The 229,218-nt window shown below is 59.5% G+C and carries 215 protein-coding genes and 3 pseudogenes (2 of these 218 running past the window's edge); 89 read left to right on the forward strand and 129 right to left on the reverse strand.

All coding sequences use genetic code 11. The features are described from left to right. Positions 1-230: the final stretch of a 3-deoxy-7-phosphoheptulonate synthase class II gene (locus tag KZX66_RS03205; RefSeq protein ID WP_248076350.1), read on the forward strand. The gene continues 1,117 nt to the left of window position 1, outside the view; the window shows 230 of its 1,347 coding nt (coding positions 1,118-1,347); its start codon lies off the left edge, out of view; it ends in the stop codon at positions 228-230. On the opposite strand, the gene KZX66_RS03210 is transcribed toward KZX66_RS03205, so the two are convergent. Beyond that, entirely contained in the window at positions 220-1,467 is a 1,248-nt protein-coding gene (locus tag KZX66_RS03210) for a winged helix-turn-helix domain-containing protein (protein ID WP_248076353.1), read from the reverse strand. The two genes, KZX66_RS03205 and KZX66_RS03210, sit on opposite strands and share 11 nt — an antisense overlap. A 45-nt stretch (positions 1,468-1,512) precedes the next feature. Then, complete coding sequence (locus KZX66_RS03215) at positions 1,513-1,719, reverse strand: DUF1127 domain-containing protein (RefSeq protein ID WP_248076355.1); 207 nt, start codon at positions 1,717-1,719, stop codon at positions 1,513-1,515. A 70-nt stretch (positions 1,720-1,789) separates the two neighbouring features. On the opposite strand from KZX66_RS03215, the gene KZX66_RS03220 reads away from it, so the two are divergent. Beyond that, on the forward strand, positions 1,790-2,671 hold the full coding sequence (locus tag KZX66_RS03220) for a LysR family transcriptional regulator (protein ID WP_248076358.1): 882 nt from the start codon (positions 1,790-1,792) through the stop codon (positions 2,669-2,671). Here the strand turns inward: KZX66_RS03220 and KZX66_RS03225 are convergent. Further along, positions 2,661-3,410: a sulfite exporter TauE/SafE family protein gene (locus KZX66_RS03225; protein WP_248076360.1), complete on the reverse strand. Its 750-nt coding sequence runs from the start codon at positions 3,408-3,410 to the stop codon at positions 2,661-2,663. The two genes, KZX66_RS03220 and KZX66_RS03225, sit on opposite strands and share 11 nt — an antisense overlap. Before the next feature lie 110 nt (positions 3,411-3,520). Here KZX66_RS03225 and KZX66_RS03230 point away from each other — a divergent pair, with 110 nt between their 5' ends. From KZX66_RS03230 to KZX66_RS03240, 3 genes are all read left to right on the forward strand, one after another. Continuing rightward, on the forward strand, positions 3,521-4,471 hold the full coding sequence (locus KZX66_RS03230; RefSeq protein WP_248076362.1) for a LysR family transcriptional regulator: 951 nt from the start codon (positions 3,521-3,523) through the stop codon (positions 4,469-4,471). 80 nt (positions 4,472-4,551) lie between these two features. Continuing rightward, positions 4,552-5,004 carry a MarR family transcriptional regulator gene (locus KZX66_RS03235; protein ID WP_248076364.1) on the forward strand — a complete coding sequence of 151 codons (453 nt, stop codon included), beginning with the start codon at positions 4,552-4,554 and terminating at the stop codon, positions 5,002-5,004. A gap of 141 nt (positions 5,005-5,145) precedes the next feature. Beyond that, a complete protein-coding gene (locus KZX66_RS03240; RefSeq protein WP_010176159.1) occupies positions 5,146-5,565 on the forward strand; it encodes an organic hydroperoxide resistance protein in 420 nt (139 codons plus the stop codon). 46 nt (positions 5,566-5,611) lie between these two features. Here KZX66_RS03240 and KZX66_RS03245 read toward each other — a convergent pair whose 3' ends face one another. The 4 genes from KZX66_RS03245 to earP all read right to left on the reverse strand — a co-directional run bounded on the left by KZX66_RS03245 (position 5,612) and on the right by earP (position 11,677). Next, positions 5,612-6,724 carry a tryptophan 7-halogenase gene (locus KZX66_RS03245; protein WP_248076365.1) on the reverse strand — a complete coding sequence of 371 codons (1,113 nt, stop codon included), beginning with the start codon at positions 6,722-6,724 and terminating at the stop codon, positions 5,612-5,614. Further along, positions 6,724-9,687 (reverse strand): LodA/GoxA family CTQ-dependent oxidase, encoded by a 2,964-nt coding sequence (locus KZX66_RS03250; RefSeq protein WP_248076367.1) that lies wholly within the window; start codon positions 9,685-9,687, stop codon positions 6,724-6,726. Before KZX66_RS03250 ends, KZX66_RS03245 begins: the two co-directional genes overlap by 1 nt. Positions 9,688-9,921: 234 nt before the next feature. Further along, entirely contained in the window at positions 9,922-10,494 is a 573-nt protein-coding gene (locus KZX66_RS03255; RefSeq protein ID WP_003233368.1) for an elongation factor P, read from the reverse strand. Between the two features lie 49 nt (positions 10,495-10,543). Then, entirely contained in the window at positions 10,544-11,677 is a 1,134-nt protein-coding gene (gene earP / locus KZX66_RS03260) for an elongation factor P maturation arginine rhamnosyltransferase EarP (RefSeq protein WP_248076369.1), read from the reverse strand. 132 nt (positions 11,678-11,809) lie between these two features. On the opposite strand from earP, the gene KZX66_RS03265 reads away from it, so the two are divergent. Both KZX66_RS03265 and KZX66_RS03270 read left to right on the forward strand, forming a co-directional pair. Continuing rightward, the gene (locus KZX66_RS03265; protein ID WP_248076372.1) at positions 11,810-12,178 is read left to right on the forward strand and encodes a hypothetical protein; all 369 of its coding nucleotides are present in this window, start codon (positions 11,810-11,812) and stop codon (positions 12,176-12,178) included. Positions 12,179-12,193: 15 nt separating this feature from the next. After that, positions 12,194-12,676: a GreA/GreB family elongation factor gene (locus KZX66_RS03270; RefSeq protein ID WP_248076375.1), complete on the forward strand. Its 483-nt coding sequence runs from the start codon at positions 12,194-12,196 to the stop codon at positions 12,674-12,676. 5 nt (positions 12,677-12,681) lie between these two features. Here the strand turns inward: KZX66_RS03270 and cysB are convergent, their stop codons facing one another. The 5 genes from cysB to KZX66_RS03295 form a co-directional block, all read right to left on the reverse strand. Continuing rightward, entirely contained in the window at positions 12,682-13,656 is a 975-nt protein-coding gene (gene cysB / locus KZX66_RS03275) for an HTH-type transcriptional regulator CysB (protein ID WP_017849520.1), read from the reverse strand. Between the two features lie 104 nt (positions 13,657-13,760). Further along, positions 13,761-14,261: a universal stress protein gene (locus KZX66_RS03280; RefSeq protein WP_248076378.1), complete on the reverse strand. Its 501-nt coding sequence runs from the start codon at positions 14,259-14,261 to the stop codon at positions 13,761-13,763. Positions 14,262-14,314: 53 nt separating this feature from the next. Further along, positions 14,315-15,232 (reverse strand): 5'-nucleotidase, encoded by a 918-nt coding sequence (locus KZX66_RS03285; RefSeq protein WP_248076381.1) that lies wholly within the window; start codon positions 15,230-15,232, stop codon positions 14,315-14,317. 15 nt (positions 15,233-15,247) lie between these two features. Next, positions 15,248-16,201, reverse strand: coding sequence for a putative 2-dehydropantoate 2-reductase (locus KZX66_RS03290; protein WP_248076383.1), 954 nt, complete (start codon positions 16,199-16,201; stop codon positions 15,248-15,250). Then, on the reverse strand, positions 16,198-16,584 hold the full coding sequence (locus KZX66_RS03295) for a thioredoxin (protein WP_248076386.1): 387 nt from the start codon (positions 16,582-16,584) through the stop codon (positions 16,198-16,200). The genes KZX66_RS03290 and KZX66_RS03295 overlap by 4 nt, the downstream gene beginning before the upstream one ends. On the opposite strand from KZX66_RS03295, the gene KZX66_RS03300 reads away from it, so the two are divergent. Then, entirely contained in the window at positions 16,583-17,017 is a 435-nt protein-coding gene (locus KZX66_RS03300) for a PilZ domain-containing protein (RefSeq protein ID WP_248076389.1), read from the forward strand. The genes KZX66_RS03295 and KZX66_RS03300 overlap by 2 nt on opposite strands. Before the next feature lie 131 nt (positions 17,018-17,148). Then, positions 17,149-18,225 (forward strand): 3-deoxy-7-phosphoheptulonate synthase, encoded by a 1,077-nt coding sequence (locus KZX66_RS03305; protein ID WP_248076391.1) that lies wholly within the window; start codon positions 17,149-17,151, stop codon positions 18,223-18,225. Positions 18,226-18,301: 76 nt separating this feature from the next. Here KZX66_RS03305 and KZX66_RS03310 read toward each other — a convergent pair whose 3' ends face one another. Beyond that, positions 18,302-18,583 (reverse strand): GNAT family N-acetyltransferase, encoded by a 282-nt coding sequence (locus tag KZX66_RS03310; protein WP_248076393.1) that lies wholly within the window; start codon positions 18,581-18,583, stop codon positions 18,302-18,304. Positions 18,584-19,195: 612 nt separating this feature from the next. Between KZX66_RS03310 and oprI the strand changes: the two genes are divergently transcribed. Then, positions 19,196-19,447 (forward strand): outer membrane lipoprotei OprI, encoded by a 252-nt coding sequence (gene oprI, locus KZX66_RS03315; RefSeq protein WP_003172710.1) that lies wholly within the window; start codon positions 19,196-19,198, stop codon positions 19,445-19,447. 134 nt (positions 19,448-19,581) lie between these two features. Here the strand turns inward: oprI and KZX66_RS03320 are convergent, their stop codons facing one another. The 3 genes from KZX66_RS03320 to KZX66_RS03330 all read right to left on the reverse strand — a co-directional run bounded on the left by KZX66_RS03320 (position 19,582) and on the right by KZX66_RS03330 (position 21,593). Beyond that, on the reverse strand, positions 19,582-20,550 hold the full coding sequence (locus KZX66_RS03320; RefSeq protein ID WP_248076394.1) for a L,D-transpeptidase family protein: 969 nt from the start codon (positions 20,548-20,550) through the stop codon (positions 19,582-19,584). A gap of 85 nt (positions 20,551-20,635) precedes the next feature. Beyond that, on the reverse strand, positions 20,636-20,929 hold the full coding sequence (locus KZX66_RS03325) for a hypothetical protein (protein WP_025859175.1): 294 nt from the start codon (positions 20,927-20,929) through the stop codon (positions 20,636-20,638). 58 nt (positions 20,930-20,987) lie between these two features. Then, on the reverse strand, positions 20,988-21,593 hold the full coding sequence (locus tag KZX66_RS03330; RefSeq protein ID WP_248076396.1) for an arylesterase: 606 nt from the start codon (positions 21,591-21,593) through the stop codon (positions 20,988-20,990). A 10-nt stretch (positions 21,594-21,603) separates the two neighbouring features. Here KZX66_RS03330 and KZX66_RS03335 point away from each other — a divergent pair, with 10 nt between their 5' ends. Together KZX66_RS03335 and KZX66_RS03340 are read left to right on the forward strand one after the other, a co-directional pair. Then, positions 21,604-22,287 (forward strand): ABC transporter ATP-binding protein, encoded by a 684-nt coding sequence (locus KZX66_RS03335; protein ID WP_248076397.1) that lies wholly within the window; start codon positions 21,604-21,606, stop codon positions 22,285-22,287. After that, positions 22,287-24,797 carry an ABC transporter permease gene (locus KZX66_RS03340; RefSeq protein WP_248076399.1) on the forward strand — a complete coding sequence of 837 codons (2,511 nt, stop codon included), beginning with the start codon at positions 22,287-22,289 and terminating at the stop codon, positions 24,795-24,797. The genes KZX66_RS03335 and KZX66_RS03340 overlap by 1 nt, the downstream gene beginning before the upstream one ends. A gap of 49 nt (positions 24,798-24,846) precedes the next feature. Here KZX66_RS03340 and greB read toward each other — a convergent pair whose 3' ends face one another. Further along, entirely contained in the window at positions 24,847-25,320 is a 474-nt protein-coding gene (greB, locus tag KZX66_RS03345) for a transcription elongation factor GreB (RefSeq protein ID WP_248076400.1), read from the reverse strand. A 113-nt stretch (positions 25,321-25,433) separates the two neighbouring features. Beyond that, positions 25,434-26,423 (reverse strand): hypothetical protein, encoded by a 990-nt coding sequence (locus KZX66_RS03350; protein WP_248076402.1) that lies wholly within the window; start codon positions 26,421-26,423, stop codon positions 25,434-25,436. 176 nt (positions 26,424-26,599) lie between these two features. Here KZX66_RS03350 and KZX66_RS03355 point away from each other — a divergent pair, with 176 nt between their 5' ends. From KZX66_RS03355 to KZX66_RS03365, 3 genes are read left to right on the forward strand one after another with little or no spacing between them, the layout of a single operon-like run. Beyond that, on the forward strand, positions 26,600-27,526 hold the full coding sequence (locus KZX66_RS03355; protein WP_248076406.1) for an ABC transporter ATP-binding protein: 927 nt from the start codon (positions 26,600-26,602) through the stop codon (positions 27,524-27,526). Then, positions 27,523-28,248 carry an ABC transporter permease gene (locus KZX66_RS03360; RefSeq protein ID WP_248076408.1) on the forward strand — a complete coding sequence of 242 codons (726 nt, stop codon included), beginning with the start codon at positions 27,523-27,525 and terminating at the stop codon, positions 28,246-28,248. Before KZX66_RS03355 ends, KZX66_RS03360 begins: the two co-directional genes overlap by 4 nt. A 15-nt stretch (positions 28,249-28,263) precedes the next feature. Further along, complete coding sequence (locus KZX66_RS03365) at positions 28,264-30,006, forward strand: Gldg family protein (protein ID WP_248076410.1); 1,743 nt, start codon at positions 28,264-28,266, stop codon at positions 30,004-30,006. Positions 30,007-30,013: 7 nt separating this feature from the next. On the opposite strand, the gene KZX66_RS03370 is transcribed toward KZX66_RS03365, so the two are convergent. The 3 genes from KZX66_RS03370 to KZX66_RS03380 form a co-directional block, all read right to left on the reverse strand. Then, a complete protein-coding gene (locus tag KZX66_RS03370; RefSeq protein ID WP_248076412.1) occupies positions 30,014-30,322 on the reverse strand; it encodes a class I SAM-dependent methyltransferase in 309 nt (102 codons plus the stop codon). Between the two features lie 259 nt (positions 30,323-30,581). Then, positions 30,582-31,016, reverse strand: coding sequence for a DoxX family protein (locus KZX66_RS03375; RefSeq protein WP_248076413.1), 435 nt, complete (start codon positions 31,014-31,016; stop codon positions 30,582-30,584). A gap of 104 nt (positions 31,017-31,120) precedes the next feature. After that, entirely contained in the window at positions 31,121-32,542 is a 1,422-nt protein-coding gene (locus tag KZX66_RS03380; protein WP_248076416.1) for a transglycosylase SLT domain-containing protein, read from the reverse strand. Between the two features lie 236 nt (positions 32,543-32,778). On the opposite strand from KZX66_RS03380, the gene KZX66_RS03385 reads away from it, so the two are divergent. Both KZX66_RS03385 and KZX66_RS03390 read left to right on the forward strand, forming a co-directional pair. Then, the gene (locus tag KZX66_RS03385) at positions 32,779-33,585 is read left to right on the forward strand and encodes a TatD family hydrolase (RefSeq protein WP_248076418.1); all 807 of its coding nucleotides are present in this window, start codon (positions 32,779-32,781) and stop codon (positions 33,583-33,585) included. A gap of 95 nt (positions 33,586-33,680) precedes the next feature. Next, a complete protein-coding gene (locus tag KZX66_RS03390) occupies positions 33,681-35,162 on the forward strand; it encodes a methyl-accepting chemotaxis protein (protein WP_248076420.1) in 1,482 nt (493 codons plus the stop codon). Positions 35,163-35,230: 68 nt separating this feature from the next. Here the strand turns inward: KZX66_RS03390 and KZX66_RS03395 are convergent. Beyond that, positions 35,231-36,084 (reverse strand): IS5 family transposase gene (locus KZX66_RS03395; RefSeq protein ID WP_248076422.1). Its coding sequence is split into 2 segments (ribosomal slippage): positions 35,231-35,740 and positions 35,743-36,084, totalling 852 coding nucleotides; the frame shifts between segments, so codons are not numbered across the junction. A gap of 290 nt (positions 36,085-36,374) precedes the next feature. Here KZX66_RS03395 and KZX66_RS03400 point away from each other — a divergent pair. The 4 genes from KZX66_RS03400 (at position 36,375) to KZX66_RS03415 (ending at position 38,009) form a co-directional block, all read left to right on the forward strand. Beyond that, the gene (locus KZX66_RS03400) at positions 36,375-36,704 is read left to right on the forward strand and encodes a hypothetical protein (protein ID WP_248076424.1); all 330 of its coding nucleotides are present in this window, start codon (positions 36,375-36,377) and stop codon (positions 36,702-36,704) included. Between the two features lie 101 nt (positions 36,705-36,805). Continuing rightward, positions 36,806-36,967, forward strand: a complete 162-nt coding sequence (locus tag KZX66_RS03405) for a hypothetical protein (RefSeq protein ID WP_248076426.1) — start codon at positions 36,806-36,808, stop codon at positions 36,965-36,967. Between the two features lie 2 nt (positions 36,968-36,969). Further along, a complete protein-coding gene (locus tag KZX66_RS03410) occupies positions 36,970-37,380 on the forward strand; it encodes an Imm50 family immunity protein (RefSeq protein WP_248076428.1) in 411 nt (136 codons plus the stop codon). 266 nt (positions 37,381-37,646) lie between these two features. Continuing rightward, positions 37,647-38,009 carry an Mpo1-like protein gene (locus KZX66_RS03415; protein WP_248076430.1) on the forward strand — a complete coding sequence of 121 codons (363 nt, stop codon included), beginning with the start codon at positions 37,647-37,649 and terminating at the stop codon, positions 38,007-38,009. 3 nt (positions 38,010-38,012) lie between these two features. On the opposite strand, the gene KZX66_RS03420 is transcribed toward KZX66_RS03415, so the two are convergent. The 3 genes from KZX66_RS03420 to KZX66_RS03430 form a co-directional block, all read right to left on the reverse strand. Next, positions 38,013-38,810 carry a thioesterase family protein gene (locus KZX66_RS03420; RefSeq protein WP_248076432.1) on the reverse strand — a complete coding sequence of 266 codons (798 nt, stop codon included), beginning with the start codon at positions 38,808-38,810 and terminating at the stop codon, positions 38,013-38,015. A gap of 89 nt (positions 38,811-38,899) precedes the next feature. Next, entirely contained in the window at positions 38,900-39,661 is a 762-nt protein-coding gene (locus KZX66_RS03425) for a CHAD domain-containing protein (RefSeq protein WP_248076434.1), read from the reverse strand. Between the two features lie 44 nt (positions 39,662-39,705). Next, positions 39,706-39,984 (reverse strand): hypothetical protein, encoded by a 279-nt coding sequence (locus KZX66_RS03430; RefSeq protein ID WP_032888964.1) that lies wholly within the window; start codon positions 39,982-39,984, stop codon positions 39,706-39,708. A 215-nt stretch (positions 39,985-40,199) separates the two neighbouring features. On the opposite strand from KZX66_RS03430, the gene KZX66_RS03435 reads away from it, so the two are divergent. Then, positions 40,200-41,237, forward strand: a complete 1,038-nt coding sequence (locus KZX66_RS03435; protein WP_248076437.1) for a patatin-like phospholipase family protein — start codon at positions 40,200-40,202, stop codon at positions 41,235-41,237. 255 nt (positions 41,238-41,492) lie between these two features. On the opposite strand, the gene KZX66_RS03440 is transcribed toward KZX66_RS03435, so the two are convergent. The 6 genes from KZX66_RS03440 to kdpF form a co-directional block, all read right to left on the reverse strand. Further along, positions 41,493-42,182, reverse strand: coding sequence for a response regulator (locus KZX66_RS03440; protein WP_248076440.1), 690 nt, complete (start codon positions 42,180-42,182; stop codon positions 41,493-41,495). A gap of 37 nt (positions 42,183-42,219) precedes the next feature. Further along, positions 42,220-44,871, reverse strand: coding sequence for a sensor histidine kinase KdpD (locus KZX66_RS03445; protein WP_248076443.1), 2,652 nt, complete (start codon positions 44,869-44,871; stop codon positions 42,220-42,222). Between the two features lie 62 nt (positions 44,872-44,933). Next, positions 44,934-45,479: a potassium-transporting ATPase subunit KdpC gene (gene kdpC, locus KZX66_RS03450; RefSeq protein ID WP_248076447.1), complete on the reverse strand. Its 546-nt coding sequence runs from the start codon at positions 45,477-45,479 to the stop codon at positions 44,934-44,936. Between the two features lie 75 nt (positions 45,480-45,554). Then, positions 45,555-47,612: a potassium-transporting ATPase subunit KdpB gene (gene kdpB, locus KZX66_RS03455; protein ID WP_248076450.1), complete on the reverse strand. Its 2,058-nt coding sequence runs from the start codon at positions 47,610-47,612 to the stop codon at positions 45,555-45,557. Positions 47,613-47,626: 14 nt separating this feature from the next. Then, positions 47,627-49,321 carry a potassium-transporting ATPase subunit KdpA gene (kdpA, locus tag KZX66_RS03460; protein WP_248076452.1) on the reverse strand — a complete coding sequence of 565 codons (1,695 nt, stop codon included), beginning with the start codon at positions 49,319-49,321 and terminating at the stop codon, positions 47,627-47,629. A gap of 9 nt (positions 49,322-49,330) precedes the next feature. Beyond that, positions 49,331-49,420 carry a K(+)-transporting ATPase subunit F gene (gene kdpF, locus KZX66_RS03465; RefSeq protein ID WP_003218754.1) on the reverse strand — a complete coding sequence of 30 codons (90 nt, stop codon included), beginning with the start codon at positions 49,418-49,420 and terminating at the stop codon, positions 49,331-49,333. A 334-nt stretch (positions 49,421-49,754) separates the two neighbouring features. On the opposite strand from kdpF, the gene eat reads away from it, so the two are divergent. Together eat and KZX66_RS03475 are read left to right on the forward strand one after the other, a co-directional pair. Next, the gene (gene eat, locus KZX66_RS03470) at positions 49,755-51,119 is read left to right on the forward strand and encodes an ethanolamine permease (RefSeq protein ID WP_248076454.1); all 1,365 of its coding nucleotides are present in this window, start codon (positions 49,755-49,757) and stop codon (positions 51,117-51,119) included. Between the two features lie 110 nt (positions 51,120-51,229). Beyond that, on the forward strand, positions 51,230-51,397 hold the full coding sequence (locus KZX66_RS03475) for a DUF2897 family protein (protein WP_003172675.1): 168 nt from the start codon (positions 51,230-51,232) through the stop codon (positions 51,395-51,397). An 8-nt stretch (positions 51,398-51,405) separates the two neighbouring features. On the opposite strand, the gene KZX66_RS03480 is transcribed toward KZX66_RS03475, so the two are convergent. Together KZX66_RS03480 and KZX66_RS03485 are read right to left on the reverse strand one after the other, a co-directional pair. Then, on the reverse strand, positions 51,406-52,254 hold the full coding sequence (locus tag KZX66_RS03480; protein ID WP_248076457.1) for a DUF1989 domain-containing protein: 849 nt from the start codon (positions 52,252-52,254) through the stop codon (positions 51,406-51,408). Positions 52,255-52,269: 15 nt separating this feature from the next. Continuing rightward, positions 52,270-52,914, reverse strand: a complete 645-nt coding sequence (locus KZX66_RS03485; RefSeq protein WP_248076458.1) for a GntR family transcriptional regulator — start codon at positions 52,912-52,914, stop codon at positions 52,270-52,272. 122 nt (positions 52,915-53,036) lie between these two features. On the opposite strand from KZX66_RS03485, the gene KZX66_RS03490 reads away from it, so the two are divergent. Beyond that, a complete protein-coding gene (locus tag KZX66_RS03490; RefSeq protein WP_248076460.1) occupies positions 53,037-53,615 on the forward strand; it encodes a TetR/AcrR family transcriptional regulator in 579 nt (192 codons plus the stop codon). 17 nt (positions 53,616-53,632) lie between these two features. Here KZX66_RS03490 and KZX66_RS03495 read toward each other — a convergent pair whose 3' ends face one another. Beyond that, positions 53,633-53,965 (reverse strand): ComEA family DNA-binding protein, encoded by a 333-nt coding sequence (locus KZX66_RS03495; protein ID WP_248076461.1) that lies wholly within the window; start codon positions 53,963-53,965, stop codon positions 53,633-53,635. A gap of 306 nt (positions 53,966-54,271) precedes the next feature. On the opposite strand from KZX66_RS03495, the gene KZX66_RS03500 reads away from it, so the two are divergent. Then, complete coding sequence (locus tag KZX66_RS03500) at positions 54,272-55,225, forward strand: NAD-dependent epimerase/dehydratase family protein (protein ID WP_248076462.1); 954 nt, start codon at positions 54,272-54,274, stop codon at positions 55,223-55,225. A 354-nt stretch (positions 55,226-55,579) separates the two neighbouring features. Further along, the gene (locus KZX66_RS03505; RefSeq protein ID WP_248076463.1) at positions 55,580-56,422 is read left to right on the forward strand and encodes a methyltransferase domain-containing protein; all 843 of its coding nucleotides are present in this window, start codon (positions 55,580-55,582) and stop codon (positions 56,420-56,422) included. Between the two features lie 148 nt (positions 56,423-56,570). Here KZX66_RS03505 and KZX66_RS03510 read toward each other — a convergent pair whose 3' ends face one another. From KZX66_RS03510 to mtnA, 20 genes are all read right to left on the reverse strand, one after another. Beyond that, positions 56,571-58,565 carry a nucleoside-diphosphate sugar epimerase/dehydratase gene (locus KZX66_RS03510; protein ID WP_248076464.1) on the reverse strand — a complete coding sequence of 665 codons (1,995 nt, stop codon included), beginning with the start codon at positions 58,563-58,565 and terminating at the stop codon, positions 56,571-56,573. A 96-nt stretch (positions 58,566-58,661) separates the two neighbouring features. Beyond that, positions 58,662-59,675 (reverse strand): glycosyltransferase family 4 protein, encoded by a 1,014-nt coding sequence (locus KZX66_RS03515; RefSeq protein ID WP_248076465.1) that lies wholly within the window; start codon positions 59,673-59,675, stop codon positions 58,662-58,664. A gap of 90 nt (positions 59,676-59,765) precedes the next feature. After that, positions 59,766-60,923: a glycosyltransferase family 4 protein gene (locus tag KZX66_RS03520; protein WP_248076467.1), complete on the reverse strand. Its 1,158-nt coding sequence runs from the start codon at positions 60,921-60,923 to the stop codon at positions 59,766-59,768. Positions 60,924-60,994: 71 nt separating this feature from the next. Next, entirely contained in the window at positions 60,995-61,927 is a 933-nt protein-coding gene (locus KZX66_RS03525) for an NAD(P)-dependent oxidoreductase (RefSeq protein WP_248076469.1), read from the reverse strand. 87 nt (positions 61,928-62,014) lie between these two features. Further along, complete coding sequence (locus KZX66_RS03530; RefSeq protein WP_248076472.1) at positions 62,015-63,022, reverse strand: EpsG family protein; 1,008 nt, start codon at positions 63,020-63,022, stop codon at positions 62,015-62,017. Between the two features lie 29 nt (positions 63,023-63,051). Beyond that, positions 63,052-63,894 carry a glycosyltransferase family 2 protein gene (locus KZX66_RS03535; protein WP_248076474.1) on the reverse strand — a complete coding sequence of 281 codons (843 nt, stop codon included), beginning with the start codon at positions 63,892-63,894 and terminating at the stop codon, positions 63,052-63,054. A gap of 104 nt (positions 63,895-63,998) precedes the next feature. Continuing rightward, on the reverse strand, positions 63,999-65,006 hold the full coding sequence (locus KZX66_RS03540; protein ID WP_248076917.1) for a polysaccharide biosynthesis protein: 1,008 nt from the start codon (positions 65,004-65,006) through the stop codon (positions 63,999-64,001). Between the two features lie 23 nt (positions 65,007-65,029). After that, a complete protein-coding gene (locus tag KZX66_RS03545; protein ID WP_248076476.1) occupies positions 65,030-65,887 on the reverse strand; it encodes an SDR family oxidoreductase in 858 nt (285 codons plus the stop codon). Between the two features lie 39 nt (positions 65,888-65,926). Next, positions 65,927-67,333, reverse strand: coding sequence for a hypothetical protein (locus KZX66_RS03550; protein ID WP_248076478.1), 1,407 nt, complete (start codon positions 67,331-67,333; stop codon positions 65,927-65,929). A 122-nt stretch (positions 67,334-67,455) separates the two neighbouring features. Then, complete coding sequence (locus tag KZX66_RS03555; protein WP_248076480.1) at positions 67,456-68,658, reverse strand: glycosyltransferase; 1,203 nt, start codon at positions 68,656-68,658, stop codon at positions 67,456-67,458. A 749-nt stretch (positions 68,659-69,407) separates the two neighbouring features. Beyond that, entirely contained in the window at positions 69,408-69,704 is a 297-nt protein-coding gene (gene ihfB, locus KZX66_RS03560) for an integration host factor subunit beta (protein WP_065886416.1), read from the reverse strand. Positions 69,705-69,836: 132 nt separating this feature from the next. Further along, the gene (locus tag KZX66_RS03565; RefSeq protein WP_248076482.1) at positions 69,837-70,121 is read right to left on the reverse strand and encodes a hypothetical protein; all 285 of its coding nucleotides are present in this window, start codon (positions 70,119-70,121) and stop codon (positions 69,837-69,839) included. A gap of 158 nt (positions 70,122-70,279) precedes the next feature. Next, positions 70,280-71,965: a 30S ribosomal protein S1 gene (gene rpsA, locus KZX66_RS03570; RefSeq protein WP_016975322.1), complete on the reverse strand. Its 1,686-nt coding sequence runs from the start codon at positions 71,963-71,965 to the stop codon at positions 70,280-70,282. Between the two features lie 120 nt (positions 71,966-72,085). Next, positions 72,086-72,775, reverse strand: a complete 690-nt coding sequence (gene cmk / locus KZX66_RS03575; protein WP_248076484.1) for a (d)CMP kinase — start codon at positions 72,773-72,775, stop codon at positions 72,086-72,088. Next, on the reverse strand, positions 72,772-74,982 hold the full coding sequence (locus tag KZX66_RS03580) for a bifunctional prephenate dehydrogenase/3-phosphoshikimate 1-carboxyvinyltransferase (protein ID WP_248076920.1): 2,211 nt from the start codon (positions 74,980-74,982) through the stop codon (positions 72,772-72,774). The genes cmk and KZX66_RS03580 overlap by 4 nt, the downstream gene beginning before the upstream one ends. A gap of 28 nt (positions 74,983-75,010) precedes the next feature. Continuing rightward, a complete protein-coding gene (gene hisC, locus KZX66_RS03585; protein ID WP_248076486.1) occupies positions 75,011-76,123 on the reverse strand; it encodes a histidinol-phosphate transaminase in 1,113 nt (370 codons plus the stop codon). A 9-nt stretch (positions 76,124-76,132) separates the two neighbouring features. Further along, positions 76,133-77,227, reverse strand: a complete 1,095-nt coding sequence (gene pheA, locus KZX66_RS03590) for a prephenate dehydratase (protein WP_003172650.1) — start codon at positions 77,225-77,227, stop codon at positions 76,133-76,135. Next, positions 77,227-78,312 carry a 3-phosphoserine/phosphohydroxythreonine transaminase gene (gene serC / locus KZX66_RS03595; RefSeq protein ID WP_248076488.1) on the reverse strand — a complete coding sequence of 362 codons (1,086 nt, stop codon included), beginning with the start codon at positions 78,310-78,312 and terminating at the stop codon, positions 77,227-77,229. The genes pheA and serC overlap by 1 nt, the downstream gene beginning before the upstream one ends. A gap of 111 nt (positions 78,313-78,423) precedes the next feature. Then, entirely contained in the window at positions 78,424-81,078 is a 2,655-nt protein-coding gene (gene gyrA / locus KZX66_RS03600; protein WP_248076491.1) for a DNA gyrase subunit A, read from the reverse strand. Positions 81,079-81,413: 335 nt separating this feature from the next. Next, positions 81,414-82,484 (reverse strand): S-methyl-5-thioribose-1-phosphate isomerase, encoded by a 1,071-nt coding sequence (gene mtnA, locus KZX66_RS03605; RefSeq protein ID WP_248076493.1) that lies wholly within the window; start codon positions 82,482-82,484, stop codon positions 81,414-81,416. A gap of 108 nt (positions 82,485-82,592) precedes the next feature. On the opposite strand from mtnA, the gene KZX66_RS03610 reads away from it, so the two are divergent. The 4 genes from KZX66_RS03610 (at position 82,593) to KZX66_RS03625 (ending at position 86,145) form a co-directional block, all read left to right on the forward strand. Next, positions 82,593-83,924: a TRZ/ATZ family hydrolase gene (locus KZX66_RS03610; RefSeq protein WP_248076496.1), complete on the forward strand. Its 1,332-nt coding sequence runs from the start codon at positions 82,593-82,595 to the stop codon at positions 83,922-83,924. 63 nt (positions 83,925-83,987) lie between these two features. Next, entirely contained in the window at positions 83,988-84,686 is a 699-nt protein-coding gene (gene ubiG / locus KZX66_RS03615; RefSeq protein WP_084378125.1) for a bifunctional 2-polyprenyl-6-hydroxyphenol methylase/3-demethylubiquinol 3-O-methyltransferase UbiG, read from the forward strand. A gap of 4 nt (positions 84,687-84,690) precedes the next feature. Next, entirely contained in the window at positions 84,691-85,362 is a 672-nt protein-coding gene (gene mupP, locus KZX66_RS03620; RefSeq protein WP_248076497.1) for an N-acetylmuramic acid 6-phosphate phosphatase MupP, read from the forward strand. Positions 85,363-85,404: 42 nt separating this feature from the next. Next, positions 85,405-86,145: a YciK family oxidoreductase gene (locus KZX66_RS03625; RefSeq protein WP_248076500.1), complete on the forward strand. Its 741-nt coding sequence runs from the start codon at positions 85,405-85,407 to the stop codon at positions 86,143-86,145. A 70-nt stretch (positions 86,146-86,215) separates the two neighbouring features. On the opposite strand, the gene KZX66_RS03630 is transcribed toward KZX66_RS03625, so the two are convergent. The 6 genes from KZX66_RS03630 to KZX66_RS03655 are packed head-to-tail and all read right to left on the reverse strand — an operon-like array spanning position 86,216 to position 92,379. Continuing rightward, positions 86,216-87,730, reverse strand: coding sequence for an ABC transporter substrate-binding protein (locus tag KZX66_RS03630; RefSeq protein ID WP_248076503.1), 1,515 nt, complete (start codon positions 87,728-87,730; stop codon positions 86,216-86,218). Positions 87,731-87,765: 35 nt separating this feature from the next. Beyond that, positions 87,766-88,737 carry an oligopeptide/dipeptide ABC transporter ATP-binding protein gene (locus tag KZX66_RS03635; protein WP_248076506.1) on the reverse strand — a complete coding sequence of 324 codons (972 nt, stop codon included), beginning with the start codon at positions 88,735-88,737 and terminating at the stop codon, positions 87,766-87,768. Further along, the gene (locus KZX66_RS03640; RefSeq protein ID WP_248076509.1) at positions 88,734-89,690 is read right to left on the reverse strand and encodes an ABC transporter ATP-binding protein; all 957 of its coding nucleotides are present in this window, start codon (positions 89,688-89,690) and stop codon (positions 88,734-88,736) included. The genes KZX66_RS03635 and KZX66_RS03640 overlap by 4 nt, the downstream gene beginning before the upstream one ends. Next, positions 89,687-90,544: an ABC transporter permease gene (locus KZX66_RS03645; RefSeq protein WP_248076511.1), complete on the reverse strand. Its 858-nt coding sequence runs from the start codon at positions 90,542-90,544 to the stop codon at positions 89,687-89,689. Before KZX66_RS03645 ends, KZX66_RS03640 begins: the two co-directional genes overlap by 4 nt. Beyond that, positions 90,541-91,488 carry an ABC transporter permease gene (locus KZX66_RS03650; RefSeq protein WP_248076514.1) on the reverse strand — a complete coding sequence of 316 codons (948 nt, stop codon included), beginning with the start codon at positions 91,486-91,488 and terminating at the stop codon, positions 90,541-90,543. Before KZX66_RS03650 ends, KZX66_RS03645 begins: the two co-directional genes overlap by 4 nt. 3 nt (positions 91,489-91,491) lie before the next feature. After that, the gene (locus tag KZX66_RS03655; RefSeq protein ID WP_248076516.1) at positions 91,492-92,379 is read right to left on the reverse strand and encodes a proline iminopeptidase-family hydrolase; all 888 of its coding nucleotides are present in this window, start codon (positions 92,377-92,379) and stop codon (positions 91,492-91,494) included. A 182-nt stretch (positions 92,380-92,561) separates the two neighbouring features. On the opposite strand from KZX66_RS03655, the gene KZX66_RS03660 reads away from it, so the two are divergent. Then, positions 92,562-93,326, forward strand: a complete 765-nt coding sequence (locus tag KZX66_RS03660) for a LuxR family transcriptional regulator (RefSeq protein WP_248076518.1) — start codon at positions 92,562-92,564, stop codon at positions 93,324-93,326. A gap of 93 nt (positions 93,327-93,419) precedes the next feature. Next, complete coding sequence (locus KZX66_RS03665) at positions 93,420-94,352, forward strand: proline iminopeptidase-family hydrolase (protein ID WP_248076520.1); 933 nt, start codon at positions 93,420-93,422, stop codon at positions 94,350-94,352. Between the two features lie 39 nt (positions 94,353-94,391). Here KZX66_RS03665 and KZX66_RS03670 read toward each other — a convergent pair whose 3' ends face one another. Further along, complete coding sequence (locus KZX66_RS03670; RefSeq protein WP_248076523.1) at positions 94,392-95,894, reverse strand: nucleobase:cation symporter-2 family protein; 1,503 nt, start codon at positions 95,892-95,894, stop codon at positions 94,392-94,394. A 158-nt stretch (positions 95,895-96,052) separates the two neighbouring features. Between KZX66_RS03670 and KZX66_RS03675 the strand changes: the two genes are divergently transcribed. Continuing rightward, entirely contained in the window at positions 96,053-96,886 is an 834-nt protein-coding gene (locus tag KZX66_RS03675) for a nucleoside-binding protein (protein WP_248076526.1), read from the forward strand. A gap of 34 nt (positions 96,887-96,920) precedes the next feature. Here KZX66_RS03675 and punC read toward each other — a convergent pair whose 3' ends face one another. Further along, the gene (gene punC / locus KZX66_RS03680; RefSeq protein ID WP_248076529.1) at positions 96,921-98,099 is read right to left on the reverse strand and encodes a purine nucleoside transporter PunC; all 1,179 of its coding nucleotides are present in this window, start codon (positions 98,097-98,099) and stop codon (positions 96,921-96,923) included. A gap of 122 nt (positions 98,100-98,221) precedes the next feature. Between punC and punR the strand changes: the two genes are divergently transcribed. Next, entirely contained in the window at positions 98,222-99,145 is a 924-nt protein-coding gene (punR, locus tag KZX66_RS03685) for a DNA-binding transcriptional activator PunR (protein ID WP_248076532.1), read from the forward strand. Here punR and KZX66_RS03690 read toward each other — a convergent pair. Then, the gene (locus KZX66_RS03690) at positions 99,117-100,295 is read right to left on the reverse strand and encodes an acetylornithine transaminase (RefSeq protein WP_248076535.1); all 1,179 of its coding nucleotides are present in this window, start codon (positions 100,293-100,295) and stop codon (positions 99,117-99,119) included. The two genes, punR and KZX66_RS03690, sit on opposite strands and share 29 nt — an antisense overlap. Before the next feature lie 104 nt (positions 100,296-100,399). On the opposite strand from KZX66_RS03690, the gene KZX66_RS03695 reads away from it, so the two are divergent. Next, complete coding sequence (locus tag KZX66_RS03695; protein ID WP_248076538.1) at positions 100,400-101,305, forward strand: LysR family transcriptional regulator; 906 nt, start codon at positions 100,400-100,402, stop codon at positions 101,303-101,305. Here KZX66_RS03695 and KZX66_RS03700 read toward each other — a convergent pair. Continuing rightward, entirely contained in the window at positions 101,302-101,925 is a 624-nt protein-coding gene (locus KZX66_RS03700) for an HAD family phosphatase (RefSeq protein WP_248076541.1), read from the reverse strand. The two genes, KZX66_RS03695 and KZX66_RS03700, sit on opposite strands and share 4 nt — an antisense overlap. A 154-nt stretch (positions 101,926-102,079) precedes the next feature. Continuing rightward, positions 102,080-103,273: an enoyl-ACP reductase FabV gene (fabV, locus tag KZX66_RS03705; protein ID WP_248076544.1), complete on the reverse strand. Its 1,194-nt coding sequence runs from the start codon at positions 103,271-103,273 to the stop codon at positions 102,080-102,082. Between the two features lie 309 nt (positions 103,274-103,582). Here fabV and KZX66_RS03710 point away from each other — a divergent pair, with 309 nt between their 5' ends. From KZX66_RS03710 to KZX66_RS03720, 3 genes are all read left to right on the forward strand, one after another. Next, the gene (locus KZX66_RS03710) at positions 103,583-104,407 is read left to right on the forward strand and encodes an aspartyl/asparaginyl beta-hydroxylase domain-containing protein (protein ID WP_248076547.1); all 825 of its coding nucleotides are present in this window, start codon (positions 103,583-103,585) and stop codon (positions 104,405-104,407) included. Positions 104,408-104,554: 147 nt separating this feature from the next. Then, a complete protein-coding gene (gene ppnN / locus KZX66_RS03715) occupies positions 104,555-105,928 on the forward strand; it encodes a nucleotide 5'-monophosphate nucleosidase PpnN (RefSeq protein WP_248076549.1) in 1,374 nt (457 codons plus the stop codon). Between the two features lie 271 nt (positions 105,929-106,199). Then, positions 106,200-106,571 (forward strand): hypothetical protein, encoded by a 372-nt coding sequence (locus KZX66_RS03720; RefSeq protein WP_248076551.1) that lies wholly within the window; start codon positions 106,200-106,202, stop codon positions 106,569-106,571. 7 nt (positions 106,572-106,578) lie between these two features. Here KZX66_RS03720 and KZX66_RS03725 read toward each other — a convergent pair whose 3' ends face one another. Both KZX66_RS03725 and KZX66_RS03730 read right to left on the reverse strand, forming a co-directional pair. Then, positions 106,579-106,908 (reverse strand): hypothetical protein, encoded by a 330-nt coding sequence (locus KZX66_RS03725; RefSeq protein WP_248076553.1) that lies wholly within the window; start codon positions 106,906-106,908, stop codon positions 106,579-106,581. Positions 106,909-107,038: 130 nt separating this feature from the next. Continuing rightward, positions 107,039-107,938 (reverse strand): DMT family transporter, encoded by a 900-nt coding sequence (locus tag KZX66_RS03730; RefSeq protein ID WP_248076555.1) that lies wholly within the window; start codon positions 107,936-107,938, stop codon positions 107,039-107,041. Between the two features lie 98 nt (positions 107,939-108,036). On the opposite strand from KZX66_RS03730, the gene KZX66_RS03735 reads away from it, so the two are divergent. Further along, complete coding sequence (locus KZX66_RS03735; protein WP_248076557.1) at positions 108,037-108,885, forward strand: LysR family transcriptional regulator; 849 nt, start codon at positions 108,037-108,039, stop codon at positions 108,883-108,885. 141 nt (positions 108,886-109,026) lie between these two features. On the opposite strand, the gene mqo is transcribed toward KZX66_RS03735, so the two are convergent. Further along, positions 109,027-110,673, reverse strand: a complete 1,647-nt coding sequence (mqo, locus tag KZX66_RS03740) for a malate dehydrogenase (quinone) (protein ID WP_248076559.1) — start codon at positions 110,671-110,673, stop codon at positions 109,027-109,029. Positions 110,674-111,178: 505 nt separating this feature from the next. Here mqo and KZX66_RS03745 point away from each other — a divergent pair. Then, the gene (locus KZX66_RS03745) at positions 111,179-112,366 is read left to right on the forward strand and encodes an MFS transporter (RefSeq protein WP_248076561.1); all 1,188 of its coding nucleotides are present in this window, start codon (positions 111,179-111,181) and stop codon (positions 112,364-112,366) included. Positions 112,367-112,463: 97 nt separating this feature from the next. Here KZX66_RS03745 and KZX66_RS03750 read toward each other — a convergent pair whose 3' ends face one another. Beyond that, positions 112,464-112,682 (reverse strand): hypothetical protein, encoded by a 219-nt coding sequence (locus KZX66_RS03750; RefSeq protein ID WP_248076563.1) that lies wholly within the window; start codon positions 112,680-112,682, stop codon positions 112,464-112,466. A gap of 147 nt (positions 112,683-112,829) precedes the next feature. After that, a complete protein-coding gene (locus KZX66_RS03755; RefSeq protein ID WP_248076566.1) occupies positions 112,830-113,195 on the reverse strand; it encodes a DUF6124 family protein in 366 nt (121 codons plus the stop codon). Between the two features lie 437 nt (positions 113,196-113,632). Here KZX66_RS03755 and KZX66_RS03760 point away from each other — a divergent pair, with 437 nt between their 5' ends. The 4 genes and pseudogenes from KZX66_RS03760 (at position 113,633) to KZX66_RS03775 (ending at position 116,705) form a co-directional block, all read left to right on the forward strand. After that, positions 113,633-114,046: a hypothetical protein gene (locus KZX66_RS03760; protein ID WP_248076568.1), complete on the forward strand. Its 414-nt coding sequence runs from the start codon at positions 113,633-113,635 to the stop codon at positions 114,044-114,046. A 574-nt stretch (positions 114,047-114,620) separates the two neighbouring features. Further along, positions 114,621-114,728, forward strand: a pseudogene (locus KZX66_RS03765) (N-acetylmuramidase domain-containing protein); the annotation flags it as partial. A gap of 8 nt (positions 114,729-114,736) precedes the next feature. Continuing rightward, positions 114,737-115,308, forward strand: a pseudogene (locus KZX66_RS03770) (phage late control D family protein); the annotation flags it as partial. A gap of 92 nt (positions 115,309-115,400) precedes the next feature. Continuing rightward, positions 115,401-116,705 (forward strand): hypothetical protein, encoded by a 1,305-nt coding sequence (locus KZX66_RS03775; RefSeq protein WP_248076570.1) that lies wholly within the window; start codon positions 115,401-115,403, stop codon positions 116,703-116,705. A 57-nt stretch (positions 116,706-116,762) separates the two neighbouring features. On the opposite strand, the gene KZX66_RS03780 is transcribed toward KZX66_RS03775, so the two are convergent. After that, the gene (locus tag KZX66_RS03780; protein ID WP_248076572.1) at positions 116,763-117,617 is read right to left on the reverse strand and encodes a hypothetical protein; all 855 of its coding nucleotides are present in this window, start codon (positions 117,615-117,617) and stop codon (positions 116,763-116,765) included. A 299-nt stretch (positions 117,618-117,916) separates the two neighbouring features. Between KZX66_RS03780 and tnpB the strand changes: the two genes are divergently transcribed. From tnpB to tal, 4 genes are all read left to right on the forward strand, one after another. Beyond that, the gene (gene tnpB, locus KZX66_RS03785) at positions 117,917-118,276 is read left to right on the forward strand and encodes an IS66 family insertion sequence element accessory protein TnpB (protein WP_248076574.1); all 360 of its coding nucleotides are present in this window, start codon (positions 117,917-117,919) and stop codon (positions 118,274-118,276) included. 16 nt (positions 118,277-118,292) lie between these two features. Next, the gene (locus tag KZX66_RS03790; protein WP_248076576.1) at positions 118,293-119,804 is read left to right on the forward strand and encodes an IS66 family transposase; all 1,512 of its coding nucleotides are present in this window, start codon (positions 118,293-118,295) and stop codon (positions 119,802-119,804) included. 222 nt (positions 119,805-120,026) lie between these two features. Then, entirely contained in the window at positions 120,027-121,013 is a 987-nt protein-coding gene (gene dusA / locus KZX66_RS03795; RefSeq protein WP_248076578.1) for a tRNA dihydrouridine(20/20a) synthase DusA, read from the forward strand. Positions 121,014-121,264: 251 nt separating this feature from the next. After that, on the forward strand, positions 121,265-122,191 hold the full coding sequence (gene tal, locus KZX66_RS03800; protein ID WP_248076579.1) for a transaldolase: 927 nt from the start codon (positions 121,265-121,267) through the stop codon (positions 122,189-122,191). A 71-nt stretch (positions 122,192-122,262) separates the two neighbouring features. Here tal and rssC read toward each other — a convergent pair whose 3' ends face one another. Together rssC and rssB are read right to left on the reverse strand one after the other, a co-directional pair. Then, complete coding sequence (gene rssC, locus KZX66_RS03805; protein ID WP_010566476.1) at positions 122,263-122,745, reverse strand: anti-sigma factor antagonist RssC; 483 nt, start codon at positions 122,743-122,745, stop codon at positions 122,263-122,265. Further along, positions 122,745-123,926 carry a two-component system response regulator RssB gene (gene rssB / locus KZX66_RS03810; protein WP_248076580.1) on the reverse strand — a complete coding sequence of 394 codons (1,182 nt, stop codon included), beginning with the start codon at positions 123,924-123,926 and terminating at the stop codon, positions 122,745-122,747. Before rssB ends, rssC begins: the two co-directional genes overlap by 1 nt. A gap of 277 nt (positions 123,927-124,203) precedes the next feature. On the opposite strand from rssB, the gene KZX66_RS03815 reads away from it, so the two are divergent. Beyond that, positions 124,204-124,500, forward strand: coding sequence for a PilZ domain-containing protein (locus tag KZX66_RS03815; RefSeq protein WP_248076581.1), 297 nt, complete (start codon positions 124,204-124,206; stop codon positions 124,498-124,500). Positions 124,501-124,563: 63 nt separating this feature from the next. On the opposite strand, the gene KZX66_RS03820 is transcribed toward KZX66_RS03815, so the two are convergent. After that, positions 124,564-125,253, reverse strand: coding sequence for a VacJ family lipoprotein (locus KZX66_RS03820; RefSeq protein WP_248076582.1), 690 nt, complete (start codon positions 125,251-125,253; stop codon positions 124,564-124,566). Positions 125,254-125,448: 195 nt separating this feature from the next. Here KZX66_RS03820 and KZX66_RS03825 point away from each other — a divergent pair, with 195 nt between their 5' ends. Both KZX66_RS03825 and KZX66_RS03830 read left to right on the forward strand, forming a co-directional pair. Next, positions 125,449-126,057, forward strand: coding sequence for an HAD family phosphatase (locus KZX66_RS03825; RefSeq protein WP_248076583.1), 609 nt, complete (start codon positions 125,449-125,451; stop codon positions 126,055-126,057). 110 nt (positions 126,058-126,167) lie between these two features. Further along, complete coding sequence (locus tag KZX66_RS03830) at positions 126,168-126,434, forward strand: DUF4404 family protein (protein WP_248076585.1); 267 nt, start codon at positions 126,168-126,170, stop codon at positions 126,432-126,434. Positions 126,435-126,467: 33 nt separating this feature from the next. On the opposite strand, the gene queF is transcribed toward KZX66_RS03830, so the two are convergent. Continuing rightward, positions 126,468-127,298: an NADPH-dependent 7-cyano-7-deazaguanine reductase QueF gene (gene queF / locus KZX66_RS03835; RefSeq protein ID WP_248076587.1), complete on the reverse strand. Its 831-nt coding sequence runs from the start codon at positions 127,296-127,298 to the stop codon at positions 126,468-126,470. A 66-nt stretch (positions 127,299-127,364) separates the two neighbouring features. Beyond that, positions 127,365-127,886 carry a cupredoxin family protein gene (locus KZX66_RS03840; protein WP_248076589.1) on the reverse strand — a complete coding sequence of 174 codons (522 nt, stop codon included), beginning with the start codon at positions 127,884-127,886 and terminating at the stop codon, positions 127,365-127,367. Between the two features lie 155 nt (positions 127,887-128,041). On the opposite strand from KZX66_RS03840, the gene KZX66_RS03845 reads away from it, so the two are divergent. Then, on the forward strand, positions 128,042-128,722 hold the full coding sequence (locus KZX66_RS03845; RefSeq protein WP_248076591.1) for a heavy metal response regulator transcription factor: 681 nt from the start codon (positions 128,042-128,044) through the stop codon (positions 128,720-128,722). Continuing rightward, positions 128,719-130,074 (forward strand): heavy metal sensor histidine kinase, encoded by a 1,356-nt coding sequence (locus KZX66_RS03850; protein WP_248076923.1) that lies wholly within the window; start codon positions 128,719-128,721, stop codon positions 130,072-130,074. The genes KZX66_RS03845 and KZX66_RS03850 overlap by 4 nt, the downstream gene beginning before the upstream one ends. Before the next feature lie 55 nt (positions 130,075-130,129). On the opposite strand, the gene KZX66_RS03855 is transcribed toward KZX66_RS03850, so the two are convergent. Genes KZX66_RS03855 through KZX66_RS03865 form a run of 3 tightly spaced genes read right to left on the reverse strand, consistent with a single transcriptional unit; the run spans position 130,130 to position 133,376 of the window. Further along, positions 130,130-131,374 carry a lipoprotein-releasing ABC transporter permease subunit gene (locus KZX66_RS03855; RefSeq protein WP_248076593.1) on the reverse strand — a complete coding sequence of 415 codons (1,245 nt, stop codon included), beginning with the start codon at positions 131,372-131,374 and terminating at the stop codon, positions 130,130-130,132. 60 nt (positions 131,375-131,434) lie between these two features. Further along, a complete protein-coding gene (gene lolD, locus KZX66_RS03860) occupies positions 131,435-132,118 on the reverse strand; it encodes a lipoprotein-releasing ABC transporter ATP-binding protein LolD (protein ID WP_017477213.1) in 684 nt (227 codons plus the stop codon). A gap of 7 nt (positions 132,119-132,125) precedes the next feature. Beyond that, complete coding sequence (locus KZX66_RS03865; protein WP_248076595.1) at positions 132,126-133,376, reverse strand: lipoprotein-releasing ABC transporter permease subunit; 1,251 nt, start codon at positions 133,374-133,376, stop codon at positions 132,126-132,128. Positions 133,377-133,470: 94 nt separating this feature from the next. On the opposite strand from KZX66_RS03865, the gene KZX66_RS03870 reads away from it, so the two are divergent. Continuing rightward, positions 133,471-134,055 (forward strand): PilZ domain-containing protein, encoded by a 585-nt coding sequence (locus KZX66_RS03870; protein WP_248076597.1) that lies wholly within the window; start codon positions 133,471-133,473, stop codon positions 134,053-134,055. Positions 134,056-134,099: 44 nt separating this feature from the next. Continuing rightward, the gene (locus KZX66_RS03875; RefSeq protein WP_248076599.1) at positions 134,100-134,822 is read left to right on the forward strand and encodes a glycerophosphodiester phosphodiesterase family protein; all 723 of its coding nucleotides are present in this window, start codon (positions 134,100-134,102) and stop codon (positions 134,820-134,822) included. Positions 134,823-134,864: 42 nt separating this feature from the next. Here the strand turns inward: KZX66_RS03875 and sthA are convergent, their stop codons facing one another. Continuing rightward, positions 134,865-136,259, reverse strand: coding sequence for a Si-specific NAD(P)(+) transhydrogenase (sthA, locus tag KZX66_RS03880; protein ID WP_003172584.1), 1,395 nt, complete (start codon positions 136,257-136,259; stop codon positions 134,865-134,867). Between the two features lie 214 nt (positions 136,260-136,473). Here sthA and KZX66_RS03885 point away from each other — a divergent pair, with 214 nt between their 5' ends. Beyond that, entirely contained in the window at positions 136,474-137,007 is a 534-nt protein-coding gene (locus tag KZX66_RS03885; RefSeq protein ID WP_248076601.1) for a chalcone isomerase family protein, read from the forward strand. Positions 137,008-137,130: 123 nt separating this feature from the next. On the opposite strand, the gene KZX66_RS03890 is transcribed toward KZX66_RS03885, so the two are convergent. Further along, positions 137,131-138,594 carry a glyceraldehyde-3-phosphate dehydrogenase gene (locus KZX66_RS03890; protein WP_248076603.1) on the reverse strand — a complete coding sequence of 488 codons (1,464 nt, stop codon included), beginning with the start codon at positions 138,592-138,594 and terminating at the stop codon, positions 137,131-137,133. Between the two features lie 340 nt (positions 138,595-138,934). Here KZX66_RS03890 and mfd point away from each other — a divergent pair, with 340 nt between their 5' ends. From mfd to KZX66_RS03905, 3 genes are read left to right on the forward strand one after another with little or no spacing between them, the layout of a single operon-like run. Then, the gene (mfd, locus tag KZX66_RS03895) at positions 138,935-142,384 is read left to right on the forward strand and encodes a transcription-repair coupling factor (RefSeq protein WP_248076605.1); all 3,450 of its coding nucleotides are present in this window, start codon (positions 138,935-138,937) and stop codon (positions 142,382-142,384) included. An 11-nt stretch (positions 142,385-142,395) separates the two neighbouring features. Next, positions 142,396-142,962 carry a CsiV family protein gene (locus KZX66_RS03900; RefSeq protein WP_248076607.1) on the forward strand — a complete coding sequence of 189 codons (567 nt, stop codon included), beginning with the start codon at positions 142,396-142,398 and terminating at the stop codon, positions 142,960-142,962. 9 nt (positions 142,963-142,971) lie between these two features. Continuing rightward, positions 142,972-145,662 carry a DEAD/DEAH box helicase gene (locus KZX66_RS03905; RefSeq protein WP_248076609.1) on the forward strand — a complete coding sequence of 897 codons (2,691 nt, stop codon included), beginning with the start codon at positions 142,972-142,974 and terminating at the stop codon, positions 145,660-145,662. 95 nt (positions 145,663-145,757) lie between these two features. Here KZX66_RS03905 and nagZ read toward each other — a convergent pair whose 3' ends face one another. Continuing rightward, positions 145,758-146,768, reverse strand: a complete 1,011-nt coding sequence (gene nagZ / locus KZX66_RS03910) for a beta-N-acetylhexosaminidase (RefSeq protein ID WP_248076611.1) — start codon at positions 146,766-146,768, stop codon at positions 145,758-145,760. A gap of 143 nt (positions 146,769-146,911) precedes the next feature. Then, a complete protein-coding gene (locus tag KZX66_RS03915) occupies positions 146,912-147,619 on the reverse strand; it encodes a TetR/AcrR family transcriptional regulator (RefSeq protein WP_248076613.1) in 708 nt (235 codons plus the stop codon). Positions 147,620-147,882: 263 nt separating this feature from the next. Between KZX66_RS03915 and lexA the strand changes: the two genes are divergently transcribed. Together lexA and sulA are read left to right on the forward strand one after the other, a co-directional pair. Then, positions 147,883-148,491 (forward strand): transcriptional repressor LexA, encoded by a 609-nt coding sequence (gene lexA, locus KZX66_RS03920; protein WP_003172575.1) that lies wholly within the window; start codon positions 147,883-147,885, stop codon positions 148,489-148,491. Positions 148,492-148,501: 10 nt separating this feature from the next. After that, positions 148,502-148,975, forward strand: coding sequence for an SOS-induced cell division inhibitor SulA (gene sulA, locus KZX66_RS03925; protein WP_248076616.1), 474 nt, complete (start codon positions 148,502-148,504; stop codon positions 148,973-148,975). A gap of 103 nt (positions 148,976-149,078) precedes the next feature. Here sulA and KZX66_RS03930 read toward each other — a convergent pair whose 3' ends face one another. The 7 genes from KZX66_RS03930 to KZX66_RS03960 form a co-directional block, all read right to left on the reverse strand. Continuing rightward, positions 149,079-149,312 carry a hypothetical protein gene (locus tag KZX66_RS03930; RefSeq protein WP_010212068.1) on the reverse strand — a complete coding sequence of 78 codons (234 nt, stop codon included), beginning with the start codon at positions 149,310-149,312 and terminating at the stop codon, positions 149,079-149,081. Positions 149,313-149,430: 118 nt separating this feature from the next. Beyond that, positions 149,431-149,952 (reverse strand): DUF6586 family protein, encoded by a 522-nt coding sequence (locus KZX66_RS03935; protein WP_248076619.1) that lies wholly within the window; start codon positions 149,950-149,952, stop codon positions 149,431-149,433. Between the two features lie 127 nt (positions 149,953-150,079). Beyond that, positions 150,080-152,701: a type I DNA topoisomerase gene (gene topA / locus KZX66_RS03940; RefSeq protein WP_248076621.1), complete on the reverse strand. Its 2,622-nt coding sequence runs from the start codon at positions 152,699-152,701 to the stop codon at positions 150,080-150,082. Positions 152,702-152,815: 114 nt separating this feature from the next. Further along, entirely contained in the window at positions 152,816-153,052 is a 237-nt protein-coding gene (locus KZX66_RS03945; protein ID WP_248076623.1) for a DUF1653 domain-containing protein, read from the reverse strand. Between the two features lie 95 nt (positions 153,053-153,147). Further along, positions 153,148-154,323 carry an acetyl-CoA C-acyltransferase FadA gene (fadA, locus tag KZX66_RS03950; RefSeq protein WP_248076625.1) on the reverse strand — a complete coding sequence of 392 codons (1,176 nt, stop codon included), beginning with the start codon at positions 154,321-154,323 and terminating at the stop codon, positions 153,148-153,150. Positions 154,324-154,352: 29 nt separating this feature from the next. Continuing rightward, entirely contained in the window at positions 154,353-156,500 is a 2,148-nt protein-coding gene (gene fadB / locus KZX66_RS03955) for a fatty acid oxidation complex subunit alpha FadB (RefSeq protein ID WP_248076627.1), read from the reverse strand. 496 nt (positions 156,501-156,996) lie between these two features. Beyond that, positions 156,997-157,434 (reverse strand): hypothetical protein, encoded by a 438-nt coding sequence (locus KZX66_RS03960; protein ID WP_248076629.1) that lies wholly within the window; start codon positions 157,432-157,434, stop codon positions 156,997-156,999. Positions 157,435-157,540: 106 nt separating this feature from the next. On the opposite strand from KZX66_RS03960, the gene KZX66_RS03965 reads away from it, so the two are divergent. Beyond that, the gene (locus tag KZX66_RS03965; RefSeq protein WP_248076631.1) at positions 157,541-157,981 is read left to right on the forward strand and encodes a universal stress protein; all 441 of its coding nucleotides are present in this window, start codon (positions 157,541-157,543) and stop codon (positions 157,979-157,981) included. Between the two features lie 123 nt (positions 157,982-158,104). On the opposite strand, the gene KZX66_RS03970 is transcribed toward KZX66_RS03965, so the two are convergent. Continuing rightward, complete coding sequence (locus tag KZX66_RS03970; protein WP_248076634.1) at positions 158,105-160,024, reverse strand: ATP-binding cassette domain-containing protein; 1,920 nt, start codon at positions 160,022-160,024, stop codon at positions 158,105-158,107. A gap of 213 nt (positions 160,025-160,237) precedes the next feature. Here KZX66_RS03970 and KZX66_RS03975 point away from each other — a divergent pair, with 213 nt between their 5' ends. Then, positions 160,238-162,166, forward strand: coding sequence for a transglycosylase SLT domain-containing protein (locus tag KZX66_RS03975; protein WP_248076636.1), 1,929 nt, complete (start codon positions 160,238-160,240; stop codon positions 162,164-162,166). A 95-nt stretch (positions 162,167-162,261) separates the two neighbouring features. Here KZX66_RS03975 and KZX66_RS03980 read toward each other — a convergent pair whose 3' ends face one another. Then, positions 162,262-164,040 (reverse strand): ABC transporter transmembrane domain-containing protein, encoded by a 1,779-nt coding sequence (locus tag KZX66_RS03980; protein WP_248076639.1) that lies wholly within the window; start codon positions 164,038-164,040, stop codon positions 162,262-162,264. 236 nt (positions 164,041-164,276) lie between these two features. Between KZX66_RS03980 and KZX66_RS03985 the strand changes: the two genes are divergently transcribed. Beyond that, positions 164,277-164,450: a PA1571 family protein gene (locus KZX66_RS03985; RefSeq protein ID WP_248076642.1), complete on the forward strand. Its 174-nt coding sequence runs from the start codon at positions 164,277-164,279 to the stop codon at positions 164,448-164,450. Between the two features lie 52 nt (positions 164,451-164,502). On the opposite strand, the gene pdxB is transcribed toward KZX66_RS03985, so the two are convergent. Further along, a complete protein-coding gene (pdxB, locus tag KZX66_RS03990) occupies positions 164,503-165,645 on the reverse strand; it encodes a 4-phosphoerythronate dehydrogenase PdxB (RefSeq protein ID WP_248076645.1) in 1,143 nt (380 codons plus the stop codon). 140 nt (positions 165,646-165,785) lie between these two features. Here pdxB and KZX66_RS03995 point away from each other — a divergent pair, with 140 nt between their 5' ends. Next, complete coding sequence (locus tag KZX66_RS03995) at positions 165,786-167,180, forward strand: MATE family efflux transporter (RefSeq protein WP_248076647.1); 1,395 nt, start codon at positions 165,786-165,788, stop codon at positions 167,178-167,180. Here the strand turns inward: KZX66_RS03995 and tusA are convergent. After that, on the reverse strand, positions 167,177-167,422 hold the full coding sequence (gene tusA, locus KZX66_RS04000; protein ID WP_248076649.1) for a sulfurtransferase TusA: 246 nt from the start codon (positions 167,420-167,422) through the stop codon (positions 167,177-167,179). The two genes, KZX66_RS03995 and tusA, sit on opposite strands and share 4 nt — an antisense overlap. A gap of 116 nt (positions 167,423-167,538) precedes the next feature. Then, on the reverse strand, positions 167,539-168,615 hold the full coding sequence (rlmM, locus tag KZX66_RS04005) for a 23S rRNA (cytidine(2498)-2'-O)-methyltransferase RlmM (RefSeq protein WP_248076651.1): 1,077 nt from the start codon (positions 168,613-168,615) through the stop codon (positions 167,539-167,541). A 196-nt stretch (positions 168,616-168,811) separates the two neighbouring features. Here rlmM and acnA point away from each other — a divergent pair, with 196 nt between their 5' ends. Further along, positions 168,812-171,553 carry an aconitate hydratase AcnA gene (gene acnA / locus KZX66_RS04010; RefSeq protein ID WP_248076653.1) on the forward strand — a complete coding sequence of 914 codons (2,742 nt, stop codon included), beginning with the start codon at positions 168,812-168,814 and terminating at the stop codon, positions 171,551-171,553. A 69-nt stretch (positions 171,554-171,622) separates the two neighbouring features. Here the strand turns inward: acnA and KZX66_RS04015 are convergent, their stop codons facing one another. Together KZX66_RS04015 and cysK are read right to left on the reverse strand one after the other, a co-directional pair. Continuing rightward, positions 171,623-172,561 (reverse strand): aspartyl/asparaginyl beta-hydroxylase domain-containing protein, encoded by a 939-nt coding sequence (locus tag KZX66_RS04015; RefSeq protein WP_248076655.1) that lies wholly within the window; start codon positions 172,559-172,561, stop codon positions 171,623-171,625. A gap of 145 nt (positions 172,562-172,706) precedes the next feature. After that, positions 172,707-173,681 carry a cysteine synthase A gene (gene cysK, locus KZX66_RS04020; protein ID WP_248076657.1) on the reverse strand — a complete coding sequence of 325 codons (975 nt, stop codon included), beginning with the start codon at positions 173,679-173,681 and terminating at the stop codon, positions 172,707-172,709. Between the two features lie 142 nt (positions 173,682-173,823). Here cysK and KZX66_RS04025 point away from each other — a divergent pair, with 142 nt between their 5' ends. The 3 genes from KZX66_RS04025 to KZX66_RS04035 all read left to right on the forward strand — a co-directional run bounded on the left by KZX66_RS04025 (position 173,824) and on the right by KZX66_RS04035 (position 177,023). Further along, positions 173,824-174,900, forward strand: a complete 1,077-nt coding sequence (locus tag KZX66_RS04025; protein WP_248076659.1) for a DUF748 domain-containing protein — start codon at positions 173,824-173,826, stop codon at positions 174,898-174,900. A 99-nt stretch (positions 174,901-174,999) separates the two neighbouring features. Continuing rightward, positions 175,000-175,845: a MoxR family ATPase gene (locus tag KZX66_RS04030; RefSeq protein WP_003210690.1), complete on the forward strand. Its 846-nt coding sequence runs from the start codon at positions 175,000-175,002 to the stop codon at positions 175,843-175,845. Further along, positions 175,845-177,023 (forward strand): VWA domain-containing protein, encoded by a 1,179-nt coding sequence (locus KZX66_RS04035; RefSeq protein WP_248076663.1) that lies wholly within the window; start codon positions 175,845-175,847, stop codon positions 177,021-177,023. The genes KZX66_RS04030 and KZX66_RS04035 overlap by 1 nt, the downstream gene beginning before the upstream one ends. Positions 177,024-177,097: 74 nt before the next feature. Here KZX66_RS04035 and KZX66_RS04040 read toward each other — a convergent pair whose 3' ends face one another. From KZX66_RS04040 to KZX66_RS04050, 3 genes are read right to left on the reverse strand one after another with little or no spacing between them, the layout of a single operon-like run. Next, the gene (locus KZX66_RS04040) at positions 177,098-178,012 is read right to left on the reverse strand and encodes a biotin-dependent carboxyltransferase family protein (RefSeq protein ID WP_248076666.1); all 915 of its coding nucleotides are present in this window, start codon (positions 178,010-178,012) and stop codon (positions 177,098-177,100) included. Next, positions 178,009-178,713 (reverse strand): 5-oxoprolinase subunit PxpB, encoded by a 705-nt coding sequence (gene pxpB / locus KZX66_RS04045; RefSeq protein ID WP_248076669.1) that lies wholly within the window; start codon positions 178,711-178,713, stop codon positions 178,009-178,011. The genes KZX66_RS04040 and pxpB overlap by 4 nt, the downstream gene beginning before the upstream one ends. Further along, the gene (locus KZX66_RS04050; RefSeq protein ID WP_248076672.1) at positions 178,710-179,450 is read right to left on the reverse strand and encodes a 5-oxoprolinase subunit PxpA; all 741 of its coding nucleotides are present in this window, start codon (positions 179,448-179,450) and stop codon (positions 178,710-178,712) included. Before KZX66_RS04050 ends, pxpB begins: the two co-directional genes overlap by 4 nt. A 172-nt stretch (positions 179,451-179,622) precedes the next feature. On the opposite strand from KZX66_RS04050, the gene KZX66_RS04055 reads away from it, so the two are divergent. Continuing rightward, on the forward strand, positions 179,623-180,552 hold the full coding sequence (locus KZX66_RS04055) for a LysR family transcriptional regulator (protein ID WP_248076675.1): 930 nt from the start codon (positions 179,623-179,625) through the stop codon (positions 180,550-180,552). A 40-nt stretch (positions 180,553-180,592) separates the two neighbouring features. Here the strand turns inward: KZX66_RS04055 and KZX66_RS04060 are convergent, their stop codons facing one another. The 3 genes from KZX66_RS04060 to KZX66_RS04070 are packed head-to-tail and all read right to left on the reverse strand — an operon-like array spanning position 180,593 to position 182,481. Next, positions 180,593-181,135, reverse strand: a complete 543-nt coding sequence (locus KZX66_RS04060) for a DUF2937 family protein (protein ID WP_248076678.1) — start codon at positions 181,133-181,135, stop codon at positions 180,593-180,595. 11 nt (positions 181,136-181,146) lie between these two features. After that, a complete protein-coding gene (locus KZX66_RS04065) occupies positions 181,147-181,923 on the reverse strand; it encodes a class II glutamine amidotransferase (RefSeq protein ID WP_248076680.1) in 777 nt (258 codons plus the stop codon). 21 nt (positions 181,924-181,944) lie between these two features. Continuing rightward, on the reverse strand, positions 181,945-182,481 hold the full coding sequence (locus KZX66_RS04070) for an MFS transporter (protein WP_248076682.1): 537 nt from the start codon (positions 182,479-182,481) through the stop codon (positions 181,945-181,947). A gap of 24 nt (positions 182,482-182,505) precedes the next feature. On the opposite strand from KZX66_RS04070, the gene KZX66_RS04075 reads away from it, so the two are divergent. Together KZX66_RS04075 and KZX66_RS04080 are read left to right on the forward strand one after the other, a co-directional pair. Then, on the forward strand, positions 182,506-184,548 hold the full coding sequence (locus tag KZX66_RS04075) for a S9 family peptidase (protein WP_248076683.1): 2,043 nt from the start codon (positions 182,506-182,508) through the stop codon (positions 184,546-184,548). A gap of 67 nt (positions 184,549-184,615) precedes the next feature. Further along, positions 184,616-185,089 (forward strand): cyclic nucleotide-binding domain-containing protein, encoded by a 474-nt coding sequence (locus tag KZX66_RS04080; RefSeq protein WP_248076686.1) that lies wholly within the window; start codon positions 184,616-184,618, stop codon positions 185,087-185,089. Here the strand turns inward: KZX66_RS04080 and KZX66_RS04085 are convergent. Then, complete coding sequence (locus tag KZX66_RS04085; protein ID WP_248076688.1) at positions 185,086-185,364, reverse strand: hypothetical protein; 279 nt, start codon at positions 185,362-185,364, stop codon at positions 185,086-185,088. The two genes, KZX66_RS04080 and KZX66_RS04085, sit on opposite strands and share 4 nt — an antisense overlap. Before the next feature lie 78 nt (positions 185,365-185,442). Between KZX66_RS04085 and KZX66_RS04090 the strand changes: the two genes are divergently transcribed. Further along, entirely contained in the window at positions 185,443-186,129 is a 687-nt protein-coding gene (locus tag KZX66_RS04090; protein WP_223013741.1) for a hypothetical protein, read from the forward strand. 32 nt (positions 186,130-186,161) lie between these two features. On the opposite strand, the gene KZX66_RS04095 is transcribed toward KZX66_RS04090, so the two are convergent. Beyond that, on the reverse strand, positions 186,162-187,082 hold the full coding sequence (locus KZX66_RS04095; protein ID WP_248076690.1) for a ParB/Srx family N-terminal domain-containing protein: 921 nt from the start codon (positions 187,080-187,082) through the stop codon (positions 186,162-186,164). 101 nt (positions 187,083-187,183) lie between these two features. Between KZX66_RS04095 and KZX66_RS04100 the strand changes: the two genes are divergently transcribed. From KZX66_RS04100 to KZX66_RS04110, 3 genes are all read left to right on the forward strand, one after another. After that, positions 187,184-187,558 carry a YajD family HNH nuclease gene (locus KZX66_RS04100; RefSeq protein ID WP_003172528.1) on the forward strand — a complete coding sequence of 125 codons (375 nt, stop codon included), beginning with the start codon at positions 187,184-187,186 and terminating at the stop codon, positions 187,556-187,558. 97 nt (positions 187,559-187,655) lie between these two features. Further along, complete coding sequence (locus KZX66_RS04105; protein WP_053136646.1) at positions 187,656-188,123, forward strand: RNA methyltransferase; 468 nt, start codon at positions 187,656-187,658, stop codon at positions 188,121-188,123. 68 nt (positions 188,124-188,191) lie between these two features. Next, positions 188,192-188,542 carry a DUF2892 domain-containing protein gene (locus KZX66_RS04110; RefSeq protein WP_248076692.1) on the forward strand — a complete coding sequence of 117 codons (351 nt, stop codon included), beginning with the start codon at positions 188,192-188,194 and terminating at the stop codon, positions 188,540-188,542. A gap of 25 nt (positions 188,543-188,567) precedes the next feature. On the opposite strand, the gene KZX66_RS04115 is transcribed toward KZX66_RS04110, so the two are convergent. Both KZX66_RS04115 and KZX66_RS04120 read right to left on the reverse strand, forming a co-directional pair. Continuing rightward, positions 188,568-189,788 carry a hypothetical protein gene (locus tag KZX66_RS04115; protein WP_248076695.1) on the reverse strand — a complete coding sequence of 407 codons (1,221 nt, stop codon included), beginning with the start codon at positions 189,786-189,788 and terminating at the stop codon, positions 188,568-188,570. Between the two features lie 13 nt (positions 189,789-189,801). Further along, positions 189,802-190,251, reverse strand: coding sequence for a YcgN family cysteine cluster protein (locus KZX66_RS04120; RefSeq protein ID WP_124399843.1), 450 nt, complete (start codon positions 190,249-190,251; stop codon positions 189,802-189,804). 147 nt (positions 190,252-190,398) lie between these two features. On the opposite strand from KZX66_RS04120, the gene KZX66_RS04125 reads away from it, so the two are divergent. Then, positions 190,399-190,989 (forward strand): nitroreductase family protein, encoded by a 591-nt coding sequence (locus KZX66_RS04125; protein WP_248076927.1) that lies wholly within the window; start codon positions 190,399-190,401, stop codon positions 190,987-190,989. 45 nt (positions 190,990-191,034) lie between these two features. Here KZX66_RS04125 and KZX66_RS26350 read toward each other — a convergent pair whose 3' ends face one another. The 6 genes from KZX66_RS26350 to KZX66_RS04155 all read right to left on the reverse strand — a co-directional run bounded on the left by KZX66_RS26350 (position 191,035) and on the right by KZX66_RS04155 (position 199,063). After that, complete coding sequence (locus KZX66_RS26350) at positions 191,035-194,145, reverse strand: hypothetical protein (RefSeq protein WP_282445812.1); 3,111 nt, start codon at positions 194,143-194,145, stop codon at positions 191,035-191,037. 271 nt (positions 194,146-194,416) lie between these two features. Beyond that, positions 194,417-195,349 carry a D-2-hydroxyacid dehydrogenase gene (locus KZX66_RS04135; RefSeq protein WP_248076698.1) on the reverse strand — a complete coding sequence of 311 codons (933 nt, stop codon included), beginning with the start codon at positions 195,347-195,349 and terminating at the stop codon, positions 194,417-194,419. A gap of 107 nt (positions 195,350-195,456) precedes the next feature. Continuing rightward, positions 195,457-195,750, reverse strand: coding sequence for a YcgL domain-containing protein (locus KZX66_RS04140; protein WP_248076700.1), 294 nt, complete (start codon positions 195,748-195,750; stop codon positions 195,457-195,459). Then, positions 195,747-196,880 (reverse strand): ribonuclease D, encoded by a 1,134-nt coding sequence (gene rnd / locus KZX66_RS04145; protein ID WP_248076701.1) that lies wholly within the window; start codon positions 196,878-196,880, stop codon positions 195,747-195,749. Before rnd ends, KZX66_RS04140 begins: the two co-directional genes overlap by 4 nt. Before the next feature lie 122 nt (positions 196,881-197,002). Next, positions 197,003-197,602 carry a class I SAM-dependent methyltransferase gene (locus KZX66_RS04150; protein WP_248076703.1) on the reverse strand — a complete coding sequence of 200 codons (600 nt, stop codon included), beginning with the start codon at positions 197,600-197,602 and terminating at the stop codon, positions 197,003-197,005. 90 nt (positions 197,603-197,692) lie between these two features. Further along, positions 197,693-199,063: a glutamine synthetase family protein gene (locus KZX66_RS04155; RefSeq protein WP_248076705.1), complete on the reverse strand. Its 1,371-nt coding sequence runs from the start codon at positions 199,061-199,063 to the stop codon at positions 197,693-197,695. 365 nt (positions 199,064-199,428) lie between these two features. Between KZX66_RS04155 and KZX66_RS04160 the strand changes: the two genes are divergently transcribed. Both KZX66_RS04160 and KZX66_RS04165 read left to right on the forward strand, forming a co-directional pair. Continuing rightward, on the forward strand, positions 199,429-200,202 hold the full coding sequence (locus KZX66_RS04160; protein WP_248076707.1) for a transporter substrate-binding domain-containing protein: 774 nt from the start codon (positions 199,429-199,431) through the stop codon (positions 200,200-200,202). Positions 200,203-200,252: 50 nt separating this feature from the next. After that, positions 200,253-201,092, forward strand: a complete 840-nt coding sequence (locus KZX66_RS04165; RefSeq protein ID WP_248076709.1) for a cache domain-containing protein — start codon at positions 200,253-200,255, stop codon at positions 201,090-201,092. Positions 201,093-201,182: 90 nt separating this feature from the next. On the opposite strand, the gene KZX66_RS04170 is transcribed toward KZX66_RS04165, so the two are convergent. Together KZX66_RS04170 and pobA are read right to left on the reverse strand one after the other, a co-directional pair. Continuing rightward, positions 201,183-202,700, reverse strand: coding sequence for an MDR family MFS transporter (locus KZX66_RS04170; protein ID WP_248076711.1), 1,518 nt, complete (start codon positions 202,698-202,700; stop codon positions 201,183-201,185). 66 nt (positions 202,701-202,766) lie between these two features. Beyond that, a complete protein-coding gene (gene pobA, locus KZX66_RS04175) occupies positions 202,767-203,951 on the reverse strand; it encodes a 4-hydroxybenzoate 3-monooxygenase (RefSeq protein WP_248076930.1) in 1,185 nt (394 codons plus the stop codon). 189 nt (positions 203,952-204,140) lie between these two features. Here pobA and KZX66_RS04180 point away from each other — a divergent pair, with 189 nt between their 5' ends. Beyond that, positions 204,141-205,007 (forward strand): helix-turn-helix domain-containing protein, encoded by an 867-nt coding sequence (locus KZX66_RS04180; protein WP_248076714.1) that lies wholly within the window; start codon positions 204,141-204,143, stop codon positions 205,005-205,007. A 34-nt stretch (positions 205,008-205,041) separates the two neighbouring features. On the opposite strand, the gene KZX66_RS04185 is transcribed toward KZX66_RS04180, so the two are convergent. Together KZX66_RS04185 and KZX66_RS04190 are read right to left on the reverse strand one after the other, a co-directional pair. Further along, on the reverse strand, positions 205,042-205,218 hold the full coding sequence (locus tag KZX66_RS04185) for a hypothetical protein (protein WP_248076717.1): 177 nt from the start codon (positions 205,216-205,218) through the stop codon (positions 205,042-205,044). Between the two features lie 100 nt (positions 205,219-205,318). Continuing rightward, on the reverse strand, positions 205,319-206,224 hold the full coding sequence (locus KZX66_RS04190) for a LysR family transcriptional regulator (RefSeq protein WP_248076719.1): 906 nt from the start codon (positions 206,222-206,224) through the stop codon (positions 205,319-205,321). Positions 206,225-206,331: 107 nt separating this feature from the next. Between KZX66_RS04190 and KZX66_RS04195 the strand changes: the two genes are divergently transcribed. Together KZX66_RS04195 and KZX66_RS04200 are read left to right on the forward strand one after the other, a co-directional pair. Beyond that, positions 206,332-207,198, forward strand: coding sequence for an MBL fold metallo-hydrolase (locus KZX66_RS04195; protein WP_248076721.1), 867 nt, complete (start codon positions 206,332-206,334; stop codon positions 207,196-207,198). Between the two features lie 34 nt (positions 207,199-207,232). Beyond that, positions 207,233-207,847: an NAD(P)-dependent oxidoreductase gene (locus KZX66_RS04200; RefSeq protein WP_248076723.1), complete on the forward strand. Its 615-nt coding sequence runs from the start codon at positions 207,233-207,235 to the stop codon at positions 207,845-207,847. 258 nt (positions 207,848-208,105) lie between these two features. Here the strand turns inward: KZX66_RS04200 and KZX66_RS04205 are convergent, their stop codons facing one another. After that, positions 208,106-208,978, reverse strand: coding sequence for a LysR substrate-binding domain-containing protein (locus KZX66_RS04205; RefSeq protein ID WP_248076724.1), 873 nt, complete (start codon positions 208,976-208,978; stop codon positions 208,106-208,108). Between the two features lie 111 nt (positions 208,979-209,089). Between KZX66_RS04205 and KZX66_RS04210 the strand changes: the two genes are divergently transcribed. The 4 genes from KZX66_RS04210 (at position 209,090) to KZX66_RS04225 (ending at position 214,546) form a co-directional block, all read left to right on the forward strand. Beyond that, complete coding sequence (locus KZX66_RS04210; protein WP_248076933.1) at positions 209,090-210,715, forward strand: 5-guanidino-2-oxopentanoate decarboxylase; 1,626 nt, start codon at positions 209,090-209,092, stop codon at positions 210,713-210,715. After that, positions 210,712-212,154 (forward strand): aldehyde dehydrogenase family protein, encoded by a 1,443-nt coding sequence (locus KZX66_RS04215; protein WP_248076725.1) that lies wholly within the window; start codon positions 210,712-210,714, stop codon positions 212,152-212,154. Before KZX66_RS04210 ends, KZX66_RS04215 begins: the two co-directional genes overlap by 4 nt. 131 nt (positions 212,155-212,285) lie before the next feature. After that, positions 212,286-213,473, forward strand: coding sequence for a cyanate transporter (locus tag KZX66_RS04220; RefSeq protein ID WP_248076726.1), 1,188 nt, complete (start codon positions 212,286-212,288; stop codon positions 213,471-213,473). Positions 213,474-213,610: 137 nt separating this feature from the next. Then, entirely contained in the window at positions 213,611-214,546 is a 936-nt protein-coding gene (locus KZX66_RS04225; RefSeq protein ID WP_248076727.1) for a LysR family transcriptional regulator, read from the forward strand. Between the two features lie 3 nt (positions 214,547-214,549). Here KZX66_RS04225 and KZX66_RS04230 read toward each other — a convergent pair whose 3' ends face one another. From KZX66_RS04230 to KZX66_RS04240, 3 genes are all read right to left on the reverse strand, one after another. Next, entirely contained in the window at positions 214,550-214,912 is a 363-nt protein-coding gene (locus KZX66_RS04230) for a 5-carboxymethyl-2-hydroxymuconate Delta-isomerase (protein WP_248076729.1), read from the reverse strand. A 45-nt stretch (positions 214,913-214,957) separates the two neighbouring features. Continuing rightward, positions 214,958-215,881: a LysR substrate-binding domain-containing protein gene (locus tag KZX66_RS04235; protein ID WP_248076731.1), complete on the reverse strand. Its 924-nt coding sequence runs from the start codon at positions 215,879-215,881 to the stop codon at positions 214,958-214,960. Between the two features lie 106 nt (positions 215,882-215,987). Beyond that, a complete protein-coding gene (locus tag KZX66_RS04240; RefSeq protein WP_248076941.1) occupies positions 215,988-216,248 on the reverse strand; it encodes a hypothetical protein in 261 nt (86 codons plus the stop codon). Positions 216,249-216,331: 83 nt separating this feature from the next. Here KZX66_RS04240 and KZX66_RS04245 point away from each other — a divergent pair, with 83 nt between their 5' ends. Both KZX66_RS04245 and KZX66_RS04250 read left to right on the forward strand, forming a co-directional pair. Next, the gene (locus KZX66_RS04245) at positions 216,332-217,636 is read left to right on the forward strand and encodes an MFS transporter (RefSeq protein ID WP_248076733.1); all 1,305 of its coding nucleotides are present in this window, start codon (positions 216,332-216,334) and stop codon (positions 217,634-217,636) included. Further along, complete coding sequence (locus KZX66_RS04250) at positions 217,636-218,394, forward strand: substrate-binding domain-containing protein (protein ID WP_248076735.1); 759 nt, start codon at positions 217,636-217,638, stop codon at positions 218,392-218,394. Before KZX66_RS04245 ends, KZX66_RS04250 begins: the two co-directional genes overlap by 1 nt. Positions 218,395-218,478: 84 nt before the next feature. On the opposite strand, the gene KZX66_RS04255 is transcribed toward KZX66_RS04250, so the two are convergent. The 8 genes and pseudogenes from KZX66_RS04255 to KZX66_RS04290 all read right to left on the reverse strand — a co-directional run. Next, positions 218,479-220,104, reverse strand: a complete 1,626-nt coding sequence (locus KZX66_RS04255) for a methyl-accepting chemotaxis protein (RefSeq protein ID WP_248076736.1) — start codon at positions 220,102-220,104, stop codon at positions 218,479-218,481. A gap of 440 nt (positions 220,105-220,544) precedes the next feature. Continuing rightward, positions 220,545-221,666, reverse strand: coding sequence for a type VI secretion system ImpA family N-terminal domain-containing protein (locus KZX66_RS04260; protein ID WP_248076738.1), 1,122 nt, complete (start codon positions 221,664-221,666; stop codon positions 220,545-220,547). A gap of 23 nt (positions 221,667-221,689) precedes the next feature. Continuing rightward, the gene (tssE, locus tag KZX66_RS04265) at positions 221,690-222,130 is read right to left on the reverse strand and encodes a type VI secretion system baseplate subunit TssE (RefSeq protein WP_248076740.1); all 441 of its coding nucleotides are present in this window, start codon (positions 222,128-222,130) and stop codon (positions 221,690-221,692) included. A gap of 3 nt (positions 222,131-222,133) precedes the next feature. After that, positions 222,134-222,658, reverse strand: coding sequence for a type VI secretion system lipoprotein TssJ (tssJ, locus tag KZX66_RS04270; RefSeq protein ID WP_248076742.1), 525 nt, complete (start codon positions 222,656-222,658; stop codon positions 222,134-222,136). Next, a complete protein-coding gene (gene tssG, locus KZX66_RS04275) occupies positions 222,639-223,736 on the reverse strand; it encodes a type VI secretion system baseplate subunit TssG (protein ID WP_248076744.1) in 1,098 nt (365 codons plus the stop codon). Before tssG ends, tssJ begins: the two co-directional genes overlap by 20 nt. Continuing rightward, positions 223,700-225,469: a type VI secretion system baseplate subunit TssF gene (gene tssF, locus KZX66_RS04280; RefSeq protein WP_248076746.1), complete on the reverse strand. Its 1,770-nt coding sequence runs from the start codon at positions 225,467-225,469 to the stop codon at positions 223,700-223,702. Before tssF ends, tssG begins: the two co-directional genes overlap by 37 nt. A gap of 24 nt (positions 225,470-225,493) precedes the next feature. Further along, entirely contained in the window at positions 225,494-227,071 is a 1,578-nt protein-coding gene (gene tssA, locus KZX66_RS04285; protein WP_248076748.1) for a type VI secretion system protein TssA, read from the reverse strand. Next, positions 227,068-229,218: pseudogene (locus tag KZX66_RS04290) on the reverse strand (ImcF-related family protein) (it continues 948 nt past the right edge of the window). Before KZX66_RS04290 ends, tssA begins: the two are co-directional and overlap by 4 nt.

A 229,218-nucleotide genomic window follows, 5' to 3' on the forward strand; every position in this document is an offset into this window, starting at 1 on the left:
AAGTGAAAGAGTTCTTCCAGGTGCACCAGGCCGAAGGCACCTATGCCGGCGGGATTCATATCGAGATGACCGGGCAGAACGTCACCGAATGCATCGGCGGCGCTCGGCCGATCACCGAAGATGGCTTGTCGGACCGCTACCACACCCACTGCGACCCTCGGATGAACGCGGATCAGTCGCTGGAACTGGCGTTCCTGATTGCCGAGACGTTGAAGCAGGTCAAACGCTGAGAACCCCTGAGGCTTGATGAGTGCGTGTTGTGGCGATGCGCAACCGTGCGGCACTTGGCCGCTGGCAATTGAGCTGGACCTGCTCGAGGCCCAGCCAATCGGCCATTTGCCGCAGGTTGAGCGACAGCGCCAACATGCCCTCGTCATCCAACCCCGGCTCCTCTTCGTGCACCGCGTGCACCGCCAGGCGCCCTTTGGCACGCTCGGCACGCACGTCGACCCGTGCGGCGATGCGCTCGTTATGCAAAAACGGCAGCACGTAGTAGCCGTAAACCCGCTTCTGTTGCGGGGTGTAGATCTCCAGCCGATAGCGGAAATCGAACAGACGCTCGGTGCGACTGCGCTCCCAAATCAGTGAATCGAACGGCGACAGCAACGCACTGGTCGCTACCTTGCGCGGCACTTTAGGCGCGGGCAGGCAATACGCCGGCTGCTTCCAACCCTGCACCCGGCATGTCATTAATTGGCCGTTTTCGACCAACTCGGCCAAGCGACTGCGACTGTCGGCGGGGTCAAGGCGGAAGTAATCACGCAGGTCTTTTTCGCTGCCCACGCCCAGGGCGGTGGCGCTGTGCAGCAGCAGGCCGCGCTGGGCCTCAGCCTCCGTCAGAGGGGCGTGTTGAAGGATGTCGCCAGGAATAACCCGCTCGGGCAAATCGTAGAGACGTTCAAACCCGCGCCGCCCCGCGACGGTAACCAGGCCGGCGGCAAACAGCCATTCCAGCGCGTGTTTCTCATCACTCCAATCCCACCACGGGCCCGCGCGTTCTTCGCGGGTCGACAAACTGCCCGCGCCCAGTGCGCCCTGCTGTTCAACGGTCTTCAGTACCCGCTGGATAATCCCCTGCTGCTCGCGACCGAACCGCGCCATCTGCGTATAGATCCCCTGCCCCTGCCGGGCCCGCGCCATGCGCCAACGCATCAGCGGGTACAACGCCATGGGCAGCAACGACGCCTCATGCCCCCAATATTCGAACAACGACCTTCGCCGGCCCTGGCTCCAGGCCGCCTGCTCAAGGAGCAACGGGGAGTAATTGCCCAACCGGGAAAACACCGGCAGGTAATGGGAACGCACCACGGCATTGACCGAATCGATCTGTAGCACGCCCAGGCGCTCGATCATGCGGTTCAGCTGCGCGGCCTTGATCAGCGCAGGCGCCTGGCGCCCGGAAAAACCCTGGGCCGCCAGCGCCATGCGTCGCGCTTGCTTAAGGGAAAAACACAGGTCGACGGGCATGGGCATCTCCTTGATTGCTCGCGGCCTACCCTACTGCATCCTCGGTCATTTGCGCAGCGGATCTTCCCAGAAATGCCGATGAGTCTCGTGCGCCACATCGGCACGGTTGAGACCGATGTCCTTGAGCGCATCGTCGCTCATGCTCGCCAGCAGCTGGCGTTCGCGGTGCACGATCTGCCACCGGGCAATCGTTTGAAACAGCCCGAGCAGCGGCCGCTTAGCCATCAACACAAAACCTTTTTGACCTTTCATCTTCTCGCCCTCCCGTGGGGATGACGAAAGTGTGTGCCCCGCACTATGATCAATCCAACGAATGTTTCTTATGCAATACATCTCGGAGATTGATCAATTGCCAGGCTACCCGAGTATCGACACCGACGTGCTGCGCACCTTCGTCGCCATTGCCGACCAAGGCGGTTTTACCCGCGCGGGCGAGCAGGTCAACCGCACGCAATCGGCGGTGAGCATGCAAATGAAACGCCTGGAAGAAGACGTGCTGCAGCGCAAGTTGTTCGAGCGCGATGGTCGTCAGGTGCGGCTGACGCCCGAGGGCCAGGTGTTGCTGGGCTATGCGCGGCGCATCCTGAAACTGCACAGTGAAGTGTTCAACACCTTGCGCGAGCCGCACATGGTCGGCCTGGTGCGCATTGGTACGCCGGATGACTACGTGATGCGCTTTCTGCCGGGGATACTCAAGCAGTTCTCCAAGGCCTATCCGCTGATCCAGATCGAGCTGCATTGCGAATCGTCCGGCGTATTGATGCAGCGACGCGACCTGGCGCTGACCGTGATCAGTCGCGAGCCCGGCAAGGAAATCGGCGAACTGTTGCGCACCGAGCGCATCGTTTGGGCAGCGGCTCCGTGCTTCTGCATGGACGAGCACGATGCCCTGCCCTTGGCGATGTCAGGTGCCGACTGCGTCTACACCCAGTGGGCCTGCACCGCGCTGAAGACCGCGGGGCGGGACTATCGCATGGCCTATCACAGCACCAACGTGGCGGCGATTCAGGCGGTGGTCAGTGCGGGCCTGGCGGTGATGATCAGTATGGAAAGCCTGGTGACGCAAGACTTGCGCGTGCTGGGCAGCGACGAGGGTTTCCCGCCGCTGCCCTCGATGAACCTGCACTTGCTGCGCAACCCGGCGATGAATTCGCCCATCACCGACTGCCTGGCCGAGTACATCCTTGAAGGCTTCAGACTTTGAATGTCAGCATCACCGCACACACCACCAGAAAGCCGCAGAACAGCCCGCGCAACAGGCGTTCAGGCAAGGCGTGGGCCACTTTTACACCCCAACTGATACTCAGCAGGCCGCCGACGGCCAAGGGTATGCCGATCATCCAGTCGACCTCCTGATGCCAGGCGTAAGTGATCAGGGTCACCCCGGTGCTGGGCAGCGCCAACGCCAAGGACAGCCCTTGGGCGACCACTTGGGTGGTGCCGAACACGCTGGTGAGTACCGGTGTGGCAACCACCGCACCGCCGACGCCGAACAGCCCGCCCATGGAGCCCGACACCGCGCCCAATACGCCCAACCACGGCCAGGCGTAGCGCATCTGCGCAGTCGGCGGCGCATTGCGGGTGAACATGCGCAAAAGGTTGTAGGCCGACAGCGCCACCAGAAACGCGATAAAGCCAATGCGCATAACACCGGCATCCAGGCCCACGGCCCAGATTGAACCCAGCCAGGCAAAACTGAAGCCCATCACCCCCAACGGCAGTGCGTGGCGCAGTTCAATGCGGTTGCGCTGGTGATAACGCCACAGCGCGAGCATCACATTCGGCACCACCATCACCAGCGCGGTGCCCTGGGCGATTTGCTGGTCAAGGCCGAACAGTACGCCGAGCACCGGGATGGCGATCAACCCGCCACCAATGCCAAACAGCCCGCCCACCGTGCCCAAGGCAGCCCCCAACACCAGATACATCACTAAGTCCCACACCGCTCGTTACTCCGTATTACCAATGGGCCTCATGCTACGCAGTCGGCTCTAGCGCGGAAACGCACAGCAACGCACAATGGCTGTGCCAATCTCGCATAAGCGCAGCCCCGATGAACCCCAATACCCTCACCGATCAGTTGAGCCTGTTTCTCGAGGTGCTGGAAACCGGCAGCTTTTCCGCCGCCGCACGCAGGCATCCGCTGACGCCTTCCGCCGTGGCGCGGCGCATCGACAGCCTGGAAAGCTCGGTGGGCAGTCGCTTATTCCAGCGCAGTACCCACGCGGTGGTTGCCACACCCGCCGGCCTGGCGTTCGCCGAACGCGCGCGGCGGATTGTCAGCGAGTTGCAACTGGCACGGGCCGAAGCAGTGTCTCTGAGCCATGCGCCGGAGGGTTTGATTCGCGTGGACGCACCGGCGGCGTTTGGCCGACGGCACTTGGCGCCGGTGATCGCGGACTTTCTGAATGTGTACCCCGGCCTGGATGTGCACCTGCACCTGATCGACAGCTTCGTGGACATGCAGGGCGCGCACCTGGGCAAAGTCGACCTGGTGCTGCGCGCCGGGCATATCGTCGACACCCGGCTGATCGCCACGCCCCTGGCCAGTATCGTGCGCATCGCCTGCGCCAGCCCGGCCTACCTGAAAAGCCGCAGCACGCCGACGCATCCGCGTGACTTGAGCGAACACGACGGCCTGGACTGGGATGGCCTGGCACCGATGTTCGCCTGGCGCTTCGAACTGGACGGGCGCCGCGCCACGTACCGCCCGCAGCGCATCCGCATGAGCGCCAATAATGCCGAAGCCCTGCTCTCCGGTGCGTTGGCCGGGTTGGGCATCGCCCACCTGCCCACCTGGCTGGCCAGTGAATACCTGGTGCGCGGCGAACTGCTGCCGCTGTTTTGCGAAGGCGGTCTGCCCAGCCCGGAAACCACCGGGATCTATGCACTGCGCCTGGAGCAGCAGCCCAATGCACGCAGTCGCTTGTTGCTTGAATACCTCAAATCCCGTTTCAGCCCGGTTCCGCCGTGGGATCTGGCGCTGCAGAGCGGGTTGATTTGAGCGTCCGCCCAAGATTATCTGGCGCATTAAACATTTGCCCGCTAGATTCCAGCCCATAGACGCTTTTTTGAGGCACTGCCATGAGCAAAAATCCTGACCCGTGCGAATCGCTGATGCTGAACAATCAGCTGTGTTTCGCTCTGCACTCCACCTCGCTGCTGATGACCAAGGTCTACAAACCGCTGCTGCAAGCCCTCGGCCTGACCTATCCGCAGTACTTGGCCATGATGGTGCTGTGGGAAGAGGACGGCTTGACTGTCGGTGAAATCAGCAGCCGCCTGCTGACCGATCCCGGTTCGCTCACGCCGTTGCTCAAACGCCTGGAAGCTGAGGGCCTGCTCAGTCGTACCCGCAGCCGCGAAGACGAGCGCGTGGTAGTGGTGGAACTGACTGGCTCAGGTCGCGCCCTGCAGGAAAAGGCCATGGGTATTCCCCAGTGCATCCTAGGTGCCAGCGGCATGGAGCTGGAGCAGTTGCGTAAGCTGCAAGCCGATTTGATTGCCCTGCGCAGCAATCTGCAAGGCGCCGTTTAGTCCTCGCACAAGAGCAGGAAGAACCTCACAAGCGAATATTTTTTAAATTTATCTTGCGCGCTAAACATTAGCGCTATACATTCGCCTCACCAACTACTTAGCGCGCAAACAGTTAGCGCTAAATGCAAAGAGGAAAATGCCATGCAAACGCTCTATACCGCAGTAGCCACCGCCACCGGCGGCCGTGATGGTCGCGCTGTTTCCAGCGACAACATCCTCGACGTCAAACTGTCCACGCCAAAAGAATTGGGCGGCGCCGGTGGCCAGGCCACCAACCCGGAACAACTGTTCGCCGCCGGTTACTCGGCCTGTTTTATCGGCGCGCTGAAATTCGTCGCCAGCCAGACCAAACGCAAAATCCCGGATGACGCCTCGATCACCGCTCACGTCGGCATCGGCCAGATCCCCGGCGGTTTCGGTCTGGATATCGACCTGCACATCAGCCTGCCCGGCCTGGCCCAGGATGACGCACAAAGCCTGGTCGACGCGGCTCACCAAGTCTGCCCGTACTCCAATGCCACCCGCGGTAATGTCGATGTACGCCTGCATGTGACGGTCTGATTTACAGGCCAAAAAAATCCGGAATCTGATGAGGATTCCGGATTTTTCATACCTGCGATATGCCCTGCCGTCGTTGCCAAAACGCTTGATCCGGCCAGCGGCGCTCCTCTTCATACCAGCCGCGCAAATGGGCCGAATAAGCCGCCTCAATGCGGTCCAGCTCAGCCTGGTAACGCCCAGCGGCGGCACCATCGCCCGCTAACCGAGCATGAATCGCCTCGGCACCGGCCAGCCCGGTGTACAACGCATTGAACAAACCCTGCGCAGACAAAGGATCAAACGACAACGCCGCGTCGCCTACCGCCAGCCACCCTGCGCCTGTGGCCTGTTCCAACGCTGCCCCATGCGCCGCACAAAACCCAACGGACCCAGTGGCGCTGAACCCGTATGCCGCCAATGTGCGACTCAGTTCCGGCACATGCTGTACACGCGTGAGCAGCCTCTCGGGGTGATGCGCAGAAGCGGCAGCGTCCAAATCGGCGTCGGTGTAAAAGGACAGCAAGCGACGGCCATTCGGCAAGGGCGACGTGTACCACCAGCCCTGCGCTTCGGCGTGCAATTCACTGATACCGCCCGCGCAACCGTCCCTCCCGAATAACCAGCCACACACCAGCTTGTCCCTGGCCTTGCGCTTGTATCCCAGTTGCCTGGCAAACGCGCTGCTGCGCCCACTGGCATCAACCACAAAACGTGCACTCAGCGTCAGCCGCTGATCGCCGCGTTGCAGTTCGAGGTGCCACGGCATCTCACCGGCAAGGCTGCGCACAGACACCAGCCGTGTGTGCGTCAACGCCCCTGCCCCGCGCGACTGGGCGACCTGGCGCAACCACGCGTCAAACAGCCTGCGGTCGAGGTGCCAACCATGGCCGTCCAAATTGCCCATGGCGTGCTGCTCCCACATCCGGGCGCCGCCCCACGCGCCACGGCTGGCGTGACACGGGGCATGGTTTTGCTGCAAAAACGCTTCCAGCAAGCCCATGTCCCGAAACAACCGCCCCGCCGCAGCGGGCAGCGACTCACCCACACTCGCGCCCTCCCCGTCGCCCTTGTCCACCATCAAGACATGACAAAACGGCGCCAGGTTCAGCGCCAGCGAACACGCTGCGGGACCACTGCCCAGCACTACCACATCGGCATGCACGCCGGCCGCCAATGCCATCAGCCGGGCAGGCCCCGTGGAAAACGCTGGGCCTTCTCGATGGTCATGATGTCCACCGATTCTGCACGCGGCCCCGCCAGGGCACCGACCTGCAAACGCAGCGCCTCATGACTGGCAGAATGCGGGCTGGCGGTCGGGTTGGGCATATCCTTGATCGGCACGTGTTGATCCTCCACCTCAATGTGGGCCGGGAAATGCTCGCGGTCGCTGGGCCCGGCGTGCACCTCTACGACCCCCAGGTGATCGAAGTGGTGAATCATATTGTTGATCTGGTCGGTGTAGCTGGTGGCCCCCAAAGGCTCGATCCAGGAGGCCCGGTTGGCGAAGGCAGCCAGGCGCTCGCCGAGGGGCTTTTTTTCGTCCATGACAATGTCGTAGTTCTGCCGGGTCAATACCTGATTAGGCACCCGCGCCGGCCAGAACGAGGGCACGTAGGGGTCATAGTTTTTGTCATAGCCCGAACGGCAGCTGGCCGAGTCGGTTTGCCATGGCACCGCCATCCAGCGGGTCAGACCACCGGCCTGCTGACCACAGAGCGGGCCGTTGGTCAGGCTGATCGCGGCGTACGTGATGACCTCGCCCAAGGCCGGGGCAATCCAGCCGTCCAGGGCATGGGCAAAGCGAAACGGCGCCATGTACATCGTGGCGGTGCGCACGGGCCAGGTCATTTCACAACCGGGGTGGAAAGCGTCGGCCAGGCAAAAGTCCAGCGCCGCCTTGGTCAGCGTATCGCCTTGCAGGGCCAGCGGCACCTCATCGAGGCTGCGCGGCGCGACGCGATCGGCAGCATAGTCCTCCACGAAATTGCCCCGTGCCCACTCCGCCAACATGGCCAACTGCGTGTCACTGAGCGAGGCGTTTTGTCGAGGTGTCTTGGCTGCCGGCACATCCATGGCGTCACCGTACAGCCATGGCCAGGGCTTGGGCGACCAACTGTCCACGGCATCATTACGGAACTGGTTGGCAATGGTGCGCCGCAGTTCGACATACGCCGGGCTGGCACTCGACAAGCGCGCCAACGCTTGCGCGCTGGTCAGATCATTTACGCCCTTCCAGCCAAACCCGGATGCGAAGCCGGCATTCACCCATTGCAGGCCGGCCAGCCGTTCGAAAATCGGCAATATGTCGAACGTGAAGCTGGGACGCATCGGCATCGGCAACGTACCAGCCTTGATGGCGACATCGCGCATCAAGTCCCACATGGTGCGCACCGACTTGCGTTGTGGCCCATAGTTAGGTGGGCCGACGATAACCCACGCGGGGTCAACCAACAGGGGCTGCCCGTCGTAGATCACCTCGGCATTGACCGGCCCGTCCGACGTATCGTCGTACCAACCCTCGTTGTTCGCGAACGTGATCGCGCGGCTATCGTCGCAAGCGCCTGCGGCACCATGGCCCCCCAGCACGATCAGGCGGCCCTGTTCATCGGTAAATGTTTCGCCCAGGTACACCGGCTTGCCCATGAAACGGCCATCGTCGAACTTCTTGGGCTTGGCATTCTTGCCACTGACCACCTTCGCCTTGGGAGTAATGGCTAACTGTGTGCGGTCGGCAATGCCGGCATTGCGCAGTGTCGTTGGTGGCGCCGATGCAGCCTCCGGAATATCCAACGCAAGCTGGAAGCCATACCAGGCTGACTTGGTGTTGGCCAATTGCACCTGCCAGCGGATCTTTGCGTTATCCGGGGTGAGTTCACGCACAATGTCGCCCAGCACGTTTACGCCATACACCCGAAAGCGCGCGGCCTGGCGCTTGAGTTGTTTCTTTGAATCGCGATAAAAACCGGCGGCGTGATGCGGCGGATCACACACTTCAGGGCCCACAAACCACTCCGACTCGCTTGAACCGACGCGCGCCACGCCGATTGAGGGGTAGATCACCGCTTTGACGATGCATTGATCCTTGGCGCCCACCTCGCCCAAGCCGCTGATCGAGGATTGGGCGGCGGAGTAAGGGCACGCCGCCGGACGGGCTTGAGGTGGATCCTGCAAACCCTGGCCATTGGCTTCATGCCGCGCGCGCGCGCCTGCGGCGTAGACGACTTTGCGGGCTTCGGCGATCGAGCCCACCGGTGCCTGCTCCGGGGGCAGGCGCCAAATGTTAAAGGCCAGCCCTTGCCCGTATTCCGCCTGGCCACGCTGGGCCACATCCTGTTGCGACAGGGTCAGTGTGGCGACATGCACAAACGGGCTTTCGCTTTCCGGCCACTCAACGGTTGCCTCATCGAGCGGCATGCTCTGCGCATCGGTGCGCAACTGCACCATGAAACGGAATTTATATTCGCGCTGCGCAAGGCGACGGCATAGATCGACGCCCAGGTAATCGGTTTCGTTGTTGGGGACGTTTTCCGGCGGGGTTTCGGGGTCGAGGCGAAATTTGACGTAGCGTTTGCTTCCCGAATGAAACGGCAGAATGGCCCAGTACTGAGTGGTCAGTACGCTGCCTTCGACCTTGTCGCCCATGCGGTTAAGGATGTCGTGGGTCTTGGGGTGTTTTTTCAGGTAGCCGGGGTAGTCCTTGAGCACGGTACCGGCGTAGGTGAACTCGACCATTTCCTTGGCGTTGTCGACAAAGAAGATCGGAAAATTCTGCATGATGAAATCGGCGGTATCGCCCTCGTCACCCAGGGCCTTGGGCCCAGGGACGCCAAACAACTTGATGCCGATCCCGACAGTGCTGCCCAGGTCCGGTGAGGTGGGTGTGGTATCGCTGGAAAAACGGACCCAGGCGTCAAGGCTGTCGTGGGCGAATACCCCCACTTTCAGCTTGGCCGGGATGTTCTTTTCCATCACCAGACGGCCACTGGCCACGCCATGCAGCTTGCGAAACACCGCGCGCTCGGCCGGGCACTGGCCGAGTTGGATACGTTTCTCCTGGCCTCCTACAAACATTTCGGTGAGCCGTTCGGGGGCTTGATCGGCTTTATCGAAGGCGTGCGGCGTCGGATCAGCTTCAATGCTCATCATTATTCTTCCTTATGGCTAACTCACCGGCACGGACCGGAGCGAGCGGGGGCCTGCCCTTCACTGCTGCGAGTGAAGGCAGTTCGCCACTAACCATAGTCGAGTATTGAAAAGATGCACTGAGGCCGACGAGAGGGCCAAAAAAACGGCGAAAAAAATCCGGCGTCTTTTCAGACGCCGGACTCTTGTGCGGCCCGAGGCGCGGGAACCACGCCTTCAGGGCAGCGGCCAGAATTACTTCTTGGCGCGACCTTTGTACGAACCACCTTCGCGGGTGTCGATTTCGATCAGGTCGTCGATTTCGATGAAATCGGCCACTTGCAGTTCGGTACCGTTAGCCAGCTTGGCAGGCTTCATCACTTTGCCCGAGGTGTCACCGCGAGCGGAACCTTCGGTGTAGGCAACCTTACGCACGATAGTGGTCGGCAGCTCTACGGAAACCAGACGCTCTTCGAAGAAGATGGCTTCGCAGACGTCGTCCATGCCTTCTTCCACGAATGGCAGAACGGCTTCGATGTCTTCAGCGTTCAGCTCGTACATGGTGTAGTCGGTGGTGTCCATGAACGTGTAGGTGTCGCCGCTGATGAACGACAGGGTCGCTTCTTTGCGGTCGAGGATCACGTCGTCCAGTTTGTCATCGGCGCTGTAGACGATCTCGGTCTTGTAACCGGTCAGCAGGTTCTTCAGCTTGGTCTTCATGATTGCGCTGTTACGACCAGACTTGGTGAACTCAGCTTTCTGAACCAGCCAAGGGTCGTTTTCGAGACGGATCACTGTACCGGGTTTCAGTTCTTTACCAGTTTTCATTGCATATATCCGAAATTTGGATGGGATTTACAAAAATCAAGGTGGCGTATCATATCCAACTTTCATAAAACTGTACCAGCGCCGTCGCAAGATCGGCCTGCAAGGCCTGTTCCAGACACCACCTTTGGGCGTGCTGACTCACCTCCGGCCAGTGCTCCAGCAGCAATTTCCACGGCTGCGCCATCTCGCCCTCGGTGTTCCAGGCTTGCCACAGCGTCACCAATGCAGCGCTGGCGGCGGGCGACAAGTCTTTGGTGTACAGCGCCAGGAAAGCATCGAGCTTGTCCAGGTGGATGTCTTCATCCTGTCGGTAGATGTGCCACAGCAACGGCCGCCCGGCCCACTGGGCGCGGACAAATGAGTCTTCGCCGCGCACGGCGTTGAAATCGCAGCACCACAGCAAGTGGTCATAGTGCGCCTGACGCACGAACGGCAGCACTTGCACGGTCAGGGCATCGCGTTGATGCACGTCGCCCGCGGCCAACGCCGTCACACCGAGCCAGCGCTGCACATCCCCGAGGATGCGCCCCTCGGGCACCAATAGATGAGTGGCACGCCCGTCCGTCGACAAGGCGTCCAGCCAACCGGCAAGGCCGGCATTTTCGTAGGCAAACAGTGAAAACAACCGCGCACCGGCTGCCGGAAATACACCCAACCCCTGCAGGAATTGTCGCTGCGCTGCGGCGTCCGCCTGAAACGCCTGACGCTGCTCAATCAACCCGGCCTCACGTAACAGACCACCGGTACCGGCGCGGAAACCGGGGAAAAAGAAGTACTTCTGCACCCCCTTGAACTTCACCGACGGCAGGCGATGGCAGCCCACCACCCAGTCTTCGGCACTCAGGTAGTCGAGGTTCATCCACAACGGCGTGCGCTCACGCGCGGCCATGGCTTCCATATAGTCAGGGGGCAGCTGGCAGGCGAAGGCGGCGATCACCACATCGGCGGCCGGCGTAGCCGACCACTCGGCCGGCCAGTGGCGCACCTCGACACCGTCCTGCCATTGTTGGGTCGCCTGCACGTCAACCTCGGGGCACATGCGCTCGAACGCGCGCAGGTCATCGACCCACAAGCGCACCTCACAGCGGTGCTCGACCACCAATTGCCGGGCCAGGCGCCAGGTCACGCCGATGTCGCCGTAGTTATCGACGACGCTGCAAAAAATATCCCAGCGGGCTTTCATTCCGGGCTCCAACGCTCAAAGGCTCGATTGTCCGCATAAATGCACGGATGCAGAAGGCTCTATCGCGATTATTCTGCACAGTGGCTGTGCGACAATCGCCGCCACGCCATCAATGCCTGCCAGGAGGCCATCATGTCCGGACGTCCGTTGTCGTTGTTCAAGCTCAGTGCAGCCGTGGCTTTTGGCCTGTGGCTGGGGTTTATCGCCATTGTGCTGACCGCCTGGCTGGCATCGCGTTACCTGTTCCCGCAGAGCCTCGCGCCCGTGGCTCAGGCGGTCCAGCAGTTGGGCAAGCCGGCCGTCGCGGCGCCCGAGCCGCCCAACCGTATGTTCGAGCAGTACCAGCAGAACCTGCAAAAACAGGAACAGCAACAAACCCTCGATCAGGCGCGCGACAACGCACGCAACCTGTCGAACCCCAAATGCCAGTTCTGGCTGCAACAGGACAGGAACGCGCCGAATGAAAAGAGTCGGGCCAATGTCCTGCAATTCTGCGATTGATGATCAAGCACAGCCATGAATAAACATGCCGTCCTCCAGTTGATCCTGGAAAAACTCACCGTCGACCTCGACATCGCCCAACGCGCCGCGCAAACGGCCTACGAAACCGCGACCCACGAAGAAAACATCGCCGAGAACAAATACGACACGCTGGGGCTGGAGGCTTCCTATCTGGCGGCCGGGCAAGCCAAGCGGGTCGAAGAGATCAAGCAATCGCTGGTGCTGTGCCAGAACCTGCAACTGCGGCCCTACGAGGACAGACGCGGTATAGAGGTGGGCACACTCGTGGGCCTGGAAGACGAGAACGCGCGCCAGCAGTGGCTGTTTCTCGCGCCGGATGCGGCGGGGTTGAAAGTGGACGTGGTCGGGCAACCGGTGACCGTCATCACCCCGCGCTCGCCCTTGGGCAAAGGCCTGCTGGGCAAGTGCGTCGATGACGAGGTGGAGATTCTGGTGGCGGGCGCCCGGCAATACTTCACCGTGACCGAGGCCCGCTGAGCGTCTTAGTGAACGGGCAGTTCCACGCCGTCGAACAGCTCTTCCAGTTCCTGCTTGTTGTGGCACTGGATCGCCTTGGCCATGACTTCGCGGGTCAGGTGCGGCGCGAACTTTTCGATGAAATCGCACATGAAGCCACGCAGGAACGTACCGCGACGGAAACCGATCTTGGTCACGCTGGACTCGAACAGTTCGCTGGCATCAAGTACCACCAGGTCTTTGTCGAGCTGGGTGTCGACCGCCATTTTGGCGACGATTCCCACGCCCAGGCCCAGGCGTACGTACGTCTTGATCACGTCGGCGTCGGCGGCGGTGAACACCACTTTCGGCGTGAGGCCACGGTGGCTGAAGGCTTCGTCGAGTTTGGAGCGTCCGGTAAAACCGAACACGTAGGTGACAATCGGATATTCCGCCAGGGCTTCGAGGGTCAGTTTCGGCAGCTTGGCCAGCGGGTGACCCTGGGGCACCACCACGCAGCGGTTCCAGCGGTAGCACGGCATCATCACCAAGTCGCCGAACAGCTCCAGGGCTTCGGTGGCAATGGCGAAATCGACGGTGCCATCGGCGGCCATTTCGGCGATCTGCATCGGCGAACCCTGGTGCATGTGCAGGGCCACGTCCGGGTATTGCTTGATGAAATCGCGGATCACCGGCGGCAAGGCATACCGCGCCTGGGTATGGGTGGTGGCGATCGACAGGGTGCCTTTTTTCTCGTTGGAGAATTCCTGGGCGATCTGCTTGATGCTCTCGACTTTACGCAGGATTTCGCCGGCGGTGGTGATGATGCGTTCACCGGCGGGCGTGACGCGAGTCAGGTGCTTGCCGCTGCGCGCGAACACTTCGACGCCCAACTCATCTTCGAGCAGGCGGATCTGCTTGCTGATACCGGGTTGCGAGGTGTAAAGGCTTTGAGCGGTAGCGGAAACGTTGAGGTCGTGGTGCGCCACTTCCCAGATGTAGCGCAGTTGTTGAAGCTTCATATGTAGCCCTCAAAGCAGATAGACGCCACGGGTATCAGCGACGGCATATAACTATATTAAAGGTCGGACGGATAAATCTAGAACTTTTTTATCGCGATCAGCCTTCACATGTCGTCACTGCGTCGACGTTGTAAAGACGGCACCAGGTAAACCGGCACAGTAGACAGCTGCAACACCCGAGCAGCGGTGCGACCAAGGGGGGTGGCCGCCGCCGTTGCGTCGCTGTGACTTCCTACGATCAACAAGTCGGCCGAAAGTTTGCGCAGTTGGTCGAGAATCACCTCGCAGGGGTCGCCCTGGATCACGCGTACCGAACGGATCAACTGCAGGTCCTGCTCTCCTTCTTCCAACTCCTCGCGAAAACTGTCGAGTACCCGTTGCTCAATGGTGGCCATCACGGTGTTCATCCCCCGGCTTTGCCATTCGCTCAAGGCTTTTTCATCAAGGTAGCTCTGCAACACCGACTCAGCGAACAGCCCCATCGGCTCGACCACATGAATCACATACAGGTCCGCCTTGAACGTCCGCGCCAACGCCAGCGCATGCTGCATCACATACGGCGCGTAGAGACCGAGGTCCGTGGCATAGAGCATCGAACGAATCATAAAACCTCCTGGACTGCCAGGCTGGAGGAGATTGAATGAGCTTAGCAGCGCCCTTAAGGCTCGGCCTGAATCCTCACTTCGTTACTGATGCCATGGGGCACATGCCCGGTGGCCACCACTTCCCTGGCCTTCTCACAATGACCGGCCTGGTCATCGAAAAACACATCGGCGGCGAACGCTTCCAGGAACGCGGATTTCTCCAGGCCACCGAGAAACAAGGACTCATCCAAGCGAATATCCCACTCGCGCAACGTACGAATCACCCGCTCATGGGAAGGTGCCGAACGCGCCGTAACCAGCGCGGTACGGATCGGGCAGGCCTCGTCCGGGAACTCGCGCTGCAACAGGTTAAGCGCCGCCAGAAAACCTTTGAACGGGCCACCATGCAACGGCTGACGCGCCGACTCGCGCTCGCTGGCCTGGAACGCCGCCAACCCACCGGCCTGATACACACGCTCGGACTCATCGGAAAACAGCACCGCGTCGCCGTCGAAGGCGATCCGCAGCTCTTCGCTGGATGCCCTGCGCGCACCGCCCGATAGAATCGTTGCAGCCGCAAAACCTGCATCCAGGGCGCTGCGCACGTCCTCAGCATGGGTCGAGAGAAACAGGTGGCAACCAAACGCGGCCAAATAAGGATAGGGACTACGCCCGCCCACGAAGGCTGCGCGGGAAATGTCCAACCCGTAATGCTGGATCGAATTGAACACGCGCAAGCCGGTGTCGGCACTGTTGCGCGACACCAGCACCACTTCGACCCGAGCCCGACCGAGGCTGGCATTCAGGCTCAGGAGTTTCTTCACCAGCGGGAACGCGTCGCCGGGCTCAAGGATTTCTTCCTCGTGTTCGATCTGATATTTGCGGTAGGCCTCCACCCCTTGGGCCAGGTAGACCTTGTGGCTGTCACTCAGGTCGAACAAGGCCCGCGACGAAATCGCCAGTACCAGTTTGTCGCCCAGTCCCTTTGCCATGCTGTCTCCCCCGCTTCAGCGATTACGCCGATCAATAAAACTCAAGGCCTGGTACAGCGCCTGCATCCGCGGCAACTCACAGCCAGCGGCTTTGGCGGCGGCTAACGGGCGGGCATAAATAGCCGCCAATTCCAGCGGGCGTTTGTGCACGTGGTCGTGGTACATGCTCGGCAGGTAGTCGTCCATGGTCTCGGTCATTGCGAACATTTGCTCGGCGTAGCTCTTGGGGATTTCATGACCGCAGGCATGGGCGCCCTGCACCACTTCGGCCATCAGCGCCTGGATCAACTCACGGCTGGATTGGTCCGCCATCATCGCGGTGGTGCCCGCATTCAGCACTACCGAGAGGCCGTTATACGGCACGTTCCACACCAGCTTGTGCCAGCGCGCCTGATGCACATTGGCCATGGCCTGGGACTCGATGCCGGCCTGATGAAACAACGCCGCACCGGCTTCGACAATCGCCTGTTGGCGGCTCTCATCGTTGGCCGCGCTGCCACTGTGATAACCCAGGTTGACCCGCCCCAGCGCCTGGTGCTCCACCACCCCGGGCCCGGAGCGATGCACGCCGATGTAACACAAGCCGCCAAGCAAATGCAGCGACGGCGGCAGGTGTTCACGCAGACTGTCTTCCACATCCAGACCGTTTTGCAGCAACACCACTTTGGCGTCAGGGGCCGCGACTTGGGCGAGAGTCGGTGCCAGGTCGATGTTGCCGGTGGACTTGGTGCCCACCAGCAACCAGTCGCACGGCGGCATATCGGCAGCACGGGCATACGCCTGCACCGGGTGCAGGTGGAGCTTGCCGTGCAACGTGCTGTTGAGGTGCAAGCCGTGCTCGCGGACCACCGCGTATTCGCTGCGCAGCAGGAAGTGCACATCAAACCCGGCGCGCGCCAGCATCACACCGTAGAAACCACCGATGGCACCGGTACCGATAATGCCGATGCGCGGGGATTGAGTGGTCATGGCAAGTCCTCTGGAGTGCGGGTAAGCGCTTGATTGATCGCGTCGGTAAGGTCGGCAGACGTAAGGCGGGTCTGTAACTGTCCGAGGAATTGACCCTCGCACACCACGAACAACGCAGGCAAATGAAAGATCTGGTAACGCTCGACCGCGCCGCCGTTGTCCCCGGCGTCCACCCAGCACAGCCGGTCCACCGGCAGTTGCCAGCCGGGCAATTGCTGGCGCGCCCAGCGGCAACTGGAACAGCCGACACTGGTGAACACCAGCAGCGAAATGCCTGGCAATCCCAGCAATTGCTGGTCAATATCCAAGTCGGTCAATTCGTGTTCCTTCACTATACTGCTGCTGCCTCCGTCAATTGGACGGTGCTCGGAGTCCGTGTACATGGGTCGTTTTTTACCTCACCCTGATGATGTCGCCGCGCTGTTGATCCAACGTCCTTCCCCCACCATTCCCCGCCAACGCCTGCACACTATCGGCCTGGGCGGCATCGCCTGCAATTGCCCGCGCGCCTGGCGCCAGGGCACCGCCGTAGACCTGCATATCCCATCCCTGGGCGCCAACGCGCGCTATCCGGGCTACGTGGCATGGTGTCGCAAGGTGGAAAACGGCTACCGCGTCGCGGTCTCGTTTACCGATGAACATGCGTTGTTCGGAGCCCGAATGGGTGAGCAAGCATGCCGGATGGAGCGCTACTGCCGCCAGCATGAAGATGCCGAACCTACACCTGCCCAAGTCGAAGCACTGGCCCGCGAGTGGGTGTCACGCCACGCCAGCGAGTTCTCCCATGAGGCGTTTGTGCGACCAACACTCGATTAAAGCGGGCTTTGCCCATTGTCGCGGGCCCGTGTTACGCGCTAAGGTTCCTCCCCCCTGCATCCAAATCATGCTGTGCTCCGCCGCACGGGGATGGCTGGCGGCCGGCACCCGTGACCCTGACGAGTAACACGATGGCTGATTTACCGATCAATGACCTAAACGTCGAATCCAACGAGACGCTGATCACACCTGACCAGCTCAAGCGCGAAATCCCCCTGAGCGACGCTGCCCTGCAGACCGTCACCAAGGGCCGCGAAGTCATCCGTGACATTCTCGACGGCACCGACCACCGCCTGTTCGTTGTGATCGGCCCGTGCTCGATCCACGACCTCAAGGCTGCCCACGAATACGCCGAGCGCCTCAAGGTGCTGGCGGCGGAAGTGTCCGACACCTTGTACCTGGTGATGCGCGTCTATTTCGAGAAGCCACGCACCACGGTCGGCTGGAAAGGCTTGATCAACGACCCGTACCTGGACGACTCGTTCAAGATCCAGGACGGTTTGCACATCGGTCGTCAGTTGTTGCTGGACCTGGCCGAAATGGGCCTGCCCACCGCCACCGAAGCGCTGGACCCGATCTCCCCGCAGTACCTGCAGGACCTGATCAGCTGGTCGGCCATCGGCGCGCGTACCACCGAATCCCAGACCCACCGCGAAATGGCGTCCGGCCTGTCCTCGGCCGTCGGCTTCAAGAACGGCACCGACGGCGGCTTGACCGTGGCGATCAACGCGCTGCAATCGGTTTCCAGCCCTCACCGTTTCCTGGGCATCAACCAGGAAGGCGGCGTCTCGATCGTCACCACCAAAGGCAACGCCTACGGTCACGTAGTGCTGCGTGGCGGCAACGGCAAGCCCAACTACGATTCGGTCAGCGTCGCCCTGTGTGAACAAGCGCTGAACAAGGCCAAGATCAAGCCAAACATCATGGTCGACTGCAGCCACGCCAACTCCAACAAGGACCCGGCCCTGCAGCCGCTGGTGATGGAGAACGTCGCCAACCAGATCCTCGAAGGCAACCAGTCGATCATCGGCCTGATGGTCGAGAGCCACCTGAACTGGGGTTGCCAGGCCATTCCAAAAGACCTGGCCGACTTGCAGTACGGCGTGTCGATTACCGATGCCTGCATCGATTGGGCCGCCACCGAGAACACCCTGCGCAGCATGCACGCCAAGCTCAAGGACGTCTTGCCGACCCGCAAGCGCACCTGAGCCCGTACCTGTATCTGAATCGCGCACACAAAAACGCCGGGCTGAACCCGGCGTTTTTGTGTGTGTTGTTTAAGCTTTACAGCTTCGCGGCATGGCGCTGGTGGCGTTCCATGTAGCGTTCGACATAGGAGCAGGACGGAATCACCGCATAGCCGGCCTCATCGGCAAACTTCAGGGCTTCCTCGGTCAATGCCGCCGCAATACCTCGGCCTCGCAGTGCGTTGGGCACGAAGGTCCGATAGATATCCAGGGTCTGCTTCCCGAGGTCCATATAGGTCAGATAGGCACGATGACCGTCCACATTGGTCTCGAACTGATGACCAGCCTGGTCATGGTGGATGGACAACGCCTCGCTCATCACTACTCCTCGCGGGTCTTGGTGTGTGACCCCTACCTTACCGATGTTTTTCCGGCGAAGGAACATCTACGCCACCCCGTGCCGGATTCGACAACGAGAAATCCTTGAGCGCTCACAACCAGCACGTAGGGAATAGTAGGCGCCAATCCTGCAATTGCTCAAGGCACACTCGTCATCCCCTGCCGCTGGTGGATATAGAAAGGGCTTCGATCAACGGGTGACCGAAAGCCTGAACATTGCCGGCAGTTGAACCTTGAGACGAACAGGCGCTCTTAAAGTCACCTTTACATGCGTAAAAGATGCATGGTGAAGCGATCGTGAACGTGACGCAAGTGTCGCCCTGAATATATAAATTTTCATCTACACACCGGGTGTGATGCATGCGGGACGGACGTTTCAGCCTGAGTGCGGTGTGCGTCCGGCGGAAAAAAATTGGCCGCTTTTTATACAAACCTCCACAAGGTTGGTCAAAATAGATTCCGCGCGAGAATTTTTTTTGCTTCTTGCGCTACGTCAGTTTACTTACTACAAGTAATGGGTAGTATGTACGCCGGCTATTAGCTCACTCTGAGAAAGTAGCCATTTAATAGAAAGTCCTTGAAGGGGAACACGATGAACAACGTTCTGAAATTCTCTGCTCTGGCTCTGGCCGCAGTTCTGGCTACCGGTTGCAGCAGCGTCTCCAAAGAAACCGAAGCTCGTCTGACTGCAACTGAAGACGCAGCAGCTCGCTCCCAGGCCCGTGCAGACGAAGCCTACCGTAAAGCTGATGAAGCTCTGGCTGCTGCTCAAAAAGCACAACAGACTGCTGACGAAGCTAACGAGCGCGCTCTGCGTATGCTTGAAAAAGCTAGCCGCAAGTAATAGTCCCTCGGGGTTGTTACCAAGCCGATCCATTTATGGATCGGCTTTTTTATTGTCCGTCGTTCGTGCCTGAACGCCAGACAATAAAAACCCGCCGCAGCGCAAGGCTTTGGCGGGTTCCTGATCCAACAGGCTTACTGCTGCAGATCGATTGGCGTGCTGGAGGCTATCGGAGCCGCGCCGGGTACGCCGATTTCAGTCGGTAAACCATCTTCCGCCGCGACCACATCGCGCACCTGGTCCCAGTTGACGCGCAGGTTATTGGCCAGGTCTTCACGCTTGAGCAACGCGTTGATCACCGCCGTGTGCTTGTCGACCACCGACGGCGTGCCGTCATCGTTTAACGGCGTATGGGCTTCCAGGTAGACCTTGCCGCCGCTGCTGCCGAACTTGTAGGCGTCGTTGATGATCCGCACCGAGGTGCCAACCGGCACCATGCCGGCCATTTCCAGCACGTTGTTGTTGAACATGCGGAAGCAGCCATGGCTGGTACGCGTACCGATGCCGAACTTCATGTTCGAACCGTGGATCAGGTAACCCGGCGTGCCCAGGGTGAACTTGAACGGGCCCAGGGGGTTGTCCGGGCCGGCCGGTACAACGTTGGGCAGCGGATCACCGTTGGCGGCGTGTTCGGCCTTGATCGACGCGGGTGGGGTCCAGGTCGGGTTAGGCGTCTTGGCGATGATGCTGGTGTGGGCGATCGGTGAACCCCAGCCTTCGCGACCAATCCCGAGCGGAAAGGTGTAGACCACGTTCTGCCCCTTGGGGAAGTAATAGAGCCGGTACTCCGCCAGATTGATCACGATACCTTCGCGCGGCCCCGGCGGCAGAATGAAGCGCGTCGGCAATACGATGTCGGTCCCCGCCCCCGGCAACCAGGCATCAACACCGGGGTTGGCCGCGACCATCTCCGAATAGCCCAGGTCGTAGGTGGTGCCCAGGTCAGCGAACGTGTCTTCGTACTTCGCCTTGATCACCTGGACCTGCCCGACAATGTCTTCACCCGGTGGAGGCAAAGGCAACTGCAAAGCGGATGCAGAACCGGCCGCACAGAGGGCAGCGAGAGACAGGCAGCAAGTGACGACGGAAAGGCGCGACAACATCCGGAAAATCCTTCGCAGAACGACGGGGAGGTAAAAATCGATTGTATACGTGAAGCGAGCTTCCAACTGCAAGCTTGTCGAGGCCCTACAGCTCGAAACGCAGCTCCGGCCAGATCGGCGGCGTGCCACGCTTCTGGGACTCAAGGATCGCACGGCACAGGGGGCACAGGCGCTGGTCCTGGAATATCGACCGATCGACCCTCGACCAGCGCGGCTGCGCCGGCAATAGCGTGCCGCACAGCGTGCGATCGATGGAGCCCCCCAACTCCAATTGTCGCGTCACCAAATGCACCCGTACTTCCTGGCAGGCGAACAGATCCAGCTGCTCGTCAGGCTCGATCAGTTGATAGTTGAACAGGGACCAGGCAGGACGCGACATCAGGGGCTCCAGATCGGGGGGGCGCCACCTTAGCCGAAAGCCTGCCGGTAGAAAAGCGTCATAGCAGCGGTTTTAGCGTCGGCCAGACATTTTCCAGTAACTTGCCCTGGGCGCCGACCGCAGGATGCAAGCCATCAGCTTGCATCATCTCGGGATGACCACCGATACCCTCAAGGAAAAACGGCACCAACGGCACCTTTTTCTGCTCCGCTACGTCACCGAATACCTTGGCGAAGGCGTCGACATATCGCTTGCCGTAATTGGGCGGAATCTGCATGCCCAGCAACAGCACCTTCGCGCCGCTGTCCTGGGACTTCTGGATCATCGAGGCAAGATTTTGTTGCAATTGCGCAGGCGGTTGTCCGCGCAGGCCATCATTGCCGCCCAACTCGATAATCACCACCTGCGGCTTATGCTCCGCAAGCGCCGCAGGCAGCCGCGCGAGGCCGCCGGCACTGGTGTCGCCACTGATGGAGGCGTTGACCACTTTATCGTCGAAACCTTCCTGCTTGAGCCGTTGCTCCAGCAAGGCGACCCACCCTTTGCGGGTATCCAGGCCGAAACCGGCACTGATACTATCGCCAACGATCAGGACTGTACCCGCCGCTGCGTTCTGGGCCATGCACATCAAGGCCAGGCCAGCACTCAAAAACCACATTCGCATCGGATTCTCCATGGGCGCAAGCATTCTCACCGCGCGGAACCTTAGCAAAGTGGTTCCCAGCGCGGAAGGTGAACTGACTATCCTGCACGAACTGAGCCTGGAACTGAACAAAGGCGACAGCCTGGCCATCGTCGGCAGTTCCGGTTCCGGCAAATCCACCCTTCTCGGCCTGCTGGCTGGCCTCGACCTGCCCAGCAGCGGCGAAGTCAACCTCGCAGGCCAGGCCCTGAGCCGCCTCGATGAAGACCAGCGCGCGCGCATCCGTGCCGAGCACGTGGGCTTCGTCTTCCAGTCATTCCAACTGCTCGACAGCCTCAATGCACTGGAAAACGTCATGCTGCCCCTGGAACTGGACGGCCGCAAAGACGCCCGCGAGCGCGCCAGGCATTTGCTGGAGCGCGTGGGCCTGGGCAAACGCCTGACCCATTCACCGCGCCAACTCTCCGGCGGTGAGCAGCAACGGGTGGCAATTGCCCGCGCCTTTGCCGCCGAACCGGACGTGCTGTTTGCCGATGAACCCACCGGCAACCTCGACAGCCACACCGGCGAGCGCATCAGCGACTTGTTATTCGAACTCAATAAAGAGAACGGCACGACCCTGGTGCTGGTCACCCATGACGAGCGCCTGGCCCAACGCTGCCGACGCCTGATCCGCCTTGAAGCCGGCCTGATGGTCGCGCCCCTGGAGCCTTGATGGCACGTTTGCCGCTGTTGCGCCTGTTCAGTCTTGCCATGCGCCAATTACTGCGCGATGCCCGCGCCGGTGAATTGCGCGTGTTGTTTTTTGCCCTGCTGGTGGCCGTCGCCGCCAGCACCGCGATCGGTTATTTCGGTGCGCGCCTCAATGGCGCCATGCTGCTGCGTGCCACCGAGTTCCTCGGCGCCGACCTGGTGCTCGAAGGCAGCTCGCCGGCGCGGCCCGAGCAGATCAAGTCCGGAACCGAACTGGGCCTGGATCACGCTCGTGTGGTGGAGTTTTCCAGTGTCATTGCCGCCGACAACGGCATCCAGCTCTCCAGCATCAAGGCAGTTGATGAACGCTATCCGCTGCGTGGCGAACTTAAAAGCGCGGCGGCGCCCTTTGGTGAAGAAACCGCGGGCGGCGGCCCGAAACCCGGCGAAGCCTGGGTGGAGGCACGCTTACTGACGGCGCTGGCGCTCAAGGTGGGTGACAGTATCGACGTGGGCATGAAGACCTTGCGCCTGGCCCGCGTGCTGACCTATGAACCCGATCGCGCCGGCAATTTCTACAGCCTCACCCCCCGCGTGATGATCAACCTGTCAGACCTGGACGCCACAGGCGTGGTCCAGCCCGGCAGCCGCGTCAGTTACCGCGAGCTGTGGCGCGGGCCGCAGGGCAGCACAGCGCTGCAAACCTATCGTGACCTGGTCAAGCCCGGCCTGGCCGCCAACCAGCGCCTACAGGACTCACGGGACGGTAACCAGCAGATCGGCGGCGCTCTCGGCAAAGCCGAACGCTACCTGAACATGGCCAGCCTGGTGGCCGTGCTGCTGGCCGGTGTGGCGGTCGCCCTTTCCGCCAACCGCTTCGCAACCCGACGTTTCGATGCCAGCGCACTGCTGCGCTGCCTGGGCTTGTCCCGACGTGAAGCCCTGTTGCTGTTCAGCCTGCAATTGACGGTACTGGGCCTGTTGGCGAGCCTGGCCGGCGCCCTGCTCGGCTGGCTGGCGCAGTTTGGCCTGTTCTACTTCCTGCACGACTTGCTGCCTGCCGATGTGCCTCCAGGCGGGCTTTTACCGGCCCTGGCCGGGATCGGCACGGGGCTGGTCGCGCTCGCCGGTTTTGCCCTGCCGCCACTGGCCGCACTGGGTCGCGTGCCGCCGCTGCGGGTGTTGCGGCGCGATCTGCTGCCCATCCCGTCCAGCACCTGGATGGTTTACGGTGCCGCGTTGTTCGCCCTGGGTTTGATCATGTGGCGCCTGAGCCTTGATCTGGTGCTGACCTTCGCCCTGCTCGGCGGTGGCGTGGTGGCGGCACTGGTACTGGGAGGCTTGCTGCTCCTGCTCTTGCAAAGTCTGCGGCGCCTGTTGGCTCGTGCCTCCCTGCCATGGCGTCTGGGCCTGGGCCAGTTGCTGCGTCACCCATTGGCAGCAGCCGGGCAATCGCTGGCGTTTGGCTTGATCCTGTTGTCCATGGGCTTGATCGCCCTGCTGCGCGGCGAGTTGCTCGACACCTGGCAAAACCAGTTGCCCAAGGACGCGCCCAACTATTTCGCGCTGAATATCCTGCCGGCCGACAAGGACACCTTTGGCGCCCGCCTGCTGGAGCTGCAGGCGCAATCGGCACCGTTGTACCCGGTGGTGCCGGGGCGGCTGATCAGTATCAACGGCGAGCCGGTGCAAGAGATTGTGAGCAAGGACTCCAGCGGTGACCGCGCCGTACAACGCGACCTGAGCCTGACCTGGGCCGCCGACCTGCCGCCGGGCAATGCGCTGACTGAGGGCGTGTGGTGGTCAGCACAACCAGCCGATGATATCCCCGGCGTTTCGGTGGAGGCCAAGGTCGCGCAAAGCCTCAAGCTCAAACTCAACGACCACCTGGTGTTTACGGTGGCCGGAGAAAATCGCGAAGCGCGGGTCACCAGCCTGCGAACCATCAACTGGGATAACTTCCAACCCAACTTCTTCATGATCTTCCAGCCGGGAACCTTGAAGGATCTGCCGACCACCTACCTGACCAGCTTCTATCTGGCACCGGGTCATGACCAGCAGATCGTCGACCTGTCGCGGGCCTTCCCGGCAGTGACCATCCTGCAAGTCGAAGCTCTGCTGGAGCAACTGCGCAGCATCCTCGCTCAGGTCACCCTGGCGGTGGAGTACGTGCTGTTGTTTGTACTGGCAGCAGGGATGGCGGTGTTGTTCTCCGGCTTGCAGGCCACCCTGGATGAGCGCATCCGCCAAGGCGCGCTGCTAAGGGCGTTGGGTGCGGAACGCGCATTACTGGTCAAGGCCCGGCGCATCGAGTTCGGCTTGTTGGGCGCGGTAAGTGGCTTGTTGGCGGCATTGGGCACCGAGCTGGTGACGTGGGTGCTTTATCGCTACGCCTTCGACCTGCCGTGGCAACCCCACCCATGGCTGCTGCTGTTGCCAGTGATCGGCGCCGTGCTGATCGGCGGCGCCGGGGTATCCGGCACCCGCCGTGCGCTGAACGCCAGCCCTCTGACCGTATTGCGCGAAGGCTGAGACGTCGCTGGCCCGCACCCTTGACTAAAAGGGTGCGGGCCAGCATCGCTTACTTCACGTATTCAATCCCGGTAATCCACCAACACACATCGCCACTTGGAGTCTGCACGATGGCTTCATCGTCGACTTGCTTGCGCAACAGCGCGCGCGCCATCGGCGAGTCGATGGAAATGTAGTCCATGCGCTCATAAATCTCGTCATAACCGACAATACGAAAGCGCTTGGTTTCGCCGTGTTCGTTTTCGATATCGACCCACGCGCCGAAAAACACCTTCCCTTCCTGCTCGGGCATGTACTCGACCACGCGCATATCTTCCAGGCGTTTGCGCAAATAGCGCACGCGGCGGTCGATCTCGCGCAGCAGCTTCTTGTTGTACTGGTAGTCGGCATTCTCGCTGCGATCCCCCAGAGAAGCGGCCCACGTCACCTTGCGCGTGGTGTCCGGGCGCTTCTCCCGCCACAGATAATCCAGCTCTTTCTTCAGTGCTTCATGACCTTCTTTGGTAATCAGCTTGGTACTCAAACCCTTGCATCCCCAGGCAATATCCGTTGATGTCGATACGCCAGGGCTCAAGCTCTGGCGGCGACTGGCTGACGTCGATGATAAATGAACCGGGGAAAGTAGCCAGGCCAGTTCTAACGCTCCAACGCTTGATCCAGTTCGTGCAGCATCCCCTGCAGATTCTGGCGCAAATCCAATAGCTGCGTCTTTATCACACTGAGGGCATCGGTTTTCTGGCTGAGCACCCGCGTCTGCTCGTGCAGCTCAAGGGTACGCTGCTCCAGTGCCTGCGCGGCGTCGTCCACTTGAGCCTGTTCCTGCCGCAGCCGTACCTTCCACTGCTCCAACGCACTCTCCTGCTCGAGCACAGCACGTTTCTGCTGGGTTAACTCCTGCGCGACGCGGGCAAGGTTGGTGAGTGTGCTGTCCATCTGGAACAACGCACTGTCATCGGCTGGCGGCGCAAGCGTTGGCTGCGTCGCTATGTCGGGTTCGCTCGGCGCAACCGGCACATCTTGCACAACGACTGCGGGTGTCTCGACGAGCACGTTTGGAGGTGCCTCCGCTGTGGCCTCCTGCAACGGTAGACGATCAGGCTCCGCTCGGCTCGAAGCCCTGGGCGCGGAGATCATTTGCGATGAAAAGCGAATAGACGGCACGATCAACGTAGCGCTTTCAATAGCCGGCAACGTGGGCGCGGAGATACCCAAGGTGATCACTTTCATCACCAATGCCTTCTTGATGATCAATGAATGATGATCCTCCGGCCTGGCAGGCGGCAATTTACAGCCCTTCAGATCTAAAAAATGGTAAGCCAACTGGGTCTCAGTGGAACCGCCTGCCTTTGTTCCCGAACCGGCTGCCAGTACCAGAATCTGCTTGAACACCTGCATAGCGGCCTGCAAATCCTCTTGGGACTCGATGCCGCCCAAAAAGAACCGTTCGGCTTTTTTTTTCAAGGTTGCGATATACACCCTCGAACTACCCGGCTCGACTTCTTCATCCAAGCTGTAAACAAGAAAATTAGAGGCTATCTGACCGATGGCAAACCCGCAAAGCAATGCGCCGTTGACGGGTGAATCCTGGCCGTTGCGCTCAAGAACAAGAGTACGTAGAAGCATCATGGTAATCAGGCCTCATCAGGCATTCAAAAACACACATCAATTGTTTCAGTCTCGTGCCTGATGCGCACGTAGGAATTTCCTTATAAGTACTAACCGACATTCCCAAACGTGACTATTCACCGTAGTCTTTTTTAGCACTCCGCCCCTATGCCCTACCAAACTTATTTGGTAAACACATGATCGAAATAAGCAACCTGACCAAACATCTGAACGGCAAGCGCCTACTTCACGACTTTTCACTCAAGGTTAATCAACGGCAATGTTTAGGACTTTTTGGACACGACCATGGGGCGAAGACCACACTTCTAAACTTGATATCGGGATCATTAACTCCCGACAGCGGTCGCATTAACATTAAAAGTTTTGATACCCAGACCCACACACGCGACGTTAAAAACATTATTGGCTATCAACTGTTAAAACACCTCAGCCACCCGACGATGTCGGTAAAAGAATTTCTTCACTATATCGCTGCAGCACGTGGTCTGCGAGGCACTGAGAAACGCAACTGTGTAGAGCTGGCCGCTACGCGCCTGGATTTACTATCGGTACTTAATGCCCCCCTTGATGCCCTGTCTTTCGGCTTGAAGCGCAAAGTCGGTATTGCCCAAGCGATTGTGCACGCGCCGGCTGTACTGCTAATGGATGAGCCCACCGAGGGGCTCGCTCTCGATCAGCGACATGCCGTCAAGGAGCTCATTCAATCCTTGGCACAGGAGATGACGATCGTTGTCGCTTCGCGCAACAGTGATGAGCTGAGCGAGTACTGCACGCGCGCGCTGGTTATCGCCGATGGTTGCCTGGTAGCGGATGCCCCCTTGCAAAACCTGCAACGCGAGTCCCGTCATTTCCAGGCAGTTACTCTCACTGCAGACGCGCCCCTGGATTTGCTGGCGCTGGCCGTATTGCCTGGCGTCGCAGGCATTGAAGAACATCGGCATGCGCCCGGCACCGTCACTGTTCTAGCCATGCCTGGACACTCCATCTACCCCCACATTCACACGCTCATTGCCAGCCGCGGCTGGAAAATAAATACATTGAACCTGGAGCCAGGTCGCTTGAACGATGTGGTTCAGTATATGAGCCAGGAGAGGCCTCTTTGAGACTGTTGCCCGTTATATTCAAATACCAACTCATCAGTTACGCCTCAACGCCTGCAACTTACCTGAGCGTTGCGCTATTTCTACTCATGTCCGTGACGCTGGGGCTGTATACAAACCGCTGGTTAGAGCAGGACACGCTCGACTTACAGGTTTTTTTTCAACTGCACCCCTGGCTTTATTTATTGCTGATGCCTGCCCTGGCAACGCAACTATGGTCAGAGGAATCCAATACGGGTTTTCTCGACGTGATCAACACACTGCCCGTTACGGCAACCGAACTCGCTATCGGTAAATTCCTGGCCGCCTGGGCAGTTGCAGCGGTGGCCTTGGTATTGACGTTCCCTCTCGTCATTGCGACAAACTATATGGGCACTGCAGATAACGGAGTTATCGCCTCGCAATTCATCGCCAGCTGGTTATTAGCGGCCAGCTACTTATCGGCCGGCGGTTTTATTTGTACGCTTGCGCGGCAGCGCGTGATTGTTTTCACACTGACGCTATGTTTGCTGCTGGCCGCCAGCGGATTGTCTTCGGTCATAGATGCCCTTGAACACCAGGCACCTATTTGGATAATCGATAGTTTGATCGCTCTGAATCCGATTTCACGATTCAGCTCAATCGACAACGGCAAGCTGACACTTCATGACACCGCTTACTACATCAGCATGACCCTCGCTTTTCTAGCGGCGACGATTGTCACGCTCAACCATAAAAACCGCTGAGCAGGACAGCTCACCATGCGATCCACCTTGCGTACTGGCATGACACTCACCGTCATAGCGTTACTGTTCCTGGCTTTTAATCTGGCTTGGATAGTCAAATTTCCGAATATACGGTGGGACTTTTCACAACAGAAAATCCATAGCCTATCCTCTCCCGCACGACAGCTCCTGGCATCCGTGAGCAGCCCGTTAGACCTGTATTACTTCAACGCGCACAACACCCCAAAACGGAGTTATGCGCTGCAGCGCTATGCCAAGCGCATCGAAGACCTGCTTCGCGAATACGAAAAAGCTGCAGATGGCATGATCAACCTGCATGTTATTGACCCCAAGCCATTTTCAGAAGACGCCTACAAAGCCGGCTTGTTCGGCCTTGATGACGAGATGGGCTTCCTGGGCCTGATTGGCACGCAGGCGGGCCACGGCGCACAACGCATTGAGTCATTTCGTCTGGATCGGGAGCCACTGCTTGAATATGAAATCAGCCATTTGATTTTCAAGTTGCAGCACCCTGAACCGCCGGTGATCGGGCTACTGTCCGGGCTGGCGCTGCAAGACACTTCAAGCCAATTACTGAAGGAAATGCAACAGCACTTCGATGTGGCCAACCTGGAAACGACCACTGGTAACGTACCCGAACATATCCAAACGCTGATGGTTGTGCACCCGAAAGCGCTGCCCGAGCGCGCGTTATATGCCATTGAACAATTTGTACTCAGGGGCGGCAGACTGATGATGTTTATCGACCCGTTAAGCGAGCAGGAACTGCCTGTCTCAGCAACCAATTCCAGGCTGGATGCGCTGCTCGCCGCTTGGGGCATAGAGATGCCAGCGGACAAGTTACTCATCGACAATCTCTACGCGATACCGCAGACACCCGATGCCGCAAACGCCGGCGTACAACATCCGGCCAGATTGAAGCTGCCCCGAAAAGCCATGAACGCACACGATATCAGCACCTGGAAACTGGATACCGCAGTGGTGTCGAGCAGCGGCGCCCTTTTACGCCGCCAAAAAGTACGCACTAGTTTCACGCCCCTCCTGCAAAGTTCCAGTCAATCCGCGCTACTGGAAACCGACCGGTTTACCTCAGCGACCACGTTAAGCCCGTTGCTTGACGAGGCCTTCGGTCCAGGACAATCCCATGTGATTGCTGCCCGTATCGAAGGTCCGGCTTATTCAGCCTTTGCCGATGGACTGGCAGGACAGCCGGCCGGCCTGCAAAAAGCGACGCAGATCCACGTGGTAGTGGTCGCCGACACTGACTTGCTCACGGATCAAGTCGGCCGCTTGGCCTCAAACAACAACACGCTGTTTGTGCTCAACACGCTGGATAATTTGTCGGCCGCCGATACGCTCGCCAGCATCCGCCCCCGTGCAGCGCGAGACAGCTCAATAAGTATGCTGGGACAAATGCGTGCCGCTGCCGCCCGAGCTTATGATGAGCAGGCGACGCAATTGCACAAACGTCTACAGCGAACGGAACGGGAATGGCAACGGATGAATCCACAAGAACTTGCCCTCGGGACCGAGGCGGTGGATACCGGCTCAACGTTACAAGCGCTCAACAAGGAGCGCTTGCGCTTGCCCATGGAATTACAGGCATTGAAAGTAAAGACGTACGCTCACGTGCATCGCGTAGAACAGGCGATCAAGCTGGTGCTGACGCTGGCAATGCCATTGACGTTGTGCGTGATTGCCTGGCTGATACTACTGCGCCAGCGACGCCGTTTGCGACACGGGCCAGTGTTTTACTGAGCCGCTATCAGCGACGAGCAATCAACCCTTGCCGGGCGATTCTGGTCAACTGCCGGATCACTTCATCCGCATCGGCTGCGCTCGGCGCTTGGATAACCGCCAGGTCAAAGCTGTCAGTGGCAAAGCGCGCGAGGGAATCGCCGTCTTCAACGAACTGAATCAGAAACGCCGACGGCCGGCCGGTGCGACGTGGCCAGCCGTCCAGGTAACGCAACAGCGTGGGCTGGTGCTTGCCGCCCAGGAGGATTTTTGGATTGCGCTGAGTGAGGTCCGCGGTGATCGGGGCCAAGCGTATCAGGGGGCGTAATGCATTCATCGTGTCGTGTCTCTGCCTCAAAAGTCTGCGGGCAGGTGAGAGGCAACACCGAACCAGCGCTTTAGCGGTATTTCGAAGCCGTCTCTGCAAAGGAAGACGGACTTCTGTCGGGCTGCATCGAACCCAGTGGCGCCCCGCAATTAGCTGTTTAAATCGGCGCATGAACGGCATCCTAGAGAAGCGGATGGGGCGGTGTCAAGAATCCCGAGCAACGAAGAGGCCCGCACATGGCGGGCCTCTCCAGGGTGTTGCAGCGCGATCAGCCAGCGATGGCGCGGTCGGCAGACAGTTTACCGGCACCTTCCAGCAGTACCGCGAGGGAGCCGCCGAGCAGGGCCAGCGCGAACTCATAACCGTTGTTGGCCATGAACAGACCGTTATGGATATGCACCGAGAAGATCGCCACCACCGAAAGGATGGTCAGGCCCAATGCCGCCGGGCGTGCCAACAAGCCAATGATCAACGCCAGGCCCGCAAAGAACTCGGTACCGCCCGACAGCAGCGCCATCAGGGTACCGGGTGCAAGGCCAATGCTTTCCATCCACTGAGCGGTGCCCGCCAGGCCGTAACCGCCAAACCAGCCAAAGAGTTTCTGCGAACCGTGGGCGGCGAAGATGATGCCGACAACAATGCGCAAAAGGGTCAGGCCGTAGCCGGCGCGAGTGGACAGGACGCTTTTAATCAATGGGCTCATGGTGATAATCCTTGTTTAGAGTAGGGGTTGGTTGGCCGCTATATTAATCAGTTTAAACAATGATAAAAGCCGAAAAAATGCCCTATAAATATCTATAAAACCGATCACTTACGCGAGGCGACTTTTGTCGCTGATGGCTCCAGGGACGCTCGCTCCCGATCGAACGCCAGATAGTACTTGTTCACGCTATTCACATAGCTGACGCCTCCCATCCCCACCTGCTCCATGGCAATGCGCTCAACCTGGAAGAACCACTGATTAGGATTGAGCCCCCGGCGCTTGGCCTCGGTGCGCATGCCCTGCACACGCTCCGGCCCCATGTTGTAGGCCGCCAGCACAAACGCCATGCGCTCACGCTCGTTGAGCTTGGGGCTGGCAAAGAACTTACGACGGATCAACGCCAGGTACCGCGCGCCGGCCTGCACATTACTGTCCAGGCTTTCGATATTATTGACGCCCACCCGTTGCGCCGCCGAAGGGGTGATCTGCATCAGCCCCGTGGGGCCGCCACTGTTACGTGCGCCGGGGTCAAGGGCGGACTCTTTGAAGGCCAGCGCCGCGAGATTCAGCCAGTCCATGCCCTGCTCGCGGGCGTGCTTCTGCAAGACCGGGCGCAGTTTTTCCAGACGCTGCCGGTCGACACGCGCCAGGGGATTACGGACTTGGTAGAGACGACGGTAAATGCGCTGAAAGGCCACATCCTGATCGGCCGGCGTTCGATAGGTCTTGAGAAATCGATCGATACTGGCCCGCAGCATCGAGGCGTCCTGACGCACGAACCAGTACTCGTCGCCCGGCTCACTGATGACCACCTGTTTATCAAAGCGCAGCTTGGGCAGGATTTTCGCCCAGCGTTCGGCAATCGGCTTCTCGACAATGGTCAGGTGGAAGATCCCAGCCTGGACCATCTCCAGCACATCCTCCACCGCCAGGGTCGGGTCGACCCACTCCACTTTGATTGGCGGTTGCTTGTGCAGCGCCAACTTCTGGTTGATCTGGTTAATGGCGTCCGCCGCCGCACTGCCGGTCGTCAAGGCCAGCGTGCGCCCGGACAACTGCTCCAGTTTGGTAAATCGCCGCTCGCCTTTGACGCCCACCAGCCACAACGGGATGTCACTGGCGATCGGGTCGCTGGTACTGATCTTGTGGGCGGCCGTGGCATCCAGTAACTCACCGGGGGCCACCAGATCGCCCTCGCCACGGGCCAGCGCGCCGAGCAACTGGTCCTTGGCCTTGGGAATGATCTTGAGGTTGATTTCCTGGCCGTCACGGGCGTGACCATTGAGGTATTGCTCGAAGGCACGCAGGCGATGGTATTCGACGCCGATGGCCTGGCCCTGCACTTCACCGGAGCTGTTACGGCTCTGGTTGACCAGCACACGCAAGGTACGGCTGGCACGAATTTGCGCGAGGTCGCGCACCTTGGCGGATTTGGTCACCTCCAGCGGCCCGTCCAAACGCGCAACCGCCGCCATGGGCAGCAGTAACGTAAGGCACAACATAAGCAACGCCGAGGGTCGGATCATCCGCTCTCCGGAAAGAATACTGGCCAACGCCCTCGCGAAAAACGCGGCGTTGGGGGTCAGAAACAGAGCGCTTTAAGCGCAGGCTTTGCGCGCGACGGTGCCACAGTGCAAGGCTTACACCCAAACACGATGTCACTTGCGACGTTCAAAGACAGCTATAACTCTTTGTAGTTCTTAGATTTTCTTATAAATCTACAGCTCTGATATGCTTTCCGGCCGCAGGCGGAGATAGCACCATGCAACTCATTGATATCGGCGTCAACCTGACCAACCCCAGTTTCGACGACAAGCATCAGGCCGTTCTCGACCGTGCCTACGCCGCCGGCGTGCAACAATTGGTGCTCACCGGCACCAGCGTCGAGGGTAGCGAACAGGCTCTGGAGCTGTGCGTCAAACTCGATGAAAGCGGCCAGCGCCTGTTCAGCACCGCCGGCATTCACCCCCACTCTGCCAGCGACTGGAACGGCGACAGCGCCCAACGTCTGCGCAGCCTGCTGGTTGAGCCGCGCGTACGCGCAGTGGGCGAATGCGGTCTGGATTTCAACCGCGATTTTTCACCGCGCCCACAGCAGGAAAAAGTCCTCGAAGAACACCTGGCCCTTGCCGTCGAGCTGAAATTACCCGTGTTTCTCCATGAGCGTGACGCCAATCAACGCCTGCTGGAAATCCTCAGAGACTACCGCGACCACCTGAGCGCCGCCGTGGTGCATTGCTTCACCGGCGAACAGCAGGCGCTGTTCAGCTACCTCGACCTCGACCTGCACATCGGCATCACCGGCTGGATCTGCGACGAACGCCGTGGGACACATCTGCATCCGCTGGTCAGGGAAATTCCCCGCGGCCGTCTGATGCTGGAAAGCGATGCGCCCTACCTGCTGCCGCGCACCCTGCGGCCCAAGCCAAAGAACGGCCGCAACGAACCGGCCTACCTGACCGAGGTGCTGCGCGAAGTCGCCCTGCACCGCAACGAAAGTCTGGAAGACCTGGCTCAGCACAGCACCGCCTGTTCCCGTGCGTTTTTTGGGCTGCCAAGCGTGGATTGATGCGGCGCATTGACCCATGTCAAAAGGCTTTTTTCGAGTAGCGGCACAATAATGGCACCTTGCCAATGCTGTTTCGCTATCAGAGAAAACCTTCCATGGGTGCCTGGCTTAGCAATATCTCGCTGAAGTACAAATTCTGGGCCGTCAACGCGGTCGCCTTCATCACCACCCTCCTGTTGGTGCTGTACGCCGTACAGCTCGAACAGCAGGCGCGCAGCACAGCGTCCCAAGCCTCGGCGCAGGCCCAAGGGCAATTGCTGGGCGCCTGGCCGGCCGACAAACCGTTGCCCAAGGGCGAGCGGTGGCTGACCTTTGCACGCGGCCAGGTCCCACGCCTGGGCGATCTGGATCTGTCAGTCTTGAGCACCACAACCGGCTGGGTCGAACTCAACCACATGCCGCTGCTGGGCGAAAACCCATTGATGGGCGCTGAAGTGATCGCCCGCCCTGATGGGCAATACGTAGCAGTGCTCGCCTACGCGCCCAGCTTGAGCCAGGTGTTCAGCGACCGTTTCGCCAACTACGCCGTGGCAGTCCTGATCCTGATGCTCGCGATGCTCGGTGCTTCGCAGTTACTGATCCGCTTCCTGCTCAGCCAGCTCAACACCCTCAAGGATGTGATGCTGCACGTCGAGAAAACCGGCGACCTGTCGGCACGTGTGCCCTTGGCGTGCAAGGACGAAGTCGGCCAGATGGCCAGCGCGTTCAACGCCATGCAGGCCGGCTACCAGCGCGTGGTCAGCACCGTGGCACGCACTGCGCGGCAATTGGACGAGGGCGCCGCGCGCCTGGCCAGCAGCATGAACGAGGTGCAACACGGCATGCTCGGCCAGCAAAGCGAAACAGACCAGGCGGCGACCGCCATCAACGAGATGACCGCCACCGTCCACCATATCGCCCAGCACGCCGGTGCCACCCGGGATTTGTCCCAGACCGCCGATACCCTGGCTGGTAGTGGCCAGGAGGTAGTGACCCGGGTACGACACTCGATTGCCGGGCTGTCCAGCGGCGTGCAACAGACCGCCGAAATGATCCAGAAACTCGCCGAAGACAGCCAGAAAATCAACGGTGTCGTCAGCGTAATCCACAGCATCGCCGAACAGACCAACCTGCTCGCCCTCAACGCCGCCATCGAAGCCGCCCGCGCCGGGGAAATGGGGCGTGGCTTCGCAGTGGTCGCCGACGAAGTCCGCAACCTGGCCAAGCGCGTGCAAAGCTCCACCGACGAAATCACCCGTATGGTCTCGGCACTTCAAGCCGGCACGCGCGATGCCGTGGACTTTATGCAGGAAAGCTCGTTCAAGGCCGACGACTGCGTGCAACAAGCCCAGGAGGCCGGTGCCGCCCTCGCCGAAATTACCGGTGCCGTGGCACAGATGCGTGAGAGCAACACCCAAATCGCCGTCGCCGCCGAACAGCAAAGCCACGTAGCCGAAGAGATGAACCGCGCCGTGGTGAGCATCCGTGATGTGACCGAAAATACGGTGCAACAAACTGTCGATTCGGCGACGACCAGTAATGAGCTGGCAACCCTGGCCGGCGAGTTGAGCAAGGCGATCGGCCAGTTGAAGCTGTAGGACTGCTTAACCTGTAATCCAGCTCCTACGACGGCCCCCGCATTTACCCGAAGTTTTGGCGAAACCTCCTAGGCACTGTACGAAAAGTAATGTCGCAAACACCGCATAGCACAAGCTAACGAGACCATCGCTGCATAACTTTTCGCGAGCTTGTCGAAGCGTGTGACGATGCGGCGGTTTTCTTTCAGCCAGCCGAACATGCGCTCGATGATGTTGCGCTGCCGGTATTTTGGCCGATCAAACAAACGAGGCAAACCGGGCTTGGGTTTGCGTTTCATGGATCGCAGAGGGATTACCGGCTGCATCCGGTAACGGTCACAGTAGCGACGCAGAGCCTCAGCATCGTAGCCTTTGTCGGCCAAAAGCCAGCGACATCGTTTGCGAGGACGACCGCGCAAACTGGGGATATAGGCTTCATCGAGCAATGGCTGGGCATACGAGATATCACTCGCTTGTCCGCCCGAAAGTAGAAAACGCAGCGGTATGCCGTTGGCGTCGCAAAGCATATGAATCTTGGTCGTCAGGCCTCCGCGACTGCGGCCTAGCGCATGGTCTGAAGGTTCATCAGGCCCCCTTTTTTCCCGGCGCCTGATGAAGCTCGGGTTGCGCGTATAGCTGTGGAATCGATCATCCATGTTTCCAGGTCGATCAATCCTTGCTCGTTCAGCTTAATGTGCAGCCGCCTGAGCATCAGGTCGAACGTTCCTTGGTTACGCCAATCCCGAAACCGTTGATAGACCGTTGACCAGGGCCCGAAGCGCTCGGGCATGTCGCGCCATGCGGCGCCTGAGCAAAGCACCCAGAGCACGCCATTGAGCATCAAACGATCATCGGCTCTCGGCCGACCATTGCGCCGGGGTTGTTCAAAGAGGTCAGCAACTAGCTCCCAGGCTGCATCGGGAATTTCGTACCGTTTCACCATCGTGGCCTCCTGCCTTCGATGGGCGCGAACTTTACCGAATATCAGTGTTCAGGTGCGGTGACGGCGGTTTCAAAGGATTTCGTACAGAACCTAGCCGTCCTGGCGAACAGCGCCGACTTCTTTACCTGATAAACCTCTCCAAAGTCTCTCGCCTGATCATTCAGTGCGAGGGACCGCCATGTACCTAATCGATCAACACGCACGGGGACGTGCCCAGTCCAACGGGATGGGTAGATCCGTCAGGCCTTAGCAAATGCCTATTCAGAAAAAGAATTCAGGAAATTAACTAAATGATCTCGTTAGGCTTCATACAAGGCAACATCACTCATGATGAGCTTTCTTTGCTGGAACACTCTGCAATGGAAGATCAAATACAGCATTTGAAGGAGGATATGCTTCAGGCGGAGCATCCAGACGGGCTCCTACTTGATGCAGGTTGGTTTCCTTCATTCGAGGTCGAGGGACACTTTCAAATAAAAACTATCAAAGACCATAATTGGGACTCCCCTTCCTCAATCCTTACCGCGCAATCAATTGATACTCTAGTTGAACTACTCCTGCAGGCGCAATCTCAATTAATACAGCGCCAAGAAAAAGCCAACCCTCATATACCCGCTTAAAAACTGATCATGAAACAGGATGGCTTTCGGCCACTAGTTCTACTGGAAGACTTTGATCCAAGCAAACCCAAACCTGACGTTACCAACTGGACCGCCTCGGCATGCAACAGGAGCTGACCGCCACCGACGGCAAAATCGTTTGTTACGCCCGCTACCGCGCCAACCGCAAAATCAGACCCCTCGACATCGAAAATCGACAACCCGATATTTCTCGAAAAGGTTACCTTCCCGGCGCAAAGAAACATTATCCTTTCAGGAAATAAAAATGAAACACTGGAATGAATTGGACGGCAGTGTATTTTTCAACAAGATTTTCAGCACGCCTATCGAAATTGGAAAAATAGCTCTTTTTTCTTTAAGGATAGAAAATGATCAGCCTTGTATTGGTATGGGGTTCGATATACCCGAATTTCCAGACAACCTACCAGAAAAATGGAAAAACAAAGGATTCAACACATGCAGAATAGGCATAACATGCAATGAAATTAAAGATCTACAAATTCGAAACATTCCTATGCACGAAATATTCAGTGTAAAAATAAAAAAAGACAACAACCATTTTACATTCGAAGCTATAAGCAACAGTGCCTCTATAATCTTCAAGGCCAATTTTATTTCACTCAGCGGGCCGAGCGTATACATAAACGGCCCGGACGACTACTACTTTAAACAATAAATATTAGATATATCCGCGACTCACAACTATATACCGGAAAGACACCAAATTAACGAATCGTCTTAAAACAGAAAACCCATTCAAAACGCTATAGATAAACTTCAAAATCTTAATCAAACGAGATCAAAAGTCGGTGCGTTTAGAAATAAAACCGGTTTGCCAAAAACTGCTGTCTATAGCCCCCATAGCCAACCCCAATTCGCCGCCCCGCTCTCTCCCACCTAGACTCCATCCAAGCCATTTCAACGGACAGAGGATTCACCATCATGGGCAAACGTCATCCCAATCTCCCCGCCTGGCAATGGCGTAACTACCCGCAGAACCATCAGCACCCGACCAATCTGGCGCTGCATATGATTGCCGTGCCGCTGTTCATCGTTGGTTTTCTGTTGATCGTGTCGGGTGTGTTCAGCCTGAGCCTGGCCAGTTTCGCGGTAGGCATCGTCGGTCTCCTAGCGGGCCTGGCGCTGCAGCGTCACGGCCATAGCCTGGAAGCCGAGGCGAGTGAGCCGTTCAGTGATCGTAAAGATGCGGTGCAGCGCCTGGTGGTCGAGCAGTTTGTGACGTTCCCGCGGTTTGTGTTGAGCGGTGGTTGGTGGCGCGCCTGGCGGCAGCGCCATCGCCACTGAGGCTCAGGCGAAGACCACCACGGTCTGACGGCTGATGGCGATCAACTCGCCGGTGGGGCTCCATAGCGCGGCGGCGGCGTGGCCGTAACCGTCGCGGGCGTGTTCGATCGTGACGTGGTATTGGCACCAATCGAGGGTCGTCAAGTTTTGTAAGGGCTGGATGAACTCGATGGTCCAGGTCAGGGTGCTGCCCGGCGCCGGTTTTTTCAGGTGCGGGAGCAAGGCCGGGGGCCAGGCATCGACCAAGGCGAGGATATGCGCTTCGGTCAGGGGTTCTTCTTTTACGTCACCACGCAAGCGTACCCAGCCGCCCATGTCGCGGGATTTATTGCCGGTAAATGGCAGCCCGCCGACACTCCAACGCATTGCCATATGCCGCATGAATTCAGGGGTTACGCCCTTGATATAGGGCAGTTCCTGGCACTCGTCCCAATGTTTGAACACTGGCGGCGCTTCACTGGCCACATCAATTTCTGACTCACGGGACGCACCGAAGCTGGCCTGCACCAGCGTCGCCGTTTCACCGTTCTGCACCACGCGCCCGAGCAGTTGGCTGACCGCTTTGCCCTCGCGCAACACCTCGACGTGGTAACTGGCGGGCACGTCAGGCGCCACCGGGCCGACGAAGGTCACCGCCAGCGAGCGCAATGGACGATCGGCCGGCACCTGGGCACGCAATGCTTCATATTGCAAAGCGGCGACCAGACCACCAAAGGTCGCGCGGCCCTGGGCCCATTCGGCGGGAATGGTGACATCCAGCGGGTGGCTACGGGCAGCGTCAAGCAAATCACTGAAGCGCATGGTGACCTCACGTCAAAGAGAACAGAGGAGGATCTTATCCATCGCGCTGGCAGGGTGCAGCGCCCATTCCGGCCAAAAGCCGGACCGGCTCAGAAACAATCAGCGCTGAGTTTGTCCAGCACGCGGTCGGCCTGCCCTTCAGCCTTGGCCATGGTTTGATGCCACACCGCCACACAGGGCTGCAGGTCCACTTGATGTTCGGCTTGGGCCAACCACTGCCAGCAGTCGTGCCAATCTCCCAGAGCTGCCTGGGCTTGCTTCAACCGCGGCACCGCCTTGGCCGGTAATTTGTCGAGTTCGGGATAGGCTTCAGCGGCGTAGCGCACACGCTTGATCAACAAACGCAGACGGTGGCGATCATGCTCGGGGTCCTTCAAGGCCGCCTCAAGTGCGCGCCATTGCTTGGCCAGGCGTTTTTCAATGCGCGAGCGCAGGCCCTTGAGGAGTTTTTGATGCTGGGAAGCACGGATAAATCGCGGGAAGGCATCCAGGATCAGCAGCAACTGTGAGACTTCAGCGCTGTGCGCAACGTGACGATAGGCATCGGGTTGCAGACGCAAGCGGCGATCCGCTGCAGCGTGGTGACCCTGCTGATGCAGATAGGCCGCCAGCACTTCACGATCGCGCAGCGGCGTGGTCAATTGGCCGACGGCGCTGGCGGCCACTTCCAACTGCTCGACGCCTGGCAGCCCACGCAAGGGGCGCAATAGACTGCGCAGGCGTCGCACAGTAGTGCGCAAATCATGTAACGCTTCATCATCAGTGACGGCAGCAAGGCGCGCCTGGCAACTCAGCAACCCCACTTCCAGGCCAATAACCTGAGCGACTAACTGATCGACCAACGCTGACATCCTGCCCTCACTTTTCGATGAAAATGCCGACTGGCTAAGACGCCTCAACGCCCGGCGCGGGACTCACGAATATAGAAACGTGCCTTCTCGGCCTTGTTGGAGCAACCTTCAAACGCCTCAAACTGCTGCTGAGTCTTGGCACCGGTCAACAACGACAGCGCCTTGGAGTAGCTTACGGTACCGGCAAAGCCTTCGGCCTTGGCCAGGTCCAGTTCTTTCCAGGCGGCGTCCAGTTGCGCGCCGCAGCTGTCGCGGTAGGCGGTTTTTCCGGCACAACCGGCCAGGGCCAACAGAATCACAGGCACACACATCCAGGCTTTCATCGATGACACCTCAAAATAAAGAAAAACAGTCGTACGGTGTAGACGTTGCCTACCACAAAAAGTGCCTTGTCCTTAGCCTGAAATCGATCGTACCTATTGCCAGAGCATACCCGAGCCCGGTCCCTATTCTGCAAAAATATTGCACAGTGCGCGAAGATTGAAGCCGTCCCCTCAATAGGTGCATTGTGGGCACCTGCCGATAAAGGACATGAACCATGAAGAAACGTGTTGCCTTGGTGCTGGGCTCCGGTGGTGCCCGGGGCTACGCCCATATCGGAGTGATCGAAGAGATCGAACGGCGCGGCTACGATATCGCCTGCATCGCTGGCTGTTCCATGGGCGCCGTGGTGGGTGGCATCTACGCCGCCGGCAAGCTCGACGAGTATCGCAACTGGATTGAAAGCCTGGATTACCTTGACGTGCTGCGCCTGGTGGACGTGAGTTTTCGCCTGGGCGCGATCCGTGGAGAGAAAGTCTTCGGACAGATCCGCAAGATCGTCGGCGATATCAATATCGAAGAGCTGCGCATCCCTTACACCGCCGTGGCCACCGACCTCACCAACCAGCAGGAAATCTGGTTCCAGGAAGGCTGCCTGCACCAGGCCATGCGTGCCTCGGCGGCGATCCCCAGCCTGTTCACCCCGGTGATGCAAGGCAACCGCATGCTGGTGGACGGCGGCCTGCTCAACCCGTTGCCGATTGTGCCGGTGGTGTCGAGCCATTGCGACCTGATCATCGCGGTCAATCTCAACGCGACCAACCAGAAGCACTACCACTTGCCGGTGATCCAACGCCCGCCTGCGTTCAAGAGCCGCTTCAACAGCCTGGCGAAGTCATTGGGTTCGCACCTGCCGTTTCGGCGCAAGCAGGCCGAACAGTTGATGAAGCTTGAGCAGGAAGCCTTGCAGGCCCAGGCGGCCGAGATCAACCCCTGGCTGGAGTCAGCTGAACCCGAGTCCCAACAACCTGCCGCCGCACCGGAAAAGCCCGGCGCGCCGAAATCGGCCACCGGGTCGTTCATCATCGATAACGTAGGGCCGGCGTCGCTGCTGGACCTGATCAACCAGAGCTTCGAGGTGATGCAAACGTCGCTGGCCCAGTACAAGATCGCGGGCTACCCACCGGATGTGTTGATCAACGTGCCGAAGCGGGTGTGCCGGTTTTTCGAGTTCTACAAAGCGCCCGAGCTGATCGCCCTGGGGCGGGAAATTGCCAGTGATACGTTGGATCGATATGAGAGTGAGCAGCCCTGAGAGTTTGCGCGCCTGAACCGACGTCGGCGCGAGGCAAGCCCGTTCACCATAGGGATCGTGGTGATCCGGCTTGTTGTGGTGAGCGGGCTTGCCCGCGCTGGGGTGCGAAGCGCCCCCAATAACAGACGAATGCGCTGCACCAGACACGCCTCAGTGCCCGGCTTTTAGGGCAGCTTCGCAGCCCAGCGCAAGCAAGCCCCCTCGCCACAGGTGCGATTTTTCGTCCTGGGTCGCATCGCCTCAAACGCCCGGCAGCTATGCCTCCAACAACCGATACCCCACCCCCGCCTCGGTCACGATAAACCGTGGCTGAGTCGGATCATCCGCCAGTTTCTGGCGCAGATGGCCCACCACAATGCGCAAGTAATGGCTGTCTTCGGTATGGGTCGGCCCCCAGATATCCTTGAGCAACTGCTGCTGGGTAATCACCCGCCCCGAATGCCGCGCCAATTGCGCCAGCACCGCGTATTCCTTGCGGGTCAACGCGACTTCAGCGCCATCGAGCAACACGCGGCGATAGGCCAGGTCCACCGTTAACGGGCCGAAACTCAACGCCGCTTCCTGGGCCTCCCCGGCGGGCGCCTGACGCAGCAGCGCGCGCACCCGAGCCAGGAACTCCTGAATGCCAAAAGGCTTGGTCACGTAGTCATTGGCGCCAGCGTCGAGGGCTTCGACCTTCTGCCCTTCGCTGGCACGCACCGACAGCACCAACACCGGCACCGTCGACCATTCACGAAACTCACGCAGCACCTGTTGGCCGTCCATGTCCGGCAGGCCGAGGTCGAGCACCAGCAAGTCCGGTTTGCTCAACGCGGCCTGAGCCAGGCCTTCGTTACCGGTGCCGGCCTCGATCACTTTGTAGCCCTGGGAGGCCAGGCTGATGCGCAAGAATTTGCGGATCTGCGGTTCGTCGTCAATGACCAAAATCGTTGCGGTCTGGCTCATGGTGTCCAATCAAAATCCGTGGAGAACAGAGGGTAGCTCACGACTCACGCTCCAGGCCAGGTTGTGTCGGCAACGGCAGGAACAAGGTGATACAGGTGCCACGCCCGTCAATGCCTTCAGCCACGGCGATATGCCCGCCGTGCGCCCCGACCATGCCCTGGCAAATCGCCAGGCCCAGCCCCGTGCCCTGCCCGCCTCGATCACCGCGCGCAGCGGTGTAGAACATATCGAAAATCTTCGCGCGCTCGTCTTCGGGAATCCCTGGCCCCTCATCGGCCACGGCAAAAAACAGTTGGTTATCCGACACCCCGGCGCTCAGTTGCAAGCGACCCTGGGGCGGCGAAAAGCGCGCGGCGTTTTCCAGCACATTCACCAGCGCCTGCTCGATCAACGCCGCATGCACATACAGCAACGGCAGCTCAGGCGGCACATCGGTGCTCACCTGCAACGGCGCCAGCACCGCGCGCAGGCGGCCAAGGGCGCTGCCGACGATATCGCCGGGGGACACCCAGTCACGCGCCAGCTTCAGGGCGCCGTGGCCCAGGCGCGTCATGTCCAACAAGTTCTGGATATAACGGTCGAGGCGTTCGGCTTCATCGCGTGTGCCTTCAAGCAACTCGCGACGGTCCTCCAGGGGAATGGCCTCACCCAGCGCCAGCAGGCTGTCGATGCTGCCGCGCATGGAGGTCAACGGCGTGCGCAAATCGTGGGACACCGAGGCGAGCAAGGCGCTGCGCAGTTGCTCGGTTTCGCCGTGCAGACGCGCGGATTCCAGCTCCTGCGCCAGCTGCGCACGGGCCAGGGCCTGGGCCAGCGGTTGGCTCAACGCGGTGAGTAGCCGCCGGCGTTGGCCGCTCAACTCCAGGCCCGGTTTGGCGCTGACACCGAGCAAGCCCAACGGGCCTTCTTCACCCGACAGCGGCCACCACCACCAGCGTCCAAACGGCAAGGTGCCGGTGCCCATCCCGGCGGGTTGGTCATGCTGCCACGCCCAGTCGGCGGCGGCGCGTTCGGCCTCGTTGAGGGTCAGCGGCCCGCCGGTTTCGATAGTCCAACCGCCCTGACCATCGCGATTGATCAGGCACAGGTCCAGGTCGTTCCAGCCTTCCAGATGATGGGCGGCCGCACTGACAACAGCTTGGCGGTCGGTGGCGGCGGTGAGTTTGCGTGACAGGTCGAGCAGTTCGCTGGTTTCTTCCTGGGTATCGCGCAGGGCTTGCAATTGTCGGCGCTGGCGGGCGGCAAGGTTGCCGGTGAGCGCTGCCATCAACAGAAAGAACAGCAGGGTCAGCACATCTTCTTCGCGCTGGATGGAGAAAGAAAAATTCGGCGGAATAAACAGGAAGTCGTACGTCAGAAATGACAACGCCGCACACGCCAGGGCCGGTCCCAAACTGCTGCGTACCGCCACCAGCAACACGGCGGCCAGAAACACCAGCGAGATATTCGGCAGCGGCAGCGCACTGGAAACCCCCCAGGCCACGGCGGCCGCAACCACCGTCGCCAGTACCGCGAGCAGGTAATCGAACCACACCAGCCCACGTACCTGCGGCATGCGTGGCGTTGCCGGGATGTCGTCGCTGTCGAGCACGTTGATTTCCAGGCCGCGCGCCTGGCGCAACAGCCGCGCGGCCAGGCCGCCACCAAACAGGCGACGACGCCAACGCATGCGCGACTGCCCCACCAGCACCAGGCTGGCGCGACGTTCGGCGGCGTGCTGGATCAGGGTCTTGGCCACCTCCCCCGCCCGCAGTAGCACCACTTCGCCGCCCAGTCGTTCGGCCAGCTGCTGAGCGTTTTGCAAGCGCAGGCGCGACTGCTCATCCCGCGCGCGGCCATTGTCGATGTGCACCAGGCTCCAAGGCAGATGGCGACGCTGCGCCACGCGGCTGGCATGGCGCACCAGCCGTTCGGCCTGCGCGTCGCCATCCACCCCCACCAGCAACCGACCTCGCACCGCCGGGGCCGCCTGGCCGAGCTGGCGATAGCCCTGGGCCAGGTCATCGTCGACGTGGGCGGCAGCCGTCTGCATGGCCAGCTCGCGCAGGGCCATCAGGTTGGTCTGGGTGAAGAACGCGTCGATGGCCGCGCGGGCCTGCTCCGGTACATACACCTTGCCGTCGCGCAAACGCTCCAACAGTTCGCGGGATGGCAGGTCGATCAGCAGCAGTTCGTCGGCCTCTTGCAGCACCCAGTCGGGCAGGGTTTCGCGCACCTGCACCCCGGTGATACCGCGCACTTGATCATTGAGGCTTTCCAGGTGCTGGACGTTGACCGTGGTGAAGACGTTGATGCCGGCGGCAAGCAGTTCCTGAATGTCTTGCCAGCGTTTTTCATGGCGGCTGCCGGGGGCGTTGCTGTGGGCCAGTTCGTCCACCAGCACCAGCTTGGGCTTGGCGGCGAGCAAGCCATCGAGGTCCATTTCTTCGAGCATCACGCCACGGTATTCGCTGCGCAATAACGGTTGTTGCGGCAGGCCGCTGAGCAGGGCTTCGGTCTCGGCGCGGCCGTGGGTTTCGACCACCCCGGCGATCAACTTCACACCCTGGCGCAGTTGGGTGTGAGCCGCCTGGAGCATGGCGTAGGTTTTGCCCACCCCTGGCGCTGCGCCCAGGAAAACCTTGAGCCGGCCACGGCCGTTGCGGGGTAAGTCGGCTAACAAGGCATCGGCGCGGCCGGAATCGCTCATGCGTGGGAGTTCCTTCAGGTGGTTAGGGTGTTTCGATCTGGCCGCGATATCAGTATCAAGCGTTACAGCTTTTCCAACGCCATGTTCAGCGCCAGGACATTCACCACCGGCGGCCCTACCAGCGGGCTTTCGATGTGTGCATCCAGCAACTGTTGCAAGGTCGACACCGGTACATTTCGCGCCGCCGCCACCCGCGCCAGTTGATAGGCAATCGCCTCGGGTGGCAAGTGTGGATCAAGACCGCTGCCGGAGGTAGTCAGTGACGCCAACGGCACCGGTCCCTGGCTGGGCACCAGTTGCTTGCCGGCGTCGTCGAACACCCGAGTGGCCAGCGCCGGGTTGCTCGGGCCGAGGTTACTGGCGCTGCTGGAAACCGTCGCAAAAGCGCCGGCCGAAGGACGCGGGTGGAACCAGCTGTCACCGGTGAAATCCTGGGCGATCAGGCTGGAGCCGCGCACCTTGCCACTGGCATCGCGCACCAGGCTGCCGTTGGCCTGGTCCGGGAAGGCGACTTGAGCGACGCCGGTCACCACCAACGGGTACGCCACGCCGGTGATCAGGGTCATGAGCACCAGCAGGCTCAGGGCCGGGCGGATGATGTTGGACATATTCAAATCCTCAATTGAGTCGAGAAACCCTGTGGCGAGCGAGTGTGCTCCCTCACCACATAAGCACCGTTCGGGTTACACCAGGTGCAACGCGGTCAACAGCATGTCGATAGCCTTGATGCCCACGAACGGCACCAGCAGCCCGCCCAGGCCGTAGATCAGCAGGTTGCGCCGCAGCAACGCCGCCGCACTCGCCGCCTGCACCCGTACGCCACGCAACGCCAGGGGAATCAGCACCACGATGATCAGCGCGTTGAACACGATGGCCGAGAGGATCGCGCTTTGCGGGCTCTGCAGATGCATCACGTTGAGCACGCCCAACTGCGGGTAGATCGCGGCAAACAGCGCCGGCAGGATCGCGAAGTATTTGGCCACGTCGTTAGCGATGGAAAACGTGGTCAGCGCGCCACGGGTCACCAGCAACTCCTTGCCGATCTGCACCACATCCAAGAGTTTGGTGGGATCGCTGTCGAGGTCGACCATGTTGGCGGCTTCGCGGGCGGCCTGGGTGCCATCGTTCATCGCCATGCCCACATCGGCCTGGGCCAACGCCGGCGCGTCGTTGGCGCCGTCACCGCACATGGCGACCAGGCGACCGTCGTTCTGCTCATGGCGAATACGCGCGAGTTTTTTCTCTGGCGTGGCTTCGGCCAGTACGTCATCCACGCCTGCTTCTGCGGCAATCGCGGCGGCGGTCAAGGGGTTGTCGCCGGTCACCATCACGGTGCGGATGCCCAGTTTGCGCAACTCGGCGAAACGTTCGCGGATGCCGGGCTTGACCACGTCCTTCAGGTGGATCGCACCGAGCAGTTTGCCATCGGCGCAGACCAGCAACGGCGTGCCGCCGCTTTGGGCGATCTTGTCGATTTCCCGCGACAGCGCCGGTTGCAGCTCACTGCGCTGCTGCCCGATAAATGCCAGCAGCGAATCCACCGCGCCTTTACGGAACACACGGCCCTGGTAATCGACACCGGACAACCGGGTTTCAGCGCTGAACGGCACGGCCGTCAGTTCATCGACGGATGGCTCAGCCTGGGGATGCAAGGCGCGCAGGTACTCGACGATGGATTTACCTTCCGCTGTGTCGTCCGCCAGGGACGCAAAGAGCGCGCCTTCGGCCACTTCGCGAGCGCTGACGCCAGGCGCCGCCACCACCGCCGCACAGCGACGGTTACCAAAGGTGATAGTGCCGGTCTTGTCCAACAGCAACACATGCACGTCGCCGGCAGCTTCCACGGCGCGGCCGGATTTGGCGATCACATTGAGGCGCACCAGGCGGTCCATACCGGCGATGCCGATGGCCGACAACAAGCCGCCGATGGTGGTAGGAATCAGCGTCACCAGCAGTGCGACCAGAAACACCAGCGGCAAACTGCCATTGGCGAAGTGGGCGAACGGCTGCAGGGTCACCACCACCAACAGGAAGATCAGCGTCAGGCCGATCAGCAGGATATCCAGCGCCACTTCGTTGGGGGTTTTCTGGCGTTTGGCGCCTTCGACCAACGCGATCATGCGGTCCAGGGTCGACTCACCGGGGTTGGCGGTGATGCGGATCAGCAGCCAGTCCGAGACCAGCCGCGTGTTACCGGTGACTGCCGAGCGGTCGCCGCCGGACTCGCGGATCACCGGAGCGGATTCGCCAGTGATCGCCGCTTCGTTCACCGCCGCGATGCCTTCGATCACCTCGCCGTCACCGGGGATCATCTCCCCGGCGGCAACGCGCACCACATCGCCTTTGCGCAGGCTGGTGGCGGGCACGACCTTGAAGCTTCCGTCGGCCTCCTGGCGGCGTGCGCTGAGGCCTTCGCTACCGGCCTTGAGGCTGTCGGCGCGCGCCTTGCCGCGCCCTTCGGCCAAGGCTTCGGCGAAGTTGGCAAACAGCACGGTGAACCACAGCCACACGGCGATCTGCACGGCAACGAAAGTCGGCACGGTGGTGTCAGGCACGAAGCACAGCACCGTGGTGAGGATCGCAGTCAATTCGACCACCAGCATCACCGGCGAGCGCTTCAGCTGGCGCGGGTCAAGCTTGACGAACGCCTGGACCAGCGCCGGGCGCCACAGAGCAGAGATGGCGGTTTTGGCAGGCTCCTGGGGTTTGACCGGGGCCGCGTTTTTTGCAGGCATATTCATGTTCATATCCCTTCTCAGAAGCCCATGCTCAAGTGTTCGGCGATAGGACCCAGCGCCAGCGTCGGCAGGAAAGTCAGGCCCCCTACCAGCAAAATGGTCACGGTCAACAGGGTCACGAACAGCGGGCCGTGGGTGGGGAAGCTGTTCTGGCCAATCGGTGCGCTCTTTTTCATCGCCAGGCTGCCGGCCAGGGCCAGTACCGGGAGGATGTAACCGAAGCGGCCGATCAACATGCCCAGGCCCAGCATCAGGTTGTGGAACGCGGTGTTAGCGCTGAAACCGCCAAACGCCGAGCCGTTGTTGGCGCTCGCCGAGGTGTAGGCGTAGAGCAACTGACTGAAACCGTGCGGGCCGGGGTTGCTGATGGCACCGGCTGGGCCTGGCAGGCTGGCAGCAATGGCACCGAGCACGAGCACGCCAACCGGCATCACCAACAAGGTCACGACAAGCAGTTGCACTTCCTTGGCCTGTAGCTTCTTGCCGAGGTATTCCGGGGTGCGACCGATCATCAGGCCGGCGAGGAACACCGCGATCAACACGTTGAGCAACATGCCGTACATACCGGCGCCGACGCCGCCGAAGATCACTTCGCCGACCATCATGTTGACCAGCGCCACCATTCCGCTGAGCGGGCTGAGGCTGTCTTGCATGCCGTTGACCGAACCGTTGGACGCCGCCGTGGTGGTCACCGACCAGAGCACCGTACCCGTGGTGCCGAAGCGCGCTTCCTTACCTTCCAGCGGCGCGGTCTGCTCCACGGCCGGGTTGTTCAGGGTTGGGTTGGGCTGGTACTCGGACCACAGCGACGTCGCGCCGCCGATCAGGAACAGCGCCAGCATGCAGCCAAGAATCGCGCGGCTCTGACGCAGGTCTTTGACGTAATGGCCAAAGGTAAACACCAGCGCCACCGGGATCAGGATGATCGAGGCCACTTCGAACAGGTTGGCCCACGCAGTCGGGTCTTCAAACGGATGCGCCGAGTTGACCCCGAAGAAGCCGCCGCCGTTGGTGCCCAATTGCTTGATCGCGATCTGACTGGCGGCGGGGCCGAGGGGGATCACCTGATCCACGCCTTGCAGGGTCACCGCATCCACGTAGTGGGCGAAGGTCTGCGGGACGCCCTGCCACACCAGGAACAGCGCAAACACCAGGCACAACGGCAACAGCCCGTAGAGCGTGGCGCGGGTCATATCGACCCAGAAGTTACCCAAGGTCTGCGCCGATTTGCGACCGATCCCACGGCACAACGCGACCAGGACTGCAAGACCGGTGGCCGCGCTGACGAAGTTCTGCACGGTCAGGCCGGCCATCTGGCTGAGGTAGCTCAGAGACGCCTCACCGCTGTAGGACTGCCAGTTGGTGTTGGTGACGAAACTGACCGCGGTGTTGAAGGCCAGTGTCCATTCCATGCCCGGCAATTTCTGCGGGTTCAGCGGCAGATAGTCCTGGAACAGCAGGATCGAGAACAACAATAAGAAACCCGCCAGGTTGAACGCGAGCAAGGCCAGCATGTATTTCTGCCAGCTCTGCTCCTGCTGCGCGTCCACGCCCGACAGGCGATAGCAGGCCCTCTCGACAGGCCCCAGCACCGGGCTGAGCCACGTGCGCTGGCCTTCCATCACCTTGTAGTAGAACCGCCCCAGGAACGGCGCCGGCACCAGTACCAAGGCAAAGAAGGCGATGATCAGCCAATAGTCATAACTGTGCATAGCCTGCTCCTAGTTCCGATCCGCGCGTAACAGCGCAACCAGCAGATAAATGAACAGCGCCACGGCCAATAGCAGTGACACCCCGTCCAGAACGCTCATGGAAGTCTCTCCGTTTAGCGGCGAGTGCCGCGTGTGGGGCAATTGTCCGCAGGAGTGGCGTAAAGGAACGAGAGCGAGGGCGTGGGCGGGGCGTAAAGACGGCGTAAAGAGTGGCTTTATGCGCGGTTTACAGGGGGATTTTTACTGGATGGGGCTTGCCCGCGATGACGGCAGTTGCAACACCACTGCACCCAACTGGTGCGAGGCTGGAAAGATTCAAACGCCAAACCGTTCCCCAGGCGACAGTTGCGCCGCTTTACGACAATGATTCTCAGGCTGGCATGCCCGCTGCAACACCTTGAATCATTCCAAACCGTTCAGGGAGCGCAGCACGATGAACACACAACTCAAACCCACCTTGGGCACCCTGCATTTATGGGGGATCGCCGTCGGGCTGGTGATTTCCGGGGAATACTTCGGCTGGAGCTATGGCTGGGGCGTCGCCGGGACCTTGGGCTTTCTGGTGACCTCGTTGATGGTCGCCGCAATGTACACCTGCTTTATCTTCAGTTTCACCGAGCTGACTACCGCGATTCCCCATGCCGGCGGGCCATTTGCCTACAGCCGCCGCGCCTTCGGTGAGAAAGGCGGCTTGATCGCCGGCCTCGCCACACTGATCGAATTTGTCTTTGCGCCACCGGCCATCGCCTTGGCCATCGGCGCGTATCTGAATGTGCAGTTTCCGGCACTGGACCCCAAACATGCGGCCGTCGGCGCCTATATCGTGTTTATGGGCCTGAATATCCTCGGTGTGAAACTCGCCGCCACATTCGAACTGGTGGTGTGCGTGCTCGCCGTCGCCGAGTTGCTGGTGTTCATGGGCGTGGTCGCCCCGGCCTTCAGCTTCAGCAACTTCGCCCTCAATGGCTGGGCCGGCTCCGACACCTTTGGCGCACCGGCGATTGCCGGCATGTTTGCGGCCATTCCGTTCGCCATCTGGTTCTTCCTCGCCATCGAAGGCGCGGCCATGGCCGCTGAAGAAGCGAAAGATCCCAAGCGCACCATTCCAAAGGCCTACATCAGCGGCATCCTGACCCTGGTGATCCTGGCCATGGGCGTGATGTTCTTCGCCGGCGGCGTGGGTGACTGGCGCACCCTGTCGAACATCAACGACCCGCTGCCACAGGCGATGAAAACCGTGGTCGGCGACAGCTCCGGCTGGCTGCACATGCTGGTGTGGATCGGCCTGTTCGGTCTGGTGGCAAGCTTCCACGGGATTATCCTCGGCTACTCTCGCCAGTTCTTTGCCCTGGCTCGCGCCGGTTACCTGCCGCCCTTCCTCGCCAAGCTGTCGCGTTTTCAGACACCGCACCGGGCGATCATCGCCGGCGGTGTCGTCGGTATCGCAGCGATCTACAGCGACGGCCTGATCAACCTGGGCGGCATGACCCTGACCGCGGCGATGATCACCATGGCCGTCTTCGGCGCCATCGTGATGTACATCATGAGCATGCTCAGCCTGTTCAAACTGCGTAAGACCGAACCGCTGCTGGAACGCACCTTCCGCGCACCGGGTTACCCAATCGTGCCCGGCATTGCGCTGGTACTGGCGGTGGTGTGCCTGGTGGCTATGGCCTGGTTCAACACGCTGATCGGCCTGATCTTCCTGGGCTTTATGGCGGTGGGTTTTATCTATTTCCAACTGACCGCGCAGGACCGTGCCGATGCACCGGTGGACGCAATGTTGACCGGGCTCTAAGGTTTCGAGGCAGAACGGGCCTACACTGAACTACTCAGAAAGCCCGTAACTCAAAGCAGTTATTACCGTGGGAAAATTCTCCCACGGCAAGCTGCCTCAAGGAGAGCCTTATGCCGTGGTATGCGTGGTTGATTATGGTGGTTGCGATCGGGTCGATCGTCGGTGGGCTGATGATGCTGCGTGACAGCGCCAACAAGGTGGAACTCACCGACGAACAACGCAAACGCGTGGCCGAGCGCAACGCCCAGGCGGATGCCAAGGACGCGCAGGATCGCTGAACCTTGGTTTACTCCCAAGCAGTCTTGGCAATATGCAAACCGTGCTGCCCGTTGTAGGCAGCACGTTCAGGCTGGCTCCAGCCGTTCAGCAGTTCATCCTCAAGCTTATAAATCTCAACTCCCAGCGGACGGCACACCGTCAGCGGATCCTGTGCGTCCGGCCCCCACATGGGCAGCGACAAGTCACCGCCCGGGCAGGTCGACAACGCACACAGCAAATCAATCTCGGCAAAGAACTCCAGATAGTCGCCCTTCTGCGCCGGGCAGGCTTTCATGAAATACATGTCGTCGTGATTGAGGCCCGTGCACTGGAAAATATTCAGCACGTCATGCACGTCGAATTCCGTCAGACCGTGGGGTAGCACCGCGCGGGTCAGGTTGGAGTGGCAATGGTGATGGAAATCCTCTCCGGTGAGCATGCGGTTCACATAGGGGTCGCAGCGGGTGCCGAGCAGATCGTGCAGGCGACCGCCGTGCTCATCGATGCCGTAACCGGCCAGGCTGTCATCGGTGATCGTCACCAACGGCCGCAGAAAGGGCAGGTTCGACCACAAGCGGTCATGGGTGCTCACATGCGCGCCCTGCAACTGCCGGGTACGCGCAGCCCAAAGACGTTCGCGCGGGTCATTGGCGTTCCACACATTGAAGTCACCCACCTGCGGCCCCACTGGCGTGGTCACACGAAACACATGCCCGGCCGGCACCTTCCACGCCCTGCCCGTGCGAATCGGCACCTCGAATTGTTCGATCAGGCGGCGTTGATCCGTTCGGTCACGAATGCGCTCGTAAAACGCCGCGTCGACCTGCAACGCCGAACCTTTGCTGACCTGATAAGCGGCCGGATAGTCTTTGTACATGGTGCAGATCCTCGATCAGGGGTGGAGAAACAGGGCCAGCGACAGACGTTCCGAATCGTCCAGGTACAGGCTCATCGCCTCCCCTGCCGCCGGTTTGTTCTGTTGAAGCAGCAAGTGGTAAATCTCGCGATCACGCTCCAGCCAGGGCGACTGAAAGCGCTGCTCATCGGGCGCGGCGCAAAACACCAGCCGCAACTGGGCGATGACTTGAGCAAAAAACTCATCGAACAACGGGCTGCGCATCAACCCGACAATGTGTTGATGGAACACCAGACTGTGGGTGGCCACCGCGCGCCAATCCTCACGCTCACGGGCCAGGGTGGTGGCGTCGATAGCATTTTGCATGCGCTCGGCTTGCTCGTCGGTGAGCGCAGGGCTGTGGGCGATGGCCTGCAACTCCAGAGTGCGACGGACCACAAACAAGTCACGCACCTGCGCGCGTTCCAGTCGCCGGACCATCACGCCCTTGTTACGCACGTAACGCGTCAGGCCTTCCTGCCCGAGCCGATGCAGCGCCTCGCGTATGGTATTGCGCGACGCGTTGTAGACCCTGACCAGATCCGCCTCCACCAACGGCATCCCCGGCAACAGCCGCCCGCCGATGATGTCGGCGCGCAGTTCCAGCGCAATTTGGTCGGCTAAAGACAGACCGGACGTCATGACCACCTCTGGATTGTTGAACAATCTGTTATGTAGACGTAATCACGTTCCATGCCAATGCCAATGCGCGTGTAAAAAAGTCCAAGTTGGTTAAGATATGAGCCTGTAACCGAGGCCTTCCTATGCGTTATTCCCAAGACCACAAAGCCCAGACCCACCAACGCATCATCAAGGAAGCCTCAATACGCTTTCGCCGCGACGGCATCGGCGCCACCGGCCTGCAGCCATTGATGAAAGCACTGGACCTCACGCATGGCGGGTTTTACGCACACTTCAAGTCCAAGGACGAACTGGTAGAAAAGGCGCTGCAAGCCGCTGCGACGGAGCTGGATGCCCACTGCGAGACGCTGTTCAGCCAGGAACACCCGCTGCACGCGTTCATCGACAGCTACCTGTCGGAATGGCACCTGACCTCGCCGGATCAAGGCTGCCCACTGCCCACCATGTCCTCGGAACTGGGCCTGAGAGGCCAACCGAGTAAGACAACAGACGAAGTGCTCGGCGCCAGGCTCAAGCAGATTGAAACAGCTTTAGGGGAAGGACGTGGCGATGCAGAAAGCCTGGTGATGATGTCGACCCTGGTCGGAGCATTGGTGCTGGCCAGGAGCGTCGAGGATTCTGCATTAGCGAAGCGGATCATGGCCGTGGTACGAGAAAGCTTGAAAAACCAGGTGCCGGAGAATGAAAAGGCCGATCAATGACCGGCCCTCCCCTTTGTTTAGTTGATTGACAGCCTATCGCGATTCTTCTCCAGCAGCGCCTTGCCGATCCCCTTCACCTCCAGTAATTCATCCACCGCAGTAAACGGACCGTTACTTTCGCGGTAGGCGACGATCGCCTTAGCCTTCGCCGCCCCGATACCGAACAAGTCGCGACGCAGGGTCTCGGCGTCAGCTGCGTTGAGATTGACCTTGGCGGATTGCTCGGCCGTGGGCATCTGCGCAGTGATGGGCGCCGGCGCATCGGTTTTGACGGACGGGGCCGCGGTGGTGGCGAGGGAGAAGCTGGTGAGGAAGGCGAAGACTAGGGAGGTGAGGTAGGTGTTTTGCATCGGTGACGCTCCATGACATCGTTGAGGGAAAAGCAGCTTTTCCGAAGCTGCTTTTCAAAGTTAGATGAAAATGGGGCTCCGTCAAAAAAACCTACGTTACAATGTGTGAATATGACAGCGACTTACCTTAAAATTCGTAGCGTTTATCCCTCAGGGACAGAAATAGAACACCATTATGCTTTGGAAAAAACCTTGTTATAGTCAAGAACAAAATGTATACCATTATGTCCAAGCAATACCAAAATCAGATAATTCTCGAACAATGTAAAATTCTTGTTAAGCCTTTTATAAAAATGAGTTTTAGAAATGAAAAAAATACTTCTTACGGGAGCTACTGGTTTCGTTGGCTCAGCGTTACTAAACCAATTACTCAAACAAAAAAAGTATTCGACAATAATCGCAACACGCTCATCAAAATCAGACATAGAAAGATCTTGCCAAGTTTTCAATGTCGGAAATTTTAGCTCTAGCACATCATGGAATGAAGTGATGAATGATGTTGAATGTGTCATTCATACCGCTGGACGCGCTCACGTATTGAAACATGAAGATAACGCACTTGAGCTTTTCAGAGAAACCAACACCGAGGCTACTCTTAATTTAGCAAAACAAGCAGCGGCGCTAGGAGTTAAACGTTTCATTTTTATCAGCTCAATAGGTGTAAATGGAGCTCACACATATAAAGAGCCTTTCTCAGATACCTCTAAGCTCAATCCTCAAACCGATTATGCCATTTCGAAAAGGGAAGCTGAAACTGGGTTATTACAGATCGCTGACAATAGCCAAATGGAAGTTGTGATTATACGTCCACCGTTAGTGTATGCGGCGCACGCACCGGGCAACTTCCGAAGACTACTAAAGCTCGTCAGGTCTGGTCTACCATTACCGCTGGGTAAAGTCCACAACGCTAGAAGCATGATCGCACTTGAAAACCTTGTGGACTTCATTTGCCTTTGCATTGAGCACAAAAATGCCAGCAACCAAATATTTTTGATATCTGATGGGCAAAACTTTTCCACTAGACAAATTGCTGAACTCTTAGCCGAAGGCATGGGACGGAAAGCGCTACTGTTACCTATACCACTCTTCTTTTTAAAAGCGTTAGCCATACTATTGGGTAAACAGAGAACTTACACACAGCTGTGCGAATCCCTAGAAATTGACTCATCCAAATGTAAGAGCCTGCTAGGGTGGACACCATCAACTTCGCCAGAACTAGCAATTATTGACGCTGGCAAAAAGTTCATGAGAGCGCCATAAAAAATTTCGAAGTACTTATCCAGCAGCGGAAAATTATTAACCGTTCAAATCACATACACCTATAAATTCGGTTAGAAACAAAAACAAAACGCCCGCTAATAAAAAACGGATAAAAGCTAGTTAAGGCAAAAAATCCAAAACACGCACAAAAAAACGAAATTCCTATGAGGTACAGTTTCAACAAACCTACAGCTAACTGTTGATAAAAAGACAAACCGACGTTATGATTATCTTTAACTATAACTAGCTGTACGCCCTGTATTTTTCAGGCCACACCTAACGCAAATATCAAAAATTATAATCTGCAAACAAGATATTAAGCCTTATAAAACCACTACTTTGAGATAAAAAGTTATGAGCCTGCTAAAAACGGGAAAAATCTTAATAAACCAGGTCCTATCACCTTTGGGATTGGAGATAAATAAGATTGATCGAGGCACGAATACTTCCGCGTATGAAGAAACTCATCGACCAAAAACACCAAGATATTTAAACATAGGTGCAGGATCCTTCTTCCATCCTTATTGGCATAATTTGGACAATCCCAATGAATATTACAAGAATGACCAAAAAGACAATTTAAATATTCAACACGATCTAACTTCACGTAATGCTATACCATTGGAAGATAACTCACTAAAGGTAGCTTACACGTCGCACGTCATTGAACATTTAAACGACGATGATGTTGAATTTTTATTCAGCGAAGTATACAGATGCTTACAGCCTGGAGGCTTTTTTAGAATAACCTGTCCTGACATGGGTCTTGAATACGATGCGTACCTCCGTGGGGATGCACTTTTTTGGAAGTGGCCAAACGCCTACGGAGTCTATAACACAAGCATTGAACAATGCTTTTTAGACCACTTTGCGACAGCACTAACTGAAACTCATCCAATAAAGAGTGAGCAAAGAATTACAAATAAAGAAATTAGAGAGATTTTTCTCAACCTACCTAAGAGGGAGGCTTTTAACTCGATAATTGAAAGAGTACCTAAAGACATTCAAAAAGATCACTACGGCGATCATATAAACTGGTTCGACGCAGATAAAATAACTGAAATGCTAAGAAAATCTAAATTTTCGAAAATTTATGAATCGAGATACTTACAATCACACTCCCCTATTCTAAGAAACAAAGCATTATTTGATTCAACCTGCCCAGAACTTTCTCTGTATATTGAATGCCGCAAATAAAACTAAATGCTAAACCATTCACAACATAAAAACAAATACATAAAGGCCGGTATTAACCGGCCTGTAAAAACGATGTTACGTCATGGGTTTTTATTGAACTGGGATTGCCCCGTACTAATATTACGTCGCATACGATAATCTCCTCGCATTAAGGTTCAAGTAATCGTTGTTGATGGAACAAGTCAACAATTTCACCTTCGGGAGAGTAACCGCTTACCGTATCGCGAAGTAATTGACGAATGCAATCATAGTCATCAAGATTTATGGCTTCAAGCAGTGAAGACAACTTAACCTTTAATTGATCCCATTTTATAGCATCCTCATTTGCGCGCATGATCATTGGATGCAGAGTGGTTGAAACATTGTCGCCGATCAGCAATTCCTCGTACAACTTCTCCCCTGGACGTAAGCCAGTAAAATTAATCGATATATCTCCTTGTGGATTTTTTTCAGACCGAACACTCAGACCGGAGAGATGAATCATCTTTTCTGCTAAAGCAACAATTCGAACAGGTTCCCCCATATCCAATACAAATACATCCCCGCCCAACCCCATAGAACCTGCTTGAATAACAAGTTGCGCAGCCTCAGGGATTGTCATGAAGTATCGGGTTATCTTTGGGTGAGTCACCGTTAGAGGACCACCATTTTTTATTTGCTTATGAAATAAGGGAATTACCGAGCCGGAAGAACCTAATACATTTCCGAAACGGACCATGGTGAAGCGTGTTTTATTAACCCGAGAGACACTAGACTTGTCATCAAATAATACTGGGGCTTGTTCATTACTGAGCGCTTGCAAGACCAACTCAGCAATGCGCTTCGTACCGCCCATCACATTAGTTGGCCGTACTGCCTTATCTGTTGAAATCAAAACGAAATTAGCAACACCAGACTGAATGGCCGCCTGCGCGGCATTTAGCGTACCAAAGACGTTATTAAGAACGCCCTCTGAAATATTATGCTCAACCATTGGGACATGCTTATATGCGGCGGCATGATATACAGTTTCCACTTTCCAGGTTTTCATGACACTCAGTAACTTTTTTTCGTTTCGAACTGAACCTAGAATAGGTAATACTTTCACGGACAACGACTCACGTGAAATCCTCTGCTCGAGCTCTGAAAGAATGCTATATAAATTAAACTCACTATGTTCGAATAGTAACAATGTCGTAGGGCGTAGCGTGAGTATCTGTCGGCAAAGCTCCGAACCGATGGATCCTCCCGCCCCTGTTACTAGTACTGTGCGATCAGCAACACAGCGTTCAAGTAATTCACTTTGGGCTGGAACAGAATCACGTCCTAATAAGTCAGCAATATCCACTTCTTGAATGTCATCAACCTTAACTCGACCGCTGGCCAAGTCCATAAATCCAGGAACACTTCTCACATGAAGAGGAAATCCTTCTAAGAAACTGAGAACCTCACGACGTCGACCTCGGTTAGAAGAAGGAATAGCCAATAGTATCTCTTGTGCACCTGTTACATCAATCATGCGCTGAATATGTTTAGGTTTATAAACTTGAAGCCCTGAAATTACCCGGTCAGAGATACTAGCGTCGTCGTCAATAAACGCAACCGGACGCATTACTCGCCCAACACGTAATGCAGCGACTAGTTGGTTTCCCGCGGCCCCTGCACCGTAGATAGCAACTCGTGGCAGTGAGCTTTCGCGACCAGTAAACGGTATCTGTTGACCGGCCGTAAACCAGTCACCCAGAAAAAATTGGCGCATAGCAAGGCGCAGTCCACCAATTAAAACCAAGCTAAGCCACCAGTAGTTAAATATTATAGAACGAGGCACCACGCTCTGATGATTACTATACCAATAAAGAATAAACCCTAGTATTAATGAAGACAGGCTCACAGCCTTTATAATAGCTATCAATGCATCATTACCAAAATAACGCATAACTGCTCTATACAGACCAAACTTCATAAATAGAGGAATCGCTACGATCGGAGCGCTAAGGAAAAGCCAGGCATGTTGAAATATGGGATCGGCCATTTCCTCAATACCTAAACGCACGATAAATGCTGCCCATAAAGCACACCACGTCAGCGCGATATCAGTGCCAACCTGAACTAATCTTTTCTGCCGACGTGGAAGGCCTAGCAAAAAACCTCTGATCCTATCCATATCTCCCTCAAGCGCTTCCAATGTCTAAATAGTCAAATACGCAAATAGATTTTCGACGAATTTCAAATTCACATAACCTTAATAACACAAACAATACTAGCGCGCTTCATCCTTACCTGCATCAAAATTTATGGTCAGTAAAACCAGCGGGATGTAGGCTAACGCTAATCCTGTTGTTCCTTCCACAAGATCCAGCGCCACAAATATGGATATAGGGAGTAGCCAAAGGATATTTATAGCGCATACCGCTAAGCTGACAGCCAGGTGGGAGCCTAAACGCCTAGATGCGAATTGGTAGGCATGGCTTCGATGCGCTTCATGCACCTTCAGACCTCGGAAAAATCGACGAATGAGAGTTATTGTGGCGTCCGTGATAAATACGGCCAATAAAATTAGCCAGCACCAGAAAAATTTCGGCGAGTACCAAGCCGCATGAAGGGAAAATAGCCCAAGGACAAATCCTAGAAACCCGCTTCCCGCATCGCCCATGAATATCTTAGCTGGGGGGAAATTCAAAAACAGAAAACCTACCACAGCCATAGCGAGAGATAACGGCAATAGCATAAGCTCCTGGGCGCCAGTTAACTGATAGACAATACACATACCAAGACAGACACAGATAGCCTCAAGGCTAGCTATTCCATCGATACCATCCATGAAATTATAAAGATTCAACATCCATACTAGATAAAAAACAGCTAACAAACTACCTACAATCCCCAATTCAATTTCAAATCCAAAAAAATCAATTATTGGTAGTCCATCAATCCAAAACAGCGCCCATATCGCTGCAACAAAATGTCCAATTAGCCTCCAACGAGCAGATAGGTTAACTTTATCGTCTATAAATCCGACGCTGGCCACCAACACACTAGACACAAGCAGCCCTATAAAATAATCAAGAACAATATTATCCAAAAAATAAAAAAATATAAGCGCTATAATGAACGTAATCACTATAGCCACTCCGCCGCCGCGAGGTGTAGGAAGAATATGAGAACTACGTTCATTAGGAATATCTAGGATATCTTTTGACAATGCATAATTACGAAAAAAAATGGTTAATAGCCATGATGCCACCATTATCAAAAAACAAATCCAATAGTTCATTTTTTACTCTTCCACGAAAACAAATTTTTCTCAAAGACTATCTAACTAACGAACAAATCATCAACACTAAACCAATAATTGAAATTATTTTCAACCAGAAAATTTCCTGTATTCATCCATCATTAAGTTAGACAACTTTATTGAGTCAAATTCATGAATAGCTCTAGCAGAAGCTTTTTCGCCCATATCCCTCATCAAAGCTGAATTACCAAGCACCTCACGCAAGACCCTTCCTAAAGCCACTGAGTCCATCGAAGGCACTAAGCGTCCCGTCACCCCATCAACTACAGCATCAGACAATCCATAAATCGACGTACCGACTGTCGGGATACCCATTGCTGCGGCCTCAATTACGACGGTACCAAATCCTTCACGATAGCTGGGCAAGCAAAGAATATCGGCCGCCGCCATGAACTTTTCAGGCTCATCTGAAAAACCGACATTATGGACCTTTTTCCAAATAGGACTATTTTCTATAGAGCTGAACATATCACTACCATTATCTTCAGTCGGCCCCACCAACAATAGATGAATCAAATCGTCAGTTGCCGACACAGATACGAAGGCATCAATTAACTCCCGTATACCCTTCTCGGGGGTAACTCTTCCAACAAATAGAATTACTTTCCCATTTTCGGGAATACCCAAGTCATTTTTCAATTGAGAAATAACTAGCGGAGAATACTTTCTCTTATCAAATCTTGCGAGGTCAACACCCGATAGCGAGCCTAAGCCAAGCACAGAAATATTTTCCTTTTTTACAACTTTACTTCCAACCAAAAAGTCTCTTTGCGTTAAACTATCTGCGTAGCAATGGGTATTTAACTTCGCAATAATTTTATCACACAACTTGAGTATCTCTTTTTTTACTCCTGACATTGTTACCCAAGGCTGTCCGGTAAATGTATGAAGCCTTACAGGGACACCTGCGAGTCGAGCAGCTATGGAGCATAAAAGCCCCGCTTTGGGAGTTGTAGAATGTACAATGTCAAACTTTTCCGACTTGAAGACCTTGTATAATTTAAACAGGCTCGAAAGATCTTGAACTATATTTATCTGCCTAGCCATATTGACCGAAATAAAATTTGCGCCGTTAAACTGTCTCAGTTGCCCCGGAAATTCCTCATCACTTGTAATGATTGTAACGCTAACACCATTAGAGCAAAGAGTATTAATTTGCGATTTTAGTTGAGTGACAACGAAAAAAGGTACTGTCGACACGCGAGCGACTCGTAAATCCTTGAGCATCTTCATCTCTATATATAACCCATCACTAAGTAAACTCAAAACATACAGGCCTATTTTTGGATTCACATTTACTAAAATATCTCACAAATAGTTTTAGGGACAGATTTTTCTGGAGAGAAACCCAACACCCTATGCATCTTATCGCTTGGGTACGTCGTACGTCGCACCAACGCGTCTATTCGGTTTTGCGTAATAGGAATCGGCAATATCATACTGGCTAAGCCTAAAACACATCTCGCTAAGTATTCAGGTACAATTATTTTTGGAACTGGCACATCTAAGGCATTGGCCATACCGGCAATAAACTCTTTTAACGTACAATCATTAGATATATTGAAGACATGTCCTTTTGCATGCGCCTTAGTTGCACACAAATAAAGCGCTGTCGCAACATCATCAACATGTACATAAGTAGCAATGGCGGGCGAATATCCAATAAAAAAAAACACCTTTTTTTTAACCATATTGCCAAGTTGGCGCAAAGAGTTATTAGTCATGTTTCGGCCAAACACATTAGAAGGCCTTAAAATCGTATAAGAAAATCCAGCTGTCTTATTATTCATGATAATTGTATCGGCTAACGTTTTAGTAACCTCGTAGTCGCCAACTGGATTGGTTGGTGTGGCCTCGGTGACTACTCTTTCCTCTTTCGAACTACCATATGCACCAACACTACTTAATTGAACCCAGTGAATTAAGTTACCCGCAATACACAAATTATTAGCTGCTTTGAGTAGATCTGTCGTCGCCTTGACATGTAGCGCCTGCATAAGCGAAGGATTCTTGACTTCGCCAGCACAGTTGACAATTACGTCACAGCCTTCTAATAGTTTTTCAAAGTTTAAGTTTTTATCAGTTAAATCCCCAACTCTTAACTCTATAAAATCATGGTCGGCATTTAGATTCCTGCGCACCAACGCTCGAACTTCCACGTTTAGCGTGCGCAGTAGCTCAATAAAAGCTGAACCTATAAAACCGTTAGCACCCAAGACCAAAATTCTCATAACTCTCCAATATATAGCTATTATATAAATCTCATATCAAGTAAAGAGGATAAACGGCAAATCTAGGTTGAGTAGCAACCATATATCTTAAAACTTTTTTAAGTGGTAAGGTAAAAAAGGCGAAGGGCCCTGGCCCTCTTCGTTTATAAAATTCCTGTAACTCATCAGTGCAGCAAGTAGGCCAGCCACGACAAGCGTGATTTTCATAAACCTTCCAAACTCTAATTTACGACTGTTATAAACTACAAGTATACAAAGTGGGTAGGCAAATGATAAAAGATCTAAAAAACGAAGCCCTGCGTAAGATATTGTCGAAACAAACCAAAATATTAACGTAGATCCGAGCCCCAGCAGTAAAAGCTTTGCTTTATCAGCTCGCGCTAAGTTTGACATGAAGACACCAGAAACCAGCACTAAAAGCGTCAGTATTTTTCCCAACCCCGAAAATGAACTGGGAGACTCAAAGCCTTGATACGAATTAATTTTACCGTAAAAATAACTCTCATTAAAAATAAAAAAACATAGGGCCAATAATACTGCTAAGGGAACGATCAATATATTTTGGGTTCTAGCCCACCTAATTTTAGAAGCCCATAATAAGACCATAGAAACCAAGGTGGAATAATGAAAAAACAAAGATGCAGTTGCCAGCCCCACTCCACGTACTGCTCTATCTTGTCTTAATTCTTGGGTAGCGAGTAAAATCATCATCGCAGCTATACCCACTCTTAAACCATTCATACTATATTGATATATAAAAGCAGGCAAAATATAAGAAACTAATAAAAACTTCTCCAGTTTATTTGACCTATATATGTAAATAAACAAAGCGCAAAAAACCAAAAGTCCAAGTATTCTCACCGTGACTGAAGCATCACCCGTAATTTCTAGGAGTAACCAGCTAATTAAAACAAATCCAGGCTCCATGCCAGTCCATACAGGACCACCAGACAGGTGTCCAACTATTATTTCATAGGCATATGTGTCTGTACCTACAAGGCCTCGGAAAAAAGACATTAGAAGAAAAACGAAAACCACCACGTATAAAAAAATTGAAGTTCTATATCCTGAGATTGAAGTCAGGATAAATGCCAAAAAAATAAAGACCCAGCCGGCCAAATATATCATGTGCGTTGAGAGAGATATTTATACATTAATGCACGTCGCCAATAACGAATTAACGACCACCCTTTCAAAATTAAGGACTTAGTTAGACCTATATACCCATACTTTCGCAAAACATTATAAACATCAAGTTCACCTTTTTCCATTCCCCAGAGATCACCGCTGAGTCCAGCATGACCATACAATGGCTTATAACAAAAGGTTAAGGGAATGTTTACAGTAGCACAAATATATCCTGCACATATTAACCTACACCAGAGTTCGTAATCCTCACAAAAACGCTTGCCAGCAGAAAATCTGATTGCTATGTCACGCTTTAACAACACAGAAGGAGTAGAAAACTTATTAGATAGGAGCAATCTAGTTTTGGAGACCTTATCAAATAAATAATCATCGACTTTGTAACTTTTCAAAGCGTCATTTGAAATCCCATCAACCACAATACCAATTTGCCCCGTGAGCGAAAAATCAGGATTGCGCTCCATCCATCCATATTGTATTTCAAGCTTTTGAGGATGCCAGCTATCATCTGAGTCCAAAAATGCAACGTATCTATTTTTTGATTTATCCCAGCCAGTATTTCTCGCAGTACCTGGACCACAATTCGAACTGAGCGGAATTACCCTCAACCAACCTCCAGGATAATCCTTAACTAACAATTCCAAAAACTCCAAGGTTCCATCACCGCTTGCATCTTCAACAAGTATAATCTCAGATGGTCGCAGTGTTTGGGAATAGACAGAGTCAAGAGCACGCCTTATCGTATCTTTACAGCGATAGCAAGGGATCACAACGCTAACATCAGCATACGTCGGCAAGCTCATTTGCGCCTTATCGTTCATTAATACCGCCCAACCATATAAACCTCAATAGCATAAAAAACCAAGATCAACATTTACCGGACACGTTAATGCTCAAAATAAAACCACGCTATCAAACTAAGAGATCATTTTAAACTATCTTGTATGTAATTCAGCGTCATGAGCAAGCTCTTAATACCTTCCACACCTAAAAGCTCGGTATTATGGGAGGTGTAATCATCGATAATATTTGCTTCAGGATGCCCTTCGACAATAAATTTATCGTAATTCAAATCTCTATTATCTGCGGGAATACGATAGTAGCGTCCCATATCTGTTGCCTTGGCCATTTCCTCACGGGAAACTAAAGACTCATAAAGTTTTTCACCATGGCGTGTACCAATAATTTTTACGGGAACGTTACTGGAAAAGAGCTCTTGCAAAGCAATAGTCAAATTTCCGATAGTGCTCGCTGGGGCTTTTTGGACAAAAATATCACCTTGCTCACCATGCTCAAATGCATGAAGTACGAGGTCTACAGAATCCTCTAAGCTCATCAAAAAACGAGTCATTTTAGGATCTGTTACTGTTAACGGTACACCGGCCTTAATCTTCTCTACGAAAAGAGGAATAACCGACCCTCTTGAAGCCATAACATTACCATAGCGAGTCGCGCAGAAGATGGGCCCGCCCTCTCGTACACTCCTGGATTTAGCAATTAATATTTTCTCACCAAGCGCCTTTGATATACCCATAGCGTTAATTGGATATACCGCTTTATCAGTACTGAGCAACACAACACGCTTCACGTTATTATCAATAGCAGCGTTCAGAACATTTTCCGTTCCAATCACGTTAGTTTTAACAGCCTCCATAGGGAAAAATTCGCAAGAAGGTACCTGTTTTAGCGCTGCCGCATGAAATACATAATCAACATCAATCATTGCATGTTTTAAACTTGAGTAATCACGAACGTCACCCAAATAAAATTTAACTTTGTCATTAGATAATGCTATTCGCATATCTTCCTGCTTTTTTTCGTCTCGACTAAAGACTCTAATTTCTTTAACGTTAGTATCTAAAAACCTTTTAAGGACCGTATTACCAAAAGAGCCAGTCCCACCAGTGATCATTAAGATTTTATCATCAAACATTTCTACACCTAACTTATACTTACTCACATCGTCGCTCTCATTTTTGAGACCAATACGTCCCATGACGGCGGATTATAGCCCATTATAGATCGAAATTTACTAGAGTCCAGAGAACGGTCAATTTTCACCGAGTCATCAGGGATCAGCACGACATCTTTCTGATAATTTTTAGCAATTAAACGCAACAACGCTAATTTGTCAATTGCATCACTCGATACATGGTAAAGACCATACACACTGTTATCAGGCAATACGTAATCTCTTATTACCGCAGCTAATTCAACGGTAGGTAAACCCGAAAAGACTGCATTGGAATAACCTTTTACGGTCCCTTGTTGCGACAAAAACCAATCAACTAGAGAGTTCTTAGAGTTTAATTCGTGACCTATGATTGAAGTTCTTAATGTTATTGCATTTTTTGAATCAGTGACTTCTCCAATAAATTTGGATCTACCGTAAAGGTCTTCAGCATCAGATTGGTCAGTTTCAATATACCCGCCACTCCGCCCGGAGAACACGCAATCAGTGCTTATATGTACCAAACGAGAACCACATAGTTCGCACAGCTTTAATAATCTATGCGGTAGCAAAGCATTAAGTGGAATAGCGACAAGCGGATCTTTTGACGTGGCAAATTGCTTAATTAGGCCAACACAGTTAATGACTACGTCAGGCTTAATTTTTATAAATACATTTAACAACTGCTCAATATCAAGCACATCTACATTTGTGATCAGATTCGGGTGAAGCTTTTCGTCGAAATACTTCAACCCGTCCGCATTTCTTAGCGTGCCGTTTACATTGTAGCGCTTATCAAGACTCAACTCATTGAACACGGAACTCCCCAACATTCCAGTGACACCTAAGACTAAAACTCTCATATATTCATTCCTCCGGCGATAATCTCAAAACCCTAAAAGTCACTTGAATTTCAATAGGGTCTTTTTAAAAACCAAAAAACCACATAAAAACATTATGACTACGCTTATAGACTCTAAGCAAAGCACCGTATAAACATTAAAAAATTCATTTGCGTAGAGCTTTACAAAATTAAAAATTATCGCCGCAATTATAATCGTGAATAATAAACAAGATATTAATTCACGATTTACGACTCTAACAAAATCAAACCTTTTACCCACAAAGTAAAACGTCATGCAACACATATACATGTTATATAGTAGCCAACTGTAAGCCCCACCAATTACACCATAAATTGAAACCAAAAGAGGTAAAACGACTATCACTATTGGCAACCAAGCACAGTTCAACTTTAACGACATTGAAGTCCATTTAGCGGCCAGCTGGAGCGCAAACGGTACAATTAACAGACACTGCAACGCTGTGCCAACGATCAAAACTGGAAGGATACTGCTAACATTTTTTGCGAGCGCTAGGGGGAATACCATTTTTAAAGCATCTTCGCCATAAAAATAAATTGCGGGGCACAGTACTCCCATCAACAAAACCACACCGATACTGGATGCTCGAAACACATCCAAAATCTTTGTTTCATCTAAAATATTTAAATTAATTGAAAATCGGGGAAATAAAACCGAGTTCAATGCCGACGAAAAAACATAGGGCATCCCTGCTATAGTGCTAGCTAAAGTATAAGCTGCATACTCAACCAAAGTGCTGTGCCCACTTAAATATATTTTATCAAACTGCACTACAAAAACGGTAGTTATTGAAATAAAGAAAACTCCGCGACTAAACGAAATCCCTTTCTTCAAATAACCAAACTTAATACAAATTTTATCATATACATCTGAAAACTCTCTAAACGAAAAATAAACCAGTCCAAGCAAATAGAAAACCTGAATAACAACCTGAACTACAAAGTAAAGCTTTATGTTATTTGAGCTATAAAAAAAATAGACAACTATTAAAGCACCTAACGTTCTTGCCAGAGAATATGGTATATAGACAAGATTCAGCCTAAATTGGCGTTCTCGACCAATTAGCACGCCTTGGAGTATCATTATCGGTAAAGACATACCTACAAAAAGACCAATGCATACTAATGAATCTACTACATCTGCTCCAGACATTAGATTAAAATTCAACCAATTTTCTACTATGGCTTTTGAGCTAATTATGACTATTGTCGATATTAAAATGCCTAAGAATATAAAGAAGGCGAAGTAGGTTAGTGCCATTGATCCAGCAGACACTTTATAGCGCGCAAGCCCCCTTAACTCTTGAGCCTTACTGGATGATAACTTTTGAATAAGGCTGCTAGTTAAGCCCCCTTCAAATATCATCATCACCATAGCAATTGTGGTAAAAAATCCCACTAATCCGACCGCCTCAGCGCCGAGCAAGCTGGCCAACCAGGGTAACGAAAATATACTTGCGAACGCGTACACTAGTCTACCGGAGAGACTGGCCAACAATAATGATCTGAGATTACTTTGTTTTAACACGATGCTTCATTCGCTCTTTTTTATTTTTTAGTCTTCAACATCCATGATGATATTGGTCGTTCATCTAAACGCTTTTGCAAATGGCTATCCAACTGTTTTCTAGCCAAAAAAACGTTATCTACAACCCCTATTACACTTGCACCATTGCTTGGCCCTGGATTTAGAAGTCGCTTCAACTTGAGCCTTATAAAGCGCGCAGCAACAGAGAATAGTTCCTTGAAAACATCAAAGTAACCCACATTCTCAATTTTACTTTTCTTTGCAATTCTCCACGCGCCAACTGAGTCTTTTAAATAATCGGGATGATAAAAAAAACACAAGGCATAAAGTCTCGCAAAGTTAAACCCATTTATATTATTGTGCACTGAAAGCGTTTCCCACGCTGCATGCGCCCAGACAGTTTCGACGCTAAAAAACGATGGAATAATTTCAGGCCAATTTAACTTTTTAAAGGGCGTGAGGTGGGGGTCTTCTTTCAAATTACCTTTATGCGTACCTATCGCGCTTCTTCCGCTGTTGCTATTACCACCTCCTCCAGGCATCGTAAAAGGAAAATCTAATAAATGATATGTGCCACCGAGAAGACTTAAGCCGACAGACGCAGACACATCAGGGCTGGTGCCATGTAGCAATAGGCCATTATCATTAATAATTTGATCCAACAAACGTCTTGAAACTAAACCATGGTATAGCTTTGGCATACCATCAGTACCTTGACAAGCCATACTTAATGCAACACCCAATCTTTCATTCAAATCAAATTGAGTCAGACTACAATCAAATTCAGATATATAGATTCTTCCTGCATGTGCAGCTCCATAATTTTTTGTCCGAAAGTCAGGCCAGTAATACGCCGCCTTTAAACTTGGAGTAAGCATTTGTATATTTTTTTCTTTTGCAAACTCTGCAACTTCAACAATATAGCGTGAAACTGTATCATCATCACCAATCAGACATACATAACGCCCATCCGCGAGACGAACGGCTCTTTCATGATTCTCGGTCATTGACAGTCGATCCTGCCAATGGACATATAACAGCCTAGGATGTGGATTTTTTTTAACCCACGATAGTAACTCGCAGTTATCATTACTTGTATCATGCACAACGACTTGAATACTTTCAGAGTCAATATCTAATAAACTTTGCACACATGAAATTGCATAACCAGAGCGGTTATGGGTTGCTATGACTATCGAAACTAAGTACTTATCACTATCCATTATTTATTCAAACTCAATAACGAAGCACAGAATTTATACGAGCCACTTACACCCAGCATGGAAACAATTTCAACTACTTGATATTGAATTCGATGCTGGGCATGATCAGCCTTGTTCTCATTCTCTAACTTGAAGGAATAGCGATGGCCCATCTCCGACGGCCTCATAACCATCCACATGATCGACATAGCGCTCAGCCGACACAATTTGCGGAAAACCCAAAAATAGCGCTTGCCCGACGGATTAATATTATCTCAACGTGATCAAACTTTCCAACACAGTGACGAGATACACACCAAATGAGACTGACGAACGTTAAAACAAAGGCATTTCGCCACTACTCTTTTGCAAGATTTACTTTATTGAGACGCGGTGGAACTGCCCTATATTTCACCAAAGGAAACGATGAAATAAATACAAAGCCTTGGCCTGAAGAATGAAAATCAAAAATTTTAATTCAGGATTTTTTAAAAATTAACTCATCAAAGATGAATTTCCTGTCATTTTGACCTTAACTTTAAAACTCGGCCAATCAGCATTCCGATAGGCGCAACAGCCAAGCCTAAAAGGAAGGCTCCGGTGATGAACACCGAAGCTGGCAAAGAACCAGTTGTCCAGCCGTATAGAGACAAACTAGTTTCTTGCTGATTTTCAAGTATAAAAGCAATAGTGATTGTTGCGATAACTAGCATCGATATGATTAGTACAACCCGCCTAATCCCAAGCATAAATATCCACCTGCGAACGAATCAAATCCCTTCTTCCTCATCCTCATTAACCCGATCGCGCAATTCCTTGCCCGGCTTGAAGTGAGGAACAAATTTTCCGTCAAGGCTGACGGACTGGCCGGTTTTTGGATTACGGCCGACGCGTGGCGCACGGTAGTGCAACGAAAAACTCCCAAACCCACGGATCTCAATCCGATCACCGGTGGCCAGACACTGGGACATTTGCTCGAGCATGGTCTTGATGGCCAGCTCCACATCCTTGGATGAGAGCAGCCCTTGATGGGTGACAATTCGTTCGATCAACTCCGACTTCGTCATATTTTTCCCTTCTTTTTCAAGCAGCTAGGAAAAGCGCTTCGAAGGTTTTAGCATGACTTGATGAATTTGAACAGCCCATACATAAACTTATCTGCGGGTTAAATAAACACCCACAGAGCACATGCATTGCTCTCAATTGCAGATCACCAGCATGGTGCGGGTGACTGCGCCGGCAGGGTTCCAGCCGAACAGAGAGTCGCCCTCTTCGTCCTTGGCATCGCTGGACCTGGTGATGACCTTGTAGCCCTGCATCTTGCATTCTCGGGCGGCGCGCTTCTCGCACTTCTCCCAGCTATTACCCAGGCCAGAGCAATCTACCTGGATGCCGCTGACGCCGCGCCTCGCGTGGGTCTTGGCGCTGGTGATGGAGCAGCCTGCAAGCATTACCACTACGAGTACTAAGATAAGCCTGTTCATTGAAATCCTTATTGAAGCCATGACACGGGAGCGCTTTTATCAAGACTATAGTCAGTTCTGACAGCAGGCCGTGAACCATGGTTCTCCTGTGTTGATTCAACGAATTTCAGGTACAAAAAAGGGCGACCGAAGTCGCCCTTTTTACAGCTTTACAGAACTTAGTTCTGTTTAGCCATTGCTTCGCGCAGCAGGGAGGCCATGGTGGTCTCGCCTTGTGCAGCTTCCGGAGCGGATTTCAGGCTCTGGATGGCTTCTTTCTCTTCCACTTCGTCTTTGGACTTGATGGAGAGTTGGATTACGCGGCTCTTGCGGTCAACGCTGATGATCTTGGCTTCTACTTCCTGGCCTTCTTTCAGAACGTTGCGCGCGTCTTCAACGCGGTCACGGCTGATTTCGGAGGCTTTCAGAGTCGCTTCGATATCGTCGGCCAGAACGATGATGGCGCCTTTGGCGTCAACTTCTTTCACAGTGCCTTTAACGATGGCGCCTTTGTCGTTCTCTTGAACGTACTCGGAGAACGGATCGCTTTCCAGTTGCTTGATACCCAGCGAGATGCGCTCGCGCTCTGGGTCAACCGACAGGATAACGGTGTCCAGCTCGTCGCCCTTCTTGAAACGACGAACAGCTTCTTCGCCCACTTCGTTCCAGGAGATGTCGGACAGGTGAACCAGGCCGTCGATGCCGCCGTCCAGACCAATGAAGATACCGAAATCGGTGATCGACTTGATGGTGCCGGAGATTTTATCGCCCTTGTTGAACTGGCCAGAGAAATCTTCCCATGGGTTAGATTTGCACTGCTTGATGCCCAGGGAGATACGACGACGCTCTTCGTCGATGTCCAGAACCATAACTTCCACTTCGTCGCCGACTTGTACGACTTTCGAAGGGTGGATGTTCTTGTTGGTCCAGTCCATTTCGGAAACGTGTACCAGGCCTTCAACGCCTTCTTCCAGCTCAGCGAAGCAGCCGTAGTCAGTCAGGTTGGTAACACGCGCGGTGACGCGAGTGCTTTCTGGGTAACGGGCTTTGATAGCAACCCATGGATCTTCACCCAGTTGCTTCAGGCCCAGGGAAACACGGTTGCGTTCGCGATCGTATTTCAGAACCTTGACATCGATCTCGTCGCCAACGTTGACGATTTCGGAAGGATGCTTGATACGCTTCCAAGCCATGTCGGTAATGTGCAGCAGACCATCGACGCCACCCAGATCGACGAATGCGCCGTAATCGGTGAGGTTCTTGACGATACCTTTGACTTGTTGGCCTTCCTGCAGGGATTCCAGCAGAGCTTCACGCTCGGCGGAGTTTTCTGCTTCCAGGACGCTGCGACGGGAAACGACAACGTTGTTGCGCTTCTGGTCGAGTTTGATGACCTTGAATTCGAGTTCTTTGCCTTCCAGGTGCGTGGTGTCGCGCACAGGACGAACGTCGACCAAAGAACCTGGCAGGAACGCACGGATGCCGTTAACGTCGACAGTGAAGCCGCCTTTAACCTTACCGTTGATAACGCCCTTGACCACTTCTTCAGCTGCGAAGGCTGCTTCGAGAACAATCCAGCATTCAGCGCGCTTGGCTTTTTCACGGGACAGCTTGGTTTCACCGAAACCGTCTTCAACCGAGTCCAGAGCAACGTGAACTTCGTCACCGACATTGATTGTCAGATCGCCAGCATCGTTGTAGAACTGTTCCAGCGGGATCAGAGCTTCAGACTTCAGACCAGCGTGAACGGTTACCCAGCGAGCTTGGTAATCGATATCAACGATAACACCGGTGATGATGGAGCCTGCCTGAAGGTTCAGGGTTTTTAGGCTTTCTTCAAAGAGTTCCGCAAAGCTTTCGCTCATTTTAATTCCTGTTGATAAGGGCGAAGAATACGCCCATCTCCACACCCCAGACGGTGTGGGTCAGTTTCAGTTAAAAGAAGCCACCGCAGGACTATGACTGGTCCCCTGCGGCCTTCTTGATCACCCGGCGATATCGCGAATGGCGATTTCACTCAAGATGCGTTCCAGCACCTGCTCGATGGACAACTCCGTGGAATCCAGCTGTATGGCATCAGCCGCCGGCTTGAGCGGGGCTACTGCACGCTGGGTATCACGCTCATCGCGTGCACGGATCTCATCTAGCAGACTCGACAGACTAACACCATCGACTTTGCCCTTCAACTGCAAGTAGCGGCGGCGAGCGCGCTCCTCGGCGCTGGCCGTCAAAAAAATCTTCAAGGGCGCCTCGGGAAACACTACCGTGCCCATGTCGCGGCCATCTGCAACCAACCCCGGCAACTCCTGGAAAGCCCGCTGGCGCTGCAGCAACGCCTCACGCACGGCCGGCAGCGCGGCGACCTGGGAGGCCCAGGAACCGACCTGCTCGTTACGCAGATCGTCCGTTACATCATCGCCTTCGAGGATGATGCGTTGCGGATGACCTTCCGTCGCGCCGACGAACTGCACATCCAGGTGCGCCGCCAGCAGCTTCAGGGACTCTTCGTTGGTCAGGTCGACGCCGTGGTTACGCGCCGCAAACGCCAGCAGACGGTACAGCGCGCCGGAATCCAGCAAGCACCAGCCCAGACGCTTGGCCAGGATGCCGGCGATCGTGCCTTTGCCCGAGCCGCTTGGCCCGTCGATGGTAATCACCGGTGGTTTGATATTCACAATTGAGCCTCTTGGGCAACACGGATGCCGACATCGGCACACAGTGTCAGAAAGTTCGGAAAAGACGTAGCAACATTGGCACAGTCATGGATACGAATAGGCGCCGTGGCCCGCAGGGATGCCACGCTGAACGCCATGGCAATGCGATGATCACCCTGGGCATGCACAGCGCCGCCGCCGATCAGGCCACCCTCAATGATAATCCCATCCGGGGTCGGTTCACACTTGCCCCCCAGCGCCAGCAGACCGTCGGCCATCGCCTGGATGCGGTCAGACTCCTTCACGCGCAGCTCTGCGGCGCCGCGCAAAACGGTGCGCCCCTGCGCACAGGCCGCCGCGACAAACAGCACCGGGAACTCATCGATCGCCAATGGCACCAGGGCTTCAGGAATCTCGATGCCTTTGAGTGGCGCTGCGCGTACACGCAGGTCGGCGACCGGTTCGCCACCCACTTCACGCAGGTTTTCCAGGCGGATATCGGCCCCCATCAAGCGCAGGATATCGATCACCCCGGTACGCGTGGGATTGACGCCCACATGCTCCAGCAGCAGCTCAGAACCCTCGGCGATCGACGCCGCCACCAGGAAGAACGCCGACGAGGAAATATCCCCCGGCACTTCAATATGGGCCGCCTTAAGCACATGGCCCGATTCGACCGACGCGGTCGCCCCCTCCACCGCCACCGGATAACCAAACCCGCGCAGCATGCGCTCGGTATGGTCTCGGGTGGGCGCCGGCTCGGTGACCGCGGTTTGGCCTTCGGCGTACAACCCGGCCAGCAACAGGCAGGATTTAACCTGGGCGCTGGCCATCGGCAGCGCATAGCGCATGCCCTTGAGCGTTTGGCCGCCACGAATGGTCAGCGGCGGACGCCCTTGCGGGCCGGTTTCGATCACCGCGCCCATTGCCCGCAACGGCTCTGCCACGCGGCTCATCGGGCGCTTGGACAACGACGCGTCGCCCGTCAATACGCTGTCAAAGCGCTGCGCCGCCAGCAACCCGGACAGCAAGCGCATGGACGTACCGGAGTTGCCCAGATAGATCGGCCCCGGCGGCGCTTTCAAGCCATGCAAACCCACGCCATGAATGGTCACGCGCCCATGGTGCGGGCCTTCAATGACCACGCCCATGTCGCGGAACGCCTGCAAGGTGGCCAGGGCATCTTCGCCTTCCAGGAACCCTTCGATCTCGGTCACACCTTCGGCCAGCGAACCCAGCATGATCGACCGGTGCGAGATCGACTTGTCACCCGGCACCCGAATACGCCCGCTCAAGCGGCCGCCAGGGTTGGCGACGAAGGTCAGGTCATCGGCGTTCACAGCGGTTTCCATATAGGCCCGGCGTGCCAGGATCTTGCTGAAATGCTCACGCGCCACCCGCGCACGGGTGAACACGCCCAATAATTGATGACCATCCCCTGCATCGACCGCATCGCGCAAGGCGTCGAGGTCGCTGCGGAAGGTATCCAGGGTGCGCAACACCGCTTCGCGATTGGCGAGAAAGATGTCGTGCCACATCACCGGATCGCTGCCGGCGATGCGCGTGAAATCGCGAAAGCCACCGGCGGCGTAACGGAAAATCTCGAGGTTCTCGTTGCGTTTGGCCAGCGAATCCACCAGACCGAACGCCAGCAAATGCGGAAGATGGCTGGTCGCCGCCAACACTTCGTCGTGACGCTCGACCTGCATGTGCTCCACATCCGCACCCAGCTCGCGCCAGAGCCGATCCACCACCGCCAACGCGGCCGGATCGGTTTGCTCGAGCGGTGTGAGAATGACTTTATGCCGGCGGAACAGCTGCGCATTGGAGGCCTCGACCCCACTCTGCTCGGAGCCGGCAATCGGATGCCCCGGCACGAAACGCGCAGGCATGCCGCCAAACGCCAGTTGCGCCGCGCGCACCACATTGCCTTTGGCACTGCCGACATCGGTAAGGATCGCCTGCCCCAGGTCCATGCCGGCCAACAACGCCAGCAACTTTTCCATGGCCAGGATCGGCACGGCGAGCTGGATCACATCGGCGCCGCGGCACGCGAGCGCCAGGTCAGCCTCGCAGCGATCCACTACGCCCAGTTCAACCGCCAACTTGCGCGATTGCGGATCCAGGTCCACACCGACCACCTCGCCACACAGCCCGCTTTCACGCAGGCCTTTGGCGAAGGAGCCGCCGATCAACCCCAGACCGACCACCACCAGGCGACCGATCATAGGCACAGCAGGTTGCAATGCAGTGACATCAACCACGAGCCAGAACCTTGGCCAGCGCCTCCAGGAAACGGCTGTTTTCAGCCGGCAAGCCGATGGTGATGCGCAGGTGGTTCGGCATGCCGTAGTTGGCCACAGGACGCACGATCACGCCTTCGCCCAGCAATCCCTGGAATACCGGGGCGGCGACTTGACCGAGGTCGACGCAGATGAAGTTGCCCTTGGACGGAATCCAGCTCAGGCCCAGCGCACGGAAGCCTTCCTGCAACTGCAGCATGCCGCTTTCGTTGATGCGTCGACCTTCTTCCAGGTACTCGGCATCCTGCAGCGCCGCACAGGCCGCCGCGAGGGCAAGGCTGTTGACGTTAAACGGTTGGCGCACGCGGTTCAGCACGTCGGCGACAACCGCTGAGGACAGGCCATAGCCAACCCGCAGAGACGCCAGGCCATAAGCCTTGGAAAAGGTGCGCGACACCAGCAGGTTCGGATACGCCGCCAGGAAGTCCAGGCCGTCCGGCAGGTCGCTGCCCTCGGCGTACTCGATGTAGGCCTCGTCCAGTACCACCAGAACGTGCTCCGGCACGTCCTGCAGGAAGTCGTTCAGCGCCTCGGCGTCGAACCAGGTCCCGGTCGGGTTGTTCGGGTTGGCGATAAACACGACGCGGGTGTGCGCGTCGATGGCCGCCAGCATCGCCGGCAGGTCATGCCCCCAGTCTTTGGCGGGAATGACGCGGGCGTCGGCGCCCACGGCCTGGGTCACTATCGGGTAGACGGCAAACGCGTGCTCGCTGAACACCGCATTCAAACCCGGCGCCAGGTAGGCACGACCGACCAGTTCAAGAATGTCGTTGGAACCGTTACCCAGGGTCACCTGGTTCAGCTCGACGCGGCACTTTTGCGCCAACAGCGACTTGAGGGCGAAACCATTACCGTCCGGGTAGCGCGTCAGCTCCGCGAGTTCTTCACGGATCGCCGCCAGCACCTTGGGACTTGGGCCCAGCGGGTTCTCGTTACTGGCCAGCTTGACGATCTTGGCCGGGTCCAGGTTCAACTCACGCGCCAGCTCGTCCACAGGCTTGCCCGGAACGTAAGGCGACAGTTGTTGCACGCCCGGCTGAGCCAGGGCGAGGAAGTTGCCACTCATGTTAACGCCTCACAAAACCGCTTTCGGGTAAGAGCCCAGCACTTTGAGCGCCACGGCTTCCTGACTGATTTTCTCCAGCACACCTTTGACCAGCGGGTCGCGGTGATGGCCGATGAAGTCGATAAAGAACACGTAGGTCCATTTACCGCTGCGCGAAGGCCGGGTCTCGATGCGTGTCAGGTCAATCCCGTTGTCGTGGAACGGCACCAGCAGCTCATGCAGCGCGCCGGGCTTGTTGCTCATGGAGACGATGATCGAGGTCTTGTCGTCGCCGGTCGGCGGTACTTCCTGACTGCCGATCATCAAAAAGCGCGTGGAGTTGTCCGGGCGGTCTTCGATCTTTTCGGCCAGGCGCGTCAAGCCATACAGGCCAGCGGCCATGTCACCGGCAATCGCCGCCGAGTTCCACTCACCCTTGACCCGTTTGGCCGCTTCGGCGTTGCTGGACACCGCCACGCGCTCGACATTCGGGTAATGCGCGTCCAGCCATTTGCGGCACTGGGCCAGGGACTGGGCGTGGGAATAGATGCGGCTGATGCTATCGGTCTTGGTGTTCTCGCCCACCAGCAGGTGGTGGTGGATGCGCAGCTCGACTTCGCCGCAGATCACCATGTCGTGCTCAAGGAAGCTGTCCAGCGTGTGGTTGACCGCGCCTTCGGTGGAGTTTTCCACCGGCACCACGCCAAAGTTCACCGCACCGGCCGCCACTTCGCGAAACACTTCGTCGATGGCCGCCATCGGCTTGCTGATCACCGCGTGGCCGAAGTGTTTCATGGCAGCCGCCTGGGTGAACGTGCCCTCAGGGCCGAGGTACGCGACTTTCAGCGGCTGTTCCAGGGCCAGGCACGAAGACATGATTTCGCGGAACAAGCGCGCCATCTCTTCGTTGCCCAACGGCCCCTTGTTGCGCTCCATCACGCGCTTGAGCACCTGGGCCTCGCGCTCGGGACGGTAGAACACCGGCACCTCGCCTTCCGCCAGGGACGCCATTTTGACCCGTGCCACTTCCTGGGCACAGCGTGCACGCTCACTGATCAGCTCCAGGACTTTCTCGTCCAGGCTGTCAATGCGTACCCGCAGGGCCTTGAGTTCTTGCTCAGACATTAGCCGTGTTCCTTTTCGAACTCTGCCATGTAGGCAACCAGCGCGTTGATCGCGTGGATGTCCACGGCGTTGTAGATGGAGGCGCGCATGCCGCCTACCGAACGGTGGCCCTTGAGGTTCAACAGGCCGCGCGCGTCGGCGCCGGCCAGGAATGGCTTGTCCAGACGGTCATCAGCCAGGCGGAACGGCACGTTCATCCACGAGCGGTCCGTCAGGTTGATCGGGTTGCTGTACAGGCCGCTGGCGTCGATGAAGTCGTACAGGGTGCGCTTCTTCACTTCGTTGAGCTTGCCCATGGCCGCCACACCGCCCTGCTCCTTGAGCCATTCGAAGACCAGGCCGGAGAGGTACCAGGCGAATGCCGGCGGGGTGTTGTACATCGAGCCGTTATCGGCCGCGACCTTGAAGTTGAGCATGGTCGGGCACAGGGAGCGAGCGCGACCCAGCAGGTCTTCGCGCACAATGTTGACCACAATGCCGCTCGGGCCGATGTTCTTCTGCGCGCCGGCGTAGATCATGCCGTATTTGGACACGTCGATCGGGCGCGACAGAATGTCCGAGGACATGTCGCACACCAGCGGCACGTCACCGACTTCCGGCACCCAGTCGAACTCCAGGCCACCGATGGTTTCGTTCGCAACGTAGTGAACGTAGGCCGCGTCTTTCGAGAGCTTCCACTCGTTCTGACCGGGAATGGCGAAGTAGTCGTAGGGCTTGGCGGTGCCTGCCACGTTGACGTGACCGTAGCGCGAGGCCTCTTCAATGGCCTTCTGGCCCCAGATACCGGTGTCGATGTAGTCGGCCGTGCCGTCTTCCGGCAGCAGGTTCAACGGGATCTGGGCGAACTGCTGGCTGGCGCCACCTTGCAGGAACAGCACTTTGTAGTCGGATGGGATGTCCAGCAAGTCGCGCAGATCCTGCTCGGCCTTGGTGGCAATGGACACGAACTCATCGCTGCGATGGCTCATTTCCATCACGGAGAGGCCTTTTCCATGCCAGTCGAGGAGTTCACCCTGCGCACGCTGCAGGACTGCTTCAGGAAGCGCCGCGGGACCGGCACAGAAGTTATAGGCTCTCTTGCTCACATCCAATCTCACTCTGATCTGGTGGGGTGGTGCAATAAACGGGTATTTCAATACTTTCAGACGGGACAAACAACAAGGGGGCGAATCTTCATCCGCCCCCTGTGTGTCCGCTTATTCCTGCGGTTCTTCTTCGTCTGCGGCAGCGTCGAGGGTTGGCTCGTCGACGTTGTCATCGCCGGCTGCGATCACTTCGCCGTCAAACTCCTCACCTTCCAACTCTTCGCCTTCGACTTCCGATGGCTCCTGAACACGCTCCAGGCCGACCAGTTTCTCGTCCTTGGCCAGCTTGATCAGGGTCACGCCCTGGGTGTTACGGCCCAGGCTCGACACTTCAGCCACGCGGGTACGTACCAGGGTGCCCTGGTCGGAAATCAGCATGATTTCCTCGCCATCAAGCACCTGGACCGCGCCGACCAGACGGCCGTTGCGGTCGTTGCTGACCATGGCGATCACGCCCTGTCCGCCACGCTTGTACTCCGGGAACTCGCTGATTGCAGTGCGCTTGCCATAACCACGCTCGGAAGCGGTGAGGATCTGGCTGCCTTCTTCCGGGATCAGCATCGAAATCAGCTTCTGCCCTTCCGGCAGGCGCATGCCGCGCACACCGCGGGCGGTACGGCCCATGGCGCGAACGTCGGATTCCTTGAAGCGCGTGACCTTGCCGCCGTCGGAGAACAGCATGACTTCACGCTCGCCATCGGTGATGGCTGCGGAGATCAGTACGTCGCCTTCGTCCAGTTCCAGGGCGATCAGGCCCACGCTGCGCTGGCGGCTGAAGGATTCCAGCGGGGTCTTCTTCACGGTGCCTTTGGCGGTCGCCATAAAGATGAAGTGACCTTCGGTGTATTCCTCGACCGGCAGCATGGTGGTGATGTACTCATCACTGTCCAGGGGCAACAGGTTGACCAGCGGACGGCCACGGGCGGCACGGGAAGCTTCCGGGATTTCGTAGGTTTTGAGCCAGTACACCTTGCCCTTGCTGGAGAACAGCAGCAGCGTGGTGTGGCTGTTGGCGACGAGCAGGTGAGCGATGTAGTCCTCATCCTTCACGCCGGTCGCCGATTTGCCTTTACCGCCACGACGCTGGGCCTGGTACGCCGCCAATGGCTGGGTCTTGGCATAGCCACCGTGGGAGATGGTCACGACGCGCTCTTCTTCCGGGATCATGTCACCCAGGGTCAGGTCGAGGCGCGCATCGAGGATTTCGGTGCGGCGCACATCGCCGTATTCGGCGCGGATCACTTCCAGTTCTTCGCGGATCACTTCCATCAGGCGCACGGCGCTGTTGAGGATGCGGATCAACTCGCCGATCTGGTTGAGAATTTCCTGGTACTCGGCCAGCAGCTTCTCGTGCTCCAGACCGGTCAGGCGGTGCAGGCGCAGTTCCAGAATGGCCTGGGCCTGTTCCGGCGACAGGAAGTACTTGCCTTCGCGCAGACCGTATTGCGGGTCCAGGGTCTCCGGACGGCACGAGTCGGCGCCGGCACGTTCAACCATGGCCACCACGGCGCTGGATTCCCAAGGCGTGCTGATCAGCGCTTCCTTGGCTTCCGACGGGGTTGGCGAGGCTTTGATCAGGGCGATGACCGGGTCGATGTTCGACAGCGCAACCGCCTGACCTTCCAGGATATGCCCGCGCTCGCGGGCCTTGCGCAGCTCGAACACGGTACGGCGGGTCACCACTTCGCGACGGTGACGGACGAAGGCTTCCAGCAGATCCTTGAGGTTCAGGATGCGCGGGCGACCGTCGATCAGCGCCACGACGTTGATACCAAACACGCTTTGCAGCTGGGTCTGGGCGTAGAGGTTGTTGAGGATCACCTCCGGCACTTCGCCACGACGCAGCTCGATCACCACGCGCATGCCGTCTTTGTCGGACTCGTCGCGCAGCTCGGTGATGCCTTCGAGCTTCTTCTCTTTGACCAGCTCGGCGATCTTCTCGATCAGACGTGCCTTGTTCAGCTGGTACGGCAGTTCGGTGATGACGATCTGCTGGCGACCACCGACCTTGTCGATGTCTTCGATCATCGAGCGGGCACGCATGTAAATGCGGCCACGACCGGTGCGATAGGCTTCGATGATGCCGGCGCGACCGTTGATGATCGCGGCGGTCGGGAAGTCCGGACCAGGGATGTATTGCATCAGCTCATCGACGGTCAGCTCAGGGTTGTCGATAAGGGCCAGACAACCGTCGATGACTTCACCGAGGTTGTGCGGCGGGATGTTGGTGGCCATGCCCACGGCGATACCGCTGGAACCGTTGACCAGCAGGTTGGGGATACGGGTAGGCATGACAGCCGGGATCATTTCGGTGCCGTCGTAGTTCGGCACCCAGTCCACGGTTTCTTTATGCAGGTCGGCCAGCAGCTCGTGCGCCAGCTTGGTCATGCGCACTTCGGTGTAGCGCATGGCAGCGGCGTTGTCGCCGTCGACCGAACCGAAGTTGCCCTGGCCGTCTACCAGCAGGTAGCGCAGGGAAAACGGCTGGGCCATCCGAACGATGGTGTCGTACACCGCGGTGTCGCCGTGAGGGTGATACTTACCGATCACGTCACCGACAACACGGGCAGATTTCTTGTACGGCTTGTTCCAGTCGTTACCCAGCTCGCTCATCGCGAACAGCACACGCCGGTGCACGGGCTTCAAGCCATCGCGCGCATCAGGCAGTGCCCGACCGACAATTACGCTCATCGCGTAGTCAAGGTAGGACTGTTTCAGCTCGTCTTCGATATTGACCGGGAGGATTTCTTTGGCCAGTTCGCCCATGAGAAGCCTGATTCCTTTTTCGGGTGAAACCTCATCACGTCCATATGGGACGAACGAAGCTCGCCGCTGCCGGCAGAGTGCCTGGCAACGACTTACGACAAATCAACGAGTTATGACACGGATCTGCACGTTATAGGCCACCCCTCGGGGCAGCCCTGGAAACCGCCGGATGTTATCACAATCGCCGCCACGCACCTATCCCCCTGATGCGCATGGAGGCTAGTAATTTGACGGATGACAGGCTTGTGGGGGACCTGAGAGGCTCAGAGCCGGATGGAGACCGTTTTTGGGGGCGCGGATCTGAAGGTTTTATTGACTTGCAGCGCCCACACCCCTCAATGCAATCGCTTGCGGCACATCAATTTGGCCAGCTTGACCGTATCGGGCCGCTCGACGACGCCTTTCTCGGTCACGATCACATCGATCAGGTCCGCCGGCGTCACATCGAAGACCGGGTTAACCGCCGGCCCAGCCAACCGCTGGCCGTTAATCTCCAGCAACTCGCCCACATCGCGCGCTTCCAGGGCGACATCATCGCCACTGGTCATCATCAGGTCCAGCGCCGAACTCGGTGCCACCACCATAAAGCGCACACCGTGGTGCATGGCGCACACCGCCAACTGGTACGTGCCGATCTTGCTGATCACATCGCCATTGGCCGCGATGCAATCGGCACCGACGATCACCCAGGTGATGCCCTTGGTCTTAAGGATATGCGCGCCGGCCGAGTCGGCATTGACCGTGACCGGAATGCCTTCGCCCGCCAACTCCCAGGCCGTGAGGCGCGAGCCTTGCAGCCAGGGGCGGGTTTCGTTGACGTAGACCTGTTCGACCATGCCTTCCAGAAACGCCGCGCGGATCACGCCAAGGGCCGTACCCACGCCGCCGCTGGCCAAGGCGCCAGCATTGCCGTGGGTGAGGATCGCCTGGGCATTGCCCTGATGCTTGCGGATCAGCTCGACGCCGAGTTGAGCCATGGTGAGGTTGGCCTCGCGATCACTGTCGTGGATCGCTATGGCTTGCGCTTCGAGCGCCGCGAGCGGGTCGGCGTGCTTCTTCACACGGTCCAGGCGGTCGCGCATGCTCTTGAGGGCCCAGAACAAGTTCGCGGCGGTGGGGCGGCTATCGGCCAGCAGTGCGTAGTCTTCTTCCCACGCGGCCTGCCAGTCGCCGCCCTCGGCCATCCGCGCGCGGGCGGCCAGCACCAGGCCATAGGCCGCACTGATACCAATGGCCGACGCACCGCGCACCACCATGGCGCGAATCGCGGCAGCCACTTCGTCTACCGTGGCGCACGCGACCCAACTTTCGCGGGAGGGCAAGGCACGCTGATCGAGCAGATGCAGCGTGCCATCGCGCCAATCGATGGCCTTCACTTTCTCCGCAGCCAACAGTCGATCGCGCATCCGATACTCCGCACTCATAAACAAAGCCGCCGATTATAGCGATCCGCCAGCCAGGACGCTCGGGTATACTTCGCCCTTCTTTTATAGCTGCCTGGGAAGAAGCCTGCGATGACCGCCACTGCCGCCCCGCTCGACTTGCTGTTGCTGCCAACCTGGCTGGTACCGGTCGAACCTGCCGGCGTGGTGCTCAAAGAGCACGCCCTGGGCATCCGCGACGGGCGCATTGCGTTTATCGGACCACGGGCCGCGGCGTTGAAGCTTGCGGCCGGCGAGGTGCGCGAGCTGCCCGGCATGCTGCTCAGCCCCGGCCTGATCAATGCCCACGGGCATGCGGCAATGAGCCTGTTTCGCGGCCTGGCTGACGATTTGCCGCTGATGACCTGGCTGGAAAAGCACATCTGGCCCGCCGAAGCCAAGTGGGTCGATGAAGCCTTCGTACGCGACGGCACCGACCTGGCCATCGCCGAGCAACTCAAGGGCGGTATCACCTGCTTCTCCGACATGTACTTCTACCCCAAGGTCGCCAGCGACTGCGTGCACAACAGCGGCATGCGCGCGCAGATCGCGATTCCAATCCTCGACTTCCCGATCCCCGGCGCCAGCAATGTCGACGAGGCCATTCGCCAGGGCATCGAGCTGTTCGGCGACCTCAAGCACCACCCGCGCATCAAGATCGCCTTCGGTCCCCACGCGCCGTACACCGTGTGCGATGACAACCTGGAAAAAATCCGGGTGATCGCCGAGGAACTGGACGCCGCGATCCACATGCACGTGCACGAAACCGCCTTCGAGGTGCAGCAGGCCGTCGAAAAAACCGGCGAGCGCCCGCTGGCGCGCCTCGGTCGCCTCGGGCTGCTGGGCCCGCGCTTGCAGGCCGTTCATATGACCCAAATCAGCGAGGACGACCTGGCTTTGCTGGTAGAAAGCAACACCAGCGTCATCCATTGCCCGGAATCGAACCTTAAACTGGCCAGCGGCTTCTGCCCGGTAGAGCGGCTGTGGCAGGCTGGCGTCAATGTGGCGATCGGCACCGATGGCGCCGCCAGCAACAATGACCTGGACCTGTTGGGCGAAACCCGTACCGCCGCGATGCTGGCCAAGGCCGTCGCCGGCTCGGCCACGGCCCTGGACGCCCACCGTGCCCTGCGCATGGCTACGCTCAATGGTGCGCGGGCCATGGGACTGGAAAGCGAGATCGGCTCGCTGGAGGTGGGCAAGGCGGCGGATATCGTCGCGTTCGACCTGTCGGGGCTGACGCAACAACCGATCTATGATCCGGTCTCACAACTTATATATGCCACCGGGCGCGATTGCGTGAAACACCTTTGGGTCGCCGGCAAGCAGTTGCTCGACGACCGCAAACTGACCCGCATGGATGAACGACAGTTGACCGCCACGGCCATCGCCTGGGGTCAACGCATCAGCGGGCACACCGAATAACGTCGGTGTTGAAACTACGCTTCAACACTGGCCAACCGTTTTGTCAGATTTAGAGGATCCATCATGAGCAACGTCGACCACGCCGAAATCGCTAAATTCGAAGCCCTGGCTCACCGCTGGTGGGACCGTGAAAGCGAGTTCAAACCTCTGCACGACATCAACCCGCTGCGGGTCAACTGGATTGACGAACGCGTCAACCTGGCCGGCAAGAAAGTGCTGGATGTGGGCTGCGGCGGCGGCATTCTCAGCGAGGCCATGGCCCTGCGCGGCGCCACGGTGATGGGCATCGACATGGGCGAAGCGCCGCTGGCCGTGGCCCAACTGCACCAGTTGGAGTCCGGCGTGAGCGTGGAATACCGCCAGATCACCGCCGAAGCATTGGCCGAGGAAATGCCCGAGCAGTTCGACGTGGTCACCTGCCTTGAGATGCTCGAACACGTGCCGGACCCGTCCTCAGTGATCCGCGCCTGTTTCCGTATGGTCAAGCCCGGCGGCCAGGTGTTTTTCTCCACCATCAACAGGAACCCCAAGGCCTACCTGTTCGCGATCATCGGCGCCGAATACATCATGAAGCTGCTGCCGCGCGGCACCCACGACTTCAAAAAATTCATCCGCCCGTCCGAGTTGGGTGCGTGGAGCCGCCAGGCCGGTTTGACCGTCAAGGACATCATCGGCCTGACCTACAACCCGCTGACCAAGCATTACAAGCTGGCCAGCGACGTTGACGTGAACTACATGATCCAGACCCTGCGCGAGGAGTAAGCCTGTGAAGTTGCGAGCGGTTCTCTTCGACATGGACGGTACCCTGCTGGACACCGCGCCGGACTTTATCGCCATCTGCCAGGCCATGCGCGCCGACCGTGGCCTGGCACCGATCAACCCCGAGCACATCCGCGATGAAATCTCCGGCGGCGCCCGTGCGATGGTCGCCGTGACGTTCTCGATGGACCCGGAGTCGCCAGGCTTTGAAACGCTGCGCCAGGAGTTTCTGGAGCGCTATCTCAAGGACTGTGCGGTTCACAGCAAGTTGTTCGACGGCATGGCCGAGCTGCTGGAAGACATCGAGAAAGCCAAACTGATCTGGGGCGTCGTCACCAACAAGCCCGTGCGCTTTGCCGAACCGATCATGCAGCGACTGGGCCTGGCCGAGCGCTCGGCCGTGCTGATCTGCCCGGACCACGTGACAAACAGCAAGCCGGACCCGGAGCCGATGATCCTCGCCTGCAAGATGCTCGGCCTCGACCCGGCCAGCGTGTTGTTCGTGGGCGATGACCTGCGCGATATCGAATCCGGCCGTGACGCCGGCACCCGCACCGCGGCGGTCACCTATGGCTATATCCATCCGGATGACAACCCTCGTCACTGGGGCGCGGATGTGGTGGTGGACCATCCGCTGGAACTGCGCAAAGTGCTGGATAACGCGCTGTGCAGTTGCTGACCGGGCGAAATGGATTTTCTGTGAATTCTGTCGAGGCTATTTATGTTTGATTACTCCGCACGCCCAGAACTGCTCAAAGGCCGCGTGATCCTGGTGACCGGCGCCGGACGCGGGATTGGCGCAGCGGCGGCGAAAACCTACGCCGCCCACGGCGCCACCGTGCTGTTGCTGGGCAAGACCGAAGCCAACCTGGCCCAGGTGTATGACGACATCGAAGCAGCCGGCCACCCGCAGCCGGTGGTGATCCCGTTCAACCTGGAGACCGCCCTGCCCCATCAATACGATGAGCTGGCGGCGATGATCGAAAAAGAATTCGGCCGCCTCGACGGCCTGCTGCACAACGCCTCGATCATTGGCCCGCGCACACCGATCGAGCAGTTGTCGGGTGAGAACTTCATGCGGGTGATGCACATCAACGTCAACGCGATGTTCATGCTCACCAGCACCTTGCTGCCGCTGCTCAAGCTGTCCCAGGACGCATCGGTGGTGTTCACCTCCAGCAGCGTCGGACGCAAGGGTCGGGCGTACTGGGGCGCTTATGGAGTGTCGAAGTTTGCCACTGAAGGCTTGATGCAAACCCTGGCCGACGAGCTCGAAGACGTGGCCGCCGTAAGGGCCAACAGCATCAACCCAGGCGGCACGCGCACCAGCATGCGGGCGCAGGCGTATCCGGGGGAGAATCCGATGGAAAGGCCTGCGCCGGAAGAGATCATGCCGGTGTACCTGTACCTGATGGGGCCGGACAGTGCCGGGGTCAACGGGCAGGCGTTTGACGCGCAGTAAGAGACCCCGTTGAATCAACTGTGGGAGGGGGTTGCCCCCTCCCACATGTGTTTGCGCTACTGTCTGGAACTTAGTTTTTCACCACTTCCTCAAGGGTGAAGCGACCCAATGGGTTCTGCAGGAAGTTGCTGACGTTCTTGCGTGAGATGTTGATGTACGGGCTGTAGTACAAGTCGATCCAGTTCACATCCTGTTTCGCCAGTTTCTGCAGTTCCACATACATCTGCTCACGCTTGACCGGGTCGGCCTCGATACGTGCCGCCGCCACCAGTTCCTTGACCTTGTCGTTCTTGTAGCGGGTCATGTAGTTCTGGTTGGTGTCGTGGCCCAATACGAAGGTGGTCTTCTGGTCCGGGTCAAGAATGTCGTTGGTCCAGTACATCACCGAAACATCGTATTCACCGTCCACCAGCATCTGCCAGCTTTGGGTCGGGTCGACCTTTTGCAGGTTGGCCGTGACGCCGACCTTGGCCAACTGGTCCTTGATGATCACCGCAATCTGCTCATCGGCTTCGTTGCCGGCGTTGACCACATAGTTGAGTTTCAAGCCCTCGGCGCCGGCCGCGGCCAGCAGTTTCCTGGCCTCGGCCGGGTCATACGGGCGCTGCAGGTTATTGGCGTAGTGGTACAGCGAGCCTTTGGGAATGTAGGAATAGGCCACGGTGCCTTGACCGTAGGTGGCGGTCTTGACCAGCGCTTGTTTGTCGATGGCCATGTCCAGCGCCTGACGCACCTGGGGCTTGGCCAGCAGGCCGTGGGCATGGTTGATCAGCAGGTGATCTTCGCGGGTGGAAGGGTCGGCGTGGATCACCACGTTCTTGTCTTTCTTGAGTTCTTCCACCCGCGAGAACGGCACGAAGATCGCCGTATCGAGCTCGTTGTTCTGCACCATGCGCATGCGCGTGTTGTCGTCGGTCACCGAGACCCATTCCACGCCGTCCAGGCTCACATTCTTGGCCTGCCAGAAGTTCGGGTTCTTCTTGAGGATCACCCGATCGCCCTTGCGCCATTCGTCCACGGTGAACGCACCGGAGGTCACCGGGTTTTCCGAGTAGGCGTCTTCGCCCATTTTGGTCATGGCCTTTTCCGACAGGATCGACACCGTCGGCGATGCCAATTGCGAGAGGAACGCCACCGCCGGCGTTTTCAGGGTGACCACCAGGGTTTTCGCGTCCGCTGCCTTGGCCGTATCGATCAGGTTGAAGGGGTCGGCCCACAGCGAGGCTTTGTTATCGCGGATACGCAGCAGGCTGAAGGCGGCGTCATCGGCGGTGATCGGCGAGCCATCGGAGAACTTCGCCTCACGCAGCTTGAAGGTGTAGGTCAGGCCGTCCTTGGAAATCTCCCAGCTTTCCGCCAGGCCCGGCTCCATCTTGGTGCCCAGGTTATCCACGCGCACCAGGGTGTCGTAGACGTTGGCGAAGACCCAGGTGTCGCGGTTTTGCGCACTTTTGATCGGGTCGAACGTGGTGCTGTCTTCACGGCAGCCGATGGTTAATACACCAGCGGCCTGGGCGAGGCCGGCGGTCAGCGACCACGCGGTCAACGTAGCGGCGGCGAGCAACTTCAAGTGGCGCGATTGCATGTCATAACTCCTTGTCTATGAATGGCAGAGGTGGGTTAAAGCAAAGGTTCTTCAAGCACGCAACTGTATCGATGCTCGTGCAGAAAATGGGTAGGCGGCAACATCACGGAACACATGGCGCGCGCATACCGGCAACGCGGGTGAAACGCACAGCCTGTGGGCAAATTCAGCGGGCTGGGCGGCTCACCCGGCAAGGGCTCCAGGGGCAATGGCCGATGGGGATCGATTTCCGGGATCGCCTGGATCAACGCCGCCGTGTACGGGTGGCGCGGTGCGCTGAACACCGCTTCTACCGGACCTTCTTCGACGATCTTGCCCAGGTACATCACCGCCACGCGGTCGCACAGGCGCCGCACGATGGCCAGGTCATGGGCGATAAACAGGATCGCCAGGTTCATGCGCTGCTGCAGCGACAGCAGCAGGTTGATGATCTGGCCCTGGATCGACACATCCAGCGCCGCCACGCACTCATCGGCAATGATCAAGCGTGGCTCCACCGCCAGTGCCCGCGCGATGCCAACGCGCTGGCATTGGCCGCCGCTGAGGGAACCCGGTTTGCGCCCGGCCAGTTCCGGGCGCAGGCCCACCAGATCGAGCAGTTCGTTCACACGGGCCTGGATGTGCTGCGGCGCGACCTTGCGCTGCACCCGCAACACTTCGGCGAGGGTTTCGCCGATGGTATGGCGCGGGTTCAACGCGGTGTAAGGGTCCTGGAAGATCATCGCGGTTTCATGGCGCAGGCGGGCGATATCAATGGCGCTGCCCTGGGCCATGTCGACGCCGTCAAACAACACCTGGCCGGCACTGATCGGGTTAAGGTGCAGGATCGCCCGACCCAGGGTGCTTTTGCCGCTGCCGGACTCGCCCACCAGGCCAAGGGTTTCGCCCGCCGCCAGGTTCAGCGACACACCGTTCACCGCCCTCACCCACTGCTTGTTCAGGCCGAACAGGCCAGTGCCGGACGCAGCAAAGCGCACTTCCAGGTCCTTGATCTGCAACAGGCTCATGGGCGAACTCCCAACGGATAGTGGCACGCCACCCGCGCGCCTTCGGGCAATCGCTCGGTGCACAGCGCCCCCACCTGCGGGCAACGCGGGTTGAAGCGACAGCCGCCTGGCAATGCATCCAGCAACGGTGGCTGGCCGGCAATGGTGCGCAGCAAGGCGTGGCCGCTGCTGTGGGCCGGCTGGCAGTCGATAAGGCCGGCGGTGTAGGGATGCTGCGGATGGGCCAGCAGTTCGTACTTGCTGCCGTGTTCGCACAGGCGCCCGGCGTACATCACGGCAATGGAATCACAGGTCTGCGCCACCACACCGAGGTCGTGGGTGATCATGATGAGCGACAGGCCGCGTTGGTCGCGCAGGTCGAGCAACAGGCGCAGGATCTGCGCCTGCACAGTCACGTCCAGGGCGGTGGTCGGCTCATCGGCAATCAGCACTTTGGGGTTGCAGCCAAGCGCCACCGCGATCATTGCGCGCTGGCGCATGCCGCCGGAAAACTCATGGGGATAGTTATCGACACGGGCCTTGGGGTCGGGAATACCGACCTGACGCAGTACGTCGATGGCGAGCTGGCGTGCGTCTTTTTTCGAGGCCCCCTGGTGCAGGCGAATGCCCTCGGCGATCTGCTCACCAATGCGCATCAGCGGGTCGAGGTGACTGCTGGGGTTCTGGAAAATCATGCCCAGTTGCCCGCCGCGTATTGCGCGCATGCCGGCGTCGTCCAATGGCAGCAGGTCCTGGCCGGCCAGCCGCACCGCGCCGCCCTGCACCCGCAACGCAGATGACGGCAACAGGCGCATGAGGCCGCGACACACCATGGTCTTGCCCGAGCCGCTCTCGCCCACCAAACCGAGGATTTCACCTTCGGCCAGGTTGAACGACACGCGGTCGACCAACGTGACATCGCGCCCGGTGTTGCTGGCGATCACGCTCAGGTCCTGTACCTGTAACAGACTCATGTGCGCTCCCCCAGCACTTGCGCCACGCCATCGGCCAGCAGGCTGAAGCCCATGGCCAGGGTCACAATGGCCAACCCCGGAAAGGTGCAGATCCACCACGCCGTGGTAATGAACGCCTGCCCTTCGGCGACCATGGTGCCCCACTCGGCCGTGGGCGGCTGTACGCCCAGGCCCAGGTAGCTCACCGCGGCGCCGTTAAGCAGCACCAGCACCGCATCCGACATGGAAAACACAATCGAGCCAAACAGGGCATTGGGCAGTAAATGCCGAAACAGAATGCGCCCGTGACCAAAGCCCAGGCTCTTGGCGGCCAGGGCAAAGTCGCTCTCTTTGAGCACCAGGATCTGCGAGCGGATCAGCCGCGCATAGGACACCCAACCCACCAGCGCCATGGCGATGTAGAAACTCTGCAAACCCGGACCGAGGATCGCCATGATCGCCAGCATCAACACCAGGAACGGGAACGCCAGGACCACGTCGATCACGCGCATGCACACACTGTCGAAGCGCCCGCCGATGTAGCCCGAGACCGCACCGATAAAGGTGCCGATCATGAACGGGAAGATCACCCCGATAATGGCCAGTTGCAGGTCAATGCGCGCGCCCCAGATCACCCGCGAAAGAATGTCGCGACCGTAGTTATCCGTACCAAAGGGATGGGCCAGGTGCGGCCCGAGCAAACTGCTGTCGGTGTTTTGCACAATCGGGTCGTAGGGCGCGATCCATGGCGCAAACACAGCCAGGCACAGCCACGCCAGCAGGATCAACAAACCCCACGCCGCCGTGAGCCGGCCATTGCGAAAGCCAAAGCGCAGGCGCAAGCGCCACGGGGCGATCAGTGGGCGGCTGCTCATTGCATCTTCACCCGTGGGTCGAGGGCCACGGTGACCACGTCCGCAATGAAGTTGACCACCACCGTCGCGCACGCCAGCACCATCGCCACGCCCTGCACCACCATGTAGTCGCGGGTAAAGATGCCGCGCACCAGCAATTGGCCGATGCCGGGGATGGCGAACAGGCTTTCAATCACCACCGTACCGCTGATCAACCAGCCGATATTCACAGCCAGCAGGTTGACCGCCGGTACCAGGGAGTTGGGCAGCACATGGCGGCGAAACACCTGCGCTTCAGACAGCCCACGCGCGCGGGCGGCCGTGACGTGATCGGCCTGCAATTCCATCAGCATGCTTGCCCGCAGGTTGCGCACCAGCACCGCCGACAGCGCCAGGGCGATGGTCAGGCACGGCAACAGCATGTGGTGCGCCTTGTCCAGCCACGTGCGTCCGTAGCCCGACACCGGGAACAGGCCCCATTGCACACTGAGCAACAGAATCAGCATCAAACCCAGCCAGAACGCCGGCATGCCCAGGCCAACGGTGGTGAACACGCGGATCAGGTTATCCACCCAGCCACCGTTGTTACGTGCGGCCAGGGTGGCCAACGGCAGCGCGATCAGCAGCGCCAGCAGCACACTGCCGAGCACCAGCACCAGGGTCGGTTCGATACGGGTGACGATCAGCTTCAAGGCATCGACCTTGTACAACAGCGATTGGCCGAGGTCGCCCTTGAGCAGGTTCTTCAGGAAGTAGAAATATTGCAGCCATAACGGCTGGTCGAGACCGTACTGGGCGCGGATTTTCAACAAGGCGTCGGGCGTACTGCGCGAGCCGAGCAACGCGCGCGCCGGGTCGCCGGGGATCGAGCGCACCAGCACAAAGGTGATCAGGCTGATGCCAAACAGCACCGGCAGCAATTGCAGCGGCCGGGACAGGACAAATCGGTAGCGCGCCAGGTTCATCCGTCAGCCTCGGTGACGTGCGAGAAAGTCCAGCAGCACCGGGAAATACGCCTGGGGTTCTTCATAGAACGGCATATGGCTGCTGTTGGGGAACACGTGCAATTCGGCGTGCCTGGCCGCCATCTTCATGCGCATGGCGCAGGCGGGAGTGAGTTCGTCGTGCTGGCCGGTGGTGATCAGGATGGGCATGGTGAAGTCGCCCATCTCTTTGAGGCGGTTCCAGTCCTTGAGGTTGCCGACATAGAGGAATTCGTTGGGGCCCTGCATGGTTTCGTAGGGGCCCATGTTCCAGTCGCCGAGGGAGCGCTTGACCGGCTCGGGCCACTCATCCAGGCGGCATACGTGGCGGTAGTTGAGCAAGGTGATTGCGGCCTGATACTGCGGATGGTCCAGGGTGCCCATGGCCTCGTGGCGCTGCATCATGGCCACGGTTTCGCTGCCCAGGGCGCCGCGCAGGCGTTCCAGCTCCCGGGACAGGTGCGGAATGTCGCCGACGGTGTTTTCCAGGATCAGGCTTTTGAGTGTGTCGCGGTAATGAATGGCGTACTCGATGCCCAGCCAGCCGCCCCAGGAATGCCCCAGCAAATGCACGCGGCCCAGGCCCAGGGCCTGGCGCACGGTTTCGACTTCTTCGACATAACGGCGGATTTCCCACAGGGAAACATCTGATGGTCTGGCTGATGCGCCCGTGCCAAGCTGGTCGAATGCAACCACTCGCAGGTTATGGTCCTTGAGCCAGCCATGGGCGTCGCGCAAGTAGTCACACGGCAGGCCCGGCCCGCCGTTGAGGCACAACAGCACCTCGTCGCCTTCGCCAAAGCTGTAGACCACGAGGTTGTGACCGTCGACCTGCACGTTGTACTGCTGGTCGGGGGCAATTTCACGCCACATGCGTACATTCCTTGTGTTGTATCGGCCCTGCGGGTAGCGGCCGTTTATCAGCCAACACTACCGAGGATGCCGCGCGTCCATAACCTAGTATTTCTTATAGGTTTGGCCTGGCAGTCCTTCGCCGGGGCGTGGCATTCTACTTGCAGCAAGTCGAGATTCAAATGAATTCGGGAGCAGAACGGATGCTGGCCAAGCTAACTGCCTTCAACAATCGTCTGATGCCGGGCAGGAGCCTGGACGAGCAGATGGACAACGCGTTTATCCTTGCCCAACAGCTGGGTTTCGATGCTCTGGTGTATGACTACACCCCGGTGCCGATCGACCAGGATGGCGGATTGATCACCCCCTCGGTCCTGGAACTGCGCAATACCCCGCCCGACTGGCACGCATTATGGTGCAGCAAAGGGTTTTACCAGATCGATCCGGTGCAACACCTGGCCTTGAGCACGGTATCGCCCTTCGTCTGGTCCTACGAGGCCAAAACCGACACCCCGCTGCAAAAAATCATCGACCCTTGCCACGCCCCCGTGTCCTCGTACCTGCATGACCAGCAATTGACCTGCGGCGTCAGCGTACCGATCCACCTGCCCCGTGGTGGCTTTGCATCACTCACGGGCCTGCGTACCGGCAAGGCCCACACCGTGCTGCGGGGTGCGCAGCAGACGTTGTCGGACTTCAGCGTCATTTCCCACGCCTTGCAGGAAGCAGCCTACCCGTTATTCGGCAAAGAGCTGCGCACGTACCCGCATATTCACCTGACCAAACGCGAGCGCGAGTGCCTGAAATGGGCCGCCGAGGGCCTGACCGCAGCGCAGATCGCCACGCAGTTGAGCCGATCACTGGCGGTGGTGACCCTGCACCTGGCCTCGGCGATGCACAAGTTGGGCGCCAAAAACCGTGTGCAGGCGGTGGTTCGCGCCACCCATTACCGCTTGCTCGAAGACTGATCCCACGGCAAAACCTAGCTGTTTTGCTAGTTACTTAAATTTTGCATGCGGACTATGGTGCCCCCTGATCGTTTTTTCAGAGCAGGGTACGAAATGGAATTCATCGAAAAAATCCAAGAAGGGTATGCAGCGTTTGGCGACTACCAGACCTGGTACCGCGTCACCGGTGACCTGTCCAGCGGCCGCACACCACTGGTCATCATCCACGGCGGCCCCGGCTGCACCCATGATTACGTCGACGCCTTCAAGGATGTCGCCGCCAGCGGCCACGCGGTGATCCACTACGACCAACTGGGCAATGGCCGCTCCACCCATCTGCCTGAGCAAGACCGGTCGTTCTGGACCGTCGACCTGTTCCTGAGGGAGCTGGACAACCTGCTGGACCACCTGCACATCCGCGATAACTACGCGATCCTCGGCCAGTCCTGGGGCGGCATGCTCGGCAGCGAGCACGCGATGCTGCAACCCAAGGGTCTGCGCGCGTTCATCCCCGCCAACTCGCCTACCTGCATGCGCACCTGGGTCAGCGAGGCCAACCGCCTGCGCAAATTGCTCCCCGAAGGCGTGCACGAAACCCTGCTCAAGCATGAAGCCGCCGGCACCTACCAAGACCCGGAATACCTCGCCGCTTCACGGGTGTTCTATGACCAGCACGTGTGCCGTGTTAACCCATGGCCGGAAGAAGTGGCACGCACCTTTGAACAGGTCGACTCGGACCCTACGGTGTATCACGCCATGAGCGGCCCGACCGAGTTCCACGTGATCGGCAGCTTGAAGGACTGGAAATCCATTGGCCGCCTGTCGGCGATCAACGTGCCGACCCTGGTGATCTCCGGTCGCCACGACGAAGCCACGCCACTGGTGGTCAAGCCGTTTCTGGATGAGATTGCGGATGTGCGCTGGGCGCTGTTTGAAGACTCCAGCCACATGCCCCATGTGGAAGAACGCCAGGCGTGCATGGGGACCGTGGTGAAGTTTTTGGATGAGGCGTGCTCGCTGCCGCGCCGGGCACTCAAGGCTGGCTAAGTGCAACCGTGGGAGCGCGCGTGCCCGCTCCCACATTTTTTACACTTCGGTGGTTTCCGGTTTCGAGGTTTGCCTGGGGGCTTCGGCCACCACCGGAATTTCATTGCCCTCGGCATCGAACAGCTTGCCGCCCCTGAAGTAATCGCCATCGCGCAGTGCCGCCACATCGTGGAAGCACAGGCTGCGCTCAGTCCCCGCCACAAACACCGATTGCTGGTCCGAGTTGCCCGCCGTGAAGTGGTTGAACGCCAGGTTCAACAGGATCGCCATGATCGCCGACGAGCTGATGCCCGAATGGAAAATGGTCGCGAACCAGCTCGGGAAGTGATCATAGAAACTCGGCGCGGCGATCGGGATCATGCCAAAACCGATGGACGTAGCAACGATGATCAGGTTCATGTTGTTGCGGTAATCCACCTTGGACAGGGTGCGAATACCGCTGGCGGCCACCGTGCCGAACAGCACAATCCCGGCACCGCCCAGCACCGAAGTGGGCACCGCCGCGATCACCCGCCCCATAAACGGCAGCAGGCCGAGGATCACCAGAAACAGGCCGCCGGTGGCCACCACGAAACGGCTCTTGACCCCAGTCACCGCGACCAGGCCGACGTTCTGGGCGAATGCGCTTTGGGTGAATGAGCCAAAGATCGGCGCAAACATGCTCGACAGCATATCGGCGCGCAGGCCGTTACCCAGGCGCTTGGAATCGACCTTGGTGTCGATGATTTCGCCCACCGCCAGGATGTCCGCCGAGGTTTCCACCAGGGTCACCATCACCACGATGCACATGGAAATGATCGCGGCGATGTGAAAAGTCGGCATGCCGAAATGGAACGGGGTGGGAAAACCAAACATCGGCCCATGGGTCACTCCGGAAAAATCCGCCATGCCGAGGAACACCGCGATCAGCGTGCCGATCACCATTGCCAGCAGGATCGATAAGCGCGAGATGGTCGCGCTGCCGATCTTGCTCAACAGCAGCACCAGCACCAGGGTCAATGCCGCCAGGCCGATATTGGGCATGCTGCCAAAGTCCGCTGCGCGGCTGTTACCGCCCATGGCCCAGCGCGCCGCGACCGGCATCAAGGTCAAGCCGATGGTGGTGATCACGATACCGGTCACCAGAGGCGGGAAGAACTTGGTGATCCGCGAGAATATCGGTGTGATCAGCAGCCCGATAAACGAGGCGGCCATCACCGCGCCGAGAATCGCCGGCACCCCGCCAGCCCCGTCGCTGCCGACAATCGCGACCATGGTGGCCACACCGGCAAACGACACGCCCTGCACCAGCGGCAACTGACAGCCAAAGAACGGCAGGCCAAGGGTTTGCAACAGGGTGGCCAGGCCACCGGCGAACAGCGACGCGGCGATCAGCAGGCCAATGTCGGCGGGCGACAACCCGGCTGCCTGACCGACGATCAGCGGTACCGCGACGATGCCGCCGTACATGGTGAGCACATGTTGCAGGCCGTAAGCCATGTTGGCGGCGACGCCGAGATTCTCGTCTTCTGGCCGCTGCGGTGACGCCTTCGGGATAGTCATGGTGAGGGGTTCTCTGTTTTTGTTGTGCGGCCACTGTATGCAATGTCACGACTGGATGTCCATAGAGTTGTATACAATCAATCGAACAAGATACCCTCCACCGGCGTTACAAAAACCACCTGGCCGCAATGAGCCGGAACGCCAAAGGACCTATAACAATGAAAAAGGCATTACACAGCGCCACGGTTGCCCTCACCCTCCTCGGCGGCGGACAGGCCGTCGCGGTGGAATGGATGAACAACAGCGTAGGATTTCGCTACGGCCAACAGTTCACCAATCCGAATAACCCCGACGCCTTCAGCAAGCGCATCTATAGCTTCACTCACGCCAGCGGTTACCGATACGGCAGCCATTTCCTCAACCTGGATGTGTTCCTGTCCGACAGCCGCGACCCGCGTAAAGGCACCGACCACGGCGGCAGTGAGGTGTATGCCGTATACCGGCACCAGCTTTATGCATCACGGGTGTTCGATGTGCCGTTGGGCACCGGGGTCATCAAGGATTACGCGCTGACCCTGGGCTTTGACGCCAACCGCAACAACAACTTCGCCTCAGCGAAAAAACGCGCACTGGTGCTGGGCCCGACGCTGAAGTTCAACACGGTCGGCGTGCTGGACCTGAGCCTGTTGTACTACAAGGAAAGGAACCACACCGGCATCCCCGGCGCGCAAGAGTCGAACCACACGTTCGACGACACCTACATGCTCAACCTGACCTGGATGCGCCCATTCGAGATAGCCAACCACGCGGCGAAATTCCAGGGGTTCGTCAACTACGTCGGAGAAAAGGGCGAGGACTACCACGGCCGCGACACCGCGCCCGAAGCCCTGATGCGCACCGCGCTGATGGTGGCGGTGCGCCCCGGCAAAAGCGTCAAGCCGAATCTGTACCTGGGCGTGGGTTATGAATACTGGCACAACAAGTTCGGCGTGGATGGCGGCCGGGGCAGCCGCACCTCGACGCCGACGGTGAACATGGAAATCACCTTCTAGTCCCTGAAGGAACCGTATCGACCAGTGTATCGGTTCAGGCGTTTGCGAGTTCCGAACTGTCAGCCTTGGGCCGCGCCAGCAGGTAACCCAGTACCGCCAGCGGTGCGGTCGCCAGCATCACGATCACGGTGATCTGCAACGGCTGGTCGATCATCGACGACACCAGCAAGCTGCTGAGAAAGCACAGACCCAGTTGCAGGGTGTTTTGCAGCGCCGCCGCCTTGCCGGAATTTTCCGCAAAGGGCATCAGCGCATTCGCCACCACGATTGGGTAGCTGGCGCCATTGACCAGCGCCATCAGGCAGAACGGGATCAGCAAGGTGGTGAGGGTGGGCACGGTCAAGGTGGCCACCAGGTACAACGCCACCATGCTGACGCAGTACGCCACCAGCAACCAGGGCAACAAGGTCTTGCCCTGCACGCGCTGCAAGGCGCTGCGGCAACTGTAGCCACCCACCAAAAATGCCAGGGTCGGCAGCACGTAGCTCAAGCCGATGTCGTTGGGGCTGTAGCCCATGTCACCGAGGATGAACGGCGAGGCGGTCAGCCAGGCGAAGAAACTGGCGGAGCAGGCGGCGAAGATCATTACGTTGCCGGTAAATACCCGAGACGTCAGCAACTGCGCATAGCCCAGGCGCGAACGTGCTTCTGTGGTTTTTTTCGGCATTCGGCGCAGGAACAAGGTCGGCAGCAACAACAGCAGCGACACCCCCAGTAATACGCCGAAGATCGCCTGCCAACCAAAGTGATTCAACACCAGCGCGCCCAACAGCGGTGCCAGGGCCGGCGACAGCGACATCAACGGCATGATGCTGGCAAACACGCGGTGCGCTTTGTCGGCCGGATAACGGTCAATCACCAACGCCTGCCAACTGACGGCGGCGGCACACACACCCACCGCCTGCATAAAGCGCAGCGCCAGCAGCTGCGGCGTGGTCTCGACCCAGAACATGCCGGCACAGCCCAGCACGAACAAACTCAAGCCCGCGAGCAAAATCGGCTTGCGCCCCAGCCGATCGGACAACGGCCCCCATACCAGTTGCCCGAGGGCAAAACCGGCTAGGAAGATACTCAAGCTGGCGCCCACCGCGCCCGCGCCAATCTGCAGTTGCTCGCCCATGGCGCCAAACGCCGGCAAATACATATCCATGGCGAGATAGCCGAGCATGCTCAACCCCGCCAGATACCACGTGAAGCCAAAAGAATTTTTCATTGAAACCTTGTACACCCTGCCATCAAACAATTTGCTGACTGGTGCGCATTATGAAGCTGACATATTTTGTGTGAAGCGATAATAATTGGATACACTTATCAATATTTTTGAAGGCAGACGCCATGTGGTCCGAATACTCCCTGGATGTGGTTGATGCGGTGGCCCGCCATGGCAGCTTCAGCGCCGCCGCCCAGGAACTGCACCGTGTACCGTCGGCGATCAGCTACACGGTGCGCCAGCTCGAAGAGTGGCTGGCGGTGCCGCTGTTCGTGCGGCGCCATCGCGATGTCGAACTGACCCCCGCCGGCCGTCTGTTTATCGACGAAGCCCGCGGTGTGATGAAAAAAATGCTCGGCACCCGGCGCTTGTGTCAGCAAGTGGCCAACGGCTGGAGCGGCCAGTTGAAGGTGGCGGTGGACTCTATCGTCAAACCCCAGCGCTGCCGGCAATTGGTCCTGGATTTTTATCGCCAGTTTCCCGAGGTGGAATTATTGCTGGAGTACGAGGTGTACAACGGCGTGTGGGACGCCCTGGCCGATGAGCGCAGCGACATTGTGATCGGCGCCACCAGCGCGGTGCCGGTGGCCAGCCGCTTCAGCTTTCGCGACATGGGTCTGTTGAACTGGTTGTGCGTGGTCAGTGCGAAACATCCCTTGGCGGCCGTTGAAGGGTTGCTCAGTGACGACCAACTGCGCCCCTTCGCCTCGCTTTGCATGACCGACACGTCGCGTAACCTGCCCAAGCGCGACACCTGGACCCTGGATAACCAACGTCGGCTGGTCGTACCCAACTGGCCCTGCGCCATCGACTGCCTGCGCGATGGCCTGTGTGTCGGAATGGCGCCGATGCATCAGGTATTGCCCTGGATCGAACGCGGCGAGTTGGTGGCACTGCAACTGACCCGGCCCTTCCCGGCCAGCCCATCGTGCGTGGCCTGGGCACAGAACAAGCTGTCCCCGGCCATGGGCTGGTTGCTGGACTATCTGGGGGATAAAGAGACGATGAACCAGGAATGGCTCAATGGGCCTGATCCAATAAGCGGGTGATCGCCCGCACAATCATCTCAACCTCCTTGGCCTCCAGGGTCAGCGGCGGCAACAGGCGAATGACCTTGCCCCGCGTGACGTTGATCAGCAGCCCATGCTCCTGGGCGGCACGCTGGGCCAAGTCACGGTAAGGGCTGACCAGTTCGATACCGACCATCAGGCCCTGCCCCCGTATCGCCAGCACCTGTGGGTGCTCGCCCAATTCCATCCGCAAGCGCGCCAGCAAGCGTTCGCCTTGTTGCGCGGCATTTTGCAGCAGGCCTTGCTCTTCGATGATGTCCAACACGGTGCAACCCACCCGGCAGGCCAGCGGGTTGCCGCCGAACGTGCTGCCGTGACTGCCCGGCGTAAACAGTCGGGCCACCGCCGCCCGCGCCAGACAGGCGCCGATGGGTACGCCATTGCCAAGGCCTTTGGCCAGGGTCATCACGTCCGGCACGATGCCTTCATGCTGGAAGGCGAACCAGGTGCCGGTGCGGCCAATACCGGTCTGGATCTCATCGAGCATCATCAGCCAACCGTGACGCGTGCAGTGATCGCGCAGGGCTTGCAGGTAACCAGCAGGCGCCGGCACGACACCGCTTTCGCCCTGAATCGGCTCGAGCAGGACCGCGGCTATCCGCGAGCCGAAGGTTTGGGTGAGCGCCTCAATGGCCGTCAGGTCGCCAAAGCGCACCTTGAGAAAATCCCCCGGCAAACGCTGGAAGCCCAGGCGTACCGAGGGCCCATCGCTGGCGGCCATGGTGCCGAGGGTGCGCCCATGAAAGGCGTTTTCCATGACCACCACCAGCGGTTCTTCGATGCCTTTTTTCCAACCATGCAAGCGCGCCAGCTTCAGTGCGGTCTCGTTGGCTTCGGCGCCGGAGTTGTTGAAGAAGGCACGGTCCAGGCCCGACAGCTGGGTCAGGCGCTGCGCCAGCCGTTGCTGCCAGTCGATGCTGTACAGGTTAGAGGTGTGTAACAGCAAACCGGCCTGTTCGCTGATGGCGCTCACCAGTTTCGGGTGAGAATGCCCGACATTGGTCACCGCCACGCCGGCCACTGCGTCGAGGTATTCGCGGCCCTGCTGATCCCACAGGCGCGTGCCCAGGCCACGGGTGAAACTCAGGGCCAAGGGCTGGTAAGTGGTCATCAGGCAGGCGGCGGTCATGGTGTCAGGCTCCAGTGCATCGTGAGGGGTGCTTGAAGTATCGTTAGCCACCCCAGATGGATAAACTGCGCTTTTATGTAATGACTTTAAATCAGGGCTTTATAATGGATCTGTTCCAAGCGATGTCGGTGTACGTCAAAGTCGTGGAGGCCGGCAGCATGACCGCTGCCGCCCAGGCCTGTGGCATGTCGACCACCATGGTCGGCAACCACCTGCGCGCGCTGGAGCAACGCCTGGGCGTGAGCCTGCTCAAACGCACCACCCGCAAACAGAGCCTCACGGAGTTTGGCGGCCAGTATTACCAGCGCTGCCTTGAAGTACTGGGGCTGGTGGCCGACTCCGAGCAACTGGCCGAGCAGGCCCACAGCGACGTGCCCAAAGGCACCCTGCGCGTCACGGCGCCACCGGCCTTTGGCACCGAACGCCTGGCGCCCGCGCTCAGTGAGTTTTCCCGGCGTTACCCCTTGATCAAGCTTTACGTGGTGCTCAGCAACGAACGCATGGACCTGGTCGACAGCGGGTTCGACGTGGCCATCCGCCTCGGTGAACTGGAGCCCTCGAGCCTGATCGCACGGCCCATGCAGGACTACACGATCACCCTTTGCGCGTCGCCGGAGTACCTGGCCCGACGCGGCACACCCTCGACGCCCGAAGACCTGCAAACCCACGACTGCCTGGCCTTCGCCTACCCGTCTACCGACGATTGGCGCAACGCCGACAAACTGTGGCGCATGAGCGGGGCAGACGGCGAGGTCGAGATTCCGGTCTCCGGTTCGCTGACCATCAACAGCTCCCAAGCCCTGCGCCAGGCGGCGGTGCAAGGCATGGGCATCGTCATGCTGCCCGATGCGCTGGTGCAGCCTGACCTGCAGAGCGGCAAGCTCGTCGCATTGCTCACCACCTATCAACTGCCGAGCCGCCCGATGCACTTGCTGTACGGCCAGGACCGCTACCGGCTGCCCAAGCTGCGCGCCTTCGTGGATTTCGTCATGGAGAAATGGGCGCTTTAAAAGTCCACGCCCAGTTCACGCAAGCGTACGGCGGTACGCTCGGCCGAGACATGATGAATGCCCTGCCAGCCAAGGGCGATGGCGGCCTCGATATTGCCGGCCACATCATCGATAAACACCACTTCAGCCGGTTGGATATCCGGCAGGTGAGCACGCACCTGGGCCAGGCTGGCGTGGTAGATCGCCGGGTCAGGCTTGATCAGCTTTAACTCGCCAGACACGACGATATCGCGCAGGCGCTGCAGGAACGGGTAGTTGGCCCGCGCGTAGGGGAAGGTTTCCGCCGACCAGTTCGTGAGCCCGAACAACGGAACGTTGACGCGGTGCAACGCCTCCAGAATAGCGACGCCTTCCGGCAATGGCCCACGTAGCATTTCGTGCCAGCGTTCGTAATACGCCTGGATCAGCGCCCTATGGTGAGGGTATTGCTCGGTCAACAGGTGCGTCCCTTCGGCCAAGGTCCGCCCGGCGTCCTGCTCGGTGTTCCAGGCCTGGGTGCAGATATTGTCGAGAAACCATTGCCGCTCATGTTCATCGGCGATCAGCTTGCGGTACAGATGCTGCGGGTTCCAGTCGAACAGGACCCCGCCGAAATCAAAAACTACTGCACGAATCGTCATCAGATCCTCCGTTGGCGTGATTTGACAGCGTCAGAGTCTGGCACAGGACGGGGACCCGGCAATGCCGGAAAACGTGTAGGACGGATCTGAAACGAGCCTTTTTACAGGCGATAAAAAACGGCCCCGAGAGGCCGTTTTTCTGTGCGCGGAGCGGTTACGCCTGAATCAGGCCGTTGATCTTCACGGTCGGGTTCACATCGGCTTCGTAGTCCACGCCGTCGACTTCAAAGCCGAACAAGCGCAGGAACTCAGCCTTGTAACCGGCAAAATCGCTGATCTCGTTGACGTTGTCGTCGGTGACCTGGTTCCACAGCTCGGCCACGGCGTCCTGAACTTTCGGCTCGAGCTCTTTGAGGTCGGCACGCAGGCGGCCGTCGGCGTCGAGTTTTGGCTCGCGGCCATACAGGCTGTCCTTGAACAGGCCGTAGACCTGCTCGATGCAACCTTCGTGGGTGCCCTGCTCTTTCATGACTTTGAACAGCAGCGACAGGTACAGCGGCATGATCGGGATCGCCGAACTGGCCTGGGTCACCACCGCCTTGAGCACCGACACACGGGCGTCGCCTTTCAGTGCGGCGAGGTTGTCGCGCAGGGTCAGGACTTTTTTGTCCAGGTCCTTCTTGGCTTCACCGATGGAGCCGTTCCAGTAGATGTCCTGGGTCAGCTTCTCACCGAGGTAGGTGAACGCGGTGGTCTTGGCGCCTTCGGCCAGAACATCGGCGTCACGCAGGGCGTCGATCCACAGCTGCCAGTCTTCGCCACCCATGACTTTCACGGTGCCGTCGATTTCTTCCTGGGTCGCCGGCTCAAGGGTGGTGTCGACCACCACGCCTTTGTCGGTGTTGATACCGCGCAGGGTCACGGCCTTGCCGATCGGCTTGAGGGTGGAAGTGTGCACCACGCCCTGCGGGTCGGTACGGCGCGGCGCGGCCAGGCTGTAGACCACCAGATCGATCTTGCCCAGGTCTTTCTTGATGGTCTCGATGGTCAGGCGCTTGATCTCGTCGGAGAACGCGTCGCCGTTGATGCTCTTGGCGTACAGGCCTTTTTCGACAGCAAACTTCTCGAACGCGGCGCTGTTGTACCAGCCGGCGGAGCTCAGTTTGCCCTCTTCACCTTCCTTCTCAAAAAACACGCCCAAGGTGTCGGCGCCGCAGCCAAACGCGGCACTGATGCGCGCGGCCAGGCCGTAGCCGGTGGAGGCGCCCAGGACCAGCACCTTCTTGGGGCCACCTTCGATTACGCCGTGTTCGGTTACGTAGTCGATCTGTTCCTTGACGTTCGCTTCACAGCCAACAGGGTGAGCGGTCACACAGATAAAGCCACGAACCCGCGGTTTGATGATCATAAAATTTCTGCCTCTTCCAAGGTGCCGAAGGCCAATGGTGGCCATTCAACTTCAATCGTACCGGTCTATGACGCACGAAAAACCGAAGCGTCACGATAGTCGCAAATCCGGCGTTTACAAAATCCAATCCACGCGGGCTCGACGCCGCTTGAAAACCGCGTGAAACCTTCACAATTTCGCACTATTTAAAACGCCTTTGCGGCGCAGAAGGCCTTATTATGACGCAGTTGTTTCAATATGTTTCAAACCCCACCACTCGCAGCCACGGATCCGGACCTGTCGAATGGCGTCCTTCTGGAGCTGAGTTGCATGAACAAGCCTGCTTTGCGTAAAAAAGCGCTATCGGTCGCCTGGGTACTCGGCGTCTTGCTGATTATCGATGTGTTCCCAGAAACCACGCTGGTGTTCCTTTGCCTGGTGCTGCTGTGCGGTATTTACGACTTCTTGCGCAATGGCCTGTACGACACACCGACATTCAAAAAGTACTTTATCGGCAGCGGCCGCAACACCTGGCTGCTGGCACCGTTCAACACGCTGTTCGACCTGTTGAGCTCACGCAACCGCCACGTTTACACGATGCGCGACCTGCCACCCGCCTGGCGTGAAGACCTGCAACAGGTGCTCGACGACGCCATGGCCCACAAGGACGAAATCATCGGTTACCTGGACGAACGCATGGCCGAGAAGAAGCGCGGGATGCTGTTTTTCCAGTGGTACGGACGGCCGATCGAAACCACGCTGGATATTCCTCAATTGCGCAAAAAGCTGCCGTACGTGAAGACCATCGGCGTATCGGTATTCAACGAAAACCGCTCGACGTCGTTTCACTTCGGCCCTTTGCGCATGATGTTCCGGGTGCTCTACAACATGGCACCGGCCCCCCATCACGATGGTGTGTTCATCCAAGTGGGCAAACACAAACATTACTGGCATGACGACCCGCTGTTTATTTTCGATGACACGCTGATGCACGCGTCCTTCAACAAAAATGACGCCAAGCGCTACTGCCTGTTTATCGATATCGTACGACCGACCCCGGTGCCGTGGGTGCTGAACGCCGTGATCGCCGGGTTTGCCGGGATGGTCTTCACCCTGCGTCGGGTTTTCTACAAAAACTGGAAGCTGATTCAGTGAGTTCTGCGGCATGATGGGGATGGACGGTATTTGCACTCGGCCTTGTGCCTGAGGTAAATATTCGGCTCGGGCGCGTTAATCTGCGCCCACCCTTCTCAAGCCATTGCGCCTCATCGGGTGCGGTGGCTGCGCTTTCAAGGAATCAGAATGCCCCAACGTCAAGTCATCAATGCCTCGGTCAGCCCGAAGGGCAGCCTCGAAACCCTCTCCCAACGTGAAGTGCAACAACTGAGCGAAGCCGGTACCGGCAGCATCTACACCCTGTTCCGCCAGTGCGCCCTGGCAATCCTCAACACTGGCGCGCATATCGATAACGCCAAGACCATTCTCGACGCTTATAAAGACTTTGAAGTGCGTATTCACCAACAGGACCGTGGTGTGCGCCTGGAACTGTTGAACGCCCCGGCGGACGCGTTTGTCGATGGTGAGATGATCGCCAGCACCCGTGAGATGCTGTTCAGCGCGCTGCGCGACATCGTCTACACCGAGAACGAACTGGACAGCCAGCGCATCGACCTGAGCAATTCCCAAGGCATCACCGACTACGTGTTCCACCTGCTGCGCAATGCCCGTACGCTGCGCCCCGGTGTCGAGCCGAAAATCGTGGTGTGCTGGGGTGGGCACTCGATCAATACCGAAGAATACAAATACACCAAGAAAGTCGGGCACGAACTGGGCCTGCGCAGCCTCGACGTGTGCACCGGCTGTGGCCCCGGCGTGATGAAAGGTCCGATGAAAGGCGCGACCATTTCCCACGCCAAGCAACGCATTACCGGCGGGCGCTACCTGGGCCTGACCGAGCCGGGCATCATCGCCGCCGAAGCGCCGAACCCCATCGTCAACGAGCTGGTGATCCTGCCGGATATCGAGAAGCGCCTGGAAGCCTTCGTGCGTGTCGGCCACGGCATCATCATCTTTCCCGGCGGCGCCGGCACGGCCGAGGAATTCCTCTACCTGCTGGGCATTCTGATGCACCCGGACAACCGCGACGTGCCGTTCCCGGTCATCCTCACCGGGCCGAAACAGGCCGCGCCGTATCTGCAGCAGTTGCATGCCTTCGTCGGCGCCACCCTGGGCGAGGCGGCGCAGGCGCATTACCAGATCATCATCGACGACCCGGCCGAAGTGGCGCGCCAAATGACCGCCGGCCTCAAGTCGGTGAAACAGTTCCGTCGTGAGCGCAACGACGCATTCCACTTCAACTGGCTGCTGAAGATCGACGAGGGCTTCCAGCGTCCGTTCGATCCAACCCACGAAAACATGGCCAGCCTGCAACTGAGCCACGCGCTGGCGCCCCACGAACTGGCCGCCAACCTGCGTCGCGCGTTCTCGGGCATCGTGGCCGGGAACGTGAAGGACAAGGGCATTCGCCTGATCGAACAACACGGCCCGTACGAGATCAACGGCGACCCGGCCATCATGAAACCACTGGACGAACTGCTTCAGGCATTTGTTGCCCAGCACCGCATGAAATTGCCCGGTGGCGCAGCGTACGTGCCGTGCTATCGCGTCGTGCAGTGAGCGCCAATGGCGGGTTGACGACCGTCCGCAGACGCTGACGGTCGGTCATGGTTTGTATCGCTTTGGCCCATGGGCAAGCAGGTGATGACTGAGCATTTGGTCCAGGTTTGGATTATTCCGATTCACTCCTCATCTGCGAGCCACCCTATGGACCAACGGATCTTGTTGGAGATACTCCCCCCAGGCATCCGCACTGATCGAGTCCCTCACGCCCCTGTCGCCAGGCTTTGGTAAAAACCGCCTCTCCCCCCTGATCAAGAGAACGACCAACGTGCGCACGCTTTTTCTGGCTGCAATGGCCCTGTTGCCATCACTCGCCGAGGCCGACGTCATCTGGCCCGACCTGCCGACAACCTGTTTCGTCAGCGGCCGCCCAGCCACCAGCGCGGATGTCGACACGGGCTGCGCAGCGTTTCTGATCAATGTGAAGGGCAAGGCGGCGGGTACACCGATCAAGGTGGACGTTCCCCAATACGCCCTGCATGTGGACGAGGCCACCGGCAAGGAAACGCCGGTGATCATTATCCAGGCCGAGGAGAACGGCGAGATCAAGGCCGTGGGGTACAAGGAGCTGGGCACCGATCAACTCGGCGCCGCGCTGTTGAGGGAAGTTCGGCTACTGGGTACCAAAAAGCCCTCTTGAGCCTGGCTTAACGCACCCAGCCACCGTGCTGCCAGTGATAACCGTCGTTGCGCTGAACCCAGTGCGGATGCACATAGCGATACCCTTCACGCACCGGCTCCCAATGGCCGTGCACCGCCACATAACGCCCGCCTTCCCAGCGCCAGTAGCCGCGTGACCAGATGTAGCCTTCGCGTACCGCAGGCTCGACCTCAATGACCTGCACCGGCGGTGGCTGTGGCGCCACCACCTCGACATATTCTCGTTGCACTGGCCGACGATCATGCACAACACGCTCTTGCACACACCCGGATGCCGCGACGACAACCGCCGCCAACGCTGCATAACGTAACAACATAAAAACCCCTCGGGCGCTGACGCCCAACACTTGCACCAGTAAAAAATGCCCCGTGTTTCAGCCATGCATTACTCAGGCTTGAGTTACTTTTTAACAGGTGGTGTCTGTCAGGTTGCTGAACTCGGACACATCAAGAAACACACGCGACGGTCGGTCGTTTCAAGCGCACCAGCACCATCCCCGCGACCACCACGGCAATACCGGCATAGGTCGAGGCGTGAATCACATCGCCGAACATCAGCGCTGCCCACACCAACGTCACAGGGGGTTCCAGATACACCAGCGCCGCGACGCGTGTCGCTGTCATCACCCGCAGCAGCATCCACAGGCTCAGGTAAGCCCCAAACGTCGAGAACACCGTCAGCCAGACAATCGAGACCAGTACAGCGGGGTCATGGGGAATACTCAACGTATCGGTATAGAGCACGGCGCCGGTGAAGCCGATCAGGGTCAGCAGCGATTGGATAAACAGCGGCAGCATCAAGCCCGCGTCCCGGCCTTGAAGGCTGCGGCGCTCGTACAACGTCGCCAACGTCAGCCCCAGCGCCGCGGCCAATGGCAAGCCGTACATGAGCAAGCCGACGCTGGCGCCGCTGCTGCGGTACTGCCCGGCAATCACGATCAATACCCCGACAAAGCTGACTGTCAGCCCCGCCCACTGCCAGCCACCGCTGCGCTCAGTGGCGTTGCCCGTCGACAATGCCGCCGTCATCAAGGGCTGCAGCGCCGCAATGATCGCGGCAATGCCGGGCGGCAAACCGTTCTGGATCGCCACGTAGAGGCAACTCAGGTACAGGAACTGAGACAGGAAACCGACGATGGCATGATGCCGAATCTGCGCCCATGAAACGCTCAATACCCTGACATTCAAAAACACGCCCAGGCACAGCGATATCAGCAGGAAACGCCAGAACAGCAGGTTGAACGCCCCGCCGCCCTGGGTGCCGAGCTTGGCGCCGATGTAGCCGGAGCTCCAGGACAGCACAAACGCACCCTGCAATAACCAAAGCCTCAGGGTTGATCGCGTCATATCGCCTCCAATCTTCGTAGATTGACCCCAAGGCTAAAGAGCGCACATGCTTATGTATATTTGAATAACCGGCATAACCAATCCGAAAAAGCAGAATCATGACCAAACAATTGAACATTGATCTACTGCGCACCTTCCACGCCGTCGCGCGCTTTGGACGCTTCAACGAAGCGGCAGACCATGTGCATCGCAGCGCTTCAGCGGTGACGACTCAGATCCAGAAGCTGGAAAAACAGATTGGCCAGCGTCTGTTCAGCCGTAACAACCAGGGCGTGGAGTTGACGCTCTACGGCAAGAAACTGCTGGGCGAAACCACTGAGTTTCTCAAGAGCCATGACCGTCTACTCATCTCGCTGATGCCTCAACGGATGCAGGGCAAGATCCGCCTGGGAATACCCGATACGTATGCCCCCGCGTTCATTCAGGCATGCGTGCCGCAGTTGATCGCCGACAACCCCTTGCTGGAACTGGAAGTCGAAGCGCGCACCAGCGGTGAGTTGCTGAATATGTTCATGGCGAACCAGTTGGACCTGACGATCACCGTCAGCGCGCAGCCGCTGGCACAGGGCGAACGGCTGGGGCCCGTACAGCCGCTGTGGGTAGCGGCCGAACACTTCAGCTACACGCCGAACGCCGCCCTGCCCATTACGGTACCCGTTGCCGGCTGCCCGTATCGTGCAGCGGCGTTACAAATGCTGAAGGACCACGGGATTTATCATCGCGTGCTGCTGGAGAGCCCCAACTCTTCGGCTGTCGAAGCCTGTATACGCAGCGGCGTCGCGGTGGGCCTGATCGAGGAAAGTCGCATGGGCGAAGGACTGACTCAGCGCATCGCCGGCATCATGTTGCCGCCACTGCCGGAGCATCATCTGTACCTGCTGTGCGACAGTAGCAACGCACTGGCGCTGCATGTGTATGACCAGGTTAAACACAACTTCCACATTTGAGCGCTCCAGGGCCGACGCGCTGAAGTGCGCGACTGGATCGGACTGGCCGCGGCCGAGCGCTCGTGCCCTCCTCCATAAACACCACGCCCGCAAAAAAGCCCGCTGACCGTTACCGGTTCAGCGGGCTTTTGCTGGAGCGTGTTACAGCGCCAGATCAGACGCCGGCTTGCTCGGCTCAGCCGCAGGCTTGGCCGCTTCGGTCGCCTTGACAGGCGCTTTTTGCGGAATCACAGGTGGTGTCGGCAGTTGCAGGACATCGGCGGTGTAGGCCCATTCCTTGGCAACGGCTTCCGGGCTGTCGTTCAGCTTGGTGCCGTAGCTCGGGACGATCTGGTGAATCTTTGCCTGCCACTCAGGCGTCGCAACCTTGTCCTTGAACACTTTCTGCAGCACGGTCAGCATGATCGGAGCCGCGGTGGACGCGCCTGGCGATGCACCCAACAGGCCTGCGATGGTGTTGTCGGCGGAGCTGACCACTTCGGTACCGAGTTTCAGGACGCCGCCCTGCTCTTCGTCACGCTTGATGATCTGCACACGCTGACCGGCCTGCCACAGACGCCAGTCGGATTGCTTGGCGTTCGGGAAGTACTCTTGCAGCGCCTTGAAGCGGTCGTCATCGGACAGCATCAGTTGGCCGGCGAGGTACTCGACCAGTGGGTATTCACGAATACCGACTTTGGTCATGGGCCAGATGTTGTGGGTGGTGGTGCTGGTCAGCAGGTCCAGGTACGAGCCTTCTTTGAGGAACTTGGTGGAGAAGGTGGCAAATGGGCCAAACAGGATCACGCGCTTGCCATCCAGCACGCGGGTGTCCAGGTGCGGAACCGACATCGGCGGCGCGCCAACCGATGCTTTGCCGTAGGCCTTGGCCAGGTGCTGCTCGGCAACGGTTGGGTTATCGGTCACCAGGAACGAGCCACCCACCGGGAAGCCTGCGTATTCCTTGGCTTCAGGAATGCCCGACTTCTGCAGCAAGTGCAGTGCACCGCCGCCAGCGCCGATGAACACGAACTTGGCGTCGGTTTCAGTCTTGGTGCCGTCTTTCAGGTTTTTGTAGCTGACACGCCACGAACCGTCGGCGTTCTTGGTGATGTCCTGCACTTCGCTCGACAGTTTCAGGTCGAACTTAGGCGTGGTTTGCAGGTGAGCGACGAACTGGCGGGTGATCTCGCCGAAGTTCATGTCGGTACCCAGCGGGCTCCAGGTGGCCGCGATTTTCTGGTTCGGGTCACGCCCTTCCATCATCAACGGAACCCATTTGGCGATCTGTGCCGGGTCTTCGGAGTACTGCATGCCGGCAAACAGCGGGCTCGCCTGCAGGGCTTCGTAGCGCTTTTTCAGGAACTTGATGTTTTCATCGCCCCACACAAAGCTCATGTGCGGCGTGGTGTTGATGAACGAGCGCGGGTTCTTCAGCACGCCCTGACGGACCTGCCAGGACCAGAACTGACGGGAGATCTGGAACGCTTCGTTGATCTCGACCGCTTTCGGGATCTCAACGTTGCCGTTCTTGTCTTCCGGGGTGTAGTTCAGCTCAGCCAGGGCCGAGTGACCGGTACCGGCATTGTTCCAGCCGTTGGAGCTTTCTTCGGCCACGCCATCGAGGCGCTCGACCATTTCCATCGACCAGTCCGGTTCCAGCTCGTTAAGCCAGACACCCAGGGTCGCACTCATGATGCCGCCGCCGATCAGCAGCACATCGACTTTCTTTGTCTCTTGCGCGTGAACGGACGTGATCCCCATCGACAACGCCAGCCCCAGCAAGGCAGTGTTTACTTTTTTAAACATCAGTAGCACCTATGATAAAACGCCATCCGCCCCACCACTCCCTGATCATGGGCAACCCTCCATCACGCTACGCCAGGCAACGTATCGCGGGGGTGTGCACATTCACGTGAGAGCCGCAGGGTGGGCACACAAGACCGACGTATCGGCCTCACTTTTATGTCCCTTCTGCGCTGACTTCTTATCATTATTGGCTTCAGCTACCTGGGCGCCAGCCATCCGCCGGGACGTATACGGGTGTACGCACCAGAGAAAGCCTAGACCAAGACGGCGCGCAGAATATCACGCTAAACAGCGTTTATGCGTCGTTTGGCCAATTGACAGTGCTAAAACACCGGTTTTAAACCGGCAGATCGGCTTATGTGTCAAGCCAGCCAGGCGCGACGTGCGGTCACAGGGCAGTCTGCCCATGGAACTCTCGCGTAAACGGCTGTTCTAGAACCCTTCGTCGCGGCTCGCGTAGCACCCGCCGCTCACCTTCTTGCTTTACACCCAAACAGGGCGATCCATGTCTATCCAGCAAACAACCGCGCACGTGCTGCCCGCGCGCAGCGCCGCCAAGATGGAAGCGGCCATGGCCGTGGGCGCTTTCGCGATCGGTACTGGCGAATTCGCGATCATGGGCCTGATGCCCGACATCGCCCACAACCTGAACTTGAGCGAACCCCAAGTGGGCCACGCCATCAGTGCCTACGCGCTGGGGGTGATGGTCGGCGCGCCCCTGCTGGCGATCCTGGGTGCCAGGTTGCTGCGCAAACACATGCTGCTGCTATTGATGGGGCTGTATGCACTGGGGAACTTCGCCACTGCATTTACCCCGACCTTCGGCTCGTTGGTGGCCTTCCGCTTTATCAGCGGCCTGCCCCACGGCGCCTATTTCGGGATTGCCGCCGTGGTCGCCTCAAGCATGGTGCCGACCGACAAGCGCGCCGGCGCCGTGGCCCGCGTGATGATGGGACTGACGCTGGCGATGTTGCTGGGTAACCCGATTGCCACCTTCCTTGGCCAGCACCTGGGCTGGCGCTCGGCGTTTGCATTGGTCAGCGTCATCGCCCTGTGCACCATTGCCCTGGTCTGGCAGTTCGTTCCCCACCGCCGCGACGAACCCCGCAGCGACCCACGCAAAGAATTGCGCGCTTTTACCAAACCGCAGGTGTGGATGGCCCTGTCCATCGGCGCGATTGGCTTTGCGGGGATGTTCTGCGTGTTCAGCTACCTGGCCCCAACCATGCTTGAAGTGACCAAAGTCTCGCCCCAATGGATCCCCTTCGGCCTCGCCGCGTTTGGCGTCGGTGGCATCATCGGCAACATCGCCGGCGGCAAGCTGTTCGACCGCCTGCAATTTCGTGCGGTGGGTGTGATCCTGGTGTGGTCGATCGCCATCCTGCTGCTGTTCCCCTTCATTGCAGGCTCACTGTGGGGCGTGCTGCTCGGCATCGGCCTGGTCGGCACCATGGTCTCGCTGGCGGCGCCGCTGCAAATCCGCCTGATGGACATCGCGCACGAAGCGCCGAGCCTGGCGGCGGCCTCCAACCACGCAGCGTTCAACCTGGCCAACGCGCTAGGACCCTGGTTTGGCGGGATGGCAATTACCGCGGGATATGGCTGGACGAGTACCGGGTACATTGGCGCGGTGACCGCGCTGGTCGGCCTTGGCCTCTACCTCATCGCCCGCCGCATGAAAGGCGGCCACTAACCCCCACACTTGCGCCCCACCACCGAGCACATGTGGGAGGGGGCTGCCTCCGATAGCAGTGGGTCAGTCACCCCACAACTGACCGACCATCACTGCATCAATCATCATGCAACAACCCCGACCCATACTCCCCATAACTACTTCCCAACCCACTGCCGCCAAAATTCATCCTGGCGGCTTTGCTGGGGCTGTGGTCACCGAATGCCTGGCATCCGCCTGAAAAACACGGGTCGCTGTTCACAGCGGACGAGGATGAACATGCGCTCAACAGCAACGTGCCAGCAATCAGCGCGACTTTAACCAGGTTCGAGATCATGTTTTCAGTTCCCTGTGGGCTGGAGGCGCGGGGGTCCTCTCTTGAAGAGGATCGTAGACCTCAAAGGTGCAGGGGTTTATGAAATTTTGCGCGGTGACAGCAGGGGTTCAGGTTGCCGCCTTGGGGTCAGGCGGCGGGGGTTGGGGGTCAGGCGGTGGCTGGGCTGGCGGCAGGCGCGACTTGCTCTTGGGCGCGGGCGACGAGCAGAGCGCTCAGGTCGATGAGTTGTTGTATGCCAAGGATGATGGCGCGGTGCGGGTCTTCTAGGTCGAAGGCCAGGGTGGCGGCCATTTGGTTGGCGGAATCCAGGTGCTCGGCGGCGTTGGCCAGGAGGGTTTCGGTGTCGATGTTGGGGCTGACTAGGAAGATATGGCTGGTTGGGTGTTCGACGGGAGCAGCGTCATCGGATGGTGGCAGGTAATGGTGAATTGCTCGTTGGGCAGCCGTTTGTAGTTTGGCATCGACGGGCGCAGTGTTTTGATCGACATAAGAATTGCGTGATTTGTTAGGCATGGGCGAAGCTCCAAATTTTCGGGAGTTAAAACGCCTTAGCAATACGGACTTCCACCTCCGGCCGCTGGGTTTGTAGCGGCTTGAGGAGGTTAGCGATGGGAGGTCTGACGGGCAAGCTGAGACAAGTGTGGGAAGGTTCCTAGGCTATATCGTGGTCTGACGCCGGCATACATGACCCCGATATACATTTAATAAAAATAATTTTTATGGCGGAAACTTAGTCCGAGGTGATCAGTCTGTATAAATAATGGCAGGTTGCCAGCCCTCTTGACTCGCTTAGGCATGCAAAGCAACTCCGCCCCCCCCAAGACTTGATCAAGGAGTTCGAGACGAACATTCATAAATACCCTTATTTACCGTTCAAAAAAACTTTCGCGCGTGGCCGCGGCACCTAATATCTTTTCCTGTGATATCGAGTTATCTCGAACGGAGCTTTAATGAACTTCAAGATTGCTCTGCTGGGTTCGATTATTCTATTTTCGCCCCTGCATCAAGCCTATGCTGACACGTGCAGTAAGAATATCTATAACGGTTACAACTGCAGATATGACGACGGAACAACGTCTACCAGCAGCGCTAATATTTATGGTGGCGAGGATACCCGCTACAGCGATGGCCGCACATCAAAAAGCAGCGCCAATATTTACGGTGGGCAAGATACTCGCAACAGCGATGGCACTACCTCGCAAAGCAGTAGGAACATTTACGAGGGGCTGGATACCCGCAACAGCGATGGCACTTCGGCGCGAAGCATCGGAAACATTTATGGCGGACACGATACTCGCTACAGCGACGGCCGCTCTTCGAGAAGCACAGCCAATATCTATGGCGGGCAAGATACTGATCATTAGAATAGATCATTACCGTACTAGCTTGGACATTCACCTCAGAAATTGATAGAGCTCTCCCGAAGGGCCGTTTTGTTGCCCTCTAGGATGTCGCAGCTAGCATTATTGCGACAACGCTGTATTTACTATCTGCATATCGGTGCAGGTCTGTTTCATGCAAATCGGTGTTGCAAATCGGTGTCAGACCACGATATTCGGCGCAGCGATTGCCCTGAACTCATCGGCGTATGCAAGGGCACAGAACACGCCTCCCCGACACCCAAGACCCATCCCTGATAAACTGCGCACCATTCCACCCCGCTGACTCAGACCCCTAATGCCCCTACAAACCGCCCCCCTCTCTCGCCGCTTCTCCGTAGCCCCAATGATGGATTGGACTGACTGATCAGCCGAGCCCTTCCGCTCCTTAGCTCCAAGCCAGACCCTCTAGTTTTTTAGCATTTATTCAGCACTGAGCAGCCCAGCACAGTGATTGCTTATCTGTGGGTGAACGCTATGAAATCAGAGCTTTCAGTCCCCCAAGGGTTTGCTGGCCCATCTGACAAAACCATCGTACGCATGCGCGCGCACCACGCACATCCGCTTTATCGAGAAAGACCCCATCCTGCACAAGGCCCTCATGGCCAAAAAGTGGGCCGCCTTCGCCGAGCGCTACAACGGCCCCGCCTACGCCCGCAACCTGTAAGACGTAAAGACGGCGACCAACACCGCTTTCTACAGGCCGACCGCGACAGCTACACCTGGGTCAAGGCTTACTACTACAAGGTCAACAGCGCCGACAAAAAAGAGGCTATCGCAGGCTCAGGCGACAACCTCAAGGAGCTGCGCCACAGCTACACCGACCAGGCCAGCGCAATGGAAGCGCCTGCAGCGCGGTACCTCCCCCCCTCAGCTACACACTGGCCAAGGTTCGCCCCGAGCTAACACCCGACCAAACCTACAGCCTGCACGGCGTAAAGGCCGAGATCAGCGCCATCATCTGGCTAGGCGGCAACCTGCGCCACAGTTTCACCACCGAGAGCTACACCACCAGCCTGGAGCTGGAGTCCAAACTGCCTGACGGCGACGACTTGGAGCAACTGGCCGAAGCCGACAGCACCTACACCGGCGTGGTGGCCTGGTACCGCGACGAGAAAACCGGCGAGCAAAAGCAACTCACCGCCGGCGACAAGGCCAACCCCAAACGCCTGACCCACCTCTACGCCAACAAGGCCAACGCCCAGCGCGCAGTGGATCGGGAGCCGCAGCGCAAGCCGCAAAACTAGGTCTATGATAGTTGATAGGTAAATGACTGGAGGGTTTAAGAACCGTTGAAGCGCCACACCAATAACCAACACTATTAAGAGAAAGGAATGCCATGCCAAATCTTTATATTGCAACACCGGTATTACTGGGGGCTCTTCTAACAGGGTGCACCACTACATCAGTGGTTAAATCAAATTTATTATCCGATCAAGACCATGGAAATGGAACGGTTTATTCACTACCAAAACAGCTTGTAAAAATAACATTTTCTCGAACCCCACTAAACTCTAGCGAAACCGCTGCAAACGTAAAAAAACTCAAAGACACCATAGAAGCCAAAAAGAAAGAAATCAAAGAATTAACCACAGAAGAAAGTGCACTAAAGAAGCAGATTGCAAAACTTTCCGGAGACAATAAAGCCGAAGTAGAAGCAAAACTAAATATCGAGCTAGCCATGCTGCAAGCTAAGAAACTAGTGCACACCGCAGAGCTTAGTGAAAAAGTAATTGAGCTCAACACAGCAACACAAGACCATACGCTTGCGCTAAACAGCGATGCTGCCTACGCTGAAAAGCTCGAAATAACTGCAGAGCCAATCACCACTGACAAAAAATTCACATACTCAGCCGGTGTTGACCACAGTCCTATGTTCTCAGACAACATAGAGTTGAAAAGCAAAAATGGCTTACTTGATGGAGCACTGGGCCATAGCGATGACAAAACTTCAGATATATTTGTGTCTATTGTCAGCAGCTTAGCAGCCATGAAATCTCCAGGCAGCAACAAAATGGTTTATCGAACACTCAAAAGGCAGCCAGCCGCCCCTACATGCACCAAATCTCCCGTTATCTCAGTATCTCAAACTATAGACCCGTACGAACCTAAACAGCTTGATATTGTTAACCAGCTTGTTCGTAGAGGCTGTATAAAAATAAGCATTAGTTCCGATGGCTTTGATAAGCAAACACAGTCGACCGGCCCTGCTGCCGCCGATGGATTAGTTTATCGAACACCTGGCATTCTGAATTTCTATGTCAATGAAATAATAGACAATGTTGGTACAACCGGCCCTACACCAATTGGCATTATACCTGTTGGCCTGGCCCAGGCTGGCCATAGCGGCTATGTATCTTTGCCGAAAGGTCGATTCGCAAAAAATGAATATGATGTGTCATTCAGCAACGGCGTTCTCGTAAAACATAAAACGGTTCAGCCGAGTGAGGTTCTTGGCGCAGCAATGATTGTTCCAAATACAATCAGAGGAATTTTTGCACTGCCAACGGAGCTGATTAAGTTTAAAGTCGACTATTCATCCAGCGACAAAAGTATTGCTGACAGTCAGAAAGCGGTATTAGCCGCTCAAGTTGAAATGGAAAAACTTCAAATGGAACTTGAAAAACTCCAGAAATCTAACTAACCACACCAATACGCAAAACCCCGGCCAAGGCCGGGGTTTAAACGATCCACATACGTGCTAACCATTGTAATATTTATAAAGACTTGGGCTAATTATCCATGAGTCCCTCAAACTCACCAAACCATGCTTTCGAAAAAGCTTTCTTGTCATTTTTAACACTAACGTATTGTTTACCAGCACTGCACGTTCATAGCTATCAAGATCACTCATAAAAATCTTGTAATAGTGTTTTTTCTGACGTTCAGACAGACTTCCTGACTCAATAACGTCCCTTACAAGAAAGAACTGCCTATTGATACCCGCAGCGGACATTTTCTCTAGATTATTTTTCACAAATCGATGCGCCCGCTTTGCAGCAGTAAGAGTAAACGCACCCTTTGCATCTAACGCCCTCCGAAGCTTCATTATGTTATTTGCAGTTCTCTTACAGTGCTTTGTTTTATTCCCGGCCGCATCGACGAAGCAATACTCAGCCCGGCGTTCTCTAAGCATTGATAAAAGATTAAAAAACGACGATTCAAACGCCTGAACCCTGAGAATTTTCTCTTGTTCCTTAAGCGAATCGATTGATACAGAAATATCTTTCTCCTGAACACTGATAGAAACCAAAATGGCGATAAAAGCCATAAAGCTCAAAAGTGGATTTAAAATACCTCCAACAAAGTCGCCAACCTGCCCAAGATTAGTCTCGACATTAACACCTATGAAATACAATAACGCAAACAACAAAACAACTGACACGACCAAGGATGCAGCGAAGATAACGAGAAACCTTTGCTGTTTCGAAAAACTCTTAAATATCTCAATCAAAAAACCTTTAACAGCCCCAAAATAGGCTATAAGAATCACGCTCAAAGCGCACGAATAAACCATAAGAATCAAAACAAGATTCTTTAAAACAAACGAACTCATATACACCCTTTTATATGGCTACCAATAAAGATCAAAATACTTTTGTTTTAACTGCCCCAAGCCCTTCAAAGCCGTTGACGGTGCAGCGATTCCTCTCACGTAACACCATATCCCTTACGGTTCGCACTGGAATATCTCGCACAAAAAGCCCCGCAATAGCGGGGCTTTTCATCGTTCAGCTTGGAGCATGCAGCATGCAGCATGTCCAAATCAACGTAAGCGCACCATAAAGCCCACATTCCAAGCCAAAATCTAATGACTGATGCTGTACTCCCGATTTCTTTCAGGAGCCAGGCGCCATGATGCGTCCCGACGCCAAAGTCGAAAAAGTGTACCTCTACCCTAAGCCCGTCGACTTCCGAAAATCCATCGACGGCCCGGCCGCCCTGGTCGAGCTGGATATTAAAGTCGCGGTATTCGACCCGGTGCTTTTTGTTTTTCTGAATCGCCACCGTACCCGAGTGAAAATCCTATATTGGGAGCGCAACGGCTTCTGCCTTTGGCTCAAGCGCCTCGAATCTGAACGGTTTAAAACATCGCCCGAGGCCACCGATGAAGCCATCGTGTTGAGCGTCCAGGAATTGAACTGGTTGCTCGACGGCTTTGACCTTTGGCGCAACCGTCCGCATCAGGTTTTGACTCCACGATTTGTCGCCTGACGGGTATAATCCGGGCATGATTTCCATGCCCGCCCAATTACCTGATGACCCTGCTGCACTCAAGCAATTGCTTGCTTACATGCAGTCCAAGGTCGCGGTTCTCGAAGAAGAGAACGCGCTGCTTCGTCAGCGTCTGTTCGGGCGCAAGTCTGAGCAAAGTGCCGATTCGACGACGCCACAACTGGCGCTGTTTGACGAAGCAGAAAGCATTGCTGCGCCCGCCACCGATGACACCGAAGAGGACGTCGTCGGTCCGGCGAAACGCCGTGGTAAGCGCAAGCCTCTGTCCGCTGACTTGCCGCGCGTCGAAGTCATCCATGACCTGCCCGAACACGAACTGACCTGTGCCTGCGGTTGCCGCAAGCATGCCATCGGCGAAGAAGCCAGCGAACAGCTGGATATCGTGCCGATGCAGATCCGGGTGATCAAACATATCCGCAAGGTTTACGGCTGCCGTGGCTGCGAAACGGCCCCGGTCACCGCCGACAAACCGGCTCAGTTGATCGAAAAGAGCATGGCCAGTCCGAGCGTGTTGGCGATGTTGCTGACGACCAAGTACGTCGATGGCCTACCCTTGCACCGATTCGAAAAAGTCCTTGGGCGTCACGGCATCGATATCCCACGCCAGACCTTGGCGCGCTGGGTGATCCAGTGCAGCGAGCATTTCCAGCCACTACTTAACCTAATGCGTGATCGATTACTGGAAAGTCCCGTGATCCATTGCGATGAAACCCGCGTTCAGGTACTGAAGGAAGCGGATCGAGACCCGACCAGCCAATCCTGGATGTGGGTACAGGCCAGCGGCCCGCCGGATCGCAAAGTCGTGTTGTTTGATTACACTTCCAGCCGAGCGCAGGACGTGCCATTGGGTCTGCTGGAAAGTTATCGCGGCTACGTGATGACTGATGATTACGCGGGTTACAACGCCTTGGCGTTGCAACCGGGTGTGGAACGGCTGGCGTGCATGGCTCATGCACGACGCAAGTTCGTCGACGCACAAAAAGTGCAGCCCAAGGGTAAAACCGGGAGGGCTGATATCGCGCTGACGATGATCAACAAGCTGTACGGCATAGAGCGTGAGTTCAAGGACGTCAGCGATGAACAGCGATTTATCGGTCGTCAGGAAAAAAGCTTGCCGATCCTGGCCCAGTTGAAAAGCTGGCTGGATAAAACCCAGCCGCAGGTCACGGCACAAAGTGCATTAGGCAAGGCCGTGCATTACTTGGCGAACAACTGGAGCCGGCTGGAGCGTTATGTCGAAGCCGGTTTTTTACCCATCGACAACAACGCCGCTGAAAGAGCGATAAAGCCATTTGTCATCGGGCGCAAGGCCTGGCTGTTCAGCGATACGCCCAAAGGCGCTACCGCCAGTGCCCAAGTCTACAGCTTGGTCGAGACCGCCAAGGTCAACGGCCAAGAGCCCTATACGTGGCTGCGCCACGTACTGGAACGACTGCCGCATGCGCAGTCGGTGGCCGACTACGAAGCGCTACTGCCATGGAACTGCTCGCCAGAGATGCCACGGTAAACGAGGTGGTTGTCTTGCGGTAGGTGTGGTTCATGGACCGCATACGAATATCGGGGTCAGCCCCCTATATCTGACGTACTGGCCTGCCTCAGATACCGACACATTCCACACAAAGCAATGTGCAACGCGAGGTGGTGCGAAGCGCAGCACACGCGCCTCCCACACCCAAGACCCATCCCTGATAAACTGCGCACCATTCCACCCCGCTGACTCAGACCCCTAATGCCCCTACAAACCGCCCCCCTCTCTCGCCGCTTCTCCGTCGCCCCGATGATGGACTGGACCGACCGCCACTGCCGGTTCTTCCTGCGCCTGCTTTCCAAGCACGCCCTGCTCTACACCGAGATGGTCACCACCGGCGCGATCCTGCACGGCGACCACGAGCGCTTCCTGCGTCACAGCGAGGCCGAGCACCCGCTTGCGCTGCAGTTGGGCGGCAGTGTTCCCGCTGACCTCGCAGCCTGCGCACGTATGGCTGAGGCGGCCGGTTATGACGAAGTGAACTTGAACGTCGGCTGCCCGAGTGATCGGGTGCAGAACAATATGATCGGCGCGATCCTGATGGCGCACCCTGCACTGGTGGCGGAGTGTGTGAAGGCGATGCGGGATGCGGTGTCGATTCCGGTGACGGTGAAGCATCGTATCGGGATCAATGGGCGTGACAGTTATTCCCAGTTGTGTGAGTTCGTTGGCACGGTGAGGGATGCGGGGTGCACCAGTTTTACGGTGCATGCGCGGATTGCGATTCTGGAGGGGTTGTCGCCGAAGGAGAATCGCGACATTCCGCCGTTGCGCTATGACGTGGCGGCGCAGTTGAAGCAGGATTTCCCGGAACTGGAGATTGTGCTGAACGGTGGAATCAAGACGTTGCAGCAGTGCCAGGAACATTTGCAGGTGTTTGATGGGGTGATGTTGGGGCGGGAGGCTTATCACAATCCGTATTTGCTGGCGGAGGTGGATCAGCAGTTGTTTGGCAGTGAGGCGCCGGTGATCAGTCGGGCTGAGGCGTTGGCGCAGTTGCGGCCGTATATTGCGGAGCATTTGGCCAGTGGTGGGGCGATGCATCACATTACGCGGCATGTGTTGGGGTTGGGCACCGGCTTTCCGGGAGCTCGTCGGTTCAGGCAGTTGTTGTCGGTGGATATTCATAAGGCAAGTGATCCGTTGGCGTTGCTGGATCAGGCGGGGGAGTTGTTGGAGGGGCGGTGAGACGTTGGGTGGCCGGACTGTTGTGGCAAGCCTGCTCACCACGATAAGCCAGCGCCAACACGGGGCCGTGTTGGTGGGGGGAATTTGGGTTGAACCTGTCGGGGGTTTTGGCCTCCTAGTTAGCAGTATGGCCGTGATTCAAACGGCTGTTTTCAGGTTGTTGCCCTCGCAAACGATCGAACGCATTTGCGCCCTTGAGCGCCTGTCGGCGCTCGGGTAATGTCACCAGACCCATAGGACAGAGCACGCCCATGACTTCCAAGCTGGAACAACTCAAGCAATTCACCACCGTTGTCGCCGATACGGGTGATTTTTCCACCCTTGCCAAGCTCAAGCCGCAGGATGCGACAACCAACCCGTCCCTTCTGCTCAAAGCGGCGTCGATCCCCGGCTATGCCAAGCTGCTGGATGAGTGCGTACAGGACTGCAATGGCGATGTGGGCCTGGCCAGTGACCGCTTTGCAGTAGCGGTAGGCCAAGAAATTCTGAAAGTCGTGCCGGGCCGTATTTCAACGGAAGTGGATGCACGCCTGTCGTTCGACACTGACGCCGTACTCAAGCGCGCGCACCGTCTGATCGACCTGTACGAAAAAGCCGGCGTTGGCCGTGACCGCGTGCTGATCAAGATCGCCTCCACTTGGGAAGGCATCCGCGCAGCAGAGCAGCTGGAAAAAGAAGGCATCCAGACCAACCTGACGCTGCTGTTTTCCTTCGCCCAGGCCGTGGCCTGCGCAGAAGCCGGCGTGTTCCTGATTTCGCCGTTCGTGGGCCGTATCTATGACTGGTACAAGAAAGCCAACGGCAGCGACTACACCGGCGCCGATGATCCAGGCGTGCAGTCGGTGACCCGCATCTACAACTACTACAAGGCTAACGGCTACAAAACCGTGGTCATGGGCGCCAGCTTCCGTAACCTGAGCCAGATCGAAGAGTTGGCCGGGTGCGATCGCCTGACCATCAGTCCGGACCTGCTGGAAAAGCTGGCGGCCGACACCGGCAAGCTGGAACGTAAACTGTCGCCAGGGCACGCCGGTGAAGCTCGCGTACACATGACCGAAGCGCAGTTCCGCTGGGAGTCCAACGAAGACGCCATGGCCACCGAGAAGCTGGCCGAGGGTATTCGCCAGTTCGCGCGCGATCAGGAAAAACTCGAAGCACTGTTGGCGGCCAAGCTGTAAAAGCTGCCACGGCAAAAAGGGCGGTCACCCTCACGGGTACCGCCCTTTTTTGTGCATCCGATCCTATGGGATCAATGCCGTTCCAGCGCATTCACCAGGTCGTGAAACGCTTCGCGATTGGACTCGTTCAAGCCCATCAGAATTTTATGCGCTTCCAGCACCTTGATCCGCACCACTTCCTCGGACTGGTCCTGGGACGGCAGATCGGTCAGGCACTCCGGGCACGGGATCGGGCGATCAACAATGTTGAACACCTGGTCGAAACCCATGGACTGCAGCAGACGGGTGATGTCTTCGTGGGTGGTGACGACCGTAGGCAACAGGCCGACCTTCTGCCGCGACAGAATGGACAGCTTGGCCAGCAAGCCGAGGGTGGTGCTATCGATGCTGCGGGTTTCGGTCAGATCGATCACGATCGCCGAAAAATTCAGCGCAGTGAAAATCCGCTCAATCGTCGCATCCAGCGCTGAACACAAGGTCAGGCGCACTTCACCGACAAACTTCAGGACAAATGTCCCGTCTTGCTCGGCGAATTGGATTCTTCCGGTACTCATCAAAGATTCCTGCTCAACACCAATAGGGCGATATCATCCGGCATCTCCCCTAGCGTGGCCAATCCAAAAACCTGCCGCAGGCCATCCAGGCTGCCGCCCGCCGACTTGACCCGTTGGGGCAAGGCCGCTTCTTTCTCTTTGAGTGTAGGCTCTGGCAAAAGGTCCAGGATGCCATCGGACATCAGCGTCAGGCTGAAGGTCGGCGGCAATTCCAGGATGTGGTCTTCGTAGGTCGCTTCATTGAACAAGCCTACGGGCAGACCACGTCCTTCCAGGTAACGCACACTGTCGGGAGTGTATAAAACAGGCATCGGCAGGTGGCCGCCAATGCTGTAGGTCAAAAGACCGGTTTCTTCATCAATCACGCCGCCGACCATCGTCACGTGCTTGCCCAGCTTGCAGCTGATCAGGCCCCGGTTGATGTGGCCCAGCACTTGGGAGGGCGTGAACTCCGGCAAGGTGCCATTGCGTTTGGATTCGAACAACAGCCGCGTGGTCATGAATTTCAACAAAACGGTCACAAAAGCAGAGGATGCACCGTGGCCGGACACATCGGCCAGGTAGAACGCGACACGCCGCTCATCCACGCGAAAATAGTCGACGAAGTCCCCGGACAGGTACAACGACGGAATGATTTGGTGTGCGAACTGGAATTCGTCGATGGTCCAGGGGCTGACCGGCAGCATGTTCATCTGCACCTGGCGACCGGCGTTCTGGTCTTCCTGGAGCAGGTTCAGGCTGGCTTCGAGTTCACGGTTGGCGGTCTCAAGCTTTTCGCGGTAACGCTGGTTCTCGAACAGCAAGCGCGAACGGTCCAGAGCACGACGCACCGAGTGCTCCAGCACCGCCAGGTCTTCCAGGGGTTTGATCAGGTAGTCGGCGGCGCCCAGGCGCAACGCCTCGACGGCGTCGTTCATGACGCCGGCACCGGATACGACGATCACCGGCGTCTGCGGCGCAAGCTCGGTCACCTGGCGAATCAGTTCAAGGCCGCCCATCTGGGGCATGCGCAGATCGCAGATCACGAGGTCGGGCTGGTCGCGCTCGAATACCTGGAGACCCTGTTGACCATTGCTGGCCTGCAGGACGCTGAAGCCACTGTCTTCCAAATAGGCCGCGAGACTCGCGCGCACTACTTCGTCGTCATCGATTATCAGCAGCGTGGCACTGGTTTTTTGCATGTGGGCAAACGGCGCCAGAATTAGGTTGGCGTAGGCGGCTCGGCGATGGCCGGACTCACACTACTGGATTCGCTTTCTAGCCTCTCTGTCCTACAAAGCATAGGCGTTTTGCCCACGCACAACTGTAAAGCAGAGGTGCCCTTCTAAGGCGCAGACGGTACTCCCATCCGCCAGGCGTTTCAAGCTCATGCCGATGGTCGCCGAGCGTCTTTACACCGCAAATCACCGGGAGTTATAAGAACAGCCACAACCACAACACAAAGTAAGGATGGAACCGATGAGCGAACACGAGCGCGACTACGCTGAGAAACGCGATTTCATCCGCATGCGACTGGATGCAGATGTGTCTCTGATCCACGCAGGACAAGAGATCGAGGGGGTTTGCATAGACCTCTCCAGCTCCGGCATGCAGGTGCAGGCGCCCCGCCAATTCAACGTGGGCGACCTGTTGACGGTGCGCATCGATTCAGAGCACGCCGCACTCAAGGGCCTGGAGGCGGACACCGAAGTGGTGTGGGCCAAAACAGTCGGTGATGAGCAGCAGCTGGGCCTCAAGATCCTGAAAATGCGCTGAATTCGCGCACAAAAAAGGCGACCGCCCGGGGGTCGCCTTTTTTTCATTTCAAAACGTCACAGCTTAAAAATCGTCAACTACCTTGCCGTCCTTGACCTTGAACTCGCGGTTCTGCAGGTAGGCGTTACGAATGAAAGTGTATTTGTCGCCCGTGATCAGTTTCTCGCTGTCGAGAAGGCTGGCACGGGTGTCGACGATGCCCAGACCCATCACGCTGTTGCGCAGCGAGACATCATCCATATACCGGTAAGGCTGGGTATAGCTGTCTACGTACTTGGACGGCGCATCGCGCAGCGTGCTTGGGCCCAGCAACGGAATCATCACATACGGGCCGCTGCCCACGCCCCAGTACCCCAGGGTCTGACCGAAGTCTTCATCGCTACGTTGCAGCCCCATTTTGGTGCCTACGTCGATAAAGCCCAGCACGCCAAACGTGGTATTGACCAACAGACGGGCCGTATCAACACCGGCATTGTGAGGCTTGAGCTGCAGCACGTTGTTGGCCAGGTTGCCGACGTCGCCGATGTTGCGGAAGAAGTTGTGGATACCGTCTTCGACGAATTGCGGGGTGATCCACTGATAGCCTTGGGCCAACGGCTTGAGGGCGTAGGTATCAACGGTATCGTTGAAGGTGAAGATAGGGCGGTTGATACTTTCCCACGGGTCATCTTCCGACGCAGCCTGTGCGGCGAAAGGGGCCAACAGGACAGTGGCACACACCGATAGCTGAGCGAAGTAGTGGCTCCAGCGCATAGCTTTAACTCCTTGAATGATCTGTCATGGGCGCTATGCCCTGAATAAGGCCGTCAGTATATGACGGAAGTGTCCGTTTAGGCAGTCGCCAGGAAACGTCCCATGCAAAATGGACAAAATTCCTACAATTGACGAGGCTGTCATCCGTCTGTCATCCGGTGCCGATAGCGTCACAGCTATTTCAAGGATGTCGACATGCCTCACGCCGAGATTGCAAATGCCAGCGCCCCCGCCTTGACTGCCGTGTTGTTCGGCCTGAGTGGCTGCCTGGTGGATTTTGGTTCCCAGGCACGCACAGCCTCCTCCTCTGCACAGTCACAGGCCACACCCGGCGCCCTGAAAATCCTGCGTAGCCTCAAGGAGCAAGGCGTGCCCTGCGCCTGGCTGGATGAACTGCCCTCCTCTGTCACCACGCCACTGGCCGCCAGCCTGCCAGGCTGGCTCAAGGCCGCCTCGCCCTCCCCCATCCGCTGGCCCGCGCCCCATGCGTGCTGGCAAGCCTTGATGGAACTGAACATCGAGCGCCTGGAAGGCTGCGTGCTGGTCAGCGGCGAGCCGCGCCTGCTGCAATCGGGGTTGAACGCCGGGCTATGGACCATTGGCCTGGCCTCCTGCGGCTCACTGTGCGGCCTGGCGCCCGAGCAGTGGCAGGCGCTGAGCGACAAGGAACGCGAACACAAGCGCGGCAAGGCCACGGTGGCGCTGTATGGCTTGGGGGTGCACTCGGTGATCGATCACCTCGGCGAACTGGCCACCTGCCTGGCGGACATCAGCCTACGCCGGCTCAAAGGCGAGAAGCCCTGATCGAGATCATGCACAGTCGGCCCCGGTGGATTAATCTACAGGTCCGCCCGTAGACCTTTCCCGGCGTGCCGCGGTCTATGTCAGTGCCTATCGATAAAAGGAAGAACGTCATGCCTGCCCGCGAAAAACTGCAAGAACAGGTCACCATCCTGCGCGAGCAACTGGAACAGGATCCGCCGCTGCCGGCCGAAAAACGTGAAGCGTTGGAAGCCTTGCTTGCCAAGTTTGAAGTGCAACTTGAACTGGAACCGGCCACCCAGCCGCCGAGTATCGCGGACGATGTGAACCGCGCGGTGGAAGGCTTCGAACTGGAACACCCAGGCATCGCCGGGACGTTACGCAATATCGTGATCACCCTGGGCAACATCGGGATCTGACAGCAAGAGCCCCGCAATCGCGGGGCTTTGCAGTTACTGGCGCGCCAGACGCACGTTCTGGAACGTCACATCCTCGGTACTGCGGTAGGGGTTGATATCCAACCCGCCACGGCGCACATACCGCGCATACACGGTCAACTTCTGCGGCTTGAGCAGGCGCTGCAAGTCCAGAAAGATGCGCTCCACGCACTGCTCATGGAAGTCCGAGTGCTGGCGAAAGCTCACGATGTATTCCAGCAGGCTGGCGTGATCCAGCGCGTGGCCACGGTATTCCACCACCACGCTGCCCCAGTCGGGCTGGCTGGTCACCGGGCAGTTGGACTTGAGCAAATGGCTGTGCACGCGCTCTTCGACAACGCGCGAATCGTCACAACGCAACAGCTCCGGACGCGGGTGTTCGTAGTTACTGACGCGGATGTCCAACTCATCGATGCACACACCTGGCAGCGCCATGACACCTTCGGCCTCGACCTCGGCCAGGCTGCGGATACGCACGCTGACCGGCTTGCCGGCGGCTGCGCTGAGGTCGGTGCACAGGGTAGCTTCCAGGCTTTGCGTGTCGGCAAAAGCCGTCTGGTTCAGCGAATTGAGGTACAGCTTGAACGACTTGGATTCGATGATGTTTGGCGAGTCGGCGGGAATGCTGAACTCGGCGATCGCCACCACAGGCTTGCCCGACGGCAGCAACCACGACAATTCAAAGCAGTTCCAGAAGTCCACGCCCTTATAGGGCAGGGTCTCGGCGCTCAAGCCCAGCTCGGCCCACTTGGCGGCACGCGCAATCGGGAACAGCAACGACGGGGTGTAGGTGGAGATGTATTCACTGGACTTGCCCAGCGGCGAATGTTCGGCTGCGGGATGCATGGCGGAAACCTGGCTAAATAAACCGCGCCAGTCTACCAGCCTTTGCCCCCGCCCTTAAGAAACGCCTTACTCAACGGTCAGCTTGCCGACCATGCCCGCCTGGTAATGCCCGGGCAAGTTGCAGGCGAACTCCAGCCCCGTGGCCCGAGTGAACGTCCATGTCAGCTCAGCCGTTTTACCGGGTTCGACCAACACGCTGTTGGGATCATCGTGCTTCATGCCGCCCATCTCACCATGGCCCATGGCGCTGTGGTCCATCTTGCCCATGCCGGTGGCGGTGAGCATGCCACTGGCTTGCATCTGCAGCATTTCCTTCTGGTGGGCCGCGTGCATCGCGGCGTCGCCCAGATTGAATTCATGGAGCAACTGGCCTTTGTTGACCAGGACGAAGCGCACGGTTTCGCCGGCCTTCACATTCAGGGATTTGGGCGAGAAGGCGATGTCCTGCAACGTGACTTGCACCGTACGCGTGGCCTTGTCCGCCGCTGCCGGATGGCCGAACGCATAAGCGTGGGCCGTATCGGCCGATGCATTGAAACTCAGCGCCAACAGGCAACCCGCCAACAACAAGGGTGTACGCAACATCATTGCTATTCTCCAAAAAGGTATAACCCGCTCTGGCAGCACTCTAAGATGGCGCCGCTGCCAGCCAGCTGACTGCTGGATTACAACTTTGTCAGGTTGCACCCTTGGCCTGACAGCCACGGTATAAAGCCCTTCGCCACCCGCTGCCCGAGCCGCCCATGAAACTGCTGATCGTCGAAGACCAACCGAAAACCGGCCACTACCTGCGTCAGGGCCTGGCCGAGGCGGGTTTTACCACCGAATTGGTGGCCGACGGTACCAGCGGCCAGCACCTGGCGTTGACCGGTGATTATGACCTGCTGATCCTCGACGTGATGCTGCCCGGTCGCGACGGCTGGCAAATCCTGCAGGCGGTGCGCGGCGCCGGCCTGGATATCCCGGTGCTGTTTCTCACCGCGCGGGACGCCGTAGCAGATCGCGTGCATGGACTGGAACTGGGCGCCGACGACTACCTGATCAAGCCCTTCGCCTTTTCCGAACTACTGGCCCGCGTACGCAGCCTGTTGCGCCGTGGCAGCAGCGCGCCCCAGGAAACCGCGCTGCAACTGGCCGACCTGCGCCTGGACCTGATCCGCCGCCGCGTCGAACGCGACGGCCAGCGCATCGACCTCACCGCCAAGGAGTTCTCCCTGCTGGAACTGCTGCTGCGTCGCCAGGGCGAGGTGCTGCCCAAAACGCTGATCGCTTCTCAGGTGTGGGACATGAACTTCGACAGCGACACCAACATCATCGAAGTGGCGATCCGCCGCCTGCGCCTGAAAGTCGACGACAACTTCCCCACCAAGCTGATCCACACCGTGCGCGGCATGGGCTATGTGCTGGAGGAGCGGTGCAATTGATCCAGCGCCTGTCCCTGGCCAGCCGCCTGGCACTGCTGTTCGCCGCCTGCACCGCCGTGGTCTCGCTGCTGGCCGGCGTGCTGTTCAACCAGGCCAGTGAGGCGCACTTTATCGAGCTGGACCAACAGCAGCTCGACAGCCAGCTCGTCGCGCTGCGCAGCACCTTGCAGGGTGTCGATTCGCCGCAGTCCTTCGCCCAGCGAGCCGCACAACTGCGCGCCGAACTCAACCGCCAACCCGACCTCACGCTGCGCATCAGCGCCGGCGGCGAGCGCTGGCTCGACGATGCGCCAACCATCACCCTGCCCACCGCCCCCGGCCTGCACAACCTGCAAAACGCCGGTACCGATTACCGCGTCTACAACGCACCGTTGTCGGCCGGCCAGCCCGACTCGCCCCAACTGAGCCTGCTGCTCGACATCACTCACCATCAGCACTTCCTGCAACGTATGCAGCATTTGATCTGGCTGACCGTCGGCTTATCGGCCCTGGCCACCGCGCTGCTCGGCGCCTGGGCCGCACGCAGCGGGTTGCGCCCATTACGGCGCATGGGCGAAGTGGCGGCCGGCGTGTCGGCCCACTCCCTGACCCAGCGCCTGCCCCAACAACATATGCCCGTGGAACTGGCGGAACTGGCCCAGGCCGTCAATGCCATGCTCGGCCGCCTGGACGACGCGTTCCAGCGCCTGTCGGCGTTTTCCTCCGATATCGCCCATGAGCTGCGCACGCCGCTGTCGAACCTGCTGACCCAGACCCAGGTCATCCTCACCCAGCCGCGTGCGCTGGAGGATTACCGCGAGGCGCTGCACAGCAACCTGGAAGAGCTGCAATGGATGGCGCAACTGGTCAACGACATGCTCTACCTGGCCAAGGCCGATCACGGCTTGCTGATGCCGAGGCGCGAGCCCTTGGCACTGGCCGATGAAGTTGAAGCGTTGTTGGAGTTTTTCGCCCTGGTGGCAGAAGACGCGCAGGTCACGCTGGTGCGCAAGGGCATTGCCCACACGGGCGGAGATCGCGGCATGCTGCGGCGGGCTTTGTCGAACTTGCTGGATAACGCGCTACGGTTCACCCCACCGGGCGGCGAAGTACGCGTGCGCATGACGCAGAGTGCAGAGGGTGTAACGCTGACGGTGGAGAACAGCGGGGAAGGCATCCCGGCGCGGTTGTTACCACGCTTGTTTGACCGATTCTACCGGGCTGATCCGGCACGCCATGAAGGCAGCAGCGAGCATGCGGGACTGGGGCTGGCAATTACCCAATCGATTGTGCGGGCGCATGGGGGGAGGATTTTTTGTGAGTCTGAGGCCGGATGGACACGGTTTGTGATCGAGTTGCCCAAGGGAGAGTGAAGCAGGCTGGCCCGGCCCTATCGGGGGGGCAAGCCCCCGATATCGATCTAAAACCTTACGAATATCTCAGCGCGTGCGCCGGCTCGATCTTCGCCGCCCGATACGCCGGGTAAAGCGTGGCCAGAAAGCTCAACACGAACCCGGCCGTGCAAATCAGCACCACATCGCCGCCTTGCAGCTCCGAAGGCAGGTTGCTGACGAAGTACACATCCGAACTGAAGATATGTTGCCCGCTGACCCGCTCGAACCAGCCCACCAGTTCACTCACGTTCAGCGCCGCAATCACCCCGAGCACACCACCGATCAGGGTGCCGACGATACCGATCACCGTACCCTGCACCATGAAGATCGCCATGATCTGCCGTGGCGTGGCACCGATGGTGCGCAGGATCGCGATGTCGGCGCCCTTGTCGTTCACCACCATGATCAGCGTGGCAATGATGTTGAACGCGGCCACGGCGACGATCATCAGCAGCAACAGGCCGATCATGGTCTTTTCCATTTTCATCGCGCTGAACAGGCTGCCCTGGGTGTGGGTCCAGTCATCGGCCTTGTAAGCCGCGCCCAGGCCAGTAGCGATAGCCGCCGAGACGCTTGGCGCCGCATACAGATCCTTCACCGCCAGGCGCACACTCTGCACCTGGTTGGGCTGCCAATGCTGAATTTCTGCGGCATCGGCCATGTGGATCAACGCCATGGAGCCATCGAGCTCGGCGCCGACCTTGAAGATCCCGACCACGTTCAACCGCTGCATGCGCGGGGTGATGCCACCCGGTGCACTGCTGATTTCCGGCACGATCAGGGTCAGTTTGTCGCCCACGTTCAAGCGAAACCGCCGCGCGGTGATTTCACCGACCACCACGCCGAACTCGCCGGGTTTGAGGTCTTCCAGTTTGCCGCGCACGATGTGCTGGGCCACGATCGACACCTTGCCTTCCTGGGCCGGGTCGATGCCGCTGATTTCAATAGGTTGCATCGCCCCCTTGTAGGAGAACATGCCGTCCATTTGGGTGAACGGGACGGCGGCGGTCACTTGCGGGTTCTTCATCGCGGCGGCAGCCACCGGCTGCCAGTCATCGATCGGCTTAACGCCGACGATGGTCGCGTGGGGCACCATGCCGAGAATGCGCGAGCTCATCTCGCGCTGGAAGCCGTTCATCACCGACAGCACCACGATCATCGCCAGCACGCCCAGGGCGAGGCCGATCATTGAGGTCATCGAGATAAACGAAACAAAACGGTTGCGGCGCTTGGCGCGGGTATAGCGCGTGCCGATGAAAATCGATAACGGTCTGAACATTCGCGTGCACCGCCTGAAAAATTGAAAAAGCCCGACGCCAGGCGCCGGGCTTGAAACGGGTCAGATGGCGACCAGATGACCTTCCTGCAAGTGCAGCACGCGGTCCATCTGCCGGGCCATGCTCATGTCATGGGTCACCACCAGGAACGCGGTGCGCATCTGGGTGCTCAGTTCCAGCATCAAATCCTTGATGCCCTGGGCTGTGTGCGAATCGAGGTTGCCGGTCGGCTCATCGAGCATCACCAGGCCAGGGTTGTTCACCAGGGCGCGGGCGATCGCCACGCGCTGGCGTTCACCACCGGACAGTTCGGCCGGTTTGTGTTCCAGACGATGGCCCAGGCCGACGCGCTCGAGCAACGCCTTGGCACGCTGGCGCGCCTCCGGAATCGCGGTCTTGCCGATCAACAACGGCATACATACGTTTTCCAGCGCGGTGAATTCCGGCAGCAGATGGTGAAACTGGTACACGAAGCCCAACGAGCGGTTCCGCAACTGGCCACGGGCCTTTTCGCCCAGAGCCGAGAGTTCTTCGCCCGCCAGCCACACGCTGCCCTGGGACGGCGTATCGAGGCCGCCCAGCAGGTTCAACAAGGTACTTTTGCCGGAACCGGAACTGCCGACGATCGCCACGCGCTCGCCGGGGTGCAATTCCAGCTGAAGGTTTGACAACACCACCACCGACTCCGGACCTTCCTCGTAGGATTTGCCCAGGTTGCGGCAGCTCAGGATTGCTTTTTCACTCATGCCCGATTCACTCATAACGTAAGGCCTGTGCTGGCTGGGTACGTGCCGCGCGCCAGGCTGGATACAGGGTGGCAAGGAAACTCAGGAGCAACGCAGCGCCGCCCACCATCAACACGTCCTGGGCCTGAACCTGGGACGGCAAGTAGTCGATGAAGTAGACGTCGGCGTTGAGAAACTTGTGGCCGATCACCTTTTCGAGCAGGGCGATGGCGGCGCTGACGTTCAGCGCGGCCAGAATGCCCACGGCGGTGCCGATCAAGGTGCCGACCACGCCGATCACCGTGCCCTGCACCATAAAGATCGCCATGATCTGGCCCGGCGTGGCGCCCAGGGTGCGCAGGATGGCGATGTCGCCTTTCTTGTCATTCACCACCATTACCAACGTGGAGATGATGTTGAACGCGGCCACCGCAACGATCAGCAGCAACAGCAGGCCGATCATGGCTTTTTCCATGCGGATGGCCTGGTACAGGTTGCCGTGGGTGCGGGTCCAGTCGCGGGCGTAGTACTGGCTCTCGCCCAACTGCTGAGCGATCTCCCAGGCGCCGCGCGGGGCGTCGAACAGGTCGTTGAACTTCAGCCGCAGGCCCTGCACCTGGTCCGGCTGCCAGCGGTGCAGGCGGGCCAGGTCGGTGAGGTTGGTCAAGCCCAGGTAGCCGTCGATCTCGCCGGCGCCGACGTGGAAGGTGCCGACCACGGTAAAGCGCTTCATGCGCGGGAACATGCCGGCCGGGGTCACGGTGACTTCCGGTGCGACGAAGGTGAGCTTGTCGCCCAGGCCCACACCGAGCTTGGCTGCGGCCTTGTCGCCGATCACGATGCCAAAGTCGCCGGGCGCCAGGTCGTCGAGTTTGCCCTGCAGCATGAACTTGTCGATGATCGACACCTTGCGTTCCTGGGCCGGGTCGATGGCATTGAGCAGGATTTTCTGCACCTTGCCGTCATGGGTCAGCAGCCCCTGCATCTGGGTAAACGGCGCAACGGCCAGCACCTTGGGGTTCTGCCTGACCTTGTCGGCCAGGCTTTGCCAGTCACTGATCGGCGCGTCGCCCTCGATGGTCGCGTGGGGCACCATGCCCAGCACGCGGGTGCGCATCTCATGATCGAAGCCGTTCATCACCGAGAGCACCACAATCATCACGACCACGCCCAAGGCGAGCCCGATCATCGAGGTCAAGGAAATGAACGACACAAAATGATTGCGACGCTTTGCACGGGTATAACGCGTGCCGATAAATACGAAGAGAGGTCTGAACATGTCGGGGCTTGTTCGGAGGAAAAGAAGACGTCCCGGTGGCGGGGTCTGGTAAGCAGCTTTACACTCAGACCATTACCGTTACCTGGGGTTCGCCATGTCGACATTAGATGAAGAAGAGCGCCGCGAATACTACCGTATCGACGACATGATCGCACTCCAAATCAAAAGCCTGTCTGCCCCCGAAGCAGCGAGCAAAGAAGTGTTGCTGGATGATTCGCCGCTGTTCAACCTGCTCAGCGAACTGCACCTCAGCGAATTCGAAGCCCAGCACCTGCTGCGCCAGCTCAGCGAGAAGGATCGCACCCTTGCGGCGTTCCTGCGCGTACAGAACAAACGCCTGGATTTGCTCAGCCAGATCATGGCCCGGGGCCTGCTGGACGAAGTCGGCGCCCCGCAGCCAGTGATCATTTCCGAGGGCGGTATCGACTTCCAACACCCCGCCCCACTGGCCACCGGCGCGCACCTGGCCGTCAAACTGGTATTGATGCCCCAGGCGCTCGGCCTGTTACTGCGCGCACGGGTGACCCATTGCGACCCCAAGGGCAGCGGGTTTGAGATCGGCACCGAGTTCGAAGCCATGACCGATGCCCAGCGCCAGTTGCTGGCGCGCTACATCCTGCAAAAACAAGCCCAGGAACGGCGCCTGGCGCGGGAACAGAGCGACGCCCAAGACATCTGATTTTGTATTCATCCCGCCGGACACCCTGGCGCATAGGAGCAACTGTGACCCTGATTTATGGCCACCGCGGTGCCAAAGGCGAAGCACCGGAAAACACCCTGACCAGCTTTCAGGAATGCCTCAAGCACGGTGTACGCCGCTGCGAATTGGATTTGCACCTGTCCATGGACGGCGAACTGATGGTCATCCATGACCCGACCCTCAAACGCACCACCGACCGACGCGGCAAAGTCGTCGAGTATTCGGCGGCCGACCTTATGAAGATGGACGCCCGTAAAGGCGGCCCGGGCTGGATCAAGCCGTGCCCGATCCCACGCCTGGAAGCACTGTTCGAGCAGTGCGATTTCGATCACTGGCAACTGGAAGTCAAAAGTGCGTCGCGCACCCGCGCAGCGACCACCGTGCTGGCAATCCGCGAGATGGCGGTACGGTTTGGCCTGATGGACAAGGTCACCGTGACTTCAAGCTCGCGCGAGGTGTTGAAAGCGGCCGTTGAGCTTACCCCGGACCTGTCACGCGGCCTCGTCGCCGAATACGCCTGGCTCGACCCGTTGAAGGTCGCGCAGAACTATGGCTGTGAGTACCTGGCGCTGAACTGGACGTTGTGCACCCCTGAGCGCCTGGAAAAGGCCCAGCGTCAGGGCTTGCACGTGTCCGTGTGGACGGTCAACGAACCTGCGCTGATGCGCAGGCTCGCCGACTTCGGCGTAGATAGCCTGATTACAGACTTTCCCGGTTTGGCCACTGCCACCCTCGAGAATTACTGAAATCGGTCTCCCCGGCCGGCTCAGGCCACCGGCCGGAGCCGCTCAAAAAAGCCGGTTGAGGCCGTCGTAGGCCGCTACCCGATAGGCTTCCGCCATGGTCGGGTAGTTGAACGTGGTGTTCACAAAATACTTGAGGGTATTTTGCTCACCCGGCTGGTTCATGATCGCCTGGCCGATGTGCACGATCTCCGACGCCTGGTAGCCGAAGCAATGCACGCCGAGGACTTCCAGGGTTTCGCGATGGAACAGGATCTTCAGCATGCCTTGCGGCTCACCGGCGATCTGCGCGCGCGCCATGCTCTTAAAGAACGCCTTGCCCACTTCGTAAGGCACCTTGGCCTTGGTCAGTTCGTGTTCGTTCTTACCGATCGAGCTGATCTCGGGAATCGTGTAGATCCCGGTCGGCACGTCGTTCACGTAGCGCCAGCTGCCGTTGTCGACGATGCTGCCGGCGGCCGAGCGCCCCTGGTCGTGGGCGGCACTGGCCAGGCTTGGCCAGCCGATCACATCACCGGCACCGTAGATGTTCGGTACGCAGGTGCGGTAGTTTTCGTCCACTTCGATCTGGCCACGGCTGTTGACCTTGACCCCGATGTTTTCCATGCCCAGCTTGTCGGTGTTGCCGGTACGGCCATTGCACCACAGCAAGGCGTCGGCCTTGATCTTCTTGCCGGACTTGAGGTGCAGGATCACCCCGTTGTCCAGGCCTTCGACCCGCTCGTACTCTTCGTTATGGCGCACGGTGATGTTGTTGTTGCTGAAGTGGTAGCTCAGCGCCTGGGAGATCTCCGAGTCGAGGAAGCTCAGCAACTGGTCGCGGTTGTCCACCAGCTCCACCAGCACCCCCAGGCCGCTGAAGATCGAGGCGTATTCACAGCCGATCACGCCGGCGCCGTAGATGATCAGTTTGCGCGGGGTGTGGCCCAGGCTCAGGATGGTGTCGCTATCATAGATACGCGGGTGGTGGAAATCGATGTCCGCCGGACGATACGGGCGCGAACCGGTGGCGATGATGATGTGCTTGGCCACCAGCTTCTCGACCACGCCGTTGGAGCACACCACTTCAATGGTTTGCTCGTCTGCAAAGCTGCCGGTACCGAAGAACAGATCGACGCGGTTACGCGCGTAATAACCGGTGCGCGACGCCACTTGCTTGGCAATGACTTTCTCGGCGCTCTTGAGCACATCCGGGAACGAGAACCAGCGCGGCTCACCAATGGCCCGGAACATCGGGTTGGTATTGAACTGCATGATCTGGCGGACCGAGTGACGCAGGGCCTTGGACGGGATGGTACCCAGGTGGGTGCAGTTACCGCCGACCTGGCGACGGCTATCGACCATCGCCACCTTGCGCCCCGCTTTGGCGGCGTTCATTGCCGCACCTTCTCCAGCCGGGCCGGAACCCAGTACCACCACGTCGTAGTTGTAGACAGCCATGCGTACTCCTCAGAACAGGCCAGGCGTACGGTTGGACGCCTGGCTAAATCATGCCGCGGCCAGCGGTCATGAAGGACAATTTGGCTCAAGTGTGTGAACCGGGGCACAGTCTATATAAGGCTCAACGCCGCGCACATTAACCCTTGGTCGCGTCGTAGGCCAGTCCTGCCATACTACATGACGCAAATCAGCACCGATTTCAGGACGAGCCATTATGCGACAACTCTTTGTGTGTTTAATGCTGATGCTATCGATCACAGCCCAGGCCAATGAGGCCGACCGACTCAAACAGGCTGATTTCCCGGCGCGTTTCGAGAGCCTGGCCCTGAAAAACCAGGCGGTGCTCAACTATCTGTGGGCCGATGTTTATGCGGCCGGTCTGTATGCCCCTCAAGAGGCAAGCGCCAGGCAGGCCTGGGCACAACAACAGGACCTGCGCCTGGTGCTGTACTACTTTCGCGACATCGACCGCAAGGATGTGATCAAGGCCGCCACGGTTACACTGGAGCGCCAGCAAGCCAGCGCCCGGTTGAAGCCCGAACTGGATCAACTGCATGCACGCTTTCGCAATATCCGCAGCGGTGATCGCTATGCCCTGGATTTTCGCCCGGGACGCGGCTTGAACCTGGAGATCAATGGGCAAGTGGTGTTCAGCAGCCCCGATGTGGAGCTGGCGAAGGCCTACATGGGGATCTGGCTGGCGCCCAAGGGGCTGTCGGACAGCTTGCGTGGGCAGTTGCTCAATTGATGCGTCGGCTGAACTACCGCTAACGGGGGGCAAGCTCCCTCCCCCATTTGAATATATTCACCACAAACCCCAGCCATGAAAAAGCCCCGAACCAGTCGGGGCTTTTTCATTCAACACTCAGGCTTAGCGCGGGAACGCAGGCGGGTTGACCCCGGCCATGTCTTCCATCACGCGGACCACCTGGCAGCTGTAGCCGAACTCGTTGTCGTACCACACGTACAGCACAACGCGGTTGTCCTGGGTGATGGTCGCTTCGGCGTCCACCACACCGGCGTGGCGCGAACCGACGAAGTCGGTGGACACCACTTCCTGGGAATTGACGAAGTCGATTTGCTTATGCAGATCGGAGTGCAGCGCCATGTAGCGCAGGTACTCGTTCATCTCTTCACGGGTCGCGGCTTTCTCAAGGTTCAGGTTGAGGATGGCCATCGACACGTTCGGCGTCGGTACACGGATCGCGTTACCGGTCAGCTTGCCGGCCAGCTCAGGCAAAGCCTTGGCGGCAGCGGTGGCGGCACCGGTCTCGGTGATCACCATGTTCAACGCGGCACTACGGCCACGGCGATCGCCCTTGTGGAAGTTGTCGATCAGGTTCTGGTCGTTGGTATACGAGTGAACGGTTTCAACATGGCCGTTGACGATGCCGAACTTGTCATTGACTGCCTTGAGCACCGGCACGATGGCGTTGGTAGTGCAGGAAGCGGCAGACACGATCTTGTCGTCAGCGGTGATTTCACCGTGGTTGATACCGTGCACGATGTTCTTGAGCTTGCCTTTGCCAGGCGCGGTCAGCACAACGCGGTCGATACCTGGGCACGCCAGGTGCTGCCCCAGGCCTTCGGCGTCACGCCATACACCGGTGTTATCCACCAGCAACGCGTCTTTGATGCCGTACTGGGTGTAATCCACCTCGGTCGGGTTCTTCGCGTAGATCACCTGGATCAGGTTACCGTTGGCGGTGATGGTGTTGTTTTCTTCGTCGATGGTGATGGTGCCATTGAACGAACCGTGTACCGAGTCACGGCGCAACAGGCTGGCGCGCTTGGTCAGGTCATTCTCGGCGCCTTTGCGCACGACGATGGCGCGCAGGCGCAGGCCGTCGCCACCACCGGTTTTTTCGATCAGGATGCGCGCCAGCAGGCGGCCGATACGACCGAAGCCGTACAGCACAACGTCGGTGCCTTTGCGGGCAGCGGCGCTTTGCTGGCCAACCACATCGGCCATCTCTTCACGCACGAACTGCTCGGCGCTACGGCCGGCGCCTTCCTTGCGGAACTTATAGGCCAACTTGCCCAGGTCTACCGAAGCCGCGCCGAGCTTGAGCTCGCTCATGGCCTTGAGCAGCGGGAATGTTTCGTGGACGGAGAGTTCGCTGTCGTCGGCGGAGCGATGGCGCGCAAAGCGGTGCGCCTTGAGAATCGCGATGACAGACTGGTTGATCAGGCTGCGGCCATAGATCGAGCTCACCACATTATTATTGCGGTACAGCTGACCGATAAGCGGGATCATCGCTTCTGCGAGTGCTTCACGGTCGATCCATTCACCAAGACACTGGTCGGGCTTCTGAGTCACGGGAACCTTCCACATGTAGGGGCTGAAAAAAGGGGCTACATTATGCCGCCCGACTGCCCTCGTCGCAATGCGCGCCAGACAACAAAAAGCCCTCGCTGAAAAATAGCGCCCCGCTGCAGCCCAGTAAATACGCGGGTTCCAGAAGGCCACTAGTTGGGCGAACGGGCCGACTTGTCTGTAACACTCCAAAACATTCGCACTTTTTGGCACTACATATTGAGCCAAACCACGCCATTGTTTGTCTTAGCCACTACATTTCCTGCAAACCGTAATAGGCACAGTCAGCAACTGACAGGCGGCACCTTGCCCCGTTACAATTACCGACTTTGTCGCAACGCTTGGAGCTCAACCTTCCGTGCCCGTTCTGCGTCTACCGCTACTCCCTGCCGCGGCAGGTAAACAGCACTGGGGCAACCTGCCCGGTGCCGCCCTGAGCCTGGCCATCGCCGAGGCTGCCAGCGCAGCCAAGCGCTTTACCCTGCTGCTCACCGCCGACAGCCAAAGCGCCGAACGGTTGGAGCAGGAGCTGAGCTTCTTCGCCCCCGATTTGCCGGTGCTGCATTTTCCCGACTGGGAAACCCTGCCCTACGACCTGTTCTCGCCGCACCAGGACATCATTTCCCAGCGCATCGCCAGCTTGTACCGCTTGCCGGAACTGGCCCACGGCGTGCTGGTGGTGCCGATCACCACGGCCCTGCATCGCCTGGCGCCGACCAAGTTCCTGCTGGGCAGCAGCCTGGTGCTGGATATCGGCCAGAAGCTCGATGTGGAGCAGATGCGCACGCGCCTGGAAGCCAGCGGCTACCGCTGCGTCGACACGGTGTACGAGCACGGTGAGTTCGCAGTACGCGGCGCGCTGATCGACCTGTTCCCGATGGGCAGCAAATTGCCGTATCGCATCGACCTGTTCGATGACGAAATCGAGACGCTGCGCACCTTCGACCCGGAAAACCAGCGCTCCATCGACAAGGTGGAATCGATCAAGCTGCTGCCGGCACGGGAATTCCCGTTGCAAAAAGACGCGGTCACCCGCTTCAAGGCGCGCTTTCGTGAGCGCTTCGACGTCGACTTCCGCCGCTGCCCGATCTTCCAGGACCTGAGCAGCGGGATTACCCCCGCCGGTATCGAGTACTACCTGCCACTGTTTTTCGACGAGACGTCGACCCTGTTCGATTACCTGCCTCAGGACACCCAAGTGTTCTCGTTGCCGGGTATCGAGCAGGCGGCAGAGAACTTCTGGAATGACGTGCGTAACCGTTACGAAGAGCGCCGTGTCGATCCATCCCGTCCTTTATTGCCGCCGGCGGAATTGTTCCTGCCGGTAGAGGACTGCTTCGCGCGGCTCAAAAGCTGGCCGCGTGTGGTCGCCAGCCAACAGGACGTGGACGCCGGCAGCGGCCGTGAACGCTTCCCCGCCGGGAGCCTCCCGGACTTGGCAATCCAGGCCAAAGCCACGCAACCCCTGGAAGCGCTGTCCAACTTCCTCGGCGACTTCCCCGGCCGCGTGCTGTTTACCGCCGAATCCGCCGGGCGCCGTGAAGTACTGCTGGAATTGCTGGAACGCCTGAAGCTGCGACCGAAAACCGTCGACAGCTGGCCGGACTTCGTTGCGAGCAAGCATCGTCTGGCCATCACTATTGCGCCACTGGACGAAGGCCTGCTGCTGGATGACCCGTCCCTGGCGCTGATTGCCGAGAGCCCGCTGTTCGGCCAACGCGTGATGCAACGCCGTCGTCGCGAAAAACGCGCCGACGCCAACAACGACGCCGTCATCAAGAACCTCACCGAACTGCGTGAAGGCGCGCCGGTGGTGCATATCGACCACGGTGTGGGCCGCTACCTCGGTCTGCAGACGCTGGAGATCGATAATCAGGCGGCCGAATTCCTCACCATGGAATACGCCGAGGGCGCCAAGCTCTACGTGCCGGTGGCCAACCTGCACCTGATCGCCCGCTACACCGGCAGTGACGACGCCCTGGCCCCTTTGCATCGTCTGGGCTCCGAGACCTGGCAAAAAGCCAAGCGCAAGGCCGCCGAACAGGTGCGCGACGTCGCCGCCGAGTTGCTCGACATCTATGCGCGCCGCGCTGCCCGCGAAGGGTATGCCTTCGCCGACCCGAAAGCCGACTACGCAACCTTCAGCGCCGGCTTCGCCTTCGAAGAAACCCCGGATCAGCAAACCACCATCGAAGCCGTGCGCGCCGACATGCTCGCGCCCAAGCCGATGGACCGCCTGGTGTGCGGCGACGTGGGCTTCGGCAAGACCGAAGTGGCCATGCGGGCGGCGTTCATTGCCGTGCACGGCGGACGCCAAGTGGCCATTTTGGTGCCCACCACCCTGCTCGCCCAGCAGCACTACAACAGCTTCCGCGACCGCTTTGCCGATTGGCCGGTGACCGTGGAAGTGATGAGCCGTTTCAAATCCGCCAAGGAAGTGAATGCGGCCATCGCCGATTTGGCCGAAGGCAAGATCGACATCGTCATCGGCACCCACAAGCTGTTGTCGGACGATGTGAAGATCAAGAACCTGGGCCTGGTGATCATCGACGAAGAACACCGCTTTGGCGTGCGCCAGAAGGAACAGCTCAAGGCCCTGCGCAGCGAAGTCGATATTCTGACGCTCACGGCGACACCCATCCCACGCACGCTGAACATGGCGGTGTCGGGCATGCGCGACCTGTCGATCATCGCCACGCCGCCCGCGCGACGCCTGTCGGTGCGCACGTTCGTCATGGAGCAAAACAAAAGCACGGTCAAAGAGGCGCTGCTGCGTGAGTTGCTGCGTGGCGGCCAGGTGTATTACCTGCACAACGACGTAAAGACCATCGAAAAATGCGCCGCCGACCTCGCCGAACTGGTGCCGGAAGCACGCATCGGCATCGGCCACGGGCAGATGCGCGAGCGCGAACTCGAACAGGTCATGAGCGACTTCTACCACAAGCGCTTCAACGTGCTGATCGCCTCGACCATCATCGAGACCGGCATCGACGTACCGAGCGCCAACACCATCATCATTGAGCGCGCCGACAAGTTCGGCCTGGCCCAGTTGCACCAGTTGCGCGGCCGAGTGGGTCGCAGTCACCACCAGGCCTATGCCTATTTGCTGACGCCGCCACGCCAGCAGATCACCTCGGATGCGGAAAAGCGCCTGGAGGCCATCGCCAATACCCAGGACCTGGGCGCCGGTTTTGTGCTGGCCACCAACGACCTGGAAATCCGTGGCGCCGGCGAACTGCTGGGCGACGGCCAGAGCGGGCAGATCCAGGCCGTGGGCTTCACGCTGTATATGGAGATGCTCGAGCGCGCGGTCAAAGCCATTCGCAAGGGCGAACAGCCGAACCTCGACCAACCCCTGGGCGGCGGGCCGGAGATCAACCTGCGCCTGCCGGCGCTGATTCCCGAAGACTACCTTCCCGATGTGCACGCACGGCTGATCCTGTACAAGCGCATCGCCTCGGCCACCGACGAAGAAGGCCTCAAGGACTTGCAGGTGGAGATGATCGACCGCTTCGGCCTGTTACCGGAGCCGACCAAGAACCTGGTGCGCCTCACCCTGCTTAAATTGCAGGCCGAGCAACTGGGTATCAAGAAGGTCGACGCCGGGCCGCAGGGTGGGCGAATCGAGTTCGAAGCGCAGACGCCGGTAGACCCGTTGGTGCTGATCAAGCTGATCCAGGGCCAGCCCAACCGCTATAAGTTCGAAGGGGCTACGCTGTTCAAGTTCATGGTGCCGATGGAGCGTGCCGAAGAACGTTTTAATACCTTGGAGGCGCTGTTCGAGCGCCTCATCCCGAAATCTGTTTGAAGGACGCCTCAATGCGCCTGTTCCGCATGCTGAGCCTGTTGTTGGTGGTCGTGGCACCCTCGGCATTCGCCGACAGCCCGTACCAGGTAGAAATGATCCTGGTCCGCCAGAATGCGGAGCCGGTGATCAATAGCCGCGCCGCGCCGGAAGACTGGGATGCCGGCGCCGTACGCCTGGGCGACAAAATGAGCCCGCCTCGCTTGAACAACATCGTCGACAAACTCAACGCCGATAACAGCTACACCGTGCTGGCGCACAAAGCCTGGGAGCAGAACCTTGGCGAGCAGCCGGTCAAGATCGCGATCACTGATGGCCAGGAGCAGTTCGGCCAATTCCCGATCCAGGGCACGCTGAGCCTGCAACTGGGGCGTTTCACCGATATCGACGCGCAGTTCTGGATCAACCGGTTCGACAGCAACGGCAGCGTGATCGCCAGCGAACACCTGAACCAGACCGACGTGCGCACCAAGAACAACCAGCTCAACTACCTGGACGGCGGCCACCTGGCGTTGCTGATCAAGATCACCTCGCTGACCGCCAAGCCACCCAGCGCACCACCGCCCGACCTCCAGGACTGATTCAGTGCCATGCCCCTGACGTCGTCGCTGACCAAGCCCCTGGCCCCTTCGTGGGCCAATCGCTTCAAAGAGCAAAGCCTGGAGCGTGGGCGACGTTATGCCCTGGAGAATCGCGTGCGCATCGTCGAATCCGGCGACAGCACCATCATCGCCAGTTGCGAGGGCTCGGGCGGCAACGTTTACCGACAGACCATCTCACTGCGTGAATCGGCCAAGGGCACGCTGATTCTGGTCGACAGCCGCTGCACTTGCCCGGTGCGCACCAACTGCAAACACATCGCGGCGGTGCTGCTCAAGGTCCAGGAAACCCTGGCCTACCCGGCCGCCGCCCAGGATGCAGAGCTGCTGGAAAAGCTCCAGAGCGTGCTGGATAACCGCGTGGTGCTGCCGCAAGTGGTGATGGAGGACGTACGGCCGATCCCACGCCTGTGGCTGGCCAGTGTCGAATTCAGTGCGTTCGAACCGCGCAACGGCAAGATGCAGCGCTACATCCAGCACCGCGCGGCGCTGTCGTTCAACTATTTGGGCAACTATGTCAGCGGGCAGAAGAACGCCGACATTATCGTGCGCCAGGAAACCCAAAGCCTGCGCATCAAGCGTCATCCTGAACGCGAGCAACCCTATCGCGAGCACCTGCGCCTGTTGGGCTTCAAGATCGCCACGCGTCAGAGCAAAGCGCTGCCGGAAAGCGCCGGCGAACTGTTTGAGATGGTCAATGACAGCGCCTGGCTGAACTTCACCCTCAACGCCGCCCCGACGTTGCGCGCCGAGGGCTGGGAACTGCAGATCGATGAGGATTTCGGTTTCGACCTGAGCGCGGTGGATGACTGGTACGCCAGCGTCGATGAGGCGCCTGAGCGTGACTGGTTTGATCTGGAGTTGGGCATCATCGTCAACGGCGAGCGCCTGAGCCTGTTACCGATCCTGTTGAACCTGATGCGCTCCCACGTCGAGATCCTCAACCCGGAAAAACTCGCACGTCGTCGCGACGACGAACTGATCCTGGTGAACATTCCAGGCCTGCCCAATGGCCACGGCCCACTGCAGGTCGCATTGCCCTACGGTCGGCTGAAACCGGTGCTGGCAACTTTAGGCGAGTTTTACCTGCAGGAAGCCGGCACCACCACCCTGCGCCTGGCCAAAGCCGATGCGATCCGGCTCAACCCACTGGAAGACCTGCCCCTGCAATGGGAAGGCGGCGAGAAGATCCGCCATTTCGCCCAACGCCTGCGGGACATAAAGGACTTCACCTGCGTTGCTCCGGCAGGCTTGAACGCGACCTTGCGCCCCTATCAGCTGGAAGGCTTGAGCTGGATGCAGTCGCTGCGCCAACTGGACGTTGGCGGCATTCTTGCGGATGACATGGGCCTGGGCAAAACCCTACAGACCTTGGCGCATATTCTCAGCGAAAAAATCGCCGGGCGCCTGGATCGGCCCTGCATGGTGGTGATGCCCACCAGCTTGATCCCCAACTGGCTCGATGAAGCGGCGCACTTCACCCCGCAGCTCAAGGTGCTGGCGCTGTACGGCGCGGGGCGAAAGAAACATTTCGCCAACCTGCAGGATTACGACCTGCTGTTGACCACCTATGCCCTGCTGCCCAAGGACATCGAGCTGCTCGCCGCCCAACCCCTGCACGTGCTGATCCTCGATGAAGCCCAGTACATCAAGAACCCTTCCAGTAAGGCGGCCCAGGCGGCGCGCGAGCTGAATGCGCGGCAGCGCCTGTGCCTGAGCGGCACGCCGCTGGAAAACCACCTGGGCGAGCTGTGGTCGCTGTTCCACTTCCTGCTGCCAGGCTGGCTGGGCGACGTCAAAAGCTTCAACCGTGATTACCGCGTGCCCATCGAAAAACGCGCCAGTGACGTGCGATTGCAGCACCTCAACGGTCGGATCAAACCGTTCCTGCTACGCCGCACCAAAGAACAGGTGGCGACCGAACTGCCACCCAAGACCGAGATTATCCACTGGGTCGAGCTCAACGAAGCGCAGCGCGACGTGTACGAAACCATACGCCTGGCTATGGATAAAAAGGTCCGCGACGAGATTACCCGCAAAGGCGTGGCGCGCAGCCAGATCATCATTCTTGAAGCGCTGCTCAAGCTGCGCCAGGTGTGCTGCGATTTGCGCCTGGTCAATGACGCCACCCTGCCCGCCCGTGGCAGCAGCTCGGGCAAACTCGACAGCTTGCTGGAAATGCTTGAAGAGTTGTTTGCCGAAGGACGTCGAATCCTGCTGTTTTCCCAGTTCACCTCGATGCTCAGCCTGATCGAAGTCGAATTGAACAAGCGCGGCATCGCCTACGCACTGCTCACTGGCCAGACCCGGGATCGGCGCACACCGGTGAAAGCATTCCAGAGCGGCAAGTTGCAGATTTTTCTGATCAGCCTGAAGGCCGGTGGCGTAGGCCTGAACCTGACCGAAGCCGACACCGTGATCCACTACGACCCATGGTGGAACCCGGCCACGGAAAACCAGGCCACCGACCGTGCGTATCGCATCGGGCAAGAGAAACCGGTGTTCGTCTACAAGATGATTGCCAGGGGCACGGTGGAGGAAAAAATCCAGCACCTGCAGAAGGAAAAGTCCGACCTGGCGGCGGGCGTGCTGGATGGGCGGTCCACCGGGGATTGGCAATTGGGCAACGAGGATATCGAGGCGTTGTTTGCGCCGTTGCCCAATAAGCAAGAGAAGCGCTGATCGTCAGATCGTCTTGGCGAGCAAGCCTACCTGTTGAGTCGTGAAGACATTCACGTGTGGGCGCTGGCTAGCCTGCGCTGGCAGCGCCAAGGTGTTCAGCCGATCAACTGAGCATCGCGCAATGCAGTTAGCGCCGTCAGCCAGCGCGGGTCCTGCTTGTAGTCCGTGGAAGCAAGCCCCTGGCCGCGCATACGCGCAATCCGTGCCGACGGCTTGACCTTCATGCGCTGCGCCGCACTCAACGCCAGCTCGGCGGCCGCACGGTCGTTGCACACCAGGCCCATGTCACACCCGGCAGTCAGCGCCGCCTCGATACGGCTGGCCGCATCCCCGACCACATGGGCGCCGGCCATGGACAGGTCGTCACTGAAAATCACCCCGTCAAATTGCAGCTCGCCGCGCAGGATGTCCTGCAACCAGCGCCGCGAAAAGCCGGCGGGCTGGGCGTCGACCTGCGGATAGATCACATGTGCCGGCATCACCGCCGCCAGTTGCCGGCTCAGACGTGCGAACGGCACCAGATCATTGGCGCGAATCTGCTCCAGGCTGCGCTCGTCATTGGGAATCGCGACGTGGGAATCGGCCTCGGCCCAACCGTGGCCGGGAAAGTGTTTGCCGGTGGCGGCCATACCGGCACTGTTCATCCCACGGATAAAGGCACCGGCCAGCACGGCGGCGCGCTCGGGATCGCCTTCGAAGGAGCGGGTGCCGACCACGGCGCTGCGCTGGTAATCCAGGTCCAGCACAGGCGCGAAGCTCAGGTCCAGGCCCACCGCCAGCACTTCGGTGGCCATAACCCAACCGCACTGCTCGGCCAGGTATTCAGCGTTAGGGTTATCAGCCAGCGCGCGCATGGCCGGCAAGCGCACGAAGCCCTGGCGCAGGCGCTGCACACGACCGCCTTCCTGATCGACGGCCAGCAGCAGGTCCGGGCGCACCGCACGAATCGCGGCGCTCAACTCGCGCACCTGGCGTGGATGCTCGATATTGCGCGCAAAAATGATCAGGCCGCCCACTTCAGGCTGGCGCAACAAGTGACGATCCTCGGCCGTCAGCCAGGTACCGGCAACGTCGACCATCAAAGAACCTTGCAGGGCAGCAGTCATAAACCTTCCTTAAATAACGCACACAACCCGTTGCCCTCACCTGGCGTGGAGCGCAAGGCAGGTACAACGGGTTGCGAATAAATAGCTGAAATCGGCATGGCGGCTAGCTTAGCGGATGCAAACGGCCGCGCACACCCAGGTGATCAAACCTTGGCCGGCACCGGAGTGGTTTTGCTGCGTGGGCGCAACTGGGCAGCCGCCATGGTCGGGTCGGTCACACCGGTTTCGGCACGCATGCCGGCGGCGAGGAACGGCACCATCAGGCGCATCACCTGCTCAATGGAGGTGTTGACGCCGAAATCGGTCTCGGCAATCGCGCGCAGCGCCTTGATCCCGGACATGCTGAACGCCGCCGCGCCGAGCATAAAGTGCACGCGCCAAAACAGTTCGATCGGAGGAATACGCGGCGCGGCCTCGTTGACCAGCAGCATATAGCGACGGAACACCTTGCCGTACATGTCTTCCAGGTAACGACGCAGGTGACCCTGGCTCTGACTGAACGCCAGGCCCAGCAGGCGCATGAAGATCGACAAGTCGTTGCCGCTGCGTGGCTGGACCACCAAGGCTTGTTCGACGAGGATTTCCAGGAGTTCTTCCAGCGTCGGCTTGTGGTCGGCCTTGGCCTGGCGACGTTCCAGCTCGCGGTCGAGGCTGGCGCAGAACGGACCCAGGAAGCGCGAGAACACCGCCTGGATCAACGCCTTTTTCGAGCCGAAATGGTAGTTCACTGCGGCGAGATTGACCCCGGCCTTGCTGGTGATCAGCCGCAATGAAGTTTCAGCGAATCCTTTTTCCGCGAACAATTGCTCGGCAGCATCGAGAATGCGCTCAACGGTTTCCGACTGGGCCATGGGTACTCCGCCTGACAAACACTCGTTTGAAACATACGTTTCAGAGTGTGTCTTGTCAAGCCTGTGGGTTCGCTTTCCGGCCGGGCAGTCATGTATTTGAGCGCTATTTAATCACATCCTTCACCCTCTGTAGGCAGCGCTATCTCTACCCTGTAGGACCGATCACGGATGACCGTCCAGCGGCGTCGTCAAAAAGGATGATTGCCAAGCGCAGTTCACTGTATATAATCCCAGTCACTGTATAAAAAGACAGAGCGATCAACATGCTAAAACTGACGCCACGCCAAGCTGAGATTCTGGCTTTTATCAAGCGCTGCCTCGATGATAACGGCTACCCGCCGACACGAGCCGAAATTGCGCTGGAACTGGGGTTCAAGTCCCCCAACGCCGCCGAAGAACACCTCAAGGCCCTCGCTCGCAAAGGCGCGATCGAGATGACTCCCGGTGCTTCGCGGGGTATTCGCATCCCTGGCTTTGAAGCCAAGGCCGACGAATCGACACTGCCGATCATCGGTCGCGTCGCCGCCGGTGCGCCGATCCTGGCACAGCAGCACGTCGAGGAGTCCTGCAACATCAACCCGACGTTCTTCCACCCGCGCGCCGACTACCTGCTGCGGGTACACGGCATGAGCATGAAGGACGTGGGCATCTTTGACGGCGACCTGCTGGCCGTACACACCACCCGCGAAGCCCGAAATGGCCAGATCGTCGTCGCGCGGATCGGCGATGAAGTCACCGTAAAGCGTTTCAAGCGCGAAGGCAGCAAGGTCTGGCTCCTGGCCGAAAACCCTGAGTTCGCCCCGATTGAAGTGAACCTGAAAGACCAGGACCTGGTGATCGAAGGCCTGAGCGTCGGCGTCATTCGCCGCTAAAGGAGGCATCATGCAGCTCGTACACACCCCACAACACACACAACTGTCGCTGTTCGAGGCCTTTATGGCCCAACCCCTTGCGCCCATCCTCAAGGAAACGGTCGAGGCGCCCTGGAGCGCCGAACCTGAGGCGTTCAGTGAGCTGTCGTTGCGCGGTGCTGCCGGAAGCTGCCTGAGCCTGCTGGCACCGATCCTGCGCGAGTTGAGTGAGGATCAGGACGCGCGCTGGCTGACGCTCATCGCCCCGCCCGCCAGCCTGACCCAGGCCTGGCTACGGGACGCGGGCCTCAACCGTGAGCGTATCCTGCTGCTGCAACCACGCGGCGCACAAAGCGCTCAGCAGTTGACGTGTGAAGCACTTCGACTGGGCCGTAGCCATACGGTGGTGAGCTGGTTGAACCCGCTGAATGCAACGGCCAAGCAGCAACTGATCAGTGCTGCGCGCACCGGCGATGCGCAGAGCTTGAATATTCGGTTGGGGTGAAAGGCTGAAGAGGCTAGTCGCCTACGACTGAGCGGGCTTGTTTTTGTGGTGAGCGGGCTAAACACTCAGATCCGCTCACCAGGGCATATTCCATCAAAGCCCTTCAGTGAAGAACCCGCGGCCCGTCTTCTTTCTCGGGCTCGCCTTCGGCCAGGCGGCCGGCCATCTGCACGCCCACGCTCAACATGGCTTTAGCCACTTCCACGTGCTGACCTTGCAAGAACACCTTGGCATCCTCGGAAAAATCCAAAATCACCAGAGAACCCTCGTCCTCCGCCCGGCGCAGCTCGATTCGGCCGTCAGGCAACTCAACAATTTCCAGAAAGGACGTCGGCATAAAAGTCTGTTCTCCACGAAAGGCCGGGATTATATCAGTCATCCCCCCGACCTCGCTGAGGATCTGAAGAGGTTTCTTTACAGCTTGATGAACGGTTCTTTCTGCGTTCAGGCTGGCTTTAGCACTCGTTCAGGCCTTCACGAAAGCGTAAGGCCATCTTTTTCAGCTCCTGACGCCAGCCCTCCAGTTCTTCCCGACTCAAGGGCTCAGGCTCTTCCTCCTCCAACGCGACCGCCACGATCAGCGGCTGAGTCACGTCCCCCTTGGGCACATGGGGAACACGAGGCGGCTGGAACATATCGGCATGCGCTTTGAGCAAACGCGCCACCCAGCTGTCGGGGCTTTGGGCCATTTCAACCAGCTCGGCCAGTTCGGGAATGGCCATGGACTCAAGCACGTCACGGTTCATGATCATTTCCGCACGGGGCGAACCGGCCTGGGGCAAGCGGTAGAACCCGGCGATTTCATGACATAACCCGAGCAAGGCACCGTACAAGTGGAACAACGCCGCTTCACGCCCCGCCTGAACCAGCGCGATGGCATTCATCTCTTTCCCTTCCTCGGCACGGCCAAGGGCTTCCAGGGACAAACCCGCGAAGTAAATTTTCTGATTGGTACGGGTATAGAGTTCGTTGGCCATAGCGGCAATCTCCACAACGAATGAGGCGTAATGCTGGCTGAACAGTGTCACGGATCAGCCGAGCCCACTGCAAGCGCAAAAAAAGGCCGCCCATGCGGGCGGCCCTTGTACGTCGCCGGTTGGTCGATCAAGCGCCCTGGCGCTTGTCCTCGACCTTCCACTTGCCACCGTCGTAGAACGCTTTCCAGCCTGTAGGCTTACCGTCCACTTCGGTCTGCACGTACTGCTCCTTGGTTTTGCGGCTGTAGCGGATCACGGCTGGACGACCATCCGGGTCCTTCTTCGGCGCTTCACACAGGAAGTGGTATTTCGGGTCGATCTCATCCTTATGCGGCACGATCTCCAGCACCAGCGGTGCGCGGGTCTCGCGGTTTTTCGGGAACTGGCTGGCGGCCAGAAACAACCCCGAAGCACCGTCACGCAGGATGTAGGTGTCGTTGACCTTCTCGCACTTGAGCTCAGGCATCTTCACCGGGTCCATCTTCGGCGGTGCAGCGTCTCCGCTTTTGAGCAATTTGCGGGTGTTCTTGCAGGTTGGGTTGGTGCAACCGAAGAACTTGCCGAAACGGCCGGTCTTGAGCTGCATATCGCTGCCGCACTTGTCGCACTCCAGGCTCGGACCCTCGTAGCCCTTGATGCGGTAGGTGCCCTCTTCAATCTCGTAACCGTTGCAATCGGGGTTGTTACCGCAGATGTGCAACTTGTGTTTCTCGTCCAGCAGGTAGGCGTCCATCGCCGTGCTGCAGATCGGGCAGCGGTGCTTGCCACGCAGCACCAGCGACTCGGATTCACCCTCGTCATCGGCAGCGATCTCATCACCCGGCACCAGGTTGACCGTGGCCTTGCAGCGCTCTTTCGGCGGCAGGCTGTAGCCCGAGCAGCCGAGAAACACGCCGGTCGATGCGGTACGAATCTGCATCGGGCGGCCGCACGTCAGGCACGGGATGTCGGTCATTACCGGCTGGTTGGCACGCATGCCGCTCTCGGGGCTTTCGGCCACTTCGAGTTTCTTCTTAAAGTCGCCGTAGAACTCGTCGAGGACGTTTTTCCAGTCGCGCTCGCCATGAGCCACGTCATCGAGGTTCTCTTCCATCCCGGCGGTAAAGCCATAGTCCATCAGGTTGGAGAAGCTCTCGGACAGGCGTTCAGTGACGATATCGCCCATCTTTTCCGAATAGAAACGCCGGTTGTGCAGCGCCACATAGCCGCGGTCCTGGATGGTGGAGATGATCGCAGCGTAGGTCGAAGGACGACCGATACCGCGTTTTTCCATCTCCTTGACCAGGCTGGCTTCCGAATAACGCGCCGGCGGCTTGGTGAAGTGCTGGGACGGGTCGAGCTTGATCAGCTTCAACGTATCGCCCTGGGCCATGTCCGGCAACACATCATCATCGCCTGGCTTGGCGATTTGCGGCATCACGCGGGTGTAACCGTCGAACTTGAGGATACGGCCCTTGGCACGCAGCTCGAAATCGCCGGCACCCACGCTGACCGTGGTGGACAAGTATTGCGCCGGCAGCATCTGGCAGGCCAGGAACTGGCGCCAGATCAACTCGTAGAGGCGCTCAGCATCGCGCTCCATGCCACTCAGCTTGGCCGGCGTGGTGTTGGCGTCGGAAGGACGAATCGCTTCGTGAGCCTCCTGCGCGCCCTCTTTGCTGCTGTAGACGTTTGGCTTTTCCGGCAGATACTTCTTGCCGAACTCGCTTTCAATATAAGTGCGCGCCATCGCCACCGCGTCTTGCGACAGGTTGGTGGAGTCGGTACGCATATAAGTGATGTAGCCGGCTTCGTACAGACGCTGGGCCATCATCATGGTTTTCTTCACACCAAAGCCCAGGCGGTTGCTCGCGGCCTGCTGCAGGGTGGAGGTGATAAACGGCGCCGACGGCTTGCTGCTGGTCGGTTTGTCTTCACGCTTGACGATGCTGTAGCTGGACGCCTTGAGCTTTTCCAGCGCGGCCATGGCCTGGGCTTCGTTCAGCGGCTTGAACGCCTCGCCTTTCTCGCGGGCCACTTCAAAGCGCACGTTGGCGCCCTTGGCGGTACCGAGGTCGGCATGGACTTCCCAATACTCTTCAGGGTTGAACGCACGGATCTCACGCTCACGCTCCACCACCAACTTGACCGCTACCGACTGCACACGGCCGGCGGACAGGCCACGGGCGATCTTCGCCCACAGCAACGGCGAGACCATGTAACCGACCACGCGGTCGAGGAAACGACGGGCCTGCTGGGCGTTGACACGGTCGATATCCAGCTCGCCCGGCTTGGAGAAGGCTTCCTGGATGGCTTTCTTGGTGATTTCGTTGAACACCACACGCTTGTAGCGGCTGTCATCGCCGCCGATGGCTTCCCGCAGGTGCCAGGCAATGGCTTCCCCTTCGCGGTCCAAGTCCGTTGCGAGATAGATGGTGTCGGCATCTTTGGCGAGCCGGCGCAGCTCTTCGATGACCTTTTCCTTGCCCGGAAGGATTTCATACTTGGCCTTCCAGCCATGATCCGGGTCCACACCCATGCGCGAGACCAGCTGCTTGCGCGCTTTCTCTTTTGGCGTGAGTACCGGACCTTCGCCCGCAGCCGCCTTGCCGCGCTTGGCGGCAGGCTCCTTGCTGGCGCTAGCCGAACCGCTGGTGGGCAGGTCTCGGATATGGCCGATACTCGACTTCACCACGTACTCGTTGCCCAAGTACTTGTTGATGGTCTTGGCCTTAGCCGGGGATTCCACAATGACCAGCGATTTGCCCATGGATCGGAAAATTCCTGAATTCGAGAAGTGAAAGGCAGTTGGCGCCTGTCGCGGCAACGCTATATATAGTGGCAACAAGGTGAGGTCAAGCGCAGCATTCTGCGCGGCCTGCCGTTATTGCCCTGAAAAAAGACTGGCTTCGGCCTGGACCAAAGCAAAGCGCGGGACGTGCTCACCGTCAACTTCGACGGTCTCCAGGAACATGCTCAAGGGACGCACCCAAAAGCCGTATTCGCCATACAGCGCTTGGTAAAACACCACTTCTTCTTCGGTCTCGGAGTGCCGTGCCACACTGAAAACGCGGTACTGCGGCCCCTTATAATGTTGGTAGAGCCCTGGTTCGACTTTCATGCTCTGCCTCCCTTACAAAATTTATTAAAAAAAATACAAAACCGCCAAAAAACAAAAACCGGGGCACTGGGCCCCGGCTTCCGTCAACCCAACGCTTAGACGCGTTCGAAGACGGTGGAAATGCCTTGGCCAAGACCAATGCACATGGTGGCTACCCCGAGGTTGCCGCCATTTTGCTTCATCACATTGAGCAAAGTGCCGGAGATACGTGCACCGGAGCAACCGAATGGGTGGCCCAGGGCAATCGCACCGCCGTGCAGGTTAACCTTCTCGTTCATCTTGTCGAGCACTTTCAAATCTTTCAGCACTGGCAGGGCCTGTGCGGCGAAAGCTTCGTTGAGCTCAAAGAAGTCGATATCGGCGATGGAAAGGCCCGCACGCTTCAAGGCTTTTTGTGTCGCTGGTACTGGACCATAGCCCATGATCGCAGGGTCCACACCCGCCACCGCCATCGAGCGAATCACCGCCAGCGGCTGGATACCCAGGTCCTGGGCACGCTGCGCCGACATCACGATCATGCACGAAGCACCGTCGGTGATTTGCGACGAAGTGCCGGCCGTCACGGTGCCGCCTTTCGGGTTGAATGCCGGCTTGAGCGCCGCGAGGCTTTCCAGGGTGGTGTCCGGACGAATGGTCTCGTCATAGTCGAACAACTTCAGGAAACCGTTCTCGTCGTAGCCGTTCATCGGGATGATCTCATCCTTGAACTTGCCTTCCACGGTCGCCTTGTGGGCGAGCTGGTGGGAGCGCAGGCCGAACGCATCCTGGGCTTCGCGGGTGATGCCGTGCATCTTACCGAGCATTTCCGCAGTCAAACCCATCATGCCCGAAGCTTTCGCCGCGTAGAGCGACATGTGCGGGTTAGGATCGACACCGTGCATCATGCTGACGTGGCCCATGTGCTCCACGCCGCCGACCACGAACACATCGCCGTTGCCGGTCATGATGGCCTGGGCGGCGGTGTGCAGCGCGCTCATGGACGAACCGCACAAACGGCTCACGGTCTGCCCAGCCGCAGTGTGCGGGATCTGGGTCATCAGGGAAGCCATGCGTGCGATGTTCCAGCCCTGCTCCAGGGTCTGGTTGACGCAGCCCCAGATCACGTCCTCGACTTCATTAGGGTCGACCTTGACGTTGCGCTCCAGCAACTTGCTGATCAGGTGCGCCGACATATCTTCAGCGCGGGTGTTGCGGTGCATGCCGCCCTTGGAGCGGCCCATCGGCGTGCGACCGAAGTCGACAATCACCACGTCTCTTGGATTCAAGCTCATAAATATTCTCGCTCTAGTCGTTTGGGCGCTTAACCGAAGAAGCTTTGGCCATTCCTGGCCATTTCACGCAGCTTCGCGGTCGGGTGGTACAGCGGGCCCAAATCAGCGTATTGATCAGCCAGGGCAACGAATTCGGCCACACCGATCGAGTCGATGTAACGCAGCGCACCGCCACGGAATGGAGGGAAACCAATACCGTACACCAGGCCCATATCGGCTTCGGCGGCGGTTTCAACGATACCGTCTTCCAGGCAACGCACGGTTTCCAGGCACAGGGCGATCATCATCCAGTTGATGATGTCCTCGTCGGACACCTCACGCTGTTCGTAGATGACAGGCGCGAGCACTTCGTGCACCGATGGGTCGGCAACTTTCTTCTGCTTGCCCTTCTTGTCGGTCTCGTAGGCGTAGAACCCTTTGCCGTTCTTCTGGCCCAGGCGCTTGGCTTCGTAAAGGGCGTCGACAGCCGAACGACGGTCGTCCTTCATGCGGTCCGGGAAGCCTTCAGCCATGACGTCACGACCGTGGTGACCTGTGTCGATGCCGACCACGTCCATCAGGTACGCCGGGCCCATGGGCCAGCCGAATTTTTCCATGACTTTGTCGATGCGCACAAAGTCCACGCCGGCGCTGACCAGCTTGGCGAAACCGCCGAAGTACGGGAACAGTACGCGGTTGACCAGGAAGCCCGGGCAGTCGTTGACCACGATCGGGTTCTTGCCCATTTTTTTGGCGTACGCCACGGTGGTGGCAACGGCCAGCTCGCTGGACTTCTCGCCACGGATGACTTCCACCAGCGGCATCATGTGCACCGGGTTGAAGAAGTGCATGCCGACGAAGTTTTCCGGACGCTTGAGGGCCTTGGCCAACAGCGAGATGGAAATGGTCGAAGTGTTCGACGCCAGAATGGTGTCGTCTTTGACCTGGGCTTCAACTTCGGCCAGTACCGCCTGCTTGACCTTCGGATTCTCGACAACCGCTTCGACCACCAGGTCGACGTGGCCGAAATCGCCGTAGGACAGCGTAGGACGAATGCCGTTAAGCACTTCAGCCATTTTCGCAGCGGTCATGCGACCTTTATCAACGCGGCCCACCAGCAATTTGGCAGCTTCCGCCAGGCCTTGCTCGATACCGTGCTCGTTGATGTCTTTCATCAGGATCGGCGTGCCTTTGGACGCCGACTGGTAGGCAATACCGCCGCCCATGATACCGGCGCCGAGTACGGCAGCCTGTTTCACGTCCTTGGCGATTTCGTCGTAGGCCTTGGCCTTTTTCTTCAGTTCCTGATCGTTCAGGAACAAGCCGATCAAGCTTTGGGCAGCCGAGGTTTTCGCCAGTTTGACGAAGCCGGCCGCTTCCACTTCCAGGGCTTTGTCGCGACCGAAGTTCGCGGCCTTCTGGATGGTCTTGATCGCTTCAACCGGCGCCGGGTAGTTCGGGCCGGCCTGGCCAGCCACGAAACCTTTGGCGGTTTCGAACGACATCATTTGTTCGATGGCGTTGAGCTTGAGTTTTTCCAGCTTCGGCTGACGCTTGGCCTTGTAGTCAAATTCGCCGCTGATGGCGCCCTTGATCAGGTTCAGTGCAGCTTCGGCCAATTTGTCCGGGGCAACCACGGCATCGACGGCACCGACTTTCAGTGCGTCTTCGGCTTTGTTTTCCTTGCCGGAGGCAATCCACTCGATGGCGTTGTCGGCACCGATGATGCGCGGCAGGCGCACGGTGCCGCCGAAACCTGGGTAGATGCCCAGTTTGACTTCAGGCAGACCAATTTTGGCGGTGGCGGCCATGACGCGGAAGTCGGCGGCCAGGCACATTTCCAGACCACCACCCAGCGCGATGCCATTGATCGCGGCAACGGTTGGCACGTTGAGGTCTTCGAAATCGCTGAAAATCTTGTTGGCTTCGAGGTTGCCAGCCACCAGCTCGGCATCGGGCAGCTTGAAGTTGTCGACGAATTCGGTGATGTCAGCGCCGACGATAAACACGTCCTTGCCGCTGGAAACGATCACGCCCTTGATCGAAGCATCTGCTTTGATGGTGTCTACGGCCTGACGCAGTTCGTTCAGGGTTAGACGGTTGAACTTGTTGACGGACTCACCCTTGAGGTCGAATTTCAATTCGACGATGCCACTTTCAAGAGCCTTAACCGTGATGGCTTTACCTTCGTAAATCATCAACTGATCTCCACGATATGGAAGCTGAACAGTACACACTGGACGCTGGCCTCTGGTTGGACATTGATAGTTGCGTCAATGCTCATGCCCATCTGCCAGGCACACCCGCCAATGCGATAGTCGGGATTCTGTATGATCGGTCTGACAGACAAACGCTCAATTCATACGCCCGTTTGATTCGGGTACGCCACCTTCATCCAATTCCGGACAATTGTCAATCGCCCGAAGGGCTAGGAAAAACACGACTTTCCAGTCATTTTAGGAACCCTGAGCGTGGCCCCCCAGGCCATCAATATCCAGTTATTCACGAAATCAATAGTGGGTAAGTTGTGGGAAAAGACTGTACAGATCGGGATATGCCGCTAGGCTTGCGACAACCGTAAAGCGCCTGGATGAACATCCGACGCGCACAACACACATTTACCGGCCTGCCTGGCCAACTCCAGCCCGATGATGATGTCGGGCTTTTTATTGCCTGAGATTGAGCCCAACGCACTCAAGCCAGGGCTTTGAGCAACGCATCGATGGCCAGCAAATCACGCGTCTCGCCTTTCTCGCCCCAGTACAGGGCGATCATTTGCGTATCGGCCTCGACTTTGTAGACGTTGGCCGGCAGCGTCGCAAAATGCTGCAACAACTTCTCATCCGAGCACTCTTCGCGCCAGCGGTTGACCCACACGCCCGGCTCCAACTGCCAGTAACTCCAGATCGACGGCGTGCTGCCGCGTCGTGGTCGGCAGTATTGCGCGCAGGGGCTCGGCGGTTCCTGCTTGAGCCAGTGTGGCCACTCCTGGGGCGCCAGCTGCATGGCCAGGCCGATACGGCGTGCTTCCATGCGCAGGGCCATGCGCCCGCTCTGATGGCGCGACGGACGCAGCCATGCCAGGGGGCTTAGAACCACCGCAAGGATTGACACCACTATCCAGACCGTCATATGTGTACTCCCGATTTTCTAGATGAGCGGATTTGACCTGAAGCAACCCCATCCGCTTGAAAGCAGCCATACTTCACTTATTGCAGTCCCCCTGGAGGAACGCCCCATGTCCTACGAACATATTCTGGTCGCGGTCGACCTGACCGAAGAGTGCGATCCAGTGATCAAGCGCGCGCGGGACTCCGCAATCGCCAACGGCGCCAAACTGTCACTGGTGCACATCGTCGAGCCCATGGCCATGGCCTTTGGCGGCGACGTGCCGATGGACCTTTCCCAGTTGCAGCAGCAGCAATTCGACCAGGCCAAGGAACGCCTTGACCGATTGATTCTCAAATACCCGGAAGTAAGCAAGGAAAATTCCCACCTCACCTACGGCCAACCGCGCCAGGAAATCCACCACCTCGCCAAGGAACAAGGTTGCGACCTGATCGTGGTCGGCAGTCATGGCCGTCACGGCCTTGCGCTGTTGCTGGGTTCCACCGCCAATGACGTGCTGCACGGCGCGCCGTGTGATGTGCTGGCGGTGAAGCTGGTAAAAAATTCGTAAGACCGACGGACCTCCAGTGTGGGGGGGGGGCAAGCCCCCCCTGCCACATTTGAACCGCATGACATATGAAAAAGCCCGGCGCCTGTATAAGGGCACCGGGCTTTTTTATGGCTCGAAGATCAATCAGGCATCCAACTCGGCCCAACGCTCAACCAGCGCCTCCAGTTCCTGGTTCAGCGCCTCCAGCGAAGCGATGACCTTGGCGGTTTCCGCCGCAGGACGCTGGTAGAAACCCGCGTCAGCCATTTCCGCTTCTACCGCGGCGATCTGCTGTTCCTTGGCGTCGATGTCACCCGGCAAGGCTTCCAGCTCGCGCTGCAGCTTGTAGCTGAGTTTCTTCTTGGCCGATGGTGCAGCTTCCTGCACCGGCGCAGCAGCGGCTACCGGGGTGACCACTGCGGAGTTCAAGTCGGCTTTGCCGGACTTGCTCTCGGTCACGCCCAGCAGACGCGGCGAACCGCCCTGGCGCAGCCAGTCCTGATAACCACCGACGTACTCGCGTACCTTGCCTTCACCTTCGAAGACCAGGGTGCTGGTCACCACGTTATCGAGGAATGCCCGGTCGTGGCTGACCATCAGCACAGTGCCGTTGAAGGTCAACAGCACTTCTTCGAGCAGCTCGAGGGTTTCCACGTCGAGGTCGTTGGTCGGTTCGTCGAGTACCAGCAGGTTCGCCGGCTTGCTGAACAGCTTGGCCAACAGCAAACGCGCGCGCTCACCACCGGACAACGCTTTGACTGGGGTCCGGGCACGCTGCGGGCTGAACAGGAAGTCGCCCAGGTAGCTCAGCACGTGGCGGCTCTGGCCGTCGATATCGATAAAGTCGCGGCCTTCGGCCACGTTGTCGATCACGGTCTTTTCCAGGTCCAACTGGTGGCGCAACTGGTCGAAGTAGGCCACGTCGATGCGCGTGCCTTCTTCCACGGTGCCGCTGGTCGGTTGCAGACCGCTGAGCATCAGCTTGAGCAAGGTGGTCTTGCCGGTACCGTTGGCGCCCAGCAGGCCGATACGGTCGCCGCGCTGCAGGACCATGGAGAAGTCCTTGATCAGGAACGGACCGTCCGGGTGATGGAAGCTGACGTTTTCCAGCACCATCACTTGCTTGCCGGACTTGTCGGCGGTGTCCAGTTGGATATTGGCCTTGCCGGTGCGCTCACGACGCTCGCCGCGCTCAACACGCAGGGCCTTCAGGGCGCGTACGCGACCTTCGTTACGGGTGCGGCGGGCCTTGATGCCCTGGCGGATCCAGACTTCTTCCTGGGCCAGTTTTTTGTCGAACAGCGCGTTGGCGGTTTCTTCAGCGGCCAGCGCCGCTTCCTTGTGCACCAGGAAGCTGGCGTAGTCGCCGTTCCAGTCGATCAGGCCGCCACGGTCCAGTTCAAGAATGCGCGTGGCCAGGTTCTGCAGGAAAGAACGGTCGTGCGTGATGAACAGCACGGCGCCCTGAAAATCCTTGAGGGCTTCTTCGAGCCAGGCGATTGCGCCGATGTCCAGGTGGTTGGTGGGTTCGTCGAGCAGCAGCAGGTCCGGCTCGGACACCAGCGCCTGGGCCAGCAGTACGCGACGGCGCCAGCCACCGGACAACTCGGCGAGGGTCTTGTCGGCCGGCAGTTGCAGGCGGCTCAAGGTGCTGTCGACCAGTTGCTGCAAGCGCCAGCCGTCACGGGCTTCGAGGTCTTGCTGGACGTGCATCAGCTTGTCCAGGTCTTCGTCGGTGACGCAGTTCTGCGCCAGGTGGTGGTATTGCGCAAGCAACTCACCCACGCCATCCAGGCCTTCGGCGACCACGTCGAACACTGTCCGTCCGTCGGCCACCGGCAATTCTTGCGGCAATTCGCCGATCTTGAGGCCCGGCGCGCGCCACACGGAGCCTTCATCGGGCTTCTGGTCGCCCTTGACCAGCTTCATCATGCTGGATTTGCCGGTGCCGTTGCGGCCGATGATGCACACCCGCTCACCACGGGCGATCTGCCAGGACACCTTGTCCAACAACGGCATAGCGCCGAAAGCAAGGGACACATCGCTGAATTTGAGCAGGGTCATACGCTTCTCCAAAAACTGGGCGCGCATTCTACCTGACTTGAGGGTCGGATGCGGCCGGCATTTTTGATGCCGACACGTTCTGTAGGACATTTCTGGCGAACTTGAATGAACCGGCCGGCAAAGCTTTCGCCTGCCGCTGGCAAAAGGCTAAGCTAGGAGCAATCAGTGTCGGCGGTGCCGGTGCTAGTCGTGATTTCTCTGCACGGACGTCTCATGCGCAGTCGCCTTTTCAACTTTTTATCTTGTCTGCTTCTTTCCGCCACCGCCGTTCAATCCGCCCAGGCCGTGGACCTCACCACCCAACGTCAATATTACGATGAAGCCAAGCGCGCCCTGGCCAAGGGCGACACCGGCCCGTACATGCAATACAGCCAGGCGCTGGCCGACTACCCGCTCACGCCTTACCTCGCCTACGACGAACTGACCGCCCGCCTGAAAACCGCGAGCAACCAGGAGATCGAGCAGTTCCTTGCCAAAAACGGCGACCTGCCCCAGGCCAACTGGATGAAGCTGCGCTGGTTGCGCTGGCTGGCCGAACGCGGCGACTGGCAGACCTTTGAAAAGTACTACGACCCCAAGCTCAATTTCGTCGAACTGGACTGCCTGCACGGCCAATACCAACTCACTCACAACCTGAAAGCCGAAGGCTACAAGACCGCCGAAAAACTGTGGATGACCGGCAAATCCCAACCCGCCGCCTGTGATGTCACCTTCGGCCAGTGGGCGGCCGACGGCCAACTCACCGAACAGAAAATCTGGGACCGCGCCAAACTCGCCGCCGAAGCGCGCAACTACGCCCTGGCCAACAGCCTGGTGAAGACCCTGCCGACCCTCGGCGCCCAAGGCCGCCTGATGGTGGACGTGGCGCAAAAACCCGACATGCTCAGCGACCCATCACGCTTCCAGCCAGCCACCGAGGCCATGTCGGACGCCGTGGGCCTGGGCCTGCGTCGCCTGGCACGCCAGGACCCGGACAAGGCCATGGCTATGCTCGACGGCTATGCCAGCAGCATGCACTTCTCCCGTGACGAAAAAGTGTCGATCGCCCGCGAAATCGGGCTGACCCTGGCCAAACGCTTCGACCCACGCGCCCTTGAGGTGATGACCAAATACGACCCGGAACTGCGCGACAACACCGTCTCCGAGTGGCGCCTGCGCCTGCTGCTGCGCCTGGCGCGCTGGGAAGATGCCTACCAGTTGACCCGCAAACTCCCACAAGACCTGGCCACCACCAACCGCTGGCGCTACTGGCAGGCCCGCAGCCTGGAACTGGCCGAGCCGAAAAACCCGCAAGCCCTGGTGCTCTATAAGAACCTGTCGCGGGAGCGGGATTTCTATGGGTTCCTCGCCGCCGATCGCTCCAAGGCGCCTTATCAGTTGAATAACAAGCCGCTGCTGATGAGCCAGGCGCTGATCAACAAGGTGCGCAACACCCCAGGCGTGCGTCGTGCCCTGGAGTTCTACGCCCGTGGTCAAGTGGTCGATGGCCGCCGCGAGTGGTACCACGTCAGCCGCCACTTCAATCGTGACGAAATGGTGGCCCAGGCCAAGCTGGCCTACGACATGAAGTGGTATTTCCCGGCGATTCGTACCATCAGCCAGGCGCAATACTGGGACGACCTGGACATCCGCTTTCCCATGGCTCACCGCGACACCCTGGTACGTGAAGCCAAAGTTCGCGGCCTGCATTCCAGTTGGGTGTTTGCCATCACCCGCCAGGAAAGCGCCTTTATGGACGATGCCCGCTCCGGCGTCGGTGCCAGCGGCCTGATGCAACTGATGCCCGGCACCGCCAAAGAGACAGCGCGCAAATTCAGCATCCCCCTGGCCTCCCCGGCCCAGGTGCTGGACCCGGACAAAAACATCCAGCTCGGTGCCGCGTACCTGAGCCAGGTGCACAGCCAGTTCAACGGCAACCGTGTCCTCGCCTCCGCCGCCTATAACGCCGGGCCCGGCCGTGTGCGCCAATGGCTGCGCGGTGCCGATCATCTGAGTTTCGACGTGTGGGTGGAAAGCATCCCCTTCGACGAAACCCGCCAGTACGTGCAAAACGTGCTGTCTTATTCGGTGATCTACGGGCAGAAGCTCAACTCGCCACAGCCGTTGGTGGATTGGCATGAGCGCTACTTTGATGATCAGTAATACAAGCCGCTTCAAGCGACAAGGTTGAAGCTTCAAGCTGAGTGCAAATGCCCGCATTATTTTGCGGGCATTTTTTATGGTGGGGAAAGTGGGCGTTAAACGCCGTCCTGCGCCCCATCACTGAACTGCAACGCTGCCAACCGCGCGTACAGTGGATTGCTTGCAATCAACTGTTGATGCGTGCCCACCGCCACCAGCTTGCCCTGGTCCATCACGGCAATGCGATCGGCATGTTTTACTGTGGCCAGGCGATGGGCGATGACCAAGGTGGTGCGCCCCTGCATCAGTTGCGGCAGGGCCTGTTGGATCAAATGCTCGCTCTGGGCATCCAGGGCGCTGGTGGCTTCGTCCAGCAGCAGGATGGGGGCGTCCACCAGCAACGCGCGGGCGATGGCCAGGCGTTGACGTTGGCCGCCGGAGAGGCCGAGCCCGCCGTCGCCCAGGTGAGTCTGGTAGCCCTGGGGCATTTGCAGGATGAAGTCATGGGCATGGGCAATGCGCGCGGCGGCCTCAACCTGGTCACGGGTGGCGGCCGGGTTGCCATAACGGATGTTGTCTTCAACGCTGCCGAAAAACAGCGCCGGGCTCTGGGAGACCAGGGCGAAGTGGCGGCGCAGGTCCATCGGGTCGAGCTCGGTCAGCGGGTGGCCTTCAAGCAGAATGCGCCCCTGCCGGGGGTCGTAAAAGCGCAGTAACAGGTCAAAGAGCGTCGATTTGCCCGCGCCCGACGGCCCCACCAGCGCCAGGGTTTCACCGGGGTTAATGGTCAGGTTCAAACCGTCGATGGCGTAACTGTCCGGGCGTGAGGGATAGCAAAAGCGCAGGTCCTGCAACTCTATACGGCCGCTGACGCGCGCCGGCAAACGAACAGCATCGGTGGCGGGTGCCTGGATTTCGTTGGTCGACTGCAACAGCTCACCGATCCGTTCTGCCGCACCGGCAGCGCGTTGCAGTTCGCCGAGCACTTCGCTCAGGGTGCCGACGGCACTGCCGACGATCAGGCTGTAGAACACAAACGCCGCCAGTTCACCGCCGGAAATGCGCCCACTGATAACGTCCATACCGCCGACCCACAACATTACCCCCACGGCACCCAGCACCAGCATGATCACCAGGGTGATCAGCCAGGCACGTTGCGCAATGCGTTTACGCGCGGTGGCAAATGCCTCCTCCACAGTTACAGCAAAACGCTGCTCGTCCTGCACCTGGTGGTTATAGGCCTGCACGGTCTTGATCTGGCCGAGGGTCTCGGACACGTAGCTGCCCACATCGGCGATCCGGTCCTGGCTCAGACGCGACAGGCTGCGCACACGGCGACCAAAAATCAGGATCGGCGCCAGCACCAACGGCAGGGCCACCACCACGATGCTGGTGAGTTTGGGGTTGGTGACGAACAACAGCACAATCCCGCCGATCACCATCAAGGCGTTGCGCAGGAACAACGACAGCGACGAGCCGATCACCGATTGCAGCAAGGTGGTGTCGGTGGTCAGCCGCGACTGGATTTCCGAGCTGCGGTTGTTTTCATAGAAACCTGGATGCAGGTAGATCAGGTGGTTGAACACCTGGCGACGAATGTCTGCCACCACCCGCTCGCCGATCCAGGACACCAGGTAGAAGCGCGCAAAGGTGCCCACCGCCAGGCCCAACACCAACACCATGAACAGGCCGATGGACTGATTAAGCAAGTGCGGCGACTGGGTCATGAAGCCCTGATCCACCAGCAGGCGAATGCCCTGGCCCATGGACAAGGTGATGCCCGCGGTGACGATCAGCGCCAACAAGGCGCCCAGCGCCTGCCAGCGGTAGGGCGCGATAAAGCGGCTGGCCAGGCGAATGGCGCGGCGTTGACGGGTTGAGAACATAGCGGGCATCACCGAAGAGGAATCTGTCCCTCTACATGGGGGGAACTCCGGCGAATAACAATGAGTCAGGTTAATTATGCCCACCGATACGGCCCCCTAGAGGCTATCGGTCTAACGGCCGGCTGGAAATTCGCAGCGGTTTCTGGTGGACTGGCTGTTCGAACCGGTGACCTGGCAAGGAGTTGTCACAGCCCGGTCACGCGGGGGTTTTAAAGTAGGCACACAACCTGATGAGGAGACAGGCCATGACCTTGCAAAACAGCAGCGATGCCAAGATTGAAGTAATCCGCCAACCGCAGCACTTGCCTTGCTCCGTCATCGACGCCCAAGGCCACGAGGTGCAGATTACCGAAGAGATGATCCAGCAGGCGTGCCGCGAGCTGGAAGAAAAATTGGTCAAGCCTGCCCGGCAAGGCTGAAGCGCCAGAGCTTTTTTAGTCCCGGCCGCCATGGCCGGGTTTTTTATGCCGGTCAGATCAGTTCGGCCCCCAGGGCTGCGACGATCTGCGACAGCGCGGCAGACTCACCATTGATCCGCACCTTTAAACCCTCGATCTCCCGACGCGCGGGGTAATGCTTGCGCAGCAGGTCAAAGGCCTTACGCTGCTCGTCCACGCTGCCGACCAGGCTGCGGCGGAAATCCGCATCATCCCGGCGCGGGTCGTACACGCTGCGACACAAGGTGGCCAGCGCCCAGACCGGATCGGTTTCGGCATTGAGGTGCACCTCAGCCAGCCACAGCGGTGGCAGCAGATCACTTAACTGAATACTCGGTGGCTGCCCCAGGTGCGCACAGAACGCCTGATAAATCTGCGCCGTGCCACGCTGGCGACCTTCCAGGCTGTAACCGGCGATATGCGGCGTGGCCAGCACGCACAGGTCGGCGAGGTCGACATCCACCTCGGGCTCGCCTTCCCATACGTCCAGCACCGCCTGCAGGTCGTCGCGCGCCAGCAGCACCTCGCGTAGCGCGGCGTTATCCACCACCGGGCCACGGCTGGCGTTGATCAGCCAGGTGCCGGGCTTGAGCTGTTCCAGGCGTTGGCGGTCGAACAAATGCCAGGTGGAACCGTTGCCGGACTTGGTCAACGGCGTGTGCAAACTGATCACATCGCACTGCTCGATGATCTGCGCCAGGCTCACGTAATCGCCGTCTTCGGCGATCTGCCGGGGCGGGTCGCACACCAGCACCTTCCAGCCCAGCCCCTTGAGCACCTTGACCAACCGCCCGCCCACTTCACCGGCACCGACGATGCCGTAGGTGCGCTGAGTCAGGTCAGCGCCTTCGATCTCGGCCAGGGTCTGCAGGCTGCCCAGCACGTAGTCCACCACACCACGGGCGTTGCAACCCGGGGCGCTGGCCCAACTGATGCCGGCCTGCTTGAAGTAGTCCAGGTCCAGGTGGTCGGTGCCGATGGTGCAGGTGCCGACGAAACGCACGTTTGTGCCTTCCAGCAACGCACGGTTGACGTTGGTCACCGAGCGCACCAATAGCACGTCGGCCTGCTCGACCGTAGCGCGGTCGAGCGAACGGCCGGGCACCCGGCGAATCTCGCCAAAACCTTGGAAGAATGCATCGAGCAGCGGGATATTTTCGTCGGCAACAATCAGCATGGCAGGCTCCTTTGGCGGACCGGCAGTGTACAGGGATCGCGGCCGTCGCTTACAAATCGCTAACACAGGTTTTTTCCTGACCGTTGCGTCAAGGCGTAGAATCCGCCGTCCTTGTGCCTCTCTCTATTGGACATTCGTACGTGAACACTGCCACTGCCCCCCTCACCCGCCCCGCCCGAATCAGCCGGGAAGTGGGCGGCCTGATGACGCTGGCGCTGCCGATCATGATCGGCCAACTGGCGACCACCTTGATGAGCTTTGTCGATGCGGTGATGGCCGGTCGCGTCAGCCCGCAGGACCTGGCGGCAGTGGGCCTGGGCAACTCGATCTGGATCCCGGTGTACCTGTTGATGAGCGGCACCCTGCTGGCCACCACGCCGAAGGTCGCCCAGCGCTACGGCGCGGGGCAGTACGCTGACATCGGGCCGCTGGTACGTCAGTCCTTGTGGCTGGCCGTGGTGGTTGGCATCACCGGCGCCGTGCTGCTGCTCTGCGCCGAACCGATCCTGCACGCAATGCAGGTTGAGCCGGACCTGATCGCCCCCACCATGGGCTACCTGCACGGCATCGCCGCCGGGATGCCGGCCATTGCGCTGTACTACGTATTTCGCTGTTTCAGTGAAGGCCTGGGCCGTACGCTGCCCAGCATGGCCATGGGCCTGTGTGGATTGGCGCTCAATATTCCGCTGAACTACATCTTCATCTACGGCCACCTGGGCCTGCCGGCCATGGGCGGCGTGGGCTGCGGCTGGGCCACGGCGATTGCGATGTGGGTGATGATGCTCGGCATGGCCGGCTGGACGCGTTTTGGGCCGGCCTACCAGAGCAGCGAACTGTTCAAACGCTTTGACTGGCCGCAATGGGCGGTGATCAAGCGCGTGCTGGGGATTGGCCTGCCGATCGGCATCGCGATCTTTGCCGAGTCGAGCATCTTTGCGGTCATTGCCTTGTTGCTGGGCAGTCTGGGCGCCACGGTGGTATCCGGGCATCAGATCGCGCTGAACGTCAGCTCGCTGGTGTTCATGATCCCCTATTCGCTGAGCATGGCCGTCACCGTGCGTGTCGGCCAGGCCCTGGGGCGTGGCGAGGCCCGGCAAGCGCGCTTCGCCGCAGGCGTCGGCATGGGCACCGCCTTGGCGTACGCCTGCCTGTCGTGCAGCCTGATGCTGTTGTTGCGCGAGCAGATCGCGGCGATCTACACCCCCGACCCGGTGGTGATCCACCTGGCGTCGACGCTGATCGTGTTTTCCGCACTGTTCCAGTTCTCGGACTCGATCCAGGTCACCGCCGCCGGCGCCTTGCGCGGCTACCAGGACACGCGGGTGACCATGGTGCTGACCCTGTTTGCCTACTGGGGCGTGGGCCTGCCGGTGGGCTATGCCCTAGGGCTGACCGACTGGCTGGGCGAGCCAAGCGGCCCGAGCGGTTTATGGCAGGGGCTGATCGTGGGCCTGAGCTGCGCGGCAGGGATGTTGCTGGTGCGCCTGGCGCGCAGTGCACGCCGGCGCATTCGGGCCGACAAGGCGCAGGCTTAATCGGCTTTCTTGCGGATCCAGTACAGGAAGGTGCCGGCCTGTTCCTGCTGGTCCACCAGTTCGTGGTCAAGAAACACGCAGAACTTGGGGATATCGCGGCGGGTCGAGGGGTCGGTCGCGATGACCTTGAGCAAGCCGCCCGCGGGCAGGTCACGGATGTGCTGATGCAGCATCATCACTGGCTCCGGGCAGTTGAGGCCGGTGGCGTCGAGGGTGCCGTCGACGGGCAGGTCAAGACTCATACTTCACTCCTAAAACTAACGCGCTCTCCTGGGAGCGGCGGTGCGACTTGCCCGCGATGGGCAAGCGTTGGACAGTTATACCGCTATCGCAGGCAAGCCAGCGCCCACATTTGAACTCAGCGGCTTTTGGATTTCTTTACGTCGATTAACCGACGCAAATGGCACGTCACTTCCTCGCGGTCGTGGTACAGCTGCTTGCAGCCGATCTCCACGCGAATGCCGCGTGCCTTGAAGCCCTCTTCAATGCGTTCCAGCAGGCGCTTGACTTCGGCATAACGCTGCTTCATCGGCAGCTTCAGGTTCACCACCGCTTCGCGGCAATGGCCCTCGCCGATCCAGGTCTCCAGCAACGCGGCGTTGCGCGCCGGTTTCTCGACGATGTCACACACCATCCAGTCCACCGGTTGCTTGGGCACGAAGGTGAAGCCGTCGGCCATCAAGTGTTGCACCAGGCCAGTGTCCATCAGGCTTTCGGCCATAGGGCCGTTGTCGATGGCGGTCACCAGCATGCCACGGTTGACCAGTTGCCAGGTCCAGCCGCCCGGCGCGGCGCCGAGGTCGACGCCGGTCATGTCGCCGTGCAGGCGCTCGTCCCACTGGTCGCGTGGGATAAAGTGGTGCCAGGCCTCTTCCAGCTTCAGGGTCGAGCGGCTCGGCGCTTCACGCGGGAACTTCAAACGGGGGATGCCCATCGGCCACATCGCCGAGTTGTTCGACTCGGCCAGGCCCATAAACACTTCGCGGCCGCTCTTAAAGGTCAGCAGCAGGCGCGGCTTGCTCGCATCGTCGACCAATTTGCCGGCGTTGAGCAGGGCTTTGCGCAGGTGCACTTCAAATTTTTTGCAGAAGTTCGACAGTTCCTTGCCGTCGTTGGTGTCGACCATTTCCAGCCACAGGCTGCCGCAGACCGGGAATTCGCGCAGGTGAGCGAGGATCACGCTGATGCGGTCGGTTTCCGGCAGGTCGATAAATACCCCGCGCGCCCACTGCCTTGGGAAGATCAGCTCGGCAAAGCGTTGGCCATGCATCAGGCGCGCGGCGCCGTCTTCTTCGGTGCAGACAAATTCGGCGCAGGCGCTGCCGGTCTTGGCCTTGGCGTAGCCGGAAACGTTCAGGCGCGCGGCGTGTTCCGCGATCTCGGAACAGACTTCGCCTTCAAAACCCGGGCGGCAGTGCATAAAAAGGGTGTTCATCGACTCTCCTGGTGACTCAACCGGCCTTGCGCTATCGCAATGCCTGTCATGAAAACGCGCGCATGATAGCCGAGTTCGGAACCTTGGACTTGTCCATAGAGTCCAGTTATTAGCCTGCTAATGAAAACAGCGCTAGCTTTAAAGCTCTGTTCGTCCCGTCAGGTCCGTAGCCGTGCGGACCATAAGGAGTCGCGTCATGTCCTCGCTTGATAGCCTGAAAACCCTTAAGACCCTGGAAATAGACAGCAAAACCTACCACTACTTCAGCCTGCCCGAAGCCGCCAAGAGCCTGGGCGACCTGGACAAGCTGCCGATGTCGCTCAAGGTGCTGCTGGAAAACCTGCTGCGCTGGGAAGACAACAAGACCGTCACCGGCGCCGACCTCAAGGCCATTGCCGCCTGGCTCAAAGAGCGCCAGTCCGACCGCGAGATCCAGTACCGCCCTGCCCGTGTATTGATGCAAGACTTTACCGGTGTGCCCGCCGTGGTCGACCTGGCCGCCATGCGCGCCGCCATGGCCAAGGCCGGGGGCGACCCGCAGCGCATCAACCCACTGTCGCCGGTGGATCTGGTGATCGACCACTCGGTGATGGTCGACAAGTTCGGCAATGCCGACGCCTTCGAGCAAAACGTCGACATCGAAATGCAGCGCAACGGCGAACGCTATGCCTTCCTGCGCTGGGGCCAGAGCGCCTTCGACAACTTCAGCGTGGTACCGCCGGGCACCGGCATCTGCCACCAGGTCAACCTGGAATACCTGGGTCGCACCGTGTGGACCAAAGACGAAGACGGCCGCACCTATGCGTTCCCCGACACCCTGGTGGGCACCGACTCCCACACCACCATGATCAATGGCCTGGGCGTGCTCGGCTGGGGCGTGGGCGGGATCGAAGCGGAAGCGGCGATGCTTGGCCAGCCGGTGTCGATGCTGATCCCGCAAGTGATCGGCTTCAAGCTCACCGGCAAACTCAAAGAAGGCATCACCGCCACCGACCTGGTGCTGACCGTGACGCAAATGCTGCGCAAAAAAGGCGTGGTGGGTAAGTTCGTCGAGTTCTACGGCGACGGCCTGGCCGATCTGCCCCTGGCGGACCGCGCCACCATCGCCAACATGGCCCCGGAATATGGCGCCACCTGCGGCTTTTTTCCGGTGGATGATGTAACCCTGGACTACCTGCGCCTGTCCGGCCGCCCGAGCGAAACCGTGAAGCTGGTGGAGGCCTACACCAAGGCCCAGGGCCTGTGGCGCAACGCCGGCCAGGAGCCGGTGTTCAGCGACAGCCTGGCCCTGGACATGGGCAGCGTCGAAGCCAGCCTCGCCGGGCCGAAACGCCCCCAGGACCGCGTGGCCCTGCCGAACGTCGGCCAAGCCTTCAGCGACTTCCTCGACCTGCAATTCAAACCCACCAACAAAGAAGAAGGCCGCCTGGAAAGCGAAGGCGGCGGCGGTGTGGCGGTGGGCAACGCCGACTTGGTGGGCGAAGCGGATTACGAGTACGAAGGCAGCACTTATCGCCTGAAAAACGGCGCGGTGGTCATCGCCGCGATCACCTCCTGCACCAACACCTCCAACCCCAGCGTAATGATGGCGGCCGGGCTGCTGGCCAAAAAAGCCGTGGAAAAAGGCCTGACCCGCAAGCCCTGGGTCAAAAGCTCCCTGGCGCCCGGCTCCAAGGTGGTCACCGACTATTACAACGCCGCCGGCCTGACCCACTACCTGGACGCACTCGGCTTCGACCTGGTGGGTTATGGCTGCACCACCTGCATCGGCAACTCCGGCCCGCTGCCTGAGCCGATTGAAAAAGCCATCCAGAAAGCCGACCTCACCGTGGCCTCGGTGCTGTCCGGCAACCGTAACTTCGAAGGCCGCGTGCACCCTTTGGTGAAAACCAACTGGCTGGCCTCGCCGCCGCTGGTGGTGGCGTACGCCCTGGCCGGCACCGTGCGTATCGACATCAGCAGCGAGCCGTTGGGTAACGACAAGGACGGCAAACCGGTGTACCTCAAGGACATCTGGCCGAGCAGCCAGGAGATTGCCGACGCGGTGGCCCAAGTCAGCACCGGCATGTTCCACAAGGAATACGCCGAGGTGTTCGCCGGGGACGAGCAGTGGCAGGCCATTGAAGTCCCCCAGGCCGCGACCTATGTGTGGCAGAAAGACTCCACCTACATCCAGCACCCGCCGTTCTTCGACGACATTGGCGGGCCGCTGCCGGTGATCGAAGACGTCAAGGCCGCCAACGTCCTGGCGCTGCTCGGGGATTCGGTGACCACCGACCACATCTCTCCTGCCGGCAATATCAAGACCGACAGCCCCGCCGGCCAATACCTGCGCGAGCAGGGCGTAGAACCGCGCGACTTCAACTCTTACGGCTCACGCCGGGGCAACCACGAAGTGATGATGCGCGGCACCTTCGCCAATATCCGCATCCGTAATGAAATGCTCGGCGGCGAGGAAGGCGGCAACACGCTGTATATCCCCACGGGCGAGAAGATGGCGATTTACGATGCGGCCATGAAATACCAGGCGTCGGGCACGCCGCTGGTGGTGATCGCCGGGCAAGAGTACGGCACCGGCTCAAGCCGCGACTGGGCGGCCAAAGGCACTAACCTGCTGGGGGTCAAGGCGGTGATCGCCGAAAGCTTCGAGCGCATTCACCGCTCCAACCTGGTGGGGATGGGCGTGCTGCCGTTGCAGTTCAAGCTGGATCAGAACCGCAAGACGCTCAAACTCACCGGCAAAGAGAAAATCGACATCCTCGGCCTGACCGACGTTGAGATCGTGCCGCGCATGAACCTGACGCTGGTGATTACGCGGGAGGATGGCAGCCGCGAGAAGGTGGAGGTGCTGTGCCGGATCGACACGCTCAATGAAGTGGAATACTTCAAAGCCGGCGGCATCCTGCACTATGTGCTGCGTCAGTTGATCGCCGCTTAAGAACACAGGCGAACACGTGCGGGAGAGGGCTTGCCTCTCCCACCGTTTAACCCTGTTGTACCTGTCGGATCAGCCGAACAGCCATTTCCACAGCAGCACCAGTACCACAACCGCCAACACCGGCCGCGCAATGCGGTAGGCCTTGGGGTGCTTGCGCTTCCACTGCTTGACCACACCGCTGAACTTGTCGCTGAAGGTCTTGCTCCAGGCATAGGCCTGGTTGATGCCACCTACGCGTTCGTCGTCCAGGTTCTGCGGCGCCGTGGCGCGACCCAATTGCTTGCTGACCCAACGGTTGACGCGGGTCATGAACGGGTTGCTCAAGGGGCGTTCAATGTCACAGAACAGGATCACGCGGGTGTGCTCGGTTTCGTTCTTCACCCAGTGCACATAGGTTTCGTCGAACATCACGTCGTCACCGTCGCGCCAGGCATATTCCTGGCCATCGACGAAAATGCGGCAGGCGTCGGAGTTGGGCGTGGACAGCCCCAGGTGATAGCGCAGCGAGCCGGCAAACGGGTCACGGTGCGGGTTGAGGTGGCTGCCGCCGGGCAACAGCGCAAACATCGCGCCCTTGACGTTGGGAATGCCGCTCACCAGTGCCACGGTTTTCGGGCACAGCGCCTCGGCCGACGGCAACGGTTTGTCGTACCACTTGAGGTAAAAACGTTTCCAGCCCTTCTTGAAGAACGAACCAAACCCGGCGTCGTTGTTCTTTTCGGCGGCACGGATGTAACCCTCGTCGAACAGGCGCATGGCTTCTTCGCGGATCACTTCCCAGTTGTCCTTGAGCACATCCAGTTCCGGAAACTTGCTGCGGTCCAGGTAAGGTTTGGACGGCACCGCGGAGAACAGGTACATCAAGGCGTTATAGGGGGCGAACAGCGCCGAGTGGTTCACAAACTGGCGCAACATCGGTAAACGGGCCTTGCCGCGCAGGTGTACATACAGGGTGCTGCCGATAAACAACAGCAACACCGACAACTTGGCGGCCAACGAAAAGGTCATGCAGCAACTCCTGGAAATAAGCGCCTGGCCAACCACTTCCCGTCACGGGGAAACCAGACATAGCAGCCGGCCATGATAAACAGTTGGGCCATTATGCAGAAGGCCCAGGGTACCGGGGCTGACACACATCAACCCCAAATGCCTATCAGGCCTGGTTTTCCTGGTCGGTAAACAAATCGCTGAACAGCATGCTCGACAGGTAACGCTCACCGGAATCCGGCAGGACGACCACGATGGTCTTGCCTTGCATTTCCGGCTTCTCGGCCAGCCGCACAGCCACCGCCATCGCCGCGCCGCAGGAAATACCGCACAAAATCCCCTCTTCCTGCATCAGGCGCCGGGCCATGGCCTTGGACTCGTCGTCGGTCACCAACTCCACACGATCGACCATCGACAAATCGAGGTTTTTCGGGACAAAACCCGCGCCGATGCCCTGGATCTTGTGCGGGCTGGGCTTGATCTCTTCACCGGCCAGTGCCTGGGTGATCACCGGCGATGTAGCGGGCTCGACGGCCACCGACAGAATCGGCTTGCCGGCGATGTTCTTGATGTAGCGCGACACACCGGTGATGGTGCCGCCGGTGCCGACGCCCGCGACCAGCACATCCACGGCGCCGTCGGTGTCGTTCCAGATCTCCGGGCCGGTGGTTTTTTCGTGGATCGCAGGGTTTGCCGGGTTTTCGAACTGGCCCGGCATAAAGTAGCTGGCCGGGTCGCCGGCGACGATTTCAGCGGCTTTCTCGATGGCCCCCTTCATGCCTTTGGCAGGCTCGGTCAGCACCAGCTCAGCGCCAAGTGCCTTAAGCACCTTGCGTCGCTCAATACTCATGGACGCCGGCATGGTCAGCAGCAGCTTGTAACCACGGGCGGCGGCGACGAACGCCAGGCCAATCCCGGTGTTGCCCGAGGTGGGCTCGACAATGGTCATGCCCGGCTTGAGTTTGCCGCTGCTTTCCGCGTCCCAGATCATGTTCGCGCCAATGCGGCACTTCACCGAGTACCCAGGGTTACGCCCTTCGATCTTGGCCAGGATGGTCACGCCGCGCGGCGCGATACGGTTGATCTGAACCAGGGGCGTGTTACCGATGGAGTGCGCGTTGTCTGCAAAAATGCGGCTCATGACGGGTCCTATTGGGCGGTTTTCAGAAAGATTCCAAGGGTATGCCTCGTGCCGCAAAGCGTCCAGTCGAAGGAACGTTGCGCCTGTCGCGGCAGTCCACCTCACTATATGGACCGAGCTATATGGACCGAGGACCCTTCCCATGAAACGTCGCTACAGTTGGCCACTCTTGACCATCGCCGGATTGCTGGTGGTTTTGGTTGCCTTGAACATCGCCCTGCCCTACCTGGTGCGTAACTACCTCAACGACAAGCTCGCCGAGATGGGCGATTACCGGGGCCACGTGACCGACGTGGACCTGGCGCTGTGGCGTGGCGCTTACAGGATCAATGGCCTTGAGATCATCAAGGTCGACGGCAAGGTGCCCGTACCGTTCGTCAACGCACCGCTGATCGACCTCGCGGTGAGCTGGCACGCTCTATGGTACGACCACGCCGTGGTGGCCAAAGTGCGATTTATCCGGCCCGAGGTGAACTTCGTCGACGGCGGCGCCAACAAGCAGGCGTCCCAGACCGGTAAAGGCACCGACTGGCGCGAGCAATTGAGCAAACTGGCACCCATCACCCTCGATGAGGTGCGCATCGAAGAGGGCAAGATCGCCTTCCACAACTTCAGCTCCAAACCCGTGGTGAAGATCGACGCGACCGACGTCAACGCCAGCTTCTACAACCTGACCAATGTGGTCGACGTCAAAGGCAAGCGCGACGCGCGGTTCGACGGCAAGGCCCTGTTACAAGGCCAGGCGCCGGTGGACGCCAGCGCAACGTTTGACCCGCTGAGCAACTTCGAGAATTTCGAATTCCGCCTGCGCGCCAAAGACCTGCAGCTCAAGCGCATGAACGACTTTGCCTCGGCCTACGGCAAGTTCGACTTCAAGGCGGGCACCGGCGATGTGGTGATCGAAGCCCAGGCCGAGAAAGGCCAGTTGACCGGTTACATCAAGCCCTTGCTGCGCGACGTCGAGGTGTTCGACTGGAAACAGGACGTCGAAAACCAGGACAAAAATATCTTCCGTTCGATCTGGGAAGCGGTGGTCGGCACCAGCGAAACCGTGCTGAAAAACCAGCGTAAAAACCAGTTCGCCACCCGCGTGGAACTCAGCGGCAGCGTGCATCAGCAGGATGTCAGCGCGTTTTCGGCGTTCCTGGCGATCCTGCGCAATGGCTTTATCCAGGCCTTCAACGCGCGCTATGAACAACCCAAGCCGTCGGCGGACTGAGCCTGACCGCCCATTCAGAGACTGAATAACCCGTCTGCGTTCACAGTCGCCGGGGGCGCGCGGTATAGTCCGGGCATTGATGAATTCGAGGAAACACCGATGAAGTTCGAAGGCACCCAGGCCTACGTTGCAACCGACGACCTGAAACTGGCCGTGAATGCCGCCATTACCCTGGAGCGACCACTGCTGGTCAAGGGCGAGCCCGGCACCGGCAAGACCATGCTCGCCGAGCAACTGGCCGAATCCTTCGGTGCCAAGCTGATCACCTGGCACATCAAGTCCACCACCAAGGCCCACCAGGGCCTGTACGAGTACGATGCGGTCAGCCGCCTGCGCGACTCGCAACTGGGCGTGGACAAAGTGCATGACGTGCGCAATTACCTGAAGAAAGGCAAGCTGTGGGAAGCGTTCGAGTCCGAAGAGCGGGTGATCCTGCTGATCGATGAAATCGACAAGGCCGATATCGAATTCCCCAACGACCTGTTGCAGGAACTCGACAAGATGGAGTTCTACGTCTACGAAATCGACGAGACCATCAAGGCCAAGAAACGCCCGATCATCATCATTACCTCCAACAACGAAAAAGAGCTGCCGGACGCGTTTCTGCGCCGCTGCTTCTTCCACTACATCGCCTTTCCCGACCGCACCACCCTGCAGAAAATCGTTGATGTGCACTACCCCGACATCAAGAAAGACCTGGTCAGCGAAGCACTGGACGTGTTCTTCGACGTGCGTAAAGTGCCGGGCCTGAAGAAGAAACCGTCCACCTCCGAGCTGGTCGACTGGCTCAAGCTGCTGATGGCCGACAACATCGGCGAAGCGGTGCTGCGCGAGCGCGACCCCACCAAAGCCATCCCGCCCCTGGCCGGTGCTCTGGTCAAGAACGAGCAGGACGTGCAGTTGCTGGAGCGTCTGGCGTTCATGAGCCGTCGCGGTAACCGCTGATGCTGCTCAACCTGTTCAATGAGATGCGCGCGGCCAAGGTGCCGGTCTCGGTGCGCGAGCTGCTCGACCTGATCAACGCGCTCAAGCAGCGCGTGACCTTCGCCGACATGGACGAGTTTTACTACCTGGCCCGCGCGATCCTGGTCAAGGACGAGCGGCATTTCGACAAGTTCGACCGCGCGTTCGCCGCCTATTTCAATGGCCTGGAAAAGCTCGACGACCACTTGCAGGCGCTGATCCCCGAAGACTGGCTGCGCAAGGAATTCGAACGCTCGCTGACCGACGAGGAGCGCGCGCAGATCCAATCCCTCGGCGGCCTGGACAAGCTCATCGAGGAATTTAAGAAACGCCTGGAAGAACAGAAAGAACGCCATGCCGGCGGTAACAAATGGATCGGCACCGGCGGCACCAGCCCGTTCGGCTCCGGCGGCTACAACCCGGAAGGCATTCGCGTCGGTGACGCCGGCAAGCGCCAGGGCAAGGCCGTAAAAGTCTGGGACCAGCGCGAGTACAAGAACCTCGACGACCAGGTTGAATTGGGCACCCGCAATATCAAGATCGCCCTGCGCCGCCTGCGCAAATTCGCGCGCCAGGGCGCGGCCGACGAACTGGACATCGACGGCACCATCGACCACACCGCCCGCGATGCCGGGTTATTGAACATCCAGATGCGCCCGGAGCGGCGCAACACCATCAAGCTGTTGCTGCTGTTCGATATCGGCGGTTCGATGGACGCCCACGTGAAAATCTGCGAAGAGCTGTTCTCGGCCTGCAAGACCGAGTTCAAGCACCTGGAGTATTTCTACTTCCACAACTTCGTGTACGAATCGGTGTGGAAGAACAACCAGCGCCGCACTTCCGAACGCACCTCCACCCAGGACCTGCTGCACAAATACGGCGCCGACTACAAAGTGATCTTTATCGGCGATGCGTCGATGGCGCCGTATGAAATCACCCAGGCCGGCGGCAGCGTCGAACACTGGAACGAGGAGCCGGGGTACGTATGGATGCAGCGCTTCATGGCCAAGTACAAGAAGCTGATCTGGATAAATCCGTATCCAAAGGACACCTGGGGCTATACGGCATCGACCGCGATCGTGCGGGAACTGGTGGAGGATCAGATGTATCCGCTGACCCTGCGCGGGCTTGAGGAAGGGATGCGCTTCCTGTCGAAGTAAGCCTGGCGTCCAATTCAATACAAACCCACTGTGGGAGGGGCCAGCCCCTTCCCACCTTGGCACCTCGGTGTATTTCAGGCGGTGCTCAGCCGCTGCAAATATTCGACATGCTGCCGATGCGCCGTCTCCTGCACCACAGGCGCCAGCCGCACTGTCTCCCCCGGCAGACACTGCGCCAGCCGCGCCAGCGCCAATGGCGTCAACGCGCCCAGGCGCGGGTAGCCGCCGATGGTCTGCCGGTCATTGAGCAACACAATCGGCTGCCCATCCGGCGGCACCTGGATCGCGCCCAATGGAATCCCTTCGGAAATCAGCGACGGCCCCTGGTACTGCAGCGGCGTGCCGAGCAGGCGCATGCCCATGCGGTCGGCGCGGCTGTCCAGGGACCAGTCGGTGTTGAACGCATCGAACAGGCTCTGGCCGCTGAACTGCCCGATCTGCGCCCCGACAATCACCTCAAGGGGCGCCTTGTCAGGCAATGTCGGCTGGCTTAACACCTTCATCGCCCCGCCTGTGCCCAGGTAAGCCAGGAGCCCGCCTTGGGCCAACGCTTTGCCGAAGCCGTCCGGCCCGCCCAACCCCTCGCGCACCACCGTCGCGCAACTGCCCAGCACATCCGGCGCCTCGAACCCGCCCGGTGCGGCCAGGTAAGCGCGCGCGCCATTGAACGGCTGGGTAAAGCGCAACCGCTGGCCCTTTTGCAGGATAAAACTGCGCCCAGGGCTGATCGCGCGCTCGTCGATATACGCGCCCAGATCGGCACCGGCCAACGCCAGCAGGCAATACGCCTCGGCCTGCACGGTAAAGCCGCCCAGGGTGATCTCCACCACCGGCGCGTCCAATGCGTTGCCCAGCAACCAGTTGGCCCACGACATCGACACCCAATCAAGCGCACCGCCCTGGGTCACGCCCAGGTGGCGTACGCCAAAACGACCGGCGTCCTGCAACAGGCACAAAGGCGTGCTGGCCTCGATGATCAAGCGACTCATGCCTGTGCCTCCAACGGCGTGTCATCACCACCCAAATTGATAAATTCGGCGTGCTCGACGGGTTCAAAGCGCACGGTGTCGCCAGGTTGCATCAAGCTGTAACCGTCGCGCTGGCGGTCGAAGAGTGTGGCCGGGGTGCGGCCGATGAGGTTCCAGCCGCCCGGGGAAACCACCGGGTATGCGGCGGTTTGCCGCTCGGCGATGCCGACACTGCCGGCCGCCACGCGTTTGCGCGGGGTATTGAGGCGCGGTGTGGCCAGGCATTCGTCCACCAGCCCCATAAAGGCAAAGCCGGGGGCGAAACCGAGGGCGAACACCTGATATTCGTGGGCGCTGTGGCGGCGGATCACATCGTCCACCGTCAAGCCGCTGCGCTGGCTGAGCAAGGTCAGCTCGGGGCCGACGCTCAGGTCGTACCACACCGGCAGCACGTGGCACTGGCCGCTGCCCTGGGCCTGTGGATGCAGGTCGGTCAGCGCTTGGTCGATCAGCGCCCGCGCCTGGGCCGGGGTCAACGCGGTGAGGTCGTAATGCACCATCAAGGTGGTGTACGACGGCACCAGGTCCACCAGCGCCGCGCCGAACCCGTTGCGCAGGCGCTGGGTGGCGGCGAGCATCCAGGGCATATTAGCTTCGGCGATCACGTCGAACAGACGCACCATCAAGCAATCGATGGCCACCACTTCAATACGTGGCTTCATGCGAGTTTCAACGCCTCGCGAATACGCTGCACGGCCGCGACCGAGCTGGCGTTATCGCCATGCACACACAAGGTATGCGCGTGCAGTACCAGCGGGCTGCCGTCACTGGCGGTCAGCGCTTCGCCGCGGGACAGGGTCAGGGCCTGCTTCAGAATGGTCTCGGCTTCGTGATGCACCGCGCCCGGCAACTGGCGGGACACCAGGTGGCCTTTGCTGTCGTAGGCGCGGTCAGCGAAGGCTTCGAACCACAAGGTCACGCCATATTCATCGCCCAGGGCCTGGGCCGCGCTGTTGTCCCGGGTGGCCAGCAGCATCAGCGGCAGGTCGCCATAAGCGGCCACGGCCTGGATCACCGCGCGCAGTTGGGTGGGGTTGGCCATCATGTCGTTGTACATCGCACCGTGGGGTTTGACGTAGCTGACCCGCCCGCCCTGAGCCCGGCAGATGCCGTCGAGGGCGCCGATCTGGTAGTGCAGCAGGTCCTGGATTTCCTGGGGGGTGTAGGCCATGGAGCGACGGCCGAAGCCTTGCAGGTCTTGATACGCAGGGTGCGCGCCCACTTTTACGCCATGCTTGAGCGCCAGGCTGACGGTCTTGCGCATGATGCTCGGGTCACCGGCATGGAAGCCGCAGGCTACGTTGGCGCAATCGATGAACGGCATGACTTCGGCATCCAGACCCATAGTCCAGTTGCCAAAGCTTTCGCCGATGTCGCAATTGAGTAGAAGGCGGCTCACGTCGCTCGCTCCTGTAGGCATTGTTTTTGTAGTGTGGGATTTTTTACGCAGAACTCGCAACTTGTCCTGCCACCCAACGGCGCTTATCGTGGAATGGTCCGATTTTTGGCGTTTGCCGCGTGCCGCGTCCAACTAATAAAAACCGATCCATGCATAAGAAAAAGTTGATCCCATGAATTTGAAGTTCCTCGAAACCTTCGTCTGGGTGGCCAAGCTCAAAAGTTTTCGCCTGACCGCCGAAAAACTGTTCACCACCCAGGCCTCGATCTCCAGCCGCATTGCCGTGCTGGAGGGCGAACTGGGGGTGAAGCTGTTTCTGCGTGATTCACGCGGCGTGAGCCTGACCCCGGAAGGCGTGAAGGTGCTCGATTACGCCGAGCAGATGATGGCGACCATGCAGGATTTGAAGCAGTCCCTGGAGACCACCAGCAGCAAAGTCGGGCGTATTCGCATCGGCGCGATGGACACGGTGATCCACACGTGGCTCAGCCCATTGGTGGCCGAATTGATGGACCATTTCCCGCTGGTTGAAATCGAATTGGTCGCCGATACCGCGCTCAACCTCAGCGATCAGCTGCAAAAAGGCTTCCTCGACCTGATCCTGCAAACCGACCTGCTGCGCCTCGAAACCGTGCGCAGCCTGGAACTGGGCAGCCACCCCATGGCCTGGATCGTGGCCAACCAGTCCATCTACCACCGCGATTATGCATCCCTCGCTGAACTGGCCCAGGAACGCATCATCACCTACTCGAAAAACTCCCACCCGCACCAGGATGTACTGAGCCTGATGCAGGCCAACGGCGTCGCCGCACCACGGATGAACTGCGTGAATTCGGTGTCGGCCATCACGCGATTGCTGCGCGACGGGTTTGGGATTGGCGCCCTGCCACCGGTGCTGGTCAGCGAAGAACTGGCCCGGGGGGAATTGGTGATGCTGCCGATGGCACAGCGCTTGCCGAATTTGCAGGTGGTGGTGTCGTGGCGCGTGGGGGTGGAGCTGGTGGAGGAGATTGTGGGGCTGTGCCAGAAGGTGGTGGCGCGATATGCCAAGGAAGTCGGCGAAGAGCGGATGGTGCTGCCTCCCCTGGCGAAACCCGATTAAAACTGTGGGAGGGGCTTGCCCCCTCCCACATTGGGGGTCCTTAGAGGCCTTTGAGGTCACGCTCTTCGATCGGCCGGCTCTGGCGCATGCGCTTGCCGCCCAACACGATCCAGTCGATCAGGCGGAACAGGCATTCGATGCCGAACGACAACAGCATCGCCCCGCCCAGGCCCCAGCCCATGGCCTCGGGGGTCAGCAGGATCTGGTAGCTGTAGCCGTTCCAGGTTTCCTGGCGGATATCCGGGTCGGCAGCCACCGCCACCTGCAGGGCGCGGATGTACCACGGGCCCTGCATGGCCTGGAATTGTTTATCCAGGGCCACTTGCCGATCGAGCATTGCGCCCAGGCTGTTGGCATCGCTCTGGAACACCGGGTCATCGCTGGCGCGGTAGTGCGCCACCAGCGCCTGCAAGTCGCCCTTGAAGAACTGTTGCGCGGTGGATTCAAACCCACGCAGGCCGGTCTGGGCCTCGATCAAGTGGGCTTCGACGCGCTTGGCGTAATCGTTGATAAACCCCGGCACCTGCACACCGACCAACAGGCCAATAGCAAACAGCACCAACCGCAGATAGCTGAGCAACATGGTCGATATCCCTACTCGGTAATGCCCTGGCTGACGCATTCACCGCGTCGCCACAGGCTCCATTGGCCCGGTTCGTAGCGGGTCCAGTTTTCATTGTCGGTCAATGGCTCGGTGGCGATCACCGTCACCACGTCATTGGGGGTGGTTTCGGCCTGAAAATCGACGATCACGTCGACATCTTTCAAGCGCGCGGGGCCAAAGGGCGCGCGGCGGGTGATCTGTGCCAGTTTGGTCGAGCAGTAGCAAAACAGCCAGTCGCCGTCGCTGAGCAGGCAATTGAACACACCTTTGCTGCGGTATTCGGCGCAGGCGGCGATCAGGTCTGGCAGCATGCGTTCAATGTCCACCGGCTCGGGAAACGCTTCACGCACGCGGTTGAGCAAATCACAGAACGCCGCTTCGCTGTCGGTATCGCCCACCGGCCGATAGAAGGTGGCGCGGGGGGTGAAATCCGCCAGTTGGCCGTTATGCGCAAAACACCAGTTGCGCCCCCACAGTTCGCGCACGAACGGGTGAGTATTGGCCAGGCTCACCTTGCCCACGTTGGCCTGGCGGATATGGCCGATCACCACTTCACTTTTGATGGGGTAACGCTGCACCAGCAGCGCGACTTCCGACTCGCTGCTGGCCGCCGGGTCCTGGAACAGACGCAGGCCACGGCCTTCGTAGAACGCGATGCCCCAACCGTCGCGGTGGGGGCCGGTGCGCCCACCGCGCTGCATCAGCCCGGTAAAGCTGAACACGATATCGGTGGGGACGTTGGCACTCATGCCCAATAATTCACACATGCCAGGGCTCTCGCTGCAACGTTAAAGGCGCGGTTCGACCCGCATGCCGCTGACGGGCGCCGGGCGACGAAATGGCTCGTCGTCTTCGTCTTGCTCAGGCTCGGCAGCCAGGGCGGCATCGACGGCGGCCTTGCGCGCCTGGCGCGCCTTGGCCGCACGCTCGATGGGCCAGCGGATCAACACAATCACCAGGTACACGCCAAAGGCGATCATCGTGTACATGAACAAATCGGAAATGGCGCGCCAGGCGTTATTGCCGACCTTGAGCACCAGGTCCATGGCGGTGATGGCCACGGCCGGCGCGAACTGAGTCTTGACCGGGTCAACGATGGTCGGGCTGAACAGCAGCACCGCCATCAGCAGTTGCAGCGGCTCGCGCAGCCACCGCCAGATCCAGCGGGTCATGCGCCACCACACCAACAGGCAGCCCAAAGCGGCGAAGGCGTAAAGGCCCCAAGCGGTCAGATAGTCGTTCTCGGTCATGGTGTCCATGGCAAGGCTGGCAAAGAGGCGGCTATGATAACGGCTTTTGCGTGTCGCGGCTGCAATGCCTGCCACCGTCCGCCAGACAGAGAGTGATCCATGCCTATATCCAACGCCCCGATCGCCCGCAAGGCCCCTGGCCCAGACCCTTACGCCTGGCTGCAGGAGCGTGACACGAGCGAAGTGCTCGAGTACCTCAAGGCCGAAAATGCCTGGCAGGAGGTGCAGCTTGCCGACCAGGCCGCGTTGCGCGAAACCCTGTTCGAAGAGATCAAGGGCCGCATCCTCGAGACCGACCTGTCGCTGCCCTCGCCATGGGGCCCGTACCTGTATTACACGCGCACCACCGCCGGTGACGAATATGCCCGCCACTACCGCTGCCGCCGCCCGGCCGATGACAGCAACCAGGTCGACGAGAACAGCGAAGAGCTGCTGCTGGACCCGAACGAACTGGCCAACGGCGGCTTTTTCTCCCTCGGTGCGTTCAGCATCAGCCCCGATCACCAGCGCCTGGCCTACAGCCTGGACACCAGCGGCGATGAGATCTACACCCTGTTCGTGAAGGAATTGGCCAGCGGCAAGGTCAGCGAACTGGAGTTCCAGGACTGCGACGGCAGCATGACCTGGGCCAATGACAGCCTGACCCTGTTTTTCGGCGAACTGGACGACACCCATCGCCCGCACAAACTGTATCGCTATCGCCTGGACGGCACTGCGGCGCAGGAAGTGTTCCACGAGCCCGACGGCCGTTTCTTCCTGCACTGCTACCGTTCCAGCTCCGAGCGCCAGTTGCTGCTGGCCCTGGGCAGCAAGACCACCAGCGAAGTCTGGGCCCTGGATGCCGACCAGCCACACCTGGCCTTCACCTGCCTGGCGCCTCGGGTCGAGGACCACGAGTACGATGTCGACCACGGCCAGTTGAATGGCGCATGGACCTGGTTTATCCGCAGCAACCGCGACGGCATCAACTACGCACTGTTCGTGGCTACCGACATTGGCGATGTGCCCACCGAAGACGAGTGGCAAAACCTGATCCCCCACAGCGATGAAGTGATGCTCGACGGTGTGAGCCTCAATACCGGCGCCATGACCCTGAGCCTGCGCATCGGTGGCCTGCCGGTGATCGAGGTGCACCCGGAAGGTGGGACGGCGTACCGCGTGGAATTGCCCGACGCCGCCTACAGCCTCTACGTGCAAAACAGCCTGGAGTTTGTCAGCGACAGGATCCGCCTGCGCTACGAAGCCCTGAACCGCCCGGCCCAGGTGCGTCAGCTGGAACTGGCCAGCGGCGCGCAACAGGTGCTCAAGGAAACCCCGGTGCTGGGCGTGTTCAACGCTGACGATTACGTCAGTCAGCGCCTCTGGGCGACATCCGCCGATGGCACCCAGGTGCCGATCAGCCTGGTGGTCAAGCGCGACCACGTCGGAAAACCGACGCCGTTGTACCTGTATGGCTACGGTGCCTACGGTTCGAGCCTGGACCCCTGGTTCTCCCATGCGCGCCTGAGCCTGCTCGAACGTGGCGTGGCGTTCGCCATTGCGCATGTGCGCGGCGGCGGCGAGCTGGGTGAAGCCTGGTACCGCAACGGCAAGCAGGAAAACAAACAGAACACCTTCAGCGACTTTATCGCCTGCGCCGAACACCTGATCGCCAACGGCCTGACCACCTCCAAACAGCTGGCGATCAGCGGCGGCAGCGCCGGTGGCCTGTTGATCGGCGCGGTGCTCAATCAGCGCCCGGAGCTGTTCCAGGCGGCGATTGCCGAAGTGCCGTTCGTCGACGTGCTCAACACCATGCTCGATCCGGAGCTGCCGCTGACCATCACCGAGTACGACGAGTGGGGCAACCCCGAAGACCCTGAGGTGTATGCACGCATCAAGGCCTACGCGCCGTACGAAAACGTTCGGGCCCAGGCTTACCCGCACCTGCTGGTGATCGCCGGCTACAACGACAGCCGCGTGCAGTACTGGGAAGCGGCCAAGTGGGTGGCCAAGCTGCGGGACACCAAGACCGACGACAACCTGCTGCTGCTCAAGACCGAACTGGGCGCCGGCCACGGCGGAATGAGCGGCCGTTACCAGGGATTACGTGACGTAGCACTCGAATATGCATTTGTGTTCAAGGCACTGGGCTTGATTTAGGAACTTAGTGCGGCGGTTTTGTCTGAACACAGGACCGCCTACTGATTGATGGACCAAGATTGCAGCCATGGCACTACCGACTTTGATGAACACCGAAATCCGCGACATGCTCATGGACTGCGGCTTGTTCGATCCCTTGTTGCCGGAAGACTTTCACGTCGCCGCCGGCTATTTCAACATCAGCAGCATCGCCCGCGATGAGACGATCTTCCTTGAAGGCGATGCCGGAACGTTCATGTGCATCATCCACAGCGGCCAGGTGGCGGTGCAGAAGACCAGTCACGACGGCCGGCGCGTAACCATCGCCACCCTGCGCAGCGGCCGGGCCTTTGGCGAGATGGCGGTGCTCGACGGTGAGCGGCGCTCCGCCAGTTGCGTGGCCGCCAGTGATTGCGTGCTGTTGAACCTGGGCAAGGACTCCCTGGAAAAGCTGCTCAACGAAGCGCCGCGGGTGGCGGCCAAGATCATCCGCGCGATTGCGATTGCCTTGTCCAAGCGCCTGCGCATGGCCGATGGGCAGTTGCTGGCGCAGCAGGTTTAACCGCCAGGCGTCTTCGGCTTGCCGTCGTTCTGTTGCAGGCCGGGCACCGTCTGGTCCTTGGGCGGCGTGGGCAACACGATGGGGGCCAGGGGCGGCGAACCGTTGGTCTTGGGCAATGCCGGCGGCGTGACTTGCGGGTACAGCGTCGGCGTTGGCGTGCCCGGCGCGCCGGCGGTTGGCGCGGGGGCGACCGGCACGGTTTGCAACTCCTGAGCCTGCGCTGCACCGCAGGCGAGCGCGCTCAACACAATGACCGTTAGAATGCTGCACTTCATCGATGGCTCCATGGCCTGACCGGAATGTCGTAAGGCTACTCCCAACCGCGCAAGAATGCCCTTCCCAATGAGATTTCCATGAAACGTTTCGTTCTGCTCGACACCACCCCGATCCCCGACAACGGCGGTGCCTTGTGCCTGTTCGAATACGGTGAAGATTTTGTCATCAAGATCCAGGGCGGTGACGGCGGCCAGTTGATGAATACGCGCATGCACGGCTCCGAAGATGCGCTGGCCGAAATCCCCTGCCGTAAGGTCGCTGGCCGCCCGGGTTCACGGGTGCTGATCGGCGGCCTGGGCATGGGTTTTACCCTGGCTTCGGCGCTCAAGCATTTGGGCAAGACCGCCGAAGTGGTGGTGGCCGAACTGGTGCCGGGCGTCGTGGAGTGGAACCGTGGACCGCTGGGGGAGAAAGCCGGGCGCCCGCTGCTGGACCCGCGCACCGTGATCCGCATGGAAGACGTGGCCAAGGTGCTGCAGGCCGAGCCCCAGGGATTTGACGCGATCATGCTCGACGTCGACAACGGCCCCGAAGGCCTCACGCAAAAAGCCAACAGCTGGCTGTACTCCGCCGGTGGCCTGGCCGCCTGCGCCAAGGCCCTGCGACCCAAGGGCGTGCTGGCCGTGTGGTCGGCCAGCGCCGACAAGCTGTTCAGCGACAAACTGCGCAAAGCCGGTTTCAAGGCCGAAGAGGTGCAGGTGTTTGCCCATGGCAACAAGGGCACGCGGCACACCATCTGGATTGCGGAGAAGCTCAAGGGCTGAGCCCGCGCCTCCAGGCCCCGGATCAGATCGCGTCAGTTGCGGGATTTGCGGTAGTCGATCACGTACGGCACTTTTTTGTCGAAGGTCTTTTCCAGCTCACTGCGGTCCAGTTGGGTCATGCCGCCCAGTTGATGGGCGCTGAAACCACTGTCGCCCACCGGTGCGCCCGGCGCCAGGCTGACCATGCGCCTGGCGACCGCTTCAATCGCAGCCTTGTAGCCACTTTTCTTGTTGAGGTTGTACGCCCCCAGGTCGATCTGGGTGCGCAGCCAGTTACCCCAGTAAAACTCCAGAAACTCCGGCGCAATGTCCCCACCCTCCGGCTTGCCATAGGCGGCCTTGCGCGTGAAATACACCAAGCTGCGCAAGGTGTCGTCCTGCAGGTTCTTGAACCCCAGGTGGGCCGGCAGTTGCGCGGGCGGCAGGGTCTGGCCCCGGTTGTCCTTGAGCCAGACCTTGCGGGCAGCCTGCATGCGCCGCCAGAAGGTGGCAAGGTCCGGGCTGTTGCTGAAGTCATCGGTAACTTTGACCCACATCTTCAACTGCGGGCCGGCGCCGGGGGTTTCCCACAGGGTGGTGAAGCTGTGATGACCGTCGGTCAGGTACAACTGGCCACCGGGGCCGACCACTACGGTTTTCATGTCTTCTGGGTGCGTGCCCACCGGGTCCTGGCAGGTGAAGCTGGAAGGCTGGCGCAGATCAGCGTGTTTGGGCACCTTGTCGGCAGCGCCCTGGCCATTGGTTTCGCAGTACTCATCGAAGGCTTTGGCCGGTTTCTCGGCGAACAGGCCGAGGCTGTAGTAGATCTGGTCAAAACCCACCACCGCCTGGGTCGGGTGCAATTGTTCGAGGGCGACCTCGATCACCTGCCCGGGCCCGGGTGTGGAAAACGCCTGGGCTTGAGTCGCCAGGGCGCCAACGAGCAGTGCAGCGGTCCATGTGTACCAACGCATAGGTTTCGGATCCTTGTGAAATGAATGAAGCGATACTACAAACGTGCGCCGACGGCTAGAATCAACGCTATCCGTGAACCACCAAACAGCCAGGAGCCATGATGAGCTCGACCAACCCGCCCTCCCACACCGCCAAGCTGGACCGCATCCTCGCCGATGCCCAGCGCGACCGGGAAATGGGCTACCGCGACAAAGCCCTGAAAATGTACCCCCACGTGTGCGGCCGCTGCGCCCGTGAATTCGCCGGCAAGCGCTTGAGCGAACTCACCGTACACCACCGCAACCACAACCATGATGACAACCCCCAGGACGGTTCCAACTGGGAATTGCTGTGCCTGTATTGCCACGACAACGAACACTCGCGCTACACCGACCAACAGTACTTCGGCGAAGGCTCCACCAGCAGCCCGACCATTGCCAAGGCCACGCACAACCCGTTCGCGGCGTTGGCGGGGTTGATGAAAAAAGACAGCTGAAAGCCGCACGTTGAAAGCTGCAAGAAAAAGCCACTCGGCTTTTAACTTGCAGCTTGCCGCTTATAGCTATAATGCTGCCTTTTTTGAAGGCACCTCCGTGGGCAATAAACGCTACAGCTGCATCGGTCTGTATAACCCCAAATCCCCGGAAAACGTCGGTTCGGTCATGCGTGCCGCCGGCTGCTACGGCGTGGCCTCGGTGTTCTACACCGGCGTGCGTTACGAGCGCGCGCGGGATTTCATCACCGATACCAAGAAAGTCCACCACGACATTCCGCTGATCGGCATCGACGACCTGAAAAAAATCCTGCCGCTGGGCTGCATTCCGGTCGCGGTGGAACTGGTCGAAGGCGCCCGCCCGCTGCCCGAATACACCCACCCCGACCGCGCGCTGTATATCTTTGGCCCCGAAGACGGCTCCCTGGATAAAGACATTCGTGACTGGTGCGAAGACGTGGTGTACATCCCCACCACCGGGTGCATGAACCTCGCCGCCACCGTCAACGTGGTGCTCTACGACCGCCTGGCCAAGGGCAATAACACCCGCTCGGGCCCCAAGTACTGATTTTTTGGGAACATCCGGCGCCTGCGGGCAGTCAGCTATTTACACTTGCCCTTGTTGGAGACTGAATCATGAGCGACAGCAAAACCGTGCGACCTGTCATCGAACACACCCCGTTCCAGAGCCAACCCACGCAGAACGTGCACGGCTGGGAACGCATCGGCTCGGTGGCCGGTGGCGTGATGATGGTGGGCAAAGGCCTGCGCCGGGGCGGGATTTTCGGTTTGATTCAGGTGGCGATCGGCGGTGTGGCGCTGGCACGCGGGTTTACCGGTCACAGCACACTTAAAGACAAGCTGGAACAGGGTCGCCAGGAAATGAACAGCGTGCGCACCAAGATCGAACGCGCGGGCCTGGAGTTGAAGAACCTCAAGACCCAGGCGGAAGTGGCCGCCGAAAAAGCCGTGAAGACCCCGAGCTGATCCCGGCGCTTTTCCAGCGTCTGGCTCAGCGCAGCAGTTTGCTGTCGAGCACCACCGACGGCTCGCCGATGATGCTGTCGGCGAGCTGTACAAACGCCTTGGTGGTGATGCTGTCGGCGCGCATCACCGCCTGCGCCAGATCATCGATCGAGCGCTTGTTGTGGGTTTTCACGCGGATCTCGCGGTCCAGCTCCTGCATCACCACCACCGCCCGCGACACGGTTGCGCCGCTGACGTGCTCGCCGCGCAGGGTGGTCACGTCCTTGCCTTCCTTGATCAACCGCGCCTGAATCGTCTGGTAGCGCTCATCGGTAATGCCGCCGGCGCGACGCAGCAGTTCGATGGCGTAGTACTCGCCCAACCCTTCGCTGATCCAGTCACTGGTGTCGTGGTCGTTGAAACGGCCAATCGCCTGCACCACTTCACGAATCAACGGGCTGCCGCCGTTTTCGCTGACCAGCGGCGTGCGGCTGTTAAGGTAGATCGAATCTCGCGCCGAAAACGCGCCACGGCGCATCGGGTCGCTGGCTCCCACCACCAGCAACTTGCTCGGATGGCGCGGGAATGCGGCTTCCACTTGCGGCCAGACGAACGTCAGCAATGTCAGTACATCCATACGGCGCATGGCCTGGCCTTTGGGCGAGGCCACAGTGACTTCGGTTTCGCCCAGGCGCACGCGACGGCTGCCGAGGGTGCCGGCGAGCATCCAGCCGGTGGGCCGGTCGAACAGGCGTGACACGTTGTCGATACGAAATTTTTGCTTGCCGATGCGCGGCCAGGCGGTTTCGACGCTTTTCCAGCCGGCTGGCAATTCAAAGACCAAACGCGAGACCAGCTCAACGCCGTCCTGTTGATCGAGGCGCGCGGCGGGCACCAGCTCTTCGCCCCGAAACAATGCCCAGCTCGGGGTCATCCGCGCTTCATACGCGCCCGGCCTGCGCGCCTGGGTCAGGCGCACGCGGTAGGTCAGGCTGGCCTTGTCGGCACTGGGTTGCCACACACCCCGATGGCCGCTGACCTTCCACTGGCCGTCGGCCTTGAAGTCGCTGTAGCTCGCGTCGGGGCCCAGGTCGAAGTCCAGGCTGCGCACCGCCGCGCCCTGGGACAGGCTCACGCGCACTTCTGCCTGCTCGCTCTGGGGCAACAGCTTGACGTGATAGTCCAGGTCGACTTTCTTCGCGCACCATGCCGGCAGACTCAGCGCCATCAGCACCAGGCCCGCGGCCAGCCGGGTTCCCCGCCTCATACACACTCCTTTCTCAGCCCGCGCGGAAGATCAGGTAATCCTCCCAGTCGTCTTCGGGCACGCTGCCTTCGCTGAGCATGCGCCCGGACTGGGAAATGCGTTCATGGTGCACGGCGTCACGGTCGCCGCAGACCAGGTGATGCCACAACGGCAAGTCCTTGCGCTCACTGACCAAGCGGTAGCCGCAGGTCGGCGGCAGCCATTTGAACTGGTCGGCCTGCCCCGGCGTGAGCTGGATGCAGTCCGGCACCGAGGCGCGGCGGTTGGGGTAATCGGTGCACTGGCAGGTTTTGAGGTCGAGCAGTTTGCAGGCAATTCGCGTGTAATAGACGCTGTTGTCCTCTTCGTCCTCAAGCTTTTGCAGGCAGCACAGGCCACAGCCGTCGCACAACGATTCCCACTCCTCCTGGTCGAGTTGTTCAAGGGTTTTGCGTATCCAGAAAGGTTCGACTTTGGCGGCCATGGCTCTACATCAGTATCGGTAGGTGAAAAGGCCGCCAGTCTAGTACCCACGGCGCCTGGAACCAAGCGCTTGCGACCTGCGGTGTTGCAAGACTTGTCAGTCTGGCGGGCGCGCAGTAGTTTTGAGCACCGCATTGACGCTCAGGAACTGCCCACGACACGTGTTGCCGACTATCCGATCCACCCGCAATTCACCGACCGCTGGTCGCCTCGTGCCTTTACCGGCGAGAACATCCCGCAGGACACCCTGCTGAGTTTCTTTGAGGCCGCACGCTGGGCGCCGTCGGCATACAACTCGCAACCCTGGCGTTTTCTGTACGCGCGTCGCGACACGCCGGACTGGGAACGTTTCCTGGGCCTGCTCAATGAATTCAACCGTGGGTGGGCGCAACATGCGTCGGCCCTGGTGATCATCGCGTCGAAAACCGACTTCGTCGCCCCCGGCGCCACCGAAGAAACCCCGGCGCTGTGGCACACCTTCGACACCGGTTCCGCCTGGGGCCACCTGGCGCTGCAAGCCAGCCTCAGCGGCTGGTACACCCACGGCATGGCCGGTTTCGATCAAGCGTTGACGCGCAAAGAGCTGAAAATACCTGAAGGCTATGCCCTGCATGCCGCCGTGGCGATCGGCAAGCTGGGTGACAAGTCGACCTTGCCGGAGTACCTGCAAGGTCGTGAAATGCCGAGCCCACGCAAGCCGCTGAGCGAGCTGGTGTCGGAAGGCGATTTCAGCCTGTAAACCGCCAGTAGGCACCCTGCCGTTGGATGACGGCAGGGTCCGGCGTCAAGGCTGCGGGGCAATCAGCGCGGCGAAGTCCTTGCGCAATTTCGCGGCGTGGCGCTGGTACACGTCGATCACGCCCTCCACCATGAACTCACCGGGCATGCCGTTCATATCGACCGGGTAGACCTTGTTGTCTTTCTGCGAGTACATGAAGTTCTTCAGTTGCAGGTCATTGTGGTAGATGTCCTTGGCTTCCATTTGCGCCAGGGCGTCGTCCAGCAACGGGCGCACCGAGGGCGGCAGGCTGCCCTTTTCGAACTTGCTCAGGTCCACGCCATCGATCTTGCCCATTTTTATGTATTTGCGGCCCTCCTCCACGCGCAGCTCGGCAAAGCCTTCGCCGTAGTATTTGTTGAGGTTGACCACCTCCATGTCCCGGCGGCCTTCGGCGCTCGTCCAGCGCGTAGGCCCGAAGTCCTTGTAGACGCTTTTTCCGTCAAGACTTTCATAAACAGTGCCCTCGGCGCCGGCTCCAATCTCACGTCCAAGGTCAGCTTTGACCGACACGGGCTCGACCACGTCCGCGGCGGCCGGAAGGTGAGTCAATTGGCCATCCACCGCACGGGCGCCCGGCGTGAAGTCGTCCATCGGGCGCCCATAGAGGCGCATGGTTTGCGTATCCAGCGGATACCATTGGCCGCTGTGCAGCACGGCACCGCCTTCCACCTGCTCCCCGGCGACCTTGAACGTGCCCGTTGCCGCCTCGCCATGGGTTTTGCTGGCAGCCTTGAGCAAGTCATAGCGACCCGCCGCGCCGCGCAGTTGGTTGAATTGCCGGGTTACCCTGGCCGCCGCGTGGCGGGCACCGCGCAGTGCCGACCTGGCGCCGCCAGCCAGCAGATCGCCCATACCGCTCAAGGGGTTAAAGGCCTCGACCAGGGTGGCCCCGACAAACCTCGCCGCCTTGGCCGCGTGGCGCGCCGTCGACAGTGCTGCGCCGAGCACTTTGCCGGCGTGCGCCGCTTTGCCCGCGCCAAGGGTAAGCAGCCCGACGGCGTCCACCGCAAGGTCGAACACGCCCTGGCCAACGTTGCCCTTCTTGAAACTGACGATGGCCGAGCGCAACGGGATGAGGTTCAGGAAAAACTGGCCGATCGCTTCGTTTCGGGCACTGTCCTGGTCATAGGACGTGATACCCCGCGCCTCTTTCAACAGGTCGTCGTTCTTCAGGTCCAGCGACTTCACGAACAGGTCGGCAATCGCCTGACTGCGCGGGGAGTTGAAGCTGTCGGGCAACGCCGCGCCCTGCGCTTGTTCGACAAAACGCTGCGCCAGGCCAGGCGCAGGCTCGAACACCACGGTCCGGGCGAGGATGTTCGCCTCGCGTGTCTGCAGCTTGTCGTCGGTATAGGGCGCTGTGCGGCGGCGCAACAGGTAGTTTTCTTTCTCGATGGTGCCCCGGCGCGTGTCGAGGGTGTAGAGGTTGACCTGCCCATTGCGCGTTGCCTTGATCTCCAGGGTATGGCCCCTGACATGCAGGGCCGGCGGGGTGAACAGATCGCCGGCAATTTTGTATTGGTTGGTATGGAAGAACTCCAGCTTGCCGAACTCCAGGTTCTTGCGGTCTTCCAACGGCAGTGTGGCGATCAAGTGCCTGACCTTGCCCTGGTGCCCCTCTTCCTGGGCGCGGATAGCCCCGTCGAAGGCGCTCTTGAACGCGTCGGCCACCCCCAGCTTGCCCCTTTCGTAAAGGCTGCAAAATGCAGTGATGGGAAGGCGGCTGTCGTTACTGACCCAATGTTCCTCGGCCTTCAGCTTGCCGCCCTCCATGACGATGTCCAGCATCGACCGCGCGCCCGGATGCAGCCCTGGCCGTCCCGTTTTGAGCCTGGCTTTCTGAATGCTTTTGACCTCGAAAAGGCGAGGATCCAGATCAGGAAAGGCCGCCGAGAGCTGGGCCAGCGCCAACGCCCTACGGCTCGGAATTTGCGTTTGCAGCAAGGTAGTGGTGGTTTTCAGGGCGCTGAGCTGATGGTTGTACGCGGCCCGCACACGCTCCATCTCGGTCACCGAGGGCGTCTCGGCAGCGCTGCGCAGCACGCCGTTGACGACGCCCCAGTCCCGGAGTGCGTCATGGTTGATCGCCTGGCCCAGGGCTGGGTCGCTCTTGAGCTGCTCGGCGGCCAGCAGGATCTGCGCATAGCCCATGGCGAGCGTACGGCCTGGGGTCTGCGCTTCGATCCTGGCCACCGCCATCGCCAGTTGCGCCCACATCACGCTGCCATAGGTCACACCGGCCGGGAGGTCTTTGACCAGATACTGCGGCGCCGTCCGCGCCAGCAGCAGGTACGCCCCCAGCCTGGCGGTGCGTGCGCTGACCCGGCCTTGCTCAAGTAAATGCTTGCCCAACCCGTCAATCACCGCCGAGGCCGGTTGCCCCCAGTATTGACTGCTCGCCAGATCGAACCCGGCAATGTGATTACGCGTGGGGGCCGCCTGATCGTGGGGATCGAGGCCCAGGTGCAGGGCGGTCAACACATAGTCGTCGCCCGCGCCGGGTGTCGGCACGCCGCCCAGCCGGGTCTGAAGCACTTCGCCCAACGCCTGGGCCTTGGGCGAAGCGAGCAATTTCTCCAGGGCGAGCATTGGGTCCGCGAGGTCGGCGTCGGACACCGAACTGCCGCTGAGCAGGTAGCCCAGGGTGCCGGTGCCGCCTTCGGGCAGCGGCAGCCCCGGCACCTGGCGGGTGCTGCTGTGCAAGAAATTGACGAGGCTGTCCTGGTCCTGGCCGGGCATCGCCAGTGGCCAACCCAACGCGCCGCTGAAATTGCCCAGGGGGTGAATCTGCGCCTGCCTGGCGGTTGAGTCCTTGAGGTCGATCAACGCCTCCAGGGTCGTGGGCGGCGTCAGGCCCCAGCCGCGCAGATAAGCGTCCAGGCTGATCAACCGGTTGGCGGGTAAAGGCGGTTGCGGGGGATAGGACGAGTCTTCGCACACGTACATCAGCGTGCTTTTAAGGCGCGCGGCCAGCGTCGCTTCCATCTGCGCCCTGACCGCTGGCAAGGACGACGACGCCTCGGCACGTACCTGTGCGGGGAGCGTCTGCACGATGTGCTGGAGCCGGTCGACCAGAGTCCGTCGGTTGCACTGGTCGCCCAACGCCGTTTTCAACGCCGATATCTGGCGGGGTGCAGGCGAGTCGCTGGCGACGGACCTCGGCGTTTCGTCAAGCGGGGTGAGCGAATGAGAAAGCGCCAAAGGGCGCGTATAAAGCGGGGGCGCAATGAGGGAGGTCATGAGCGTGCCTGTCCTTAGTCAAGTGAGTGTCCTTCAAGGCGCCTGTGCAGACGCCTTGCGGGCACTGGGTGGAACGACCTGGCAAGGCAGTTCCAACTTGACTATGAGGCGATGTGTATCGGCGCCCGGTTGCCGGGCGCCCACCTCAGTAACCGCGCTCGAAGCTCACTTCGCCGCGCAAGGCTTGCCCGGTTTGATAGGCGCGCACGTTTTGCTCAAATAACTCCACCATCATCGACGGCGAGGTCGGTGCCGAGCTGTGACCGGTCAGCAGCAGGCCCCACGCGGTCCAGAACGGATGACGCTGAGGCAAAGGTTCCTGGCGGCACACATCGATCACCGCGCCGGCCAGGTGCCCTTCTTTCAAGGCCTCCACGAGATCGGCATCCACCACTGCCACGCCGCGCCCGACGTTGATAAACAGGCCGGTGGGCTTGAACTGCTTGAACAGCGCCGCGTCGTACAGGTCATGGGTATTGGGTGTGTTGGGCAGCAGATTGATCACATAGTCGACTTCCCCCACCAACCGACCCAGTTGATCGAGCCCGGCCACTTCGATAAACGGCGCTTGCTCACGTGCGGTACTGGCGATGCCATACAGCTTGACGCCAAACGGCACGAGGAACTCGGCGACGCTCTGGCCGATGTCACCGGTGCCGACGATCAGCGCCTTGCGCCCCGCCAGGCTTTGGCCGGTGCGGTTGTCCCACTTGCGCTCGACCTGGCTGACCAGCCGCGCCAGCACTTCACGTTCGTGGCCCAGCATGTAGGTGAGGACAAACTCGGCCATGACCTGGCCGTAAATACCCACCGCGCGGGTCAGGCGGTAGTCGCGGGGCAAGCCTTCGGCCAACAGCGGTGTGATGCCGGCCCAGGTCGATTGCAGCCACTGCGGGCTGTGGCCCTGGCGCAACAGGGTGGCCAGCAGGTCCGGTTGGCCCAGCCATACCGGGCAATCGGCGGCCAGGCGTGACAGCTCGGCCGAGTCGCCGCTGGTCAGTACTTCAAGGTCGGGAGCGGCTTCTTTGAGCAGTTGGGCGTAGAGCGGGTGATCCTGTTCAGCAATCAGAACACGCATGGTTCAAACCTTTCAAAAACAGTGCAGACGGCCGCCCGCTTCCTTACGGCCACCGCCCGCCAATACGATTTCATTGAAGCAGGTGCCCCAGGCAGGGCACCGGTCGCTTACATCGGGTCGTTGCGACGCAGCAGCTCTTCGGGCAAGTGCTCGATGTACTCGTCCTCGGCCGGCGGCATTTGCAGGTGATAGCCCTGGGTGTCGAGGTTTTCCAGGACCACCACGATGTCTTCGCGCGACAGCTTGCGCTCGGGCGTGAGCACCATATCGAATGCGTGGTGCGGCTTGCCGAAGGCAGCCATCAAGGGCTCCGGCACGCGCTCAAGGGCATCGCTTTTGAGCACGTAGAGGTACATGCCGTCTTTTTTCAGGCTGCGATAGATGGAGCAAATACGTTTCAAGGCTGTTCTCCGGCAGTGGCCAGGCTGTCGAGCAGCGCCTGGCCCATCAACTCGCGGCGCCAGCCACGCAGCGAGTCTGGCAATTGGTAAGGCCCATCGGGGTAGCCACTTTTGACCAGGGCTTCGAGGGTTTTCTTGCGCAGCATCAGCTCCGGCGCCATGTCCAGGCGCTCGGCGAACGTTTGGCCCAGGGCGCGCAGTTGCTTGATCAGCGCCGCGGCGTCCACCGGCAGCGGCTCAGCCACGGCCGGCGGCCATTGGTCCATGGGCACGCTGGCGGCACGTTTGATCAGGTCCAGCAGGAACTGGCCATCCTGACGCACGGTGCGCGGGTGCATGTCTTCGATCTTGCCCAGGGCGGCGAGGTTGTCCGGCTGCGATTTGGCAAGCGGCCACAGCGAGTGCTCGCGCACGATACGGTTACGCGGCAGGTCGCGGGCGCGGGCTTGCTGTTCGCGCCAGGCGCACAGTTCACGCAGCACCGCGAGTTGCGCGCGGGACAGTTTCCACGCCAGCTTGGCGTCGCGGTACACCTCGTAAGGGTCGATTTCGCGGCGCAGGTTGGCCACCAGTTCGGCGCCGTCCTCCAGCACCCAGGCGTATTTGTCGTCACTCAGTTGCGGGCGAAGACGGATGTAGACCTCGGCCAAATGCACCGCGTCTTCGGCGGCATAGCTGATTTGTGTCTCGGACAATGGCCGCTGCAGCCAGTCCGAGCGGGTCTCGCCCTTGGGCAATTCGATGTCGAGCACCGCTTGCACCAGGCGCGAATAGCCCATGGAGAACCCGAGGTTCAAGTACGCCGCCGCCAATTGGGTGTCGAACAACGGCACCGGCAGGCTGCCGGTCAGGCGCAGCAGGACTTCGAGGTCTTCACTGCAGGCGTGCACCACCTTGATCACGGCCGGGTTTTCCAGCAGCGCAGCCAGCGGTTGCCAGTTGTCGATGGTCAGGGGGTCGATCAGGTAAGCGCGTACGCCATCACCGATCTGGATCAGCCCGGCAATGGGATAAAAGGTGTCGACCCGCATGAATTCGGTGTCGAGGGCGACGAATGGCAACTGCTGCCATTCGGCGCAGTGCTGGCCGAGGCTATCGTTGTCGCAGATCCAGTGAATATCGATGGCCACACGGCTCTCCCTTGAAGAATGGCGCGCAGTATATATCGCGAACGGGGCTAGCGAGCATCCGCAGTGCACAGGCAACCATGAAAACTCAGACAGGAGGCGAAGAATAGTCCGACAGGCGGGCGTTATCCTCTCTTACGCAGAACATAGACCCGCCACAGCGCGGAGCCCGGAATGAATTCCTGATGATTCAGGACCTTGAAGCCCGCCTGGCGAAACTCGTCCTCCACCGCCCTGCGCGAGTTGACCGAGACGATCACCGTGTCGCGGCTGACCCGGTGAAACTCGCGCAGCAACGCCAGCCGCCCTTCACCGCTGGGGACATGGCGAAACAACTCCAGGCAGAAGATGCAGTCCACCGCATTCGCCGACAAGCCGATATCAAACGCAGAGCCCTGGAAGGTCTTGACCCGTTTGAGCAGTGCCGCCGGGTGGTGGGTACGGGCGTGATCGAGCATGGCCTGGGAATTGTCCGAGGCCAGGATCACGCGGTTGATATGCTCGGCCAACACCGGCCAGAACCGCCCCGACCCGCAGGCCAGGTCCAGGATCAGGCCCGGCTCGCCGGCGACTTTCAACGCCTGGCGCACCAACCATTCGTCGCGCCACGACGCCAGACGGCGACGCAGCCCAGGCGGGCGCGTGTCGCCGCAGACCCTGGCGTGTTCACGGTCACAGCGTTCGGCGTATTCGATCTCGATAGACGATGGAGGTTGTGGCGACATCATGGGCTCATAGGGGGTAAACGACCTTGGTTGGCAGCTTAACCACCCCAACGTGAAAAAAAGGTAGAAGCCTTCCCCCCTTCAATCGACTCAGGCCTGATGCAGGTACCAACGCCAATCCTGCTCACCCACCTGGCCCATGAACTGACGGTACTCGGCGCGCTTCACCGCCAGGTACACCCCAAGAAACTCACTGCCGAACGTCTCACGGGCCCAGTTCGAAGCTTCCAGCGCGCGCAACGTGGTGAGCCAATCGGTGGGCAGTAATTGCTTGGCCTGGGCGTAGCCGTTGCCTTCGACCGGAGCGCCGGGGTCGCGCTGTTCGCGAATGCCCCGGTGGATGCCGGCAAGGATCGCGGCGGCGGCCAGGTAGGGGTTGGCGTCCGCGCCACAGATGCGGTGTTCGATATGCCGGGAATGGGCCGGGCCACCGGGCACGCGCAGGCTGACGGTACGGTTGTCCACGCCCCAGGTGGCCGCCAACGGCGCATAGCTGTTGGTTTGGAAGCGCCGATAAGAGTTGGCGTTGGGGCAGAACATCAACAGCGAGTCGAGCAACGTGCTGAGCATGCCGCCCACCGCATGGCGCAACAGCGGCGTACCGTCGCCGGCCTCGCTGGCGAACAGGTTGTTGCCGTGGGCATCGGCCAGGCTCACGTGCATATGCATGCCGGTGCCCGCCAGGTCATCGAATGGCTTGGCCATAAAGCAGGCAGTCATTCCGTGTTTATGCGCCACGCCCTTGACCAGCCGCTTGTAGCGCACCGCTTCGTCCATGGCTTGCAGGGCGTCGGCGCGATGCTCCAGGGTGATTTCCACCTGGCCTGGGGCGTATTCCGAGATCGCCGTGCGCGCGGGGATGCCCTGCAGTTTGCAGGCGCTGTAGAGGTCGGCGAGGAACGGTTCGATCTGCTCCAGTTCGCGCAGGCCGTAGACCTGGGTCGCGCGCGGGCGGCCGCCATCCACGTCCCGCGCCGGTTGCGGGCGCCCGTTGCTGTCGGGTTTCTGGTCCAGCAGGTAAAACTCAAGCTCAGCGGCCATCACCGGGTAATAGCCGTCGGCCTTGAGCCCATCAATGACCCTGGCGAGCAAATGCCGGGGGTCGGCCACGGTGGCGGGCAGGCCTTCGGTGGGGTGCATGCTGACCTGCACCGCCGCCGTCGGGATCAGGCGCCACGGCATACGCTGCAGACTGCCGCTGATCGGGTAGGCGCGGCAGTCAATATCGCCGACCTCCCAGACCAGCCCGGAGTTTTCCACATCATCGCCATTGATGGTCAGGCCGAGGATGGTGCTGGGCAACGGGCGGCCGCTTTCATACACCGCCAACAGCTCATCGCGGTGCAGCAACTTGCCGCGTGGTACGCCGTTATTGTCGAGGATAAACAGCTCGAACATCTCGATGTCCGGGTGTTGCTCAAGAAACGACTGGGCTTCGTGCAGGCTGGCAAAAACACTCATAGGGGGTCTCATACGTTTGCTTCAGGCAGGCGCGCAGGCGCCGCCGGGCAGATGCGCACAGGTGCGCGTCATCCATGGAGTCGATCAACGTAGGAGAGAGGTATCTGGCGGGCGCGCGTGCCGACAGTGAAACAGCGCCCAGAACGCCAGCGTGGACGGCAGTGTCGCAAGGTGAGTGGCGGCGGAACCGTCCATGGGCGAATCACGATGATGTAGATACGCCCAGCGTCACACGCCTGCGTAAGCAGTTAAATTCACCGATTACGGAGTAGGGTTGCAGCCCCGCTAAACATTCATCGCGCCTTGCCACCCTGCCCCACGCTGGAAATAATGGCCGCCCCACCATGCCCCAAGGACTCGACCGCATGAAAGCTCCGCTAGCCCTGTGTGTATTGGCAACCCTGGCCACCAGCGCCCTGGCCGACACCGCCCCCTCGCGCCTGGACGAAGTGCTGCAGCGCGGCACCCTGAGCGTGTGCACCACCGGCGACTACACGCCTTACACCAAGTTGCGCGCCGACGGCCGTTATGAAGGCATCGACATTGCCATGGCCGAGTCCCTGGCCAAGAGCCTCAACGCCAACATCACCTGGGTGCCCACCACCTGGAAAACCCTGATGCCGGACTTCGTTGCTCAGCGCTGCGACATCGCCGTGGGCGGTATTTCGGTGTCGCTGGAGCGGCAGAAGAAGGCCTTTTTCAGCCAGTCCCTCGGGGTCGACGGCAAGATCCCGCTGGTGCGCTGCGCCGACGTGCAGCGCTACCAGACGGTCGAGCAGATCAACAAGCCCGAGGTGCGCGTGATCGAACCGGCAGGCGGCACCAACGAGGTGTTTGCCCGCGCCCACCTGGGTCAGGCGCAGATCCGCCTGCACGACAACGTCACCATTTTCGACGAACTGCTCGCCGGCAAGGCCGACGTGATGATCACCGACGCCAGTGAAGCGCGTTACCAACAAAAACAGAAGCCAGGGCTGTGTGCGGTCAACCCTGAGCGGCAGATGCAGTACAGCGAAAAAGCCTTTTTGCTGCCCCGCGATGACGTGGCGTGGAAGAGCTATGTCGACCAGTGGTTGCACCTGAGTGTGGCGACCGGCGCGTACCAGGGCATCGTTGATCAATGGTTGGCGGCGCCCTGAGCCAGAGCCGTCTACGCTGTGGTCACACCGACAAGAACGAGGGATAGACCATGAAGGCAATGCTGCGAATCACCTGGCTGCTGCTGTTGTGTTTCGGCCAGGTGCAGGTTGCAACGGCTCACGAAGAAGACGCCCAGGCGGCCAAGGCCTTGCTGCAAAAAGCCCTGGCCTACTACCAGGAAAATGGCGACAAGGCGTTTGCCGCGTTCAGCCGCCAGGGTGACTTTATCGACAAGGACCGCTATGTGTTCGTGGTCGACACCAAAGGCGTGCTGCTGGCCAGCGGCGGGCCGTCCTCCGCGCTGATTGGCCGGGACGTGAGCGAGGTGCTGGGGCAGGATCTGCGCCAGTCCTTTGCGGACGCGCTCAAAGTGCCTGAAGACCAGGGCATGCAGCAGGCCGATTACCGCTGGCAGAACTGGAACGATGGCAAGGTCGAGCACAAGCACGTGTTTTACCAGCGGGTCGGCGAGCGCATCCTCGCGGTGGGGTACTACCTGCCACGGGCCACCCCGGAACAGGCGCGGGCCCTGCGCAAGAAGGCAGTCAACGCGCTGGTCAAGGATGAAGCCGGCACGCTCAAGGCCATCAACTCATTGCAGGGCGGCTTCCTGCAGGATGACCTGTATGTGTTCGTGGTGGACCTGAACACCCATCGCTACGTGGCCCATGGCACCAATCTGCGGTTGATCAACACCGACTTCAGCAAGGTCAAGGACCCGGACGGCAAACCGGTGGGCGAGCCGATCCTCAAACTCATGGCCGAACAGGATCAGGGCGAATACAAGTACCGCTGGAAAAACCCGGTGACCGGCAATGTCGAGAACAAGCACGCCTATATCCGCAAGGCGGGGCATTTCATGGTAGCCGTGGGGTATTACAGCCCGTAATCCAGGCCTTGGAATACGAGCGACTGTGGGCGCTGGCCTGACTGCGACTGCAGCGGGCCAGCGCTTGCCGGTTGATCGTCATCGTTTCAGTTAGTCAGTCTTTTCTGCACGACCGCGCAACGTCCGGTTGGGCATCGCTATCGCCGCCGCCAACCCCAGCAACGACACCGCCGCACTGACCATCAGCAAATGCCGGAACGTCACCGCCAACTCGCCGCGCAGCGCATCCTGAGCCGGCCCGGGGGCGGCGTTGAGGCCGTCCAGGAGCACGTTGCCGGAACTGCCTTCGGCCACCAGCGCACCGCTGGCCAGGTGGGCGAAGCTGGAGTCCTGCAACAGCGCCAGCAGCAACGCCGACATACACGCCACCCCCACCGCGCCGCCCAGTGAGCGGAACAGGTTGGTGGTGCTGGTAGCCACGCCGATATCGCGTTGCTCCACGGCGTTTTGCGCCCCCACCAGGGAGGTGGGGAATTGCATGCCGGCAGCGATCCCGCACAGCAGCATGAACAGGGCGGTGAGCAGCACGTCCTGGGGCGCACTGAAGGCCATGCCCAGAATCGCCAGCGGGCTCAATATGGCGCCGCCCAGGATCATCGGTTTATAACGCCCGGTCACCGAGGTCATGCGCCCGGCGGTATACGCGCCCATCGGCAGGCCCATCGCCAGGGGCAGCAAGTGCAAGGCGGCGCTGTCGGCTCCGCCGCCGGTCACCGTCTGAAAGCGCAGCGGCATGAGGACCGTGAGGGAAATCGCCTGGAAACTGGTGAAAAAAATCGTGCACCAGCACAGCACCGCACTGCGATTGGCGAACAGGTGCATCGGCAGCAAGGGCTCCGGCGCGCGGCGTTCGTGCCACACAAACAGCGTCAGGGCCACCAGTGCACAAGCCAACAGGCCCAGCACCTGGCTGTCACGCCATTGATGGCCCTGGCCGATTTCGGTGATGCCCAGCAACAAGGCGGTGAGGCCGATGATCATCAGCACCGTGCCGAGGTAATCAATGATCGGCTTGCGTTGCGGCGTCGGCAGCCCCACCAGGGTGCGATGGGCCACGTACCAGGCGCCGGCCCCCAGCGGCAGGTTGATCAGGAACACCCAGCGCCAGGACAGGTACTCGGTCATGTAACCGCCCAACACCGGCCCAGCCACGCTCGCCACCGCGTACATGCTGCTGAAATACCCCTGATAACGCCCTCGTTCGCGGGGCGGAATGATGTCGCCAATGATCGCCTGGCTCACCGAGATCATGCCGCCGGCGCCGATGCCCTGCAGCACCCGCGCCAGCACCAGTTGCTCCATGCTCTGGGCCATGCCGCAAAACAGCGAGGCCACGGTGAACAGGCCCATGCCGATCAGCATCATCGGCCGGCGCCCGTACAGGTCGCCGAGTTTGCCGTAGATCGGCACCGCCACGGTCATCGCCACCATGTAGCCGGAGATCACCCAGGCCAGGAGGTTGACGTCATGAAACTGTGCGGAAATGGCAGGCATGGACACGGCGACGATGGTCTGGTCCAGGGCGCCAAGGAAGATCGCCATCATCAGCGAGGCGAGAATACTGCGCACCGCAGGCAACGGCGGCGCGGGTTGATTGAGCTGAGTCACGGCAGAACCTTCGAGCAGGGCCCGTGGAAACAGGCAGCCCACGGGAATGCTCGATACGATAGCAGGCTATTCGATAGCTTCGTAAGGAAGTCCGACGTAATTTTCCGCGATGGTTTTACGCCCGGCTTCGGAATCAATGAAGTACTCCAGCTCGCTCTGGGCAATGCGCTGGCTGAAGCCGTCGGCCTCCGGGAACTGGTGCAGCATCGAGGTCATCCACCAGGAAAACCGCTCGGCCTTCCACACACGCCGCAGGCAGATCGCGGAATAGCGTTCGAGCAGATCCACCCTGCCCTCGCCGTAGACCTTGAGCAAAATCCGAAACAGCGTACTGACGTCACTGGCCGCCAGGTTCAAGCCCTTGGCCCCGGTGGGCGGCACGATGTGCGCCGCATCGCCGAGCAGGAACAGGCGCCCGTACTGCATGGGTTCCACAACAAAACTGCGCAGTGGCGCGATGCTTTTTTCGATCGACGGGCCGGTCACCAACCGCTCGGCCAGCGCGCTGGGCAGGCGGGTTTTCAACTCGTCCCAGAAGCGCGCATCCGACCATTCGTCCAGCGGCTCTTCGGCTGGCACTTGCAGGTAATAGCGACTGCGGGTCGGCGAACGCATGCTGCACAGGGCGAAGCCTCGCGGGTGTTTGGCGTATACCAATTCTTCATGCACCGGCGGGGTGTCGGCGAGAATGCCGAGCCAGCCGAAGGGGTAAACACGCTCGAAGATCTTCAACGACTCCGCCGGGATCGACTGGCGTGCCACGCCGTGGAAGCCATCACAACCGGCGATGTAGTCGCACTCCAGGCGAAACGCCTGGCCCTGATGCTCGAAGGTCAACCAGGGCTGATCACTTTTGAGGTCGTGGGGCTGCACCTGGCTGGCTTCGTACAGGGTGGTGGCGCCAGCGGCCGCGCGGGCGGCCATCAGGTCGCGGGTGACTTCGGTCTGGCCGTAGACCATCACCGATTGGCCGCCGGTCAGGGCCTTGAGGTCGATGTGGGTGAGTTGGCCATTGAGCGCCAGTTCGAAGCCGTCGTGCACCAGGCCTTCGGCGTCCATGCGCTGGCTCACACCGGCCTCGCGCAGCAGGTCGACCATGCCTTGCTCCAACACCCCGGCGCGGATGCGGCCTTGCACGTACTCGGCACTCTGGCGCTCGAGAATGAGGGTCTGGATGCCGGCGTTGTGCAGCAGTTGACCGAGCAACAGTCCCGAGGGACCGGCGCCGATAATGGCGACTTGAGTTTTCAGCGTTTTCATTATTTTTATCGCCCGCAAGTTCCACTCGAACAGATTGAGTGAAAGAGTTGTCATTGATCGTGTGGCTGACATTTTTCACTTGAGTGCGCGCCATAAGAAGGTGAAAACTGCGCCAAAGCCTGCGCTTTTTGCCAATTTGGGCGATTACCGAACCACTTTCCTGAGTATCGGATTGAAACCATGACCAATACCGCGATTCCGGTCTTCAAGCTTTACGGTGAAAGCCAGCAATGGCCGACCCCCGATTTGTTGCACTGCGAAACCATTTCCCGGCGCAGTCGGGAATACCAGTGGGAAATCCAGCCCCACCGGCACGCGGATCTGTGCCAGCTGCTGTACGTGCACAAAGGCCAGGCACAGCTGGAAATCGAAGGCCAGCGCACCACCCTCAATGAGGCGACCTTGCAGGTACTGCCGCCGTTGTGCGTGCACGGTTTTCGGTTTTCTGAAGACGTCGAAGGCTACGTGGTGACCCTGTCGGCACCGCTGGTCAGCCATTTACAGGCGCAGTTGGGCGCGGCGGCGGGCGGTTTGCAGAGTTTGGGCAGTTACCCGGCGGGCAAGGACAGCGACTACCTCAACAGTCAGTTCGCGCGTTTGCAGGATGAATACGCCGACGCGCAACCGGCACGGGACATGATGATGCACGCGTTGGTCAGCGTGCTGCTGGTGTGGATCAGCCGCCAGGCCATCCAGCGCCGCCATCCACGCGCGCCACGGGGCCGCGAGTATTTCCGGCGCTTTACCCAACTGGTCGAACAGCATTACCGCGAGCACCCCAAGATCGAGGACCTGGCCCACAAGCTGGGGATCTCGGTTTCACACTTGAACGGGACGTGTCGGGAGCTGGGCGGGCAGCCGGCGTTGCAGATCATGCATGACCGTCAGTTGCTGGAAGCCAAGCGCCTGCTGACCTACACCAGCATGACCATCAATGAAATGTCGGAGGTGTTGGGCTTTTCCGACCCGACCAACTTCTCTCGGCTGTTTCGCCGACGGGTCGGGTTCTCACCCAAGGCGTTTCGCGAGCAACTCAAGGGCGATTGAGGGCGGCACAGAATGTTCCTGGCTGCCTTCGCGGTTACCTGAGTGCGCTGAAACTGCCGGTGTGAGGCACGCATTGGTCCTGATGGCAGCTGATCGCAAAGGTCGGCTGCATACGGGTCATTTCCACCCGGTAGGCCGCGGTCCCATAGAGGGCGCTGGCCAAGGCGCACAGGGCGAAAATCATCAGGTACTTTCTGGTTTTGATGTTCATGGCACAGACCTCTGAACGGATCTACACGGTGCTGTTTAAAGCATAGGTCAGTCAGGGCAAGTTGCCATTATTGGGCGACATTCAACCGGGTGATGTCGCCCTAAAGACCGACGTCCCACGCCGGCTCCGGCGGGAACCTCACCACCAGAAAATCCAGCAGGCTGCGCAGCGCCGACGGCATGTGCTTGCGCGAGGCATACACCGCGTAAATGCTCATCTGCCGGGGCTCGGCGTGGGGCAGCAGGCGCACCAGGTCGCCACGGCGGATGTGCTCACCGGCCTGATAACTGGGCAACATCGCCACCCCGGCGCCGGCCAGTGTCACGTGCAGCAACGTACTGGCTTCATTGGAGGTGATGTTGCCGTGCACCGGCACCGAGACCTGCTCGCCGTTTTCCTCGAAATGCCACAGGCTTCGGCCGAAGTAGGAGTGGGTCAGGCAGTTGTGCGCAGCCAGGTCTTCGGCTTTGTGCGGCGCCGGGTGCTCCAATAGATACGCCGGCGCGGCGCAGATTACGGAGCGACAGACGGTGAGGCGTCGGGCGATCAGGTTCGGGTCCAGGTCATTACTGGTACGGATGGCCAGGTCGATGCGCTCATCCACCAGGTTCACGGTGCGGTCGAGCATTTGCAGGTCGACCGTGACCAACGGGTAGCGCGTGACGTACTCGGCAATGGCCCCGGCCAATTGCGCCTGGCCAAACGAGGTGCTGGCGCTCAGGCGCAGCAGGCCACGGGGCGCATCATCGGGCTCGCTGACGGCGGCCTGCATATCGCCGCACAGTTCCAGCAGTTGTCGGCAACGCGGCAGGGTTTCGCTGCCGGCGGCCGTGAGGCTGAGCTTGCGCGTGGTGCGGTGCATCAAGCGCGCGCCGACCCAATCTTCCAATTCGGCCAGGTAACGCGATACCACCGGACGCGACAGGTCCAGATGGTCGGCGGCGGCGGACTGGCTACCCAGGTCGACCACGGTGACAAATACGCGCATTGCTTGAAGACGGTCCATGATCTGCCCGATTTTAGAAACAAACTATGTCCCAGCATCGCATTTTTAGTCGTGTTTGGTGCAACTAAGCTCTGTGCATCCTTTGAACCGATTGCTGGAGTTGCCCGATGTTGTCCACCCTCAAGCGCCTGACCCTGGCCACCGCCGCCCTGGCCTTTACCGCCCATGCGGCCGCGGCTGACCTGACCCTGGACGTGTACAACCCAGGCGAGGCAGCGATCTTCCCGGTCACTTCGGTGCTGGTCAGCGGCGCCAAAGACGCGATCCTGGTGGACGCGCAGTTCGGCAAGGGCCAGGCCGAGCAACTGGTGCAAAAGATCCGCGCCAGCGGCAAGCACCTGACCACCATCTACATCAGCCACGGCGACCCGGACTACTACTTCGGCCTCGACACCCTGACCGCTGCCTTTCCGGACGCCAAGGTAGTCGCGCCGCAACCGGTGATCGACCATATCAACGCCACCGTGGCCGGCAAACTGGCGTTCTGGGGTCCGAAAATGGGCGCCGACAAACCGGCTAAAACCATCGTGCCGCAACCGCTGCAGGGCCATAGCCTGATGCTGGAAGGCCAACAACTGGACGTGATCGGCCTGGACGGCCCGCAGCCTGATCGCAGCTTTGTGTGGATCCCGTCGATCAAGGCCGTGGTTGGCGGCGTAGTGGTCGCAGAAAACATCCACCTGTGGATGGCCGACACCCAGAGTGCGCAATCTCATAAAGACTGGCTGGCCACCCTGCAACGCATCGAAACCCTGAAACCACGCACCGTGATCCCCGGCCACTACCTGGGCAGCCCCAGCCTTGCGTCGGTGAAGTTCACCGCCGACTACATCAAGGCCTTCGACAGCGAGACCGCCAAGGCCAAGGACTCCGCCGCGCTGATCGCCGCCATGAAACAGCGTTACCCCACCCTTGCCGACGAAAGCTCGCTGGAACTGAGCGCCAAAGTCGCCAAGGGCGAAATGAAGTGGTGAAACCGTTCATCCCTTAACCGTACTGGAGAACAGCATGAGCAAGATCGCAATCATTGGGGCTACCGGCCGTGCAGGTAGCCAATTGCTGGAAGAGGCCTTGCGTCGTGGGCACAGCGTTGTGGCCATTGCACGCAACACCGACACACTGGCCGCGCGCCCAGGCGTCACCGTCAAACGCGTCGACGCGCTGGACGCCGAGGCACTGCAACAGGCCATCAGCGGCAGCGACGTGGTGATCAGTGCGGCACACTTTGCCACCCTGCCCGCCAGCGCCGTGATCGGCCCGGTGAAAAAAGCCGCGGTGAAACGCTTGCTGGTGGTGGGCGGTGCCGGTTCGCTGCTGCTGCCAGATGGCGGACGTGTGATCGACAGCGCAGGGTTCCCCGAGGCATACAAAGTGGAAGCCAGCGCAGGCGCGGCATTCCTCGACGCGCTGCGCCAGGAGAAGGAACTGGATTGGACCTTCCTCTCGCCATCGGCCTTGTTCGATGGCACCCAACGCACCGGTCAATTCCGCCTGGGCCAGGATGATTTGCTGGTCAGCAGCGACGGAACCAGTTCAATCAGCTTTGCCGACTACGCCATCGCCATGCTCGATGAAGTGGAAACACCGAAGCACTCGCGCCAGCGTTTCACCGTCGGTTACTGAGCCAAGCCGGTCACCACAATTGATGGCTTGGCATACTGCGGCCGCCCATGCATGAGCGGATTCTCTGTGGTGGACGGACTTTTTGTGCTGAGCGGGCTTGTTGTGGTGAGCAGGCTTGCCCCGCGCTGGGGCGCGAAGCGGCCCTGAAACCAGGCACTGCGGTTCACCTGGATAAGTGCGGTGAGCTTCGCAGCCCAGCGCGGGACAAGCCGCTCACCACACTAAGCCCCGCTCAGAACTCGGCTGCGTTCATCACATTCAGGGCTGTTGCGCCTGGCTCACCAGCCAGTCCATCAACGCTTCAAGCTCCACCGACGGTTGGCTGCCCGGTGGGTACACCAGGAAGTAGCCCTTCCCGGTCGGTACCCGCAGATCAAACGGCATTACCAGCCGGCCCGCCTTCACATCCTCGCCAATCAACGCACTGTCGCCCATGGCAACTCCCGAGCCCTGAGCGGCCACGTTCATGGCCAGATCCAGCGTTTCAAAATGGTGCCCCTGGCTGAGGTTGCCCAACCGCGTATCCGCCGCCTTGAGCCATCGCGCCCAATCGCGCTCGTCACGCGTGGGGTGCAGCAGCACCTGGTGCTGCAAATCCTCGGGTACGTGCAACCCCTCGAGCAGCGCCGGTGCGCAGATCGGGGTGAGGGATTCATCGAACAAATGCCGCGCCTCGGCCGGCTGCTCGGCGATAGGCGCGTAGATCACCGCCGCATCGAAGGGCTCGCGGCGAAAATCCACGCCATAGGCCACGGTGGTGGTGAGTTCCACCGGCACATCCGGGCGCTCCTTTTGCCACTGCATCAGACGCGGCAGCAGCCAGCGCATCACGCAGGTAGAGGCTTTGAGTTGCAGGGTCTGGCGGCGGCGGCCGATCTGCTCCACCGCCTCCCCGAGCAGGCCAAACACCTGCTGCGTGCGCAGCGACCATTCGCCGCCCTCTTCGGTCAGGCTCAAGCCCCGCGCCTGACGATGAAACAGCGCATAACCCAAGTGTTGTTCCAGACCGGCGATCTGTCGGCTCACGGCGCCCTGGGTGATGTGCAATTGCTCGGCGGCGCGGGTGAAGTTGCAGCACTGGGCCGTGACCCAGAAGGTGTGCAGTGCAGGCAGTGGCGGAAGGCGTTTCATTGGAGCGCAGCCATGACGTGGGGACATGGCGAGTATGACTTTTTATCGATTGTTGCCGCTATGGGCCTGCCGTTCCAATACCGCCTCGAATTCATCACAAGAGCGACCTGTATGGCGACCTGCGGCGAAGTGTTGGTCAACCTCCTGGAAGGCTACGGCGTGGACCAGGTGTTCGGCATCCCCGGCGTGCACACCGTGGAGCTGTATCGCGGCCTGGCCCGCTCGCGTATCCGTCACGTCACCCCGCGCCACGAGCAAGGCGCCGGGTTTATGGCCGACGGCTATGCACGTACCAGCGGCAAGCCGGGCGTGTGTTTCATCATCACCGGTCCCGGCATGACCAATATCACCACGGCCATGGGCCAGGCCTACGCCGACTCGATCCCCATGCTGGTGATTTCCAGCGTGCAGTCGCGCAGCCAGTTGGGCGGCGGGCGCGGCAAGCTGCATGAGCTGCCGAACCAGAGCGCGATGATCGCGGGCGTCGCGGCGTTTTCCCACACGTTGATGTCGGCGGCAGAATTGCCCGGTGTACTGGCGCGCGCATTCGCGCTGTTCCAGGCGGGCCGGCCACGCCCGGTGCATATTGAAATCCCCCTGGATGTGCTGGTGGAAAACGCCGACGCCGTGCTCGCCAGCGCGCCGGTCAGCGTTGCGCGTGCCGGTGCTGCGCCGGCGGCAATCAAGCAGATGAGCCAGTTACTGGCTGCGGCCAGGCGCCCGTTGATCCTGGCCGGTGGCGGTGCCATCGATGCCGCGCCCGCGTTGACCCGCCTCGCCGAAACCCTCGGCGCGCCAGTGGCCCTGACCATCAATGCCAAAGGCCTGCTGCCCGCCGCGCATCCGCTGCTGATCGGCTCGACCCAGTCCCTGGTCGCCAGCCGCGCGCTGGTGGCCGAAGCCGACGTGGTGCTGGCGATCGGCACGGAGCTGGCGGAAACCGATTACGACGTGACCTTCGCCGGCGGGTTCGAGATTCCCGGCGCGCTGCTGCGCGTTGATATCGACCCGGACCAGACCGTGCGCAACTACCCGCCCCACCTCGCCCTGGTGGCCGACGCACAGATCGCCGCCGACGCGCTGCTGAGCGAACTGAACCGCCACCCCTTGCCTACGCGCAGCGATGACTGGGGCAGCCAACGCGTCGCCCGTCTGTGGGCCGAACTGACGCCCACTTGGGACGCCGCCACCCGCGCGCACACCCGGTTTCTGCGCAACGTTTTGCAGACGTTGCCCGCTGCAGTCATCGTCGGCGACTCCACCCAGCCGGTGTACAGCGCCAACCTGACCCTGAACCTCGACCACCCACGCCGCTGGTTCAACTCATCCACCGGCTACGGCACCCTGGGTTACGCCCTGCCCGCCGCCATCGGCGCCTGGCTGGGGCGCGGCGATGGCCAGCCGGTGGTGTGCCTGATCGGCGACGGCGGGCTGCAATTCACCCTGCCGGAACTGGCCAGTGCGGTGGAGGCACGCACGCCGGTGATCGTGCTGCTGTGGAATAACCACGGCTATGAAGAGATCAAGCGATACATGCTCAACCGCGCCATCGAACCGGTTGGCGTCGACATCAATACCCCGGACTTTATCGGCGTGGCCAAGGCGCTGGGCTGCGCCGCCGAACGCATCAACGGAATTGACGATTTACCTGTGGCATTGCGCTCGGCGGCGGATCGTCACGGGCCAACCTTGATTGAAATCGACCAACAGCTGTGGATGAGAGAGGTGGCGGTATGAACGATGCAGTGAACGGTGTGTATATCAATGGTGCATGGCGTGCCGGCCATGAAGTGCTGGAGGTGATCAACCCAGCGACTGAAGCTTGCCTGGCGCTGGTCAGCGTCGGCGACGCCAGGGATGTAACCCAGGCGGTGGACGCTGCCAGCCACGCGTTTATCGACTGGTCGAAAAGTACCGGCCGCGACCGTGGCGCTCTGCTGCGCAGGATCGCCAGTGGCGTGAGTGCCAGGCGCGAATCGCTGATGCAGTTGCAGGCGCGCAACAACGGCAAGCCGCTGTTTGAAGCGGCCATTGATGTGGACGATGTGATCGCCACCTTTGAGTATTACGCGGCTGTCGCCGAGGCCATGGACGCCACGCAGGACGCCGCGGTCGCGCTGCCCGATGAGGGCTTCAGCGCGCGCCTGCGCCGCGAACCGTGCGGCGTGGTCGGGCTGATCGTGCCGTGGAATTTCCCCATGGTCACCACCGCCTGGAAGCTCGCCCCGGCCCTCGCCGCCGGGTGTTGCGTGGTGCTCAAGCCGTCGGAAGTCACGCCTTTGGCGGAGCTGCAATTGGCGCGGATCATTGCCGATGCCGGCTTGCCGGACGGCGTGTTCAACCTGGTCTGCGGCACGGGCCTGGCGGTGGGCGCACCGCTGGCGGCGGATCGACGCATAGCCAAAATCTCCTTCACCGGCAGTAACGCGGTGGGCGTGCAGGTGATGCAACGCGCGGCCGAAACCATCAAGGGCGTGAGCCTGGAGCTGGGCGGTAAATCCTCGCTGTTGGTGCTGGCGGACGCCGACCTCGAACTGGCGGTGGAACTGGCGTGTGGCGGTGGCTTTTTCAACGCGGGGCAGATGTGTTCAGCCACCAGCCGCGTGCTGGTGGCCGACAGCCTGGCGGACGAATTCATGCAACGCTTGCAGACGCGGGCGCAAGGCATACGTGTGGCAGACGCCTTTGCTGAAGACGTGGAGATGGGCGCGTTGATCAACCGCGCGCAGTATCAACGGGTGTTGGGGCATATCAGGCGCGGCATCGAGGACGGCGCGCGGTTGCTGTGTGGTGGCGAGCGTCCGGCTGATCTGCCGAAGGGCTACTTTATTCGCCCCACGGTGTTTACCGACGTGCCGCTGGACAGTGCGTTATGGAACGAGGAAATTTTTGGGCCGGTGTTGTGTGTACGGCGCTTTGCCACTGAGCAAGAGGCCGTTGCCCTGGCCAACGACAGCGATTTTGGTCTGGTCGCCAGTGTGGTCAGCCGCAATCTGGACACCGCAGAACGGGTGGCCAATGCCTTGCAGGTGGGGATGGTGTGGATCAATGCGCCGCAGGTGATCTTCCCGCAGGCGGCATGGGGCGGTTACAAACAGAGCAGCATCGGGCGGGAACTGGGGCCTTGGGGGTTGGCGGCGTTTCAGGAGATCAAGCATGTGATCCGATCCAACTGACGCTTGAGGCGCCGCCGGTTGATCGGCGGCGTGTCGGCATCTGCAATTTTTAGATAGCCCCAACGACTTTCTCATTTGCCCCGCGCGCCCGCCCATGGCCTGATTCGCCCTTGTTCACTCAAGGCAGGCCCATGGAAAACGTTCAGGCAAAACCCGCCACCGCCGTTTGGCTGATGATCAGTGTGGTGCTGGTCGCGCTCAACCTGCGCCCTTCGATGGCGGCGGTGGGCCCTTTGTTGTCGTCGATTCGCGCTGAAGTACCGTTGAGTTTCAGCAGCGCGGCCTTGCTGACCATGCTGCCGGTCATGGCCATGGGCCTGGCGATGTTCTTTGGCATGGGCCTGGCCAAGCGCATTGGCGAGCACCGCAGCATCGTGCTGTCGCTGGGGGTCATTGGCGTGGCAACGCTGTCGCGCCTGTTTCTTGATTCGGCCCTGGAGCTGATCGTCAGCGCCATTGCGGCGGGTATCGGTATCGCGCTGATCCAGGCGTTGATGCCGGCGCTGATCAAGTCGCGCTTCAGCGCCAACGTGTCGCTGTTCATGGGCCTGTACGTCACGGCGATCATGGGCGGCGCCGCGCTGGCCGCGTCGTTCTCACCCTTTGTGCAACTACACACCGGCAGTTGGCGCATCGGCCTGGCGATCTGGGCCGGGCTGGCGCTGCTGGCGTTGCTGGTCTGGTACGCCCAGCGTTCGGCGCTGCCGCCCTTGCCCCACACTGCTTCCAGTGCGCAGGTGTGGTTTTTCGGCAACGGCCGCGCGTGGCTGCTGGCGCTGTTTTTTGGCCTGGGGACCGCGTCCTACACCTGTGTATTGGCGTGGCTGGCGCCGTACTACGTCGAGCAGGGTTGGAGCGAACAGAACGCCGGGTTGCTGCTGGGGTTTCTCACGGCGATGGAAGTGGTGTCCGGCCTGGTCACGCCCGCCATCGCCAACCGTCGCCAGGATAAACGCGGGGTGGTGGCGGTGTTGCTGGTGCTGATCATCGTCGGCTTCTGTGGGCTGATCCTGAGCCCGCAGCACCTGAGCCTGCTGTGGCCGTGCCTGCTGGGGCTGGGCATTGGCGGGCTGTTCCCGATGAGCCTGATCCTGTCCCTCGATCACCTGGACAACCCGCGTCGCGCGGGCAGCCTGACGGCGTTCGTGCAAGGCGTCGGTTACCTGATCGCGGGCCTGTCGCCGCTGATCGCCGGGATGATCCGCGACTACCTGGGCAGTTTCGAGTGGGCCTGGTGGGCGCTGACGGCGGTCGTCGTAGTGATGCTGCTGATCGTCACACGCTTCAACCCCAGGCACTACGCGCAACATATCCGTTGAAGTCGTGTTGCAAACAGTATTTGTCCCACGGCTAACATAGAAACGCCCTACAGCGCTTTCTATTGGTACGTACGTTCCGTTAAGCTTTTGCGCGGTTGTGTACTGAGTTCGGTACAGCGGGTTTACGGATGGAATGGATGCTAAACAGTAACTTGCTCAGAAAGCTCGATATGCAGGACTTGATGGTGTTTATCGCCGTCTATGACCAGAGCAGCGTTACCGAGGTGTCAGAAACGCTGTTCGTCAGCCAGTCCACCGTCAGCTACAGCTTGAAGAAGCTGCGCACCAGTTTTGAAGACGAGTTGTTTATCAACACGCGGGCGGGCATGCGTCCTACGTACAAGGCCACCACCATGTACGGTCATGTGCAGAAGATCCTCGAAAGCATCAATTTGTGCCACGCCGGCGGCCAGGCGTTCGATCCGACGCACAAGGCGGTAACCTTCAATGTGTGCGCCCCGGAATATTTCGAACAGTTGATCCTGCCGCGCCTGCTGCAAACCTTCGACCGCGCCGACCTGCCGGTGATCGTCAATGTACAGAAGCTGGAAACCGACATTCCCGCCGAGGACCTGCGCGAAGGCCGTTTGGACCTGGTGATTTGTTTCGGCCCGCACTTTCACCGCGCCCACAAAGACTTCAAGACCCAGATGCTGCTGGAGGACGACCTGGTGTGCGTGTTCGACCGGCGTGCCGCACCCCGTGAGCCGGCGTTCAGCCTGCAATCGTTCGTCGAGCGTCGCCACGTATTCCCCACGCCATGGACCTCCGACACCAACATGATCGACGGCTGGCTGGCGCGCCAGGCCCGCAAGCGCCAGGTGATCGCCCGCGCTAACAGCTACAGCGCCGCGTTGAAGATGATCACCGGTACCGACTTCATCGTCACCCTGCCCCGCCGCGTGCAAAAACTGCTGGCGCCGGCGCCGACCTTCGGCCACTGCGAGGCCCCCAATGGGTTGCCGGGTTTCACCCTGGACATGCAGTGGAACGAAACCAGTGAACAGGACAGCGCCAATACCTGGTTTCGCGAACAGGTGGTGAAAGTGTGCGCAGATCAGGGGTTGCTATAGCGCTCAGCCAATGGCGACTTTGCTGTAGGCATCGCGGTCCATGTCGCGCAGCTCAACGCTCAGTTGCACCTTTACGTCATCGGGCCATGGGCCAAGGTCTTGCAACACCGTCAGCAGGCTTTCCGACAGCTGCTTCTTGACCTGCGGCGAACGCCCGCTGAGCAGTGCCAGACGCACCGCGACAAAACCTCGTTGATCCAGGCTGGTGCCCACACGGAATCGCTCGACTTTCACCGCACGGCTTTTGATATCAAACTCGGCGCCGAACTGACCGGAGGCCACCAGCGCATGATTGAGGCGCAACAGAGCCTTGTCGGCGTCCAGTTGCGTCAGGTTGGCGGTGTATTCCAGATGCAGATGCGGCATGGGTAGCTCCGAGCTTGTTGTAGGAAGATTCTCGAATATATAGCGTCAGGCCTTCGTCCCCAAGCCTCGATCACTCATAAAGGCTTCCAACCGCGAACGCACCCACCGCTCGGCCGGGTCGGTGTCGACGTGGCTGAGCCAGACCATCGACAAATCCAGCGTCGGGGTTTCGAACGGGAACGGCTCACAGAACAGCTGGCCCGACACCGCCATGGCTTCGGCAGTGTAATCCGGCAGGCTGGCGATCAGGTCGGTCCCGGCCAGCAAGGCGGGCAATGCGCTGTACTGCGGCACGGACAGCACCACATGACGCTTGCGACCGATCTCGGCCAGCCACTCATCGGCAAACCCCGACACGTTGGCCGTGTGGGACACCAATACATGGGGCCGCGAGCAGTATTCATCGAGGGTCAGCGGCGTGTCGGAGGCATCGGCGCGCAACAGCCGTGGGCGGATATGGCGCAACAATTTGCGCTTGGCATTCGCCGGCAGGCCACGGGTCTGGGTGATGCCCACGGTGATATCGCCGGACGCCAGCAGGTCGGGAATGCGCCAGTAATCCACATGCTGCACCACGAACACCACCTGCGGCGCCTCCTGGCGCAACGCGCGCAGCAAGGGTGGCAGCAGGCCGAACTCGACGTCGTCGGACAGGCCGATGCGAAAGGTCATGGTGCTGATGGACGGGTCGAAATCATGGGTCAGGCTCAGGGCCGACGACAGCGAATCCAAGGCCGGCGACAGGTGCTGGATGATCTCTTCGGCACGCGCCGTGGGCTCCATGCGATGGCCGACGCGAATGAACAGTGGGTCGTTGAACAAGGTACGCAGACGGTTGAGCGCCGAGCTGATGGTGGGCTGGCCAAGAAACAGTTTCTCGGCCACCCGTGTCACGTTGCGCTCGAGCATCAGTGCTTCGAAGACCACCATCAGGTTGATGTCGGCCTTGCGTAATTCATTGCGATTCATCGGCGCCTGCCCTTAGCCCAAGACAGCCCGCAGTGTAGAAAGCGCGACGGACGGCGTCTATGCGCCTATCTGCTGATAGGCCCGATTCGCGAATCGGCGTTGCACTTCAAGGCTTGAGCGGAAACTCCTGATCGCGCTCCGAAAGCTCTGTACCGTCGTCCGGATGCTTCCAGGTCTGGGGTTTTTCTTCTTCGCGCTGCCGCGCGGGCTGCTCGTGCTCCGACTCATCCGAGCGTTTGTGTTCGTTGCCCATCGCCACCTCCCATCCGTAAACATTGGTCACACCTTCCAGCATAGAACAGGCGCGACAACTTGCTGAAATCAACGATTCATAGCCGTCAAGCATGAATAAAACTAAATTTTTCACTTATCATTTCTAAATGTGTCAGCCACTATCTTCAGTCTTACGTGAAATAAGCACTTTAAAAAGAAAGCTGGAGACACAAAACCATGACAAGCCCTTCCCGGCCCGCCTCTGCCCGCTCCAAGATTGGCGCGGTTTTCCGTGTCACTTCGGGCAACTTCCTCGAACAGTTTGATTTCTTCCTGTTCGGCTTCTACGCCACCTACATCGCAGCTGCGTTCTTCCCCGCCGCCAATGAGTTCGCATCCTTAATGATGACCTTCGCCGTGTTCGGCGCCGGCTTCCTGATGCGTCCACTGGGGGCGGTGATTCTGGGTGCCTACATCGATGACGTCGGTCGCCGCAAAGGCCTGATCGTGACCCTGTCGATCATGGCCAGCGGCACGCTGTTGATCGTGCTGGTGCCGGGTTATCACACCATTGGCCTGTGGGCACCGTTGCTGGTGCTGCTCGGTCGCCTGTTGCAGGGCTTCTCGGCCGGCGCGGAACTGGGCGGTGTGTCGGTGTACCTGGCCGAAATGGCCACGCCGGGCCGCAAAGGGTTCTACACCAGCTGGCAGTCGGGCAGCCAGCAGATCTCGATCGTGGTCGCAGCGGCACTGGGCTATGGCCTGAACGTGTGGATGGAACCGGCCGTGGTTGCCGACTGGGGCTGGCGCATTCCGTTCGCCGTGGGTTGCGTGATCATTCCGTTCATCTTTGTGTTGCGTCGCAACCTGCAGGAAACCGAAGAATTCGCCAACCGCAAGCATCGCCCCACCATGCGCGAAGTCATGGCGACTCTGGTGAAAAACTGGACGGTGGTCATCGGCGGCATGCTGATGGTGGCCATGACCACCACCGCGTTCTACCTGATCACCGTGTACGCACCGACCTTCGGCAAGACCGTGCTGCAACTGAGCACCTCCGACGCCTTGCTGGTGACCTTGCTGGTGGCGGTGTCGAACTTTGTCTGGCTGCCGATCGGCGGCACCTTGAGCGACCGCTTCGGCCGCAAGCCGGTGCTGATCGCGATGACCGCGCTGACGGTTCTCACGGCTTATCCAGCGTTGTCCTACGTGGTTAACGCGCCCAGCTTTGCGCATATGCTGGAAACCCTGCTGTGGTTCTCCTTCCTGTATGGCATGTACAACGGCGCGATGATCCCGGCGCTTACTGAAATCATGCCGGTGGAAGTGCGCGTGGCGGGCTTCTCCCTGGCTTACAGCCTGGCGACTGCGGTGTTTGGTGGCTTCACCCCGGCCATTTCCACCTGGTTCATTCACATCACCGAAGACAAAGCCTCGCCGGCCTACTGGATGATGTTCGCTGCGGTGTGCGCGCTGTGTTCGACACTGGCCTTGTATCGCCGCGCCAATACCCGTGGGCAGGTCATGCAGGAGGCCGTGTGATGAAGCCGCTGTTCTACGCCCTGACGGCCGCGGCCCTCGGCGCCCTGGCGCTGACGGCTCAGGCCGAAGAACTCAAGGTCATGACTTCCGGGGGCTTCACCGCTGCGTATAACGTGCTTGGCCCGCAGTATGCCAAGCACAGTGGCGATACCCTCCAGACCACCCTCGGGCCGTCGATGGGCAAAGCGCCGGAAGCGATTCCCAACCGCTTGGCCCGTGGTGAACATGCCGATGTGGTGATCATGGTTGGCTACGCCCTGGACGACCTGATCAAACAAGGCAAGGTCGACCCTGCGTCCCGCGTGGAACTGGCGGACTCGCGTATCGGCCTGGTGGTCAAGGCTGGCGCAGTGAAGCCGTCCATCAGCACCGATGCCGCGCTGAAGGCCGTGCTGAGCAAAGCCAAATCGGTGGCGTATTCGGACAGTGCCAGCGGCGTGTATGTGGAGAAAGAGTTGTTCAAGAAACTCGGCATGCCGGCCAAGGGCACGATGATTGAACGTATCCCGGTGGCTTCGGTGGTTGCCAACGGTGACTACGAAGTCGGTTTGCAGCAGGTGGCGGAATTGTTACCCGTGCCAGGCGTGACCTATGTGGGCAAGATTCCCGAAGATGTGCAATCGGTGACGCGCTTTGCGGCGGGTATCCCGGTCAACGCCGAGCACCCGCAGCAGGCCCAGGCCTTGCTGCAGTTCCTGGCGTCCCCCGAGGCGCAACCGGTGGTGCAAGCCACCGGCCTGGACTCGGTGTCACGCTGACCGAAACCCCTCTCCTACCCCCACCGCTTCAACGCCAGCGCCGCAGGTGGCCATGCCCGCCTGCGGCGCACTCGTCCGAACTCACTACAGCTGAAACCGCGCCACTGCGTCATTGAGCGCAACCGCCAGCCGTGCCAGTTCCTGGCTTGAACCATTGATCTGCCCGGCGCCGGACGACGATTGCGCCGACAGGTCACGAATGTTCACGATATTGCGGTCGACTTCCTTGGCCACCTGGGCTTGCTCCTCGGCCGCACTGGCGATGACCAGGTTGCGCTGGTGGATCTGGTCGATGGAGTCGGTGATCTGGCTCAACGCACCCCCGGCCCCTTCGGCCAAGGTCAAGGTCTCGGTGGCGCGCTGGGTGCTCGACTGCATCGAGGTCAGGGCGTCGTTGGAGCCGGTGCGCATGGCGGTGACCATCTGATCGATCTCCAGGGTCGATTGCTGGGTTCGATGGGCCAGCGCTCGCACTTCATCGGCCACCACCGCAAAACCGCGCCCGGACTCACCGGCGCGCGCCGCTTCGATGGCGGCGTTGAGTGCCAGCAAGTTGGTCTGCTCGGCAATGGAGCGAATCACGTCGAGCACCTTGCCGATATCCCGCGATTGTTCAGCCAGGTTCTGCACCAGGGTGGAGGTCTCGCCGATGTTGCTGCTCAGGCCCTGAATCGCGCTGACGGTTTCACCCACACGGTGCTGACCTTCGCGCGCAGTCTCATTGGAAAGGCGGGTGGACTCGGAGGTGGACATCGCATTGCGCGCCACTTCTTCGGCAGCCGACGTCATCTCGTTGACCGCCGTCGCCGCCTGCTCGATTTCCGCCGTCTGCTGTTGCAGGCTGCGGCTGCTCTGATCGGTAATGCCATTGAGGTCGGTGGCAGAAGCGGCCATTTGCGCCGCCGATTGACGAATCAATTGCAAGGTACTGCGCAAGCTGCCCTGCATGGATTGCAGCGCCACGAGTAAACGGGTGACCTCATCATTGCCGCTCACTTCCACACTCTGGGTCAGGTCGCCCCGCGCAACGTTCTCCGCCGCGCGCATCGCCTGGCCCAATGGCCCCACGATGCTGCGCGTCAGCAACCAGGCCAGCGCGACCGTACTCAAACCCGCCAGGATCACAAAACCAAAGACCATGGTGCGTGACTGGCTGTACTGCAACTCCGCCGTCTGACCTTGCCGGTTGACTTGGGCGTTGTAGTAGTCGGCCAGTGCATTGAGCTGGGCGCCGGAGCCATCGACCACGGTTTTCATGTCCACCAGCAACAACTTGTTGAGCTCGGCGCTCTGCTGCTTGTCGGCCAGCACGAAGGACTGCGCCAGACCTTGTTGGTACTGGCGCAACGAGCCCTGGAACTGGTCATAGAGCGCGCGCACCTCCGGCGTGTCGATTACCGCATCGAGGTCAGCCAACCGCTTCGTCAAGTCCTGGCTGCGGGTGTCCATCTGGCTGCGGTACTGCGGCAGGCTTGCGGGGTTGGGGTCCAGTGCCATACGCAGAGAAATCGTGCGAATGCGCAGCATGATTTCGCGGATATCCGCCACCAGCCGAATCTTGGGCACCAGCCCGCTTTCCACCTGCACCGCACTGGCACGGATGCTTGCCATATTCGACAGCGCAAAAAAACCCAGAAGGGCCACGAGCAAAGCAATCAAGGCAAAACCCAGACCCGCGCGGCGGGCGATGGACAGGCTGCGAAGGGACATTTAGCAGGGCACTCTTATTGAGGGATACGACATCGTATGACAGCATTTCGGCCGCGCGGGTAAGGACTTTAGGGAAACAGCGCTCAATAAAAAGCCTGCTGAACCGTGAGGTGCGCAGGCTGTTCAGTGACAAGGACTTTCACAGATCCATACAGGCGGGTTCAGTCGACTACTGACACGTCCCACCCTTGTGATGCGACCCCGTCCCGCCCACGGGATGAGTGCCTTTGGGGCAGCCCATTGCCAACATCGGGCTCGCGACCAATACCATGAGCACAACCACCATCGATAGCTTCTTCATAACCCCCCCTCCGTGGCCATCACGACACGTGATATCACAACGATATCACGCGCGGAGGGAGTTTAGCGATTGCGGCGGCCTCAGTCTCATCAAGGCATTCGTTGGACTCGATCCGGCACTGCACCAACCGCCTTTATGATCACTTGCCTGTCTCCCCTGCCAAAGCGCTCTGCTCACAAGCGCCCACTTGCGGTACCAACTGGATATCCACGCGCCGGTTAGCGGTACGCCCGGCCTCGGTCTCATTGCTGGCGATCGGCTGATTGGCCGCCAGGCCCTGCACCGCAAAACAGCTGTCGGCAATGTCGCCCATCTGCTGCATCCAGTCGCGCACAGCGGAGGCGCGGGCGTGGGACAGGGCCTGGTTCTGCTCCAGAACCCCGGTCGCGTCGGTATGCCCGGCGATCACGATAAGCCAGCCCGGCTGGGCTTTGATGCCGACCAGGGCGTTGATCAGTACCTTGGTCGAGCCTGGCTTAAGGATTGCGCTGCCGGCGTCAAACAGCGACAGGCTGTCCAATCGCACGGGTTCGGGCATGCGGGGCGCGCGGTCCTGATTTGTCAGCCATGTCCGCCAACCGAGTCCAGCGAGCAAGACAACGACCATCGTCCCGGCAAACAGCCATAAGGTCACACGCCGCTGGGGTGGCGGCACCTCGGGGGTTGGCAAAATGACCACTTGAGGCGCCAATGTCGGAGCCATCACTCTGACAGGTGCCAGCACCTTCGTACTCGATACGTGGCTTTGCTCAAGACGCTGGATCAGACAGCCCAGTTGGTGGCGCAGAGCCTGCAATCTCAGCAGAGGATCAGCGCCCTGCGTAAGCAAACGCGCCTGTAAATGTGCCAGCTCGATGCCCAGTTGAGACAGCGCCGGCACACTGTGGGCAGTCACCGCCATGGTGCGCAGCAACACCTGCATTTGATCGAGCAACCACTCCAGCAGATCCAGGCGCGCCGAGGCGGTCGGCGGCCACAGCCGCGGCCACTCGCGGCTCAGGGCCTCCAGCAACACCACGCCTTGGGCGATGCCCTCAGGTCCATGGCGCTGACCACGTGCCAAGGTGTAAAAACAGGCGGTTTGAAAGTCGGCGCCATTTTGTTGGAACAGCGCCAGACAGCTTTGCTCCACCGCCGCCCAATCCACATCCGGGCAGGCAGGATGGCCGAGTTTGGCCAACTCCTCGCGCAATCGCGTAAATTCACTGAAGCCGCGCGGATCACCGCCGACTCGGATACGCACCTCAAACAACGCCGTCATCGGGCTTCCCTTGCATTATGGGTTCAGGGCTTGGTCAGGTAGTGCTGTCGCTTCAAGTGACGCACCAGCACCTTGCCTTCGGGCGACACGCGGGTGCCGAAGCTCACGTGCTGCCCGTCCTTAAGTTGCGCGTCCAAGACATACTCCAAATGCCCCGGCAACATCTGCGGCCGCAACTCAATGGCCACCGCCGCCAGCCGCGGTTCGTACTTGAGCAACGTGGCGGTCATGGTGCCGACCAAGCTCTGGGCCGAGGCGGGCAACCCTTGCAGGATCAGGCTCATATCCGGCAGCCCGTAATCGGGCAGATGACTGAGTGCACCCGCGCGGCTGTTGAGGATGCGCTGCAGGTTGTCCAGCACCGACAGGGCGTGCTGGTCCTCTTCGCTGACGCGATGCAAGTCCAACTCACCGTCGAAATTCTGCAGCAGCATTTCGTACAGCGAGCAGTTGTACTCGGTCATGGGTCAGTCCTTGGCCAAGGGCCGCAGGGTCAAGCGGTTATCCCCCAACTCGATGACCCGCGCCCGGTCCGGGTCCAGGTCATCGCGGGTCAACGTCAGGCGCCAGGTGTTCGATTGGGTATCGGGGCTGCGGAACAGCGCCACCACCGTGACGAACTGCGCGTCCTTGTCCATTGGCACGTTCAACTGGGCGCCTTCCTCGGGTTTCACCACCACCGAGCGTTTGTCGAGCAATGCGCTCGCCAACAGTTGATCGTCATCGCCGAGCAAACCGTCGTAGGTCGCCTGCTCCGTCGCTTTGGTGTCGCGCAGTTGGTATACCCGCACCAGCGTCGGCACCGACAAGGCGCGACTGTCCGTGGCATCGGTGTTCAGTGCGGTGCGCGCACTGAAATCCAGGTGCAGGGTTTTGACCTGCTTGTAAAAGATCGCCCTGGCGGTGGAGGCCGTACTATCCGCGACGGTCTGGACCAGGCCACACCCGCCGAGCGCCGCAAACATCACCAGACTAAAAACGATACGCAACATGCTGTGTTTCCCAGTTGTGGGGATTAATCGAAAGGCCTCTGTAGCGGCCCAGGTTGATCGTGAGCGTGTCGTGCTCTGCCGCCTGCCAGGCAGCGCCGCCCAGGCCCAGCACGCCGGTCATACCGAGCCGGATGGGCGCGTGCCCCAGCACCGGTACCGGCAGGCTGCGCACCGGCAATGACAACTGCAAGGTGGCCGTGCAGCGCCACCCCAGGTACACGCGCAGCAGCACCAGCAAATCATTGTGCAACTGCGCACCGGGCAACCAGTCCTCGGCCTCCTGCGGATCGTCTGTATGCAGCCTCAAGCGCAGTTGACTGTTGGCATCAAACCCGGCGCTGCCCAGCGGCGTGCCCTGGGACAAGCGCACCGGGCGCGCGGCACACAGCGCGGCAGGTTGCTCCAACGCAATTTTTTGCGGCCAACGCGCAGTGACCTGCGCCTGGGTGTTGGGCGCCAGCAACTTGACCAACGCGGTGATGCCTTCGGCATTGCGCGTGGGCAGGCGCATCACACTGAGCAGTGCCAGAAAACGCGAGACCGGCGTAGCGATCTGCTGCGCCGTACCGCGAATCCCCAGGCCGATCAGGCCCAACAGGCATTGCGAGGTGGCATCGGTGCCGCCCGCTTCGAACGTCGCCGGGTAGGAATATTTGCGCCAGACCCGGTAGAACTGGGTGAAGATCCGGTGGTTGAAAATATCCAGGAAGGCTTCCAACGCTTCATGCCCTTCCCGGCGCTGCGCGATGTCATCCAGAAATGCCGTCGGCATCGGCGAGTCGACCCCGTACAACCCGAGCAGACGCGTGCGTACCGTGGCCGGGCGCTGCGGGTGAGCGTCATCGGTTTCAATCGCCTTCAGTTCACTGGTCGGAAAGCCCATGCCCGGATCGGGCCGAAAGCGCACGGCGTCATCGGCCGGGTGCGCGGTACTGCCCAAGGGCGGGTGATCGGGCAAAGCCTGTTCCAGCAACTGGCAAAAGCGGTACAGGTTGGCCTCGGCCACTCGGCCCTGCAGGGCGTCGAGCAGACCGCCAGCTTTCAGCCGGGAATACGCTGACTGTGGTTCTCGTTCCATCGCAGGCACTTTCCAGTAGGTTGCAGGATCAGCGTGAGCTGGGTGTACACATGAATGTCGGCATACAAGGCGAAGAAGCGATTGAGCATTTCGCCGAACAGGCTGATGTCGCCCTCCCCCGGGAAGCCATTGGCATCCAGGGTGATTTCGATATCCACTCCGCGCAGCACAAAGCCTTTCTCGAAACGCTGCACCAGGTGATGACGCACCTCGACAATCGCTGCCAGGCGCCGGCGATTCAGCTCGCTGCCGGTCCAGTCGTACAGCGCCAAGGTGCCGCGCAGCACCTCGGCGTTGTCGAGCATCGAGAGGAAATTCGAACCCAGGTGACTGAGTACTCGCCAGTGAAAACGATCGCGGTTCGGTGGGTAACACGGCAAGGTCGGCGCACACAGGTTGCGCACGCGCAAACCGAACTGGGTGGACTGCACCAGCGTATCGAGCAAGGTGCTTTGCAGCGCCTTGCGCGGCAACTGGCCGTGGGTGCCGGTCAAGCGTAACGACAGGTTTTCACACTCATGCAGGCGGTCCTTGTCGAAGCCTTCGCCGCCCAGGATCAGCCAGGTGTCATGCAAACCATTCGCTGCGCGCTTCAGGCGCGTGTGGAAGTAGCGTTCCGGCGCCTCGTCACGCAGCATGCCGCCCTTGTGGCGAAAGCTGGTGAAGGGCACGTAGTCCTGACGTTCGACGTTCTTCGACGCGGTGACCCGGTCCACCGAATAAATTTCGGTATGGCCGTCCTGCAAACGCATGGGGCGCAACAGGTAGTCGGTTTGCAAGGGCGCCAGGGTCAGCGGGTCGGACTCCAGCGAGAACAAATTGATTACGGGAACGGCGTGCAAACGGATGTGCTCGCGGCTCAAGTCGAAGTTGGCCGGCCAGGGTTCACGCAACACCACTTCCAGTTCGAACCAGGCGGTACAGGGCTTGATCTGCAACTGCTCCAAGCCACACAAAGTGACGAACATGAATTTTTCACGGAAGCTGAAATACTCCAGCAGCAACTGATAACCGCTGAAGGCACTGTCACCCTTGGGCCACAGCCGGTCCTCATCGGCAAAGCCCTTGGGCGCGAAATGCCCGGTCAGTGGCTGGCGTTCGGTCTGGCCGGGCCTGCGTACATACATCGCTTGCACATTCAGGGTCAGCGCTTGATGCAAGGCACTGGCCAACGGCGCATCGGCATTCAGGTACAGAGGTAAACAGCTGAGGTCGATCAGGCTCCAATCCGTCAACGCACCGCAGGCAAAGCGCAGGCGCAGCACTGAGCGACCATCCATTTCATGACCGCGCCCCACCGACTCCAGCGCCAACGGCCGCAGGGTCACGTCCTGGGTGGTGGTGTAACGGCAGCGGGTGCGTTGCGGCCCGATGGGTTGCGACAGCACCTCAAAACCCTGGGCGATCAACTCGCTGCGCTTCATCTGCGCAAGGTCGGGCATCAGTTCAACCACCGACAGCGACGGAATGGTGCGCAGGTAATGCGGCCACAGCAGACTGACCAAGCCTTCGGTCAGCTCCGGCAGGTCATCGTCGAGCTTTTCCCGCAGGCGCCCCATCAGGAAGGCAAAGCCCTCGAACAGGCGCTCCACATAGGGATCCTGCGCCCCAGGTTTGTCCAGGTTGAGCTGCGCGGCTCGATCCGGAAACGCGTCCGCGAACTCCTTGCCGGCCTCGCGCAGGTAGCGCATTTCGGCATCGAAGTAGCGCAGTGTCAGATTGTCCATGCTCACAGAAAGAATCCTGATGTAAGAGGGTTAGCCACAGAGCACTGCGGCGCGTACCGGATCGATGGCCACCAATGCCGCCAGCAGGGCTTCCATGCGCCGCGCCAGGGTGGGTTTGTCGGCGTCATTGCGCTGGGCTTTGACCCGCAACAGCTTGAGCAGGCGCGCCTTGACCTCGAAGTTCAGCTCGGGCTCCCACTCGGCCAGGGCCTGGCGTTGTGCAGTGGCGTCCAGCTCTGCCAACAGGTGGATGGCCAGATCGCTTTTGGCATACTGCTCGGCCACGCGCGCCATCAGCAGGCGCAGCAGCCAGCGTTGGCGCCCGGTATGGATACCGGGGCGTGCGGCCAGCCAGGCCAGCGCCTGGTCCACGCCGTCGCTGTCGGCCTGGGCGACTGCCTCGTCCTCCAGGGACAGGATGTCGGTATCGCCGGTCGACGGCGCCATTGAAGGTACGGGTAACCATTGCCGGGGTTGGTTGCCGCTGACGTGCTGGGCAATCCACTCGCGGGTGGTCTCATCGGCGAAGGCGCTACCGTCGCTCCAACACAGCACCTCCAGGCCCGGCAGGCGCTCAAGGAACATGCCCAGGTCACGCTTGGCGATATCGGCCCAGCGATCCTGCGGCGCGGGTTGTTTGCTCAGCGCCTGATACAGGTACCACTGCAAGTCCAGCCAGAAATGGTTCACACCCTCGGCATAGATCCGCTCGACCTGCTCGATCAACTCCGACCAATTCTGTTGCAGGTACAAACGTTTGAGCTGTGCCCGATAGTCGCTGCGCGGTGGCGTCAGGCGCGTGTTGTTGTGCGCATCTTGAGGTGGAGCTTGATGCACGGTGTCCCAACGCAAGCTTTTCATCAGGCGGTGGGCCGCCAGCCAGCCCAAAGGCTGATCACGCAGGTATTCCGCCAAGGCCCGGCCACTGTCCAATAGATCGCGCCCGGACTTGACCTGCGCCGCTGGCGCCTGTGCAGTCGATTCATGGCTGGCAATATTCTGCGGCACCAAGGCGTCCATGCCACCGGACTGCGCCAATCTCGCGGACAGGGCGGCATACAGGGGTTCCAGATTTGGGCGCTGCTCCTGCGGCCACGCACCCAGCCCGCGCTCCAGCCAGGCGAGTGCTGCGGCAGTGCGCTCGGCCTCGGCCTTGACCACTTCCGGGTACAGCGACAGCGTGTCCAGCACCTTGCCCCCGGCCAACCATTCCAGGGCCATCTTGCGACTGTTGGGGCGGAGGGGCAGCACTGCGTCGGCAAAGCGTTCCACCAATGCGGCCAGCAGGCTCAGGCCGTCGGCCAGGCCGACTTCACCGTCCTTGTGCAAGCGTGCCCACAGGTAATAGGTGGCGACACGCAGGTCCTTGCAGTTGTGGATCAACAGCTTGTGCGCCAGTTGGGCCACCTGCTCGGCATCGGCGCCCGAAAGTTTGTTGACCTCTTCGCGCATGCGCTGGAAGTCATCGTCGTAGCCGGGGTCTTCGCCGACGGGGAAGTCGGTGCTGATGGGGTGCAGCCAGGCTTGCCAGTGGGCGGTTTGCTCGCGGGCGACGGACAATGCGTCGCGCTCGCCGAGGCAGCGGGCGATCAAGGTGCGCAGGCTCATGGGAAACTCCCGTTCTGCGCATAAGGCGTTTCGGCGGCGTTCTCACTGAGAAATATCTGCTGAGGCAACTTGAACCCCCTTAATTTGAGCAACGCCAACGGCCCCGCATCCAGCTCGGTGCGCAGGTGCCAGATCAGGTTCAGGCCATCGGGCGCCTTGAGTACCATGCGGTAGCGACTGTCAGCATCGTCCAGCGGCGTGACCCGGGCTTTCTCCAGCAAGCGAATCAGGCCCCAGGTGCCGGGGTAATCGCCGAATAACCGTTCGTCGGCCAGCACGCTGGTCCAGCTCAGGCTGACGCCGGGATAGTCACTACGCCCCGGCCAGTTGAAGCGCTGCCAGCTCTCCTTCTGATTGAAGTACTGGTGCTTGTCGCCGTTGAGGATGAAGGTGGTTTGCACCACATCGCGTACCGGTTTGCCCTGCAGTTCAAAACTCAGCCCCATACCGCCATCGGTGTAGAGCACGTCGGCCAAATCACTGAGCTGGTTAATGGCAGTCAGAAATTGCGGGTTGAAGCGCAGCCCTTGGCTGTGGCGCGGGTCTGCCACCCAGCGGCTGCCCTCCTTGCGTAACACACCGCTCAGTTGCCGCTGCAAAAACTGCTCGATGCGGCCGGAGTCTGCGCGGATCATCTGGCCCAGCATCGGCAAGGACGCATCGCTGGCGGTGGCGGTGAACGGGTAGCGGCTGGCGAAAGCATCATCCCAATGGCTGACGATCGAGCGTTGCCACTGGCTGTTGATCCCTGCCGCCGACGGTTGCAAAACGCGTTGCCAGGCGTGTTCCAGGGGTTGCACGAACAACGTTTGCGCCGCCCCGCCCCACTCCGCCCCCAGGCTGGCGGCCATCAGGCTGCCGTAGGCTTGGGTGTCGGTCAGGTCGATGCTGCGGCCTTGAAACACGGTTTGCGCCAGTGCCTGGGTCATTTCCAGCGGATCGGGCGCCGTGCTGACTTGCTGCAACTTCAAGCGCACCCGCGTCACGCGGGTGAGGAAAGATTGGAGACTGAGGCCATCGGCGCCGCTCTTGCCCTCCGGGCCTTTGCCCAGCAGCGCCAGCAAGGGACCAAAAGTGGCGTCCAAGGGGCTGCCGGGCAGGTGGGCCAGTTGGTCGATCAATGGCGCGTTGTCCTGCCCGATCAGCTGTTGCGCGGACTTCACAAGCGAGTCGGCCAACGCTTCGGTGCGGGTGCCCGCCTGAGCGTGATAGGCCACCGTGTTCATCAACGCAATCAGTGGGGATTGGCGCACGTCACTCATCAGCGTCAGTTGGTCAATCACGTCGGCGAGGCTGCCGGCCTGCTGCCAGCGCAGGCTGTTGAGCAGTTTCAGCCAGGCATTGGCGTAGTCCTGGAAGTAACGTTCGGTGAGCCGCTCGCGGAGCTGGTCCGGGCTCAAGCGGGTGTCGATGTCGCTGGGTTTGTCGCTGAGTACCCAGTCGATTTCCTCGCGGCGGCCCGCGGCGATCGCGTCGATGGCCTGACGCACCTGACCCTCCCACGCCTGGCGGGTGAAGACGCCCGGCACGCTGGCATCGGTGGAGAACAGGGCCAGGGCATCGGTGTCGCCCACCAGTTGGTGGAGGCCCAGATCGGCGTAGTGATTGGCGGCGTCGTCGAGCAGTTGTTGGTACAGGCTGGCTTCGGCATTGCGTCGGCCCAACTGGCCGAGCAGCACCTGGCGGACCTGTGCCACCAGCCTGGGATCGGTCTCGATGCGCCATGCAGGGTTTGCGCTCAGGTGTTCGCCGTAGAACTGCCACAGGTTGGGCGCCAGGATTTGCCAAAGCCCGGGAGATATACCTGCGCGCGAGGGCTCAACGTCACTCAGGGTCTTGACCAGGAGACCGGCATCGGCTTTTTCCGGGCGCGCCATCATCAGGTAAGCCTTGAGCTGGGCGTAGGCCTCTTGGGCACGTTCGGCACGCTCGGGGCTGTCCGGCGCCAGCTTGACCAGCGCGTTGAGCTGCTGGCGCAGCGTGGCGGCGGCCGGGTCGCGGATCAGGCGGTTGTTGGCCTCGACATAACGTGGCCACAACGTTTCGAGCAGTGCCTGATTTTGGCTCAAGCCGAAGCGTTGATACCACGGAGCGCCGCCCTGGACGCGATCGTCCAGGCGTGCCAGTTCGCGGACCAGTTCGTTGAG

This window comes from Pseudomonas sp. EYE_354, assembly GCF_023148575.1.
Classification (GTDB): Bacteria; Pseudomonadota; Gammaproteobacteria; order Pseudomonadales; family Pseudomonadaceae; genus Aquipseudomonas.

Coding starts and splice junctions, on each gene's coding strand:
- KZX66_RS03400 (WP_248076424.1), top strand. CDS start 36,375: ATGATCTCGTTAGGCTTCATACAAGGCAACATCACTCATGATGAGCTT.
- KZX66_RS04080 (WP_248076686.1), top strand. CDS start 184,616: ATGGCACTACCGACTTTGATGAACACCGAAATCCGCGACATGCTCATG.
- KZX66_RS03890 (WP_248076603.1), bottom strand. CDS start 138,594: ATGTGGAAGGTTCCCGTGACTCAGAAGCCCGACCAGTGTCTTGGTGAA.
- pheA (WP_003172650.1), bottom strand. CDS start 77,227: ATGTCTGAGCAAGAACTCAAGGCCCTGCGGGTACGCATTGACAGCCTG.
- KZX66_RS03430 (WP_032888964.1), bottom strand. CDS start 39,984: ATGAAAGCCTGGATGTGTGTGCCTGTGATTCTGTTGGCCCTGGCCGGT.
- KZX66_RS03755 (WP_248076566.1), bottom strand. CDS start 113,195: ATGCCTAACAAATCACGCAATTCTTATGTCGATCAAAACACTGCGCCC.
- KZX66_RS03665 (WP_248076520.1), top strand. CDS start 93,420: ATGGAATTCATCGAAAAAATCCAAGAAGGGTATGCAGCGTTTGGCGAC.
- KZX66_RS04210 (WP_248076933.1), top strand. CDS start 209,090: ATGGCGACCTGCGGCGAAGTGTTGGTCAACCTCCTGGAAGGCTACGGC.
- KZX66_RS03215 (WP_248076355.1), bottom strand. CDS start 1,719: ATGAAAGGTCAAAAAGGTTTTGTGTTGATGGCTAAGCGGCCGCTGCTC.
- KZX66_RS03725 (WP_248076553.1), bottom strand. CDS start 106,908: ATGTTGTTACGTTATGCAGCGTTGGCGGCGGTTGTCGTCGCGGCATCC.
- KZX66_RS03335 (WP_248076397.1), top strand. CDS start 21,604: ATGGGCGCAAGCATTCTCACCGCGCGGAACCTTAGCAAAGTGGTTCCC.
- tusA (WP_248076649.1), bottom strand. CDS start 167,422: ATGAGTCTTGACCTGCCCGTCGACGGCACCCTCGACGCCACCGGCCTC.
- KZX66_RS03350 (WP_248076402.1), bottom strand. CDS start 26,423: ATGATGCTTCTACGTACTCTTGTTCTTGAGCGCAACGGCCAGGATTCA.
- KZX66_RS03650 (WP_248076514.1), bottom strand. CDS start 91,488: ATGAACCTGGCGCGCTACCGATTTGTCCTGTCCCGGCCGCTGCAATTG.
- KZX66_RS03960 (WP_248076629.1), bottom strand. CDS start 157,434: ATGACGGTCTGGATAGTGGTGTCAATCCTTGCGGTGGTTCTAAGCCCC.
- topA (WP_248076621.1), bottom strand. CDS start 152,701: ATGGGCAAATCGCTGGTCATTGTGGAATCCCCGGCTAAGGCCAAGACC.
- fabV (WP_248076544.1), bottom strand. CDS start 103,273: ATGATCATCAAACCGCGGGTTCGTGGCTTTATCTGTGTGACCGCTCAC.
- KZX66_RS03245 (WP_248076365.1), bottom strand. CDS start 6,724: ATGGCATTGGCGGCCGGCGTGCATGCCGATGTGGTAGTGCTGGGCAGT.
- fadB (WP_248076627.1), bottom strand. CDS start 156,500: ATGATTTACGAAGGTAAAGCCATCACGGTTAAGGCTCTTGAAAGTGGC.
- KZX66_RS04100 (WP_003172528.1), top strand. CDS start 187,184: ATGAGCTCGACCAACCCGCCCTCCCACACCGCCAAGCTGGACCGCATC.
- KZX66_RS03300 (WP_248076389.1), top strand. CDS start 16,583: ATGGGTCGTTTTTTACCTCACCCTGATGATGTCGCCGCGCTGTTGATC.
- tnpB (WP_248076574.1), top strand. CDS start 117,917: ATGATGCGTCCCGACGCCAAAGTCGAAAAAGTGTACCTCTACCCTAAG.
- KZX66_RS03380 (WP_248076416.1), bottom strand. CDS start 32,542: ATGATCCGACCCTCGGCGTTGCTTATGTTGTGCCTTACGTTACTGCTG.
- KZX66_RS04225 (WP_248076727.1), top strand. CDS start 213,611: ATGCTAAACAGTAACTTGCTCAGAAAGCTCGATATGCAGGACTTGATG.
- KZX66_RS03310 (WP_248076393.1), bottom strand. CDS start 18,583: ATGAGCGAGGCGTTGTCCATCCACCATGACCAGGCTGGTCATCAGTTC.
- KZX66_RS03760 (WP_248076568.1), top strand. CDS start 113,633: ATGAACTTCAAGATTGCTCTGCTGGGTTCGATTATTCTATTTTCGCCC.
- KZX66_RS03525 (WP_248076469.1), bottom strand. CDS start 61,927: ATGAGAATTTTGGTCTTGGGTGCTAACGGTTTTATAGGTTCAGCTTTT.
- KZX66_RS04190 (WP_248076719.1), bottom strand. CDS start 206,224: ATGGACCGTCTTCAAGCAATGCGCGTATTTGTCACCGTGGTCGACCTG.
- KZX66_RS03815 (WP_248076581.1), top strand. CDS start 124,204: ATGAGCGAACACGAGCGCGACTACGCTGAGAAACGCGATTTCATCCGC.
- tssG (WP_248076744.1), bottom strand. CDS start 223,736: ATGGAACGAGAACCACAGTCAGCGTATTCCCGGCTGAAAGCTGGCGGT.
- mtnA (WP_248076493.1), bottom strand. CDS start 82,484: ATGCGCGATCGACTGTTGGCTGCGGAGAAAGTGAAGGCCATCGATTGG.
- KZX66_RS04085 (WP_248076688.1), bottom strand. CDS start 185,364: ATGAAGTGCAGCATTCTAACGGTCATTGTGTTGAGCGCGCTCGCCTGC.
- KZX66_RS04245 (WP_248076733.1), top strand. CDS start 216,332: ATGACAAGCCCTTCCCGGCCCGCCTCTGCCCGCTCCAAGATTGGCGCG.
- KZX66_RS03540 (WP_248076917.1), bottom strand. CDS start 65,006: ATGTTTGATGATAAAATCTTAATGATCACTGGTGGGACTGGCTCTTTT.
- KZX66_RS03330 (WP_248076396.1), bottom strand. CDS start 21,593: ATGCGAATGTGGTTTTTGAGTGCTGGCCTGGCCTTGATGTGCATGGCC.
- oprI (WP_003172710.1), top strand. CDS start 19,196: ATGAACAACGTTCTGAAATTCTCTGCTCTGGCTCTGGCCGCAGTTCTG.
- KZX66_RS03365 (WP_248076410.1), top strand. CDS start 28,264: ATGCGATCCACCTTGCGTACTGGCATGACACTCACCGTCATAGCGTTA.
- sulA (WP_248076616.1), top strand. CDS start 148,502: ATGCAGCTCGTACACACCCCACAACACACACAACTGTCGCTGTTCGAG.
- KZX66_RS03255 (WP_003233368.1), bottom strand. CDS start 10,494: ATGAAAACTGGTAAAGAACTGAAACCCGGTACAGTGATCCGTCTCGAA.
- KZX66_RS04090 (WP_223013741.1), top strand. CDS start 185,443: ATGAAACGTTTCGTTCTGCTCGACACCACCCCGATCCCCGACAACGGC.
- KZX66_RS04060 (WP_248076678.1), bottom strand. CDS start 181,135: ATGTTGCTCAGCTATCTGCGGTTGGTGCTGTTTGCTATTGGCCTGTTG.
- KZX66_RS04025 (WP_248076659.1), top strand. CDS start 173,824: ATGAAACGTCGCTACAGTTGGCCACTCTTGACCATCGCCGGATTGCTG.
- KZX66_RS03700 (WP_248076541.1), bottom strand. CDS start 101,925: ATGACGATTCGTGCAGTAGTTTTTGATTTCGGCGGGGTCCTGTTCGAC.
- KZX66_RS04120 (WP_124399843.1), bottom strand. CDS start 190,251: ATGGCCGCCAAAGTCGAACCTTTCTGGATACGCAAAACCCTTGAACAA.
- KZX66_RS04205 (WP_248076724.1), bottom strand. CDS start 208,978: ATGAAACGCCTTCCGCCACTGCCTGCACTGCACACCTTCTGGGTCACG.
- KZX66_RS03905 (WP_248076609.1), top strand. CDS start 142,972: ATGCCCCTGACGTCGTCGCTGACCAAGCCCCTGGCCCCTTCGTGGGCC.
- gyrA (WP_248076491.1), bottom strand. CDS start 81,078: ATGGGCGAACTGGCCAAAGAAATCCTCCCGGTCAATATCGAAGACGAG.
- KZX66_RS03340 (WP_248076399.1), top strand. CDS start 22,287: ATGGCACGTTTGCCGCTGTTGCGCCTGTTCAGTCTTGCCATGCGCCAA.
- KZX66_RS03415 (WP_248076430.1), top strand. CDS start 37,647: ATGGGCAAACGTCATCCCAATCTCCCCGCCTGGCAATGGCGTAACTAC.
- hisC (WP_248076486.1), bottom strand. CDS start 76,123: ATGAGTGGCAACTTCCTCGCCCTGGCTCAGCCGGGCGTGCAACAACTG.
- KZX66_RS03375 (WP_248076413.1), bottom strand. CDS start 31,016: ATGAGCCCATTGATTAAAAGCGTCCTGTCCACTCGCGCCGGCTACGGC.
- KZX66_RS04185 (WP_248076717.1), bottom strand. CDS start 205,218: ATGAACATCAAAACCAGAAAGTACCTGATGATTTTCGCCCTGTGCGCC.
- kdpC (WP_248076447.1), bottom strand. CDS start 45,479: ATGTCCAACATCATCCGCCCGGCCCTGAGCCTGCTGGTGCTCATGACC.
- KZX66_RS03545 (WP_248076476.1), bottom strand. CDS start 65,887: ATGAGAGTTTTAGTCTTAGGTGTCACTGGAATGTTGGGGAGTTCCGTG.
- KZX66_RS03710 (WP_248076547.1), top strand. CDS start 103,583: ATGAACAAGCCTGCTTTGCGTAAAAAAGCGCTATCGGTCGCCTGGGTA.
- KZX66_RS04260 (WP_248076738.1), bottom strand. CDS start 221,666: ATGACGGCGTTGTTTGAGGTGCGTATCCGAGTCGGCGGTGATCCGCGC.
- KZX66_RS03735 (WP_248076557.1), top strand. CDS start 108,037: ATGACCAAACAATTGAACATTGATCTACTGCGCACCTTCCACGCCGTC.
- tssJ (WP_248076742.1), bottom strand. CDS start 222,658: ATGTTGCGTATCGTTTTTAGTCTGGTGATGTTTGCGGCGCTCGGCGGG.
- KZX66_RS03435 (WP_248076437.1), top strand. CDS start 40,200: ATGAAGAAACGTGTTGCCTTGGTGCTGGGCTCCGGTGGTGCCCGGGGC.
- KZX66_RS03355 (WP_248076406.1), top strand. CDS start 26,600: ATGATCGAAATAAGCAACCTGACCAAACATCTGAACGGCAAGCGCCTA.
- KZX66_RS03295 (WP_248076386.1), bottom strand. CDS start 16,584: ATGTACACGGACTCCGAGCACCGTCCAATTGACGGAGGCAGCAGCAGT.
- KZX66_RS03845 (WP_248076591.1), top strand. CDS start 128,042: ATGAAACTGCTGATCGTCGAAGACCAACCGAAAACCGGCCACTACCTG.
- KZX66_RS03405 (WP_248076426.1), top strand. CDS start 36,806: ATGCAACAGGAGCTGACCGCCACCGACGGCAAAATCGTTTGTTACGCC.
- KZX66_RS03235 (WP_248076364.1), top strand. CDS start 4,552: ATGAGCAAAAATCCTGACCCGTGCGAATCGCTGATGCTGAACAATCAG.
- KZX66_RS03420 (WP_248076432.1), bottom strand. CDS start 38,810: ATGCGCTTCAGTGATTTGCTTGACGCTGCCCGTAGCCACCCGCTGGAT.
- nagZ (WP_248076611.1), bottom strand. CDS start 146,768: ATGACTGCTGCCCTGCAAGGTTCTTTGATGGTCGACGTTGCCGGTACC.
- KZX66_RS03390 (WP_248076420.1), top strand. CDS start 33,681: ATGGGTGCCTGGCTTAGCAATATCTCGCTGAAGTACAAATTCTGGGCC.
- KZX66_RS03490 (WP_248076460.1), top strand. CDS start 53,037: ATGCGTTATTCCCAAGACCACAAAGCCCAGACCCACCAACGCATCATC.
- dusA (WP_248076578.1), top strand. CDS start 120,027: ATGCCCCTACAAACCGCCCCCCTCTCTCGCCGCTTCTCCGTCGCCCCG.
- KZX66_RS03900 (WP_248076607.1), top strand. CDS start 142,396: ATGCGCCTGTTCCGCATGCTGAGCCTGTTGTTGGTGGTCGTGGCACCC.
- kdpF (WP_003218754.1), bottom strand. CDS start 49,420: ATGAGCGTTCTGGACGGGGTGTCACTGCTATTGGCCGTGGCGCTGTTC.
- KZX66_RS03515 (WP_248076465.1), bottom strand. CDS start 59,675: ATGAACTATTGGATTTGTTTTTTGATAATGGTGGCATCATGGCTATTA.
- rssC (WP_010566476.1), bottom strand. CDS start 122,745: ATGAGTACCGGAAGAATCCAATTCGCCGAGCAAGACGGGACATTTGTC.
- earP (WP_248076369.1), bottom strand. CDS start 11,677: ATGAAAGCCCGCTGGGATATTTTTTGCAGCGTCGTCGATAACTACGGC.
- KZX66_RS03945 (WP_248076623.1), bottom strand. CDS start 153,052: ATGAAAGTCGAACCAGGGCTCTACCAACATTATAAGGGGCCGCAGTAC.
- KZX66_RS03625 (WP_248076500.1), top strand. CDS start 85,405: ATGTTTGATTACTCCGCACGCCCAGAACTGCTCAAAGGCCGCGTGATC.
- rlmM (WP_248076651.1), bottom strand. CDS start 168,615: ATGAACACCCTTTTTATGCACTGCCGCCCGGGTTTTGAAGGCGAAGTC.
- ihfB (WP_065886416.1), bottom strand. CDS start 69,704: ATGACGAAGTCGGAGTTGATCGAACGAATTGTCACCCATCAAGGGCTG.
- KZX66_RS03410 (WP_248076428.1), top strand. CDS start 36,970: ATGAAACACTGGAATGAATTGGACGGCAGTGTATTTTTCAACAAGATT.
- KZX66_RS03930 (WP_010212068.1), bottom strand. CDS start 149,312: ATGCCGACGTCCTTTCTGGAAATTGTTGAGTTGCCTGACGGCCGAATC.
- KZX66_RS03555 (WP_248076480.1), bottom strand. CDS start 68,658: ATGGATAGTGATAAGTACTTAGTTTCGATAGTCATAGCAACCCATAAC.
- KZX66_RS03305 (WP_248076391.1), top strand. CDS start 17,149: ATGGCTGATTTACCGATCAATGACCTAAACGTCGAATCCAACGAGACG.
- cysK (WP_248076657.1), bottom strand. CDS start 173,681: ATGAGCCGCATTTTTGCAGACAACGCGCACTCCATCGGTAACACGCCC.
- punC (WP_248076529.1), bottom strand. CDS start 98,099: ATGAAAAATTCTTTTGGCTTCACGTGGTATCTGGCGGGGTTGAGCATG.
- KZX66_RS03645 (WP_248076511.1), bottom strand. CDS start 90,544: ATGAGCAGCCGCCCACTGATCGCCCCGTGGCGCTTGCGCCTGCGCTTT.
- KZX66_RS03240 (WP_010176159.1), top strand. CDS start 5,146: ATGCAAACGCTCTATACCGCAGTAGCCACCGCCACCGGCGGCCGTGAT.
- KZX66_RS03485 (WP_248076458.1), bottom strand. CDS start 52,914: ATGACGTCCGGTCTGTCTTTAGCCGACCAAATTGCGCTGGAACTGCGC.
- pdxB (WP_248076645.1), bottom strand. CDS start 165,645: ATGCTGATTGTTGCCGACGAAAATATCCCGCTGCTCGATGCATTCTTC.
- KZX66_RS03520 (WP_248076467.1), bottom strand. CDS start 60,923: ATGCTCAAGGATTTACGAGTCGCTCGCGTGTCGACAGTACCTTTTTTC.
- KZX66_RS03855 (WP_248076593.1), bottom strand. CDS start 131,374: ATGTTCAGACCGTTATCGATTTTCATCGGCACGCGCTATACCCGCGCC.
- KZX66_RS04155 (WP_248076705.1), bottom strand. CDS start 199,063: ATGAGTGTTTTTGCCAGCCTGCACGAAGCCCAGTCGTTTCTTGAGCAA.
- KZX66_RS03750 (WP_248076563.1), bottom strand. CDS start 112,682: ATGATCTCGAACCTGGTTAAAGTCGCGCTGATTGCTGGCACGTTGCTG.
- KZX66_RS04255 (WP_248076736.1), bottom strand. CDS start 220,104: ATGTCCCTTCGCAGCCTGTCCATCGCCCGCCGCGCGGGTCTGGGTTTT.
- KZX66_RS03500 (WP_248076462.1), top strand. CDS start 54,272: ATGAAAAAAATACTTCTTACGGGAGCTACTGGTTTCGTTGGCTCAGCG.
- KZX66_RS03320 (WP_248076394.1), bottom strand. CDS start 20,550: ATGTTGTCGCGCCTTTCCGTCGTCACTTGCTGCCTGTCTCTCGCTGCC.
- pxpB (WP_248076669.1), bottom strand. CDS start 178,713: ATGAAGCCACGTATTGAAGTGGTGGCCATCGATTGCTTGATGGTGCGT.
- KZX66_RS03790 (WP_248076576.1), top strand. CDS start 118,293: ATGATTTCCATGCCCGCCCAATTACCTGATGACCCTGCTGCACTCAAG.
- KZX66_RS03980 (WP_248076639.1), bottom strand. CDS start 164,040: ATGCCCGCTATGTTCTCAACCCGTCAACGCCGCGCCATTCGCCTGGCC.
- KZX66_RS04165 (WP_248076709.1), top strand. CDS start 200,253: ATGAAGGCAATGCTGCGAATCACCTGGCTGCTGCTGTTGTGTTTCGGC.
- KZX66_RS04035 (WP_248076663.1), top strand. CDS start 175,845: ATGCTGCTCAACCTGTTCAATGAGATGCGCGCGGCCAAGGTGCCGGTC.
- lolD (WP_017477213.1), bottom strand. CDS start 132,118: ATGAGTGAAAAAGCAATCCTGAGCTGCCGCAACCTGGGCAAATCCTAC.
- KZX66_RS03840 (WP_248076589.1), bottom strand. CDS start 127,886: ATGATGTTGCGTACACCCTTGTTGTTGGCGGGTTGCCTGTTGGCGCTG.
- KZX66_RS03935 (WP_248076619.1), bottom strand. CDS start 149,952: ATGGCCAACGAACTCTATACCCGTACCAATCAGAAAATTTACTTCGCG.
- kdpA (WP_248076452.1), bottom strand. CDS start 49,321: ATGCACAGTTATGACTATTGGCTGATCATCGCCTTCTTTGCCTTGGTA.
- KZX66_RS03285 (WP_248076381.1), bottom strand. CDS start 15,232: ATGGCAAAGGGACTGGGCGACAAACTGGTACTGGCGATTTCGTCGCGG.
- sthA (WP_003172584.1), bottom strand. CDS start 136,259: ATGGCTGTCTACAACTACGACGTGGTGGTACTGGGTTCCGGCCCGGCT.
- KZX66_RS03580 (WP_248076920.1), bottom strand. CDS start 74,982: ATGATCGGTCGCCTGGTGGTGGTCGGTCTGGGGTTGATCGGCGGCTCC.
- KZX66_RS03670 (WP_248076523.1), bottom strand. CDS start 95,894: ATGACTATCCCGAAGGCGTCACCGCAGCGGCCAGAAGACGAGAATCTC.
- KZX66_RS03280 (WP_248076378.1), bottom strand. CDS start 14,261: ATGATTCGTTCGATGCTCTATGCCACGGACCTCGGTCTCTACGCGCCG.
- KZX66_RS04075 (WP_248076683.1), top strand. CDS start 182,506: ATGCCTATATCCAACGCCCCGATCGCCCGCAAGGCCCCTGGCCCAGAC.
- KZX66_RS03830 (WP_248076585.1), top strand. CDS start 126,168: ATGCCTGCCCGCGAAAAACTGCAAGAACAGGTCACCATCCTGCGCGAG.
- tssE (WP_248076740.1), bottom strand. CDS start 222,130: ATGACCGAGTACAACTGCTCGCTGTACGAAATGCTGCTGCAGAATTTC.
- KZX66_RS03265 (WP_248076372.1), top strand. CDS start 11,810: ATGTCCGGACGTCCGTTGTCGTTGTTCAAGCTCAGTGCAGCCGTGGCT.
- KZX66_RS03825 (WP_248076583.1), top strand. CDS start 125,449: ATGCCTCACGCCGAGATTGCAAATGCCAGCGCCCCCGCCTTGACTGCC.
- KZX66_RS04110 (WP_248076692.1), top strand. CDS start 188,192: ATGAGCGACAGCAAAACCGTGCGACCTGTCATCGAACACACCCCGTTC.
- KZX66_RS04015 (WP_248076655.1), bottom strand. CDS start 172,561: ATGACCTTTTCGTTGGCCGCCAAGTTGTCGGTGTTGCTGTTGTTTATC.
- KZX66_RS03885 (WP_248076601.1), top strand. CDS start 136,474: ATGCGACAACTCTTTGTGTGTTTAATGCTGATGCTATCGATCACAGCC.
- KZX66_RS04065 (WP_248076680.1), bottom strand. CDS start 181,923: ATGTGTGAATTATTGGGCATGAGTGCCAACGTCCCCACCGATATCGTG.
- KZX66_RS03480 (WP_248076457.1), bottom strand. CDS start 52,254: ATGTACAAAGACTATCCGGCCGCTTATCAGGTCAGCAAAGGTTCGGCG.
- KZX66_RS03655 (WP_248076516.1), bottom strand. CDS start 92,379: ATGTGGCGTGAAATTGCCCCCGACCAGCAGTACAACGTGCAGGTCGAC.
- KZX66_RS04230 (WP_248076729.1), bottom strand. CDS start 214,912: ATGCCGCATCTGCATCTGGAATACACCGCCAACCTGACGCAACTGGAC.
- KZX66_RS03425 (WP_248076434.1), bottom strand. CDS start 39,661: ATGTCAGCGTTGGTCGATCAGTTAGTCGCTCAGGTTATTGGCCTGGAA.
- KZX66_RS03865 (WP_248076595.1), bottom strand. CDS start 133,376: ATGTTCAGACCTCTCTTCGTATTTATCGGCACGCGTTATACCCGTGCA.
- KZX66_RS03230 (WP_248076362.1), top strand. CDS start 3,521: ATGAACCCCAATACCCTCACCGATCAGTTGAGCCTGTTTCTCGAGGTG.
- KZX66_RS03775 (WP_248076570.1), top strand. CDS start 115,401: ATGCCAAATCTTTATATTGCAACACCGGTATTACTGGGGGCTCTTCTA.
- KZX66_RS03820 (WP_248076582.1), bottom strand. CDS start 125,253: ATGCGCTGGAGCCACTACTTCGCTCAGCTATCGGTGTGTGCCACTGTC.
- KZX66_RS03630 (WP_248076503.1), bottom strand. CDS start 87,730: ATGCAATCGCGCCACTTGAAGTTGCTCGCCGCCGCTACGTTGACCGCG.
- KZX66_RS03210 (WP_248076353.1), bottom strand. CDS start 1,467: ATGCCCGTCGACCTGTGTTTTTCCCTTAAGCAAGCGCGACGCATGGCG.
- KZX66_RS03475 (WP_003172675.1), top strand. CDS start 51,230: ATGCCGTGGTATGCGTGGTTGATTATGGTGGTTGCGATCGGGTCGATC.
- KZX66_RS03270 (WP_248076375.1), top strand. CDS start 12,194: ATGAATAAACATGCCGTCCTCCAGTTGATCCTGGAAAAACTCACCGTC.
- KZX66_RS04055 (WP_248076675.1), top strand. CDS start 179,623: ATGAATTTGAAGTTCCTCGAAACCTTCGTCTGGGTGGCCAAGCTCAAA.
- KZX66_RS03695 (WP_248076538.1), top strand. CDS start 100,400: ATGGATCTGTTCCAAGCGATGTCGGTGTACGTCAAAGTCGTGGAGGCC.
- ppnN (WP_248076549.1), top strand. CDS start 104,555: ATGCCCCAACGTCAAGTCATCAATGCCTCGGTCAGCCCGAAGGGCAGC.
- KZX66_RS03290 (WP_248076383.1), bottom strand. CDS start 16,201: ATGACCACTCAATCCCCGCGCATCGGCATTATCGGTACCGGTGCCATC.
- tssA (WP_248076748.1), bottom strand. CDS start 227,071: ATGAGCCTGCGCACCTTGATCGCCCGCTGCCTCGGCGAGCGCGACGCA.
- KZX66_RS03635 (WP_248076506.1), bottom strand. CDS start 88,737: ATGAGCCTGTTGCAGATCAAGGACCTGGAAGTGCGCTTTGCTGCGTCC.
- KZX66_RS04200 (WP_248076723.1), top strand. CDS start 207,233: ATGAGCAAGATCGCAATCATTGGGGCTACCGGCCGTGCAGGTAGCCAA.
- KZX66_RS03440 (WP_248076440.1), bottom strand. CDS start 42,182: ATGAGCCAGACCGCAACGATTTTGGTCATTGACGACGAACCGCAGATC.
- fadA (WP_248076625.1), bottom strand. CDS start 154,323: ATGAGCTTGAATCCAAGAGACGTGGTGATTGTCGACTTCGGTCGCACG.
- KZX66_RS03505 (WP_248076463.1), top strand. CDS start 55,580: ATGAGCCTGCTAAAAACGGGAAAAATCTTAATAAACCAGGTCCTATCA.
- cysB (WP_017849520.1), bottom strand. CDS start 13,656: ATGAAGCTTCAACAACTGCGCTACATCTGGGAAGTGGCGCACCACGAC.
- KZX66_RS03675 (WP_248076526.1), top strand. CDS start 96,053: ATGAAAAAGGCATTACACAGCGCCACGGTTGCCCTCACCCTCCTCGGC.
- KZX66_RS04180 (WP_248076714.1), top strand. CDS start 204,141: ATGACCAATACCGCGATTCCGGTCTTCAAGCTTTACGGTGAAAGCCAG.
- punR (WP_248076532.1), top strand. CDS start 98,222: ATGTGGTCCGAATACTCCCTGGATGTGGTTGATGCGGTGGCCCGCCAT.
- KZX66_RS03780 (WP_248076572.1), bottom strand. CDS start 117,617: ATGAGTTCGTTTGTTTTAAAGAATCTTGTTTTGATTCTTATGGTTTAT.
- KZX66_RS04235 (WP_248076731.1), bottom strand. CDS start 215,881: ATGAATCGCAATGAATTACGCAAGGCCGACATCAACCTGATGGTGGTC.
- KZX66_RS04195 (WP_248076721.1), top strand. CDS start 206,332: ATGTTGTCCACCCTCAAGCGCCTGACCCTGGCCACCGCCGCCCTGGCC.
- mqo (WP_248076559.1), bottom strand. CDS start 110,673: ATGTTTAAAAAAGTAAACACTGCCTTGCTGGGGCTGGCGTTGTCGATG.
- KZX66_RS03915 (WP_248076613.1), bottom strand. CDS start 147,619: ATGGCCCAGTCGGAAACCGTTGAGCGCATTCTCGATGCTGCCGAGCAA.
- KZX66_RS04030 (WP_003210690.1), top strand. CDS start 175,000: ATGAAGTTCGAAGGCACCCAGGCCTACGTTGCAACCGACGACCTGAAA.
- KZX66_RS03970 (WP_248076634.1), bottom strand. CDS start 160,024: ATGACCCTGCTCAAATTCAGCGATGTGTCCCTTGCTTTCGGCGCTATG.
- KZX66_RS03535 (WP_248076474.1), bottom strand. CDS start 63,894: ATGAACGATAAGGCGCAAATGAGCTTGCCGACGTATGCTGATGTTAGC.
- KZX66_RS04135 (WP_248076698.1), bottom strand. CDS start 195,349: ATGCGTGTTCTGATTGCTGAACAGGATCACCCGCTCTACGCCCAACTG.
- KZX66_RS04220 (WP_248076726.1), top strand. CDS start 212,286: ATGGAAAACGTTCAGGCAAAACCCGCCACCGCCGTTTGGCTGATGATC.
- rssB (WP_248076580.1), bottom strand. CDS start 123,926: ATGCAAAAAACCAGTGCCACGCTGCTGATAATCGATGACGACGAAGTA.
- KZX66_RS04215 (WP_248076725.1), top strand. CDS start 210,712: ATGAACGATGCAGTGAACGGTGTGTATATCAATGGTGCATGGCGTGCC.
- rpsA (WP_016975322.1), bottom strand. CDS start 71,965: ATGAGCGAAAGCTTTGCGGAACTCTTTGAAGAAAGCCTAAAAACCCTG.
- KZX66_RS04040 (WP_248076666.1), bottom strand. CDS start 178,012: ATGAGTCGCTTGATCATCGAGGCCAGCACGCCTTTGTGCCTGTTGCAG.
- KZX66_RS03610 (WP_248076496.1), top strand. CDS start 82,593: ATGACCGCCACTGCCGCCCCGCTCGACTTGCTGTTGCTGCCAACCTGG.
- eat (WP_248076454.1), top strand. CDS start 49,755: ATGAACACACAACTCAAACCCACCTTGGGCACCCTGCATTTATGGGGG.
- kdpB (WP_248076450.1), bottom strand. CDS start 47,612: ATGAATATGCCTGCAAAAAACGCGGCCCCGGTCAAACCCCAGGAGCCT.
- KZX66_RS03445 (WP_248076443.1), bottom strand. CDS start 44,871: ATGAGCGATTCCGGCCGCGCCGATGCCTTGTTAGCCGACTTACCCCGC.
- KZX66_RS03640 (WP_248076509.1), bottom strand. CDS start 89,690: ATGAGTCTGTTACAGGTACAGGACCTGAGCGTGATCGCCAGCAACACC.
- KZX66_RS03510 (WP_248076464.1), bottom strand. CDS start 58,565: ATGGATAGGATCAGAGGTTTTTTGCTAGGCCTTCCACGTCGGCAGAAA.
- ubiG (WP_084378125.1), top strand. CDS start 83,988: ATGAGCAACGTCGACCACGCCGAAATCGCTAAATTCGAAGCCCTGGCT.
- KZX66_RS03250 (WP_248076367.1), bottom strand. CDS start 9,687: ATGAGCATTGAAGCTGATCCGACGCCGCACGCCTTCGATAAAGCCGAT.
- KZX66_RS03495 (WP_248076461.1), bottom strand. CDS start 53,965: ATGCAAAACACCTACCTCACCTCCCTAGTCTTCGCCTTCCTCACCAGC.
- KZX66_RS04150 (WP_248076703.1), bottom strand. CDS start 197,602: ATGTCGCCACAACCTCCATCGTCTATCGAGATCGAATACGCCGAACGC.
- KZX66_RS04160 (WP_248076707.1), top strand. CDS start 199,429: ATGAAAGCTCCGCTAGCCCTGTGTGTATTGGCAACCCTGGCCACCAGC.
- lexA (WP_003172575.1), top strand. CDS start 147,883: ATGCTAAAACTGACGCCACGCCAAGCTGAGATTCTGGCTTTTATCAAG.
- queF (WP_248076587.1), bottom strand. CDS start 127,298: ATGCATCCCGCAGCCGAACATTCGCCGCTGGGCAAGTCCAGTGAATAC.
- KZX66_RS03220 (WP_248076358.1), top strand. CDS start 1,790: ATGCAATACATCTCGGAGATTGATCAATTGCCAGGCTACCCGAGTATC.
- acnA (WP_248076653.1), top strand. CDS start 168,812: ATGTCCTCGCTTGATAGCCTGAAAACCCTTAAGACCCTGGAAATAGAC.
- KZX66_RS03660 (WP_248076518.1), top strand. CDS start 92,562: ATGCTGGCCAAGCTAACTGCCTTCAACAATCGTCTGATGCCGGGCAGG.
- tal (WP_248076579.1), top strand. CDS start 121,265: ATGACTTCCAAGCTGGAACAACTCAAGCAATTCACCACCGTTGTCGCC.
- KZX66_RS03325 (WP_025859175.1), bottom strand. CDS start 20,929: ATGTCGCGTCCTGCCTGGTCCCTGTTCAACTATCAACTGATCGAGCCT.
- KZX66_RS04115 (WP_248076695.1), bottom strand. CDS start 189,788: ATGAGGCGGGGAACCCGGCTGGCCGCGGGCCTGGTGCTGATGGCGCTG.
- KZX66_RS03690 (WP_248076535.1), bottom strand. CDS start 100,295: ATGACCGCCGCCTGCCTGATGACCACTTACCAGCCCTTGGCCCTGAGT.
- KZX66_RS03565 (WP_248076482.1), bottom strand. CDS start 70,121: ATGAACAGGCTTATCTTAGTACTCGTAGTGGTAATGCTTGCAGGCTGC.
- KZX66_RS03965 (WP_248076631.1), top strand. CDS start 157,541: ATGTCCTACGAACATATTCTGGTCGCGGTCGACCTGACCGAAGAGTGC.
- KZX66_RS03730 (WP_248076555.1), bottom strand. CDS start 107,938: ATGACGCGATCAACCCTGAGGCTTTGGTTATTGCAGGGTGCGTTTGTG.
- KZX66_RS03985 (WP_248076642.1), top strand. CDS start 164,277: ATGACCTTGCAAAACAGCAGCGATGCCAAGATTGAAGTAATCCGCCAA.
- KZX66_RS03975 (WP_248076636.1), top strand. CDS start 160,238: ATGCGCAGTCGCCTTTTCAACTTTTTATCTTGTCTGCTTCTTTCCGCC.
- KZX66_RS03370 (WP_248076412.1), bottom strand. CDS start 30,322: ATGAATGCATTACGCCCCCTGATACGCTTGGCCCCGATCACCGCGGAC.
- KZX66_RS03745 (WP_248076561.1), top strand. CDS start 111,179: ATGTCTATCCAGCAAACAACCGCGCACGTGCTGCCCGCGCGCAGCGCC.
- KZX66_RS03870 (WP_248076597.1), top strand. CDS start 133,471: ATGTCGACATTAGATGAAGAAGAGCGCCGCGAATACTACCGTATCGAC.
- KZX66_RS04250 (WP_248076735.1), top strand. CDS start 217,636: ATGAAGCCGCTGTTCTACGCCCTGACGGCCGCGGCCCTCGGCGCCCTG.
- KZX66_RS04095 (WP_248076690.1), bottom strand. CDS start 187,082: ATGCGTTGGTACACATGGACCGCTGCACTGCTCGTTGGCGCCCTGGCG.
- KZX66_RS03385 (WP_248076418.1), top strand. CDS start 32,779: ATGCAACTCATTGATATCGGCGTCAACCTGACCAACCCCAGTTTCGAC.